Genomic DNA, 225,301 nt, shown 5'->3' with positions numbered 1-225,301 from the left:
ATGTCGGCCTTGTTGTCACCAGTCAGATCGACGAACGTCAACCACTCGAACGCCTTCCACCCCGCACCCACATTCGTCGACTTCGAATACGAGGTGCCGGTGCCGTTGTTGTGCCAGTAATGCAACCCACCGTCCTCCGACGTCCCCACAATGTCGCCCAACCCATCACCATCCACATCAGAGGTACCGAGCCGGTTGTACTCCGTCGACCACCCAGGACCAATCCGCACCGACTGACCAAACTCCGCCGACACACGCCCCGGATACATCCGCAACTCATCCGACGCCGTCACCGCCAACATGTCGTCGAACTTGTCGCCATTCACACTCTCCGCGGGACCACCCGGAGAACCGCCCAGCGTCCACCAGGTCGTCTCCTGGCGCGCGCCAGGCCAGCCGAAGCTGAAGTGGATGTGGTCGGTGTGCGGGTTGGGACCGCCGTACGGCAGCCACCCCTCGTTCGGCCGATAGGCCCGCCAGATCTTGTGGTTCCAGATCATGTACATGATCCCCAGCCGGCGAGCCAGAGCGTGCTTGTTGCCGTACTGGTCGGTGGCGAGCAGCCAGGCGAGCAGCTGGTCGGCCTGCGCCTTCTGCGTCGCGTTGGTGACGTTGAACGGGTAGTCGAGCGCGCGGCCTTCCTTGTGCTCGCTCGTTCCGCCTTGCGCGCAAGGCCGATGAATGCCCAGGTCGGCGCGGCCGTACTCGGCTTCGAGCAGGTTGCGGAAGTCGGCGACGCCGGGCCGTTCCCCGTCGATGCATCGCGTCTGGTCGTCGGACACCGCGTAGGCGTCGATCGTGGCGGGGAACGTAGGTGTGGGTGGAACGGCGTGAGCTGGTGGCCCGATCACGAGCGCGGCGGCCAGCGCGGCGGCTGTGCCCAGGGCAGCAAGCATTCTCTTCACCACGGAACTCCTTTGTCACAGAGCAGAAGGAGCTACCGAGGACGACGTCCTCGGTCGAGAGGTGCGGTGATGCAGGGAGGCCCACCCGTGGTTCTGGCCAAGACCGTAATTAGCCAACCAAGCGCCGTCAAGGGTTTCGGCAAAACTGGTACACACCTCTATCGGAACGATCGTTCCTACCCGAGGGCGCCGCTTCGTGCTATGAGAATGCGCGCCCACCGGGAGCCGGTGGGCGCGCGTTCGTGCAGCTCAGAGAGCTAGCCGACCTTCTCCATGACCTCGTCCGAAACATGGAAGCTCAGCGCGTAGACGTTCTGCACGTCCGCTACCCCACCTTCTCCATGACCTCGTCCGAGACGTCGAAGTTCGCGTACACGTTCTGCACGTCGTCGCAGTCCTCGAGCGCCTCGACCAACCGGAAGACCTTGCGGGCGTCGTCCTCCTCCAGCGGCACGGTCACGCTGGGCATGAAGCTCGACTCCGCCGAGTCGTAGTCGGTCCCCGCGGTCTGCAGCGCCGTCCGCACCGCGACCAGGTCGGTCGGCTCGGTGATGACCTCGAACGCCTCGCCGAGGTCGTTGACCTCCTCGGCGCCCGCGTCCAGCACGGTCTCCAGTACGTCGTCCTCGGAGAGCTTCTTGCCCTCCTGCTCGACCGGCACGACCACGACGCCCTTGCGGGTGAACAGGTACGACACGCTGCCCGCGTCGGCCATGGAGCCGTTGTTGCGCGTCATGATCGCGCGCACGTCACCCGCCGCGCGGTTGCGGTTGTCGGTGAGGCACTCGATCAGCAGCGCGACGCCGGCGGGGCCGTAGCCCTCGTACATGATCGTCTGCCAGTCGGCGGCGCCGGCCTCCTGGCCGGACCCGCGCTTGACCGCGCGGTCGATGTTGTCGTTCGGGACCGACGACTTCTTCGCCTTCTGGATGGCGTCGTACAACGTGGGGTTGCCGCCCACGTCACCGCCGCCGACGCGGGCCGCGACCTCGATGTTCTTGATCAACTTCGCGAAGAGCTTGCCGCGCTTGGCGTCGATGACCGCCTTCTTGTGCTTGGTGGTCGCCCACTTGGAGTGGCCGGACATGGCGGACTACGCCTCCTTGACGATTCCTACGAAGTACTCGTGTACCCGGGGGTCGCCGGTCAACTCGGGGTGGAAGGCCGTCGCGAGCAGGTGACCCTGGCGAACGGCAACGATCCTACCTGTGGCCGGCCCCGTCGCCACGCGGGCAAGCACCCGCGCGTGTCCGCGGACCTCCTCGACCCACGGCGCGCGGATGAACACGGCGTGGAACGGGCGGTCGCCGGCCAGCCCGTCGGTGAACGCCAGATCGCCCTCGAACGAGTCCACCTGGCGCCCGAACGCGTTCCGCCGGACGGTCGTCGCCATGCCGCCGATCGTCTCCTGACCTGCGATCCCGTCCGCGATCTTGTCCGCGAGCAGGATCATGCCGGCGCAGGTTCCGAACGCCGGCATCCCGTCCGCGACCCGCTTGCGCAGCGGCTCGAGCAGCTCGAACGCCTCGATCAGCTTGATCATCGTGGTCGACTCGCCGCCCGGGAGCACCAGGCCGTCGACCGCGAGCAGCTCCTCGCGCCGACGTACGGGCACGGCCTCGGCGCCGCTCGCGGCGAGCATGCGGACGTGCTCGCGTACGTCGCCCTGCAGGGCGAGCACGCCGATCGTAGGCGTCACCATCCGCGGGTGGCGAGCCGCTCGCTCTCCGGCAGAGTCGCGACGTTGATGCCGACCATGGCCTCGCCGAGACCGCGCGAGACCTTCGCGACCACGTCGGGGTCGTCGAAGAACGTCGTGGCCTTGACGATCGCCGCGGCACGCTTCTCCGGGTCGCCGGACTTGAAGATGCCGGAGCCGACGAACACGCCCTCGGCGCCGAGCTGCATCATCATCGCCGCGTCGGCCGGGGTCGCGAGACCGCCGGCCGTGAACAGCACGACGGGGAGCTTGCCGAGCTCGGCGACCTCCTTGACCAGGCTGTACGGCGCGCGCAGCTCCTTGGCCGCGGCGTACAGCTCGGTCTCGTCGTACGTCCCCAGCTTGCGGATGTCGGACCGGATCTGGCGCATGTGGCGGGTCGCCTCGACGACGTTGCCCGTACCGGCCTCGCCCTTGGAACGGATCATCGCCGCGCCCTCGGAGATGCGGCGGAGGGCCTCACCGAGGTTGGTGGCGCCGCAGACGAACGGCACGGTGAACTTCCACTTGTCGATGTGGTGCGCCTCGTCGGCCGGCGTCAGAACCTCGGACTCGTCGATGTAGTCGACGCCGATCGCCTGCAACACCTGCGCCTCGACGAAGTGGCCGATGCGCGCCTTCGCCATCACCGGGATCGAGACGGCGCCAATGATGCCGTCGATCATGTCCGGGTCGCTCATCCGCGCGACGCCGCCCTGAACGCGGATGTCGGCGGGGACGCGCTCGAGCGCCATCACCGCGACGGCACCGGCGTCCTCGGCGATCTTCGCCTGCTCAGGTGTGACGACGTCCATGATCACGCCGCCCTTGAGCATCTCGGCCATGCCCCGCTTCACCTGGGCAGTGCCGGTGACGGGGGCGGTTTGGTCGTCGGTCACGATGTACCTCACGCTGAAGTGGTCGGGTCTGATGCCTCCATTCTAGGTCGGGCACCCAGACCATTTGAGAGCCACCCGGGCGCGAAGTGGACCGTTTTCAGCCCCGACTGCGCTCGGCGACGGCCGGCAACGCCGCCACGAACGAGGCCAGGCTCTTGTGCGGCTCGCCACTCAGGACCCGATTGGCCACCGCGAACGGGAACGCGGTGACTCCCAGCGACAACACCGCGGGTGCCGCCGGAGGTGGCTCGTGGCCGATCCACTCGCCACCGTGGGTTGCGATGAGGACCTCTCCGGTGTAGGCGCCGACGAGCTGGAACCACAGGTCGATCCGCTCCTCCGAGAGCGGCCCCTCGGCGAGGAGCTCGGCACAGACCTCGTCGAGAATCGTCAGGCTCTCCGCCGACCAGTCGAGCTGCCGGCCCGACCCGGCCGCGACGAGTTCGACGCACTTGGTGGCAACGAGCCGCAGCTGTTCGGAGTCCTGGATCGCCATGGTCCCCGATCCTGCCAGTTCCCCGTGGATCTCTGCGCGCCCGTTCTGGGTAGCTTGTCCGCCATGGCGACCCCGCTCGGTGAGTATCCGACGATCCGGCTGGCGCACACGCTCGGCGTGCGCGAGGAGCTCACGCGGTTCGGGAGCCGGCAGATCGTCACCCGATACGGGCTGACTTCGATCCCGGTCCGCCGGCCGGCCGAGGGCTGGACGTCCGGCACGGTCGACTGTGAGACCTGCGGCCTGCGGATCGACCTCCGGGTCGCGAGCGTCCCGGCCACCGTACGCAAGCGCTGGCAGCGGGCGCTGTTCACCCTCGCGGCGGCCGGTGTGGCCGCGTTTTTCGTCTGGTTCTTCCTCGACGGCCTCCACCACAGCGCCACCGAGACAGCTGGGGAGGCGCTGCTGGGCGTCGGCGTCTCGGTCGCGGGGTTCGTGACCGGGGTCGCGTTCTTCTTCTACAGCCTGATCAAGCAGTCCATGGAGGACGGCGTCCGCCTCGAGCGGCCGGAGGGCCACCGCCTCTACAAGGGCTGACGGCGGCTCAGTCGTCCGGCGACTTCTCGAACCACCAGTCCGTGTCCCCGATCGGCGTGACAGTGACCGGTCCCAGCGGCGTCACCTCCGCCGGTGGCTTGCCACCCGGTGAGTACACGTACGCGAAGTTCCACTGGATCCCACCGCCCGGGCGGTCGAACGCGACGGTCGCGGGCGAGCCGTCCTCGGCGTACGTCGCGCGCAGCAGCTCGTGCGTCCGCACCCCACTGCGCGAGACCGCCTCGAGGATCCGGTCGAGATCGGCCCGCGCCGTGTCGTCGAACGCGCGCTCCCCCGGCCGGCCGCCGCACGCCCCGTCGTCGCTGAACGTGCCCCGCTCGTACTCGAGGATGTGGCACACCTCGTCCTCGTACCAGGTCGCCTTCAGCCGCACGACGACCGGCAGGACGTGCGTCTGCAGGCTCGCGACCTCCCGCGCCATCGTCGCCGGCGAGGGCGGCCGCGTGACGAAGTTGCCGAGCAGCTCGTCGAGGTCGACGACCGGCCACGGCGGCGTGGCCGGATCCTGCAGACCCAGCCCGGATCGCACCTGATAGCTCCCCGGCATGCTCACCGTGCCCACGCCCGGCAGGTGCACCGGACCGACCAGGGCGAACGCGACGGCCAACGCCGCGACCGCGCCGACCACACCCTGCCGGCGCCGCCGCCGGTGCAGCGCACGCCGGGCCGACGCGACCACTCCAGGCGTGTCGACCTGGACGCGAGGAACCTCGTGGGCACCCGACCGCAGGCGGGCGACGACATCGTCGGACGGCGTACTCACGGCAGCTCCCCCTCCGAGAGAAGCGAACGCAGGCGGGCCAGCCCGCGGGCGTTGTGGGACTTGACGGTCCCGACCGAGATGCCGAGCTCGCGGGCGACCTCGGATTCGGTCAGGTCGAGCAGATGCCGCAGCACGACCACCCGCCGTTGCGCGAGCGGCAGCTGCGCGAGCGCGCGGACCACCGTTCCGCGTGCCGCGACGGCTGCCGCGTGGTCGGGCGAGGAAGCGACCGGCAGGTCGCCGGGCGCCGCCAACAGCTCGCGGCGGGTCCGACGCCAGCCGTCGACGCGCAGGTTGACCAGGATGCGGCGCGCGTACGCCCAGGGGTCGCCGTCGCGCGCACGGCCCCACGCGCGATAGGTCCGTTCGAACGTCGCCTGCACCAGGTCCTGAGCCCGGGCGAGGTCGCCGGACAGCAGCTCCGCGGTGTGCAGCAGATACGGACCAGCCGCGGCGACGAACGAGGCGAACTGCTCGTCCCGATCGCCGTCGAGAGCGAACGAAGAGGCCAGGCGGACCGGCTCGCGCGTCATGCCCGCCTCCTCTCTCACACCCACAACCACGCAGCAGCGCCGACAATGGTTGTCACCGTGCCACCCGCAGCGTTGGTCTGGGTCGGGGGCACCCCCGTCCCATAGGTTCGGACCAGGGTGCCCCCGACCCAGTCAGACCGTGCTGCTAGCTGAGCACGAGGACGGCGTACGCGACCAGCCAATGCTCGACCAGGTAGTCGTCGCCCGCGACGTGCGGGAGCGCGGCGTCGAGATGGCGTCGCATCGCCGTGTGCGCGAGAGCCACGCGCGGATCGGCGTCCCGGCAGCTCCTCGGCGAGCCGTCGCCAGCACCACGCTCGGCTCGCGTTCAGCCCGTGCAGGTGCGCGGTCGGGTGGATGAGGTCCCGCAGCTCGGGTGCGAACGTGTCTGGGTACGCCAGCGTGCACCCGAGACCGAACGCCGTGTTGGCGTGCAGGCCATACCGAATCGGGTATGTCGCGTTCGGCAGCCAGGACGTGAAGCGATCGACGACCGCGTCGGCGAGCGGCCGGAAGCGGCGCTCCAGCGGCGACCGTCGGCGTCGTCCCAGCTGGCGAGCTCGTACGCGAGGGCGAGCACTCAGCCCCAGACCTCGCCCTCGGGGATTGTGTTGGGAACGGCCCGCAGCAGCCGCATCAGGACCCAGTGCATCTCCACGCACGAGTGCCAGTCGTAACTGCCGTAGAAGACCGGTGCCGGACGTTCACCGCGCTCTCCCTCTGGCGTGGCTTCCGCGCGAGTCCTTTTGGGGCGCGATCCACGCGTACTCGGCGGCGCGCCCACGCAGGATCGCCGCGAGCTCGTCCATCAGAGCGGCAGGCCGGCCGGCTGGGTGTCGTCGAGCTCCACCATGTCCGGCAGCTTCGCGTACCCCGCCAGCCGGAACCAGCGGACGAGCCGCTTCGACCGCAGCACCCGCGTCGAGGCGACCGTGTCGTTGTGGAACCGCCGCGCCATCTCGACCCGCCGGCACGCGGCCCCCAGCTCGGACAGCAGCTGGTTCGCGCCCGGCTCCGCGGCGATCTCGGCGACCACCTCGGGGTCGGCGAAGACCGCCGCGAGCGCCTTGGACAGGTCGGACTCGGCGACCTCGCGTTCGTCGTCCGGGGCCGAACGAGCCCGGTTCGCGGCGTCGGCGACGAGGATCGCCGTCGCCGGGTCGAGCAGGCCCGACGTCGCCACCTCGATCGCGACCCCGGACCGCCGGAACAGCTGCGCCTCCAGCGAAGCCCGCGACCCGTCGACCCGAGCGTGCAGCCGGTCCAGCCGACCAGCCGTCCAGGACAGGTAGACGCCGATGATCGCGACCACCGCGACGACGATGAACACCCAGGTCATCGCGACGTGTCCTCCCCGACCCGCGGCAGCCCTTCGGCGACCATCTCGTACACCGCGACGATCTCCTTGGAGACGTTCGCCCAGTCGTACCGGCGGACGGCGAACCGCGCCGCGTCGCGCAGGTCGACCCGCCGGTCGCGGTCGGCGAGCAGCTCGATCGCCGCCTTCGCGAGCCCGTCGGAGTCGCCCACCCCGAACAGCGAGCCCAGCCGGCCACCGTCCACGACGAGCCGGAACGCGTCGAGGTCGCTCGCGAGCACTGGCGCGCCGGCCGCCATCGCCTCGACCAGCACGATGCCGAACGACTCGCCACCGGTCTGCGGCGCGACGTAGAGGTCCGAGCTCGCCAGCATGTCGGCCTTCGCCGTGTCGTCGACCATCCCGAGGAACGTGACCGCGTACCGGCACTCCTCCGGCAGCAGCTCGCGCGCCTCCTCGATGTCGCCCTTGCCGGCGACGAGCAGCCGGATGCCGGGCACGGACTTCCAGATCGCCGGGAACGCCTTGAGCAGAACGGCGAGGCCCTTGCGCGGCTCGTCCAGCCGGCCGAGGAACGACAGCGTGCCGCCCTCGCCCTGCCACTCCGGCCGCGGCCGGCCCTCGGCGAGGCGGTCGACGAACAGCCCGTTCGGGATCACCACCGGCTCGCCGCCGAGGTGCTGCACGAGCGTCGCGCGGGCGGGCTCGCTCACCGCGATGCGTGCGCTGATCTTCTCCAGCGCGGGCCGCATCATCGACGACGCCGCGCTCATGAACCGAGACCGCAGCATCGCCGTGTGGAACGTTCCGACGATCGGGCCTGCGGCGTTCCACAGCGTGATCAGCGACAGCGACGGGTTCTGCGGCTCGTGGATGTGCAGGACGTCGAAGTCGCCCTCGCGGATCCAGCGCCGCGACCGCGCGACCGTGAGCGGACCGAAGACCACGCGCGCGACCGAGCCGTTGTACGGGACCGGCACCGCGCGCCCGACGGACACGACGTACGGCGGGATCGGCGTGTCGTCGTCGGCCGGCGCGAGCACCGAGACGTCGTGACCGGCCTCGATCAGGACCTCAGCAAGGTCGCGAACGTGGTTCTGGACGCCGCCCGGGACGTCGAACGAGTAGGGGCAGACGAGCCCGATCTTCATCCGACCGGCACCCGCGTCCGGTCCAGGTCGGCGAGCCAGAGTCGTTGCAGCATGTGCCAGTCCTCCGGATGTGCGGCGATCGTCTCGGCGAACACGTCGGCCAGTGCCTGCGTCATCGCGACGATCGGCTGCCTGCCCGCCGGTCGCTCGATTGGGTCGTGGAATCGGATGTGCAGCTGCGGACCGTCGTACCACAGCGTGGCCGGCAGCAGCGCGGCTCCGGTACGGACGGCGAGGGCCGCCGGACCGGCGGGCATCCGGGTCTGCTCGCCGAAGAAGGTGACCTCGACGCCCCGTTCGGACAGGTCGCGGTCGGCGACGAGCACGACGAACCGACCCTCCCGAAGCCGGTCGCCGAGCACGCTCAGCACCCCGGCGCCGCCGTCGTGCGGCAGGATCTCCATGCCGAGCAGCTTCCGGTAGGCGACGAACCGGTCGAACAGCCGCTCCGGTTTGAGGCGTTCGGCGACCGTGGTGAACGGGGCGCCCGTCGCGCAGGCCCACCCGCCGGCGAGGTCCCAGTTGCCGAGATGGGGAAGGGCGGCGATCACGCCCTTGCCGGCCGCGAGCGCCTGCCGGAACTCGGCCTCGCCGTGGACGACCACGCGCTCGACGATCTCCTCGGCGGACAGGTCGGGCAGCCGGAACGTCTCGCACCAGTAGCGCAGGTACGAGCGCATGCCCCGCTTGGACAGCTGCCGCAGCTCCTCGGGAGTCGCCTCAGGGCGGACGCGGGTGAGGTTGCCCTCGAGCCGACGTACGCTCTTGCCGCGCCGCCACCAGACGAAGTCGGACGCGACCTCGAAGCCCTTGAGGGCGACGCGTTCGGGGAGCTTGCGGACGACCGCCCAGCCGGCGGCGAACGCGGCGTAGACGAGGGAGTCGGTGAGCTTGCTCACCGCGCTTCCTCCTGCTTGCCCAAGGCCTGGCGGCGAACGGTGAAGATGCGCTGGAAGACCGTGACGGTGCTCGCGACGGCCAGCGCGCAGAGCACGATCGGCAGCAGCAGGTCGCCGTACGGGATGCCGAAGTCGATCGCGAGCCCGGTGAGCCCGCACGCGACCAGCGCGGTGACCAGCCGGTCGGCGCGCTCGGCGATGCCGACGTTCGCGGTCATGCCCAGGCTCTCGGCGCGGGCCTTGGCGTACGAGGTCACGCTGCCCATGATCAGCACGTACAGGGAGACGCAGGCGAGGAAGTAGTTGTCGCCGCCGGTCGCGTACCAGAGCGTCCAGCCGCCGAAGATCGCCGCGTCGCCGAGCCGGTCGAGGGTGGAGTCGAGGAACGCGCCCCAGTTCGACTCGCGCTTCTGCATGCGCGCCATCAGGCCGTCGACCATGTCGGAGAACACGAACGCGGTGACCACGACCGTGCCCCAGAAGAACTCGCCGCGCGGGTAGAAGCCGATCGCCCCGCCGATCACGCCGAGCGTGCCGACGAGCGTGACGACGTCGGGTCCGATGCCGACGCGCAGGAGGAACTTCGCGACCGGAGTGAGCAGTCGAATCCAGAACTGGTGGAACCGTCTCAGCATGCGCGCTCGCCGTCAGGGTGGGCTAGGCAACCAGGCTGCGATGCTACTGGCCGCGCGTCCCAACGACACGTTCGGGCTCGGTCTCGGTAACGTGGCCGGTCGTCGCGACGAGCGACCCCGCACCTGTTGAGGAGAAGCATGGACAAGCCCGAGGTTGACGCACCCGACGGCCCGCCGCCGTCCGACCTGGAGATCACCGAGCTCAAGGAGGGCGACGGCCCGGCCGCCAAGGCCGGCGACACGGTCCAGGTCCACTACGTCGGCGTCGCGTTCTCGACCGGCGAGCAGTTCGACGCCAGCTGGGACCGCGGCGAGCCGCTGGAGTTCCGGCTCGGCGTCGGCCAGGTCATCGCCGGCTGGGACCAGGGCGTCCAGGGCATGAAGGTCGGCGGCCGCCGTCGGCTGGTCATCCCGGCCCACCTCGCGTACGGCGACCGCGGCGCCGGCGGCGTCATCGCCCCCGGCGAGACGCTGATCTTCGTCTGCGACCTGGTCTCGGTCTAGCCTCGATCTCCCGTCCAGCGGTGGGTTCGACCGGTCCGGCCCGCCCTGCCCTGGGGCCAATGATCATGTGAACATGATCAGCGGCCCCTCTACGCCGGGTAGACGCCAGGTAAAGGGGCCACTGGCCGGGTAAGGCGACCACGACGCCTCACCTACGGCACGACCTGGCCGCCACCGGCTGCCTGTCCACAGCCAGCCCCACGTCCCTCACCCAACTGGGGTTTTCACGCGCCTTGCCACGTGGTAAACCCCGGTTGGGTAAGGGAAGTCGGCTTTCAGCCGATGCCGAGCCGCTTGCGGCGGGCGAGCTCGGCATCGGTCGGTACGTCGAAGTCCATCTCGCCGATCTCGATCTCGCCGGCGCGGACGTAGGTGTTCATCGTCACCCCGGTCTTCGACACCGCGCTGTCGGTGAGCTTCAGCGCGATCGGGATCGTTCCGTCGTCGAACAGGCGCTTGCCGGGGCCGACCGCGACCGGGAAGATCCACACCCGGAACTCGTCGACCAGGTCGTTCGCGAGCAGCGTCTGGACCAGCCCGGCGCTGCCGTGGACCTGGATCTCCGGCCCGTCCTCGTTCTTCAGCGCCCGGACGTACTCGACGACGTCGCCCTCGATCAGCGTCGAGTTGTTCCACTCGACCTGGTCCAGCGTCGTCGACGCGACGTACTTGCGGGTGCCGTTCAGGTGGTCGGCGATCGGTCCCTCGTCGTACGGCCAGTGCGCGACGAACATCTCGTACGTCCCGCGCCCCAGCAGCAGCTCGTACTCGGGCTTCGCGGTGTTCCGGTTCAGCATCTCCTCGTCGAAGTAGTTGACGGCCCAGCCGCCCAGAGTGAAGCCGCCGGCGGGGTCCTCGGACGGTCCGCCGGCCGCCTGCATGACGCCGTCGAGGGTGACGAAGCTCGTGACAATCAGAGTTCTCATACCTTCTACAACGTGCCCCGCCGGGAAACTCATCGGTCGAGAACGGACTCCAGCCCGAACGCCGCGAAGTACTCCGCTCCGTCGAACGAGGTGATCTCGGCGACCAGTCCGTCCTCGATCCGCAGCACGTCGATCGCCAGCCCGACCCACTCCGTCGAGCCCGGCGCGCGCAGGTAGTGCGCGACGCCCGGCTGGCGGTTCGCCCAGGCGGGGATGCTGCGCAACGTGCCGAACGAGGAGTCGAAGCTCGCGCTCGCCGCGACCAGGATCGCGGCACGACCCGCGAACCAGGTCGGGTGCGGAGGCATCGCCAGCCACGCGTCCTCGCGCAGCAACGCGGCGAGCGCGTCGAGATCGGAACGTTCGTGCGCCTCGATGTAGCGACGCAGCAGCTCGCGTTCCTCGGCGCTCGGTGACGACTCCGTACGCCAGTCCGTCCGCCGCTCCCCCAGCCGCTGCCGGAGCGTCGCGCGAGCCCGCTGCAGCGCACTGTTCGCCGAGGTCACCGTGCCCTCGAGGAGCTCCGCGGTGTCCTTGGCGGTCCAGCCGAGAACGTCGCGCAGGATGAGGACAGCGCGTTGCCGCGGCGGCAGGTGCTGGATCGCGGCGATGAACGTGAGCTCGATCGTCTCCCGCGACACCACGACCGCGGCCGGCTCGTCCTCGGGCGCCGCGACCTGGTCGAGCAGCGCGTCCGGGTACGGCTGCAGCCACGGCAGGTCCGCGGGCGGCGCGAGCGCCGCGGCCGGATCGGCGGCGGGACCGACGTCGGGCGGCAGCACCCGGCGGGAACGCGACCGCAGCACGTCGAGGCATGCGTTCGTCGCGATCCGGTAGAGCCAGGCGCGGAACGAGTAGCTCCCACCGAAGCTCTCGCGACTCCGCCACGCGCGCAGGAACGTCTCCTGCACCAGGTCCTCGGCGTCCTCGAGCGAGCCGAGCATCCGGTAGCAGTGCACCTGCAGCTCCCCGCGGTGCCGTTCGACCAGCGCGGTGAACGCCGACTCGTCCCGCAGGTCGGGCAGCTGCTCGGTCGTGCTCATCGTCGTTCGTCGCCTCACGTTCAGGTCGCAGCTACGGACAGTCATCCGGCCCGTCGCCCTTGTGTCACCCCCCACCACGGGTGGAAGGTGAGAGACCACATCTTCCAGGGCGCCGCCGGGTCGGCGGCCAACCGCCCCGGGGCGCGCCCGGTACGAGAGCGGACACGCTCTTGTGCCCTGGCGAGGAGGCGAAAGCCCATGGCGGAAAGACAGCACACCCCAGCTGGAGCTGCCGGCAAGGCACCGACGGCCGACCAACCCGACGGAGTCCGCAACATCGCGGTGGTCGGCCCTTCCGGTTCAGGTAAGACGACTTTGGTAGAGGCCCTTCTCGTGTTGACCGGGACCTTGCAGCGTCCCGGGCGAGTCGAGGATGGCTCGACGGTGTCGGACTTCGACGAGGCCGAGCAACGGCAGCAACGTTCCGTCGGCTTGTCGCTCGCACCGTTCGTCTACCAGGGTGTCAAGGTCAACCTGCTCGACACGCCCGGCTACGCCGACTACGTGGGTGAGCTGCGCGCCGGCCTGCGCGCCGCCGACTGCGCGCTGTTCGTCATCTCCGCCGCCGACGGCATCGACGGCGCCACCAGGAACCTCTGGCAGGAGTGTGCCGCCGTCGGCATGCCCCGCGCGGTCGTGATCACCAAGCTCGACCACCAACGCGCCGAGTACCCCGCTGTGCTCGCCCAGGCGCAGGACGCGTTCGGCGAGAAGGTCATCCCCCTCTACCTGCCCGTCAACGCCGACGACGGCACACCGTCCGGTCTGCTCGGCCTACTCTCGGAGAAGCTGTACGACTACTCCAGCGGCTCCCGGCAGGAGGGGAAGCCCAGCGAGCTCCAGGCCGCCGAGGCCGAGGAGGCCCGGGGCGCCCTGATCGAGGGCATCATCGAGGAGTCCGAGGACGAGACGCTCATGGAGCGGTACCTGTCCGGTGAGGCGCTCGACGACAAGCAGCTGATCGACGACCTGGAGAAGGCCGTCGCGCTCGGCTCGTTCTACCCGCTGATCCCAGTCTGCGGTGCGACCTCGCAAGCCGGCCTCGCCGAGCTGCTCGAGGTGATGACGAGCGCGTTCCCGTCGCCACTCGAGCACCCGATGCCCGAGGTCTACACGCCGGCCGGCGTCCCCGTGAACGGGATGCGCTGCGACCCCGACGGCCCGCTGCTGGCAGAGGTCGTGAAGACGGCTTCCGACCCGTACGTCGGCCGCATCAGCCTCGTCCGCGTGTTCTCCGGAACGATCCGGCCCGACGACACGCTGCATGTGTCCGGGCACTTCTCCGAGTTCTTCGGCGCCGACCGCGGCCACGAGGACCACGACGTCGACGAGAAGGTCGGCTCACTATCCGCGCCGCTCGGCAAGACCCAGCGTCAGCTCAACCACGCGGTCGCCGGCGACATCTGCGCGATCGGCAAGCTGACCCAGGCCGAGACCGGAGACACCCTGTCCAGCAAGGACAAACCGCTCCTCATGCGGCCGTGGACGATGCCCGAACCACTGCTGCCGATCGCGGTGACCGCGCACGCGAAGGCGGACGAGGACAAGCTGTCGCTCGGTCTTTCCCGGCTGGCCGCCGAGGACCCGACACTGCGGATCGAGCACAACCCCGAGACGCACCAGCTCGTGCTGTGGTGCATGGGTGAGGCGCACGCCGACGTCGTCCTCGACCGGCTCGCGAACCGCTACAGCGTGCAGGTCGACCAGGTACCGCTGCGCGTGCCGTTGCGGGAGACGTTCGGCAAGCTGGCCGAAGGAAAGGGCCGCCACGTCAAGCAGAGCGGTGGCCACGGCCAGTACGCCGTCTGCGACATCAAGGTCGAGCCGCTGCCGAGCGGATCCGGCTTCGAGTTCGTCGACAAGGTCGTCGGTGGCTCGGTGCCGCGGCAGTTCATTCCCTCGGTGGAGAAGGGCATTCGCGCCCAGATGGAACGCGGTGTGTCGGCCGGCTACCCGGTCGTCGACATCCGCGTGACGCTGTACGACGGCAAGGCGCACAGCGTGGACTCCTCCGACATGGCGTTCCAGACCGCGGGCTCGCTGGCCCTGCGCGAGGCCGCGAAGTCGTCGCTGGTCAACCTGCTCGAGCCCGTCGACCTCGTGTCGGTGCTCGTGGACGACGAGTACGTCGGCTCGGTGATGGGCGACCTGTCCGGCCGCCGCGGCCGCGTCCTCGGAACGGAGCCGGTCGGCCAGGGCCGCACGATGGTGAAGGCCGAAGTGCCACAGATCGAGATCACCCGCTACGCCACGGACCTGCGGTCGATGTCCCACGGCTCGGGCGCCTTCACCCGCGAGTTCGCCCGCTACGACTCGATGCCTTCGAATGTGGCGGAGAAGCTGCAGAAGGAGCTCGCCGACGAAGAGGCGGCTCACTAAGCCACCAAGGCGAAACTGGCCCTCCCCCGCCTCTCGGGGAGGGCCAGTTTCGCGTTTGGTCCTACGGGATGGCGGCGAGGTCGATCACCTCGTAGCCGCCGTCCTTCGTGGACGCGAGATGCATCCGGTCGCGGGGCGTGTGTCGAGAGCTGTTCGGATAGGTGGTGAGCTGCCCATGCTTGCCCGTGGCGAGGTCGATGACCTCGCGACCGCTGATGACGAACCGGTCCCGAACCGGTGGGTTGAGGACCCGGTCCGTGAGGTTGATCCCGATCGACGGCAGCTGCTGCCGTTGCGTTCCGTCCCGCCGTTCCACGAAGACCTGCTTGTCCGTCCCACCCACGCACCAGGTCAGGTGGCAGGCCCAGGTCCCCGTCCGATCCGTCGCGGTGCGCGTCTCGCCCGTCCGCACGTTGCGCAGGTCGCGGAAGGCGATACCAGGCACCGGCTCGACGGGTGGGATGGGCGAACCGATCCACGGCCAGGACACGATCATGGCGTCGTCGCTGTTCGGCACCTCCTTCGCCATACCGCCGAACGGTGCGGAGAGGATCCGGACAGACGTCCCATTCGACGACGCCCAGTAGACGCTGTCGCCGTCCACCGCGATGCCCTCGATCCCCTCACCTGGTACTCCGGTGGCGAGCTGGCGTACCTGTCCCCCAGCGACCGGCACGCCGAAGATCTCCCCGTGGGTCTCGCTCTCCACGTACCAGACGATCCAGCCGCCGCTGATCGTGAACCCATCGGCTTCCATTGGCACGCCGATGTCCGTGAGCTTCGTGACCTTCCTCGTGGCGAGCTCGTACCGGTACAGCGCTTCCTTCGCCCCGCCGACCTCGACGATCCCTACTAACAGGTTCTCGTTGTCGATGAAGTCCATCGGTACGAGATGCCGGTCCTTCGGTAGGTAGCCGTTGATCTGGTGGACCGCCTCGGGCCAGAGCTCCTCCGCGGGCTTGGGCGGCAGGATCTTCACGCCCTCGACCATCGTCTTGGTGGGCGTCTGCATCGGCTGCGGGGTCGCGTTAGGTGCGCGGACTACTCCGCTCGCGATCGCGACCGCCGTGACTGCCGCCGCGGCGGCCAGGCAGACGGCACCCGTCCCGATCCTGGTGCGCCGCCGCCGGTGCGCGCGGTCGTCGATCCTCGCCAGCAGGCCTGGGGGCGGGGTGGGGGCGTTCTCGCCGGCTTCGCGCAGTACTCGTTCGATCTCCTGTTCCAGCTGATCGGTCATGCCTCCGCTCCCTTCACGCTCGTTTGGGTGCTGTCCGTCCACTCGGCCCGCAGCTTCTTCAGCGCGTGGAACGCCTGGCTGCGTACGGTCGACCTGGTGATGCCCAACGTGGCCGCGATCTCCTCGTCGGTGAGCGACTCGTAGTACCGCAACACCAACACCGCCCGCTGGCGGCGCGGGAGCGTCGCGAGCAGGTCCCACAGGCCGTTCCGATCCTCGAACGGCGCCGCCTCATAGGGACGTTCCGGCACCACGGCCACCAGCCGCTCGCGCCTGAGCCGCCGCCAGGTACTGATGTGCAGCCGGGCCATCGTCGTTCGTACGTACGACTCGGCCGCACGCACCGCTGCTATCCGCGACCACGCCGAACGTACGCGCAGCAGCGCCTCCTGCATGAGGTCCGCGGCGTCGTGCGGGTTGCCGGTCAGCACATAGCCGTACCGCATCAACGCGTGTGCGCGCGACGCGACGAACTCCTCGAAGCTCGTTGTCTCGTCCAAGGCTCCCCCTTTCTCGCACCTTGAACGCCCGAACCTGCGTGCCTGCTGCATGGAGTTGCTCACAAAGTTTCGCAACTGTCCGAACCCGGAAGCGTGAGACATCGATTACCCACCGCCATGCCACCATGTCCTCTCCTGACAGACGCGGCACTAGTCGAGTTCGGGTCGTCGAAGAAGCCCCACTGCACGTCGGCCATGCCGCAAGCAGAGGTTTGACCAGCAATAACCGGCGAAACTGAGCGACCCGGGACTCGACCATTGAGACTAGCGGCGGGGGTACGCCTTATGCGTTTACGCAGTCAGTTGACCATGCTCGTTGTCAGCCTGGGGCTCGGCCTCAGCATCCTCACAGCACCCACCGCGGGCGCCATCGAACCCGCGGCCGACGGCACCTGGGCCAAGGTCGTCACCACCGGCACCGGCCCGTCCGAGCGGTCCGTCCCGGCGGTCGCCGGCGTCGGCTCGTCCCTGATCGTGTTCGGCGGAGTCAACGACGACTTCGGCACGGGCAAGAACGTGTTCTACAACGACCTGTACGCCCTCGACACCGCCACCAACACCTGGTCGCAGCTCAACCAGGGCCTCGATCCGTGGCCGGAAGCCCGCGCGTTCGCGGCGGCGGCAAGCAGTGGGACGCAGTACTACCTGTTCGGCGGATCGCAGTTCTCCAACGACGGCAGCGAGTTCCGCGTCTTCGACGACCTGTGGGCACTGTCCGGCCGGGTCTGGACGAGGCTCCCGAGCGGTCCGTCGGCACGGTCAGGCGCGACGCTCTGGTACGCGAACGGCAAGCTGTACGTGTTCGGCGGGATCGACCAGACGTTCTCGACCGTCAACGACCTCTGGTCGTTCGACCTCACCACGAAGACGTGGAAGGAGCTCATCCCGAACGGCAAGGCCGGCAGTCCACCGAGCCGGCACGTCGCGCACGCCGGCGGCGTCGCGGTGAACGGCACGCTCACGCTGTACGGCGGCGAGGGTCCGCCGCCCGGTTTCGCGGTCCTCAACGACACCTGGACGTACGAGATCGCGACCAACACGTGGTCCACCCTCGGCCCGGCGGTCATCGGCATCGAGCCCGGGCGCAACTACGCGGCGGCCGGCGTTCTCGGCTCGTCTCTGTACGTGCAGGGCGGCGACATCCCTGGTGGCGAAGCGGGCTGTGGGGCACCGTTCCCGCAGAACCCGACCGAGGAGCTGTGGCGGTTCGACGTTCCCACGAAGTCGTGGCAGCAGCTCGACCCGGACGGCGAGAAGCTCACGCGCATCAAGCGGCACTCCGCGGGCACCGTGCGGGGCAAGCTCTACATCGTGAGCGGCTGGGACTTCCAGTGCACCGGCGGCGTCGGACCTGGCCAGGTGTGGAATACGAACGTGTACTCGTTCACTCCGTAATCCCTCTACGCTGTCGCGGGTGACAGAACTGCTTCCCGCTCTGCCTGAAGAGACGTTCACGCGCGTACTCTGCGTCGTCGCTCACCGCGACGACGTGGAGTACGGCACCTCCTCCGCCGTCGCGCGGTGGGTGGAGCGTGGCATCGAGGTCGGTTACCTGCTGCTCACCCGCGGCGAGGCCGGCATGCCGAACCCTCCCGAGGAGACGGCCCGCATCCGCCTCGCCGAGCAGCAGTCCGCGTGCGCGGCCGTTGGTGTCAAGCACCTGACGGTGCTGGAGCATCCGGACGGCGTCCTGGACTACGGCCTCGACCTTCGGCGCGACATCTGCCGCGAGATCCGCCGCTTCCGACCCGACGTGGTGGTCTCCAGCGGCTACGACATCGAGACGCCGATGGGCTTCAACATGGCCGACCACCGTGCGGCCGGGCTCGCCACGATCGACGCAATCCGGGACGCGGACAACCGCTGGGTCTTCACCTCACAGCTCACCGACGAGGGTCTCGAGCCGTGCAAGGTCCGTTGGATCCTCATGCCAGCGTTCCCCCCATCCACCGCCACCCACGGCGTCGACGTGACGGGCGAGCCCTTGGAGCGCGGGATCGCTTCCCTGGAAGCGCACACGGCCTACCTCGCCGCCCTCCCCGACCACCCCGCACCGCGCGACTTCCTCCCGTACTTCGCCGCCCAGAACGGCAAGGCGATGGGCGTGAACCACGCGACCCTCTTCAAGGCCTACGACCTCCAAGCCCCACCGCCGTCGTTCACCGACGAGCTCGACGCCTAGGTCGGCCAGGCGTTCGCGAGCAGGGTGCGGGTGTCGGACAGCAGCTGCGGCAGGACCTTCGTACGCCCCACCACCGGCATGAAGTTCGTGTCGCCGCCCCACCGGGGCACGATGTGCTGGTGCAGGTGCGCCGCGATGCCGGCGCCCGCGACCGAGCCCTGGTTCATGCCGATGTTGAACCCCTGCGCGCCCGAGGCCTTCCGCAGCGCCACCATCGCGCGCTTGGTCAGGTCGGCCAGCTCCAGCGTCTCCTCCGGCGTGAGCTCGGTGTAGTCCGCGATGTGCCGGTACGGCAACACCATCAGGTGCCCGGAGTTGTACGGGTACAGGTTCAGCACCGCGTACGTCACAGTCCCGCGCGAGACGACGAGCCCCTCGGCGTCGGTCAGCTTCGGAATCTCACAGAACGGACACCCATCGTCCGCCCCCGAACCGGTCGGCTTGTTCTCGCCCTTGATGTACGCCATCCGGTGCGGAGTCCACAGCCGTTCGAACGCGTCCGCCTGATCGTCTGCCACAGCAATAGATCTTACGGAGCCTCCAGAACACCCTGCGTCCCCGCGAACCGCTGCACCGCCCGCATCTTGTTCATCGCGTCCAGCGCCGCGACCTTGTACGACTCCGCGAGCGTCGGGTAGTTGAACACCGTGTCCACGAGGTAGTCGATCGTTCCGCCGCACCCCATCACGGTCTGCCCGATGTGCACGAGCTCCGTCGCGCCCGTCCCGAAGACGTGCACGCCGAGCAACGTCCGGTCCTCCGCGTGCACGAGCAGCTTGAGCATCCCGTACGAGTCGCCGAGGATCGCGCCGCGCGCGAGCTCGCGGTAGCGCGAGATGCCGACCTCGAACGGCACGTTCGACTCGGTCAGCTCCTCCTCGGTCTTCCCGACGTAGCTGATCTCCGGGATCGTGTAGATGCCGATCGGCTGCAGGTGCCCGAGGTCGCCGACGACCGGTTCGTCGCAGGCGTGGTACGCCGCGCGCCGGCCCTGCTCCATCGACGTCGCCGCCAGCGCGGGGAAGCCGATCACGTCGCCGACCGCGTAGATGTGGTCGACGGGGGTCCGGTAGTAGTTGTCCACCTTGATCCGGCCGCGGTCGTCGGCGGACAGGCCGGCCTTCTCCAGGTCGAGCGAGTCCGTGACACCTTGCCGACCAGCGGAGTACATCACCGTGTCGGCCGGAATCCGCTTCCCTGACTCGAGAATCGTCAACGTCGCGCCGTTCGAGTGCTCCACCCGCGCGACCGTCTCGCGGAACCGGAACGTCACCGCGAGGTCGCGCAGCTGGTACTTCAACGCCTCGACGATCTCGAGGTCGCAGAAGTCCAGCATCCGTTCGCGCTTCTCGACGACGGTCACCTTCGCGCCGAGCGCGGCGAACATCGACGCGTACTCTATGCCGATCACGCCGGCGCCGACGACGACCATCGAGCCGGGGATGCGTTCCATGTCGAGGATCTGGTCGGAGTCGACGATGTTCTTGCCGTCGAACGCCACCGTGCTCGGGCGCGCCGGTCTGGTCCCGACCGCGATGACCGCGCGTTCGGCGGTGACGCGCCGTACGCTCCCGTCGGCCGCCGTGATCGCGACCATGTGCGGGTCCTCGAACCGCGCCGTGCCGAGCAGCATCTCGACGTGGTTGCGGGCGAGCTGGCTGCGGATGACGTCGATCTCGCGGCCGATGACGTGCTGTGTGCGGGCCGAGAGGTCACCGACGGTGATGTCGTCCTTGAGGCGGTACGAGTGTCCGTACAGCTCGCGCTGGTTCAGCCCGGTCAGGTAGAGGATCGCCTCGCGCAGGGTCTTCGACGGGATCGTTCCGGTGTTGATGCAGACGCCGCCGACCATGTGCTTCTTCTCCACCACGGCGACCCGGCGGCCGAGTTTCGCACCCGCGATCGCGGCCTTCTGGCCGCCCGGGCCGGATCCGATGACGAGCAGGTCGTAGTCGAACATCTGCCTCCTTGGCACCGCGTCGGTCCTGAGCTCCATCCTGCCGGCACCGGCCAATCCGCGTCGACCACTTGCGCATTGCTGTTCTCTTGCCGTACATCCGTGCTTGGAATGCGTGTGCCGCGTTCGTGCTGAGATGTCCGCATGACGGCTGACAGAAGGGCGGGACTCGTCGTCGACGCCGAGCTCCCGGCGACGCCGAACCTGATCGCCAACCCAGGCGCGGAGGACGGACCAGGCGGAACGGGCGGACCCGTCGCGTCGATCCCGGGCTGGCACGTTCTGGACGGCGAGGCCACTGTCATCCGGTACGACGCCGGCTCGCGCTATCCGCGGTTGTCTGATCCTGGCCCGTCGCAGCGCGGGCGGCAGTTCTTCGGCGGCGGCCCCGTTCCGCGGACCCGGCTGGCGCAGGACATCGTGCTGCCGGACCCGTCGGGGATCGACAAGGCGCGGGTGCGGTTCTCGTTCAGCGGGTGGCTCGGCGGGTGCGCCGGGCAGCAGGACGGCGCGCGATTGTCGCTGGAGTTCCGCAACCGTTCTGGCAACCCGACCGGGCTGGTCGTACTCGGCCCGGCGACGGCGGCGGACCGTTCGAGCCTGACGGTGTTGACGGGGTTCGTCGAGCGGCGCGCGACGGGGACCGTTCCGCCGTACAGCCGTTGGGCCCGGATCATGCTGCTGTTCACCCGTTCCGGTGGCCGTTCGAACGACGGGTACGCCGACGAGCTCACGCTCACGCTGACCGGGGTGCGTGCCTGACCCCTCGTCAAGGGTTGCTTGACGGCGCGATATCGACGCGACTCTGCTGGGCTGGTTCGGGCAGACTGCGGCTCGTGACCTCTCGGATCTCTCGCCTGAACCCGCCCGAGCTGCACGAGACGCCGGGCTACCACCACATCACGATCGCCGAGTCCGGCCGCACCGCGTACCTGGCGGGCCAGTGCCCGCTCGACGCGGCCGGGAAGCTCGTCGGAGCCGGCGACTACGACGCACAGGCCGTCCAAGTGGCCTCGAACGCCCTGGCCGCGTTGAAGGCCATCGACGCGTCGCCCGAGCAGGTCGTCCGCTCGGTGATCTACGTCGTAAGCCCCGAAACCTTGCAGCTCGGAGCCGTCTGGCGCACGCTGCACACCACCCCACTGGCCAAGGCCTTCACCACCGCCAGCACCCTGCTGGGCGTAGCCCAGCTCGGCTTCACCGACCAACTCATCGAGCTCGACCTCACCGTCGCCCTGTGATCATGTACGTGATCATGAAGCCGTAACCGTCCTATACGCCAGTTTGGCTTCACGATCACGTACATGATCACGCCGCGGCAGCGCGGAGTTGGCAGGTCGGACCGCAGGCCTTGGGGTCGTCGGACCAGCCGTTTCGACGAAGGATGTCGATGATCTCAGCGGCCACGGCGCAGGGGCTGTCGTACACCTCGGTCCAGCCGTAGCGGAGCGTGCTCCGTCGGCGCAGGGTCGAGACGTTGTCTCGTTGTCGATCGCGGAACGCACCGTCCTCGACGTGGCCAACGCGCCCGTCGAGCTCCACGATGAGACCGAAAGCCTCGTACTCGGCATCGATCCACTGCGACTTCCCGCCCACTCGCCGGTGACGCTGCCGATGAGCCCGCGGCAGGCCGTGCGAAGACTCCACCCGCCGAACGTAGGCGATCTCCAACGGGGTCTCGGCGCCGTCCGAGACGTCAGCCAGGATCGCCTGCATCAGGTCGCGCCACCGGATCTTCTTGCGCGAGTCCAACGTCAGCGCAAGCCGTTCCGGAGTCGTCCTACGGCGTTGACATGCCCGCGTCACCCATCTGACCACCTCGCTGCGCGTCGATGCGCGATCCACGAGATCCAGAACGGTGTCATCGACTGTCGTCACCGCCGGCACGTTGGTCGGATGCCTCGACCACTCGAGCCGGTGTGCGTAGTGGATCCGGACCCATCCCAGGTTCGCAAGCCGTCGTCGATCGACTCCGATGGTCACCTGGACAACATCGCTCGGCCCATCGGTCAGCCCCCACACCCAAGCGGCGCTCTGGTGGCTGAGGGTGGCCCCAGGTCCGGCGTAGAGCAACGCGGCCCAGGTCCTTGCGTCGCTGGGGATCGGACCGCTGAACGTCGCGTACACCCGCGGCAGGAGCCGCTGCCATCGTCCGCTTCGGACTCGACTCGCGACGTCGTTCGATCCGAAGCCGTGCTGACGGAGCTGTTGAGTGTCGACGACGCCAGCCTGATGAACAAGCAACGCCTCGAGCTCTGAGGGGAGGGAACTGACCATGGGACCAGGGTGCGCCGACCCTCACGTCAGATCCGTACCTCGAACCCGATCTGTGGACGACCGCCCCAGAAACGCCCCTGTGCACGAATCCGGCCCGTGATCATGTACGTGATCGTGAAGGCGTAGCCGTCATATACGCCACTTTCCCCTTCATGATCACGTACATGATCACGGCGCGGGCTCAGACTTGGAGGCGGCGTTCGATGGTGTCGACGATTTCGGTGATGGCTTCGTCGACGGGGACGCCGTTCTTCTGTTCGCCGTTGCGGTAGCGGAACGACACCGCGCCGGATTCGATGTCGCGGTCGCCCGCGATCAGCATGTACGGGATCTTCTGGGTCTGCGCGTTCCGGATCTTCTTCTGCATCCGGTCATCGGAGGTGTCGACCGAGATCCGGATCCCCCGCTCCCGCGCCCGCCGAGCCACGTCGTCGAGATAGGCAGAGTGCCGCTCGGCGATAGGGATCGCCACCGCCTGCACCGGCGCGAGCCAGGGAGGGAACGCGCCCGCGTAGTGCTCCAGCAGGATCCCGAAGAACCGCTCCTCCGACCCGAACAAGGCCCGGTGGATCATGTACGGCCGCTGCCGCGTCCCATCAGAAGCCTGGTACTCGATGTCGAACCGAGAAGGCAGTTGGAAGTCCACCTGCAACGTCGACAGCTGCCACTTCCGCCCGATCGCGTCCTTCACGTGGATGTCGATCTTCGGCGCGTAGAAGGCACCCTCGCCCTCGGCGATCGTGTACGGGATCCCGCCGAGCTTCAGCGCCTCCTCCAGCGCCGCCTCGGCCACGTCCCACTCAGCGATCTCCCCGACGAACTTCTCCGGCCGCGTCGACAGGTCAGCGGTGAACTCGGTCAGCCCGTAGTCCCGCAGCAGCCCCACCACGAAGTCCAACAAAGACGACAGCTCGTCCTGCAGCTGCGCGGGAGTGCAGAAGATGTGCGAGTCGTCCTGCGTGAACCCACGAGACCGCGTCAGACCGTGCACGACACCCGACTTCTCGTACCGATAGACGGTCCCGAACTCGAACAACCGCAACGGCAGCTCGCGGTACGACCGCCCCCGCGCACCGAAGATCATCACGTGCATCGGGCAGTTCATCGGCTTCATGTAGTACGTCTGGCCCTCGTCGAGCTCCATGGGCGGGTACATGCCGTCCGCGTACCACTCCAGGTGCCCCGACGTCTCGAAGAGCGCGGCCTTCGTCAGATGCGGCGTGTACACGAACTCGTACCCGCCCTCCTCGTGCCGCTTCCGCGAGTACTCCTCCATCACCCGCCGGATGATCCCGCCCTTCGGGTGCCACACCGCGAGCCCCGGCCCGATCTCCTCCGGGAACGAGAACAGGTCCAGCTCCGTGCCGAGCCGCCGGTGGTCGCGCCGCTCGGCCTCGGCGAGCATCTCCAGGTGCGCGCCCAGCGCGTCCTTCGACTCCCACGCCGTGCCGTAGATCCGCTGCAGCTGCGGGTTCTTCTCCGAACCCCGCCAGTACGCCGCCGCGACCCGCATCAGCTTGAACGCCGGAATGTGCCGCGTGGTCGGCAGGTGCGGCCCGCGACACAGGTCCTTCCACGCCACCTCGTCGCCGCGCAGGTTGTCGTAGATCGTCAGCTCGCCGCCGCCGACCTCGACCGACGACCCGTCGTCGGACGAGGCGCCGCCCTTGAGTCCGATCAGCTCCAGCTTGTACGGCTCAGCAGCAAGCTCCGAGCGAGCATCAGAATCCGACACCACGCGCCGCGAGAACCGCTGCCGGTCCTTGATGATCCGCCGCATCGCGGTCTCGATGCGCTCCAGATCCTCCGGCGTGAACGGCGTGGGCACGTCGAAGTCGTAGTAGAAGCCGTTCTCCACCGGCGGGCCGATGCCGAGCTTCGCCGAAGGGAACAGGTCCTGCACCGCCTGAGCCATCACGTGCGCGGTCGAGTGCCGCAGGATCGCGCGCCCGTCAGCGGAGGAGATCTCGACCGGCTCGACCTCGTCCCCAGCGGCGAGCACGTACGCCAGGTCGCGCAGCTCGCCGTTCACCCGCGCCGCGATCACCGCGCGGTCGTCGCGGAACAGGTCGAACGCCGTCGTGTCCGTCGTCGTCTCCCGTTCGGCACGTTCGCCGTTAAGGATGACGGTGACGTTGAACTCGGACACGATGACTCCCTCGACAAAGACACAGATGGGGCGAACGGCCCGATCGTATCCGCCCGTCCCGCGAGGTCAGCCGACGAGTCGGCGCTCACCGACCCGGGCCGTGAGCAGCGCCACGCCGAGCAGGACCCAGGTGAGTCCCCACGCGCCGAGCAGCACGCCGTTCGCGCCTGACTCGGTCAGCGTGACCTGCGGGATGATCGAGAGGAAGAAGTAGACGCTGCCGGCCAGCGGCACCCATCGTTGCCAGCCCGCGGTCCGGCGAGCCCGCACGACGGCGATGCCCAGCAGGAGCATGCCGAGCGCGAGCAGCATCGAGCCGCCGATGTCGAACCCGTTCCCGAACCTTGTCCCCGCCACCAGCAGCTTCGCCCCGTACTCCGCGACCCACAGCGCGAGCCCGGCCAGCGCGACGACAGTTCCGACGATCGCGAGCGGACCTGGGACGAACGAGCCGACCACCGCGACGGCCAGGCAGGCCGTCAGCACGAGCGCGACGGCGAAGTATCCGCGCCCGAGCCCGTCGAACAGGCCCAGCGCGATGTCAGCGAACATGAGGAGCCCACCCAGGAGGGCGGCGACTCCGGCGACACGTGTGCGTTCCATACCGCCATCACAGCCGTCTGGCCGGTCTGTCGCGACGGCAATCGCCACCTAGATCAAGCGCCGCGACTGCCCATCTCAGGCGCGATATCCGACGCTCACCTGAGCGGGGCGGAGCAGCCGGTCCTCGAGCTGGTAGCCGGGTCGACGTACGGCGAGGACGCGGCCGACCTGGGCGTCGTCGGTCACCGGTGTCCGCTCGACCGCCTCGTGCAGCCGCGGGTCGAACGCCTCGCCCTCGGCGTCGACGGTCCGCAGGCCGCGCCTGAGGAGAACCTCGAGCAGCTCCGCGCGCACGGAGTCCAGCAGGTCGCCGGACTCCGCGGGCACCGCGGCAGTGAGGGCGTCGAGCCGGTCGACGATGAGCAGCAGCTCACGGACCATCGGGGCGATGAACTGCTCGGCCAACCCCTGCTGGGCGAACTTCAGCTGCCCGTACAGCTCGTCGTACATCGTCTGCTTGGAACGGTCGTCCAGCAGCCGTCGCTGGAACAGGTCGCGAAGCTCCGCGACCTCGGTCGCCAGTCGTTGCAGCTCGTCTCCGGGTTCGGTCAACGCCATCTGTTCGTGTTCCTTCTGTCTATGCGCCAGTTCGGGACCCGGTGCCGGACCACGTACAGGGCGACGAACGCGGCGAAGAAGATGCCGCCCATGACGTACGAGAACGTCGTCTGCTGCGACGCCGCGAGCAACAGCGAGCCGGTCAGCAGGATCGCGTACCACTTCTTGTGGAAGCTCGGCCGCCAGTTCGCCTTGCGTGCGGTGCGGAGAATGTCGTTGAGGTGTTGCATCATCATCGGCGAGTGGCGGTCGTTGGCGCCGACCTTGCGCATCCGGCGCAACCTGCTCTTGACAGCGTTGAGCTCGCGTCGCGAGGTGATGCGCTGGTCTTGTCCGACCTCGTCGAGGGCGGACTGGTAGAGCGCGTTCATCATGGTGAGCTTGACGTTCTCGTTGTCCGGCTGCTCGGCGAGGGCTTGGTCGAGCACCTTGAGCGCCTCGTTGACCCGGTGGGAGCGGAAGTACGCGAGCGCGATGCCTTCGAGCGCCTCGACACTCTCCGGATCCCGTTCGCGGGCGGCCTCGTACTCCGCGATGGCGAGCGGCCACTTACCCTCGTCGAGCAGCCGGTCGCCGCGCCGGATGTGGAACGCGGCGGAACCGATCTCCGGAACGTTGCCGGTCGTGGTGGGCCGCGGCGGCGGCTGCCGCGTCGGCTCGATCCTCGTCTCCTTACGGACGGGCTCCGGCGCCGGACCTTGGGAGTCGTAGGAGCGCCGCCGCTCCGGGTCGAGCAGCGTCCGCTCAGCCGCATCGATGTCGCGGACGCGTTGCTCAGCCTCGGTCCGCCGCACCGGATCCGGACTCGACTGCCGGCGCACCCAGATCCGCCGCTGAGCCGTGATAGCAGCACGGATGATGTCCGGCGTCGCGGACCGCCGGACGTCGAGCAGCTCGTAGTAGTCAGCCACCGTCAGATCCCGTCATAGGGATACAGCGGCATCGAGGATGGCGCCGAAGGAGTCGTGTACTTCGCTCGGTTGCGGGTCGGCTTCTTCTTCCATCCAAAGGTCCGATGCCTGATCACCCACACGACCCCGATCAATATCAGGAGCAGCGCGCTGAGCGCATAGCCGAACAGCCCCCGGAACAGGAAGCTCGGGACAAGGGCGACGACGGCCAACCCGACATACCAGCTCGGCATGATCGTCACGTGCCATCTGGCCCGGCGCGCACCCGTGCGGATTTCCTGCAGCTGTTTCGTGAGCAGCTTCGTCCGCGGATCCTTCAGCCGCAGGCGCTTGATCCGGCGCAGCCGGTCGCTCAAGATCCGCCATTGCCGTTTCGTCTGGATCGCGGGTCCATAGGAGAGCACGACGATAGCCGAGTCGTAGAGCGCCTTCACCAGCGTCTGTTTGGCCTCGTCATCATGGGGTTTGTCGGTCACCGCCTTCTCCAGCGGTCTCAGGAACTCCTCGATCCGACCGGACGCCGAGGCAACGGCAGCCAAGCCACGTCTCGCCTTGAGACGGTCGACCCCGTCCGAGCTTCGTTCAAGGACATACTCGAACTCGGCGATTGCGAAGTCCCACTTGCCCGCGTCGAGGTAGTCCTCTCCCCTCCACAGATGATCCTCCGTGTCGTCGAGGCGGTCCCATACCAACGACCTCGGCTTGCTTGGCGGCTCGTTCTCTGGCGGCGGCCAGGCCGGCTCGGCTGGTTCTGGTGGCTGCTCCGACGGCTGGAACTGCTGGTCGTACTCGCGTCGCCGCTCGGCGTTCAGCAGCGTGCGTTCCGCCGCGTCGATGTCGCGGACCCGCTGCTCCGCCTCCGCGCGCCTCTCCAGGTCAGGGCTGGACTGGCGCCGCACCCAGATCCGGCGCTGCCCCGTGATGGCGGCGCGGATCTCCTCCGAGGTCGCCGTACGCGACACCGAGAGGAGCTCGTAGTAGTCCGCCACGCCCCAGATCGTCTCAGGCAAGGTCCAGCGCGCGCATCCGGTCCGTGGCCGCCTCGACCTCGGACTCGGACATGTTCGCCACGTTGTGCACCTCGAACGTGCCCACCGGCTGCCCCGACGTCAGGTCGTTCACCGCGATCGACACGGTCTGGTCGATGTCGTACGCGTACACCACCTCAAACGGAGCCCCGCGCCGGTACGAAGGGATGTCCAGCACCTGCTCCCCGATCGTCCGCACGTACGCCGGGTCCGTGTCGTCCCCCTGCGTCACCTCGACCTTGAGCCGCGTCTGCTGCTCCTGAACGGTCTCGAAAGTCTGCGCAGAAGTCGCCGGGATCTTCGAGTTCGCCGGGATGATCACGACGTTCTCCATGTCCTCCGGGTCGTCCGACGACCGCTTGATCGCCAACGCCCCCAACCCCTGCGACGTCACGTCCCGGATCCGCGGCCGCGTCACCGACGACGCCAACACCGGCAGGTTGTCCGACGACCCCGACCCGGCCTCGGCGTCGTCCAGCTCCACGAGGTGAGCCTGGATCGCCGCCCCCAGGGCCACGACCTCGTCCGGGTTGATCGAACGCTCCGGATCGCGCCCCGCCAGAGCAGTGATCATCGAACGCACCGTCGGCATCCGCGTCGACCCACCGGCCAACAGCACACGATCGACAGAAGGCCAAGCGAGCCCCGCGTCCTCCACCACCATCGACGCGATGTCCCGCGTACGCGACAACAACGACGACGTCACGTCCTCGAACTCCGCACGCGTCAACGTCAACACCTTCGAGACGCCAGAAGCAGCCAGCACCACCCGCGTCTGCTCCACCGACGTCAAGCTCCGCTTGGCGATCTCCGCCTTGTCCCGCAGGTCCGCCTCGGCCATGTCGTCGTCGAGCAGCGACGACCCACCCTCGGCCACGAACCGCTCGTTCAGCAGCTGCATCAGCAGGTTGTCGAAGTCGAACCCGCCGAGGTTCCGGTCGCCGTGCGTCGCCAGCACCTCGAACTCGCCGCCGCCGACCCGCATCACGGTGACGTCGAACGTCCCGCCGCCGAGGTCGTACACCAGCACGGTCCCGTCGACCGCGGTGTCGACGCCGTACGCCAACGCCGCCGCCGTCGGCTCGTTCAGCACCCGCCGAACGTTCAGACCGGCGATCCGCCCGGCGTCGATCGTCGCCCGCCGCGGCGCATCGTCGAAGTACGCAGGAACAGTGATCACCGCATCGGTCACCGAGCCGCCCAGAGCGAGCTCGACGTCCTCGGCCAGCCGCTTGATGATGATCGCCGAGATCTCCTCCGGCCGGTACGACGTCCCGCCCGAGGTCTCGAACCGCCACGCCGGGTCGCCCATCGACCGCTTCACGAACTGCACCACGTCCAGCGGCGACGTCGCGGCCGATCGCTTCGCCATCGTTCCGACGATCGGGATCTCGCCCTGGAACATCACCACCGACGGCGTGATGTTCTCGCCGTCGCGGTTCATGATGATCTCGGGCTTGCCGAACTGGTTGACCATCGCCGCCGCCGAAAACGTCGTCCCCAGGTCGATCCCGATCGTGTGTCCCACGTGTGCAACCTCTCCGCGCCGACTGGTCGCCACACAACGTAGCCGAAGGGCGACCAGGCAGCCGGATGGCGCTCCGATGGCACTGCGCTGGCACGGTCGAGTGCACCCAGAAGCACGAATCGCCGCGGCCAGCGGTTCACCTCGTTCGACCACCTGAACGGCGGCTGCGTGCCCGGGCCAACCGGCGTTTACATCGTTGCATCCCGAACGTCTGTTCGGGAATCCACCACGGGAGGATTGAACCCGTGAGCACAGCACTCGCCAGGGTCGGCGCGGTCCTGACCGGTACCGCCGCCCTCGTTCTCGGCGGCCTCGCACCCACCGTGCAGGCGGCCGACGGCTGGACCAGCTACACCCTCAACACCCCGAACGCGAGCGGCTGATCCACTTCGACGGCATCGCCTGGACGAAGGCCACGCCGTCCCAGGTGGCCGGCTGCGCACCTCGGGCACGACGTTCACGGCCCTCCCGTCACCCGGCTACGGCGCGTCGGTCGTGCCGCTCGGGCCGAACGACGCCTGGGCACGCGGCCCGGTGGTCGCCGACAGCGGCAACGGCGACGTGAAGGCGAACCCGCTGCGCTGGAACGGCCAGGCCTGGTCCGCGGTCGACGACGGGCAGCAGCGGACGTCGTACGAGCCACGCGTCGCCGCCGGCGGCACCGTGTGGGCGAACAGGTACGAGTTCTTCTCCGGCTACGCCAGCGTGAGCCTCGTCCGCTGGGCCGGCGACCGGTGGCAGCCGGTGCCCGGGATCACCGGAGTCGGCTCCGACGGAGTCCTCGACTACGCCGCGCCGACCCCGGCCTCGTCCCCGTGGGCGTTGCTCGCGAAGGGCGAGGACAAGAACCGCCAGACCGTCAAGGGTCCACACCGGCTGATCCTGTCCCGGCACCGGTGCGGCCCTACGGGATCGTGCTCCACAGGTCGCACTGGTGCCGCTCGGCCATGTCCGCGCCCGCCGGGTCGTGGTCGAGCGACTGGACGTACGGCACGTCCGCTGACGCCCGCAAGCGCGGCCACGGCGCGTGCCCGGTCCGGGCGAACCCGGTCCAGCTCGCGATCATCTGGTCCGCCAGCTTCTCCTGCGCCGGTGTCGTGAGCAGGTGCTGTCCGCCGAGGTCGAACAGGTACGGCAGGTCGAACGCGTGCGACGCACCGGTCGGGAACCCGGGCGGCGCCGGGGTGATCGGCGGTGCCGTGCGGTCGGCGAACTCGTACCCGTACGTCCGGGTCCGCTTCGCGAGCAGCCGGTTGCCCTCGAGCGTCGGGCAGGCCCACGCGCGGTCCGTCGCGACCGCGCCCCAGGCGGCGGCCGGCGACTGGTAAGCGCTGGACGGGTAGCGGGCGGCGACCTTCGGGGCGTCCGCGCCGAACGAGTCCGCCAGCAGGCCCTGGTACGCGTCCTCGGTCAGGTGACCGGCGGCCTCGATCGCGGCCGCCGAGCCGTTGGCCTCGTCGCGGTTGCCGCCGGACAGCAACGGCATCCGCTGGAACCGGCCCGCCCGCAACGCTTCGGCGGGATCGCGCGGCAGCAGGCTGTTGTCGTACGACGGCGCGTTGAACGGCACCTCGAGCGCGAGGAGCTTCTCGACCTCCTTGCCACGCAGGCAGTCCACGGCCGTCGCCGCGTCGGTGCACTGGAGCGCGGCAGCACCCTCCGTCGCGAACTCCTGCGCGTCCTTCGCCGCGTAGTACGGCTTGAAGCCGGGCAGGCCGGGATACCAGGTGTTCTTCGTCCAGTGCAGCAAGCAGGAACCGCTCTGCATCACGCCCTTGTCGAACGCGCCCTTCGCCTTCGGCGAGGTGAGCAACGCGCAGATGCTCATCCCGCCGGCGGACTCCCCCGCGGCCGTGACGTTGTGCGGGTCGCCGCCGAACGCCCTCGCGTTGGCGCGCGCCCACTTCAGCGCGGCGAGCTGGTCCAGGAGGCCGAACGTTCCGCCGTCCTTCAGCCCGGGATAGGTCAGGTTGCCGAACACGCCGAGCCGGTAGTTGATGGTGATGACGACCGCGTTGCCCTTACTGGCAAGGCGGTTCGCGTCGTAAGACGATCCGGCACCGTTGGTGTAGCCGCCGCCGTGGATCCAGACGATCACCGGCCTGGGCTTGTGCTGCTTGGCTGCGGGCGTCGTCACGTTCAGGTAGAGACAGTCCTCCTCGACACTGCCGCCGGGCACCTCGCCGGGTGCCTGCGGGCACGGGCTTTGCGGCTTCGTCGCGTCGCGGACGCCGGCCCAACGTGGCGCCGGTTGCGGCGCCGTCCAGCGCAGCGCGCCCTTCGGCGGTGCGGCGAACGGGATGCCCTCGTACGTACGGACGCCGTCCGCCTCCGTGCCGCGGACCAGACCGTGGTCCGTCGCGACGACCGGTGGGGCGCCGCCGGATGCCGCCGACGCGGGTACGGCACTCGCTATCAACGCCGCGGCCGCGCAGGCGCCGAGCGCCGCGCGGCCGAGACGGCCTCGCCAGGATGTTTTCATGCGAGCAATTCGACCCCGTTCCGATCCCATGCCGGCACTGGCGCAAGGCCAGCGCCGCACTGGACGATAGTTCAGAACGGGGACATTAACGGACAAAGCGCTCGCGATTACAGCTGGCTCAGAAGTTGATCATGTGTCCCGCGAGGCCGTGGACCGCCTCCTTGACCGCCTCGCCGAGCGTCGGGTGCGCGTGCACGTTCCGGCCGACCTCGTGCACGGTGAGGTCCCACTGCTGCGCCAGCGTGAGCTCCGGCAGCAGCTCGGTGACGTCCGGCCCGATCAGGTGCGCGCCGAGCAGCTCGCCGTGCTTGCCGTCACTGAGGAGCTTCACGAAGCCGACCGGGTCGCCGAGCCCGTGCGCCTTGCCGTTCGCGGTGAACGGGAACTTCACCACCTGCACGTCGAAGCCCCGCTCGCGGGCCTGCGCCTCGGTGTAGCCGAACGAGGCAACCTGCGGTTGACAGTACGTCGCCCGCGGGATCATCGCGAAGTCCAGCTCCATCGTCTCCGCGCCGGCGATCGTCTCCGCCGCGATCATCGCCATCGCCTCGGCGGCGTGCGCGAGCATCAGCTTCGCGGTCACGTCGCCGATCGCGTACAGGTGCGGGACGTTCGTCCGCCCGCGACCATCCACCGCGATCGCGCCGCGCTCGGTCAACGCCACACCGGTCGTCTCGAGCCCGTACCCCTCGACCCGCGGCTGGAAGCCGATCGCCTGCAACACCTTGTCCGCTTGCAGAACGCGCTGTTGCCCGTCGGACGCCGTCACGGTCACGGCGACCTGCGCGCCGGAGTCGTCGATCGCGTCGACGCGCGTGGACGTCAGCACCTCGACGCCGAGCTTCTTGTACTGCCGCGCCAGCTCCTTCGACACGTCGGCGTCCTCGAGCGGCACCATCCGGTCGAGGAACTCGACGATCGTCACCTTGACGCCGTAGTTCGCCAGGACGTACGCGAACTCGACGCCGATCGCACCCGCGCCGGCGATGATGATGCTGGACGGGAGCTGCTCGGTGAGGATCTGCTCCTCGTACGTCACGACCCGCTCGGAGAGCTTCGTCCCGGGCAGCAGCTTCGTCGTCGCGCCCGCCGCGATGACGCAGTGGTCGAACGTCACCGTGTCCTCGCCGCCCGCGGTGAGCGCCACCCGCAGCGTCTTCGCGTCGGTGAACGTGCCGCGGCCGTCGAGCTCGGTGATCTTGTTCTTCTTCATCAGGAAGTGGATGCCCTTGACCCGGCCGTCGGCGACCGTCCGGCTGCGCCGGAACGCGGCGCCGTAGTCGAACGTCACCTCGCCCTGAATCCCGAACGTCTCCCGGTCGTGGGTGAACAGGTGCGCCAGCTCGGCGTTGCGCAGGAGCGCCTTGGACGGGATGCAGCCGACGTTCAGGCAGACGCCGCCCCAGTACTTCTCCTCGACGACCGCCACCCGTAGCCCCAGCTGCGCGCCCCGCACCGCCGCCGTGTACCCACCCGGGCCGGCGCCCAGGACCACCAGGTCGAAGTGTGTGCTCATGGCACCGACCGTACCCGGCGCCGAGCGACGGACCGGCTCAGTGCGCTCGTCGGGCGGCGCCCAGGATCAGCCACTCGCGATTCGACCGGTGTCGATCGACCGCGTCGACCGCGAACCCCACCTCCGCGAGCTGATGCGTCAGCTCGGGCTCCCGGTGATAGGTGAACCAGCGCTGCCGATCCGACGCCTGATAGTGGGAGGCCTGCTCCCAGCCCTCGTCGTTCCCTTCGGCGACCATGAGGTGGAGCCTGCCGCCGTCACGGACGATCCGAGCGAACTCGGCGAGCACCGTCGGCACCTCGGCGCGCGGGATGTGCAGCAGCGCGGCCTGGCACCAGACACCGTCGACGGAGGCGGTGCGGATGGGCAGGTCGCGCATGTCGGCCTGCGTCAGACCCACGACCCCGGCGGCCCGTAGCTGGCCGGCGGAGAAGTCGAAGCCGAAAGCGGTGAAGCCGTACTCGCGGAGCAGCCGCACCTCCTCGCCCGGCCCGCAACCGATGTCAGCGACCGCGCTACCGCGCGGCAGGTGGGCGGCGAACGCCTCGTAGTACTTCGTCAGCGGCGTGTAAGGCCGGCGTTTGTGCTCGGCATACTCCGCCGCGATCCGGTCGTACGTCCGCTGCGTCTCCCCCACCACGTCACTCATGGGAGGAACCCTACGGAATCCATTCGTCGCGGAGCAGGACGCAGACGGCGTAGGGGGCGTCGTCCTGCTCTTCGGTGGTGCCTTCGACGAGGCCGCGGCTGCGGATCTCACCGGCGTACTTCATGCCGATGCGTTCCATGACGGCTCGGGAGCGGGCGTTGTGGCGGATCGTGCAGGAGACGACGGCGCGCATGCCGAGAACGTCGAACGCGTATGCGAGGCCAGCTTTGCCGAGTTCCGACGCGTAGCCCTGGCCCCAGAACGTGCGGCGAAGGGCCCAGCCGACCTCGAGCCAGTGCGCGTGCGCGACGAACGGCTGTCTGCTCTGGTGCGCCTCCCGCACCCATGGTTCGTCCGGGAGGAACGTGTAGAGCTGGCCCCAGTCGTCGTCCACTGGCGTGCGCGCCACACCGCCGCGGCCGACGACGTCGCCGGTGTCGCGGGCGTACGCGATCCACTTGTGCACACCTTGCAGACGCCATGCGTCGCCCATGTCCTCCGCACGCCGCTGGGCTTCCTCGATGCTCGGTGGCGCGTTGTCGTACCAGGACGCCACCTCGTCATCGTTGTGCACGAGCCAGAGGTCATGGGCGTTGGCCGGACCGACGGGTTCGAGCCGCAGGCGCGTCGTCGTGATCGCTTGCACGCTAGGCCGTGTCTCTCAAGTAGCGTCGGTCATCGCGCTCCGCGCGATGGCGCGCGGCGCATCGGGCCCGGCTGGGCGTGGTGCAGGAGGAATTCATAGTTTGTCCTATGGGTGACGACGTGCACCGCGGCCAGGCGGGATGCGAGGTGTCGCGCGCCAGGCGATAGTTAAGAGACACGGCCTAGCTCCCCCGGGTCCCGTCGATGAGCTCGCGGATCGCGTCGAGGTGCCCGAGGTGGCGGGCCGTCTCCTCGATCAGGTGGCAGACGATCCAGCGCAGCGAGACGAGCTCGAGGCCGGGCGGCGCCCAGGCCTCGAGCTCGTCCAGGTCGTGCGCGGCGGCGATCGCCCGGGACCGCGCGCACTGCGCGTCGTAGTCGTCCAGCAGCTGCGTGAGCGGTACGCCGGACACCTTCCAGTCGTCCAGTCCCGACTCGGGTCCGCCGAGAAAGCTCCATTCGAACCATCCGTACTCGACCGATCGCAGATGCGACACCAGCCCAGCGACCGTCGTCAGCGGCGAGGGCAGCAAGGACCGGTACGCGTCGGCGTCGGACAGCCCGGCGCACTTCACCCGCACCGTCGCCCGCTGCCAGTCGAGCCAGCCGGCGAGCATAGCTCGTTCGTCCGCATCGCCGGCGGGACGGCATCGTTGCGTGGTCATCGCCACGAGCGTACGGGCTAGACAGTCACACCCGGTGGAATGTGGTCGAGCACGACGCGCAGCTCGACGTCGTGCTCGAGCAGCGCCTTGCAGGCGGCCAACATGAAGCTGAACCCTCCGGTGGACCCGGCGACGGTCTCCGCGATCTCCTCCGGAGTTCCCTGGTGCCCGGTCTCGGTCAGGACGACGAACGTACCTTTCTCCCACGGGGTAAGGAGAAACTCGGCCGTCGTACCGTCGCCCCAGTCGAACACGAGTCGACGGTCTTGCTCGAACTCGCGTACCAGGACGGTCGAGGAGACGTCGTACATCTCCCACCGCCACTCGACCTTCGCGCCGGGCTCGAGCGGGCCGGTGCTGTGCGTGAACCAGAACCGCGTCGTCACCTCTGGGTCGACGAGCGCCTTGAAGACGTCCGCCGGCGGGCGGCGGATGCCCATGTGCACCTTGACGTTCATCTCTCAATGTCCTTTCTAGGAGGGGAGCGGCTCGCCAGTCTCGAGGAATGTCTTCAAGTGGGACAGCAGATTCGGCCATCCGGCGTTGTTGATCTCGCCGCTGATCGCCTTGTGCATCATGCTGTCGGGATCGAAGTCGTCATGCGTCACGGTGAGCTTGACGGCCCCGTCCACCGGCTCGATGTCGAACGCGACCTTCGACTGTTTCTCCTTCAGGTACTGGGAGAACTCGGCATCGGTCCAGCCGAAGAACTGCTGGTGCTCGGGCTGGAAGCCGTGCCAGCTGTACGAGAGTCGCCGGTACGGATCGGACTCGAGCACGATCTGCCCGAGATCGCGGAACTCCTCGTTCGGTGCGAACTGCCACGTCACCGGCGAGCCGACCTTCCAGTCCGAGCCGAGTGCGTTGCCGCCCCAGTACTGCCGGGTGAACTCCGGCTCGGTGAGCGCGCGCCAGAGTCGTTCCGGCGTGGTGTTGATGTACGTCGCATAGACGAACACGGGGCTTGTCATCTCGGGTGTCTCCAATGCCTTCCGTAGATCGGCGAGCGCTCCCGCGCGGGCTCGGTCGTACTGGCTGAGCCACCGATCGGCAATCGCGTTGATCGGCGCGGCGTTGAGGTAGTGCAGCTTCTCCCGGCCGCGCCAGCTGGTGGTCACGACATCGGCGGCCTCGAGGATCGCGAGGTGCTTGCTCACCGACTGGCGGGCCATGTCCAGCCCTTCGCAGAGCTCGCGCAGCGTCTGCCCGTTCTTGGCGTTCAGGCGGTCGAGTAGCCGCCGGCGGCTCGGGTCGGCGAGCGCCTTGAACACCTCGTCCATGCTCACCTTCCTCGAATAGGCAGCCGTTCGGCTGCCTATGACCTTAGGCAGCCTTCTGGCTGCATGTCAACCCGCCGATACGGTTCGGGTCACCGGCCCTTCCGCGTAAGGGCATCACGCCGAAGCGACGACGAGATCCACCTCGTTCCCCTCCGGATCGGCAACCGTCCACCACCCAGGCTGGCCTGTGCTTCGACTCCGAACCGGTGACCGTCAAACTCGTTGATCCACGGAGGCCCGTGCTGGTGGAATGGCCGGCATGTCACCGCTCGGCTCCTATGTGGAATGGCAGCACGCCCAGGTGAGTACGCCACGCTCGGTCCTCGCCGAGGTCGTACGCCGTGCTGTCGGAGCCGGGATCGACCGGGTGGACAGGATCGTCGAGGGCTACTCGAACGAGGTCTACCGGGTCTGGTGCGCCGACGGGCAGGATGTGGTGGTCAGGATCCTGCGGTTCGACCACGACACGTCCTTCGCCGCTTCGGCGGGCGAGGCCGCGGCGATCGACCTGGCCCGCGCCGTCGGCGTACCAGCACCGGAGATCCTTCTGCACGAGATGGTGGGGATCGACGGCTCGGAGTTTCCCGTCATGGTGCAGCGCACGGTGCCCGGCCGTCCGCTCGGCGAGATCGTCGATAGCCTTTCGGAACGGCAACGGCACGACGTGCTCGTTGAGATCGGCGAGCTGATCGCCCGAATCAACGGGGTCCAGGTCGATGACGAACGCGACTGGCCGACCGCGATGTCGGCCGACCTGGCTGACCGACGGGCGGCACGTGACCTGATGCTTGCCGGCGGGTTCTCGGCCGATCAGTTCGACCGAATGCTGGAGCTGCTCGAGACGTACGTCCGCGACTTTCCCTGCGAGCAATGGGTGTTGTGTCATGGCGACCTCAGCCCGAAGCACATCTTCGTGACAGATGGCCGCAGAGACGGTGCGGCCGTGCAGGTGAGCGGGATCATCGACTTCGGCGACTCGAAGCCCGGTGCCCCGGTCCACGACCTGGCCGTGCTCCGGGTTCGCGGCCCAGAGCTAGACCTACCGCCGCTGCTGGCCGGCTATGGCGCGCCGGCCGACGAGACGTACCGACGGCAGTTGGACCTGCACACCCTGATCATCGCGCTTGGCTCGTTGGAAATCGGCGTGGAAGAGAACGACCAGGCCTGCATCAAGCGCTCCAACCAGCTGATCCGCAGCCTGGTGGCGGGTCTCTAGCGGCCTACCCGACCGGGACGAAGATCCACCTCATTCCCTTCCGGATCGGCAACCGTCCACCACGCAGGCGCATGGGCGTCGCTCGCCACTCGACCACCGGCCGCCGTCGCGGCATCGATCCGAGCTTGTACCTGGTCGCGCGGGACGTACAAGTCGAAGTGGATCCGGTTGCGCTGCGCCCACCGCGCCTCGTCCTTGGCGTCGACCTGCTGGAACCACACCACGGGATTGAGCCGGCGCGGATCGTAGATGTCCTGAAGCAGGCGCTCGTACGGCCCGTGCCGATAGCCGAGGACGGCCATCCAGAACGCACGTACCGCGGGCACCTCGACCGCGTCGATCGCGATCTGGAGGAACCGCAGCCGGGGAGCCGGCTCGGCGGTGAGCCCCATCCCGCGCGCCGCGGCCTGGATCCGACGAGCGAGCTCCATGAACCGCTCGTCGTTGGCGAAGTCCTCGGTCTCCTGTTGGTCCTTGCCCGAGTCGAGTACGACCGCGCCGGGGCGTACGTCCACCATCAGCGCCTTACCCGTGTCGTCCGCGAGGTCGGCAACGGTCGCGGCGAGGTCGACGGACTCGCGGATCGATGCCGTCGGGTAGCAGGCGAGCCCGCAGCCCATGTCGCGCCAGTCCTCCGTTTCCGCTTCCCTGCCTAGGATTCCGGTAGGTCCGAGCGGCAGGCACACTTCGTTCCCCTCGAGGTCGGCGATCACCCACGCCTGCTCGTCGTCGACCACGTGACCGCCGTGGGCGAGGACCGACGCCCGTTCGGTGTTGGCTCGGTCGTAGGCCCAGATGACGTCGAAGTGGATCCGGTTGCGCAGCGGGCGCGGCTGATCGGTCCGGTTGAACCGGATCCCCGGGCCGCCGGATCGGACCTCAGGCCTCGCGCCACCCCGGAGATCGCGCGCGCCAGGGTGGCGTCGTCGGCTGTCAGCCCGTTCGGGCCGAACGGGATCCGCACGTGGATCCCGTTCTGGCGGAGGTCGAGATCCAGCCGCCGTTCGCCAGCCGCGTCGACGATGCCGCGCAGAAGCTCGGCTCCGGCCGCGTGCGTCGGCGCGTCGTACCAACTGCTGGCCCCGGCGGCGAGCACCCGCCAGTCCTCGGTGCCGCCGGTCTCCTCGAACTGCTTCGCGCTAACCATGTCCTACCCGCCGGAACGCGGCTCGGGTCGCGGCTGCCGCCGCGCGGATGTACTCGGGATCGAACCACTTCCAGTCGACCTTGGCGCCACCGTCGTGATGCCTGTCGATGTCACGCCGATAGACGCCGGCCATGAGGTACAGCGGACGTATGCGCATCACCGCCTCGAGCCGGTCGAGCTCGTCGTCGGTAAGCTCGACGTGTCGGCGGTACGCGGTGACGCCCGCGTCGATCTCCTCCTGATTGAGCCACGTTCCCCACATCAGGTACGCGAAGTCGGTGAGTCGCGGACCACGCCCGGACGCCATCCAGTTGATCGCGACCGGTCCGTGCTCGCTCACGATGGCGTGATCGGGGGCGCCGACGATGTTGCCGTGGAGCAATGACTCGGGGAGACCGTCGCCGTCGTCAGCGTCGCGCACCTGGTCTCGGAGCTGCTCGAATCGCTGGCGATGTGCCGCCGCGACCTTCGTGTCTACCGCGTCGAGGAACGACAGCGCGGCGAGCAGGTCCTGACGCGGGGCGCCTTCCCGGCTTGGGTCCTCGCCACACGCCCCACCCGGGCGGCTGGCGTCCTCGTCGTACTGGAGGGCGTGCAGCCGTCCGAGTAGGTCAGCCATGATGGCGATCTCGCTGCCCTTCGGAGGGAGCTCGCCTTCGACGAACTCGGTGACGAGGACCGCGCATCCCTCGAAGTCGGACACCGCGTCGTCGACCGCGAGCCGTTCGGCGGGATAGCTCTGCCGCTCGAGGAATCGCAGGATGGCGGCGTCGCCCTCAGCTCCGGACCTGGGCCGGGCGGGCGGAAACGCACGCGCGATCCACGGGTTGCCGTCGTTCCGGTCGATGCGGAAGACGTACGTGGCATGCAGACTCAGCTTCGTCGCCGCGACCGGGTCGATGCCGTATCGGCCTCGCAGATGCGCGAGCAACCGGTCGGCGGCGGGCTCGTGGCGCATGCGCGCATCGAGACCTTCGAGCTCCGTCAGCGCCTCGGTGTAACGCTGCCCAGTCTCTTTGGCGTGGCGCCGGACGACCTTCTTGAAACTGGCGTCCTTGGTCATGACAAGCCTCCTCGGAAACACCTTCGTCCCCCAGCGACGCGGTGTCGGAGAATGGCCTGTGAGATCGACGACCGAGAGGGCAAATTCCCCTTCGCCAATGGAGCCCCGGCCAGGGCGGACGCTCCACAGCTCGGCGACCGGTCGTCGCCGTACGGCAAATCTTCCTGAGCCGCCGTACGTTCGTCAAGGACCGCACAAGAAGCGGACGTACGTCCAAGGGCGATGTACCAGCACCCGCAGTGGCGGCAGCGTGCGGGCAGTGACGCCATCAGAGTCGTCCATGCCTAACCCAGGTTGGTGAAAGTCACTGGCGGTTGGCTCGGGGGCGGCAAGCCCAGGCGGAACTCACGTAGGGTCGGGGCGTGTCGCTCTCGGGATCCGGTCACTTCGAAGCAGGCAGCACTGCAGTGCGGCGCGATGTGTTCCGCGGCAAGGTATGGACGGCTACGCCGCTTCGCGTTGTGAGAGAGAGCGACGACCTTCTCGCATTGGCGCTCTGGCCTGGGGTGGAGAAGCTCGCTCCGGCCCACCAGGCTGCTCTCTCGTCATCTCGGAGGGACGAGATCGTTCGCGACGTCGCGCTACCCAACCTGGCCTCGGACAGTGGGAGCTGGCCGCCTGGACCTGGGACACCAACACGAAGCTGTCCCTCCTGATGCCCGGCGCGTACTTCAGCGTCGACCTCTTCTTTCGTGGCGCCGGCGAGCTGGTGATGTGGTACGTCAACTTCGAACGTCCCTTCCAACGCACTCCGATCGGGATCGACACCTTCGACCTTCTGCTCGATCTGGTCATCGAGCCCGACAGGTCCTATCAGTGGAAGGACGAAGGCGAGTACGCGCAGGGGCGCCACCTCGGCATCATCAGTGACGTCGAGCACCGGCAGTTGCAGCTGGCACGTGAGCAAGTGCTCGCGCTGCTCGACCAGCGGATCGGACCGTTCGATGAACGATGGTTGTCGTGGCGGCGAGACGAGGACTGGCCGCTGCCCGTCCTGCCGGACAACACACTCACGGTTCCCGCCGACATCTAGAAACCCCGAGGCTGTCGCCGACTGGGATGCACCCGAAACTAGCTTGCTCAGTGCCATCGTGGCCGGTTCAGTGACCGCATGGTCGGTCATCGCTCCAACGAGCAGCTTGCGGAGCTTCGTGCCCTGCTGATCCCTCCGCAGGAGGCGATGCTGAGGTCACGATTCGAGCTGGTGCACGTTCCGCTGAGGCTGATCACGTCCGGTTGGCACCGGCTGGTCGTAGCGGCACCCGACCGCGTGTTCGTCTTTCCCCGCCACGGTGGCGAGGTTCCAGGCATCGAACGCGAAGCTCACGTTCTGACAGAGACCCGGCTCAAGGTCGCTCCGCGGCTGGTCGGACTGCACCGCGAGGCAGGCATCTCGCCCTATCCGTTTCTCGAGCTGAGCCGCGTTCCTGGCAACTCCTACGACGCAATGATCGACCAGCTCGACGCGGGCGATGCGGCGACGGCGCTAGCCGATCTTGGTCGACGTATCGCGGAGTGGCACTGCATACCGACCCCAACCGCGCTGGCAGCGGCTCCAACGCATCGGGAGCCACCACGGGTGGCTGGGCTGTGGATCGACCCGGCGTCAGTCGAGGAAACGGTTGCATGGGCATCCGACCTGTTGTCGCCGTATCTCGGCAAGGTGCCAAGAAACGCTTGGCTGGACGTGCTCTCCGCCGTCGGCGCGATGGGCCAGGTCACGGTCCACGGAGAACTCTCGGAGGGGCAGTTCCTGCTCGACCACCGGTATCGGGTGACCGGGGTCGTCGACTGGGATGCGCTGCACTTCGGCCATCCGCTGCTCGACTTCAACTTCGGAGTGGGTGGCGTCGGAGTGCATCGCGACAAACGAGAACTGCGAAGCAGCATGTGGAAGGCCTACGTCACGGCCCGCGGTAACGACCTACCGGATCTCGCGGTCGTCGAAATGTTCTGGGGGCTCCTGGATGCGACCACCCTGGTTGAGACAGATGGGACCGATCCGCGACTGCCGAAGGCACTAGCCAACGCCAACCCCGCCAGGCCATGGCTGGCGACGCCGGGATCGAACCGCCCCGCCTACCCGACGGGGACGAACAAGTCCGTGCGCAGGTCTTCCGGTGCCGTGGTGTCGTGCGGGCTCACGAACTCTGCCATTTCTGGCCCATGTGCACGACGACGGCAAGCCGCTGGTCAGGACGACCCACCCTAAGTACGCCCATGCCGCCCACGCTTGTCCACGCATTGCGGTGCAGCTGCGCGGATCGCACGGTCGCACCGGTACACGAGCAGCCGCCGCACGCCTAAGCGAGGTCGCCTTGTCGGTGCGCATCGCTACGTTCCTCTGCCAGGAGGTGCGTCATGCGGTACGGGCTGGACATTTCATCTGCCGGGCCATGGGGTGACCCACGCATGATGGCCGAGCTGGCCGGCCTCGCCGAGCGCTCTGGCTGGGACGGCGTGTTCCTCGAGGACTACGTGTTCTTCCACAGCGGCGGCGATGCCTACGATCCCTGGGTCGCGCTCGCGGCCATCGCGGTAGCGACCGAGCACGTGACAATCGGCCTCCTCGTCACGCCATTGCCTCGGCGACGCGTCTGGAAGGTCGCCGCCGAAGCGATGACCCTCGACCACCTCTCCGGCGGGCGGATGATCCTCGGGGTCGGTTCAGGTGACCCGAGCGGTGATGACTTTCAGGGTGTCGGCGAGGGGTCGGATTCACGAACGCTGGCAGCCAGACTCGACGAGTCCCTCGAAGTCCTTTCCGCACTCTGGTCCGGCGATCCCGTGACTTACGACGGTGCCTACCTCAACCTCCATGGCGTCACGCTGCGTCCACGTCCGGTGCAGCGCCCACGCATTCCGATCTGGGTCGGTGGCTGCTACGCCCGATCAGGGCCGCGCGAACGGGCACTCCGCTGGGATGGTGCCTGTCTGTACGGCGTTCCACCCAATACGGCCCTGGCGGCCGATGATGTACGAGCGTTGCGCCAGGCTGCGCGGGAACGACGTGGCGACGATGGCTTCGTCGTGGCGGTCGGCGGCCGTCAACGTCGTCAGGATCTACGCGCGGAGGTCGACTACGTGACCTCGCTTGCAGAGGCGGACGCCGACTGGTGGCACGAGTACATCGAGCCGACCACCTCACTCGACGCCGCCCGGAGCCGAATAGAGAGTGGACCCATACGCGCACGGACCTAGGCGGCTCCGTCAACCTTCAGGCGCATGACTACCAGGTCGTAGGGTGCCCACCAGTTCGGCGAGCTGCCGTGCTCGTCGCGCTGGGTCGGCTTGAACCCGAGGTTCTCGAACATGGTCATGACACCTCTGTAGTCGGCGGTCTGGCTGGTGGAAAGGGCGGCCTTGACCGTTCCGACGCCCGGGATGTGCTTCGTCGGCCAGGTCTTCAGATAGTCCTTCATCTCCTCGGACCGGATACCGTACGTGCGCTTGATCTTGCGCCATTCGCGCTTGGACTGTGGGTACGCGACCGGCGTCGACTCGATCCAGCCGCCGCCCTTCTTTCGGATCGCCTCCACCGCGGCAGTCAACGCCCTGGTCGCCACGCCTTGCCCTCGGAAGTCCCGACGCGTGGTGAGGCAGGTGATGCGCCACTCGGACGTGGGATCGCGAGCGATCCGATTCGGTGGCGTCTTCTCGGTCCGTACGATCGGCAGCTCCTCGGCGCGACCGAACTGACACCAGCCCACCGGCTCCTTGTCCGCGTAAACGAGGATTCCGTGCGCCTGACCGGCCCAGACCAACTCCTTCATCTCGGCCACGTTCCGCGCCATCCACCATTCGTGGTGGGGAAACTTCTTCTTGGACCGGTCAGGTGCGCCGAGGAGCTTCGCCCGTTCCTCCGCCGTCACCGCGACCGGCGAGAGATGGCGGCCACGAAGAGAGAGCATGCATCCGCAGCTGTGGACACTGGCGTGGAACGCCTCGAAGTCGGCGAACGTCCGCCTCGACAGTTCCCTCGTGGTGAAGCGCACTCGCCACCACCTCCATCACCCGAGGATCGCACCCGTACGGGCCACCTAGTGGCCTATACCGCTGTGGTCATCAGGTAGTCGTTGCCTTGTTCACCGAAGCGCCGAAAGCCCAGCCGAACGTAGAGACGCTCGGCGTTCGGGTTGTCCTTCGCGACCTCGAGCTCCACGGGCACGTTCCGCTCCCGAGCCTCCGCCAGCACCGACGTGATCACCGTCGTGCCGATCCCGCTGCCCTGATGGGCGGGATGGATCTGGATGCCGGCGAGGTGGGAGCGTTCGGGCGTGCGGACGACGCGGAGGCGGCCGACTCGTTCGCCGGCGGCGTGGATGATGTACGTGGTGGAGTTCTCGACCATGCCGAGCACCTGGTCCATGACGTCGCCCTGCGTCCTGGCGTCGTTGTGCGCCTGCGCCTGCTCGTCCGGATCGCGCCCGTAGACGTCACCCAGCAGGCGGATGAGGAAGTCCACGTCGTGCAGCGTCGCCGGCGTCACGGTCGTCTCGGGCATGCCCCATCAGTAGGCCTCGCGGGCGCCGTGCGGCAACCGGTTTTCGCCGCCGGGGATGTGCGGCGAGTAACCGTTCGGGCGGTTCGCCCCGCTCGGCCGGCGGGGCCTGGTCGATGATCGACAGCGGCGGATCGCCGCCCGGCGGAGGCAGCGGGTATCACCATGGGTGATCGGAGTGTTTCCCCGCGTGATCTCGTTCACGAACGTTCTGACCGCGACGGTGTCGCCAGCACGCGGACACCGCTGAGGCTCAAGCCGTGGTGTCGGACTCTCCCAGGAGGGTGGACACCATCAGGTCGAGATCGATGTGGTCGCTCTCGGCGCCGCGCGGCACGATCGCGTACGTACTCTGCAGGAACGCACTGAGCCGATCGGCGGGCGCCTGGAGCTGTGCCTGGCCGTCGGGCGACCGGAGCTCGATGAGCACCGTGGCCCGTCCGTGATTGTCGACGAACGGCCAGACCTGCACGTCACCCTCGCCGCTATGGCGGAAGATTCCCTCCGACAGCAGCTCCCGGGCGAACACCCAGCGGACACCGCGGGGCTCACCAGTCTGGAACATGGCGTCGACCGCGTACGGGTCGGTCGCGTCGTAGCGAAGTTCGGCGGTGAGCTTCAACGCGACCCCCGAACCGTCGATCAGACGCAGGGGCAATGCATGGGTCACCGTGCTGGCGGCAGCTTCCATTTCTGCTTGGGGGCCTTTCCGTGGGTGGGGCGGAACCGGCGGGAAAGCCATAGCGCGAGAGTCTGCTCTCACCTTGCCCAAACACCCAAACTGGCGTGGGGCGGTGCGTCCTACTCTGGCCGATTCGCACCATGATTCTTCTCACATATTGAGACGAGGTCACCTTTCGTAGTCAATCTCGGGCCTTGATCAACTCGCCGCCAACCTGCCTCGGCGGCTTCGGCGTGGCAGTGTCAGACTGGGATGGACCCACAAGCGACGGTGACGCAGAGTAACGGAGGGGAGGTCGTGTCGTCAATGCATGAAGACGACTCTTCGTCCGGTCCGACGGCCCCGCCCGCCCCTCCGGATCCGTCGCGCCCGAAGCTGCACGTACGGGTCCGCGGGAGGATCCGGAACAACAAGCCGCTCGACCTCACCTGGCGCATCGGCGTCTTCGTCGTTGGCGCCCTGTTCGTGGTCGCCGGGCTGATCATGTTCGTGACCCCCGGCCCCGGCTGGCTCGCGCTGCTCCTCGGCCTGGCGATCCTGGCGACGGAGTTCTCCTGGGCCGAACGACTGCTGCACTGGGCTCGCGAGAAGGCCAAGCTCGCGGCGGAGAAAGCGCTGGATCCACGCGTACGCCGCCGCAACATCCTGATCGCCGTGGCCGTCATCGTCGCCGCCGGTCTGCTCGTCTGGGCATACGTCGCGGCCTTCGGCTGGCCCACCCCCGTGCTGTCCATCGCGGATTGGGTGCGGTCCCTGGCCAAGTGACGCGATACGCTAAAGTTCTCAGGCACCAACCGGGGCGATTAGCTCAGCGGGAGAGCACTTCGTTCACACCGAAGGGGTCACTGGTTCGATCCCAGTATCGCCCACAAAGGTCCTCGGGCCAGTGTGGTCGCGGCATTCGCCGCTTCCCCACTGGCCCTTTGTCGTTCCCCCCGGGGCCGAGCCCCGGACCCGCGAATCGTGGTGGCCGCGAGCCGGCCGAGTGGTCGCGGCATTCGCCGCTTCCCCACTGGCCCTTTGTCGTTCCCCCCGGGGCCGAGCCCCGGACCCGCGAATCGTGATGGCCGCGAGCCGGCCGAGTGGTCGCGGCATTCGCCGCTCCCCCCACTGGCCCTTTGTCGTTCCCCCCGGGGCCGAGCCCCGGACCCGCGAATCGTGGTGCCCGCGAGCCGGCCGCGAGCCGGCCGAGTGGTCGCGGCATTCGCCGCTCCCCCCACTGGCCCTTTGTCGTTCCCCCCGGGGCCGAGCCCCGGACCCGCGAATCGTGGTGCCCGCGAGCCGGCCGCGAGCCGGCCGAGTGGTCGCGGCATTCGCCGCTCCCCCCACTGGCCCTTTGTCGTTCCCCCCGGGGCCGAGCCCCGGACCCGCGAATCGTGGTGCCCGCGAGCCGGCCGCGAGCCGGCCGAGTGGTCGCGGCATTCGCCGCTTCCCCACTGGCCCTTTGTCGTTCCCCCCGGGGCCGAGCCCCGGACCCGCGAATCGTGATGGCCGCGAGCCGGCCGCGAGCCGGCCGCGAGCCGGCCGAGTGGTCGCGGCATTCGCCGCTTCCCCACTGGCCCTTTGTCGTTCCCCCCGGGGCCGAGCCCCGGACCCGCGAATCGTGGTGCCCGCGAGCCGGCCGCGAGCCGGCCGAGTGGTCGCGGCATTCGCCGCTCCCCCCACTGGCCCTTTGTCGTTCCCCCCGGGGCCGAGCCCCGGACCCGCGAATCGTGATGGCCGCGAGCCGGCCGCGAGCCGGCCGCGAGCCGGCCGAGTGGTCGCGGCATTCGCCACACTCCGGTCATCGGAGTTGCCGAGCCAGCTCGTGATGGAACTCGCACAGCTCGGCGATCGGCACGGCCTTCCGAGAGACCTTCGAGAGGTCCTCGCCTTCCACTGTTGAGGGTGGAGGGTACGTGTGGATCCCCTCGTCGAATGCCAACGCGGATACTTCGTTCTCCCAACCTGGCCAGCGGAGGGTGTCGTAGACCTGCGTCAAGGAGCCGGCGAAGACCGCGTCCAGCCAGGCGGCGTAGCCAAGCTCGGTGTCCAGCCAGGAAAGGGTGTCCGGCGCGAAGAAGTGGATGGTCGGCGGCGCGCCGGCGGCTGGTGGTACCCAGGCGAACTGGCCGCCGAGGACGTCGTGGCCGACGATGAGCAGGCCTAACGTTCGATCGATAATGCTGCCGACCTCGGGGAGTCCGTTCACACCGCTGCCGAGGACGCGCAGCCAACCGTGGTCGACGAGGACGCCGCCGGTGTGGGCGACGATCGCACCGAGCCATGAGTTCGTGGTGATCCCCAACCGCGCAAGGCACGACGACGCGCGGTCGGGATCCGCGGCCAGCAGCTCCACCGGATACGGCGATGCCTGCGCCGCCGTGCGGATCTCGTCCCACGCTCCTGCGTCCATCCGCGCAGTCTTCCACCAACGGCCAGCCCTGAGTCGGAGCGCCCGGACGCTTCGCTAGGGTCGACCCCGGAAATCAGCGGCGGCGAGGGGGATGTGGGGCCTGGATGAAGGCGATCCTCCTCGGCGGCGGCGTGTCGCTCGTGCTCTCTCTCGTGCTGACTCCGCTGCTCGCCAGGTTCTTCGTACGCAAAGGTCTCGGGCAGCCCATCCACGTCGACCTGCCGGAAGAGCACCAGGTCAAGCAGGGCACGCCGACGATGGGTGGGACGGCGGTCATCGCAGCCGCCACGATCGGCTACCTCGTCGCGCATCTTGTCGTCGGCGCACTGCCGTCGGCGTCGGGACTGCTCGGCCTGTTCCTGCTCGTCGGTCTCGGAGCGGTCGGGTTCCTCGACGACTACGTGAAGATCACGCGCGAACGGAACCTCGGGCTCCGCGGCCGCACCAAGATCGTCGGCCAGGTCGTCATCGGCGTCGTGTTCGCCGTTCTCGCCATCAACCTGCAGAACGAACACGGGCTCACCCCCGCATCGACGTTCCTCAGCTTCGTCCGCGACCTACCGGCCGTCCAACTCGGCGCGGTCGTGTTCGTCCTCTGGGCGCTCTTCATGGTCTCCGCCACGTCGAACGGCGTGAACCTCGTCGACGGCCTCGACGGGCTCGCCGCCGGCACCTGCACGATGGTCTTCGCCGGCTACACGATCGTCTGCGTCTGGCAGTTCAACCAGTCCTGCGCCGCGGCCGCCCTGCCTGGCTGCTACCAGGCGCGCGACCCGTACGACCTCGCCGTGCTCGCGTTCTCGCTGGCGGCCGCGTGCGGCGGGTTCCTCTGGTGGAACTGCAACCCCGCAAGGATTTTCATCGGCGACACGGGCGCGCTCGGACTCGGCGGCGTCATCGCCGGGCTGGCCATCATGACGAGGACCGAACTGCTGCTCGTCGTCATCGGCGGCCTGTACGTCGCGGGCAACGCCTCGGTGATCATCCAGCGCGGCTACTTCAAGCTGACCCGACGCCTCACCGGCACACCCCGCCGGCTGTTCCGGAGCTCGCCGATCCAGTTCCACTACCAACACAAGGGCTGGCCGGAGATCATGATCGTGATCCGCTTCTGGATCATCGCCGGCATCCTCGTCGCCGCAGGCCTCGGCATCTTCTACGCCGAATGGCTCACGCACAACTAGGCAACGAGCACTACCGTGCTGGCCATGGAACGAACCGGCGTCAATCTGGAGATGACCGATCCGGCACAGCTACGCGCCGCGGCCGAGATTCCAGAGCTCGGGATCGAGGAGGTGGACGCGTCCGCCGCCCCCACGGTTTGCCAGCTGTACAAGGAGATCTGGGCGGATGGCGGTGGTCGGAGTGGGTGGTCGGCCGGGCAGTGGGAGAAGGAGCTGAGTCCCAAGGAGATCCGAACGTGGGTCGCCAACGTCGCCGACCGGCCCGTCGGGTTCGCCGAGGTTGGCTGGCAGCGCAACGGCCACGTCGTGATCGTCGTGATCGGTGTCATCCCCGAGTTCCAAGGTCGCGGCATCGGCGGCGACTTCGTCTCCCGGATCACGGCACTGGCGTGGCGGCCGCCGACGACCCGCGTGTGGCTGTGGACGGTTCCCGACGAGCACCCGCACACCGTTCCGAACTACCTCAGCCGGGGCTTTCGCGTGACTGACAGGGGCAACGAGGCAGATTGACCCGACCGCCCGTCTAGGGGTCGACGTGCTCCGCGGCCATCCGCGTGAACGTCTCCAAGGCCTTCGCCGTGATCGGCCCCGGTGACACCAGCGGCCGACCGTCCAGCGTGTGGACGGCCTGGACATCCCGCGTCGTCGACGTCAGGAAGATCTCCTCCGCCGCCTCCAGCGAACCCAGAGGCAGGTCGGCCTCCTCGCCGCCCGCCCACTCCAGCACCAGCTCGCGGGTCACCCCCGCGAGACACCCCGAGGTCAGCGGCGGCGTGAGCAAGCGGCCGCCGAGGACGACGAAGACGTTCGACCCCGTTCCCTCGCACACGTCCCCCACCGTGTTCGCGAACAGAGCCTCCGAAGAACCCCGAGCCTGCGCGTACGCCAAGGCCACCACGTTCTCCGCGTACGAGGTCGACTTCAGCCCCGCCAAAGCGCCCCGCTCGTTCCGCACCCACGGCACCGTCGTCACCGCGGTCGACGAGATCCAAGCTGCCAACGACGTCACCGCCACGACCACCGTCAGCCCCGCGGACCCGCGCTCCGACCCCAGAGGCCCCGGCCCTCCGGTCACCGTGATCCGCAGTCGTCCAAGAGGAGATGGCCACGCGGCAAGCACCTCAGCAACCCCGCGACGGACGAAGTCCAGATCCACCTCGCCAAGCCCCAACCCCGAAGCCGACCGCGACAACCGTGCCAGGTGCCGGGTCAGGGCGAACGGCACACCGGTCACCTTCAGCGTCTCGAACACCCCGTCGCCCACGGTCAGGCCGTGGTCCGTCGGCGCCAAAGCAGCCGCGTGCGGGTCGTCGACCAGCCGACCGTTGACCCACATCTGGATCGTGGACATCACAGGCCTCTCCATCTTCGCGGGACGTCACAAACCACCCTACGGTCAGCCGCCGCACAAGGTGCTCCTACCCTTCCGAGCATGCGCCCCTCACGGCCCGGCCCCGCCGCCACGGTGGTTTTGCTCGGCTGTCTCGCGGCTAGCTCGTTGGCCGGATGCCTCCAGGATCCGGTGAACGTCCAACCCGACCCGCCGAAGACCTCGACGGCGCCCAAGCCCGCGACCAGCCCCTCCAAGACCTCGACGCCCCAGCCCGAGGCCCCCGCGAAAGCGAGCCCGACCAAGTCCCCGGAGCAGCCGGAAAAGCCGAAGGCAGACGACGAGCTCACGTTCGCGTTCGCCGGCGACGTGCACTTCGAGGAGCAGGTACGCGCCCTGCTCGACGACCCCGAGAACTCGCTGCGAGACCTCCGCGACTACACGGCCAAGGCGGATCTCACGATGGTCAACCTCGAGACCGCCATCGCCACCGGAGGCTCACCGGAGCAGAAGCGCTTCAGGTTCCGCACGCCGCCGACCGCGCTCGAGGCCCTGAAGAACGCCGGCATCGATGTCGTCACGCTCGCCAACAACCACGGCGTCGACTTCGGGCGTGACGGCCTCGAGGAGTCGCTGGAGGCCAAGGAGAACGGCGCCATCCCCGTCGTGGGAATCGGTAAGAACAGGACAGAAGCTTTCAAACCATACGAGACTACGATCCGCGGCACCAAGGTCGCGGTCCTCGGCGCCGACGCGTTCCGCGACCCGACGACGGACAACTGGACGGCCGGAGCCGACTCCCCCGGCATCGCCGTCGCGATCGACCCCGCCCGCATCGTCCGCGCGGTCCGCGACGCCAAGAAGGACGCCGACATCGTCGTGGTCTACCTGCACTGGGGCACGGAGTACCAGGGCTGCCCGACCGACCTCCAACGCGAGCTCGCGGACAAGGTCGCCGAGGCCGGAGCCACGATCATCGTCGGCAGCCACGCCCACATCCAGCTCGGCTCGGGCATGCACGGCGACACGTTCGTCTCGTACGGCCTCGGCAACTTCATCTGGTACTCCCGCAAGACCAACATCTCCGCCCGCACCGGAGTCCTCACCGTCGCTGTCCGCCCGGACGGCGAGGTCACCGACTCCGAGTGGGCACCCGGCGTCGTCACCCCGTCCGGACTCCCCGAGTTCGCCACCGGCGACCGTGCCGACGAGCTGCTGGAGGCCTACGAGAAATTGCGCGACTGCGCGGACTTGGATGCCGTACGGTGATCGACACGCGGGACCCCTGAGTTTCAGCCCCGCGCCTACATCGGCTACAGTTCTCAACGCGCCAGAGAACTGTTGGCGCGATGCGGACGTAGCGCAGCTGGTAGCGCATCACCTTGCCAAGGTGAGGGTCGCGGGTTCGAATCCCGTCGTCCGCTCGGAGATGCCTTGGGGTCTGGGGCTCTACGCCCCAGGGCACCACGGTGGAGTGGCCGAGAGGCGAGGCAACGGCCTGCAAAGCCGTGTACACGGGTTCAAATCCCGTCTCCACCTCGCTTGCGAGGGCGATTAGCTCAGTGGGAGAGCACTACCTTGACACGGTAGGGGTCACTGGTTCAATCCCAGTATCGCCCACCCGATCTTGGGTGAAATCTGGTTGTTGGCCTTCGGCCACCTGCCCCACGGCGATCGGCGCCACACTGGGGGGCCGAGCCCCCCCCAGACCCCCCCACGTTGCTTGCTCCTTGCAGGCCCCAGGGGTTGCTCCGGTCATTTACCAGCGTCGGCCTTCGGCCGTTAGAACGGCCATTGGCCGTTTCTTGCTGCTTCGATGAGGGCCAGCGGCTCCGGCTCGCTCGGGTGGGTCAGACAAAGGCTCAACGCCTCTCGGAGAGACCACAGCCAGCGTTCGGACGGGTTCACGAGTCTCAACAGAGCCGTACGCGGGCGGTCGGCCAGCGCGATCTCCAGCGGGTCCGCCAGCCGAGTAGCGATCCCCACCCCCGGCACTCCGGCCTCGTCGAAGTCCGCCAGGTGGGCCACCAGGTCCGCGTACTCCATCATCGGCACGACCGCCTCCCACGAGAAGGCGTCCATCGGCGCCGAGAGCCACGAGCGGACCGACGTCCAGATCATCCCCGCGCCCGTCAGGATCGTCGATGCCGACGGTCCCCAGTCGGCGAGGAGCTCACAGCGTTCCTCCGCCGGGATTCCCCACAGCCACGCGTTCGCCTTCAGCACCGCCAGCGTCTGCGGGATCGACCCCGTGGCACCGTCCAGCAGGTACGAGAACAGGTCCTCCTGAGCGACCGTACGAGGCGGAGCCTCCACCGCCGCCAGGACGGCGCCGAACGGCAACCCAGCACGCCCGTACGACAAGTAGCCCCGCTCGTCGTACAACCGCACCACCGCGTCCGCGATCCCCTCCCGCACCGGCGCGGGCAGCACCGGCCCGAACGACGAGCGCCAGTACGACACCGCCAACCCCGGCTCGTCAGCGCGCTGCAAGACCGCCCCAACGAGCGCACGCACCAACGAAGAACGCCCCGACCGCAGCATCACCTGAGCCGCCTCGAGCGCCAGCAAAGGCACCGGAGACCACCCGGACACCACAGACGACATCCGTAGCCAAGGCAAGAACCGCGCCACCCACGCGGGCTCGCTCAACGCCAGCGACCGCACGCGGCCGCTCAGACAGCGGACCAGCTCGGCCGGATCGGACGAGGACGCTTGCTCGGAGACGAGCTCTACGACAGCGTCGGCGAAAAGCGAGGTCGTGGCGTCAGGTCCGTGGTGAGCCGGAAGCGCCACCGGGCGGACGAAGGCACGCGCACGTTCATACACGTCGAGTTGTTCCTTACTGAGAGAAGAAGAAGATCCACGGGTCGACCTGGAAGAACTGCCGAATCACCAATGATTCCTCTGCGCTCCTCCGCATTCGTGTTACCCAAGCGTAAGTCCCATCGATACCCCCTGTCATGGCCATTTACGCCTTCCGCACCTGGCCACGCCGTCAACCGGCTGTCGGCAGCCTGGTCGCGACGTACACGAGTAGCGGGCTCGGTCCGGCCGCCGGCAACCCCACCGCCTGATGGCGCCGCCGGGCGTGCTGGCCGAGCCCATCTACGCGAACAAGGCGAGACCGGCCAGAGCCTCGCTGGGCATGGCGAATCTCGCTGTTCAGGGCTGGCTGATCGAGGTGGAGGTGGTGGCCGCGTACCGTCACCGCTGAGGGTCGGGCACCGTGCTCGTCCGCGCCCAGGCGACGGACAGCGCGATCGCCAGTACCGTTCCGATCGCGCCGCCGACCGCGATCACCACGCTGGGCGAGGCGTACTGCGCGACGAGCCCGAACGTGAGGATCGCGAGCCCCTGGGTGACCCGCATCGACGTCGTGAGCAGACCGACCGCCTGGCCACGCATGTCGTCCGGGACGGTCTGGGTGAACTCGGCGGCGAGCGGGATCCAGAAGTACAGAGCCATCCCCGCGACGGCGATGAGCAGGCAGGCGAGCCACGCCGTCGGCACAAAGAGGAACAGCACCAACGGGGCGCCGCTGGCGATCGACAGGACCGTCACATGGATGCCGCGTTGATCCCGGATCAGCAACGGGAGCAGCCAGAGCCCGACGACGATGCCGGCCGGGCTCGCTCCCATGAACAGCCCGGCGGACGCCGAGCTGAGGCCGAGCTGTGCGGCGTACGGTGCCGCGAGTGTCTCGCAGACCAGGGTCGCGGCGATCGGCACCGTGAAGAACATGACGAGCCGCAGCCGTGGATGGGTGAAGATGAAGCGCGTCGCCGTCCAAGCCGAACCCAGCAAGGAGGTCCGGCCCACGGCGGTCGCCGGGCGGGACAGCACGCCGAGCAGGATGATCACCCCGGACAGGACGAACGTGCCGGCATTGACGATCAGCACCGCGGACAGTCCGGTGAGCGACACGATCATCCCGCCAGCGCCGTACCCGACGGTGTACGAGAGGTGGTTGACGAGTTGCGTGACCGCCGAACCCTTGACCAGTTGCTGTTTGCCGGGCAGGACGACCGACATCGTGGCGTGGTACGCGCTGAGGAACGGCGAGTCCATCAGTCTGATGACGAACAGGAGGATCCAAAGAGCGATCAGCGGTTGTCCGGGAATCGCCATGACCAGCAGCAGAATCGCCCGGCCGACATCGGAGGCGACCATGACCGCGCGGCGCGGGAACCGGTCGGCGAGACCGGCGAGGAGCGGGCCGCCGACCAGGTCCGGCAGCGAGGTCAGCGCGAACGTGATGCCGAGCAGCGCGGTCGACTTGGTCTCGTTGTAGACGGCGATGACGAGCCCCGCTCGGGCCACGTAGTCGCCGATGGTCGACAACGTCCGGCTGGCGAACAGCGCGCGGAACTCGCGCACGGCGAAGATGTCGGCATAGGTGACGCGGCCCCCGTCCACCCGCAGAGCATGCCAACCCCTCCTGGCGCCACGCTGGCGCCCCCCGCCAGGCCGAGAGTGCAGCTCGACCTCCAACCCCGCCCCGTCCACAGTTGCTGCGACTTCACCCACCGAATCGGGGCTCCACGGGCCGCCAGGACGTGCTCCAACCCCGGTTCGGTGGGCAAAGTGCGCTCAGCTGGGGACGGGCAGCGGCTAGGACCTATGACGAAGGTGGCTGGAGCGACGGAACGGCAAAATGATCATGTTTACATGATCATTTGCCGCTCTACGTGGGATACACCCCGCGTACAGCACCCACTCGCCAGGTAGAGCGGCATCGGTACCCATCCGCCAGAACCGACCGACGTATGCAACATGCGCTAGGGCTGGATGCCACGTTCGATCATGCGGATCACCGCGGCGCCGATGCCGTGACGGGGCAGGGTGCCTTCGTTCGCGGCCTCGACGCCGGTGTAGACCATCCCCCACAGCACGCCATATATCCAACGGGGGTTGGCGTTCGGGTCGATCGTGCCCTCGGCCTGGCCGCGTTCGATCAACGCGATCACCGCGACCTCGTCCGCGTCGGGCTCGCGCGGGTCGTCGCCGGTCTCCGCCGCGTACTGGTCGAACAGGCCCGAGTCCCCGAACAGGAAGATCAGCTGGTCCCCCACCTCGACCATGCCGGCCACCAGCCGCCGCAGCCCGTCGATGGCCGGGCCCTCCCCGATCTCCGCCTCCTCGATGGCTCGGCCGATCGCCGCGAACGACTCGTCCACGGTCGCCCGGACGAGCTCGTCGCGGTCGGCGAAGTAGCGGTGCAACGTGCTCCGCCCCACCTCCGCGGCGTCGGCGATGTCGGCGAGCGTCGCGGACCGGTTGCGGCCCAGCACCGACACCGACGCACTGAGGATGGCCCGTCGGGTGCGCCCCCGCGTTCCCGACTCGGCTGTCTCTGACCTGATCACGCGCTCCAATATAAGGCCATCACCACCCCTAACGGAACCAGAGAAATTCTCATTGGCACCTTGGTGTCCCAAATTGATATCCTGCAGTCATGGGATCGCAGAACGATGATCAAAAGAGGTTCGCCAACCTCCGAGTGCTCTGGACGTTCGTACAACCGCACCGAGCAGTCGTCCTGCTCGGGCTCGTGCTGGGCATCGCCGTCACCGGCATGTCCCTCGCCACCCCGATGGTCACCAAGCAAGTCCTGGACGGCCTTCAGACCAACGCCCCGCTCGCCCCGGTCGTGGGCCTGCTCGCCGCGCTGCTCGTGCTCGGCTCCGGGCTGGGCCTGGTGCAGTGGATCATCATGGGCCAGCTCGGCGAGCGGGTGATCTACGAGGCGCGCAGCTCGATGGTGCGCCGGCTGTTCCGGGTACGGATCAGCGAGCTGACCGGCCGGTCGAACGGTGAGTTCGTCACCCGCGTCACCTCCGACACCGTGCTCCTCCGCGAGGCCGCGGCGGGAAGCATCGTCTCGCTCGTCAACGGGCTGATCGGCCTGGTCGGCGCGCTCGTCCTGATGGCCGTCCTCGACTGGGTGCTGCTCGCGACGACGGCCGCGACGCTGGCAGGCATCGCCGCGATCGTGGCGCTGCTGATGCCGAAGCTGTCCAAGGCGCAGGAGCAGGCGCAGGCCGCGATCGGGCGGCTGGGCGGCGTGCTCGAGGGCGCGATGCGCGCGATCCGTACGGTCAAGGCCAGCCGCGCCGAGCAGCGCGAGTCCGACCGGATTCTCGCCGAGGCCGCCGAGTCGCAGCGGCAGAGCGTCCGCGCGGTACGCATCGAGGCGGTGGCGTGGACCGCGGTCGGCGCGGGCATCTCGCTCGCGATCATGCTGATCCTCGGCATCGGCGCATACCGGGTGAACGCCGGCGCGCTCACGATCTCGGCGCTGGTCGCGTTCCTGCTGTACGCGTTCCAGCTGATGGGTCCGGCGATGGAGCTGTCCCAGGTGATCACGAGCCTGCAGTCGGGCATCGCCGCCGCGTCGCGGATCCGCGAGATCCAGGGCCTCGAGGTCGAGCAGGACCAGCCCACGGACGCGCATGCGGCCGAGCCCGCGCCGGTGAACGGGACCGTGCTGTCGTTCCGGGACGTCACCGCGCGGTACGGCCCGGACAGCGCGCCCGCGTTGGCCGGCGTCACGATGGACGTACAGCGGATCGGACACACCGCGATCATCGGCCCGTCCGGCGCGGGCAAGACGTCGATGTTCTCGCTGATGCTGCGATTCCTGCATCCCGAGCACGGGACGATCGAGCTGGACGGGCTGTCGCTGGACCGGTGGCCGCTGGAAAGCCTGCGGCGGCGGATCGTGTATGTCGAACAGGACACGCCGCTCGTTCCGGGCACGCTCGCGGAGAACCTCCGCTACACCCATCAGGAGGCGACCGACGAGCAGCTCTGGGAGGCGTTGCGGGCCGTCCGGTTGGAGGAACGGGTCCGCGAGCTCCCCGACGGGCTCGACACCGTGCTGTCGACGACCGCGATCTCCGGCGGCGAACGGCAACGCGTCGCGCTCGCCCGCGCGCTCGTGTCCGATCCGGAGATCCTGCTGCTCGACGAGGCGACCGCGCAGCTGGACGGACTGACCGAGGCCGCGGTGCAGCAGTCGATCCACGACCTGTCCGCGCGCGGTGCGGTGGTGACGATCGCGCACCGGCTGTCGACGGTGATCGACGCCGACCAGATCGTGCTGCTCGATGCGGGCAAGGTGCGCGCGACCGGCACGCACCTGGAGCTCTTGGAGCGCGACGAGCTCTACCGCGACCTGGTCGCCGCGCTGCGCATCGCGACGCTCGCACCGAAGTCGCCTGTGGTGGAGGACGAAGAGGTGGAGGAGGTCGAGGTCGCGGCCCCCTCGGTCGGCCGCTTCCGCGGCTGGATGTGAGAGCCACACCCTAGGCGCAGGGGTCCTCCCCTGTCATGGTGAGCGAAGAGGACGCACCACCGCTGTGACAAAGGGGAGGAACCCTGCCATGGCCCCACACACCATCGTGCTCGTGCACGGCTTCTGGGTCACGCCGCGAAGCTGGGAGCACTGGATCACGCACTACGAGAGCAAAGGGCACCGGGTCATCGCGCCGGGGTATCCCGGCTTCGAGGTCGAGGTCGAAGCGCTGAACGAAGACCCCAAACCCGTTGAGCTGCTGACGATTCCGGGCATCGTGGAGCATCTGGAGTCAGTCATCCGCGAGCTCGACGCGCCGCCGATCATCATCGGCCACTCCGCCGGTGGCTGCTTCACGCAGATCCTGCTCGACCACGGTTTCGGCGCGTGTGGCGTCGCACTGAACTCCGCACCCACCGAGGGTGTTCCGGTCGTTCCGGTCACCCAGGTGAAGTCGTTCCTCGAGGTGCTCAAGAACCCGGCGAACCGGCACAAGGCCGTGCGGTACGACTTCGAGCATTGGAACTACGCGTTCACAGGCACCTTCCCCGAGAAGGAGGCCCGCGCGCTGTACGAGCGGTACGCGGTGCCGGTGTCGGGCTCGATCCTGTTCGAGAGCGCGCTCGCCAACCTCACGCCGGGCAAGCAGGGCGGGTGGGCCGACTACCACAACGACAACCGCGCGCCGTTGCTGTTCGTCGCCGGCAGCGAGGACAAGATCATGCCGCCGAAGGTGCAGTGGTCGAACGCCGCGCACTACAAGGCGCCGAACACGCTGACCGAGGTCGTCGAGTTCGGCAGCAAGCCGCACCTGCTGCCCGCCGCGCCGGGCTGGGAGGAGATCGCCGACTACGTGCTCGCGTGGGCCGTCAGGAACGCGCGAACCTGATCACCGTCGCCTCCGGCGGCGACGCGTTCTTCCACCCGGGCTTGGAAGTCCGGGCACTCGACGAAGTTCTCGTGCGGGCACGCCAGCCCGTGCCCGATCAGCTCCTGCGCCGCTCGCAGCTCGGCGATGCGGCGCTCGAGCTGGTCGTGGTGGTCCCGCAACACGTCCTGGCGGCTCGCCCGGTCCGGTGCGTCGAGCATCGCCCGGATCGACGACAGCTTCAGTCCGGCCTGCTTGCCGATCAGGATCATGGCCACCCGACCGAGCGCTTCCCTGCCGTACCGCCGCCACCGGTGCACGCGCCGCGCGGGCGCGATCAGGCCGACGGACTCCCAGTGCCGTACGACATGTGCGCCGAGGCCGAATCGCCCCGCCAGCTCGCCGATCGTCAGCTCCGTGCCTGTTGACTTCATGTCCACATCAAAAGGCACTGTCGACGGCATGAACAAGACCAAGATCGACGATCTGACCACCTTCCTGCTCGCGGTCGACGCGCAGGCGGACGCCGTCGCGTTGCGGGAACGCTCGTACAAGCTCTTCGCACCCAAGCCCGGCGACACCGTGCTCGACGTCGGCAGCGGCGGTGGTACGGCGGTCGGCGAGCTGTTGGCGCGCGGCATGAACGCGATCGGTGTCGACGTCAGCGCCGACGCACTAGCCGTCGCCCGCGAACTGCACCCCGACGCTCGCTTCGAACAGGCCGGCGCCGAGGAGTTGCCGTTCGCGAACGGTTCCATCGACGGCTACCGCGCCGAGAAGCTCTACCAGCGACCGCCGCAGCCGAGGCGTACCGAATCCTCAAGCCAGGCGGGCGAATCGTCCTACTCGCCCAGGACTGGGACGCCGCCATCGTCGACGCCACCGACGCCGACCTCACCAGGACGATCGTCCTCGCCACCGCGGCCGTCCAGCCGCATCCGAGAGTGGCGCGCCGCTATGGCGCGTTGCTCGCCGGCGCCGGCTTCGCCGACGTCGAGCTCGAGGGGCGGCTCATGCTGATGACCGATCCGACGTACGCGCTGCCGGTCCTCGGCATGATGGCCGAACGAGCGGTCGCCGCCGAGGCGGTCGAGGCGAGTGCCGCCGAAGAGTGGCTGGCGGACCAGCGTCGCCGCGCGACGGAGAACCGGCTCGTACTCGGCATGCCGATGTTCCTCGGCGCCGGAACGAAGCCGACGACCTAGCCGGTGTAGGTGCTGCCCTGGTCCTGGCCGAATGTCGTCGGCCGGTTGTCGGAGGTGTACTCGTCCGGGATCTCGGGCGCCGGCGCCGTCCAGTCCTGGAAGGTGACGCGGGCGCCGTCGGGGCGCGTGGTCTCGAAGCCGGCGAACTTCCAGTCGCCTGTGTAGTGGTTGTTCCGGAACACGTTCTGCTGAAGGAACGTGAGGCGCCAGGGGATCTCGAACCCGGGGAACTCGTCGAACGAGCCGTAGTTGGAGAAGAGCCCGTTGATCCCGCAGTAGTCGGCACCCACACAGCTCGCGCCCATCGCCGCCTTGTCGAGGTGGAACTCGTTGTTCTCGACGACGATGTTCTCCGTCGACCAGCGGCACCGGTACTTGTCGATGCCGTCCGGGATGTCGTTCTCGACGGTCGTCTCGCACTGCGTGTCGTCGTACAGGTCGGTCTTGATCGTGCAGTACGGCGGATGCGTGTGCGCTTCGGACGAGCAGTACCGGTCGGCGTTCTCCCAGAGCACGATCCCGCCCCAGTTGTCGTCGAAGCTGTTGTCGCTGATCAGCATCGGCGAGGTCTTGAGGTCGTAGCCTGCCGGGCTTCCGCTCTCGGAGACGTAGATCGCACCGACCGGGAAGTTGTTCCCGCGGTCAGCGAACCTGCGGCCCTCGACGAACGCGTTGCGCCGGAACAGGTTGTGCCGCACGAGCGCGTCGTAGCCGGCCTCGATGAACAGAGCTTGCGCGTCGTTGTCCTCGATCAGGTTGTGCTCGACGACGAAGCCGCGGTTGTTGTTGTCCAGCCAGAGTCCGACACCGCGGTTGTCGTGGACCCAGTTGTTCGTGACCGTGACGTCCTTGTTGATCCAGAACTTCACCCCGCCGCTGCAACCGCAGCCGGGGACCTGGTTCTCCCAGTCGTCGGCGTTGTTGCCCACGATCTCGTTGTGGTCGAGGACCCAGTTCTGGATGTCACCGCTGGGCGAGTCCGTTCCACAGCAGGCGTTGATGCCGTACTGGCCGTTGTCCTTGATGCAGTTGTACCGGTACGTGTTGTTGGAGCCGGCCATCAGTCCGGCACCGTTGTTCTCGGTGATCGTGTTGTACTCGACCGTCCAGTCGGCCGCGCCGTCGTGGTTCACCACGCCCTGGTCCTGCGGCGCGTTGAAGTTGCGGATCGTCAGGTGGCTGATCGTGACGTTCGGCGCGTGCTGGGTGAAGGCGAACATGTTGACGCCCTGGCCGTCGAAGATCGCCCCCGGAGCGCCGATGAACGTGGTCCCAGGGCCTGGCTCGATCTGCCCGAAGACGTCCGTGCCCATCGTGTGGACGCCGGGAGCGAACCAGAACGTCTGGTTCGGATCACGGAAGTCGAAGAACAGGTCGTTGTTGTCGCCTGCCGGCACCGTGACCGCCCCCGGCGGCGCCGTCGACGGCCCGTCCAGGATCTCGCTGTTGCCGCAGATCTGGGCCGGCGGGGTGGTGGGCCACTCCCCTGCCGAGGCCTCGGCAGGGACGATCAACCCCACACCGATCGCGAGCAGGGCGACAACGATGGCACGTCCACGATTCCCCCATGTCATGGGCGCGATCGAACCAGGGACACCGTTCCATGTCTAGAACTTCCGGGAGTTTCGAGGTGATCGTTCATTCCTTACGAGCACCGAGCGGCTACGACAATCGCTCGCGCTGGACCTCGGGGGCGGTCACCTCGGGTTCGCGCACGTCTGGCTCGGTGTCGTCGGGCTCGCTCACGTTGGGTTCGCCGGAGGCGGGTTGGTCCACCTCGGGTTCTTCGGGCTCGTCGCGGTCGTCCAGGTCGAGCTCGGCCACGGTGGCCGAGCTCAGCTCGGGCTCGGGTGGTCGCGAGGCCGTGACGCGGCGTTCCTGGCGTTCGTCCAGCAGCTTGTGCACGGTCGCGTTGAAGGCGGCGCCGATCAGCAACGTGATCACGATCAGGTACAGCCACAACAGCACCGCGATCGGGGCGGCGAGTGGTCCGTAGATCGAGGTCGACTCGCCGCCGATCGACGCGCCGAGCACCCAGCGGAGCAGGTACGAGCCGCCGATCCACATCGCCAGCGCCAGCACCGAGCCGGGCAGATCGTGCAGCCAGGGCGACCGTAACGGCACCGCGATGTGGTAGAGCGTCGCGACGAACGCGGTGGACAGGATCAACACCACGGGCCAGTACAGGTCGTTCAGGAAGTCCAGGTTGGGCGGCAGGATCTGCGCGACGATCGACGGACCCGCGAGCACGAGCGGCAGCACGACGACGCCGATGCCCAACGCCACGATGTACATGGAGAACGAGAGCAACCGGGTCTTGACGATGCCGCGCTTACCCGCCTGCCCGTGCATGATCGAGATCGTGTCGATGAAGACGTTCAACGCCCGCGAGCCCGACCACAACGCGAGCACGAAACCGATCGAGATGATGTCCGCGCGGCCGCGGTCCAGCACCGCGTCCAACGTCGGCACGATCACGCTCTGCACGCTGTCCTCGGTCAGCGCGCGGCGGGCGATCTCGACGATCTCCGACTTCACGCTCTCGACGGTCTGGGAGCCGAAAATTCCGACGACGTAGCCGAGAGTTCCGGCGAGTCCGAACACCAGCGGCGGCAGCGAGAGCACCGCGAAGAACGCGCCCTCGGCCGCGAGGCCGGTGACGCGGTACTTCATGCAGGAGGAGACCGTGCCCTTGAGCAGCCGCCATGGCACGGTCAGGCCGCGCCGCACCTGCCCCAGCACGGCCCTGACTCGCGGGGGCTGGGAGCGCTCGGCTCTCGCCGTCTCCGCTGCCATGGGGCATACGGTAACCGGGTGGACGCCTCCATCCCCGCAACGCCACAGAACGCCTCGGTACGCAGCCGGTCTACCCATGCCGTGACGAACCAGCCGCCGCCCCTCGCGCCGTACGACGCCCGCGCCAACGACGCCGCGCTGACCGACGCGTACGCCCGGTTCGTCGGCGCCGATCCGAGTCCGCAGACGACCGAGCGGCTCACCGAGATCGGGCATCTCGCGGGCTCGGAGCAGGCGCGCGACTGGGCGTTCCAGGCCAACCGCAACCCGCCGGTGCTGCGGACGCACGACCGGTACGGCCATCGGATCGACGAGGTCGAATTCCACCCGGCGTGGCACACGCTGATGGACCAGGCGGTCGGCTTCGGCATGCACGGGGCGCCGTGGACCTCGGGCGAGCCGGACGCGCACCTCACCCGGGCGGCTGGCTACTACCTGTGGCACCAGGTCGAGGCCGGGCACTGCTGCCCGATCACGATGACGTACGCCGCGGTGCCGGCGCTGCGGGCCTCCGACGAGCTGTCGGCGCTGTGGACGCCGCTGCTGACGGCGCGATCCTACGATCCCGGGCTGCGTGCCCCCGCCACGAAGGGCGGCGCGCTCGCCGGCATGGGGATGACGGAGAAGCAGGGCGGGTCGGACGTCCGCGCGAACACGACCCGAGCCGAAGCCACGGGCGACGGGACGTACGTGCTGACCGGGCACAAATGGTTCTGCTCGGCACCGATGTGCGACGTGTTCCTCGTGCTCGCCCAGGCCGCCGGCGGGCTGAGCTGCTTCGTGGTGCCGCGCGTGCTGCCGGACGGCTCGCGCAACCCGTTCGCCCTGCAACGGTTGAAGGACAAGCTCGGCAACCGGTCGAACGCCTCGTCTGAGGTCGAGTTCGACGGAACGGTCGGGTGGCTGCTCGGCGATGAGGGGCGTGGCGTGCCGACCATCATCGAGATGGTCGCGGCGACCCGGCTGGACTGCGTCCTCGGCTCGGCCGCGCAGATGCGGAAGGCGGTCGCGGAGGCGACCTGGCACGCGGCGCACCGGTCGGCGTTCGGCGCTGTGCTGGCTGACCAGCCGGCGATGACGAACGTGCTCGCCGACCTCGCCGTCGAGCAGGAAGCCGCCACCTGGTTGGCACTTCGCCTCGCGCACGCCGTCGACGCCGGCGAGCAGGCGTTCCTGCGGCTGGCGTTGCCGCTGGGCAAGTACCTCGTCTGCAAGCGCACGCCGTGGCTCGTCGCCGAAGCGTTGGAGTGCCTCGGCGGCAACGGGTATGTCGAGGACTCGGGGCTGCCGATGCTGTTCCGCGAGTCGCCGCTGAACTCGCTCTGGGAGGGGTCGGGCTCGGTGCAGGCGCTCGACGTGCTGCGGGCGTTGCAGCGCGAGCCGGAGGCGCTCGAGGCGTATCTGAGCGAGATCGGCGCGGCGCGCGGGGCGGACGCGCGGCTGGACGCGGCGACCGACGAGGTGCTGCGGTCGCTCGCCGACCTGGAGTCGCTGGAGTTCCGCGCGCGGCGGATGGCCGAACGGTTGGCGCTCGTTCTGCAGGGCTCGCTGCTGGTCCGGCACGCGCCCGCGGCCGTGGCGGACGCGTTCTGCGCCTCCCGTCTGGGGCGAGACGCCGGCGGAACTTTCGGCACTCTTCCGGTAGGCGTCGACGCGAAGGCCATCGTCGAGCGCGCGACCCCGCGACGCTAAGCTCGGGCGGGTCGCGACTGGCGCTGGGATGGAACCGACCATCGGGGAGCGACACCGTCCGTACGAAGCACGGGCACCGCGCGCCTGGGTGCCTGGGTCAATACGAAGATGTCCTGACCCAGGAGGAATCGCATGACACTCGACCTGATGGCCAAGCTGGCCGACTCCGACCCGAAGATCGCCGAGCTCGTCGAGGCCGAGGGCCGCCGGCAGTTCGAGAAGATCCGGCTGATCCCGAGCGAGAACTACGTCTCTCGAGCGGTGCTCGAGGCGACCGGGACCGTGCTGACGAACAAGTACTCCGAGGGGTACGCGGGCCGCCGTTACTACGAGGGCCAGCAGCTCATTGACCAGGTGGAGACGCTCGCGATCGACCGGGTCAAGTCGCTGTTCGGCGTCGAGCACGTGAACGTCCAGCCGTACTCCGGCTCCCCCGCCAACCTCGCCATCTACCTGGCGTTCCTGCAGCCCGGCGACACCGTCATGGGCATGGCGCTGCCGATGGGCGGCCACCTCACCCACGGCTGGAGCGTCTCGGCGACCGGCAAGTGGTTCCGTTCGGTGCAGTACGAGGTCGTCCGCGAGACGGGCCGCGTCGACATGGACGCCGTCCGCGAGCTCGCGCTGAAGGAACGGCCCAAGCTGATCTTCTGCGGTGGCACGGCGATCCCCCGGACCATCGACTTCGAGGCGTTCGCCTCGATCGCGGCCGAGGTCGACGCGCTGCTCGCCGCGGACATCGCGCACATCGCCGGCCTGGTTGCCGGCGGCGCGCACCCGTCGCCGGTGGGACACGCGCCGGTGATCTCGACGACCACGCACAAGACGCTGCGCGGTCCGCGCGGCGCGATGCTGATGTCGGACGCCGACCACGCGAAGGCGCTCGACCGCGCGGTCTTCCCCGGTCTGCAGGGTGGGCCGCACAACCACACCACCGCGGCGATCGCGGTGGCCGCTGCCGAGGCGGCGACCGAGGAGTTCAAGACGTACGCGCACCAGATCGTCGCGAACGCCAAGGCGCTCGCGGACGCGCTGAACGCGCGGGGGTTCTCGCTGGTCTCGGGCGGCACGGACAACCACCTGATCCTCGTCGACCTGACGTCGAAGGACATCGCCGGCAAACCCGCGGCGAAGGCGCTCGACCGCGCGGGGATCGAGCTGAACTACAACACGGTCCCCTACGACACGCGCAAGCCGTTCGACCCGTCGGGCATCCGGATCGGGACGCCGGCCGTGACGACGCGCGGGATGGCGCCGGAGCACATGCCGCAGATCGCCGCGTGGATGGACGACGCGGTCGAGGCGGCGAAGAAGGACGACGGCGACGCGCTGGACCGGATCGGTGCCGAGGTGCGCGAGTTCACCAAGGCGTTCCCGATCCCGGGCTGGTCTGCCTGAGGGTTCTTAGCTCACGTCCACGCGGCGACCGGTCTCGAACGACTCGATCGCCGCGTGGGCGAGCTGGAGCGCCCTGCGGCCGGCCCGGGCGTGGATCGGCGGTGGCTCGCCCTTGCGGAACGCGGTGAGCAGCGCCTCGACGTGGCGGTCGAACGTCGCGTGGAAGTTTCGGGCCTCGTCGTGGAAGTAGCCGGCCTCCCAGACCTGGCGGGTCTCCTCACCGGCTCGCGAGAGCGTGAACCTGCGGACGGTGTCGTCGACGGTGAGGCGGCCTTGGGTGCCGTTGACCTCGACGTGCTGGGTACCGGGATAGGCGTACGACGAGTCGTAACTTCCGAGCAGCGTGCCGACAGCTCCGTTCGCGAACTTGAGCGCGAGCGCGATGGTGCTGAATGCGCCGTACGTCTTGTCGGTCATCTGCGCGGCGACCGACGCGATCGGGCCGCCGAGGTGCTCGAGCAGGTCGAAGCCGTGGCACTGGGTCTCGATCAGGTTCGCGTGCGGTGACCTGCCGCGGTTGGCCTCGCCGCCGAACCGCCAGGTGAGGAACACCAGGTCGCCGAGCTGGCCTTCGTCGATGGCCTTCTTGGCGCGCAGGAACGGCTCGGCGTAGCGGTGGTTGAAGTTGATCGCGAAGAACGTGCCTTGCTGGTCGGCCGCTTCGAGGAGGCGGTCGGCTTCTTCGAGGTCGAAGACGAGCGGCTTCTCGACGAGCAGGTTGGCACCGGCTTCGATCAGCTTCAACGTTGGCTCGAAGTGGTCCTCGTTCGGGAGGCAGACCGTCACCAGGTCCGGTTGTGCCTCGGCGAGCAGTCGGTCGAGGTCGGGGTAGGGCGTCGTGCCATACGCGGCCGCACGTGCCGCGGTTTTCTCGGGCGTTCGTCCGAGAATTCCGACCAGCTCGGTGTCCGCGCGGCCGGCGAAGATCCGCGCGTGCTGCGCACCCCAGCCGCCCGCACCGACGATCGCGACGCGAGTCATGCGCCGGGCTCCTGGACGATCACAACTTTTCCGGTAGTTCCGGAGAGGAACAGCTCGAACGCCTTCGGCAGCTCCTCGACCGGCAGCTCGTGCGTGATCACGCGGCCGACGAGGTCGCGATTCTCCTGCAGGTGTTGAAGATTGTCGGGCATCTCGTCGTACCGGAAGTACTCGCTGCCGAGCACCGCACGTTCCGGCGCGATGAGGTCGCGCGACACGTTCAGCTCGAGTCCTTCGCCGTGGCCGACGCAGATCAGCGAGCCGCGCTTGCTCAGTGCTGACATGGCGAGCTGGCGGGCCGCGCCCTTGCCGGAGGAGTCGAACGCCATGTCCGGCTGGAAGTTTCGGACCGTTTCCGCATCATTCGCATCGACCGCTCCCACGCCGAAAGTTTCGGCGAACTCGCGCCGCCACTCGCTGAGGTCGCTGACGAGGATCGGGAAGTCGGCGCCGTACTTGATCCGGGTCATCACCAACAGGCCGAGCCCGATCGGGCCGGCGCCGGCGATGTAGACGCTCTCAATGTCCTCGCGGACCTGCGCCGCGCGGCGCAGCGCGTGGCCGCTGGTGCCCATGACGTCGAGCAGCATCGTGGCCTGCGCGAACGTGGTCGCGTCGTCGATCGGGAAGAAGTTGCTCTCGTGCGAGATCGCGTACGGCCCGTACCCGCCGTCGACGTTCTGCCCGAAGTCGCCGCGCTTGGCGAGGCACTGGTTGGTCGCGCCGAGCTTGCAGCTGCGGCACGTTCCGCAGAAGTCCATCAGGTAGACCGCGCCGCGCGTACCCGGTGCGGTCGTGGTGTCCGCGCCGGCCGCGATGACGACACCGGCGGCCTCGTGGCCCGGAACTATCGGACTGCCGTTCCGGTACTCGCCCCGATCGGTCCCGCAGATCGCGTTGGCGCCGATCGCGAGCAGCAGTTCGTCGGGGCCTGGGTCGCGGTACTCGTGGGGCTCGAACTCGATGACTCCGTTGCCGCGAAAGCGCGGGACGGTTCCGGATCGGGGCACGGCGACTCTCCTGGCGAAGGCCGGAAACATGTTGCCTCCACGCTGCCAGCGGGCGGAGGTTCCGTCAAGGATCGTTCGAATCTCGGCTGCTATCGTGTTTCCGGAAACATTCCGGAGGTGGCCATGGGCGAGAAGCGCGCGACCGTACGCGACGTCGCCGCGCGCGCCGGCGTCTCCCCCGGCACCGTGTCGAAGGCACTGAACGGGACCGGCCAGATCGCGCGCGAGACGCGGGCCCGGATCCTCGCGGCGGCCGAGGAGATCGACTTCCGCCCGAACGCGTTGGCGCGCAGCGTGTTCGAGCGGCGCAGCTACACGGTCGGGCTGATCACCACCGATAGTTTCGAACGGTTCAGCGTTCCGGTCATGCTCGGCGCGGAGGACGCGCTCGGGGCGGGGCGGATCTCGGTGTTCCTGTGCGACAGCAGGGACGACCCGATCCGCGAGCAGCACTACGTCGACGTCCTGCTCGGGCGCCGGGTGGACGGGTTCATCGTGACGGGGCGGACGTCGAACGAGCGTGCGCCATTGGAAGTTTCGGCCGACGTACCGGTCGTGTACGCGCTGACGCCGTCCGCTCGTGCCGGCGACTGCTCGATCCTGGTCGACGACGTGGCGGCCGGGCGGCTCGCCGGCGAGCACCTGATCCGGCTCGGTCGGCGGCGGGTCGCGCACCTCACGGGATCGGAGTGGTTCGACGCCTCGCGCCGGCGTGCCGCCGGGTTGGCCTCCGCGCTGGCTGACGGCGGCTTGTCGCTGGCGGTGCCGCCTCTGTTCGGTGACTGGACCGAGGCCTGGGGGCGGCAGGCGACGCACATGCTGCTGCGTTCGGCGCCGGACGTCGACGCGATCTACTGCGGCAACGACATCCTCGCCCGCGGCGTGGCCGACAGCCTGCGCGAGCTCGGCCGGCGCGTACCCGAGGACGTCGCGCTGATCGGGACGGACAACTGGGAGTTCATCGCCCACGGCGCCCGCCCACCCCTGACGTCGGTCGACCTCGGCCTCCCCGCCGTCGGCCGGCTCGCCGCGCAGCGCCTGCTGGACGCGATAGCCGGCAACCCCCACGCCGGCCGCGAACACGTACCCTGCCACCTCGTCGTCCGCGCCTCCACCGACGACGCAGCCCCACCCACGTAGCTCAAGCGGCGACCCCGCCATCCACAACTCAGTCCGACTTTGCCCACCGAACCGGGGTGCGGAGGGCCGTTCCCACGTGGGAGAACCCCGGTTGGGTGGGTGAAGTGGTGGCTAGGGGTGGACGGGGAGCCAGACGCGCATGGGTCCGACCTCGCGGTTGGCCCACAGGAAGTACGGGACAGCTCGCACCGGCCGGCCAGCGTCCCGGGCGATCGCGACCGGCACGCCACTGGAGTTGTTGGACAGATCTCGGTCTCTATGCCGAGATCTGTCCAACAAGTCGGCTAGGGCGGGGTCGCGCCACTCGTCCAACAGGTCCGGGTCGATCACGAGGTCGTCCACCAGCAGGCCGTCCTCCTGGTCGACCTGCTCCACCGCGTACACGAGCGGGCCGCGTTCGATCGCCACGCAGCCGCGGGCCGAGTCCACGCGCGGGTGGCCGGCGGTGAACCGCGGCGCCATCGGGAGGTCGAGCACGAGCCGCTCCCCCGGCCGCCAGGTTCGGCGCACCGACGCGTACGTTCCGGGTTCGACCGCCTTGCCATCGAGCGTGGCACCGGCCGCCCAGGCCGGGATCCGCAGCTCCAAGGTCCACGGCGTCGACGGAGAATCCTCAACGGTCACAGCGACCTGGCCCGACCACGGATAGTCGGTCTCGACCACCAACGACACCTCACCGGCACGCACCGACGACGACGCGTACTGGTGCAGCTGCACACCCTCCTCCGTCGACGACGCCAGATACCCATGCAGGCTTGCCAAAGTCCGCATCAGGTTCGTCGGACAGCACGAGCACCCGAACCACTGCTGCCGCCCCGCCGCCGCCATCCGCGTGTCGGTCGCGACGGCACCGCCACGCAGCTGCAGGGCGTTCGCGTAGAAGTACGCCGCCCCGTCGAGCGACACCCCGGGCAGCACCGCGTTGTAGAACTGCCGCTCGAACAGGTCCGCATACCGCGGGTTCCCGGTCGCGAGCAGCAGCCGCCAGTTCCACTGCATGCCGGCGATCGCGGCGCAGGTCTCGGCGTACGCGCGGTCGGACGGCAGCTCGTACGGGTCGCCGAACGACTCGCCCTCCCAGCGACTCCCGAGCCCGCCGGTGACGTACGTCTTCTGCTCGACCATCCCCTCCCACTGCCGCTCGAGCGCCGCGAGCAGCGCCGCGTCGCCGGTCTCCACAGCGACGTCGGTCGCGCCAGCGGCGAGGTAGATCGCGCGCACGGCGTGGCCCTCGGGCACCAGCGTGGAGCGCACCGGGATCCGGTCGCTGTGGTACGCGTCGCCGAACGCGTGCGTCGGCTCCAGCAGGTCGTGGCCGCGGACGTCGACGAAGTAGCGCGCGAGCTCGAGGTAGCGGGACTCGCGCGTCGTCCGGTACAGCTCGACCAGCGCCATCTCCGCGACCGGGTGGCCGCACGTCCCGGCGCGCTTGTCCGGGCCTGGGCCGAACGTCCGGTCGAGGTGGTCGGCCGCGGCGATCGCCACGGCCAGCAGCGCCGAGCGGCCGGTCGCGCGGAACTGCGCGACGGCCGACTGGATCAGCGCGCCGTTGTTGAAGATCTCGTGGTCCCAGGCGAGCCGTTCGTACCGGCTGGCCCGCTGTCCGCTCTGCACGTACGTGTTGAGGTAGCCGTCGTCGGCCTGCGCGGCCGCGATGCGGCGGGAGTACGCGTCCAGCCAGGCGAGCTGCTCCGAATCGCTCGTCCGGCCGGCGTTCCACGCGACCGCCTCGAGCCACTTGTACGCCTCGCCGTCCTCGAAGCACGGCCCGTGGTACTTGGGACTCGATGTCCCAAGTGCCACATTGTCGAAGTTCAGCCAGGCCCGCTCGCGCTCCAGGTGCGCCGCGCCCCGAGGGATCGACGTCGCCCCGTTCGCGTCCTGCAGGTTGCCAAGGAACCCGCCGTGGAGCTCGACGGCCGGCAGCGGAAGGGGCGTGAACGAGGTCGGCGCGAGCGGAGCCACCGGCCCCGCGTCTAGAGAGGACATGAGCCGATCTCACACCCGCCGACGAGCCGAGGCAACTTGTTGCCGACCGTTTCTGCGCCATGCTGTCCGACGTGACAAGCAGCAAGGACCTTGAGCGCAACAAGCAGAACGTCCAGGCGTTCTACGACCTGATGTTCAACCAGTGCCGGCCCGCCGAGGCGATGGAGAAGTACGCCGGCGCCACGTACACCCAGCACAACCCCGACGTCGGGGACGGCAAGCAGGCGTTCGTCGCGTACTTCGAACGGATGGCCGTGGACTACCCCGGCAAGCACGTTCGCTTCGTCCGCACGATCGCCGAGGGCGAGTACGTCGTCCTGCACTGCCACCAGACCTGGCCGAACGACCACGACTACGCCGGCATCGACATCTTCCGCGTCGACGCCGACGGCAAGGTCGTCGAGCACTGGGACGTCCTGCAGACCGTTCCGGACACCGCGGCTCACGACAACGGCATGTTCTGACCGAGCCTGACCAGGTCTTACAGCGCGAATCCATTCCCTACCACGGTGATCGGAATTTGAGACGCCATCTCGGATCCTGGACGACTTGGTTGTCACATGGGCACTGACTCGTGGACCCTGGACGCTATGTTCCCGCCCGTGACCCCGATGCTCGTGGGTCGTCGTCATCTCGATTTCGGGCGGATGGCCGCAATGCTGTGTCTCCAGGCGCGCTGACGCGCCTGTCGTATTCCCGACGGAGCGCGTGACCGCGCCGGTCCCCCGTAGTGCCGCGACAGCTTCAGCCTGCCCGCGATGGTGTCCCCCTTTGAGCCAGGAGGAACGAGTTCGATGCCCGACCAAGCGCCGACCCGAGGGGCCACTCCGGCCCGCAAGCCCGGGGCACGGCCCGGCCGCAAGCGCGGTGAGGGCCAATGGGCGCTCGGCTATCGCGAGCCGCTCAACAAGAACGAGCAGGTCAAGAAGGACGACAACCCGCTGCACGTCCGGGCTCGGATCGAGAACATCTACGCCCACCGCGGCTTCGACAGTATCGACCCGGCCGACCTGCGCGGCAGGTTCCGCTGGTGGGGGCTCTACACCCAGCGCAAGCCCGGCGTCACCGGCCAGCACACCTCGATCCTCGACACCGAGGAGCTCGAGGACAAGTACTTCATGCTTCGCGTACGCATCGACGGCGGCCAGCTCAACCTCGAGCAGCTCCGGGCGATCGCCGACATCTCCACGACGTACGCGCGCGACAGCGCCGACGTGACCGACCGGCAGAACATCCAGCTGCACTGGATCCGCATCGAGGACATGCCCGCGATCTGGCAGCGCCTCGAAGAGGTCGGCCTGGAGACCACCGAGGCCTGCGGCGACTGCCCGCGGGTGATCATCTCCAGCCCGGTCGCCGGCATCGCTGAGGACGAGATCATCGACCCGACGCCCGCGATCCGCGAGATCGTGGACAAGTACATCGGCCTGGAGGAGTTCTCCAACCTCCCGCGCAAGTTCAAGACCGCGTTCACCGGCTACCCCGACCACGACGTCGCGCCGGAGTGCAACGACGTCGCGTTCGTCGGCGTGGTCCACCCCGAGCATGGCCCCGGCTTCGACCTGTGGGTCGGCGGCGGCCTGTCGACCAACCCGATGCTCGCCAAGCGGCTCGGCACCTGGATCCCGATCGAGGAGGTCGCGGAGGCCTGGGCCGGCGTGGTCAGCGTGTTCCGCGACTATGGCTACCGCCGGCTGCGGCACCGCGCGCGGATCAAGTTCCTGATGGCCGACTGGGGTCCGGAGAAGTTCCGCGAGGTGCTGGAGAACGAGTACCTCGAGCGCAAGCTCGTCGACGGCCCGGCGCCGCCCGTTCCCGCACGGCCCGGTGACCACGTCGGCGTGTTCAAGCAGAAGGACGGCCGCTACTTCGTCGGCGTCGCGCCGGTCGCGGGACGGGTGTCCGGCGCGCAGCTCGGCAAGTTCGCCGACATCGTCGCCGCGCACGGCTCGGACCGGATCCGTACGACGCCGCTGCAGAAGCTGCTCGTCCTCGACGTCGAGGCCGGCCAGGTCGAGCCGCTGGTCAAGGCGCTCTCCGACATCGGCCTGCACGCCCGGCCGTCGTCGTGGCGGCAGAACACCATGGCCTGCACCGGCATCGAGTTCTGCAAGCTCGCGATCGTCGAGACCAAGTCGCGCGCCGCGTGGCTGATCGACGAGCTGGAGCAACGCGTTCCCGACCTCGACGTCCCGATCACGGTCAACCTGAACGGCTGCCCCAACTCCTGCGCGCGCATCCAGGTCGCGGACATCGGTCTCAAGGGCCAGATGGTGCTGTCCGACCAGGGCGAGCAGGTCGAGGGCTTCCAGGTCCACCTCGGCGGCGGCCTCGGCCTGGACGCCGGCTTCGGCCGCAAGCTGCGGGGCCACAAGGTCACCGCGGACCAGCTTCCCGACTACGTGGAGAACGTCGTACGGCACTACCTCGACCAGCGTGAGCCAGGTGAGCGGTTCGCCCAATGGGTGAGCCGCGCCGAAGAGGGGGCCCTGACATGAGTGAGAGAGCGACGCCGTTCTACTGCCCGTACTGCGCGGACGAGGACCTCCGCCCGTCCGAGGAGGGCCACGGCTCCTGGGAGTGCCGCGGCTGCACGCGGGTGTTCACGCTCAAGTACGTCGGCCTGAAGGCACGCGCATGACGATCACCGCACCCGCTCCGGCCGCGACCGACGCGGATCTCCGCGAGCGCCACGACCTCGCCCGCCGCGCGGGCAAGGAGTTGGAGCACGCGTCCGCGCAGGAGATCATCGCGTGGGCCGCGGACACGTTCGGCGAACGGTTCTGCCTCACGTCCTCCATGCAGGACGCGGTCCTGTCGCACCTGGCGTCGGAGGTCGTGCCCGGCGTTAACGTTGTGTTTCTAGACACCGGCTACCACTTCCCCGAGACGATCGGGACGGCCGATGCTGTGTCTGTGACGCTGCCGATCAACCTGGTCACCGTTCGCCCCCGGCAGACGGTCGCCGAGCAGAACGCGACGCTCGGCCAAGACCTGTACAAGCGCAACCCGGAGCTGTGCTGCCAGCTGCGCAAGGTCGCGCCGCTCGAGCGCGCGCTGACCGGGTACGACGCGTGGGCGACCGGCATCCGCCGCGAGGAGAGCGCGGCCCGCGCGAGCACGCCGGTCGTCGGCTGGGACCACCGCCGCAAGATGGTGAAGGTCGCGCCGCTGGCCCGGTGGACGCAGGACGAGGTCGAGCAGTACATCCAGGCGAACGGCATCCTCACCAACCCGCTGCTGTTCGACGGCTACCCGTCGATCGGCTGCGAGCCCTGCACGCACCGCGTCGAGGACGGCGAGGACGCCCGCAGCGGGCGCTGGTCCGGCTTCGCGAAGATCGAGTGCGGGATCCATACGTGAGCGAACCCACGTACCCGCTGCTGCTGGACATCGCCGGCAGGCGGGTCGTCGTGGTGGGTGGCGGACCGGTGGCGGCTCGCCGGGTCGGCTCGTTGCTCGCGGCCGACGCTCTGGTGACGGTGGTCGCGCCGGCGCTGTGCGAGGAGTTGTCCGCCCAGGTGGACGTGGTGGCCTGGGTGCCGCGGGAGTACGTGACCGGCGACCTGTCGGGCGCGTGGCTCGTCCACACGGCGACCGGTGACCAGGCGGTGGACGCGCTGGTCGCCGCGGACGCCGAGGCGGCGCGGGTGTGGTGCGTACGGGCCGGTGCCGCGGAGGCGTCGTCCGCGTGGACGCCGGCGGTGACCCGGGTGGACGACGTCACGGTCGCGGTGTCGGCCGGAGGCGACCCGCGGCGGGCGCAGGCGATCCGTGCGCGGATCGCGACGTCCCTGGCGACCGGCGACCTACCGACGCGGCGGCAGCGGCGTACGGGCGAGGGCCACGTCGCGCTGATCGGCGGCGGGCCGGGCGACCCCGGGCTGATCACCACCCGTGGACGTCGGCTGCTCGCCGACGCGGACGTGGTGGTCGTGGACCGGCTGGCGCCCCGCGCCCTGCTGGACGAGCTGGACCCGGCCGTCGAGGTGGTCGAGGCCGGCAAGGGACCGCTCGCGCACACGCTGTCGCAGCTGCAGATCAACGAGCTGATCGTCGAACGCGCGCTCGCCGGGCAGCGCGTCGTCCGGCTGAAGGGCGGCGACCCGTTCGTGTTCGGCCGCGGCGCCGAGGAGGCGCTCGCCTGCGCCGAGGCCGGCGTGCCGTGCGAGGTCGTTCCGGGTGTGACGAGTGCCGTGGCCGTTCCGGAAGCCGCGGGAATTCCGGTGACGCACCGAAACGTTTCGCGCAGCTTCACGGTGATCTCCGGACACGTCGCGGCGCACGGCGAGGAGATCGACTGGACCCGCCTCGCCCCGCTGGACGGCACGCTGGTGTTCCTGATGGGCGTCGCGCCGCTGGCCGACGTCGCGGCGGGCCTGGTCCGCGGCGGCCGTTCGCCGGAACTTCCGGTGGCGATCGTGGAACGCGGCACGCTGCCGAGTCAGCGGACGACGTTCGGAACGCTGGCGACGATCGCCGACCTGGCCACCGAACGCGGCGTCCGCTCCCCCGCGGTGATCATCGTCGGCGACGTGGTGGACGTGGCGGCGCAGCTAGGCTTGTGAGGTGCCTGATGGTCTGCTGCTCGTCGCGCACGGCAGCCGGGATCCGCGCGCGGCGGCCGTGGCGCACGAGGTCGCGGCCGCGGTCGAGGAGCAGGTCGACGACCTGATCGCGGAGGCGGCGTTCCTCGAGCTCGCCGAGCCCGATCCCCCCTCGGCGCTCGCCAACCTGCATCGCCGAGGCGTCGGCAGCGTGACGATCCTGCCGTTCCTGCTCAACCACGCGTACCACAGCAAGACCGACCTCCCCGGGGTCGCGACGGCGGCGCGGATGCGCGGCCTGCGGGTACGGCTGGGTTCGGTGCTCGGTCCGCACGACCTGATCCTCGACGCGATCGTGCGCCAGCTCACCGCCACCGGGGTGGCGTACGACGCGGTCGTGCTCGCCGCGGCCGGGTCCACCGATCCGGAGGCCAACGCGACCGTGGCCGCGGTCGCCCGGGCGTTGTCGGACCGGCAGCACGTGCCGGTGACCCCCGCCTACGCGAGCGCCGCCGAGCCCACCGTGAGCGACGCGGTCGGCCGGTCCTACCGGGCCGGCGCGGCGCGGGTGGCGGTCGTCACGTACCTGCTCGCCCCCGGCTACTTCGCCGACGCCATTCGCGACTGGGCGGAGGCCGAGGGCGCCGCCGCCGTGACCGAGCCGCTGGGCGGCTCGCCCGAGATCGTCGACGTTGTCGTCGCGCGTCTATTCGAGGCGACCAGCGCTTCTTCCTAGCGCTCGAGGGCGGGCGCCGAGGCGGTGCACGCCCGCAACGTGGACCTGGCAGGATGCGAGACTCACCGGCCACGGCCGGACAGCTTGGAGAGGAGCATCGGTTGGTCGAGGTGTGGCCTGGTACGCCGTACCCACTGGGCGCGTCCTACGACGGCGCCGGGACGAACTTCGCCCTGTTCAGCGAGGTCGGGGAGGCTGTCGCGCTCTGTCTGTTCGACAGCGACGGCAAGGAGACCCAGGTCGAGCTGGAGGAGCGCGAGGCCGGCGTCTGGCACGGCTACCTCCCCCGCGTCGGCCCCGGTCAGCGGTACGGCTTCCGCGTGCACGGTCCGTACGACCCCTCCCGCGGACACCGCTGCAACCCCTCGAAGCTGCTGCTCGACCCGTACGCCAAGGCGGTCGAAGGCGAGATCGACTGGGACGAGGCGCTGTTCTCGTACCACTTCAACGACCCGGACAAGTTGAACACCCTCGACTCCGGCCCGCACATGATGAAGTCGGTCGTCGTCAACCCGTACTTCGACTGGCAGGACGACCGGCCGCCGCGCCACCCGTACCACGAGACCGTCATCTACGAGGCCCACGTCAAGGGCACGACGATCCAGCACCCCGACATCGCCGACGAGATCAAGGGCACGTACGCCGGCCTCTCCTCCCCCGCGATGATCGAGCACCTGCAGTCCCTCGGCGTGACCGCGGTCGAGCTCATGCCCGTGCACCAGTTCGTGCACGACGACCTGCTCGTGCAGCGTGGCCTGCGCAACTACTGGGGCTACAACACGATCGGCTTCTTCGCGCCGCATAACGCCTACGCGGCGTCGGGCCAGGCCGGCGACCAGGTGCAGGAGTTCAAGGCGATGGTGCGCGCGCTGCACCGCGCCGACATCGAGGTCATCCTCGACGTGGTCTACAACCACACCGCCGAGGGCAACCAGCTCGGGCCGACGATCGCGTTCCGCGGCATCGACAACTCCGCGTACTACCGGCTGGTCGACAACAACAACTCGCATTACTACGACACCACCGGCACCGGCAACAGCTTGTTGATGCGTCACCCCCACGTGTTGCAGCTGATCATGGACTCGCTGCGGTACTGGGTGACGGAGATGCACGTCGACGGGTTCCGCTTCGACCTCGCGGCGACGCTGGCTCGCCAGTTCCACGAGGTCGACCGGCTGTCGGCGTTCTTCGACCTGGTACAGCAGGATCCCGTGGTGTCACAGGTGAAACTCATCGCCGAGCCGTGGGACCTCGGCCCTGGTGGCTATCAGGTCGGCGGGTTCCCTCCGTTGTGGACGGAGTGGAACGGCAAGTACCGCGACTGTGTCCGCGACTTCTGGCGCGGCCAGCCCGCGACTCTCGGCGAGTTCGCGATGCGGCTGACCGGATCGTCGGACCTGTTCCGCGACGACGGGCGCAAGCCGTACGCGTCGATCAACTTCGTCACCGCGCACGACGGTTTCACGTTGCGCGATCTCGTGTCCTACAACGGGAAGCACAACGACGCGAACGGCGAGAACAACAACGACGGCACCACTGACAACCGCTCGTGGAACTGTGGTGCCGAGGGAGAGACCGACGACAAGAACGTGCTCGCGTTGCGGGCTCGGCAGCATCGGAACTTCCTCGCCACGATGTTCCTGTCGCAGGGCGTGCCGATGATCCTCCACGGCGACGAGCTCGGCAGGACGCAGCAGGGCAACAACAACGTGTACTGCCAGGACAACGAGATCTCCTACGTCGACTGGCGGCACGCCGACTCCGACCTGCTCGCCTTCACGCGCGCGCTGATCCAGCTGCGCGCGGACCATCCTGTGTTCCGGCGGCGCCGGTTCTTCGACGGGCTGGGAAGCAGCGAGGAGCTCACCGACATCGCCTGGTTGAAGCCGGACGGGCAGCCGATGGGTGGCGGCGACTGGACCGCGGGCTTCGCGAAGTCGCTCGCGGTGTTCCTGAACGGCGAGGCGATCGACGAGCCTGGCCTGCAGGGCGAGCGGATCGTCGACGACTCGTTCCTGCTGCTGTTCAACGCGTCCGAGCAGGACATGGACTTCGCGATCCCGCCGGAGGTGTACGGGTCGGCGTGGGAGCCGGTGCTGGACACGGCCGACGACGACCTGTCCGATCGCGGAGTGGTCCAGGCCGGCGACAAGGTCAACGTGCTGGCGCGTTCGATGCTGGTCCTCGAACGCGTCTAGACGGGTCTTGCAACGCGTGTTGTAAAACACGCGTTGTAGAACAGCTGATTCAAAACAGATGTTGCAAAACACGTGTTGCACAACGACCACGGGAGGATTCGATGCGTCGATTGCTAGCGGCAGTGGCAACAGGAGTACTCGCGGTGACGGTGGGCGCCGCCGCGCCGGCCTCGGGGAGCGCGCCCGCCGTCGCGGACGCCGCGGCGGTCCGGATCATGCCGATGGGGTCGTCGACGACCGCGGGCAGCATCCCGGGCGGCTACCGATCCGACCTCTACCAGATGCTGACGTCGGCGGGGCTGTCGGTCGACTTCGTCGGCGCGATCACCGACGCTGGACCGGCGCAGTTGCCGGACCGTGACCACGAGGGTCATGGCGGGTTCGTCCTCTCCCAGCTCACCGAGATCGCGACCGACCGGGCCACGCGGTTCCAGCCGGACGTCGTGCTGCTGCACGCCGGCGCGAACGACGTGCTGGGGAACGTCGACCTGCCCAACGCGCCCGCGCGGCTCGAGCAGCTGATCGACACGCTGCTCGCCGTCGTCCCCAACGCCGTGATCATCGTGTCGACGGTCGGCCCGATGGGCGACCCGGCGACGGACGCCCGGGCGAAGACGTTCAACGCCGCGATCCCGTTCATCGTGCAGAAGAAGGTCGACGAGGGCAAGAAGGTGCGCTTCGTCGACATGCGAACGACCTTGCTGGCAACCGATGTCGCTGCCGACAAGATCCACCTGACGCACAGCGGGAACACCAAGATGGCGTACCGCTGGTACGGCGCGCTCGTGTCGTCGCCGGTCATCCGGTACGAGGCCGAGCACGCGACGTTCCGCAACGCGCAGGCGCTTACGACGACGCTCGCGTCGAACAACGGCAAGGCGGGGAAGATCGACCTCGCCGACAGCTACGCCGAGTTCGCCGTCGACGCGCCGTACGCCGGCACGTGGCGGCTGTTCGTTCGCGGCGGCAACGGGACGACGACGCCGTGCACGCACACGATGACGGTCAACGGTGCGCAGAGCAGAACGGTGACGTATCAACGATTCGGCTGGGAGCAGTGGACCGTCACCGCCCAGACCGTCACGCTCAACGCGGGCCGCAACGCCGTGCGCTTCACGAAGGGCACCTGCTTCGCCGAAATCGACGCGATCGACCTGACCCGCGAGACCACCACCTGGCCGCCACTGTAGCTTCATCGGTATGAAAACCGATGTCGACATCAGCACGGCCAGCGGCGACGACGACGCACTGACCGCGCTCGTGCAGGTCATCCAGGACAGCCCGCCGTACGACTACCGGCCGGGCGAGGTCGCGGCGGCCGCGGAGTGGTTCCCGCCGCTCGTCGAGCGGGCGACGCACGCGTACGTCGCCCGCCGCGCCGAAGAGCCCGTCGGGTTCCTCGTCGCGCTGCCGATCAGCACGTACGGCAAGGTCGACGACTACGAGGCGGCGCTCGGCGTGGACTTCGCGACCACGACGTACCTCGCCGAGCTCGGCGTCGCCAGCAGCGCACGCCGCATCGGGCTCGCCTCCACCCTCGTCGAACGGCTGCACGCCGAGCTGCCCGAGACCACGACCGCCTGCGTCGTGCGCACGCTCGAGTGGAACGCACCAGCGATCGCACTGTACGAGCGGCACGGCTACGAGCTCGCCGACGGCGTGACCCAGGAGTGGAACGGCCGTACGCGGGTCTTCCTCACCCGCCGCTTCGCCAGGTGAGGCCATGACCCAACGGGTACAGGGCGACGCCGTTCTTGGGGATCGCCACGGGCAACTTCCCCTGCGGCGCTACCTCACCGAGCAGCACCCGGACGAATGACTCCATCGCGACGTCAGAGTGCGAGTACGTCGCCAGGTGGGTCGCGGAGTCGTAGGACGCGGCGTCGTACGGGTCCCGCACCGCCACGGTGATGACGGGCCTCCCCGTCTCGACGAGCGCCGCGACCATCGCGCGCTGCTCCCGGAACGACCACGCCCGAGTGGTGACGGCGATGACCAGCTCACTCCCCCGCGCCTTGGACGTGAGGTCGGCGATCGCGCCGCTGCTCGGGTCCTCGTCCGTCGCCCGTACCGACACCGCCGCCCCGCGGGCCTCCAATCGCGCACCCAGCTTGCGAGCCGCGACACCCCAGCCCGCCACCAGCACGTCCTTCGGCGGCTGCGCGAACGGCAACACCCCGGCGTCGTTGCGGACGACGGTCGTCGTCTTGTCCGTCACGCGCTGCGCCGCCGCGCGGCTCTCCGACGTGCCGACGACCGACTTCACCGCCGCCACCTCGACGTACGGCGAGTCCACGATCCCCCGCCCGGACTTCAACGCCAGCACCCGGGCCACGCTCTCGTCGATCCGGCTCTCGCTGATCCGCCCCGACCGCACCGCCTTGAGCACGGCATCGAACGCCTGCTCCGGCGCCGGCGGGATCAGCACCTGGTCGGCGCCCGCCTCGATCGCGCGCACCGCGGCCTCCGCGTCGCCGTACTTCTCCCGTACGCCCGCCATCTCCATCGAGTCCGTCACGATCAGGCCCTCGAAGCCGAGCTCGCCGCGCAGCACGCCGGTGATGATCGGCTTGCTCAACGTCGCCGGGTCGCCGGACGGGTCGAGTGCCTTCAGCACGATGTGCGCGGTCATGATCGAGTCGATGCCCGCCGCGATCGCCGCGCGGAACGGCGGCGCGTCCAGCCGGTCCCACTCGTCGCGGGTGTGGCTCACCACCGGCAACGCGAAGTGGCTGTCGTCCTTGGTGTCGCCGTGTCCCGGGAAGTGCTTCGCGGTCGCGATGACCTTCGCGTCCTGCTGGAAGCCCTTCACCATCGCCGTCGTCAGGTCCGCAACGAGCGACGGGTCGGAGGAGAACGAGCGGACGCCGATCACCGGGTTCGCCGGGTTGGTGTTGACGTCCGCGTCCGGCGCGTAGTCCTGGTGGATGCCCATCGCGCGCAGCTCGCGGCCGGTGATCGCCGCGACCGTCCGGGCGTCGGCGAGGTCGCGCGACGCGCCCTGGGCCATGTTGCCCGCGAACATCGTGACGGGCGGCCCGATCCGTACGACCAACCCCTGCTCCTGGTCGGTGCCGATCAGCAGCGGCACCTTCGAGCCGGTCGCGAGCGCGACGCGTTGCAGGTCGTTGGACAGCGTCGCGACCTGCGCCGGGTCTTCGACGTTGTCGCGTGCGGAGAAGTAGATCCAGCCGCCTGGCTTGTACTTCTCGACGACCTCTCTGGCGGTGGCGACGCCGTAGAGCTCGGTGTTGCGGTGGTCGGGGCGGTCGGCGCGCGGACCGAACGCGAACAGCACGAACAGCTGCCCGACCTTCTGCTCCAACGACATGCCGTGGAGCAGCTGCTGATCGGGCTCGGGCGACGCGGTCACGGACTGGCGCTCCTCGGGAGTCGGCGTCGGTGTCGGCGAGTGGGTGGCCGCCGGGGTCGTGCGCGCGGGAGCCGGCGTGGCCGTACGCGACGGCGCGTCGGCCGCGGACGGTGCCGGGGAGTCCTGGCGGCTGCAGCCAGGGCCGATGACCGCGCCCATGACCGCCAGTGCCCCGGCCTCGAAGAGGTGCCGGCGCCTCCACCTACGCATGCTCGGCTCCGCTCAGCTGCTCGTTCCTCGCGCTGGCCAGCCTCGCACGGTTCCTTCAGCTGTCAGCGAGCCGGGCCCGTTCGGCGTCGACGTCGTAGCTCGCCAGCGGCCACTTCGGGTCGAGGTCCTGCAGGTGTTCGATGAGCAGGTTGGTGATCGCCCAGTTGCGGTACCACTTGCGGTCCGACGGCACGACGAACCAGGGCGCGGAGTCGTTGGCGCACTTCTCCAGCGCGGCCGCGTACGCCTCCTGGTAGTCGTCCCAGTACGCGCGCTCGTCGACGTCGGCGGGGTTGTACTTCCAGTACTTGGTCGGGTCGTCGAGCCGGGCCGCGAGCCGTGCCTGCTGCTCCTCCTTGGAGACGTGCAGGAAGCACTTGATGATCGTGGTGCCCTTGTCCGCGAGCTGCTGCTCGAAGCGGTTGATCGTCGCGTATCGGCGCGACCAGGTCGCCCGCGGCACCAGGTCGTGCACGCGAACGATCAGTACGTCCTCGTAGTGCGACCGGTCGAACGCGCCGATGTAGCCCTCGGGCGGCAGCTCCTTGCGGATCCGCCAGAGGAAGTCGTGCTTGCGCTCCTCCGCGGTCGGTGCCTTGAACGCCTTGATGTGCAGACCTTGCGGGTCGCACAGGCCGGCGACGTGGCGGAGAACGCCGCCCTTGCCGGAGGTGTCCATGCCCTGCAGAACGAGCAGGACCCGGCGCGAGCCGCCCGTGCGGCCCTCCGCGTACAGCTTCTCCTGCAGCTCCCCCAGGGTCGGCGCCAGGGTGGCCAACGCCTTCTGCCCTTCGACCTTGTTCCCCTTGAAGCCGGGGGTCGCGTCGGTCGGGATGGAGGCGAGGTCGACCGGTCCCTGCGGGAGGCGGAGCCGGTCGGTGATGCGCTTGGCCATGGGGTGTTCCGTTCGTCGTCGTACCGCGAATAGGGGCCAATTTACGCCACGGATGCGTGTCGTTCGCTGTCTCGTCACTTTCCGTCGTTCGTGTCTGATGGGATCGGGGTCATGCGACTGGTGATCCCGCCCGAGCCCGAGGTGGAGCTCGACGACGACGCGCTGGCCAGGCTCTACGCGTTGCCGTCCGGTCGCCGCTGGGTCCGGGCGATGATGATCGCCACCGTCGACGGCGCGGCGCACGGGCCGGACGGCCGGTCCGGCTCGATCTCCGGCCCCGCCGACCGGCGGATGATGGGCCTGCTCCGCGCGCTCTCCGACGTGGTTCTGGTGGGTGCGGAGACGGTCCGAGCGGAGGGGTACGGGCCGATGCGCGTACGGCCGGAGTACGCGGCTCTTCGTGCCGCGGTCGGGCTCGCCGAGCCGCCCCGGCTCGCGATCGTGACCAGGTCGCTCGACCTGCCGGACAAGCCGCTGGCGGACGGGCGGACGATCGTGTTGGCGCCCCGTTCCGCGCCACTCGACGCCCTTTCGAAGCTCGCGTCTCGGGTGGACGTCGTGACCACCGGCGCCGAACGGGTCGACCTGACCGAGGCGCTCGACGTCCTCGCCTCGCGTGGCCTGCGGCATATCCAGTGCGAGGGCGGACCCCGCCTGCTCGCCGGCCTGGTCGGCGCCGGCCTGGTCGACGAGCTGAGCCTGACGGTCTCCCCCAAGCTGCTGGCAGGCGACGCGCCCCGGGTCATGAACGGCTCGCAGCCGGGCCTGACCGAGCTGGTGCTTGCCAGCCTCACTGAGGAGGACGGCTTCCTCTTCTACCGCTGGCTGCGCGGCTAGGACCTGTTGGTGAGTCGGGGGTGCCGCTTTACCCGGCGAGTGGGTGCTCTACGCGGGGTGTATCCCACGTAGAGCGGCAAATGATCATGTAAACAGGCTCTTCTTAGCCAAGGGTGGTGGTGGGGCTGGTAGCAGACCTGTCGGCGTGTCTCCTCGTGAGGGGGGTCCTGTGCCGGTCAGTCTCGGTTGGTTGCGAATCAGCCGGGGCTGGAAGGAGCACAGGACCCGTGGATGACGTTACTGGGTGGACGGCCGCGTTGGGCCTTGAGGGGTTCGAGGTGACTCGGGCGGTGGAACTGCTCGGGGAGTGGAACCTGCTGATTCAGACCACGGCCGGGTCGCAGGCGTGTCGGGAGGCGTGTCGGGGGTGTGGGGCGGTCGCGTCGCCGCATGGTCGGCGGCCGGTGGTGGTGCGGGATCTGCCGATTGCGGGTAAGCCGGTGCTGCTGGTGTGGCATAAGCGGTTGTGGCGATGCCGCGAACCTCGTTGCCTGCAAGGAAGAACGACCACGGCGACGGCCACGGCCACGACGACGACGACGACCACGGCGACGGCGGTGACGTGGTCTGAGACGAGTGAGCTGATTCGGCCGCGGCGGTGTATGACCGAGCGGGCGGTGGCCGAGGCGGTGCGCCGGGTCGGTCAGGACCAGTCCGCGGTGGCGACGGTGGCCGCGGAGTTCGGTGTGTCGTGGGGCACGGTCAACACCGCCGTCGTGGCCGCCGCGAAGGCGCTGCGCCGGCCACCGGAGGCGCGTGCGGTGACCGCGGTCGGCGTCGATGAGCACGTGTTCGGGGCCCGTGGGCCGGTGCAGTGGATGCGGTTCTGCACCACCATCGTCGACGTCGGCCGCGGGAAGCTGCTCGATGTGCTGCCGGGCCGCACCGGCCGGATCGTGTCCGACTGGTTCGCCCACCGGGACCCGGCCTGGCGGGCCGGTATCCAGGCCGCGGTGTGTGATCCGCTGCGCTCCTACCGGTCCGGGCTACGGACCGGGCTGCCGCAGGCCAGCGTGGTGCTCGACGCCTTCCACCTGGTCAAACTCGGCACCGACACGACCGAACTGGTCCGCCGCCGGGTCCAGTTCGACCAACTCGGCCGCCGCGGCCGCAAGGGCGACCCCCTGCACGACACACTGCGGCTGCTGCGCAGCAAACCCGAGGCCTTCACCCCCGACGGACACCGCGCCACCCGACTGCGCACCGTCCTACTCGACCACGACCCCACCGGCCAGGTCGGCGCCACCTGGGAGATCGCCCACCGCCTCCGCCACCTCTACCAACGCGTCGACACCACGGCGAGGCAGCGTTTCCCCAACAAAACAAGGGTCACCGCACGCCTTGACCGGCTCATCGCCGACGCCCGCTACTACGCCCACCACGACGACATCCCCGAACTAGCGACCCTGGCGAACACCCTCACCGAGTGGCGCGACCCCATCCTCGCCCGAGCCGACCACCCCTACGCCAGCAACGGCCCCACCGAAGGCACCAACACCATCATCAAGAAGATCAAACGCATCGGCTTCGGCTTCCGCAGCTTCACCAACTACCGCGCCCGCATCCTCCTCGCCTGCGCCGACATAGACTGGCCACCCAAACCCGCAGCCACCCACATCAGACACCGCACACCACGCTTGGCTGCGTAGAGCCTGTAAACATGATCATTTGCCGCCGCTGGGGAGCCACCGAAGAGCCATCCAGGAGCACCCGGGGCAGCCTGCGCTAGCTCTGGTGGAGCTCGCACGTGCAGGCGGTCCAGCCTTCGGGCAGCGGGTCGAGGTCGTCGTCACGGCCTTCCTCGATGCGGGAGACCTGGGCGATGGGGCGTCCCTTCCCATTGACGCGGAACTGGCCGCCGCCGGCGGGCCAGCCCTGCGGCCAACCTTCGGGCGAGTCCTCCCAGGCCTCCTGCCGGCCGTAGACGGTCCGGTCCAGCAGCGCGTACGACGGATCCATCGCCTCATCACCACGGGCAGTCGTCCACCACGTCTCGAACACCCGGTCACCGTCACGCAGATAGGCCGCGAGGATGCCGAAATGCGGGACCAACTTCGCCACCGACTCCGGCGGCACCGAGTACCACGGCGCCGGGTAGCCCATGAAGGCGCGGTACCGCGACGCCTCCTCGTACGGGCCCTCGCAGAAGACCGCGTAGCTCACGTCGCGCGAGTGCAGGTAGTTCAGCTCGGTCACGTTCGAGGTGTTGAACGTGCAGCCCTCGCACTGCTCCGAGGCGGGTCGGCCGGGGTGCCACATGTGGTAGTAGGTGACCAGCTGAGAGCGGCCCTCGAAGACGTCGATCAACGGGACCGTGCCGTTCGCTCCGACCAACGGCGTCGAAGCGTCGACCTCCACCATCGGCATCCGACGCCGAGCCGCGGCGATGGCGTCACCTTCGCGGGTGTGGGCTTTCTCCCGTACCTGAAGGCGATCGAGCTCCGCCTGGAACGTGGCGCGGTCCACGATCGGCGGCTTGGGCGCTTCGCTCGGGTGGTTCGTCATCTGCGGCAACCTTCTCTCGTTCTCGGGTTCTCACCCTCGCTACGAACGCCTCGGGTCCGATCCGACACCACCCACGAAACATCTCGGCGCGGATTCCCTAGTAGACGACGCGGTACCAGAGGTTGGTGGCGTGGTCGACGGTGCTGCGCGTCACGTGCTCGAGGCGCACCGTACGTCCGCCCGGCTGGTCGAACAGCCGCACGCCGTCGCCGAGCAGGACCGGCAGAACGAGGGTGAGGATCTCGTCGAGCACGCCGGTCTCGATGCACTGCTTGGCCACGTTCGCGCCGAGCACGTTGACGTACCGGTCCCCCGCCGCCTCCTTCGCGGCCGCCACCGCGGACGGCAGATCGCCGACGTACGTGACGCCGGGCTTGGGCGTCGCGGGCGGGTTGTGGGTCAGCACGAACTCCGGCCCTTGGTAGGCGCCGCTGAAAGCGCCCTCCTTCTCCGGGTCGCCGGCGTTCGGGTTGTCCCCGCGCGCAGTGCCCGCCCCCGCGAGGATCGCGCCGATCTGCGGAACGAGGTCGTCCATCAACGGGTTCGGACCGTCGAACTCGCCGAGCCAGGACATGTCGCCGCCAGGGCCGGTGATGTAGCCGTCGAGCGACATCGCGGCCGAGTACAGCAGCTTCGCCATGAGTCTCCTTCGGTCAGTGGTCGCCCGTACTGACGACTCCCCCGCGGAAACTCATCGGTCAGGTCTTCAGCCCCAGCACCTCGCCGAGGTCGAAGCGCACCGGCTCCTCCAGCTGGTCGTACGTGCACGACTCCGGCGTACGGTCCTCGCGCCAGCGCACCCACTGCGCGGTGTGCCGGAACCGCACGCCCTCCATGTGGTCGTACCGGACCTCGACGACGCGCTCCGGCCGCAGCGGGACGAACGAGAGGTCCTTGCCGTTGTTCCAACGGCTGTACTCGTTCTTCCGCGGCGTCCGCGCGCCCTCCTCCTGCTTCGCCCAGTTCCACGGGTGGTCGTCGAACGTCGTGACGAGGTCCTGCATCTCGACGAACAGCTCCTTGCGGCGCTCCAGCGGGAACGCGCCGATCACGCCCACGCTCGCGAGCTCACCTGAGTCGTTGTAGAGACCCAACAGCAGCGACCCGATCCGGTCCTCGCCGCTCTTGTGCACGCGGTACCCGGCGACGACGCAGTCCGCGGTGCGCTCGTGCTTGATCTTGAACATCACGCGCTTGTCGGGTTCGTACAGGCAGTCCAGCGGCTTGGCGATCACGCCGTCGAGCCCAGCGCCCTCGAACTGCCGGAACCAACGATCGGCGACGTCCCGGTCCGTCGTGGTGGGCGTGAGGTGGATCGGTGGCTTGGCGTTCGCGAGCGCCTCCTCGAGCTTGGCGCGGCGCTCGGCGAACGGGCGTTCGGTGAGGTCCTCGTCGCCCAGCGCCAGCAGGTCGAACGCGACGAATCGCGCCGGCGTCTGCTCGGAGAGCAGCTTCACGCGGCTCGCGGCCGGGTGGATGCGCTGCTGCAGCGCGTCGAAGTCCAGCCGCTGACCGCTCGCGTCGTCCACGACGATCTCGCCGTCGATCACGGCACGGTCGGGGAAGTTCGCGAGGACGGCCTCGACGACCTCGGGGAAGTACCGCGTCATCGGCTTCTCGTTCCGGCTGCCGACCTCGACCTCGTCACCGTCCCGGAAGATGATCGACCGGAACCCGTCCCACTTCGGCTCGAAACTGTGCTCGCCTTGGGGAATCTGCTTGATCGGCTTCGCCAGCATCGGTGACACCGGCGGCATGACGGGAAGCTGCATGCGCCCCATCATGGCTCATCCCGCCACGTCATTCGGAGAGCGCCGCCACGGTCTCCGCGCTGAAGTAGTCGCGCAGGCTCACGATCTCGCCGTCGCGGATCCGGAACACCTGGATGTACGGCAGCCGCAGCGGCGTCCCCGCCGCCTCGCCGCACAGGTCGAACTCGACCACGATCACCTCGGGGTCACCAGTCTCGTGCAGCGCGCGGACGTCGTAGCTCGTCAGCACTCGGCCCGCGCGAACCGGCGCCTCGACGGCCGCGACCGACCACGCGCGGATGGCGTCGCGGCCCTCCAGCCGCTTCGGCATCCCGGCGGGCGCGAACGGGAACTCCCAGACCCCGTCGGCGGCGAACAGGTCGGCCTGGCCGTTCATGTCGCGGGCGAGCACGCGCCGGTGCTGCTGGTCGAACACCTCACGCGGTGTGAGCGCGGCCATCGGACACCTCCAGTAGAATTCGGAGTGAAGACTCCAGATCGACGTTACGGAGTGACTACTCCGTTTGTCAACGGACAGGGAGGCGACGAGCCCGTGCCGCCGGACCGACCGCTGCGTGCCGACGCCCAGCGCAACCGCGCGAAGGTGCTGGAGGCGGCCGAGACGGTGTTCGAGGCGCAGGGAACGGGCGCGTCGACCGAGGAGATCGCGCGGACGGCGGGTCTCGGCATCGGCACGGTGTTCCGGCACTTCCCGACCAAGGAGTCGCTGCTGGAGGCGGTGTTCCTGCAGCGCATCGACCGGCTCGCCACCGAGGCGGAGGCGGCGGTCACCGCGGAGAACGCCGGCCGGGCGTTCTTCGCGTTCTTCACCCGGGTCGTCGACGAGGCGGCCACGAAGAACGCGATCGTCGATGCGCTGACCCAGGCGGGCGTGAACGTCCAGGTCGCGACGTCACCGGCCGGTGACCGGCTGCGTACGGCGCTGGCCACCCTGCTGCGGCGGGCGCAGCAGGTCCACGCGGTCCGTTCCGACGTCCGCGTCGCCGAGCTCTACCCGCTGCTGATCGGGGCCTCACGGGCTGCCGAACACGCCGGTTGGGACCGCGAAGTGAAGGCGAGAACGTTGGAAATCGTTTTCGATGGACTTCGTTGGCAGGGTCCACGGTGATTCTTGGGTATCGGTAAGGACAAGGCAGTACGCTCTGGCTTCCCAACGGCCGGTTGGCGCGGGACGATGAGCGCCACTGCACGGATGCACGGAGGAGGTGCACCATGTACGAAGTCGTACTCCTCATCGAGAAGCCCATATCCCAGGTCGATGGTCACCAGATCGCGGAGCTGTACTCGGTGGCCAACGAGACCGCACATGTGCACGTGATCATCCCGGTCGAGGACGCCTCGGCACGGGTGGAGTCGGCACTCGGCTCGATCGCGGCGAGTGAGGTGCTCGCCACGTCGGCGCTGAACTTCCCCGATGTCGACCTCGCCCAGATCCAACGGGAGATCGTCGAACGCAGCAAGGCAGCCTTGACGAAGAGCGTCGACGTGCTGGCCGCCCATGGCTGCGACGCGAGCGGGCACGTGACGTCGAAGGACCCGGTCGAGGCCCTCTTCGAGACGGTCCGAGAACGCAGCGCCGCGGAGGTCGTCATCCTCACGCGGCCCCACGTGGTAGCGGAGTTCTTCCACCTGGACTGGACTTCGAAGGCCCGCCGCAAGCTCGGCGTACCCTGCCTGCACCTGATCGAGCACAGGGATCCGGAGGCGGCGGAAAAGGTCGCGAACGGCGACCCGGCCTGACTCCGCGGTCGAGCACCGGCAGCGAGCCCCGTCGGCTCGCTGCCGGATGGCCTCGCGCCGCGGCTGTTCTCACTCGCCCGCGGCTACGTGCTTGGGGCTTCGTCGAGCTCGGCGAGGCGCTGGGTGAGGAAGGCGCGGTCGGCGGCGTTGCCGGCGAGCTCCAGGGCGCGGGTGTAGGCGGCCCGGGCCGCGTCGGCGTCGCCGAGGCGGCGGAGCAGGTCGGCGCGGGTGGCGGGGAGCAGGTGGTAGGCGCCGAGGCGTTCGTCCAGGCCGTCCAGCAACGCCAGTGCGGGCTCGGGGCCTGACGTCTCCGCTACCGCGACCGCGCGGTTCAGTCGCACCACCGGGGAGCCGGTCAGCGCCTCGAGTTCCTCGTACAGCATGGCGATCGCCCGCCAGTCGGTCGCCGAAGCCGTCGCCGCCGACGTGTGCTCGGCGGCGATCGCAGCCTGCAGCAGGTACGGCGAGACGGCCCCGTGCGCCGCCGCCCGGCGCAGCCATGCGACGCCCTCGGCGATCTCCGTACGGTGCCAGTGCGACCGGTCCTGGTCCGCCAGCAACACCAGCCGACCCGCCGAGTCCGTCCGCGCGTCCCGGCGCGAATGCTGCAGCAACGTCAACGCCAGCAGTGCCATCGGCTCCGGCGAGGACGGCAGCAACGACACCACGACGCGCAGCAGCCGGATCGCCTCGTCGCACAGGTTCCGCCGTACCGGTTGCGGACCCGACGAGGCCGAGTGCCCCTCGGTGAACACGAGGTACAGCACCGCCAGCACGCCGCCGAGCCGTGGCGGCAGTTCGGCGTCGGAGGGCACGCGGTACGGGATGCCGGCCGCCGCGATCTTCTTCTTCGCCCGGGTGATCCGCGCCGCCATAGTCGGCTCGGAGACGAGGAACGCACGCGCGATCTCCGGCGTCGTCAGTCCCGCCACCATCCGCAGCGTCAGCGCGATCCGGGACTCCAACGCCAACGCCGGGTGGCAGCACGTGAACAGCATGCGGAGCCGCTCGTCCGGGATCGTCGACGGATCCTCTTCGACCTCGATGTCCAACAGGTCAACGGGATTCTCGGCGACCACCGCGTCCACCGCGTCGACGGTGAGCAGCGGAAGCTTCCGCAGCAGCGTCTGCTCGCGGCGCATCAGGTCGACCGCCCGCCGCTTCGCCGCCGTGTGCAGCCACGCCTCCGGGCGGTCCGGTACGCCGTCCTCGGCCCAGTGCCGCACCGCCCGTTCGAACGCGTCCGCCAACGCCTCCTCGGCGACATCGAGGCTGCGCAGCTGCCGGACGAGCAGCGCGAGCAGGCGCCCCCAGTGTTCGAGGAACGCCTGCTCGACCGCCGCCGCGGACCCGATGCTCACCCGCCAGTCGGCCTGATCTCGAGCGTCAGTCCCGGACTGTCCGGCACCTTCTTGGCGATGTCCATCGCCTCGTCCAGGTCGGCGCAGTCCACCAGGTAGAAGCCGCCGATCTGCTCCTTGGTGTCGGCGTACGGCCCGTCGGTGATCTGCCCGTTGCCCCGCCGCATCGTGGTCGCGCTGTCAGTCCCCCGCAGGCCCGTCCCGTAGACCAACTTGCCGTCGGCGCGCAGCAGCGCGCCGTACTCGTGGTGCCGCTGCGTGATCGCCCGCAGCTCCTCCTTGGGCAGGGCTTCCTCGCCCGCCTCGTCTCCGTACAGCAGGATCAGGAACTCCACGGCGTACCTCCAGGTCCGTGCGACGCGCCTATCGTGTCACCAGCGATGACGATCGAGTCGGCGCGAATCGACAAACCGCTAGCTGGAGGCGCTCGCGTAGTTCCTCAACCCGAGCCGCCACAGGGCGCGGACGAGCAGCACGGCCACCACCGAGAGCGCCACGCCACCGGCGACCGGGAGCCAGCCGAGCTCTCCCAGAATCGCCTGCGCCGGGAACGTCGACGCGAAGCCGACCGGGAACGCGAACGTGAAGAACGCCCGCACCCCGGCCGGGAAGAACGCCAGCGGGTACCGCCCCGACTCCAGCAGCTCGATGAAGATGTTGCCGATCGGGTTCACCGACTGCAGCCAGAACGCGAGGTACGACATCGCCGACCACACGCACGAGAGCAGCACCAGCCCGCAGCCCGCGAGCACGACCGTCTGCAGGATCTCCCCCGCGTTCGGACTCGCACCGGAGTAGACCAACCCGAACACGAGCACCGCCAGGCCCAGCACGACGTCGCCGAGCTCAGCGACGTTGATCCACCGCAGCGTCAGGTAGAACTGGCTCGACACCGGACGGACGAGCACGATGTCGAGCTCGCCCTGGGTGAGGTAGGTCGTCATCCGGTGCAGGTTCGGCGCGACGAACGCCGCGATCAGGCCGGTCACGATCTGGAAGATCCCGACGAGCACGATCACGTTCGCCTGCGACCAGCCGCGGACGTCGGAGGTGAAGCCGAACAGCAGCAGGATCGGGACGATCCCCAGCCCGAGTTGGACGATGGAGACGACCAGGGTGCTGACGAAGTGCGCCCGGAACTGCGTCTCGCGGACGACGGCCTGGGCGAAGAACCGGCGCCACAGCTTCAGGTGACGCCACTGTTTGGCCAACCAGTTGCGATCCATCACGCCCCCACCGCCGAGTACGACTTGAGCCCACTCGTCCAGACGAGCCGGGCGAACAGGCCGAGGACGACCACGTAGCCGAGCTGAACGGCCAACCCCACAAGCAGATCCGAGCTCGACAGGTTGCCGGCGACGATCTCGACCGGGAACGAGACGGTGAACCGGAACGGCTGGAAGTCGACGAAGCCGCGCGACCAGTCCGGCATCAACGCGAGCGGCACGACCGCACCGGACAGCACGTTCGCGATGGTCGTGCGGGCCTGCGCGAGCGCGGTCACGTCGTCCATCCAGAACGCGAGCGAGCCGATCAGGATGTCGATCGTGAACACCAGCATCGCGCCGAGTGCGACGCTGACCGCGAAGAGCAGCCATCTGCCGACCCCCGCGGGGATGTTCATCGAGTCGCGGAAGATCCACCAGAGCACGCCGATCATCGGCACGAGCGCGACGGTCTTGAGGATCTTCTCGGTGACGTTGTTCGCGACGAACCCGACCAGCAACGATGCCGGCCGCACCATCCAGCTGGACAGCTTGCCGAGCCGGATGTCGTTGGCGAGGAAGCCTGTCAGCCACGACGACGTCGCCATCGTGACGAAGCTCAGCAGCACGAAGTAGGTCGTGATGTAGCGCTCGTCGATGGGGAGCTTCGCGCCGTTGGCGATCACCGTTCGCCAGATCAGCAACGAGATGATCGGCACCGTGATGTTGGCGGCCATGAACAGCAGCCAGGCGCCGCGGTAGACCATCGCCTGGGAGAGGTCGGCCGACGTCATCCTCTTCAGGACACGGACGTTGCGCATGAGGGTGTTCATCGCTTCCCCTCCCGCAGGAAGAGGTCGCGCATGATCTCCTCGATGTCCGCGTCGGCGACGTCGAGGTCGACGAGTGGGCCGAGTCTGCTGAGTCGCTCCAGCAGCTCGCCCGTCTGGTCCCGTTCGACCTCGAGCTTGACGACGCGGCTGTCGCCCTCGATCTCGGTCAGCCCTTCGAGGGTCGCGAGCGTGGCCCCGTCGATGGGTTCCGCGTACGTCGCCCGGACGAGCTTGCGCGGCCTGGCCGTACGAACGAGCTCCTCCAGCCCGCCGTCGTACTGCAGCCGCCCGTGGTCGATGATCATCACCCGCGAGCAGAGCGCCTCGATGTCGTCCATGTCGTGGCTGGTGACGAGGATCGTGGTGCCGCGGACCTTGTTCACCTCGCCGAGGAACTCGCGCACGCGGGCCTTCGCGACCACGTCAAGGCCGATCGTCGGCTCGTCCAGGAACAGGATCTCCGGGCCGTGCACGAGCGCTGCCATCAGCTCGAGCTTCATGCGCTCACCGAGAGAGGTCTTGCGTACTTGGACGTTCAGCAGGTCCTTGACGTCGAGCAGCTCCGCGAGCTCGTCGACGTTCCGCTCGAACTCCTTGGTCGAAAGGCCGTACATGTCCTTGTGCAGAAGGAGACTCTCCATCGCCGGCACGTCCCACCACAGCATCGTCTTCTGGCCCATGACGAGCGCGATGCGGCGGAGGTAGTCGTGCTTGCGATCGCTCGGCTTGAAGCCGAGCACCTGCAACTCACCGGAGGTGATGTAGAGCAGGCCCGAGAGCATCTTCAGTGTGGTGGTCTTGCCGGCGCCGTTCGGGCCGAGCAGGCCGACGACCTCGCCGCGCTCGATCCCGAACGTGATCTGGTCGACGGCCAGCCTGGTCTCGTACTTGCGCTTGACCAGGCTCTTGAGCGCGCCGGCGAGGCCGGCGGTCTGTTGGTGGAACGTGTAGGTCTTGGTGAGATCGTGCGCAGAGATCACGTGATCTGTCGTCACAGTGAGAACCGCTTTCGAAGTCGGTTGTACTTCGGACCGGGCAGCTATCACCGCCTAAGCGGGAAGCGGGGAGCCCCTTCTGACGTTCGACACGCAGGACGGCCGGAGGCCCTCGCGGCACTCTCCGGCTGAGGTTGACCTGAAATCAACCGTGTCCGTTATGACGAATGACAGTCATCTCCCTTTGTGGTCCTTCCGACGTGCGGCTGCCGGGTCCACCGTAGACAAGTCCGGAAAACGGTGTCCAGTACGTTTCGCCGCGATCGCCGCTCCCCCGGCGGCGGCGGCCGCGGTGAGCAGGAAGGCGGCGCGGAACTGTCCGTCTGTCGGGTCGGGCCCGAGGACGATGGTCAGGACGGCGATGGTGAGGGCGCCGGCGAGGTACTGCGAGGTGGTCAGCAGGGCGCCGGCCGTGCCCTGGTGCTCGGTCGGGACGTCGTGGGTGCCGAGGGTGAACATCGACGTGTAGATCGCGCCGTGGCCGAAGCCGCTGAGCAGCAGGCCGGGGAGCAGGTGGCGCGCGTAGTCGTCGCCTGGGAGTGTCAGGACGAGCGAGCCCAGGCCGATCGCGGCGACGACGAAGCCGCCGAGCAGGACGTGCCTGGGTTGGTGCCTCCTAATCAGCCGTCCGGCGGTGGTGCTCCCGACCGTGACGAGTGCTGCCAGCGGGAGGAAGGCGAGGCCGGCCTCGAGTGGGCCGTAGCCCTTGCCGTCCTGGAGCAGGAGCGTGAGCAGGTAGAACTCCGAGCCGACGCTGGCCATGTAGAGGGCGGTCGCCGCTGCGCCGGTGCGGAGGCTCGGGATGCGGCGGAGCGCGTTGGCGATGAGGACGTTCCGGCCGCGGCGTTCGGTGGCGACGAACGCGGCGAGGAGCACTCCCCCGAGCGCGACAGCGCCGATCGCGATCGACCATCGCTGGTCCGCCGCGAGCGTGAGGCCGAGTGCGACCGCGAGGACCGCGCCGGTGCCCAGCCCGGCCGCCCGGACGGGGATGCGCTCGGCGTTGTTCCGTTCGGCGTGGGGCAGGCTCAGGGCGGCGAGCGCGCAGAGCAGCGTCAGCGGCACGTTGATCATGAACGTCAGCCGCCAGGAGATCGCGGTCAGGACGCCGCCGAGGATCGCGCCAGCGGCCAGCCCGGCGGCGCCGACCGAGCCCCAGACCGCGACCGCGCGCGCCCTTCGGCCCGGCGCGTACGTCGTCCCGATCAGCCCGAGAACGGCCGGCTGCAGCAGCGCGGCGCCGAGTCCCTGGACGGCGCGGGCGGCGAGCAGCAGCGCCCCGTCCTGGGCGAAGCCGCCCGCCGCGCTGGCGGCGCCGAACAGGATCAGCGCTCCGACATACATGCGCTGCGGTCCGAGGCGGTCGGTGAGCCGGCCGCCGACGACGAGGAAGCCCGCGAACAGCACCGCGTACGCGCTCACCACCCACTGTGCGAGCGCGGGCTCGAGGCCGAGCTCGGCGGCGATGCTCGGGAGTGCGATGTAGGTGATCGAGTAGTCGAGCGCGATGAGGAACTGGGCGACGGAGACGAGGAGCAGGATCACACGGTCGATCGTCGAACGTTCACACTTGTGTCAAGGCAAGATGGAACCATGCTGATCGGTGAGCTGGCCGCGCGAACCGGGGTGCCGACGCGGTTGTTGCGGTACTACGAGGAGCAGGGGCTGCTGGAACCGTCTCGGTTGCCGAACGGATACCGCTCCTACGACGACGGGCTGATCGAGCGCGTCACGCAGATCCGGGGTCTGATCGACGCCGGGGTGCCGACCAGGATCATCCGCGAGATCCTGCCGTGCCTGGACGACCCGACGACGTTCCACGTCTTCGACTCCTCGCCCGAGCTGGTCGCGAGCCTGCGGGAGTACCACGACCAGCTCGACGCCCGCGTGCGCTGCCTCGCCCGCAACCGCGACGCCCTCGCCACCTACCTCGCCGCCGTCCACCCCCACTAGCCGCGCCCGCGCGTGATCATGTCCGTGATCATGAAGGCAAACCCGGCGTATACGACCAGTCCGGCTTCACGATCACGTACATGATCACGGGCCTGGCGGCCGAGCTGGAGATTCGGTGGCTCTGAACTCCGGACGTACCGAGCGTCGCGCAAGGGGTGGTGGGCGGGCAGGCCCGCGCGACGCTCGGTACGTCGATCACCGGATCAGGGCCGTTCTACGTAGCTTCCGGCCCTGCCGGAGTCTCGGGTGCCGTCGGGGCTGGGATGTGCCAGGTTCTGCGCCTGAACGTGTTCGCTCAGCATGCCGAAGGCCGTGTTCGCCATCTGCGCGGCCGGCAGGTTGCCGGACCCCCAGAAGACACCCGCGCCCAAGATGTTGCCGCCCTTGGCGCCCGTCATGACCGCTGACTGTTCGGCGAACACCTCCTGAGGAGACTTCGTCTGCAGCGGCGTACCCGGCGGAGGCGCCGGCACGTACGACGGCCCGGCCTCCAGGAACGGCCCCTCGAAGCCCTGGACGAGTCCGCCTTGCAGCAGGCTGTCCCACGCTCCGCTGAGCTTCTTGGCTTCGTTGAGCAGCAGCGCTCCTTGGCTGTCCGGAGCCCAGTCGCCCTGGCCCTCCAACTGCGCGATGAGCTCCTCGAGCTGCCCTGGCAGCAGCTTCGTCAGGTTCTGCCGCACCAGCGCGAAGTAGAACTGGCTGACCAGCCCGTGCCGCACCTGGTAGGAGCGTTCCTCCTCGCCGCGGAGCAGTCCGTCGAAGCGGCGTGCGAAGCGCTCGAAGTCCGCTGCCGAGATCTGCTCGCTGCCCGCGCGCCCACCCCAGCCACGAAGGATCTCGCCTGTGTTCACCGGCGGCTCTGGCCCCGGCGGGACGGCGCAGAACTGAGGCTTGCACTTGACCTCGATGACTTCCCCTCGCTGCGTGTACACGCCCCGGTCGCTGCCACTGCCGTTGTTGCTCTGGTACCCGGTCGGGTCGGTGTTGGTGGCGGGGTTGTTGAGGACGTACGTGTAGCGGTTGTGGTTCTGCCCAGCCATCGGGTCGGTCACGTACGGGTCAGGGGTGAGGAACCGTCGTCCCTCGGCGTCGTAGATCCGTCCGTTCATGTCGATGAACGCGTGCTCGTCCTCGTGTTCGAGCCCGGAGAACCCGAGGCGTACCGCGCCGTGGCGTTGCCGGCCAAGGGGGACACCGACGCGGTCGGTCCGGCGGCCGAACGGGTCGTAGTAGAGCTCGGCGAGGAAGTCCTCCCCGGTGCCCACCCGTCGCCCGGCAGCGTTGGTCACCACGGTCGTGGTGCCCTGGTTGTCGGTGTGGACGTACCACGGCTTGGTGGCGATGAGCGGACCACCGGCGGCGGCCTGGACCAGGTTGACCTGTGCGACCGCTCGACCGTTGGCGACGACGGTGTGCAGGTTGTGGATCTCGCTGTTGCCAGTACCGGCGGGCTTCCGGGTCTGGAAGATCCCTCCGATCGAGATGACGTCCTGGCCGGGATCCTGCTTGCGAACCCGGACGCCGTCTGCGTCGTAGGTGTAGGTGGTGGTGAGCTGCGGGTCGCCCCAGACGATCGACTTCGGCAGGCCGGCCTGGTTGTACTTCATCGTGCGGCGCGGGCCGGTGAGCTGCCGACCGGCAGCGTCGTAGGTGTACCGGTCGGAGTTGCGCGCGGTGAGGGCGTGCTTGGGCGCACCGTTCTCGCCGTACTTGTAGGTGACGGTGCTGTCGGGACGGCCGGCGGTGGCCTCCCTGGTGAGGTTGCCGGACTTGTCGTAGGTGTAGGTGGTGGTGGGCACCGCGCCGAACGCCTCCCAGGTCACGAGCCGGTTCAGGCTGTCGTAGCCGAACGTCTCGTTGCGGGACATGCGATCGTCGCGCTTGGTCAGATTGCGGTTGGCGTCGTGCTGGTACGTGGTGTGCTGGAAGCGCGTCTCGGCGTCGACGATGCTGCTGGTCAGCAGCCCGGTGCTGTCGCTGTAGGTGCGCGTCTCCGTGCCACGTCCGTTGTTGAACGTCGACACACCGAGCGCGCCGTCGGCGGTGCGGCTCACGCCCTGCCAGTACACGGTGCCGTCGGCGGGGTTCCGCACGGTGTGGAGGTAACCGGCGGCGTTGTAGGTGTTCTCGACGCGGAACCGGTCTGCGACGCCGGGGATCCTCGGGTAGGTGATGCTGGACTGCCGACCAAGGGTGTCGTAGCCGTAGCCAAGCTCGTACGCGGTGCCGGCAACAGTCCAGGTCGACGTCGCGGGCCGCCCGAGAGTGTCGTAGCCGTACCGGGTGAGGACGCCACCGGCGCTGCGTGCCTGGGCCGGTTGGCCGAGTCCGTTGGCCGCGGTGTCGTACGTGCGAGTCTCGGTGCCGTCCGGTGAGGCGATGCTGGTCGGCCGGCCGAGCAGGTCGTGGGTGAGCCGAGTGGTCTCACCCACAGCGGTGGTCTCGCTGGCGATCTCGCCGAACGGGTCGTACGTGGTGGTCGTGGTCCCCGACGCCGGGTCCACGTGGCGGATCTTCCGGCCCAGCCTGTCGTAGGTCATCGTCTGGGCCGTGCCGTCGGGCGCGCCAGCACGGACGATCTCGCCGAACGGGCCGTACGCGAAGGAGGTCGTGAGCCAGCCGGTGGAGGCCGGATCGTCCTCGAGCCTGCTCGCGACGTCGTCGTCCACGGTCGCCTTGGTCTGGCTCTTGATGCCTCGGGCGTCGGTGGTGGTCGTGGTGAGCTTGTCGTAGCCGTGCCGGACGGTCGCACCGTCGGGTTCGACGCGGCTGAGCAGCCGACGACGGTTGTCATAGGTGTACGTGGTCTTCAACGTGGACACCCCCGAGGTCGACGGCCGGGTACGCGAGGCCACCTCGCCCAGGGCGTTGTAGGTGTACTTGACCCGGGACAGTGCCCCGTCGAACGCCGACGTCAACTGCGTGTCCAGCCGGCCGAACCGGTCGGTCTCGGTCGTGGTCTTCCCGCCACCGGACGCGGCCACCGTCGTGATGAACATGCCGCGGTCGAACACGTGGGTGGTGCGTTCGAAGCTGCCGTCGGCGCGGTTGACCTCGCGCTCCCGGCCGAACCCGTCGTAGCGCATCGTCGCCTGCACACCGTTCGGGTCGGTCGTGCTCAGTGGCACGCCGAGGCCCGAGTGGTGGGTGGTCCTGGTGACGTGACCGACGGCATTGGTTGTCGACGTCGCGAGCAGCTTGTCGGCGTCATACCCGAACCGGGTCGTCCTGGCAGCGCCAGTCGCGCCCCGCACCGACACCGACGTGACCTGACCTCGGTCGCCGTACACCGTGGTGTTACGCAGCAGCAGGTCGTCGTGGTCCGGCTCGGCAACGGTCTCGGTACGCCGGCCGGCCGCGTCGTAGGCGTGGGTCTCGGTGCGGTCGACGCAGGTGCCGCCGCCGGGCAGGCAGCCACGGGTCACCACCTTCGTCGGCAGCCCGAGCAGCCAGGAGGCGGTGTCGTTGCGGTAGGTGGTCGTCGCGGTGGTGCGCCGTCCACCGTTCGCCTCGCTCGCGGTGCTGGTCAGGTTCCCGAAGTCGTCGTAGGCGTTGGTCGTCGTGCGGATCGCGTACGGTTCGAAGGCCGTACCGCCAACCGGCCGCTCCGCTTCCGCCTCGCCCGTCTTGGTCAGCTCGACGGTGTACGAGCCACCGTTGACCCGCCTCGCCGCGTAGGTGTTGCTGACCACGCTCCGGTACGCCGGCGCCCCTGGCGTCGGCACGGTGGTCGTGACGAGTTTCGCCAAGCGGGCAAAGGGATAGACCTCGGGCCTGAGGCCGCCGATCCGGGTGAGGTTGTCGTATTCGGCGACGGTCACTCCGCCGGTGACCCGATCGGTCACCGTGTGGGTGGCGAACCCGAGCCAGCCACCGCCGCGAACGTCGTTGCGGGCCGCCGTGTAGGTGTGGTCGAACACGGACCAGCGTTGGGTGGCCTCGGGATTGGTCTCCCGGTGCTGCTTCACGACGGCTCCGCCCCGGGTCACACAGATCAGCGGGTACGTGCAGGTGCCGGGCACGTGCGTGCTCCGGTCGGCCAACGTGGTGTAGTCGATCTCGACCCGCTTTCCCGCTGACACCCCCGCGGAGACCATCAGGTCGGGCCGGCCGCCGGTCCGCCGGTGTACGACGATCCGGTTGTTGTCGTTCGCGACGAGGTCGAGGACGTCGTCGCCGTCGATGTCGAGCGGCTGGACGTTGAAGAAGTCCGTGCCGGTCCCGTTGCCGGTCGGCTCGCCGACGTTGTGCCGCAGCGGCTCGCGGACGAAGGTGGTGCCGTTCCACCTCCACAGGTGCGCGCCGACCGAGCCGTCGTCCGGGGCACCGGGCCCGGCACTGTGGAACACCAGCACGTCCACGGCTCCGTCTCCGGTGGCGTCGACCACGCGGACGCTGTTCTCCACGTCCGGGTCGGGATCGCGGTAGTTCGCCGCGCGCTCGGACCGGCGGTCGAAACCGTTGCCGCTGTTGAGCTGCGCGGCCAGTCCGTCGTACGGGTAGATGACGTCGTCGACGCCGTCGCCGTTGAGGTCACCGACGTGTCCGGCCACTCCGGCGTTGGGACGCACCTGTTCCAACTGCCCGTCCGCGTCCAGGCCGAGAGTCTCGGTACGTTCCAGGTCCGGGTTGTAGCCGAACAACTCGACCCGTCCGTCGCCGTCGATGTCGACCGCGTTGGTGCCCAGGTTGGAGAATCTGAGCCGGTCCGTCCGAACAGCAGGCCGCCACCGCGACACGCCCGTCTGTCCGGTGTTGAGCCGGTAGTACCAGGCCCCGCGGCCGCCGTCACTTTGCGGATTGGTGAAGGTGGCCGAGATGTAGTCGGGCATGCCGTTGCCGTCGAGGTCGGCGAAGTAGGCCTCGTCGGGCTTGTCGTCGGCGCGCCCCTGATCGACATCGATGGACTCGACGAGCTTCAGCCCGTCGGAGGCGTAGAGCCGCAGTTCGCGACGCGACGGTTCACCCGGCGCGGCGGTCTCCACCTCGAGGAGAACGTCCAGCAAGCCGTCGCGGTTGACGTCGGTGGTCTGGATCCCCTCGGGGTCGTCCGGCAGGGTGCGGGGCAGCCCCGCGGGGACCGGGGCGCCGAAGCCAGTCCCGGTGCTGTACCGGATCTTCCAGTTGAGCCCGCTGTCGGCGTAGAGCAGGTCGTCACGGCCGTCACCGTTGACGTCGCCCGTGATCACCCGGCCGCGGACGTCGGTGATGCTGGTCGACCGTACGTCGAAGTCGTAGCTGCCCAGGGACCACTCGAAGGTCTGCGGCAACTTGCAGACGTTCTCGCGGTCGCACTCTTCGATCTCGCTCAACAGGCTGCGACCGGTCACCGAGTCGGAGGTCGTCGGCTCGTAGCCCAGGTTGTACGTGCGCAGCATCTCCTGCTGACCGCCCTCGGGACCGGCCCACATCTGGACGCTGCTCAGCCGCCGCTGGAACCAGGTGTGCACACCGGACTCGTACGTCTCTGCGCGGTCCGGGCGACTCTCGTAGCCGAAGCGCACCGAGCGATTAGGCCCGTAGTCGATCCTGGACGGTCCGGCCTCCACCGGCCACCGGGCTGCCTCGCCGTTCTCCAGCCGGGTGTACTGCACCGTGACGGCGTTGCCGCTGCGGTCCTCCACCCGGTTGAGCATCCAGCCGGCCGTCACCCGTTGCTCGGACACCGGCTCGAGTCCCGTCGAGCCGAGACCCCGCAGCTGGAACGCCGCGACCCGCGCGTTGTTGGTCGCGTCCTCCTGTCCGAGAGTGAGGATCCGGCCGCTCTTCTCCCATACCTTGAAATGGTCGGGAACGCCGTCCTGCATGCCGAACGCGACGATCCGCGAGTGGGTCTCACGTTCGGTGCGGTACTCCCGCTCGGCGCCACTCTGGGCGCCGACCGGCAGCAGCCGGTTCCCGTCCAGGCAGAACGCGTCCGCGGTGGTGTACTGCACGGACTCGGCATGGCCGTCCTGGGATGGTGTCCGCGCACAGCGAGCGATCTGGGCCAGTCCGTCCAGCCGCCACCCGACGCCAACAGGCCCGTTGCCGCCCCTGTTGTCGTAGCGCAACGCCAGTTTGGGCTGGAGACCGCCGCGGCCTTCGGGCACCCACAGCGGCACGTCGTACAGCGCAGAACCATCCGGGCTCACCGAGAACGATCCCGGCGCCCAACCGATCAGCGGAGCGCTCCTGACCAAGCCCCCTGGGGGCACCGCTGCCGCCGCGACGCTTGTGCCGCTTCCCCACGAGCCCGTGGCGTTCGACGAAGCCGAACTCGCGAACAGTCCGGGCAGGGCACACGCCAGTGCCACCGCGACGGCGACCAGGCGCCGGAGACTCCGGCGTCGATCCCATGGTTGTTCTCTGTGCCTGCCGTTCATTTCCATCCCCTGTCGTACTTCTCAGGTCCTGAGCTGAACGGGCAGCATGGCCAACGGGGCTTCGGTAAAGTTTCGGAACTCTTGCTACCGATGCCGGCACGGAACAAACCGGCACGCAACGGGAAGGGAAAGGTGGGCATCGACTTCCGCCTGCTCGGTGAGGTCGCGGCCTACCTTGACGGCCGCCCGCTCGACCTCGGGCATCGTCGGCAGCGCGGCGTACTGGCTGTCCTCATCGTCGACGCCAACCGGACGGTGACCTCCGACGCGCTGATCGACCGCGTCTGGGCCGACGACCCGCCGCGGCACGCACGTACAGCGCTGTCCGGCTATGTCTCCCGACTTCGGAAGATCCTGGCCGCCGACCTCCGGATCAGGCTCGACCGCCACCCGGGCGGGTACCAGCTCACCCTCGACCCCGAGACCGTGGACCTGCACCGTTTCTCCGGCCTCGTCGCTCGCGCGGCTACCCCGACTGCCGCGGACGCGGACGTCTCGCCGGCAGACCTGCTGGGAGAAGCGCTGAGGCTGTGGCACGGACCGGCGCTCGGCGACCTGGACAGCCCGTGGGCGCGTGAAGCCCGAGCGGCGATCGAGGCCAGGAGGTACGCGGCCGAACGAGACCACTGCGACCTCGCCCTCGACGAAGGTCAGCACGAGACTCTTCTCGGTGGGCTGAGCGCGGCTGCCGAAACTCATCCGTTGGACGAACGGCTGGCTGGCCAGTTGATGCTGACCCTGTACCGGAGCCGTCGGCAGGCTGACGCATTGCGCCACTACGCGCGCGTGCGGGTTGCGCTCGTCGACGAGCTCGGCGTGGACCCCGGCCCCGAGCTGCAGGCCTTGCACCGCAAGATCCTCTCCGCGGCGCCGGAGCTCGCGTGGTCCGCCAGTGGCGGAGGACCTACGCCGGTGCCGCGGCAGCTGCCCGCGGCTCCGCGCCGATTCTCCGGCCGGGAGAGCGAGCTCGCGTGGCTGGACCGTGCGCGCTCCGAGCAGAGCCGCTCCAATGCCGGGACAACCGTCTCGGTCGTGACGGGGACCGCGGGCGTCGGCAAGTCCGCGCTCGCCCTGGCCTGGGCACATCGCGTCAGTGGACAGTTCGGCGACGGGCAGCTCTACGCCGACCTGCGTGGGTACGGAGCACCACCCGCTGTGGACGCGTTCGAGGCGGTGGCCGGATTCCTGCGTGCCCTTGGCGTCGCCAGTCACCGGATCCCCAGCACCCTCGCGGAGGCCTCGGCCTTGTATCGCACCCTCCTCGCCGGCAAACGGATGCTCGTCGTGCTCGACGACGCCCGCAGCGCCGAGCAGATCCGGCCGCTGATTCCGGGCAGCCCGGACTCCTGCGTGCTGGTCACCAGCCGTGAGTCGCTCAGCGGTCTCGTCGCCCGGGACGGTGCCGCGCAGCTGCGGCTGGACGTCCTGTCGATGGTCGAGGCGGTCGACCTGCAGTCAGCGATCCTGGGCACGGTCCGGGTCGCTGCCGAACGGGAGGCAGCTACGGCGCTCGCGGAGCTCTGCGCGCGGCTTCCGCTGGCGATCGGAATCGCCGCCGCGCGACTGCTGGTCGACCCCAGCCGTACGCTGGCCAGGGAGGTCGCCGAGCTGGGATCCGGTCGTCGGCTCGACCTGCTCCGGATCCCCGAAGACGAGAACACAGCCGTCCGGATCGTGTTCGAACGCTCCTATGCCGCGCTCGAGCCGCAAGCACGTCGACTCTTCCGTCTCCTGGGTCTGATCCCACTCGTCGACGCCACGGCGCCGACCGCGGCCGTCCTGCTCGATGCCCCGATCGAGGTGGCGGTCGGGTTGCTGGACAGACTCGCCGCGGCACATCTGCTCGGCATGCCCCAGCCGGGTCGCTTCACGTTCCACGACCTTCTCCGTCTCTACGCGCGGGAGCGTGCCCAGCTGGAGGAAACCCCGGCGGAGCTCGCCGCCGGCGCCGGCCGACTCCTGCTCGCGTACCACCGGACTGCCGATGCCGCCGATCGGATCCTGCATCCCGAACGGATCAGGCTGCCGCTCGCGGACGGGGCCGGAGCTCCGCTGCTCGCGCTCACCGACCCCGCCGGATCGCTCGACTGGTTCGACGCCGAGCGCGCCAACCTCCTGGTCGCGCTCAGGTACGCCGCCGAGCACGGCCCGCCATCGTCGGTCTGGGGACTGGCGCATTCGCTGCGCGGGTACCACCAGCTGCGCATGCACGTCGGCGACTGGCGGGCTGCCGGCACGCTGGCCCTCGCGGCGGCCGCCGAGGGGGCGGACGACCGCGGCCTGGTAGCGGCGCAGCTCAGTCTCGCAAGGCTGCACGAGCGCCTCGGCGAGTACCCGCAGGCGGAGGAGCAGTCGACCCGCGCACTCGCGCTGTCACGGCGAAGCGGCTGGCTGGAGGCAGAGGCCGCGGCTCTGTCCGACCTCGGAAGCCTCAGTCGCCTCACCGGTCGCCCCGACGACGCCGAGACGTACAGCAGCCAGGCGCTGGACGTCGCTCGCCGGACAGGGAATCCGATGTTGATCGCGAGCAGGCTGATCAACAGGGCAAACCTCCATGCCGAGGCCGGCTGGCTGGCTCGGGCTCAGAAGCTCTATCTCGAGGTGCTGCCGATCTTCAGGTCGAACCGTTCGCGCTCCGGTGAGGCGGTCGCGCTCGCCTGCCTCGGCGAGTGCGCACTGCTGCTGGGAGACCTCCCGGCGGCGGTCGAGCACTTCACCGAGGCGTCCCACCTGAACCGCACGCTCGGAAACCGTGGCCTGGCGGCGGACAACCTGCGCTCGCTCGCGGTGACTCATGCCGAGGCCGGTCGCCTCGCCCAGGCCGTCGAGCTCGCGGAGACAGCGCTGTCGGAGTCCAGGCAGACGGGCGATCGCCGGTACGAGGCCGACTGTCTCAACGCGGTGGCCACAGCGCAGCGCCGGCTGGGCCACACCCAGCAGGCTGCAGAACTGCATCGGCTGGCCCTCGACCTCAGCCGCGAGATCAACGCCTCGCGGCATGAGGTCGCGGCCCTGATCGGGCTGGCACAGTGCGATCTGGACCTGGGGCACCCCGGGCCGGCACTCGACCACGCGGAACAGGCGGTCGCGTTGGCACATCGTGGCGGCTTCCGGCTCCTGGCCGGCCCTGCCCTCGCAGCCCTCGGCCAGGCGCGGCTCGCGCTGGGCGACGACGACCAGGAAGCCATCGACACGGTCGACCAGGCGCTCGTCGTCCTGCGCGACACCGGCCAACGACTCGTCGAAGCGCGCACGCTTCTGGTCCTGGGCATGGTGGCCGAGGTGCGCGGCGACCTGCTGGCCGCGCTCAGACATTGGCGTACGGCCCTCGACCTGTTCCTCGAGGTCGGCGCCCCCGAGGCCGACGACGTACGCTCCAGCATCGCGCGTGCGTCGCCACGGTGAACTACTCTTCCCGCTACCAGCCTCCGCCGACCGGCTGCTTCACCGTCACGTTGAGCCGGTTGTAGAAGTTGGTCAATGAGATCCACAGGATCAACGTGGCCAGCTGGTTCTCGTCGAAGTGGTCGGCGGCCTCGTTCCACACCTCGTCCGGCACCGGGTCCGACCGGTCGCTCAACCTGGTCACGGACTCGGCGAGCGCGAGGGCAGCGCGTTCCTCGTCGCTGAAGTACGGCGCGTCCCGCCAAGCGGCGACGGCGAACAGCCGTTCAGCGGTCACGCCAGCCTGTGAGGCCGACTTGGTCCCGGTGTCGACGCAGAAGCTGCACCCGTTGATCTGACTAGCCCGTAGGTGCACGAGCTCGAGTATCGCCGGCGCGACGACGCCCTTCCGGGTCGCCTTGACGATCGTGTTGATGCCCGGCAGTGCGTCGGGAATGAAGGCGACGGGGTTCTTCATCCGAGCGGTCATGAGGTCCTCTTCTCTCAGCCTGGTTCAGTGTTCTCATCCCACTGACGGATCCCGGCGGAGAAGTGTGACCGACTTGCGCTAGCCGGCGTCGTCGTCCCAGTTGGCGGCGTTCTTCTTGCTCGGCTGCACCCGCGGCGGCTCGCCGGGCATCTTCGGGGTGCCGCACGCGGGAACGGTAGGCCGACCTGCGTCTATGCAGGTCGGCGACAAGCGGAAGTCGTCAGGTTATCTGGCGAGAAGTAGCGGCCCCAGCACGGCGATTGCAGCGCCGGCCGGGGCCTCGGACGACCTACGTAGGAGGTCACCCGTGTCCCAAGCATTGCACCCGCCCCACACGTCCGCGCCGCTCGAGGTGGGCGGCCTGCTCATCCCGCGTGGCGACCTCGATGCCGACCCCGTCGGCTGGTCGTACGTCCTGTTCAACCGCGGCACGGGCTGGCGCCTCGTGCGCGCGCTGGACGACGCGGTGCTGCCGTCGGTCTACCAGCGCGGGACCGGCAACGAGCTGCGCGTGCTCGCCGTCGAGCTCGGCGCGGACCTGACGACCGCGCCGGAAGGCGCGATCACCACCGTCACGCTGGTGGGTGTGTCGTGACGGCCTGCGAGAAGTACCCCGGCTGGTGTGTCGACCGGGCGAAGGGGCACCGGCGCCACATCGGCAAGTTCCGCAACGTCGGCATGTGGCATGTCGTCGTCCAGGCCGAGAAGGCGGGTGCCAAGCCGCGGGTCGAACTCGGGAGCCACGGGGGCGCGCTGGCGCTGTTCACCGCCCGGCAGGCTCGCAGGCTCGGCGCCTTCCTGGTCGAGGCCGCCGACCTGTTGGAGGGCGAGCCGGGCGCGATCACCACCGTCACGAGCAAGGAAGGAACGGACGCATGACCATCCCCGTCGACCTGCCCCCGCCGGCCAAGTACGACCGCCGCATGCGGCTCGGCGGTGCGCTGCTGCCCGCCTCGATCACCGAAGCCTGGTACACCGCTGGCTGCCCGCGCCCGTTCAACCCGTTCGGCCGGGTGCCGCTGCTCGACTTCGCCGCGTGGCTGGTCTCTTGCGTGCTGCGGCGGACCTGGCGCAACCGCGACCCGCGACCCGTGCCGCGTCACCGTGGCGTACGTACGCCGCTGGTTCCGACCGGTGCGCTCGCCCGTACTGGCCGCCGTGCGTTCGTCCTGGCGACCATCCTGGCCACGCTCGTCGCGCTGGCCGGGATCGGGGTGACCCGGTGAACGCGGCGATCGAGGTCGGGGCGCGGGTCAAGCTGACCCACTTCCCGGACGTCGTGGTCGTCGTCGAGGTGCTCGAGGTCTGCCCGGACCCCGGCTGCGGCAAGCCCGCGCTCAGGGTTCGGCGTGCGCCAGGACGGCTCGCCTTGTGGCACGCCGAGGACTGCGTCGCGGTCGAGGACGGCTCGTTCGCCGCGCGGACCGATCACGCTTTCGACGAGGCGCGCCGCCGGCTCCGGGCGTTGACGGAGGCCGCGACCGACGAGGAGGCCGAGTTCGCGCTCGAGCTGATCGAGCGCGTCGTACGGCTCGCCACGGCATGCACCGACAGGCAGAGCCCAACGGACGGGGAGCGGTCATGATCGTCGCGGTCCGGGTCAGCATGGCGCTGGCCGAGCTGGGTTGGTTGCTCGGCGCGGCCGCGGTCGTGGGTCTCGTCGTCGGGCTCGCGATCAGGTGGCGGCGGTAGCACCCCCGCAACCACTGCAGCCGAACGCCCGCCGGGGGATCCGGCGGGCGTTCGCATGTTCTAGCTACCCGCGAACCTCAGCCTGCCCTGCGTCGTCAGCCTTTGAAGCGTCTCGGTGAACAGGTTCTCCAGCTCCAGCTTCGACGCGAGCGCGTGGCCGTGGATGTGGACCTCGACCTTGGTGTTCGGCGCCGCGGCTGCAGCCGACCCCACGCTCTGCCCGCCGAGGCGCAGGTTCGCGCCGTTCGGGACGATGGTGCCGTCCTGCTCGGGGACGAACCACTCCGGTCCGCGCTCCCCCACCTGGTACATGCCGCCAGCTCGGACCGGGCCGCCCAGAGCACGTGGACCCATGTCGTCCTGGCCGCGGTTCTGGCCGCTGGTTGACCGACCTACGTAGTTCACGTAGACCGTCTCGTCGGGGATGCTGTCGAGCGCTCGCTTGGCCTCGCGGATCTTCCGCTTCAGCGCCTCGATGTTCGCGTTGACCGCCGCGCGGCGTTCCTTGGTGAGGTTCTTGTCCTTCAGCTGCGTCTTGGCACTGGCGAGCTTCTGCTCTAGCTGGGAGATGTCGGCCTTGAGCTTCAGTTCCTTGCGCATCCGGCCGACGGTGCCGTTCCAGCCGTCGACCTCCGCAGCGGCCTTGTCCAGCGTGTTGAGGACACCCTGGCCGAAGCCCTCGAACGACTTGCGCGCGGCGAACAGCTTCGGGCCGAGCCCGGGCATCCAGCCGAACGCGGCCGCGGCGACGCCGAGGAAGTTCCCGCCCCAGGTCACGGCAAACCGGAGCACGCTGGCCAGCCCCCGAATCGCCGTGCTGGCGAACGTCAGGAACGACTCGGCCGCGCCGAGAGCGAAGTCGGCGATCTGGAACTTGCCCGGCCCGGACAGCCACGTGACGAACCGCTCGAGCTGCGGCAGTACGTGCTTGGACGCGGCGTCGGCCAGGGACATGATCGCCGGTGTGGCGGTGACGAGCAGGGTTTCGCCCATCTCTTTCAGCCGGGCCTTGCTGGTCGCGAGCTTCGTCGCCAGGGTGCCGCCGGACTTGGCGAACGCGTCCTGCGCGTCCTTCGACTTCGCGAAGATCAACTCTTGGGTAGCGAGCGCCTCGGCCTGCTGCAGCGCGGCTCCGGTGAGGTCCTTCTGGCCCTTGGTGAGCAGCTTCGCGTCAATCTCGGCTTGACTGATGGAGATTCCCAACCCCTGCAGGGCGTCACGCTCGCCGAGCATCGCCGCGGACAGGATCTCGGAGACCTCGGCCGCCGACCTGGTGCCGCCGGACCACTGTGACAGCGCGCCGGACAGACCGATGACATCGGTCGCCATGCCCGCGGCCTGCTTGCGGGAGAAGCCCATCGGCACCAATAAATCGGCGAACGATGCGGCGAGCCCGGTCGCCTCACGCTTCGTCAGCCCCATCGCGTTCGCGTTCGCCGCGGCCCAGTCCCGGACGCGGCCGATCTGGTCGCCGAAAACGATCTTCGACTTGTTCTCCATCAGCTGCATGTTCGCGGCGGCGTCGACCAGCTGAGGACCGAGCGCCAGCACACCAGCACCCACCGCGGCGAGCCCCAACGCGCCGCCCTTCCCGACAGCAGCGAGCCCTTTGCCCAGCCCAGACGCGGCCTTGCCGATGCCGGCAAACGTCTTCGACGCCGCGTCCTTCGCGATGATGTTGAAGGTGAGCGTGCCGTCAGCCATGGCTGTTCACCGCCGTTCGAGGTTGAGGAGTGCCGCCCCCGGAGTCCCGCAACCCAAGGGGCGGCGGCTGTCCAGCTGAGGAGAACGGGCATGACACCGCAGGCAGCCGGACAGCGGTCTCACCGAGCGGCCTTGTTGCGGCTCGGCTTCCGCATCTTCGTGGCGACGTGCGCCGCCAGGACCGCGCCCGCCAGCTCTGCGAGCGTGCAGCCCTCGGCGTTGGCCTTGGCGTACAGCGCGTCGGCGACGTCGATCGGTACCAGCGCGCGTACCTGACGGGTCTCCATCACGTTGCGTTGAGGAGCCGGAAGGCGTTCTGGACCACGACGTTGGACCCGGTGCGGAACCACATCACGACGCCGCGCTGACCGGTCGGGCGGCCATCGACGCCCACGACATTCTGCACCAGCTCGACCGACGTGCCGGCGCGGTCGACGATCGCGAACCCGCGTTGGAAGTCGCCGTACAGCAGCGTGTAGTTCTCGGCCGCCGCGTTGATCACGCCGTCCATGTTGCTGAGCTCGTTCAGCGGTCGGTTCAGCAGCCGGCCGTCGGAGATCTCCGGGAACAGTCGTGCCCCGGCGGTGGTCTCCTTCTGGCTCATCAGGTTGATGATCGCGAGGTTCGCGCACCACTGTGCGTTGGCCTGGAACCGCGGAGGGAGCGCGTTCTGGGTGGCGTAGACGTCGGCGTTGGGGAACGCCTCGGTGCCGACCACGACCGACGCCGCGCCGGCGACGAGCGACGTGATGATGCCGGTCGGCTGGCCGGTGCCGGTGCCGGTCGTGTACGCGGTGTTCTGCAGTTGGTCGGCCGCGTCCATCAGCAGGTCCGCGATGGCGTTGGAGAACCCAGCGGGCGCGGCGTCCTGCCCGACCTCATACGAGAAGGGCACCCACGCGTCGCCTAGGTGGACGGGGATCGGCGCCGGGTCAGTGCCGGGCGCGGCGTCGGTCATCTGGGCGCCCTCCCCCTTCCACTCCGCGGTCACACCGGCGCTCGTGACGCCCTGCCACGTGTTGCTGATCGTGGTGAAGACGCCCGCGATCCGTCGCAGCGGGTTGATGGATCCGGCCGACGTGAGTCGGATCGTCGGGTCCAGGTTCAGCGGCAGCAGCTCGGAGTTCCCGGTCAGGGAGCCGGCCTTCATCTCGGCCTGCACCGCCTTGGCGGTCCGGTACGCGTCGGCCTCGCGCGGCGTCCAGGTCAGGTGGCCGCGGGCCGGGTCGACGAGCAGCTTGCCGAACGCCTTGGCGTACTCCGGGTCACCGGCCGCCGTCACCCAGCGCGCCGCCAGGGTCTGCTCGGCGGTCGTGCCCTGCCCGAGCAGTGACGCCGCCTTGGCCGCGGCGTGGTCAGGCAGCTTCGCGCCCTTGAACTCCGCGTCCAGCCGACGTTTCGCCTGCTCGAGCACGCCGGTCACGGCCGGTGCGAGACCGTCCTTCGCGCCCGGCTCGGCACCGGACTCTCCGCCGGTCCGGCCGCCATCGATCATCGCGCGGACCTTCGCCTCCTCGTCCAGCATGCCGATCGCCAACTCGCGGCGGGCGATCGCCCGCTTCAGGTTGTCGGCACGCTCGGCGTGGCCCTTCGTGCCGGCCTCGGCGAGCTGCGCCCTCAGCGTCTTCAGCTCGTCTTCCTGCTCGGCCTTCGCGGCCAGGATTTGATCCATTGTTCCGACAGGCATTGGTGGTTCACCCTTTTCTTCAACGTCAGTGGGGGGAAACTCGGCCGGCACCGATGGCAGTCGGTGAGGATCGGTGCACACAGGCAGCGACCAAGGGCCGGGTGGAGCATCCGGGTGAACCATCAGCCGGACCGCTCCCCAGTCTAACCGTCGTCGCTGACAACGGGCACGAAGCCGAGCTGGCGCGCCTCGTCGGCGTCCATCTCGCCGGCCATGAACCGGCGTGCGGCCGGCGACAACCGGGCGCCATCCTCGAACGCCTCCCGCGTCGCCAGCGACAGCTCGAGGTTGCACAGCTCGAACTCGTCGTGCCGCGCGCGGTCGATCTCATCGGACATCGGATTCTCCTTCTCGGGAAACGTGGGAAGCGTCGCTACAGCGAGACAGGTAAGGACGGGGTCGCCCGAGGTTCGGCGGTGCCCGGCTCGGCGGTGCCCCCTCCCGGCACCAGTCCCGCCACGGAGGCACACGCTACGAAACGGTGATTCCGCTTCGTGAGGGATCGATAGGTGGACGGCTCTGCGTGGCGTACGAGCGCTCTCACGGCTTCAGTCCGAGCTCGCATTCGCGAGCGTCCAGTGCGGCGGTGAGGCGGTCGGCCTGCGCTCGTGCTGTCTGCCACCAGTCGTGGTGTCGGAACTCCTCGCTGGCGTTCAGCGAGACGTCCACCTCGGCCAGGGTGCGGCGCGCCTCGGCCAGCTGGGCGGCGTTGAATCGACCCGCTTCTGTGACGAGTGGGCCAACCCAGTCAGCGGCACCCCGCTCGGTGAAGACCGTGGGCGTGTACGCGACGGCCTGCCGTGCTCTGCGCTTGTTGCTCACGACGTGCCCCCCTTCGAAATCGCGTCGAGCTCGACGCGGATGCGGGCTGCGCGTTCCCGCTGTCGAGCGACGACGGGCACACCAAACTCGAGGGCGATCGCGGTTAGCTTGGCGTCGTGGCTGTCGAGCGCGGCGTACGCCTGACGCAGCTGTTCGGCGGTCATGCGGGATCCCCTTCGGGAGGGTGCGTTGCGGTGTCGCCGAGCGCGAGCTGCTCGATAGAAGGCGCCAACTCACCACCCGAAGATGCCGTAGGCGCCAGCTCCTGAGGGCTGGCATCTTCGGCATCTTCGTGGCGCCTTCGGGCTTCGTCGAGCGCGGGGTCTTCGGGGATCTCGTCAGCACCCCTAGAGGGGGTGTTACGAGTGTTATTTGTGTTGCGTTCTAGCGGCTCGACGTCTTCCGACGTAACACTCGTAACGCTTGTAACAGGGGGTATAGGGGGTCCATAGAGACCGCGGCCAGCCCTCTCGATGCGGTCGGCGTCGTAGAGGCGGGCGAGATACACGCGGGCGGTGGCCTGGTCGATCCCGAGCGCGAGCGCGACCTCGGCGGCCCGGACGCCCTTCGGGTTGGACATGACGTACGCCGCGACGTCGGCGGACCGGTCGCCCAGTCCGGCGGTCACCTTCTGCTCGCGGGCACGCTGCGCAGCCTCGGCCAGATCGCGACCGTCGAGCTGCCACGCGGCATCGTTGAACGAGACCGCGTACTCGCCTTCGGGGACGTCGCGCCCGGTGATCTTCAACTGCCCGTCCCGCTGATTGCGTGGCCGTGCGAGCACGATGATCGTGTCCGCGCTGCCGGCGAGACCGTTAGTTCCTGAGACTGCATCGACGAAGTCGTCGGAGGAAGCCTTGCGATCGTGATGATTGACGAGCAGCGAAGCGCCGGGGTGGTCGTCGACAAGCCGCTTGAGCGCGGCGCCGATCCGGTAGTCGCGCGAGTAGGTCGTTTCGCCTTGCAGCGCGGGCGGCATGGTGCGGCCGAGGGTGTCGAGCACGAGCAGCGGTGAGTCGTGCCCATGGTGCGCGAGCCACGCCTCGAGGGTCTGCAGGACCTTGCCGGGCATGATCCGGGTCATGTAGTGCAGCCGCTCCGGGATCGGGTCACGCTCGAGCAGCTGCCGGCAGCGTTCCTGTAGCCGGCGGTCGCCGTCCTCGAGCGCGAGGTAGAGCACTGGCCGCGGTGGGCCGACGTCGATCGAGCCGAGCGCGCGGCCGCCGGACGCGATCGCGAGCCCGAACGCGAGCACGAGCCACGACTTGCCTGCCTTCGGTGGGCCGACGAGCAAGCTGAACCCCTCGGGGACGACGCCGGGCACCGCGTAGCGCAGTGGCGGGAACGTCTGCTGGTCAAGCCAGGCACCGTTCCGCATGCCGACGAGCAGGTCGGGCTGCTCGTCATTCAGGTGCAGGGCCTTCTGCTCGGCGTACCAGGCGCGGGAAGCGTCGGAGTCGTCGGCGATCTCGTGCGGTGGCGTGGGTGGAGTCCAGTTGTCCGCGACCAGCTCGGTCGATCCCCACGCAACACTGTTGCGCCCGTTGACGTCACCCATGGCGGGCCGCCACCGGGCAGACCGTTGAGCAGTCAGCGAGCCGTTCGCGCGCGGCGTAGTCGAGCGACCCGCATGTCCAGCACGAACTACGATCCGGTCGGTCGTCCAGGTCGTCGGCCAGCAGCGTCGCGAGCTCGGCGACTCCGGGATCGGTCTCCTCGAGCCGATCAGCGACAGCGACCAGCCGGTTACGAAGCTCGCGACGTCGATCGTCGGCGGACCGGCGTACGCTGGTGTCGGACTTCCTGCCGGTCGTCCCCTTGGGCCCCGCGTTCGGCGACGCGGGGCCTTCTCGTTGGATCACTACGCCGCCTCCCCGTCGTCGGGGCTGGCGCTTGAGCGGATCTCGGCCTCGATCTGCGCGGCCTCTTCGCGGAGCCGGCGAGCGCGCACGGACTTCAGCGACAGCTTGGTGAAGTAGGCCTTGAGGCTCTGCTCGCCGCGGCGGCGGCGGTCCTCGCGCGTAAGAACGCCGTCGGGGTCGACTTGGCGCTCGTGCCATTCCAGCGAGGACGGGGAGTTGGCGCGTGCGCGCTTGGCGATGACGTCGGGGCCGTACTTGGCCTGGACGGAGTGCCCGCCGATGCGGGCGCGCAGGCTGCGCTGTTCTGGGGTGAGGGGCCGGCTGTTCCGGGGCACTGTGAATCTCCCGCATATGCAGGTGATTCGCAGCGCCCTCTGCGACCTTGACGCCGAGTAAGCCCTCTTGCGACGGCCCGGCAGGCTGACGGGATCTAGCCTACCGGAGGCAGGCGAACGTTGCCGCCCTTGCCCGTGTCTTGGGTGTCATCGAGCCGTCCGTGCTCGGGGCAGGTGAACGGCTCGCCGTCGCGCACCGAGTAGTTCAGCTTCCGCTTGCCGTGCCCGTCCGGGTGGAACCTCGCCACGACCTTGCCGCACTTAGCGCACCGGTACGTGGTCGGCGGCTGGTCCTTAAGCGTGTCCGCCAGCCTGGCAGCACCCTTGAGAGCGTCGCCGAGCCCGGACGCCTGCCGGGACATCCCGGCGAGCGTCCTGCCGACGGCGTCCTTGGCCCCGTCGGCGAAGGTGTGCAGCCGCCTGCCGAACCCGTTCACAGCCGGTCCCCGAGGCGCATCCGGCGGGCCGCCTCGCGCGCGCGTTCCTCGGCTGCGCTGGCGCCATAGACCGCGAGCATCGCGTCGGAGCTCCAGCCCATCAGCCGCTTCAGGTCCTGCTCGCCGCCACCGGAGCTGAGCCAGGTGTGCGCGGCTGTGTGCCGGAACCGGTGCGCGTGCAGGTTCTCCACGCCGGCCTGGGCGGCCCGGACCCGGATCCGTTCGTCGACGCCGTCAACGGACATGGCGCCGCGCTGGGACAGCCACAGCGCCGGGGAATCGGCATGCTTGTGGGGCCGGCGGTCGTGCAGGTACTTGCTGAGCGCGTTCACCGTCTTGGCGCCGATCGGCACGACGCGGATCTTGCGCCCCTTCCCCTGCACCCGGATCACCTGGAAGTCGTCGAGGTCCACGTCCTCGAGCTGCAGCCGCGCGCACTCGGAGATGCGGACCCCGCCGTCGAACAACACGCGCAGGATCGCGTGGTCACGGCGGTCCTCGAACGTCCTACCGCCGGTCGCCTTCAGCAGCTTGGCGATCTCGTCGTCGCTGAGGATCGGGACCGGCGCCGCGGCCGCGGTCGGCTGCTCCAGCCCGGCCATCGGCGACCGGGTGAGGAACTCCTCCGCGACCAGCCAGTTGCAGAACCGGCGCAGTCCGCGGAACCGGGTCCGGAGAGTGTTCGGCGCCTGACCGGCGTCGGCGAGGTCGCCGAGCCAGGTCGCGACCGCCGCCTTGGTCATCTCGTCGAGCGTCGCCGGCCGCTCGTGGGAGGCGAGCCAGGCGACGAAGAACCGCACCGACTGTCCGTAGATCGTGATCGTGCGCGGGCTCTTGTCGGCCGCGCGCAGGTCGCGCTGCCACATGGTGTGCAGGTCGTCGAGCAGTTCCGGCATTCCGCTAGGTTATCCGGTGAGTCAGCGGTAGGCTAGTGAACCAGGCAGCTCAGCTAGGCGAATCTTCCCAGTTCAGAGGGTTCTTCTTGCTCGGCTGCACCCGCGGCGGCTCGCCGGGCATCTTCGGGTAGTCGGGCGGGTACGGCATCTCGCCGAGGCCGTGGTCGCGTTCGTCGCGCTCGACCATCTCGATCAGCGGCTCGAGGCTGTAGCCCTCGCGGACGACGTCGGCGTGCGGGTCGCCGATCTCGGCGAACCGCTTGGGCAGCGTGACGACGTCGAAGTCGTGCGGCACGACGTCCTCGAGCTCGTCCCAGCGCAGCGGCGCGCTCGTCGTGGCGCGGGGGTTGGCGCGGATGGAGTACGCGGAGGCGATCGTACGGTCGCGGCACATCTGGTTGAAGTCGATGAAGATGCGTTCGCCGCGTTCTTCCTTCCACCAGCTCATCGTGACCTGGTCGGGGAGGCGGCGTTCCAGCTCGCGGCCGAGCGCGATGAGGGCGCGGCGTGCTTCGACGAACGTCCAGCGCGGCTCGATCGGTACGTACACGTGCAGGCCGCGGCCGCCGGAGGTCTTGGGGAAGCCGTCCATGCCGAGCTCCTGCAGAAGCGCGCGCAGGTGCGGAGCGACCTTGACCGCGTCCTTGAAGTCGGTGCCGGGCTGCGGATCGAGGTCGATGCGCAGCTGGTCGGGACGGTCGACGTCGGTGCGACTGACCGGCCAGCAGTGGAACGTGAGCGTGCCGAGGTTGGCGGCCCAGGCGACGACCGCGGTCTCGGTCGGGCAGACCTCGTCGGCGGTGCGGCCGCTGGGGAACGCGATCTGGACGGTCTCGACCCAGTCGGGGGCGCCCTTGGGGACGCGCTTCTGGTAGAACGCGTCGCCCCGGTTGTCGCCGCGGGTGGAGAGCTTGGCTCCTTCGAAGACGCCGCCGGGCCAGCGCTCGAGCGTGGTGGGCCGGTGCTTGAGGGCGCCGAGGATGCCGTCGCCGACGGAGACGAAGTAGTTCACCACGTCCCGCTTGGTGAATCCACGCTCAGGGAAGTAGACCTTGTCCGGGTTGGAGATGCGTACGGTCCGGCCTTGGACCTCGATCTCCTCGTACGGCGTCGCCATACCTCGCACGCTAGCGCACGAAAGGCGGGGCAGGCGCCTCGTGTGGAGGTCCTGCCCCGCCTTCGTGACGTCTTCGCTTCGGTCGGCTAGACCGACCCACCGATCACCGGCGGCGGGGCGTCATCGTCGTCGCCCGTCCAGACGTTCTCGTCCTCTTCCAGCCAAGTGTTGCGTTCCTGCTCCTGCTCCTGGCCGGCTCCACCACCGCCGCCACCACCCATCATCGGCGGCATCATCCCGCCCGTACCAGTCAGGCCGCGCCCAGCACCAGCACCCGCGCCGAGGCCGGCACCGGCACCCGGAACACCGCCGGCTCCCACGCCGACGCCCGCTCCGGACGCGCCGGTTCCGACGAGACCGGACGGGCCTGTCGGCCCGCCGGACATCGCGGCGTTGGGCACCTCACCGGGCAGTGGGAGGCTGCCGGAACCCGCCCGTGCCGTCTCGGTACCGGTGTCCACCCCACCGCCACCGCCCCCGCCGTAGCCACCGCCGCCAGAGCCGGTGTCCTTCCAGTCAGGGACGCCGTCGCCGTCGTCGTCGGTGTCCTTCCAGTCCGGAACCCCGTCGCCGTCGTCGTCGGTGTCCTTCCAGTCCGGAATCCCGTCCCCGTCACTGTCCTGATCCGATCCGTCGTCACCCGGGTCGTTCGGGTCGGGTAGCTGGGGGTCGTCCGGGTCGTCCGGGTCGGGTAGCTGGGGGTCGTCCGGGTCGTCCGGGTCGGGTAGCTCCGGGTCGTCCGGGTCGTCCGGGTCGGGCAGGTCCGTGTCGTCCGGGTCGTCCGGGTCGGGCAGGTCGTCTTCGTCGGGCAGGTCCGGGTCCGGCGGCGGAGGCGGCGGGTCCGAGGGGAACGGGTTGTCCGGGACCGTCGGGCTACCAGGACCGCCCGGACCACTACCCGGACCGCCGGGACCACCCGGTCCGCCGGGCAGGTCGCCGGTAGGCTTCAGGGAGAGCTGGGGCGCTTGCGGCGCGTCAGGCAGCGCAGCGCCGGCGTCCTGCAATGCGGTGGCGTACTTCTGCGCCGTGGCCTTGCAGATCTCCTCCTGACCGGAGTTCATCCGGTAGCCGTAGAAGACCTTGATGTCTTCCTTCCAGTCCGCGGGCACCGTGTAGTTCGATCCGAGCGGACCGCCGCCCGCCTCGCGGGTGCGCACATGCCACTCGCCGAACTTCCCCTGAATCTCGTCGTTCGTGATGCCGCCCTTGAAGACCTCGTCCCCACAGCGGATCTCGAACATGTCGACGCCGATGCCGCCCTTGGAGTAGGCCTTCGTCCACCACCCCTTCCACTGCCCGTCCTCCTTGTACCAAGGCATCGGGGGCAGCTTGCCGTGCGGGTCGTTCTCCATGGCCTCGAGCTCGTCGAGGACCGTACGAAGGTTCTCGGTGAAGCTCTTGGCCGAGGAGTTGACGGTGCCGCCCGTGGGGAACGGGTTGCCGTCGTCAGGCGGAGGCGGCGGAGTGGGTTTGATGTACTTCTTTCCGTCGGACATGTGGGCGATCTGCCGGGCGAAGTAGATGATCTGGTCGGCCTTCTGCCGGAACGAGGTCGCGGCCTCGCCCTTCCACCCGTTGTCGCTGTCCATGAGCCGCTGGAGGGCCTGGGTCATCTGGTCGGCGACCTCGTTGGCAGCGTCACCGACCCGCGTCCACTCCTCCTTGGTGAACTGGAAGTCGTACTTGCTGTAGTAGTACTCCGGGTTCTCGGTGTCCGGAACCTTGTTCCATTTCTTCAGGTGGGCCACGAGGTTCTTGTGGTCCATCGCATTCAGGCTCTGAGCCATGTCGCGCGCTCCCCCTACCTAAGCCGTCGGAGGTGTCGTCGGGGGCGTTCCGCCAGGAGGCGTCTGCCCTCCCGTGCCGCCGACGCCCTCCTGCGCGAGGATGGTGTCGATCTGGCCGATCTTCGCGTTGCTCAACGCTTCGGCATCGCTGTACTTCTCGGCGATCTTCTTACTGCCCTTGCCGAACGTCTCGAGCAGTTGGAAGAGCGTGCCGAACGTCTGGCCGAGCTGGCTGCGCTTGCCGTCGTACGCCTGACGCCATGCGTCGCCCTCGACATGCTCCCCGGGCTCGGGGAAGTAGACCGAGCTTCGGTCCGCTTCGAGAATCTTCATCGGCGCACCCTGCGGATCCGACCAGTAGTCCGCCAGCTCCAGCATGCGCTTACCGAATGACTCGATGTTGCCGGGATCAACCTGAGTGGTCATCGCCGTGACTCCCCGTCCTCCTAGTTAGCAGCCGTTCTGCGTCCGCACCGCGGCGGTCGAAACCACCGGCGAGAACGTTACGCGAGTGGTCAGACGTCGTGCAGGGACGGTCGGCTCCCGCTGTGGATAACTTCGCGTTCATCCGCGGGCCTTCCTCAGGAAGCGCTGCGCTGGTAGGAACTGCGGGGTCCAGTGCTGTCCGGTTCGAGGAGTATGCCCATGCCGTTCCCCCGTCTCCGGCCCCTCGCGGCCGTCGCCACCACGGTCGCGCTGGGTGTCTCCGGCGTGGCGTTGGGTTCGGTGCCGGCCACCGCGGCGTCGGCGGATCTGATGCTCGGCGAGGTCTACGGCGGAGGAGGCAACAGCGGCGCGGCGTTCACCCACGACTTCGTCGAGCTCGTCAACCGCGGCACCCAGCCGGTCAGCCTGGCCGGGCTGTCGCTGCAGTACGGCGCGGCCGGCGGCTTCCTCGGCGGCGGCAGCTCACCCGGCGCGGGCAGCCTCAAGGTCGACCTCACCGGCATGGTCGCGCCCGGCAAGACGTTCCTCGTCCAGCTCGCCGCCGGCTCCGGCAACGGAGCGGCGTTGCCGCCTCCGGACCAGGCCAGTACGGCCGTCAACCTGTCCGGCACGAACGGCAAGCTCGCGCTCGTCCGGTCCACCTCGGTCCTCGCCTGCGGCAACGCCTGCGCGAACGACCCAGCGGTCGTCGACTTCCTCGGGTACGGCAGCGCCAACGACGCCGAGGGCCAGCCGGCTCCCGCGACCGCCAACGCGACGTCGTCCACCCGAAGCCCGGGCCCCGACACCGACGTCAACGCCACCGACTTCAGCACCGGTGCGCCCACGCCGACCAACGCCAGCGGCACCGACCCCGGACCGGGCGACCCGCTCGAGCACTCGATCCCGCAGATCCAGGGCCTAGGCCACCTCTCCCCCGACGACACCAAGCTGGTGAAGACGAAGGGCGTCGTCTCCGCGCGCAAGTTCGACGGCTACTGGCTGCAGGACCCGACGGGCGACGGGAACGAGCTCACCTCCGACGGGATCTTCGTCTACACCGAGGCGTCCGGCGCCAAGCCGAACGTCGGACAGACCGTCGAGGTCGTCGGCAAGGTCGACGAGTTCCGCCCGCGCTCGGCGACCGGGCCGAACCTCAACCTCACCGAGCTCGTCAACTCCAAGTTCACCGTGCTCGCCGAGACCAACGACGTCCCCGCGCCGGTCCTCATCGGCCCGGGCGGACGCGAGGCACCGGGGCAGAGCACGGACAGCGGCCCGACGACGCGATCCGACATCGAGCTGCCCGGGGCCGAGTTCCTCCCGGAGCGTGACGCGGTCGACTTCTACGAGGCGCTCGAGGGGATGCTGATCGAGGTCCGCGACGCCCGCGTGGTCGCCGCGCGCAACGACTTCGGCGAGCTGGTCGTCCTGCCCGGCGGGACCGTCGTTCCGGCGAGTACGCCGTCGAACGGTGTCCTCTACGCGTACGGGCGCCCGAACTCCCAGCGCCTCACGGTCGACGACGAGATCATCTACCAGCAGATGCCGGTGGCCGACGTCGGCGACACGTTGCCCGGCGCGGTGAGCGGGCCGCTGTCGTACGACTTCGGCATGTTCCGCATCTTCCCGACCGCCGTGCCGACGGTGCGCTCGGGCGGGCTGAAGAAGGACGTCTTCAGCGCCACGCCTCGCACGGACGAGGTCACGGTGGCGACGTTCAACGTGGAGAACCTCGACCCGAAGGACCCGGCGGAGAAGTTCTCCCGTCTCGCCGAGACGATCGTCGACAACCTCGGCGCGCCCGACATCCTCGGCCTGGAAGAGGTGCAGGACAACACCGGCGCCGAGTGCCCGAACGGGCCGTCGCCCTCCTGCACCCCGGACGGCATCGTCGCGGCGGACCAGACGCTCGCCAAGCTGGTCGCGTCGATCTCCGCCGCGGGCGGGCCGACGTACGCATGGCGGGAGATCTCGCCGCGGAACCTCACCGACGGCGGCGAGCCGACCGGCAACATCCGGGTCGCGTTCCTGTTCCGTACGGACCGGGGCGTGCGTTTCGTCGACCGGCCCGGCGGGTCAGCAACGTCGGCGGTGGGTGTGACGAAGATCCGAGGCAAGGTCGCCTTGACGCAGTCGCCCGGGCGCATCGACCCGACGAACGCGGCGTGGAACTCGTCGCGGAAGCCGCTGGCGGGCGAGTTCACGTTCCGCGGCCAGACCCTGTTCGTCGTCGCGAACCACTTCAACTCCAAGGGCGGCGACGACTCGCTGATGGGTCGCTGGCAGCCGCAGCAGCGCGGGTCGGAGGCGCAGCGGCACCAGCAGGCGCGGGCCGTGAACGCGTTCGTCCAGTCGCTGCTCGCGGTCGACTCCTCGGCGCGGGTGGTGGTGCTCGGGGACGTCAACGACTTCGAGTTCTCCGAGACCACCGCGCTGCTGGAGGCGGGCGACGCGCTGGTCGACCTTCCGCAGGAGCTGCCGGCAGCGGAGCGGTACTCGTACGTGTTCGAGGGCAACTCGCAGATCCTCGACCACATCCTGGTCAGCCGTTCGCTGATGGGCGTCCGCAAGCCCGGGCCGTGGCCGCCGGCGCCCTCGCCGGGCACGGGGATTCGCGCGTACCAGATCGTGCACGTGAACGCCGAGTTCCACGACCAGGTCAGCGACCACGACCCCCAGGTCGTCCGGCTGGCGCTGCACGTACGGCCGTAAGGGGTTCGTAGCTTGCCTGCGCGGTCGACGCGCGTAGCGTGGAGGTATGACGGACCAGGACAGTGCCGCGAAGATCGAGAAGAGCGACGCGGAGTGGCGGGCTCAGCTGACGCCCGCCGAGTACCACGTGCTGCGCGAGGCCGGCACCGAGCGACCGTACACCGGTGAGTACACCGACACCAAGACCACCGGCGTCTACCACTGCCGGGCCTGCGGGGCTGAGCTGTTCCGCAGTGACACGAAGTTCGACAGCCACTGCGGTTGGCCGTCGTTCTACACCCCGCTGGCCGAGGACCGCGTCCGGTACATCCAGGACCGCTCGTTCGGGTCGGTCCGTACGGAGGTCCGCTGCGCCCGCTGCGACTCCCACCTCGGGCACGTCTTCGAGGGCGAGGGGTACGGGACGCCGACCGACCAGCGCTACTGCATCAACTCGATCTCCCTCACGCTCGAACCCACGGAGGGCTGATGACGATCCCGCAGGTACCCGAGCCCGAGAACGAGAACGAGGAAGAACGCGAGGCCACCGAGCCCAAGGTTCCCGAGGAGCCCGACCTCGACCTGCCCGAGTCGGAGATCCCCGACCCGAAGCTGCCCGACTCGGACCTGCTGCTGCCCGACGAGGAGCTGGGCCGCGACCACGCCAAGCCTCGGAAGCAGACGCGATGACCGCCGTCGTGAAGGACAACCCGAGCGAGGAACGGTTCGAGGTCCACGACGGCGACCAGCTGGCGGGCTCGCTGTACTACGAGCAGCGCGGCGAGGCGTTGGCGCTGATCCACACCGAGATCGACCCCGCGTTCGGTGGGCGCGGGCTGGGTTCGGTGCTGGTACGCCGGACGCTCGAGCAGCTCCGCGAACGAGGCGTGAAGATCGTCCCGCTCTGCCCGTTCGTCAAGTCGTGGATGGAGAAGCACCCGGAGTACGACGACCTCAAGGCCTGACCATGTTGTCCAACCTCGAGTTCGAGGTCCGACCAGGCGAGTTCAACAACGTGGTGGACGACTTCGCGACCACGTTCTATCCCGAGCTCTACACCGGGATCTCCATCGACTCGCCCGGTGTGATCGTGCACCGCATGTCGACGCCCGGTCTGCCGTTGGACGCGGCGCTCAGGCGACGCTTCCCGGACGTGCGGCTCCGCTTCGCGGACAGCCTGCGCTGCCGATCCGAGCTGATGGCCCTGACGCATCGGATCCACCGCGACCACGAGCAGTGGAAGTCGCGAGGAGTCCACCTCACGTCGTGGGGACCAGATGTGAAGGGCTTTGTGAAGGTCCGCATCCAGGAGACGACCGAGTCGGCGATGGAGGAGATCCGGGCACACTACGGCGAGGCCGTGGTGGTTCGAGGCGGGGTGCGGCCGGGGGTGGGCGGTCCCCACCGGAAGCAGAGGGAGATCACGTCCCGTCGGCATTGAGCTTGATCAAACCAGCCCACCGAGCCACGACGCTTGTGGCACTGTGAAAGCGTGACCGATCCCGTTGACGAACGGCCGGCCCGGATCGCGATCGTCGGTGCGGGGCCGGCGGGGATCTACGCGGCCGACTCTCTGGAGCGGTCCGGGGTGCCCGTCTCGGTCGACGTCCTCGAGCACCTCGCCACGCCGTACGGGCTGGTCCGGTACGGCGTCGCGCCCGACCATCCCAAGACGCGCACGATCGCCGCCGTGCTCGGGCGGATGCTCGACGCGCCGCAGGTACGGTTCCTCGGCAACGTCGCGTACGGCACGGAGATCGACCTCGCGACGCTGCGGAGGCACTACGACGCGGTGATCTACGCGGTCGGCGCGGCCGACGGGCGAAGGCTCGGCATCCCCGGCGAGGACCTCCCCGGCAGCCTGTCCGCCACCGCGTTCGTCGAGTGGTACAACGACCACCCCCACTGCACAGTCGACGTCGACCACCTCCTCGAGGCCAACGCGGTCGCCGTCATCGGCGCGGGGAACGTCGCGATCGACGTCGCCCGCGTCCTGCTCGCCAGCCGAGAACGGCTCGCCAAGGGCGACGTGTCCGACGAGGTCCTCGACGCCCTCCACCAGGCCAAGGTCGAGGACGTCCACCTGATCGCCCGCCGCGGCCCGGTCGAGGCGAAGTTCACCACGCTGGAGCTCAGGGAGTTGGGACACCTCGAAGGCGTCGACGTCCGAGTCGACCCAGCCGACATTCCCGCCGACGACCCTCCGGACGCACCGCGGCGCGTACGAACGAACCTCGCCGTCTTCCGCGACTGGGCCACCCGCCCAGCAACCGACGCGCCGAGACGCCTGCACCTGCACTTCTGGCGCCGCCCCGTCGAGATCCGAGGTGACGAGCACGGCATCACCGAGGTCGTCCTCGACGGCCAGGAAACCCTTGCGGTACAGGCGATCCTTGCCGCCGTCGGCTACAAGGGACGCCCACTCGCCGACCTCCCGTTCGACGAGCAGACCGGCACGTTGCCCAACCGGGAAGGCCGCGTCGTCGACGAGAACGGGGAAGTCATCCCGGGCGTCTACGCCGCCGGCTGGATCAAGCGCGGACCGTCCGGCGTCATCGGCACCAACAAGGCCGACGCCGCCGAGACCGTACGCGCGTTGCTCGCCGACCTGCCCACACTCACCCCAGCGCAAGAGCCAGCAGAGGAAGCGATCGACGCGCGACTCAGGAAGAGCGCTCCCCCGGCAGCACTTCCTGCAACGCCTCAGCCGCTCGCATGAGCTCGGCCTGCAACGGCTCGACAGCGCGTACGTCCTCCGGCTGATCGCCGCTGAACGCCGGCCGGACCTCGAACGCCAGATCGAGAATCTCCTCGCGGGTAAAGGCACGCGCCCGCAGCAGCCGAGTCTCGCCGGACAGCATGCGGTACTCCGACACGCGCCCTCGCCAACCAGGGTTGGACATTCGCTCGGTGTTCTCCGCCATCGCCGCGACCAGCTTGTCCAGCGCGGACTCCAGTTCCTGCAGCTGAGTCCGCCGCGCCTCGACGTCCAGCGTCACCGGCCCCGGCAGCGAAGAGTCGTCGCCGCCGAGCAACCGCTTCAGCCAGCTCACGGCAGCGTCCCGACCAGCTCGACGACCGACGTCCGCCGGCCGGTGTAGAACGGCACTTCCAGCCGCGTGTGCGCCCGCGCCTTCGCGCTGCGCAGGTGCCTCATCAGGTCGGTGATCCGGTGCAGCTCATCCGCCTCGAACGCCAGCATCCACTCGTAGTCGCCGAGCGAGAACGACGCGACGGTGTTCGCCCGGACGTCGGGGTACGAACGCGCCATCATGCCGTGCTCGGCGAGCATTGCCCGCCGTTCCTCGTCCGGCAGCAGGTACCACTCGAGCGAGCGCACGAACGGGTACACGCTGACGTACCGCCGCGCCTCCTCCCCCGCGAGGAACGCCGGGATGTGGCCCTTGTTGAACTCGGCCGGGCGGTGCAGCGCGAGCTGCGACCAGACCGGGTCGAGTCGGCGACCGAACGCCGTGCGCCGGAACCGGTTGTACGCGTCCTGCAGGTCGTCCGAGCTCGGCGCATGCCACCAGATCATCACGTCGGCGTCCGCGCGGAGGCCGGACACGTCGTACGTGCCGCGGATCACGACGTCCTTCTGCCCGAGTTGGGCGAACAGCTCGTCGACCTCGGCGGCCAGCGCGGACCGGTCACCGTCGCCGAGGGGATCGCGCAGCCGGAACACCGACCACATCGTGTAGCGGATCACGTCGTTGAGCTCGCGGGCCTTCGGTCGAGCGCTGTCGGTCATGTCGCCATTCTCTCCTGCGCCAGCACCTGGTCGGCCGCGGCCTTCGCGGTGGCGACGCACGCGGGGATGCCGACGCCGTCGTACGCCGCGCCGGCGACAGCGAGCCCCGCCTGGCGGGCGATGTCGGCGCGGATCCGTTCGACCGCCGCCTTGTGGCCGACGCCGTACTGCGGCAGCCCGCCGCCCCACCGGGCGACGTGCCACGCGATCGGCGTGCCGGGCCCGATCGCCTCGCGGACGTCGGCAGCTGCTCCAGCGGCGAGATCCTCGTTCGTCCGTTGGAGGTCCGCCTCCTCACCGAGCCTGCCCACCGAGGTGCGGACGACCACGGTGTCGGCGGAACGGTCCGCCAGCCAGCCCCATTTCGCCGAGGAGAACGTCGCCGCCTTGATCGTCCGGCCTTCGCGCGGCGGCACCAGGAACCCCGAACCCTCAACCCCAGCGGGGAAATCCTCGCGGCGATAGAGCAGGGCGATCGTCGCCATGCTCGCGTACTCGATCCGCGCAAGCTCGGCGGACGCGTACGGCGCGACGTCTGCCAGGAGCCGGCTCGCCGGCGTCGCGGGGCAGGCGAGGACGACAGCATCGGCCTCGAGCTCGGACTGATCGTGGCGCGAGCCGACGACGAGCCGCCAGCCGGTCTCGGTGCGGTGCAGCTCGCGGACGAACGTGCGCAACCGCACGTCGATGCCGGAAAGCACCGCCGGAACGAGCTGGCCCACTCCCCCGTCGAGCCCCGCGAACACCGGCTGGTCGCTCGCCGGCGTGGCCGCCTTCGCCTGAGCGACCGCATGCAGCAGCGACGGGTCGCGGCGAGCGAGCGCGAAGAGCTGCGGCACCGTCGCCTGCAGCGAGAGCCGGTCGGCGTGCCCGGCGTACACGCCGCCGAGCAACGGCTCGACCACGCGGTCGACGAGCTCGCGGCCCAACCGTTCGGCGACGAACGGGCCGACGGCGACGTCGTCCGTCAGCTCGCCGAGCTGCTCGGCCTCCACGCGGGCGAGGCCTTCGGGCGTCAGGACATCGCTCTCCTTCAGCGCGGCGAGATCGCCCGGGATGCCCATGATCGTGCCGGCGGGGATGGGGCGCAGCGCGTTCCCGATCCAGAGGTTCGCGGTCGTCGTGGCGGGATGCGTCAGCAGCTCGCCGAGGCCCACGTCGCGGGCGAGGGCGACGGCTTCGGGGCGCCGGTTGAGCATGGCCTCCGCGCCGGTGTCGACCGGGATGCCCTCGAGCTCGACCGTGTGCAGCTTGCCGCCGACGCGTTCGGCGCCGTCCAGCACGGTGACGTCAGCACCCGCACGACGCAGGAACCAGGCCGTGGCGGCGCCGGAGATCCCAGCGCCGATGACGATCACGTGCGGCATGCCTCCACCTTGGCACGTCGCTACCAACTCGTGACCTCCGGGCACAACCTCTTGGCGGCCTCCCGCGTCTGAGGTGCGTCGAACACTTCCGGGGAGGCCAATGTCATGCGTAGGACTCGACCGTTCCTGATCGCTGTTGCCAGCGGGGTTGCCGCTCTCGCGCTGGCGGCGGGCTGCAGCGGCGCCGCCACGAGCGCGAACGGCTCCGGCGGATCCGAGGCCCGATCCCTCTCGGGCCAGTCGGACCAATCGGGCGGAGCCGCCCAGAAGGCGCCGCAGGCCGTGCCGGGTGCACCGCAGGACAACGCCGCGCCGCAGCCGGAGGCCAAGCAGCAGCAGAACCGGCCGCGGCTCCAGATCCGCGAGCGGGCGATCATCCGTACCGGCACGATCCACATCGAGGTCGCGAACGTCCAGGCGGCGAACGACAAGATCGCCGTGCTGGTCGGCGCCGAGGGGTACGTCTCGTCGGAGCAGAGCGCGACCGACGGGGACGGCAAGGTGACCTCGATCCAGCTCGTGCTGCGCGTCCCGGTCGACGACTTCAACCGCGTCCGTGTCGGCGTCCGCAAGCTCGGCGCGAAGGTGCTGGACGACAAGCACAACGCGCAGGACGTCACCGACGAGGTTGTCGACGTCGAGAGCCGCATCGCCAGCCAGAAGAAGAGCATCGAACGGCTGCGCACGCTGATCGGCCAGGCCAAGACGGTCGGCGAGGTCGTCCAGGTCGAGACCGAGCTGACGTCACGCGAGGCCGAGCTGGAGTCCCTGCAGGCCCGCCAGTCCGCGCTCGCGTCGCAGTCCTCGCTGTCGACGTTGAGCGTGGTGCTGTCGGCGCCCCCGCCGAAGGACGAGGAGCCGGTCGACCCCGACGACAATCTTGGTTTCCTGCAAGGGCTTTCGGACGGTTGGAACGCGTTCGTCGGCACTGTCCAGGTGGTCTTGACAGTGGTCGGCGCACTCATCCCGTTCGTCGTCGCCCTCGCTCTGCTGGGAGCGATCCCGGCCTGGTTCTACCTGCGCGCCAGGCGCCGCCGATTCGCCTCCCAGAGCGCGCTCTGAAACGTCTGCGGCAGATCGGGTTGCCCGCTGGGTCGACAGGTTGGTTGTGCTCGGCCGGCGGGCAGCTCGTCACCCAGCGCCAATGATCATGTTTACATGATCATTGGCCCCTTTACGCCGGGTAGACGCCACGTAGTGGGGTCACTGGCCGTGTGAGGCGACCACGGGCGGGCGTCATAGAGCTCAGGGCTTCCAGTTGTGCACGTACTCCGTCAGCCGGGCCAGCTGGTCCGGATCGGTCTGCGGAAGCACCCCGTGGCCGAGGTTGAAGATGTGGCCGGAGCCGCGGCGGCCTGATGCGAGGACGCGGCGGGCCTGCTCCTCCACCACGGGCCAGGGCGCCAGCAGGATGGCCGGGTCGAGGTTGCCCTGGACCGGGCGCCCACCGACCCGCCGGGACGCCTCGTGCAGGGGCACGCGCCAGTCCACGCCCATCACGTCCGGCCCGGTCCCGGCCATCAGCCCGAGCAACTCCCCCGTTCCCACGCCGAAGTGGATCCGCGGCACGTCCAGGTCCGCCAGCGCGGTGAAGACCGCCCTCGTGTGCGGCGCCACGAACTCCTGGTAGTCCGAGGGCGCCAGCGTGCCCGACCACGAGTCGAAGAGCTGTACGGCCGAGACGCCGGCCTCGATCTGCACCCGCAGGAACGCCGCCGAGATCACCGCCAGCCGCGAGAGCAGCGCGTGCCAGAGGTCCGGCGAGCCGTGCATGAGCGCCTTCGTCGCGGCGTGGTCCTTGCTCGGCCCGCCCTCGACGAGGTACGAGGCGAGCGTGAACGGCGCGCCGGCGAAGCCGACCAGCGGCGTCTTCCCCAGCACGGTCACGAGGTCGCGGACGGCGGACGTCACGTACGGGACGTCGGACGCCTCCAGCGGCCGCAATGGCGCCAGGTCCGCGAGAGTCTTGACCGGTGAAGCGATCACCGGCCCCACGTTCGGCACGATGTCCAGGTCCACGCCGACGGCCATCAGCGGGACCATGATGTCGGAGTAGAGGATCGCCGCGTCGACGCCGTACCGCCGCACCGGCTGCATCGTGATCTCCACGATCAGCTCGGGCCGCTGGCAGGTGTCGAGCATCGACAGACCCTCGCGAAGCGATCGATATTCGGGCAGTGAGCGTCCGGCCTGTCGCATGAACCAGACCGGTACGTGCGGAACATCGTCGCCCCGAGTGGCTCGGACGAAAGCGGAGTTCGCAGTCACCCGCTTTCGCGCAGACGATCGAGCGGCGATTCCCCCCACAATCTCCACGGATTTCACCCTTTCGCTCTCATTCGCAGGAATTGTCACCCAAAGCAATGACGCGAACCCGTTCCGCTACGCTCTGCCAGGCCACCCCATCCAACCAGGCCGATCTCCACAGACTTTCGGCGGCGGTACCGCGCGAATTCGGCGCGTCGCACTGGGTCAGTTGGGGGTGGTCAGACGTAGGCTCACGGCGTGGACGCGCGACGAGATGCAGACGTTCCGCCTAAGGCATTCAGCCAGGCGGTTTCGGCATTGTTCGCCGCCCGCTATAGGCCCGAGGTCGTTTGCGAAGAAGTACCGGCGCCGCAGCGAGTGGCTCCCTATTCGGCCGCGATCACCGCGGACGTCGTGATCGACGAGGCCGAGCTCGCCACCGGGCGGCTCGTTCTCCTGCACGATCCCGACGGCCACGAGGCGTGGCAGGGCACGTTCCGGTGCGTGGCGTACGTCCGCGCCGAGATCGACGCCGAGATGGTCACCGACCCGCTGCTCGGCACGGTCGCGTGGGGCTGGCTCACCGAGGCCCTGGACGCCGAAGGGGCGAGCTACCACGCGCCCAGCGGCACCGTGACCAGGGTGGCGTCGGAGAGCTTCGGCGGCATGTCCGACGAGCCCGCGCGGGCCGAGATCGAGCTGCGCGCCTCTTGGACGCCGGTCGACGACGAGATCGGAGCCCACGCCCAGGCGTGGGGCACGCTGCTGTGTACGGCCGCCGGACTTCCCCCGATGCCGCCCGGAGTCGTCGCGATTCCGCACCGGCGGGTGAGGAGTCGTTGAGCTGTCCCGTACGCACGCTCCCGAGGCTGTTACCAGGCGTTGTCAGCAGCAATCGCAGGCACCCAACTACGGTAGAGCGGTGACCGAGACCGCACCGGCAGCAGACGAACCGGTGCCGTTGTTGGCTCCACGCGACGGCCTACCGCCCGTCGTGCAGTCCGACGGGGCCCTCGCGGAGACCGCCGCGGCGCTCGCTTCGGGCACCGGATCGGTCGCCGTCGACGCCGAACGGGCCTCCGGCTACCGCTACTCCCACCGCGCGTACCTCGTCCAGCTGCGGCGCGAAGGCGCGGGGTCGTCGCTGATCGACCCGATCGCCTGCCCCGACCTGTCCTCGGTCGACGCGGCGCTGGCCGACACCGAGTGGGTGCTGCACGCCGCCTCGCAGGACCTGCCCTGCCTCGTCGAGATCGGCATGCGCCCGCGCACGCTGTTCGACACCGAGCTCGCCGGCCGGCTGTTGGACTACCCGAAGGTCGGGCTCGCGACGCTGGTCGAGGAGCTGCTCGGCTACCGGCTGGAGAAGGGGCACGCCTCGGTCGACTGGTCGACGCGGCCGCTGCCCGAGCCGTGGCTGACGTACGCGGCACTCGACGTCGAGGTGCTGGTGGAGCTGCGCGACGTCCTGGCTCAGCAGCTGGTCGACGCGGGCAAGCTGGACTGGGCTCTGGAGGAGTTCTCGGCACTGGTCACCGCGCCGGCACCGCGGCCGCGAGTCGACCCGTGGCGGCGTACGTCCGGCATCCACCGGGTCCGCAACCGGCGCCAGCTGGGGTACGTACGCGAGCTGTGGCTGGCCCGCGACCGGGTCGCCCGGCGCCGGGACGTCTCTCCCGGCCGGGTGTTGCCCGACCACGCGATCGTGGCCGCTGCGGTGGCGGCGCCGAAGAGCCGGCCCGAGCTCGCTGCCCTGCCGCCGTACGAGACCCGCACCGCCCGCCGCGACCTGGGGCTGTGGTGGACCGCGGTCGAGAAGGCGTCCACGCTCGTGGACGCCGGACTGCCCGACCACGCCGCCCCGTACGACGGCCCGCCGCCCGCGCGATCGTGGCCCGAGCGCGACCCGCACGCCGCCGGCCGACTGGCGGCCGGGCGGAAGGTGCTGCAGGAGATCGCCGGCACGCACCAGCTGCCGGTGGAGAACCTGCTCGCGCCCGACACCATGCGCCGGCTCGCCTGGGCCCCGCCCGAGGAGCTCACCTCCGAGACCGTCGCCGAGGTGCTCCGCGGCAACGGCGCGCGGGAGTGGCAGGTCTCGCTGACCGCGACGGCGTTGGCCGACGCGCTCAGCGCAGATGCTTCATAGCCTCTTTGCGGGACAGCGGCGACAGCTCCGGACCGTGGCGGTTGACGTACGCGCGCACCCAGTCCGGGTCGACCCGGGCGTGCTGGCGTAGCGCCCAGCCGATCGCCTTGCGCAGGAAGAACTCCGGCCGTCCGAGGCTCGGCTCGATGCAGGCGGCGAGCAGCTTGGTGTCAACAGCCTCGCCGGACCCGAGCTGAGAGATGATCGCCGTCCGCCGCCGCCAGATGTCGTTGTCGCGGGACCAGAGCAGCAGGACGGGCGTCACCGACTCCGGATGGCCGCGCAGGATCGGTCCGACGCGCCGGGCCGCGATCTCGTCGACGTAGTCCCACCAGGCGCCGGTCGTGACGAGGTGGTCGTACAGCTCGAGCGACCCGAGGTCCTGCCACTCGCGGTACAGCTTGTAGCCGGTCAGCGCGATCGCGACGTACCGCTCCTCCCGGAACTTCGCCTGGTCCCACAGCGCGCGGACCGTTGCGTCCCAGGTCTCCCGCGTGGCCAGCGGATGCGCGGCGAACAGGTCCCGGCAGATCCGCTTCACGCCCGGCGACTGGACGCCGCGGTACGGCAGATCGGACTTCATGTACGCCTGCATCGGGCCGGCCTTGACCGGATCCCCCGCCGCCTCCAGCTCGGAGCGAACGGCCTGGACCAACGGGCGATCCGGCCCGGAGCGCGTCTGTGCCACGCGCAGAGCCTAGGGCTTGAGAATCGCCCCTATGCCCGGGGCAGCGGGACGAAGTCGGACCTGAGCGTCCCGTCCGCGCGTGGCTCGTCGACCGAGACCACGCGCAGTCCCTCGTCGACGCCGGACACCAGCGTGATCCGGCAGCCGTGGGTGAGCGTGACGCCGTGCGTCGCCTCGATCGTCGTGCGGGTGAGCTCCGGCAGCGGGTACGTCTGGGTGAAGCCGTCCGCGCTGGTGACCGTGATCGAGTCGTCCCGCAGAGCCGTGACGACGCCTTGTTGGACGTCGACGACCTTGTAGCCGCGCTTCTTGTCCGGCACCGCGAAGGCGCCGTGCAGCGGGTAGACGAGCGTGATCTCGTCCTGCTCCTCGAGTGCGGGAAGCGGGGCCAGGACTGCCGGGGACGTCATGGTCGGAAGCCTGACGGACAGCGCTGAGGTCGGCCTGAGGAGAACCTGAGAGAAAGCTGAGAGGGTTGTCAGGGTTGTGTTCGCGCCCGTGAGATCACCCCGATGGTGACCACGATCACCGCTGCCGAGACGACCAACGCGGCCGGCAGACCGGCGAACCGGGCGACCGCCGCGATGCCGAAGCCGACGACGATCTCGCCCAAGTACTCGGCCTGGGCGAGGAACGAGTGCACGGTCGCGCGGACGTTGCCGGTCGTCTCCCGGTTGACCCAGATCACGCCGATCACGCGGGTCATCGGCATCGCGATCCCGGCCACGAGGATGAACGCCGCGCTGCCGCTGAGCTCCTCCGGGACGAACGCGAACGCGGCGAAGCCCACGACTCCGGCGGCGCAGGCGAGCGCGTAGCACCGCACCGCGCCACCGGCCGTGTCCACCCGCCCCTCGACGAGCCGCAGCACCAGCGAGCCGACGAGCAGCGTCAGCACGCCGAGCAAGGTGAACCACAGCACCGGCGAGGACGGGAAGCCCAGATCCACCAGCCGCTTCTGGAACAGCCGGGCAGTGTTGTCGGCACCGTTCACGAGGAACGTGGCGGCGAACATCACCAGGATCGCGCGGCTCGCCCGGACGAGCTTGATGCCGTCGCGGAGGATCTGCCACGAGGCGGCCCAGCGGCGTTCGGTCGCGGGTGTGAAGTTCCGTTCGCCGAACCGCAGGACGACGTAGAGGCCGAGCGCGAGCATCGCTCCCCCGGCGATCACCATCGCGATGCCGCGCGGCAGCAGCGAACCGAGGCCGCCGATCACGACGAGCCCGACCGCCGACCCGATCAGCTCCGCGCGCCCGGCGCGTACCAGCACCGTCGACACCGATGGCCAACCACCACGCTCGGGGGTGGCGGCTTCCGGGGGCCGAGGACGACCCCCTCCGGCCGAAGGCCCGTCGGTTGCCGCAGGGCCACCCGCCACATCCGAGCATCGCGACCCGATGCCCGTGAGGCCGCCCGCGGCCGAGCGGTGCGAGTGGTCGCCATAAGCACCGTCCAGCTCGTCGGTGAGCCACGCCACGTCGGCGCCGCTGGCGAAGGTCCAGGACAGGCCCCACAGCATCTGCGTCGCGACGATCAACCAGAAGTCCGTGACGAGCCCGGTCGCGAGCATGGCCGTGCCCATGAGCACGTGCGAGACGATCAACGACGTACGGCGGCTGACCGTGTCGGCGATGACCCCGGCCGGCACCTCGAACAGCAACGAGATGACGCCCTGCGCTACGCCGATGAACACCAGCTCGGCCGGCGACAGCCCCGATTCCACGACCAGGTAGACCGACGTGACCAGCCACCAGCCGCGATGCAGCACGGCGCGCGCGAAGATCCACCGCAGGTACACGGCGACGAGGTCACGGCCAGGGCTCACGCCGGGGAACGCTGCCGCACCAGGCTCCCCGGCTCAACCGAGTTTCCGCGCTACTGGAGCTCGAAGCGCCAGCGCTGGCACTGGGCACCGTGGTACGGGTAGATGACCAGCTCGGCGTCCCGGTTGGGGTTGCAGCCGGCGACGTCGAGCGCCTTCCCGCTGCCGACGCCGACGACCTGCCACGCCTTGTCGCCGAGCGGGATGATCCGCCACTGTTGACAGTTCCGCCCCTCGTACGGCCACAGGTTGACCGGCGTCCCGTCCGCGGTGGAGCAGCCGGCGACGTCGAGCACCTGCCCGGTGTTGCGGTCGGCGATCGTGTACACGTCGGGCTCGGCGACCTTCATCACCTGCCAGTCCTGGCAAGGACTGCTCGAGATCCAGTCCCAGATCCGGACGTCCGCGCCGTTCTGGGTCTGACAGTCGCGGACGTCCAGCGCGAACGTCGGCGCGCTCACCTCGGGCCGGACTCGGTAGACCCCGTTGGGCAAAGCGGACGGAGCCGGCGCCTGCGCGACGTCGAGGATCGCGTACCTGCGCGGCCCGAGCGTGAGCTTGTACGACGGGTCGGTGATCGCCGGCGCCGGTTGTCCTGTCACCAGGTCGAGCGGCGTCTGGTCCATCGCGATGTCCAGGCCGGTCAGGTTGACCGTGATCTCCTGCCTGGTGTTCTGGTAGTTCATCACGACGAGCGAGGTGACTCCGCCGTTCTTGCTGGTGCGCTTGTACGCGTAGAACTTGCTGTCGTCGTTGGTGTGCGCGCGAGCCCGCAGACCGCGTGCCTGCAGCGCGGCCGTGGCGTTCGGCGCCCGGGTGATCGTGTCGAGGTCGGCTTGCTGCTGCGCGGTCCAGGTCGGGATCGTCTCCACCTGCGGCAGGTAGAGGTGGTAGCCGTAGTGCAGGAAGAACTGCGTGCCCATCGTCGTCAGCGTGGCGATCTCGAGCAGTCGCTTGTCGGCCGGCACCTTCGTGCCGAGGTGGCCGTCCAGCTCCCAGCTCGGCGCGGTCAACGTGCTGCCACCCTGCTGGTTGACCTCGTCCCTGCTCTGCTTGAACGCGGTCTCCAACGCGCTCGGGTTCCCGCTGTCGATGGCCGGGATGATCCGGCTGTGGCCGAAGCCCGGGATGGAGCCGCCCCAGTGCGTGATCGACAGGTCGTGGATCACGTTGTAGTGCATTTGCGGAATGCCGACCAGCAGCTCGTGCGGCTGCAGGCCCTCGGGCAGCGCCCAGATGTCGTAAGCGTTCAGCACGTCGGTGATGTAGCGGTCGCTGATCGCGTCGGTGATGTTGCGGTACACCCGCGGCGCGTCGGCGCCGTAGCCGTCGATGCCCTTGTCCAGCCAGAACTCGAGGATGCGCGCGTTCTCCTCGCGCCACTCCTGCGTGCCGAAGTTGTACGCCGGCAGGTTGACGCCCTCGCTGGTCCACTGCACCCAGTAGCACTGACCCGCGGTGGCGCTGAGGAACCAGCCCGTGCCGCCGTTGTTGTCACAGCTCGCGGCGCCGTTCGGCGCGGCCTTCCAGTCGAACCACCTCCGTTCGACGCTGCCCTGCTCGCGCTCGGCCTTGCGGAAGAACGGCGCGTCGGGATGGGAGTAGCCCGCATTGCCGAAGATGAGCACCTTCATGCCCTTGGCGTGCGCGGTCGCGATGAGGTTCTCGAAGTCGGCCATGGTGCCGATCAACGGGTCGATCGCGTAGTTGTTCGTGGCGCCGAGTCCGGCGAACGGCGTCCGCGGACCCTCGTGCACCGGGGCGAGCTCAATCGCCTGATAGCCCTTGCGCTTCAGGTCCTCCAGTCCGGCGGTGATCGTGGTCAACGGGATCTGGTACTGCTTCGGGTAGTAGCGCATCACCGGCCCGTGGTCGGCCCACCACTTGGTCGTGATCGGCGATCCGTTGCCGAAGACCTTCAGCGACTGGGCGTTCGGCCAGTGCCCACCGGTCGACGAACCGGGAATCGTCAACCGTACAAAGCGATAGACGCCAACGGCCGGATGGTTAAAGGTCTGGCCCGTACGCGGTCCCGACGCGATCGTCGTCCACGATGAGCCGTCCGCCGAAGCCTGCAACGTGAACGTCCATCCCGAGCTGTTCACGAAGCTGTGCTCGATCCGCGTCACGCTCGCGGCGTTGCCCAGGTCGACCTGCAGCCATTGGGGTTCGCCGGGATGCTCCGCCTGCCAGTGCGGGGTCTGGTCGGCGACCCAGGCCGTCGCGGAGCTGCCGTCGACGGCCTTGGCCGGCGGCTGGTTCTGGTAGCCGGACGACGCCTTCGTCGACGTTCCGAGAGAGAGGTCGCGCTCGGCCGCTTGGTTGGCCGAGCCGAGCACCTGGAGCTCGACGGCACCGACCCAGTTGTCGAACTCGGAGGCGGTCAGCCGCAGCCGGACGTACCGGAACGTTGAGGTCGCGCCGAAGCGGAACACCTGACCGCGTTGCAACGGCGTGCGCGCCTGCGGCGTGTGCCGGCCGAGCTCGGTCCACGCGCTCAGATCGTTCGAGCCGAGCACGGCGAACTGCAGCCAGGCCTGGTCCTTGGCGTGGTACTCCACCGCGGTGAACGGCCGGGCCGCGCCGAGATCGACGGTCAGCTCGTGCGGCGGGGCGTTGTTGCACGCCACCCAGTGCGTCGAGGAGTCGCCGTCGATCGCCTTCTCCGGACCGAAGCCGCTCACCGAGCAGTCGGCCGTCGCCGTACGCCCGATCGCCAGGTTGGCCTCGGGCATCCCCTGGACCATCAGCTCGCGCACGCTGGCGGGGACGTTGCCCTCCGTCGCCGTGATCCTCAACCGGACATAGCGATACCGGCCGGTCGTGTCGAGGCTGAACTGGCTGCCGTACAGGCCGTAGCGACGGTCCGCGAGCGACAGCCAGGTCGAGCGGTCGGCCGATCCCTCGGCCACGAACGACCACTTGCGGTGACTGGCTAACGTCGCCCGCACGCCCGTCACGGCGTGGTCGCTGCCCAGGTCGAGCTCGAGCCAGGACTCCCCTGCCCCGCCAGCGGTCCACACCGTCGAGCGGTCGCCGTCGAACGCCCGCTCCGGGCCGGCGCCGGCGGCTGAGGAGGACGCGCGCGGCGTTCCAGGCAGCCCCACGTTCGCCACACCTACCGCATCGGCAGGGCCCGCGGTGACCATCGCGACGAGCACGGTGGCGATCAAGGCGATCGGGAGGGTGAAACCGAGAACGCGGAACGTGCGCATCGTCGCTCCTCTCAGGTCACTGCACAGAAAGCAGAGCAAATCCCCTAGCTGGCAAGGTGATCCGTGTCTTGCCGTTCACGATCTTCGCGTTGCTGGGCTGACCGGCGAGCAGGTCGAGCGGGGTCTGGTCGGCGTCGATGCCGGTGTTGACGACGTCGACGTCCACTGTCTGCTCGGTGTTCTGGAAGTTGAGGACCACCAGCGCCTTGGCGCCGCCGGCCTTGTCGGTGCGGACGAACGCGTAGTACTTGTTGTCGTCGTTCGTCTGCACGCGATACCGCAGTCCTCGCGGCTGGAACGCCGACGTCGCGCCCTGCGCGCGCAGCAGCTTGTAGACCATCGCCTGCTGGTCCTCGGTCCACGTCGGGATCGTCCGCTCGTCGGCGAGGTACAGGTGGTTGCCGTTGTTCATGTAGAACTGGTTGCCGGCCGAGAGGATCGTCGCCATCTCCAGCAGCCGCACGGTCGCGGGCTTGAGCCGTTCCGGCACGATCGTCCCGTCTCCGTTGACATCGGAGTCCCAGCTCGGCATCGCCATCGTGATCCCGCCCTGCTGGTTGATCGTGTCGCGGGACTCCTTGAAAGTGTTCTCCAACGCCGACGGGTTGCCGGACTCGATCGCCGGGATGATCCGGCTGCACTGCGTCGTGCAGGCCCACCAGGACACGAACAGGTCGTGGATCGTGTTGTAGCGCAGCTCGGGTACGCCGTTCAGCAGGTCGCCCGGTCGCCCACCGCCCCAGTCCGGCTGCAGGCCCTCGGGGAACGTCCACGAGTCGTAGTTGTCGAGCACGCCGGTGAGGTACTTCTTGCTGATCTCGGTGCTGATGTTGAGGTATGCGCGCGGCGCGTCCGCGCCGAACCCGTCGATCCCCTTGTCCATCCAGAACCTGAGGATCTTCGCGGTCTCGTCGCGCCACTCCTGGTTGCCGAAGTTGTAAGCCGGCATGTGGTTCTCGGGATTGAACGGGTCGGTCCAGAAGGAGAAGTAGCAGCCCTTCGCGAGCTCGCTCCAGTACCTGCGATCCTCCGCCTTGCAGGCCTCGGGCCCGTACGCCGGCTGGATATCGAACCACTTGCGCTCGACGCTGTTCGGTTCCTTCTGCGCCTTGATCCAGAACGGCGCCTCCGGGCTCGCGTACCCGGGGTTGCCGAACATCACGACCTTCATGCCGAGCTCGTGCGCCCGGTCGACCATCCGCACGAAGTCGGCCATCGTGCCGAGCGACGGGTCGACCGCGTAGTTGTCCGTGGCGCCGAGACCCGCCCACGGCGTACGTGGTCCCTTGTACGGTGCGGCGATCTCGATGCCGCCGTACCCCTGGTCGCGCAGGTCGTCGAGGTCGGCGGTGATGTCCTTGAACTTGTTGACGTAGTGCTTGGCGTAGAACCGCTGGAACGGCCGCGAGCGCTCGACCCAGCGCCGGTTGCGTTCGGGCGAGCCGTTGCCGAGGATGCGTAGCTGCTGGCTGTTCGCCCAGCGCCCGTTGGCGGAACGCTTCGGCACGATCATCCGGACGTAGCGGTAGCTGCCCTTGACGTTCGCTGTGAACGTGCGACCGGTCGCTCCGTCGCGCTCGTCGAGCAGGCGCTTCCACGTACGCCCGTCCGCCGAGCCGTCGATGCTGAAGAACCACGTGTCCTGGTTGAGGAAAGTCTGCTCGATGCCGGTGACCGTGCTGAGGTTGCCAAGGTCGACCTGCAGCCACTGCGGGGTCGAGTTGTCGGCGGCGATCCAGGCCGTCGACGGCTGCGAGTCGACCGCGTTCCAGGGCTCGAAGCCCACGCTCAGCGAGGAGGACGTCGCCGTCGTCCCTTCCGCGAGGTCGCGTTTGACGACCTTCTGCAGCTCGTTCTTCAGCGGCGCGAACACCTTGAACCCGGTGCTGCCCGCCCAGTAGCCGTGCTCGGTGCTCAGGATCGTCAGGCGTACATAGCGATACGTGCCCTGCACCTGGTCGCGGATCGACTGGCCGCGGATCGGGGTGGTCTCGTGGTCGACGATGGTGGTGAACGCCTTGTTGTCGTTCGACCCGGCGATCGTGTACTTCCAGGTGCCGTAGTCCTTGAAGTTCTGCTCGACCGACGACAGCGTCCGGGCCTTGCCGAGGTCGACGGTGAGCCACTGCGGGAGCGAGCCGGCGCCGGCGCCCCAGAACGACGAGGTGTCCCGGTCGACCGCGAACCTGCCCGCGTACCCGCCACCCGCGCTGCTCGTCTCCACCGGCGTGCCGGGGTTGGTGATCTCGACCTCGGTGGCCGATCCCTCGACGAGGAACTCCGTGCTCGACGGCATCGATCCGCGGGCCGCGCCTTGGACGTCCAGCCGGACGTACCGGAACGCGCCGGAGACGCTGGTGGCGAACGTCTTGCCGGCGATGCCGTACGACCAGTCGGCGAGCGTCGCCCAGGTCGTGCGGTCCAGCGACCCGGAGACCTTGAAGCTCCAGGTGTCGTGCTTCTCGAACGTCTGCCGGAGGCCGCTGAGGACGTGCGGTCGGCCGAGGTCGAGCACCAGCCACTGGTCGTTCTTGCGGGCGGCCCGCCAGGAGGTGGCGAGGCTGCCGTCGATCGCCGCCGCGGGACCGTGGGCGGCGTCGGCCGAGGAGGAGGCGCGGGCTGTTCCGGTGAGCACGGGCTCGGTGACTCCCTTCGCTGTGGGCTCTTCGGCCCACGAGTCGGCGGTGACGAGCGAGGTCATGAGTAGTGCCGAGACGAGGATCGCAAGCAACGTACGGGCGCGGCCGTGCATGGGTCATCTCCTCTGGCTGGTGCTGCCCCGGACGACCAGCTTGGTCTCGAGGACGACGGTGTGAGGTTCCTTGTCGGGTTCGGCTGCCGCGAGGCGGTCGAGCAGGAGCTCGGCGGCTCGTCTGCCGAGGTCGAAGATGGGCTGCGCGACCGTGGTCAGCGCGGGCGCGGTGTACGCGGCGAGGTGAATGCCGTCGAAGCCGACGACGCTGACGTCGTTCGGCACCTGTCTTCCCTCCTCGGTGAGGGCCTTGAGCAGACCGATCGCGCTCATGTCGTTCGCGGCGAACGCGGCGGTGAAGTCGACCTTGCGCTGGATCAGTGCACGTCCGCCGGCGTAGCCGCCGTCCTCGAGGAAGTCGCCCTGGACGACCAGCTCCTTGTCGGGCTCGATGCCTGTCGCTCGGAGAGCTTCCTCCCAGCCCGCTTGGCGTTCCTTGCTGCTGCTGATGCCGGGCGGGCCGGTGATGTGGGCGATCCTTCGATGTCCGAGCTCCAGCAGGTGCTCGACCGCCTTGCGCGCGCCGGCACGATGGTCGACAGTGACCACGTCGGACCGCAGGCCGGGCACGCGCCGGTCGAGCACGACGGTCGGGAGGTCGCTGGTGGCGCCCGCGATGCCGCGGCCCTTGAGCGTCCCGGCGACGAGCAGGATGCCGTCGACCTTCTTGCGGCGGAGCATGGCGATGTCGGCCCGCGCCTTCGCCCCGTCGTCGGCGTTGTGGCAGAGGAGCAGGAGGTGTCCTCGTTCGTCCGCGATTGTTTGGACGCCTTTGACGAGCTCGGGGAAGAACGGGTTGGTGATGTCGGGGAGGAGGAGCGCGATGGTCTGCGTCGCCATCCCGGCGAGACTGCGGGCGAGGTCGTTCGGCTGGTACCCGAGGCTTCTGGCGATCTCGAGGACGCGGTCACGGGTCGCTGAGGAGATGCGCTCCCGGTCGTTCAGGGCGCGCGAGACGGTCGCGATCGAGACACCGGCGTGCCTGGCGACGTCGTGAACGGTGACCATGCTTCTCCGTTGCGTAAGCGTTTACGCGCGTAAGCGTTTCCGCAGACGGTAGGAGCGCTGTTGGTGGGCCGTCAAGGCCTCTGGCAGTTAGAGGACGCGGGTGAGGACGAGCGGTCCGTTCTCGGTGATCGCGACCGTGTGCTCGGAGTGCGTCGTCCTCGAACCGTCGGCCGAACGGATCGTCCAGCCGTCCTGGTCGTACACGATCTTGTCGGTGGTGCGGGCGAACCACGGCTCGAGCGCGATCGTCAGGCCAGGCTTGAGGACCAGGCCGCGGCCAGGGCGGCCACGATTGGAGACGTGCGGGTCCTCGTGCATGGTGCGCCCGAGCCCGTGGCCGCCGAACTCGGTGTTGACCGGGTAGCCGTACCCGTCGGCAACCTTGGCGATGGAGGCCGAGATGTCGCCGAGCCTGTTGCCGGGTTGTGCTTGCTGGATGGCTGCCTCGAGGGCTTCCTCGCTCGCCGTGACCAGGCGTCGGTCCTCGTCTGCCGGGGTGCCGACGATCGTGGTGACCGCGGAGTCGGCGACCCAGCCGTCGATGCTCACGGCCAGATCCATGCTGAGCACGTCGCCGTCACGGAGCTTGTACCTGTGCGGCAGGCCGTGCAGGACGGCGTCGTTCACCGAGAGGCAGATGACGTTGCGGAACGGGCCCTTGCCGAATGAGGGCGCGTAGTCCCAGTAGCACGAGACCGCCCCACGCTCCTCGATCCGGCGCCGGACGTGGTGCTCGAGGTCCATCAGGTCCACGCCCACGCCGGCGAGCCCCCTGAGCTCGGCCAAGATCTGGCCGACAAACTGCCCGGTGACGTGCATCCGCCCGATCTCAGCCGGCGTCTTCAGTTCGATCACCGGTATAACTATACCGGTCCCTCGCCCCGGCCAGCCGCCACGGTTTTGAATGAAGGGCACCTTCATTCGAACCTATTGAATGAAGGTGCCCTTCATTCAAGGTCTGGGAGTGAGGCCCGCCATCACCGCCCCGCCCCGCCGCGCCGGCCGGCCGGCCCTGCCACACAGCCACTCGATCAGCCCACCTCGGCCGGTCGGCCCCGCCGCACCGGTCGGTCGGCCCCGCCGCCCCCGGCCGGTCGATCCCGCCACCTCAGCCACTCGGCCCCGCCACCCCCGGCCATTCGACCTGCGCAGTCCCGTCTCCGAGTGCCGGCTGGCTCGACCTCTTGGCGAAGCTCCCTGGATTGTCGAGCTCTCTGGGCGCGGTGTCGAGATGAGGCATCCTCGGGGTTGGTGCTGTCCGTGGGCTGTTGCGGCGGTCGATTTTGGTGGCCGGTCCGGGGCGCGTCAAGGGCGCCGTTCGAGGGCGCTTCGCGGACGGCGAACGACGTCGCTTCGCGATCTTCGACCCTTGACTCGCCCCGGCCCGGCCACCTGTTCTTAACGCGCCGCCCCCTCCCCCGGGAACGGGTGCCCGGGCCAGGTTCCTTCTTGCTGGGGTTTGCTGCCGTGTTGCGGTCGCTTGTTGGCCCCTGGCTTCTCGTGGTGTCGATGAAGCCGGGTCGTCCCGTCGCCGCCCCGCCATCCGACAGCTGCCCCGATGCCCGTGATCATGTACGTGATCATGAAGCCGAACTGGTCGTATACGACGGGTTGCCTTCATGATCACGTTCATGATCATGGACGGGTGGCCGAGGGTTGGGTGAGGGGCGCCCTAGTCCCATAGGTTCGGACCAGGGTGCCCCCGACCCAAACAGCCCCCGCCACCAGCCACGTTTGGAATGAGGGACGACCTCTATCGGCCAGCCCGGTTCTCACGTGCCATGAACCGGGTAGCCGGCGCCCATCTTTGCCCATGAAGGGGGCGTCCCGAGGGCGCTCGGAGGGGTGGTGAACGCCTCCTTGGTGGGTAAAGTCACGATGCAGGACGACCCATCCGGGATTAACTGGCTGCGGCAAGAACATCGGCCAGAGCACAGGTTCGATGAAGGGGCCGTCGGAGGTCCTAGGCTGCGGTATGTGGTTGGGCTAGGTCACATCCAGTTGCGATCCGCGGTCCAGTCTGATGCCGGAGAGATTCTGACTCTGCAACGGGCGGCCTTCGTCGATGAGGCCCGGCGTGACAACGATTTCCATCTGCCCGCTCTCACGCAAACCCTGCGAGACCTCGAGCAGGAGCTCCAGTCAAGTACGGCTCATGTCGCGATCCTTGGTGCGCGGATCGTTGGCGCAGTCCGCACCAGGCAAGTCGAGGACACGCTCTACATCAACCGCTTGACTGTCGCGCCGGACTGGCAGGGACGCGGGGTCGGCACAGCGCTGATGGGCGCTGCCGAGCGAGAGGCTACGGCGAAGCGAGCGAGTCTGTTCGTACGTAACTACGGCGAGCACAGCGTGAGCGACTTCTACTCCCGACTTGGATATGTCCCTGCCGATCCAGGAGGCTCAGCTCAACATGCGGAACTCGTTCGGCTCGTCAAGGATCTGACACGCTAGTGGCCCGACGAGGCGACCTGCAGGGTCAGCAACCACATCCCGCAGCAGCGGATCGGACGCCGGAGCAGACCCGAAACGTGGCCTGGGCACTACCCCCGACCGCCACGTTTGGAATGAGGGACGCCCTCTATCGAATAGATCGCTACAGGGACGCCCTCATTCGAAACCCCCGGCCGGGCAGGGTGGGTCGGTGGCGGAGGATTGTTACCGGCGGGTAGCATCGGCTGTAGCAACGCGCCGTACCCTGCGTGAGGAGGGCTCCACCTATGCCCCGTGAGCTTCGCGACGTCGTCTTCGTCGACGGCGTTCGCACCCCGTTCGGCAAGGCGGGCGGCATGTATGCCGAGACCCGCGCCGACGATCTTGTCATCAAGTGCATCCGGGAGCTGCTGCGCCGCAATCCGGGGCTTCCACCGGAGCGCGTCGACGACGTTGCCATCGCGGCGACGACGCAGACTGGCGACCAGGGTCTCACGATCGGCCGGACCGCCGCGCTGCTCGCGGGGCTGCCGAAGTCCGTGCCCGGGTTCGCCATCGACCGGATGTGCGCCGGCGCGATGACCGCGGTCACCACGATCTCCTCCGGCATCGCGTTCGGGGCGTACGACGTCGCGATCGCCGGCGGGGTCGAGCATATGGGCCACCACCCGATGGGCGAGGGCGTCGACCCCAACCCGCGCATCATCGCCGAGAAGCTCGTCGACCCGTCGGCACTCGTAATGGGCTCCACCGCGGAGAACATCCACGACCGCTACCCCGAGCTGACCAAGGACCGTGCCGACACGTACGCGGTCGGCAGCCAGGACAAGCTTGCCAAGGCGTACGCGAACGGCAAGATCCAGCCCGACCTGGTCAATGTCGCCACCCGTTCGGTCGAGCAGGGCTGGGGCCTCGCCACCGCCGACGAGCCGCCGCGGCCCGGCACGACGAAGGAGGCGCTCGCCGGCCTCAAGACCCCGTTCCGCCCGCACGGCCGCGTGACGGCGGGCAACTCCGCTGGCCTGAACGACGGCGCGACCGCCTGCCTGCTCGCCGCGGAAGACGTCGCCCTGGAGCTCGGGCTGACGCCGAAGATGCGGCTGGTGTCGTACGCGTTCGTCGGCGTCGAGCCCGAGGTGATGGGTGTCGGACCCGTTCCGGCCACCGAGAAGGCACTGAGCAAGGCCGGGTTGACGATCGACGACATCGGTCTATTCGAGATCAACGAGGCGTTCGCCGTTCAGGTGTTGGCGTTCTGCGAGCACTTCGGCCTCGCCGACGACGACCCGCGGATCAACGCGTACGGCGGCGCGATCGCCGTCGGGCACCCGCTCGCGTCGAGCGGCGTCCGGCTGATGCTCCAGCTGGCAAGGCAGTTCGAGGACCGCCCCGACGTCCGGTACGGCATCACCACGATGTGCATCGGCATCGGCATGGGCGGAACGGTCATCTGGGAGAACCCCGCATGGGAGGGCACGAAGTGACCGCCACACTGGATCCGGACCAGGTCTTCCCCGACGAGGTCGTCACCCACGCGCACTCACGCGACGTCGCGTTGCCGTACGGCGCCGGCAGGATGGCGCTGATCACGTTGGACAACGGGCTCGACCACACGCGGCCGAACTCGTTCGGCCCACGGGGGCTGGCCGAGCTCGAGCAGGCGATCGACACCGCGCTCGCGCGCGACGAGGTCAAGGCGATCGGGATCACCGGCAAGCCGTTCATCCTCGCCGCCGGTGCCGACATCACCGGTATGCCGCGGGTCACCCGCCGCGAGCAGGCGTTCGAGATCGCGCGGTACGGACACGAGGTGTTCGGCAAGCTCGGCGACGGTACGAAGCCGACGTTCGGCTTCATCAACGGGCTCGCCATCGGCGGCGGCCTCGAGATCGTGCTCAACTGCACGTACCGCACGGTCATCACCACGGCGCCGGCCGTCGCGTTCAGCGAGTGCTTCCTCGGCATCCTCCCCGGCTGGGGCGGATCGTGGCTGCTGCCCAACCTGATCGGCGCCGACAAGGCCGTGAAGGTCATCGTCGAGAACGCGCTGAACACCAACCGGATGCTGCGCGGGCCCGAGGTCTTCGCGCTGGGCATCGCGGACGCGATGTTCGACGGCGCCGACTACCTCGAGCAGTCGCTGAGCTGGGCCGCTCAGGTGCTGACCGGCAAGATCGAGGTCAAGCGTCCCGAGATCGACCGCGGCGACGCCTGGGATGCGGCGGTCGCGCGCGGCAAGTTCTTCGCGGACAACAAGGTACGGGGCGCCGCTCCGGCGGCGTACCGGGCGCTCGACGTCATCGCGGCGGCCAAGACGTCCACCCGTGAGGAGGGCTTCGCGGCCGAGGACAACGCGCTCGCCGACCTGGTGATGACCGAGGAGTTCCGTTCGGGCCTGTACGCGTTCGACCTGGTGCAGCGGCGGGCGAAGAAGCCGGTCGGCGCGCCCGACCGGTCGCTCGCCCGCAAGGTGACGAAGGTCGGCGTCGTCGGCGCCGGGCTGATGGCCAGCCAGCTCGCGTTGCTGTTCGCGCGGCGGCTGCTCGTTCCGGTCGTCCTCACCGACCTGGACGACGAACGTGTCGCCAAGGGCGTGGGGTACGTGCACGCCGAGGTCGACAAGCTGCTCGCGAAGGGCCGTGTCAACCCGGACTTGGCGAACCGACTGAAGGCGCTGGTGACCGGGTCGACGGACAAGAACGTCTACGCGGACTGCGACTTCGTGATCGAGGCCGTGTTCGAGGAGATGTCGGTCAAGCAGCAGGTGTTCGGCGAGCTGGAGAAGATCATCTCGCCGGAGTGCATCCTCGCGACCAACACCTCCTCGCTGTCGGTGGCCGAGATGGCGTCGGTGCTGGAACACCCGGAACGGGTCGTCGGCTTCCACTTCTTCAACCCCGTGGCGATCCTGCCCCTGTTGGAGATCGTGCGCGGGCCGTCGACGTCGGACGAGACGCTGGCAACGGCGTTCGCGGTGGCGCGGGAGCTGAAGAAGTCCGCGGTCCTGGTGGAGGACGCGCCCGCGTTCATCGTCAACCGGGTGTTGACGCGGTTCATGGGCGAGGTGACCCAGTGCATGGACGAGGGCACTCCCCCGGAGGTCGCGGACCAGGCGCTGCTCCCGTTGGGGCTGCCGATGTCGCCGTTCGTCCTGCTGCAGCTGGTGGGTCCCGCGGTGGCGCAGCACGTGGCGGAGACGCTGCATGCGGCGTTCCCGGAGCGCTACTACGTGTCGGAGAACCTGCAGCGGTTGGTCGACGCGAAGAAGCCCGGCGTGTGGTCGTGGAACGAGAAGGGCGAGCCGTACCTCGATGACGAGACCCGCGCGCTGCTGGTGCAGGGCGACAAGGCGTCGACGGCCGAGGAGGTACGCGAGCGGGCGTTGGCCGCCATCGCCGACGAGGTCCGCCGCATCCTCGACGACGGCGTCGTGGCGGAGGCCCAGGACGTCGACACCGCCCTGATCCTGGGTGCCGGCTGGCCCTTCCACCTCGGCGGCGTCACGCCGTACCTGGACCGCAGCGGCATCTCCGAGAAGGTGACCGGCAAGAGGTTCCTGCCCGTGGGTATGGCGAGTCTGCCCGCATAGTCGACCTGTGAGAACGGCCCCAGACGGTATCGTCCGGGGCCGTTTCTCGTTATTTGGCAGGCGGTGTGGAGACAGGCGCCTGGCCCTGGCCGAGGCGGGAGTGCCGGCGGCCGTAGAGGAAGTAGATGACGAAGCCGACGGCCATCCATACCAGGAAGCGGATCCAGGTCTCGATCGCGAGATTCAGCATCAGGTAGAAGCACGCCAGCGCCGAGACGATCGGCAGCACCGGGACCCACGGCGTGCGGAACGACCGCGGCAGATCGGGCCGCGTACGCCGCAGCACGATCACGCCGATGCTCACGAGGATGAACGCCGCGAGCGTGCCCACGTTCACCAACTCGGCGAGCACGCCGATCGAGGTGAACGTCGCCAAGATCGCCGCGCCGATGCCGACGATGATCGTGATGACGTACGGCGTGCGGTACTTCGGATGCACCTTCGCCAGTGCGGGCGGCAGCAGCCCGTCGCGCGCCATCGCGAAGCCGACGCGGGTCTGGCCGATCAGCAGGATCATCACCACGACGATGATTCCGCAGGCCGCGCCGATGGCGAGGATCTTGGCAAGGCCGGGTTGACCGATGTTCGTCAACGCGGTCGCCAGCGGGGCGGGGTCGTTGCTGTCGATCTGCTTGTAGTCCTGCATGCCGGTCAGAACGAGCGTCACCGCGACGTACATCGCCGTGCAGATGGCCAGCGCTCCGATGATGCCGATCGGCATGTTCCGTTGCGGATCGCGGGTCTCCTCGGCCGTCGTGGCCAGGACGTCGAAGCCGATGAACGCGAAGAAAACGACCGCGGCGCCGGCGAAGATGCCGGCCCATCCGAACGCCCCTGGCTCCATGCCGAAGACGGCCTGGATGAGCGGCTGGGTGAGGCCCGTGGCCTCGCTCGGCGGGGTCGGCTCCGCGGGTGGGATGAACGGGCTGAGGTTCGCGGCCTTCACGAAGAAGATGCCGACGAGCACGAACATCAGCGCGACGCCAACCTTGATGGCGACCGCGACCTGGTTGATCCGGCTGGACAACTTGATGCCGAGCACCAGCACTGCGGTCAGGGCCAGAATCAGCAAGCCCGCTGGGAGATTCATGAACCCTTCGGTCGTGTTCGCCACCGCCGTCGGGATCTCCAGGGGCGTGCCCTGCAGCACGTTCTGCAGGTAGCCCGACCAGCCACCGGCGACCGCCGCGGCCGCGACGAAGAACTCGAGGATCAGGTCCCAGCCGATCATCCACGCGATGAGCTCACCCATCGTGGCGTAGGAGAACGTGTACGCCGAGCCTGCGACCGGGACCGTCGAGGCGAACTCCGCGTAGCACAGCGCGGCGAGACCGCAGACAACAGCAGCGATGACGAACGACAGCGCGACCGCCGGGCCGGCGTAGTCCGCGGCCGCGACACCGGTGAGAACGAACAGCCCGCCGCCGATCGTGACGCCGACACCGAACACGGTGAGGTCGAGCGCGCCGAGGTTCTTCTTCAGCCTGTGTTCTGGTTCGTCGGTGTCCGCGATCGCCTTCTCTACCGGTTTGGTCCGCAACAGACTCATGGCCGACCCCCTTGTCGCATTGCCCGAGGCGCTACCTGGCAGATCCGTGTCACCAAGATCAGCTTGCTCCCAGGCAGGCCCACATGTCGAGTCCGCGACCGATCAGATGCTGTGCGTGAGGTCTTCGTCGCCGCAACAACCGCGCCATTTTGCCGGGGAACGCCCCTTCCGTGGGCAATGTCAAGATGCGGGACAGCGACACCTCGGCGAGCGTGGCGGGTTGGATGAAGGTGCCCTTCATCCAAAGCGAACGAGCGGCTAGGGATGCGACTCGTTCTGCAGCGGCGCCGTCTCCAGCTCGGGCGTCGGGTCGAGCAGCTCGTCGTCCAGCAGCGCGACCCGTTCGACGATGTCGCGCGCCACGTCCTGCGCACCCAGTCCCAGCTGCGCCATCAGCTTGGGGCGCTTCGCGTGCGACAGGAACTCCTGCGGGATACCCACCACGTGCATCGGCGTGTCGACGCCCTCGTCGCAGAGGGCGACACCGAGCGCGGCGCCGGCGCCGCCGACGCGGCCGTTGTCCTCGACGGACACGACCAGGCGGTACTTGCGCGCGAGCTCCACCAGCTCGGCGTCCACCGGCTTGATCCAGCGCGGGTCGACGACGGTCGCGCCGATCCCCTGGCCCTCCAGCCGCGAGGCGACCTCGACGCAGGTCGGCACCATCGCGCCGACGGCGACGAGCAGCACGTCGTGCTCGCCCGACCGGACGAGCACGTCGCAGCCGCCGACGCGGTCGATCGCCGGGATCTCTGCCTCCGCCTTGCCCTTGGACCACCGCAGCATCGTCGGCGCGTCGTTCACCTCGACCGCCTCGCGCAGCAGCTCACGCAGGCGCTCACCGTCGCGCGGCGCGGCGATCCGCAGACCGGGGACGACCTGGAAGATCGACAGGTCCCACATGCCGTTGTGGCTGGCCCCGTCCTCGCCGGTGATGCCGGAACGGTCGAGCACGAACGTCACCCCGCACTTGTGCAGCGCCACGTCCATCAGCAGCTGGTCGAACGCGCGGTTCATGAACGTCGCGTAGATCGCCACCACCGGGTGCATCCCGCCCATCGCGAGCCCCGCCGCCGACGTCACCGCGTGCTGCTCGGCGATGCCCACGTCGAAGAACCGCTCGGGGAACTTCGTGGCGAACGGACCCAGCCCGGTCGGGTCCTTCATCGCCGCGGTGATCGCGACGAGATCGGAACGTTCGGCGCCGAGCTCCACCAGCGCCTCGCTGAACGCCGCCGTCCAGGTGCCGGTCTGGTCGCTGCGGATCTGGTGCAGGTGGTCCTGCTCGTCGCGCTCGGCGACCTCGTACCCGTAGCCCTTCTTCGTCACGCAGTGCACGATGACCGGGCCGCCGAACCGCTTCGCGAGTTCGAGCGCGTGTTCGATCGCCGCCTCGTCGTGCCCGTCGACCGGGCCGATGTACTTCATGCCGAGGTCCTCGAACAGACCCTGCGGCGCGAGGATGTCCTTCAGCCCGCGCTTGAGGCCGTGCAGCACCTCGAACAGCGGGTTGCCGACCAGCGGCGTACGCGTCAGCGAGGCGCGGACGAGTTCGAGCACACGTTCGTACTTCGGGTTGGTCCGCAGCGCGTTCAGGTGCTCGGCGAAGCCGCCTACGGTGCGCGTGTAGGAGCGGCCGTTGTCGTTGACGATGATCACCATCGGCCGGTTCTTGGCCGCGGCGATGTTGTTCAGCGCCTCCCAGGCCATACCGCCCGTGAGCGCGCCGTCACCGATCACGGTGACGACCATCCGCTTCTCGCCGCGCAGCTCGTACGCCTTGGCCAGCCCGTCGGCGTACGACAGCGCCGCCGAGGCGTGCGAGTTCTCGATCAGGTCGTGCTCGGACTCGGCGCGGCTGGGGTAGCCGGACAGGCCACCCTCCTGACGAAGCTCGCTGAAGCGTTCGTAGCGGCCGGTGAGCAGTTTGTGAACGTAGGCCTGGTGTCCGACGTCGAAGAGGATCCGGTCGTGCGGCGAGTCGAAGACGCGGTGCATCGCAAGGGTGATCTCCACCATGCCCAGGTTCGGCCCGAGGTGACCGCCCGTACGCGAAACCGTCTCGATCAGCACGTCGCGAATCTCGCGCGCCAAGGCGACCAGCTCCCGCTCGGTCAGATCGTCAAGGTCTCTCGGTCCCCGGATCTTCTCGAGCATGCTCATGCTGATCCCTCCTTGCTTCAGCGTTGGCTCTAACGCTGTGTGAACCCTGAGTCTAGATTGCCCTGCCTATACGGTGAGAGATGCGCCGCGGCACGGTGAAGTTCCCCACGTCAGCGTGTCTTGACAGCGTGTCGCTCACTCCTTGCTTGCTGTCAACTACAGCCTGCGGGAACAGCAGGTCAAACCTTCCTCAGCGTCGTCACAGGAACGACACAGCGAGATAGCTCGCTGTGTCGTTCCACACACGTTCCAGCACGACGACGCTCGCTAGCCCTTCAGAGCCCCAGCCATCAGGCCGCGCATGAAGAAGCGGCCGAGCAGGATGTAGACCAGTAACGTCGGTATGGACGCGAGAATCGCCGCGGCCATCTGTTGGCTGTACGGCACGACCATCGAGCCCGCGATGTTGTTCAGCCGTACGGTCGTCGGCCACGAGTCCGGGCCGGTGAGGAACACCGCGAACAGGAAGTCGTTCCACATCGAGGTGAACTGCCAGATGATGACGACCGCGAACGCCGGGGCGGAGTTCGGCAACACGACGGAGAAGAACGTCCGCAGCATCCCGGCGCCGTCGACGCGGGCGGCTTCGATCAGCTCGTCCGGGATCGTCACGAAGTAGTTCCGGAAGATCAACGTACAGATCGGGATGCCGTACACCACGTGCGCGAACACCAGGCCCGGGATCCCGCCGATCAGGTTGATCGACCCCATCAGCTGCACCAGCGGGATCATCACCGCCTGGTACGGGATGAACATGCCGAACAGGAACGCGGTGAACACCAGGTCGGCGTACGGGAAGCGCCACTTCGACAGCACGAAGCCGTTCATCGAGCCGAGCAGAGCGGAGATCAGCGACCCTGGAACGGCGACCTTCACCGAGTTCCACAACGCCGGGGACAGCTGCTCCCACGCGACCTTCCAGGCCTCGAACGTCCAGTTCGCCGGCAGCATCCACGCCGTACTCGGGTCGGCCTCGGCCAGCGGCTTGAAGCTCGTCGCGAGCAGCACGTAGACCGGAATCAGGAACACCAGCACGAAGAACAGCAGCAAGGCGAACTTGACAACCCGTGCCACGGTGGCGCGCACCGGCGCGCCGGACGGCGCGTTCTGCCGAACGGGCTTGCGCTGCAGGGTTTCGACGGTCGTGGTCATGTCAGCCCCGCCTCTCACTACGAACGGTCCAGATGAGGTACGGGATGATGAACACGGCGATGAACAGCAACAGGTACGACGCGATCGTCGCGCCCTTCGCCGGATCGTGCGCGTCGAACACCATCTGCCACATGTAGACGGCGGGAACGTCGGTGATGATCTGCTTGCCGGACATCGCGACGATGAGGTCGAACACCTTCAACGAGATGTGCCCGAGGATGATGAGCGCCGACAGCGCGACCGGTCGCAGCTGCGGCAGAACGACGTACCAGTAGACCTTCCACTCCGCGGCGCCGTCGACCCGCGCGGCTTCCCGGATGTCCTCCGACACACCCCGGAAACCGGCGAGGAACAGCGCCATGACGTAGCCGCCCATCTGCCAGATGGCCGGAATCGCCATGGCGGCCATGCCGGTCTGTTGGTCCTGCCACCACTCGTTCGCCAGGAAGCCGAGACCGAGATCCTGGAACAGCGCGTTGAGCCCGACCGCGCGTTCTGGTGGCGCGGGGTTCATCAGCCAGCGCCAGACGATGCCGGTCGCGATGAACGAGATCGCCATCGGGAACAGGTAGATCGCGCGGAAGCCGCCCTCGCCCTTGATGCCCTTGTCCATGAGCAGCGCGAGGAACCAGCCGAGGATCAACGTCCCGACGACGAACACCACGGTGAACAGCACGAGGTGTCTGACCGAGAGGTTCCAGCGTTCCTCGCCCCACAGCTGAACGAAGTTGTCCAGCCCGACGAAGTTGCCCTCCGACACCTCGGAGTGCTTGTCGGTCATCGCGAGCTGGAAGTTCCAGCCCATCAGGCCGTACACGAAGACCGCGATCAGGATGATCGACGGTGAGATCAGCAGCAGGCCAGGCAGCCAGTTGCGAAGCCGACGCACGCCGACGCAACTCCCCTCGAAATGCTTGTGGACATGGTCGAATCATGCCGAGCGGGGTCGCCGGCTACTGCTCGTCCGGCGACCCCGCCCGCGCTAGGTCTAGATCAGACCTGTCCGCCGTTCTTCGCGGCGTCGACCAACGACGTCTGGAACTTGCCGACGTCCTTGCTCTGCAGGAACAGGCCGACCGCGGTGTCGATGTCGGTGTGCCACTTGTTGTTCGCGGTCACACCGTGCCAGAACGAGCCGGCCAGGTCGTTGCTCTTCCACTCCTCGAGCGCCCAGGCCAGATAGTCCTTGTACAGCGAGACATCCGCGTCCTTGCGCGCCGGGATCGAGCCCTTGGCCGGGTTGAACAGGTCCTGGCCCTCCTTGCTCGCGCACTCCTTCAGCCACTCGATCGCGGCGTCCTTGTGCGGGGCACCCTTCGGGAGCGTGAAGCTGTCGGACAGCCACATGTAGGTGCCGTCCGTACCAGGCGAGGCGGCCCACCTGTAGTCGACGTCCGGCTTCTTGCCGAGCTCGCGGAAGTAGCCGTCGGCCCAGTCGCCCATGATGACGTACGCGGCCTTGCCGTCCACGACGTTCTTCGCGGCGGCCTGCCAGTCCGTCGACGCGGCCTCGGTGTTGGCCATCTCGACGATCTGCTTGAAGTGGTCCAGGGCCTTCGTCACGTCCGCGCTCGCCCAGTCGCCGCCCTTGGCCCACAGCGCGTTGTAGCCGTCGGTGCCGAGGTCGCCGAGCAGCACGCTCTCCAGCAGGTGGTCAGCGGTCCACTGCGCGCCCAGCGAGATCGGGATCTTGCCGGTCTTCTCCTTGATGGTCTTGAGCTGCGTGATGAACTCCTCGACCGTCGTCGCGGGAGCGGTGATGCCCGCCTCCGTCAGCACGGCCGGGTTGTACCAGAGCACGTTCGACCGGTGGATGTTCACGGGGACGGAGTAGATCTTGCCCTCGAACGTGATCTGCTCGACGAGCTGCTCCGGGAACGTGTCGCGCAGGCCCTGCTCGTCGTAGAACGAGTTCAGGTCCTCGAGGCGCCCGGCCTTGATGTAGTCCTGCAGCTCAGCGCCCGCGTGGCCCTGGAACGAGTCCGGCGGGTCGTTGGACTGCAGCCGGCTCTCCAGGATCGCCTTCGCGTTCGTTCCCGATCCACCCGCGACCGCGGCGTTCTTGAACGCGATGTCGGGCTGCTTCTTGCCGAAGTCCTTCACCATGGCCTCGAGGCCCTTGGCCTCGCCGCCACCGGTCCACCAGGAGAACACCTCGACCTCGGACTTGCCGCCTCCGCTGTCGCCACTGCCGCTGCCGTTGGTGTCCCCTCCGTTCCCACAGCCGGCCACGGCCAGCAACCCGATCGCCGCGACGGCGCCGATCAGGCGTTTACTCATCCCCATCGTGCGTCCTCTCTTTGCCGCAGGGCTGACCCAGCCTGCGCTACCGCTGTCGGCGCAGGGGTCCCCACGCCGTCCCAACGTTCCTCCGCCTGTTCGCCCAGCAGGTCCACCTGCTCAGCGGCCAGGACGAGCGCGCCCAGCACCTCGGCGCGGTCTCCTGTCTCGGCGGCGACGACCGGCGTCTCCGCCACGGAGATGACCGCGTACCGCGGCATGGCGGCGCGCAGCGGCTCCAGCAACACCTCGCCGGCCGCGGCGAGGTCTCCCCCGACGACGACCCGCTCCGGGTTGACGACGTTGCACAGGTTCGCGGCGACGAAGCCGATGTGGCGGGCCGCGTCGGCGAGCACGCGGCGGCAGCCACCGTCGCCGTCAACCGCGGCTTGCACCAGGTCCTCGACCGTACGCAGGTGCGGGTGGCTGTGGCGGATCAGCTCGAGCAGGAACGGGCCGCCGACCAGCGTCTCGAGGCAGCCGCGGTTGCCGCAGGAGCAGATCGGGCCGGTCTCGTCGATCGTGAGATGCCCTATCTCGCCCGCGCTGCCGGCGTACCCGTGGTAGATCCGTCCGTCGACGACGAGGCCGGCGCCGAGGCCGGTGGCCGCCTTGACGTACGCGAGGTTCGCGATGCCGCGACCCGCGCCGAAGACCAGCTCACCCCTCGCGCCGAGGTTCGCGTCGTTGTCGGCGTAGACGTCCACGCCGAGCCGTTCGCCGAGGTCGCCGCGCGGGTCGATGCTGTCCCAGCCCGGCAGGATCGGCCAGGACGCGAGCCTTCCGTCGACCGGGAGGGGGGCGGGCAGGCCAACGCCGGCGGCGCGTACGTCGCGGTGGGTGCCGCCGACCTCTTCGAGGACCTCGGCGACCAGGGACTGCGCGACGTCGAGCGCGTCGCTGCCGGAGGCGCCGACGTTGCAGGCGCGCTTGCGCTCGGCGAGCACGGTGTAGCGGAGGTCGGCGAGCGCGACCCGGATGTGGCGGTGGCCGAAGTCGAGACCGAGGACCAGGCCCTGCTCGGAGCGGATCCGTACCTCCTGGGCCCTGCGGCCGCCGCGTACGCCCGGTGACACGTCGACCGTGCCGGCCTCGCCGAGGTGTCTCACGATGTTGGAGACGGAGGCTGGTGAGAGCCCGGTGACGCGGGCGATCTCGGCCTGGCTGAGCACGCCGCGGGACCGCACGGCGGCCAATACCCGGCGGATGTTCGCCGCACGCAGCGATGCCTGGGAGCCGGGCTTGAGGGTCACCCTGCACAGGTAACTCGGTCGGAGACTTGACGTCAAGACTTGGGGTAACAACGAAATGAACTAGCCTTTCTCGTTCACTTGTTGAACGGAGTTACCGTCTGTGTCCGGCGGAGCGAATCCCCCGGATTCACGGCCTAAACACCGCGCCTCCCCCTCGCACGTGGGCCGTGGCCGTACGGCTGGCAGGATCGAAGGCATGGATCGCGCGGAGGCCCTGCTCATCGGTGGACGTTCGGGAGTCGGCAAGACCACGATCGGTTGGGAGGTCTCAGCCCTCTTGCGGGCGGCCGCAGTGCCGCACGCGATCATCGAGGGCGACTTCATGGGGCAGGTGCACCCGGCGCCTTCGGGCGATCCGGAACGGACCCAGCTGGTCGAACGCAACCTGACCGCCGTGTGGTCCAACTTCGCCGCGCTGGGTTACCGCCGGCTGATCTACACCAACACCCTGAGCGTCCTGCCCGCGGCGGGTGCGATGTTCGAGCGTGCGCTGGGGCCGGACGTACGCCTGATCCGCGTGCTGCTCACGGCGTCCAACACCACCGCCGGCGACCGCCTACGTGCCCGCGAACTGGGCTCGGAGCTGGACGACGGCTTGCGCACGAGCATGGCCCGCGCCCGGGTGCTCGAGGAGTCCGTCTCGGCGGACACCGTTCGCGTCCCGACCGACGACCGACCAGTGCCGGACATCGCGCGTGACGTCCTGGCGGCGACCGGTTGGCAGCTCACCTGAAGCCCGATCCCCATGCGCGCCTTGGCAACAGCAGAAGCCCTGGTGTCCGAGGCTGTGGGAACGACCGTGCGCCTCCGTCTTCTGCTCATGGTCAGCGGACCGGCCGACGCTCCTCGGACCGTGATCGTCCGCACCCACCGCAGCAAGGGCGGGCGGCGGACCGACCCGTCCGGCTGATCGGCGCCGACCTGGATGCCGGCGTGCAGGTGACGGAGGACGTCGGCCCCGGCGATTCTCTGGACGACCTGCTGGGCGGAACGGACCAAGCGGCGGCCACCGACGGGCTCCTCGCCTGGGCACGGGCGCTCGGCGAGTTGCACGCGACGACGGCTGGACGAGCCTCGCGGGCGATGCGAGCGATGCGGTGTGCCGACGTGTCGGAGCTGCTGCATGCGTTGCAAGAGCCTGGCCCGTTCCTCGCCCTGTCGAACGGTGACGCCTGTCCGTACAACTCCCGGATCACCCACCAGGGCGTGCGATTCTTCGACTTCGAGCTCGCCGGCTTCCGGCATTGCCTGCTGGACGGAGCGTTCCTGCGCATGTCCTTCCCGAGCTGCTATCGATGGGGACGCTTGCCAGTCGACGTTCGCGCCGCTGCGGAGAACGCCTATCGGGACGCGCTCGCACCGATCGACGATGACACCTACCGTCGCGGAATGGCCGCAGCCGGCGGGGCTTGGGCGATCGTGCACGCCGTCCAGCTGCCTGGACCTGAGCAGCAGGATCAGCGCCGCGCGGTGCGCATTCATGCTGTCATCGCGGACTTCGTCGAGGTGGCGAGGACGGCCGGATGGCTTGGTGCCTTCGCTGGATGGTTCGCGCGGCGGATCCCCGCTGCGGAGCCGGTGCCGATCTACCCGGCGTTCGCCTCGCTAGGCTCGGCCGGGTGACTTGTGTGTTCTGTGCGATCGCCGCCGGTGAGGTTCCCGCCCAGTTCGTGGTCGACGAACCCGACCTGCTCGCGTTCCTCGACACCCGGCCGGTCTTCAAGGGTCACGTTCTGCTCATCCCCCGCGTGCACGTCGGCACGTTCCCCGAACTGCCGGCGAACCAGCTCGAGCCGTTCTTCGCGATGGGCCAGCGACTCGCGGTCGCCGTCGAGGAAGGCCTCGGCGCGAAGGGCGCGTTCGTCGCGCTGAACAACAAGGTCAGCCAGAGCGTCCCGCATCTACATCTCCATGTGGTTCCGCGCACGAAAGGCGACGGGTTGCGTGGGTTCTTCTGGCCGCGGACGAAGTACGCCTCCGACGACGAGGCAGCGGAGTACGCCAAGCGGCTCCGCGAGGTGCTTTAGCTCGACCACGCCACGACTGCTCCGCCCGGCCGCCGCATTAGGCGGCCGGGGTGAGACGGTGGTTGCGGAGTGGTCGTCGCTGGGAGTCGATCCAGTCCGGGGGTAAGAACTCCGGTAACCCATCGAGCGCGATGCGGACCTGCCACGCGCCCTGGTGGATTAACCGGTGGTGGTAGCCGCAGAGCAGGACGCCGTTGTCGCGGGTGGTCGGTCCACCCTTACTCCACGGAACCACATGGTGGGCGTGGCACCAGCCGGGGGGCCGATCACACCCGGGGAACGCACAGCCACCATCTCGGAGCTCGAGGATGCGGCGGAGTTTGCCTTGGAAGAGTCGCTGCTGGGTGTCGGTGAGGATGCTGACGCGGCCGGGCTGGTCCTCGGGCTTGACCAAGAATGCCCGGTCGGCTTCGCACATGAGCTGGTCGACCAGGCGGCGGGACAGTTCGATGCCGGTGTGCAGGGTCCGGCCACCGGTGTGGGTGAGGGTGACGACGAGCTGGGTGGGGTTCCCACCATGGGACGGCACGAGCCGCTCGGCCAACAACCGGCGGCAGGCCTCGTCCAATGCGTCGACGTTGCGTTGTTCGGGGAGGCGGGTGTCGCGGCCGTCGGGTCCGGGCTGCGGCGCCGCCAGCGGGTCGAGAACCAGCTTGAGGCGTTCCCCGACCACCTTCGGCAGCCGGGCGGTGACCCGCCACGTCCCCGACGACTCGTCGAAGGACATACGCAGAAACCGGTCCCGCTCAGCGCTGGCCTCTTCCTGCTTGAGCTTCAACTCCAGGACCTGGTCGGCAAGGTCCGGCGCGACGGTCTCCAAGAGCCTGTTCCCGACCTTCCCCAAGACTTTCGGGTCGAAGGTGACGGCACGCTCCAGCAGGGTGGCTTCGACCTGGGAGCGCAGCTCCGGGGTGGAGATGTGGGAGGGCAGCATCTGCACCACCCGCGAGATCACCCGCACCTGTGGAAGAGAAATCTCGCCGCGCGCAAGCGCCCGCGCGGTGGCGGGCAACTCGGAGTCGAGATGAGAGGCCAGTTTCACCATCGCACCCGCCTCAGCCGAAGGAACACGAAGGACGCCGGCAACCCACTGCGCCGTGTTCGCCGCACCCGCCGACACGGCGAGGTTCCGGGCGTCGGCCTCGCGGATCAGCTCGAGCCGGCGGGCTTCGTGCCAGTTGAGGGCGGCCTGGTTGTCGAGGAGTGCGGTGGTGAGTTGGTCGTCGGTCATCGACCACGCCGACACCCCACCGGCGGTGCCGGTGGTGTTCGAGCAAATGGTCGATTCCATAGCAGAATTCTACCAGCCGGATCGGCTTAATGCTCAACCCAGCAAGGGCAATCCCCGACATCATCGCCACCACAAGCGACGGCGGCTCCACAAGAGACCGCAACACGGCAACAAACCCAAGGCGCAGGCAGGCCTGTCCCGGGGAACTGTTCCGGGGGCAGGGGCGGCGCGTATGAAACTGGTGGCCGGGCCGGGGCGAGTCAAGTGCCGCAAAGCGGTCGCGAAGCGACGCCTCTCTCCTCCGCGAAGCGCCCCAGAGAGGCGCCCTTGACGCGCCCCGGACCGGCCACCACACTCGACCGCCGCCACAGCCCGACCAGCTAATCGCCAAGCACAGCAGGGCAAAGCAACAACAAGAGCGGAAGAACAGCACACGCCCTCAAGGGGCGATGGTGAAGAGGATGGGAGTGACGGTCGAGAGCTGGGAGCGACCGAGCGGTGGACGATGTTGAAGAGGAAGTAGTGGGCTAGCGAGGCGCGGCGTGGAGTGATGGCCGCTGGATGCGGCGGCGGGTGATGGCCGCTGGATGCGGCGGCGGGTAATGGCCGCTGGATGCGGCGGCGGGTAATGGCCGCTGGATGCGGCGGCGGGTAATGGCCGCTGGATGCGGCGGCGGGTAATGGCCGCTGGATGCGGCGGCGGGTAATGGCCGCTGGATGCGGCGGCGGGTAATGGCCGCTGGATGCGGCGGCGGGTAATGGCCGCTGGATGCGGCGGCGGGTAATGGCCGCTGGATGCGGCGGCGGGTAATGGCCGCTGGATGCGGCGGCGGGTAATGGCCGCTGGATGCGGCGGCGGGTAATGGCCGCTGGATGCGGCGGCGGGTAATGGCCGCTGGATGCGGCGGCGGGTAATGGCCGCTGGATGCGGCGGCGGGTAATGGCCGCTGGATGCGGCGGCGGGTAATGGCCGCTGGATGCGGCGGCGGGTAATGGCCGCTGGATGCGGCGGCGGGTAATGGCCGCTGGATGCGGCGGCGGGTAATGGCCGCTGGATGCGGCGGCGGGTAATGGCCGCTGGATGCGGCGGCGGGTAATGGCCGCTGGATGCGGCGGCGGGTAATGGCCGCTGGATGCGGCGGCGGGTAATGGCCGCTGGATGCGGCGGCGGGTAATGGCCGCTGGATGCGGCGGCGGGTAATGGCCGCTGGATGCGGCGGCGGGTAATGGCCGCTGGATGCGGCGGCGGGTAATGGCCGCTGGATGCGGCGGCGGGTGATGGCCGCTGGATGCGGCGGCGGGTGATGGCCGCTGGATGCGGCGGCGGGTGATGGCCGCTGGATGCGGCGGCGGGTGATGGCCGCTGGATGCGGCGGCGGGTGATGGCCGCTGGATGCGGCGGCGGGTGATGGCCGCTGGATGCGGCGGCGGGTGATGGCCGCTGGATGCGGCGGCGGGTGATGGCCGCTGGATGCGGCGGCGGGTGATGGCCGCTGGATGCGGCGGCGGGTGATGGCCGCTGGATGCGGCGGCGGGTGATGGCCGCTGGATGCGGCGGCGGGTGATGGCCGCTGGATGCGGCGGCGGGTGATGGCCGCTGGATGCGGCGGCGGGTGATGGCCGCTGGATGCGGCGGCGGGTGATGGCCGCTGGATGCGGCGGCGGGTGATGGCCGCTGGATGCGGCGGCGGGTGATGGCCGCTGGATGCGGCGGCGGGTGATGGCCGCTGGATGCGGCGGCGGGTGATGGCCGCTGGATGCGGCGGCGGGTGATGGCCGCTGGATGCGGCGGCGGGTGATGGCCGCTGGATGCGGCGGCGGGTGATGGCCGCTGGATGCGGCGGCGGGTGATGGCCGCTGGATGCGGCGGCGGGTGATGGCCGCTGGATGCGGCGGCGGGTGATGGCCGCTGGATGCGGCGGCGGGTGATGGCCGCTGGATGCGGCGGCGGGTGATGGCCGCTGGATGCGGCGGCGGGTGATGGCCGCTGGATGCGGCGGCGGGTGATGGCCGCTGGATGCGGCGGCGGGTGATGGCCGCTGGATGCGGCGGCGGGTGATGGCCGCTGGATGCGGCGGCGGGTGATGGCCGCTGGATGCGGCGGCGGGTGATGGCCGCTGGATGCGGCGGCGGGTGATGGCCGCTGGATGCGGCGGCGGGTGATGGCCGCTGGATGCGGCTCGACGCCAGCCGCGCACCACAGCCGACCCGTCACGACCCGAACGGGCAGGAACCGCTGCCCCGTTGGCCGCCCGGCTACCGAGTGCGGACGGCCGGTTCCTCGGCGACGATGCGAACGTGGGAGACCATCGACGTTCCAACGCACCCCCAACCGGCCACCGACGCCGCGGCAGCGAGCCAAAGAACGACCCGGACCGGCCGTCGACTCCCCCGACCCCGAGCCCAACCCCCGAAGCGCTGGAACGGGCCGACGCAAGCAACCAAGCCGCCATGCTCAGTGCCCTGCAACGCAGTGCCGGGAACGCGGCCGTCCAACGCATGCTGGCCGCCGAAGAGCCAACGGTCCAACGCGAAGGCTCAGCCGTACCAGGCGTAGCCGCCAAACACGCAGTGACGTTCTTCAAAGGCAAGCAAGAGATCAACGCAAGCCTCGACCCGATCCCCGCGAAGATCTCCGAGCTCGAGGCCACAGCAGTCGGAACGTTCGAGAGCAAACCCACCAGCGAGAGCGACACCGGCACGGCCAAGGCCGGGACCTCGGTCGGCGCGGAGACGTCGGTCTCGGCCGAGCTGGAGAAGTCCTGGGACAAGACCGTGATCGAGGCCGTCACCGGCATGAAGCCCAAGACGACAGCCGGCACCAAGTTCACCCCGACCGGCGGTGAGGTCGGCATCGAGGGCGCGCTCGAGGGGCAGTACGTCACGTTCAAGCTCGGCGTCAGCTTCATCGAGTACGACAAGGGCGAGGTCAAGGTTCTCCCGATCAAGCCGGGCGTCGAGGTCCCGATCAAGAAGGAGATCTCGATTCCGAAGCTTGGCATCGAGGGCACGCTCGAGGTCAAGACCACGCTCACGTTGACGATCGAGCCCGACGCGAAGGCAATCGCGAAGTGGCTCGGCGAGACGTTCGGGCCCGAGCTCGTCGCGGTCGGCGCGCCGATCGCGGCCGGCGCTGCGGCGGCTGGGTTCCTCGTCGGCACGATGTACCTGATGCAGGACGCCGCCGAGCGCGGTGCCGACGCTGGCAACGCGGCGGTCGCGGCTGGGCAGGAGGCGTCCAGCTTCGCGGAGTCGTTCGCCGACGTCGCGACCGGCGGTCCCGGCACGGGTGGGCCGCGCGGCGCCGACGGCGCGAAGGCGGCGGAGGAGGCGCTCAACAAGCAGGTCGGCATCCGTACGGTGGTCATCGAGAAGAACCGCCAGCACGGCCGCGGGACGATCGCCCGCGAGATCTACCAGGTGATCGCCCAGGACATCTACGACCAGGCCAAGGCGTTGTTCCGCGACAAGCACAAGGATGACGTCTCCGTCGGGATCGGCAACTTCCTCGGCATCGACGACCTCGGCAGCGGCGTCGGCAGCCACATGAAGACGATCTACATCGTGCTCGAGAACAAGATGCCCGGCGGCGGGCCGCTCATCCTGCGGACGTGAGGACGCTCCAGCTCGGCTCGTCCGCCCACAACGAGCCCGGATCGACGTACGGGCGCAGCAGCTCCGCGAGCTCCGGGTCGGCGACCCCGCGCAGCGCGTGCTCGGCGATCCGGCGCGCGATGCCGGCGAGGAAGTCCGCGACCTGGATCCGGTCGTCCGTACCCGAGTCGATCCGCCGCAGCTCCGACAGCCGGAGCTGGGACCGGAGCAACGCGGTACGGCCGGGCGTGAGCGCGCTCGTCTCGTCGTGCAGGATCGCGACCGCGGCGCCGTCGTCGCTCCACTGCTGGATCGTCCTCGCCACCGCCGGGATCAGTGGGTCGATGGTCGCGAGCACACCCTGGGCGTCGCGCCACGTACGGTACGCGTCAGCCCGCTCGCGCCGGCCCCGGAGCGCGCCGAGCAGCCCGTTCGGCCGGTCCTGCTCGAGCAGCGTGAACATGGGCTCGGACGGATCACCGGTGTCGCGGCGCCACCGAGCACGCAACAGCCGGTTGGCGGCGTCGCCGAACGTGGACCACCGTTCGTCGCCGAGCACCCGCGGCCCTTCGGCCTGGAGCAGACGGGCCTGTCGCAGCGCCGTAGCGGACGGCCAGCCGGGCAGGTCGGTGAAGTACGTCGACTCCCCCATCAGCACGTCGACGAGCAGCACGAGCAGGAAGTACGCCTTGTCGAGCAGGTAGACCCTGGCCACGCCGTGGATCGGGCCGTCCTCGTTCAGCAGCCACGTCACGACCTCCCGGTTGCGCATCAGGCGCGAGGACTTGTACTCCGTCGTGATCGGAGTGCCGATGCGTTCGCGAACCTCGGCGAGGATGCGCGCCGCCTCGTCCGACGTCAGCTGGATGCTCGAGTGCGAGAACACCGTGGTCTCGCCGCCGACCAGATGCTCACCCTCGGCACCCGACTCGTCGCAGACGATCTCGACGAGCCGCGTGGGCAGCTGGGGCATCCGGTCTCCTCTCGGACGGCCCTCATCATCGACCGTATCCGCGCCGAACGCCACGCGGATTTGCGGCGATCCGGTCCGCGACGGTGGAATGTGGCCGGTGGACACCCTCCAACGGCGTCGGGTGCTGGTCACCTTCGCGACGGTCGCTCTCGTGATCGCGGCCGTGCTCTACACGACCTGGCCGTTGGCGGCGCTGCTCGGTTTGGACGCCTCGACACCGGACAGCCTGGTCAGCGAACTGGCCGCGCGGGACCAGCCGTGGTCGTGGCTGTTCCGGCTCGGCGACACGTCCGCCGGCGTGGTGGCGGTGGTTGCCGGAATCGCCGCGGCGGTGAGCGTACGAGACGTGGTGAGCCGGGTCGGGTACGTCCTGCTCGCCGTCTTCGGCGCCGCGACCGTCGCGGACGCCTCGATGCCGCTGGCCTGCGCACCATCGGTCACACCGGGATGCCCGACACCGTCGAGCGACCTGCCGCACGTGATCACCAGCGGGACCTCGAGCGCGGTCGTCTGCTGCGGGATCGTGCTCGTCCTGTACGCCGCCCGTACCCGCGTCGCGAAGCCTGCGATCGTGACCGGCTTCGCGCTCGCCGCGATCGCGATCGGCGGCCTCCTGGTGTTCTCCGTACGCACGCTCGCCGACAACTACGTGGCAGCCGGCGCCATCCAACGCGGAGCCCTGCTGGCCCTCAGCCTCGGCCTCGCCGGGAGCGGCCTGCTCGTCAGACCGCTGTCCCGCTAGGCCTTCCCCGGACGGACGAGCGGGAACAACAGCGTGTCGCGGATCGACAGGTCGGTCAGCATCATCACCAGCCGGTCGACGCCCATGCCGAGTCCACCCGCGGGCGGCATGCCGTACTCCAACGTGTGCAGGAAGTCCTCGTCCAGCTGCATCGCCTCGACGTCGCCGCCCGCGGCCAGCAAGGACTGCGCGGTGAGCCGGAGGCGCTGCTCCACCGGATCGACGAGCTCGGAGTACGCCGTGCCCAGCTCCATGCCGAACGCCACCAGGTCCCAGCGCTCCGCCACCCGCGGGTCGGTGCGGTGCGCCCGGGTCAGCGGCGAGACCTCGGTCGGGAAGTCGCGATAGAACGTCGGGGAAACCGTCCGCGGCTCGACCAGCTTGTCGTACAGCTCCAGCACCGCCGAGCCGTGCGACGCCTCCACGTCCAACGCCACGCCGGCCGCGGCACCCAGCGAGCGCAGCTCGGTGACCGGCGTGGAAGGCGAGATCGACGCGCCGAGCGCCGCGCCGACGGCGTCGTGCACGGTCACGTCCGCCCACGGTTCGGCCAGGTCGACCCACACCGTCGAGCCGTCCGGCATCGCGTGCGACACCTTCGTCGACCCGTGCACCGCCTCGCACGCCGCCAGCACCAGCGAGCGGATCAGCGGCTGCATCGACTCGTAGTCGCCGTACGCCTGGTACGCCTCGAGCATCGTGAACTCGGGATTGTGCGTCGCGTCCGCGCCCTCGTTGCGGAAGTTCCGGTTCAGCTCGAAGACGCGCTCGGCGCCGCCGACCAGCAGCCGTTTGAGATACAGCTCCGGCGCGATCCGCAGATAGAGCGGCATGTCGTACGCGTTGATGTGCGTACGGAACGGGCGCGCGTTCGCCCCACCGTGCACCGGTTGCAGCATCGGCGTCTCGACCTCGAGGAACCCCGTCGAGCGCAGCACGTCGCGGACGGCGGACACTGCCAACGAGCGCTGATGGAAGATCGTCCGCGCCTCCGGCCGGATCGCCAGGTCGACCGCGCGCAGCCGTACGCGTGCCTCCGGATCGGCCATGCCGTGCCACTTGTCGGGCAACGGGCGCAGGCACTTCGAGGTGATCGCCCAGGACGACCCGCGCACGGTCAGCTCGCCGGACCGCGTCGTCCCGACCACGCCCGTCACACCGACGTGGTCGCCGATGTCGACGTACTTCTTCCAACGCTCGAACGTCTCCTGGGCACCCAGGTCATCCAGGTCGATCATGATCTGCAGGTCGCCGGTGCCGTCGCGGACGGTCGCGAAGCAGAGCCGGCCGAGCTTGCGCATCAGCAGCACGCGGCCAGTAATGCCGACGACCTCCGAGGTCCAGTGGTCGGCCTCCACCGCGGCGAAGCGGGTACGGATCTCCTCGATCGTGGCTGTGCGCGGATAACCGACCGGGTACGGCTCGACGCCGTCGTCGCGGAGCCGGCGCAGCTTGGCGCGGCGGACGCGTTCCTGCTCGGGCAGCCGGCGCTCGCGTTCGGCCTCCAGCTGCGCGGTGTCCGGCGCCTCGCCCCACGGATCCCAGCCGTCGTCGAAGTCCTCCGCTGCCAACCGCGGGTTGACACGAGGCATGCGCCCGGAGAGGAACCCCGGCAGGAACCCCTCGACGATGCCGCACGCCAACCCGATCCGCACCAGGTCGCGCGACGCCGGGTAGCACAGGAAGCGCGGCATCCAGTCCGGCTCGAACTTCGCGTTCGCCCGGTACAGCGACTCGATCTGCCACCACCGCGACGCGACGAGCAACGCGTTGCGCCACACCCGTGCGACCGGCCCGGCACCGATCTGCGCGCCCTCGACGATGCCGGAACGGAACATCGCGAAGTTCAACGACACCCGCTCCACCCGGAAACGCGGCGCGGCCTCCACGAGCCGGGTGACCATCAGCTCGACCATCCCGTTCGGCGCCGCCGGCTCGCGCCGCATCAGGTCGAGCGACAGGCCGTACCGTCCCCAGGGAACGAACGACAGCACCGCGTGCCGCTCGCCCTTGCCGTCCAGGGCCTCGACGAGCACGCAGCGCTTGTCGCGCGGGTCGCCCAATCGGCCGAGGGCCATGGAGAAACCGCGCTCGCTCTCGGTGTCGCGCCACTGCTCGGTGTCGGTGACGATCGTCGCCATCTCATCGCGCGGGATCTCGTCGTGCCGCCGGATCCGGCAGGTGAAGCCGGCGCGCTCGAGCCGGTTGACGGCCTGCCGCACCGACCGCATGTGCCGGCCCGTGAGCTTGAAGTCCGCGACGTGCAGCACGGCCTCGTCGCCGAGCTCCAACGCGTCGAGTCCGGACTCGACGTAGCACTCGGCGCCGGCCTCGCTCGCGCCCATGACCGCGGGCGCCCAGGCGAAGCGGCGGGCCTCGTCAAGCCAGGCTTGCACCGCTGCCGGCCAGTGCTCGCAGGCGCCGATCGGGTCGCCGCTCGCGAGGCTGACGCCGGCAACGACGCGGTACGTGACCGCGGCCTCCCCCGACGCGGACCAGATCGCGGACTTGTCGCGCCGGGTGGCGAAGTAGCCGAGCGAGTCGTTCTCGCCGTGCTGGGCGAGCAACGTACGGATGCCGCGCTCGTCGTCCGGCGTCTGGAACAAGCTCTTGCGACCGGGCCGGAACAGCACCCAGGCGGCGACCAGCTGAGCGGCCGCGCCGAGGATCCCGAGAGCCACCACCCCGACGTGCGCCGGATGGTGGAACGACTCCTCGCTCTCCTCCTCGGTGAAGTAGTCGGGGTCCATCGATCCGGTGCCCCCGGCGATGTAGACAATCACCGTTTGCAACCGGTCCTCGAACGTCGTCGTCTTGCCAGGGAACAAGCTGACCACGCCGAGTCCGACGACGACACCGAAGATCGCCATCACGACCAGCGCGAGCAGCGCCCGCCAGCCGGCTCGCGGTGCGACGCGAGCGTGGAACGCCGGCCGCGCGACGAGCAGGAGCCCGAACGCGAGCGTGAGCACGACGATGCTGAGCCAGCCGTCGCCGTTGCTGAGCACCTCGAGGATGCCGAAGATGAGGTTCGGGACGATCAGCAGGAGAACGAGGAACCACCACGCGATCCGCTTCCGGCGCCTCACCGCGGCGGCGAGGATGCCGAGGTAGGCGGCGTACGCGAGGTTCGGCTGGGCGCTGATCGTGGTGACCTCGATGATGTCGCGCACGATGCTCAGCGGGCCGCGCAGCGCGGGGAGGAGAGCGGTCACGGCGGAGAACACCGCGACGAGGCGGAGGAAGCGGGCGATCCAGGTCGCGATCACGCCGGCGATTCGTTCGGCCTTGGCGTTGCGCTTGGTCGATCGAGAGCCCTGCTCGGCACGTTCGGGAGTGGCGCTCGACGCCGAAGTGGTCCGTTCGGCGTCGTGCGTCGTCATTTCGGTGCTCATGTCCGTCCCCGATCCATGCCTCGCACTCAGCTCGTCCTCAGCTGGCACTCAGCCGAGCCTGCCACAGTGGGTAGGTGCCAGGAACGCAACCTGCGCCCTACCGGGTATTGATCCTTCCCGGGTTAGCCGGATGCCACCCGGACTGGCGAGCCGTGATCGACGGCCTCGACGCGCCCGTCGTCGAGTACGTCTCCGGCGCGCTGCCCGGTCTCGACCCCTCGCCCGCGATCGCCGCGCCGGCCGCCGCTGCCGAGTCCGCCGTCCGCGGCTCGGAGCTGCCGGCCATCGTGGTCGCGCACTCGATGGGCTCCATGCCGGCCGAGGTGCTGATCCGGCGCGACGTTCCCCGGCTGCTCGGCGTGATCCTCGTCGACCCGTCCGCCGAGCCGGCGCCGAACCGCTTCTTCTCCTGGTTGGGCGGCTTCACCGAGTCGGTGGGCGACTTCGTCGATCAGCTGCCGATGAGCATCACCAAGTGGATTGGCCGGCGGATCCGCTATACCGCCGTATGTATGGACGCGTACGGACCCGAGCCGCTGACGCCGGCCGAGGTCGACGAGGAGTACGGCCGCCCGGAGGCCCTCGCGGCCGCGATCCGCGGCTACGGCCGGTACTACCGCTGGGCAACCGAGCTGCCCGCCTACCGCGACGGCCGCGTGCCGCGCATCCCCGTACGCATGCTGATCGCCGGCGACTCAGTCGGCAGGGAACTGCGCAACCAACGGTGGTTGGCCGCCCAACTCGGCGCCGTCGCCGAGGTCGTTCCGGAGACGCGGCACCTGATCTACATCGACCGCCCGGACACGATCATCGACGCGGTCCGCGCGATGGCCGAGGAGCGATCCGGCCGCTCTCACGGCTAGGCCTCGGTGGACTGCATGGGTCGCCTCACACGGTCAGTGGCCCCTCTACCTGGCGTCCACCCCACGTAAAGGGGCCAATGATCATGTGAACATGATCATTGGCCGCCGGGCGGGACCGGTCGAACCAACCACCGGACGAAACGATCGCGCTCAGGCCGTGGCCAAGGGATCGCCCGGGCGAACCAATCGCGCCAAGAGGGCACTGTTGGCGCGTCCCGAACGTCGAAGGGGCGTTTCGTGGCACAGTGAACCCGATATCGATGAGGAGGTGCGGCATGGCAACGGTACGTCCTCGGGCGGCTGTGCTGGCCACAGTGGGCTCGCTCGGCATCGCGGCCAGCGCGTACATGGCCTGGTTCGACTCGCGCGTGGCGGACACGGTGCCGTTCGTGCGGGTGTTGTTCGGCGGTTCGCCCACGGACACGGCGGTCTCGTACTGGCAGTCGATGGCGGCTCCGCTCGTCATCGTCGGCGCGATTGGCACGCTGGGCGCGTTGGCGCTGTCGCGGGCCCTGCTGTGGCTCACGTTCGTGCTCGGGCTGGTCACGGTCGGTCTGTGGGGAACGAACGAGATCCTCGACCGCGGCGCGGCTTCGCTCGCGATCGGCGACTTCGGCACCGGCGCGTTTGTCGCGGTGGCGGGCCTGCTCGTCCTGCTGGTCAGCACAATCGCGCTCCGCGGCGGTTCGGACGAGACCGATCCCGACGAGGTCTCGGCGCTGCCGCGCGGCTACGGCGCCGGCTCGACGACCACGACCGGGCAACAGCCCGCGTACGTGGATCCGAGCGTCGACGCGCCGACCCAGCCACAGCGCGCTCAGTCCAGCACGTCTCGACCCGACTCCGACGACGGCACCTGAGCTCGTCGTCCACCGCACAACGGGGCCGCCACCGGCCCCGTTGTGCGCTTTAATCGGTCGGGTGAACGTGTCTGTTCTCGTGCCCGCCGATCGGATCGGCGCGTTCCAGGTCGCGCTCGGCACGTTCCACCAGACCAAGACCTTCCCCGTCGCGTCCCCCGGCTCGACGGGTGACCAGTGGCGCCGGCTCTCCGTCGAAGTCGGCGAAGTCGGCGTGTTCTACCACGAGTTCGGCCGCTGGCTGGCTTAGGCGAGGTTGGTGCAGCGGTACCGCTGCGGCGGCGGTTCCTCGTCGTCGGGCGACGGCAGCTGGATGCCGGTCATCGTCAGTTGGACCGTCGCGCCGGACGTGGCGTTGAAGAGCAGGCTGCTCCCCACGTCGATCTGGAAGGTGCCCGGCTGCAGGTTGTGCAGCCTCTCCAACACCTCGCTCAGGTCGACGTTCGGGACTTCCTCGAGTCTTTGCGCGAACGTGCCGGAGTCGGCGACGACCACCGTTCCGTCGAAGACGACCACGCCGACGTCGACGTGCCGCAGCTCCTCGACGGCCTGCTCGGGATCCTGGCGGAGGGCCGCCTCGCTGAACAGCACGGCACGGCTGCGGCCGCGTTCTGCTGCCGGCATCGCCTCCCCCTCGATCGGGCCCTGGGGCCAATCTAGAGGGAGGCGTGTCGCGGGTGTACCCGTTCGGCGAAACCTAGGCGAGCAGCGAGCGCAGCACGTACTGCATGATGCCGCCGTGGCGGAAGTAGTCCGCCTCGCCCGGGGTGTCGATGCGGACGACCGCGCGGAACTCCTTGTCGTCGGCGCGCACCGTCACCTCGCGCGGCGTCGTGCCGTCGTTGAGCTCCTCGACCCCGGTGATCGAGAACGTCTCCTCGCCTGTTAGCCCGAGCGACTCGGCGTTCTGGCCCTCCGGGTACTGCAGCGGCAGCACGCCCATGCCGATCAGGTTGGAACGGTGGATGCGCTCGTACGACTCTGCCAACACCGCCTTGACACCGAGCAGCGCCGTGCCCTTCGCCGCCCAGTCGCGAGACGAGCCGGAGCCGTACTCCTTGCCCGACAGGATCACCAGCGGTGTGCCGGCTTCGGCGTAGTTGACCGAAGCGTCGTAGATCGACGACACCTCGCCGCCGTTGGTGAAGTCGCGAGTGAAGCCGCCCTCGGTGCCCGGCGCGAGCTGGTTGCGCAGCCGGATGTTCGCGAACGTGCCGCGGATCATCACCTCGTGGTTGCCGCGGCGCGACCCGTAGGAGTTGAAGTCGCGCGCCTCGACGCCGTGCTCGAGGAGGTATGCGCCCGCCGGGCTGTCCTTCTTGATCGAGCCGGCCGGCGAGATGTGGTCGGTGGTGACCGAGTCGCCGAGCTTCGCCAGCACGCGCGCGCCCGCGATGTCCGAGACGGGCTCCGGCGTGGCCGGCATCCCTTCGAAATAAGGGGGTTTGCGGACGTACGTCGACGCATCGTCCCACGCGAACACGTTGCCCTCGGGCGTGTCCATCTGCTGCCAGCGCTCGTCGCCGGCGAAAACGTCGGCGTAGTCGCGGGTGAACATCTCCGAAGCGATCGCGCTGTCGACGACCTCCTCGATCTCCTGCGCGGAGGGCCAGATGTCCTTGAGGAACACGTCGTTGCCGTCGGTGTCCTTGCCCAGCGGCTCGTTGTAGAGGTCGAGGTCCATCGACCCGGCGAGCGCGTACGCGACGACGAGCGGCGGCGACGCGAGGTAGTTCATCTTGACGTCGGGGTTGATCCGGCCCTCGAAGTTGCGATTGCCGGACAGCACCGAGACGACCGCGAGGTCGCTGTCGTTCACGGCCTGGCTGACCTCGGTGATCAGCGGGCCGGAGTTGCCGATGCAGGTGGTGCAGCCGTACCCGACCAGGTTGAAGCCGAGCTTGTCCAGGTACGGCGTGAGGCCGGCACGCTCGTAGTAGTCCATGACGACCTTCGAGCCCGGCGCGAGCGTCGTCTTCACCCAGGGCTTGCGGTTCAGGCCCTTCTCGACGGCCTTCTTCGCGAGCAGCGCGGCGCCGATCATCACCGAGGGGTTGGACGTGTTCGTACACGACGTGATCGCCGCGATGACGACGGCACCGTGGTCGACCTCGCACTCGGTGCCGTCGGACAGCTTGATGCGGGTGGGCGAGCTGGGCCTGCCGTTGGCGCCGGCGGCAGCCGAGGCGTAGTCGGCGGGAGCGGCCGCGCCGTTGTCGCCGTGGTAGGCGGGCGAGTCGCTCGCCGGGAACGACTCGGCGGAGGCCTCGTCGTACCCCTTCGGCTCCACCTTCTCGGCGTCGACGTAGTCGCCGAGCACGCCGCGGAACGCGGACTTGGCGTCGGTGAGGCTGACCCGGTCCTGCGGGCGCTTCGGCCCGGCGATGCTCGGGACGACCGTGGACAGGTCGAGCTCGATGGTCTCGGAGTACTCCGGCTCGGTGCTCGCGTCGTGCCAGAGGCCCTGCGTCCTCGCGTACGCCTCGACCAGCGCGACCTGCTGCTCGGGGCGGCCGGTCATGCGCAGGTAGCGGACTGTCTCGTCGTCGATCGGGAAGACCGCGATCGTCGACCCGTACTCCGGCGACATGTTGCCGATCGTCGCGCGGTTCGCGAGCGGCACGGCGGCGACGCCGGGGCCGTAGAACTCGACGAACTTGCCGACGACGCCATGCCTGCGCAGCATCTCGGTGATCGTGAGGACGAGGTCGGTGGCCGTGGTGCCCTCGGGGAGCTCGCCGTGCAGCTTGAAGCCGACGACCCGCGGGATCAGCATGCTGACGGGCTGGCCGAGCATCGCGGCCTCGGCCTCGATGCCGCCGACGCCCCAGCCGACGACGCCGAGCCCGTTCACCATCGTGGTGTGACTGTCGGTGCCGACGCAGGTGTCGGGGTACGCGACGCCGTCGCGCTCGAAGACGACGCGGGCGAGGTGCTCGATGTTGACCTGGTGGACGATGCCGGTGCCGGGCGGGACGACCTTGAAGTCGGCGAACGCGCTCTGGCCCCAGCGGAGGAACTGGTAGCGCTCCTTGTTGCGCTCGTACTCGATCTCGACGTTGCGCTCGAACGAGTCCGGCGTACCGAACACGTCGGCGATCACGGAGTGGTCGATGACGAGCTCGGCCGGGCTGAGCGGGTTGATCTTGGCCGGGTCGCCGTTCAGGTCGCGTACGGCCTCGCGCATCGTGGCGAGGTCGACAACGGCGGGGACGCCGGTGAAGTCCTGCATGATGACGCGGGCGGGACTGAACTGGATCTCCTTGCTGGGTTCGGCTTTCGCCTCCCAGCCGGCCAGCGCCCGGATGTCGTCGGCGGTGATGTTGGAGCCGTCCTCAGTGCGGAGGAGGTTCTCCAGCAGGATCTTGAGGCTGTACGGAAGCTTGTCGGCGCCCTCGACCTTGTCGAGCCGGTAGATGTCGTACGTCTGGTCACCGACCTCGAGCTGCGCCTTGGCCCCGAAGCTGTCGATGCTTGCCATATCGATGTCTCCCTCGCCCACGTCGCGACTGCGTTCATCCTGCCCACGACGCTGCTCGGCACGCGGGTCAGGGTTCCCTAACTTGGCTCGATATGATGTATCTCGACATCAAGATACATCATATCGACCTACCACGCCTGCCGTTGGTCGGTTATCCACAGGTCGCGTGTGTCCTCGTTGACAGAGAACGCCCCTCCAGGAAGGGTCCAACCACCACAGCGAGAGGGAGAGTCATGAAACGCACGGGGGTCATCGCGGCGCTTGCCGCACTGGTGCTCGCCATGCCGGCGACCGCGGCGGCGATGCCGGAGCGGGAGCAGGCAGCGGCGAAGCCGAAGCCGTTCGTGAACGTGATGCCGCTCGGCGACTCGCTCACCTGGGGCTACCAGATCAAGAACGGCAAGGCGGTCGTGATCGACGGCTACCGCAAGGATCTCTGGGTCCGCCTGCGCAAGGTCGGCATGAACGTCAACTTCGTCGGCAGCTGCCCGCGCCCGAAGTGGGACAAGTGGAAGTGCAACGGCAAGGGCACGATGGGCGACAACAACCACGAGGGGCACAGCGGGTACCGGATCGACCAGCTGTCGGCGAACGTGCCCGCCTGGGTCAACAAGTACAAGCCGCAGATCGTGCTGCTGATGGCTGGCACCAACGACATCGCCCAGCGATACGACCTCAAGAACGCGCCCGCCCGGATGTCCAAGCTCATCGACAAGATCCGCGCCGCGAGGCCGACCGCGCACATCTTCGTCGCGACGATCCCGCAGTACCGCGACCCGGCGAACAAGGCGCGCGTCAAGGCTTACAACGACGGCGTGGTCAAGGTCGTTCGCAGCAAGGGCAAGCTGGTCCACCTGGTGCCGCAGCACATCGTCGGCACGGAGCGGAAGGACTTCTCCGACCACGTCCACCCCAGCGACTGCGGCTACGCGAAGCTGTCGTTCGTTTGGTACAACACGCTCGAACGCGACCTCGCGCCGAACAAGTGGCCCACGGGCTACTGGCCGTGGAGCAACACCGGCGTCTGCGGCTGAGCGGCCACGTCAGCGCTCGTCGGCCATGACGTACGCGCCGCCCTCCAGGCGGTCGATCAGCCGACGCGTCCATTCCGCCCGAGTCTCGGCGGTGTGCTGCCACAGCCCCAGCACCTCACCGACCGGTCCCCACTGCTCGAGGTCGCCGGCGTCGTCCCAGCCGCGTCGCACCTCGTCGCGCCACTGGTAGTCAAACTTGTTTAGCTAGCCGGTAGCAGCCGGTCAGTCGCTGTCGTGGCCGGTGTTGTCGAGCCAGTGCTGGGCGAGGTCGACGTCGCCTTCGACGCTGAGCTTGGTGGCTTCGTCGGTGAGGGCGAGTCGTCGGGTCAGGGTCAGCAACAGCGACCCTGCCGGGCCGGTCACCGTCACGTCGGCCTGCTGGGTTCCGTGCTGCCACGTCGCCCCGTCCGGCTTCCGTTCGACGACCCAGGCGCCCTCGCCGTCCGTGGTGTCGGTGGCCACCCACTGCAGGGTCTGCCCGGTGCCCCGGATGGCGTGGGCGGACGTGGACCGCAGCAGCTCCCATGTGGGCGAGGTGAGCATCGCGAGGTGGTTGCTGATGAGCGCGGCGGCGACGTCGCCGTCGACGTCAGCCGGTCGACCCGCCGCGTTCTCCGCGTCGAAGCCGTGGACGACCGCCTCGTTGAGCTGGCTGGTCAGCCAGAACCTGCCCCCGGTCCGTTCGTCCCCCGCGGCGTTGAACACAGGCGCTTCGAGCGCCTCGTCGGAGAACGCGCTCGCGACCCGCTGCGCGGACTCCGCCAGCCACGCCTGCCACTCGCCGGGGTCGGCGGGGAACACGGCCATCTCGGTGGGCAGCTGGGTGGGGTCGGTGATGCGCCGCTCGACGATCTCCGCGCCCCAGTGCTGGGTCTCGCCCACGTGCTTGACGAGTTCGGTGATGGTCCACTCCGGGGCTGTCGGTACGTGCGCGTCGGGTCCGGCCGCGGCGGCCGACTCCGCCAGCCGCCGGGTGTGATCGACGATCGCGCGCCGGGCGAGGTCCGCATTCAGCTCAGTCATGGAGGTGCCTTTCGGTCGGTTCGTTGTGCTGTGCCTGACTCCGTGCGCCGGGAGAACTCATCGGTGCCGTCGAGCGTCGACCGCTCAGCCGTTCGCCGCGCGCCGGTCGTGCTCGGCGATCGCGGCGAGGCGAGCGTTGTACGCCGCGAGGTCGGCGGCACCGTGGCGGTCGGCGCGGGCGGCGGCACGTTCGTCCGAACGCAGCCACTGGAAGAACACCACGCCCAACACGATCAGCGTCGGGATCTCCGCCGCCGCCCAGGCGATGCCGCCGCCGAGGTTCTGGTCGGCGACCGGGTTGGCCCACGGCAGCGCGAGCGCGCGGTACCAGTCGCCGCCGATCAAAGTGCTGCTCGACATCACGATCACGCCGAAGAACGCGTGGAACGGGATCGACGCGAACAGCATCAGCATCCGGCCCAGCGGAGGCAGCCTCCGCGGCATCGGGTCGAGGCCGATGATCGGCCAGAAGTACAGCGACCCCACCAGCAGGAAGTGTGCGTGCATCACCAGGTGCGCCGCGTGCGACCTCATCGCGGTCTCGAACAGCGGCGAGAAGTAGAAGCCGTACAACGTGAGGATGTACAGCGACAGCGCGACCACGGGATGGGTCAGCACGCGCGCGACCCGGCTGTGCAGCAGGACGAGGATCCACTCCCGCGGACCGCGCCCACCCGACCGCCCCGACGGCGGAAGTGCCCGCAGCGCAAGGGTGATCGGCGCCGACATCGCGAGCAGGATCGGCACCAGCATCGTCAACGTCATGTGCTGCACCATGTGCGCGCTGAACAGAGCCGGCGCGTACGTCGCGACCCCGCCCGTCAGCACGACGGTCCCGAGCAGAACGGCAGCCACCAACGCGATCGACCGGCCGACTGGCCACTTGTCGCCGCGCCGCACCAACCGCACGACTCCGACGAAGTACAGCACCAATACGGTCGCAGCGATCCCCAGCACGACGATGTCGAGACGCCACAGCGTGAGGATCCGGTCGAACGTCACCGGCGGCAGGTCGCGCCCGATGATCGCCTCGCCGGGCGACCAGCTGATCGACCGTTCCTCCGGCACCGGCGTCGGCGTACGGGCCAACGCGACGGCCAGTGCCACCGCGCCTGCCATCACGGCGACCTCGACCACCGCGAGCCGGCGGAACGCCCCCGCCTTGGCCGCTTCGAGGTCGACGAGCGTCCGCCGCCGGTGCCAGAACCCGAACGCACCAAGGCCGATCAGCGCGAGCGACTTGCCGATGACGAGCCAGCCGTACCGGCTCTCCCACAGCTGTGGGATCGCGTCGAGCCGCACCCACGCGTTCACGACGCCGGACGCGCCGGTCGCGATGAAGCACCACAGCGCCAGCGCGCTGAACCGCTTCGCCGCGGTCTGCAGCACGTCGGCCGCCTTGCGCGCGAACACGATCACGGCGAGCAGGCCGCCGACCCAGACCGTGGCCGCGACGATGTGCACCAGCAGGCTGGACGTCGCGATGTCGTGGTTGGCCGCGTCGGCGGAGTGTCCGGTCAGTGCCGGCGGCAGCAGCGCGGCCAGCGCGAGTACGAGCAGCAGGCCGGCACCGTTCAACGTCTTGATGCCACGCGCGGACGACGCGACGACCAGGACGAGGATCGCGACCAGCCCGAGGCCGCGACCCTGGGACGTCTGGACCACCACGCTGGTGATCGCTGTCGTGAAGCCGGTCGACCCGATCGGCGCCGCCATGAAGTCCGAAACCGTCAACAGCAGCAGGACAATCGTCGCCGCGAGCCAGCCCCAGGCGAAGTTCGCGGCGACGCGCGTCGCCTTCGCGGCTGTACCCTCGAGCTCCTCCTTGCGGGACGGAGCGAGCACGACCGCGTAGAGCAGCGACCCGAGCGCGCCGATTGCGCACAGGTCCATGGCGAGCCGCGAGATCGGCAGACCCCAGCCCGTCAGCGGGCCGGGGTCGGGGACGCCGACCGGCGACGCCTTGGGTCGGCCGTCGCCGATGATCAGCGCCAGAACGAGGACGAGCAGCGCACCGAGGACGACGGCCGCGACCACCATGAGGGTCCGGCCGGAGGCCGTCGCCGTGGTCGAACGGTCACCGTCGCGTGCGTCAGCTGACACTCGATTCCCTTCGCCTGCGCAGGAGTGCGGGGATCCCGACCACGAGCCCGACGAGCACGAACGCGCCGAGCACGAGCCCACCAGCCATCATCGGCCACGAGGCGCTTCCGTCGGAGGGCGGGGCGGACGACCCGACCGAGGCCGCCGCCGAAGGTTCCGTGGAGGGGGGCTCGGTCGTCGGCGCTGTCGTCGGTGGGGCTGTCGTCGGCGGGGCCGACGTCGTACCCGCGGCCGTGAGCGTGAACGCGAACGTGCCCGAGATCGGGTGCCCGTCGGCCGACACGACGCGCCAGGCGACCGTGTACGCACCGGCCGGCTCGAGCGTGCGCAGCGGCTGGGTGACGGTCGAACCCTCGACCTGGAACGCGCCCTCGTTCCACTGCTTGCCGTCCGGACCGGTGACGGAGACGAACCCGAACCTCTTCCCGACGACGTCGTTGAACTCGAGCGTCACCGCAGTGGGCGCGCTCGCGACGTTCGCCTTGTCCTCGGGTGTCGTGGAGACCAGCTCGTTGTGCGCCCAGGCAGGCGCCGTGGCGCCCATCGTCATGGCCAGGCCGGCGACGATGAGCACCACGATCCGTTGCAGCACCCGCATCAGGCCGCGTTCCTCCGGCGGGTAGTCAGGAACGCGTACGCCGCTAGAGCCAGGCCGACGACGCCGACCACGAGGCCAGCGGTACCGAGCGCGCGGGCCGTACCGTCGCTCGCCGCGACGTCGGTGTCGTTGGCGACCGGCTTCTGGTCGGTCGCGGGGACGGGAGACTCGGTCGCCGCGGCGCCGGCCCCGTGACCATGGCCGTCACCCTCGGCGTCGGCGGGGTTCAGCGCGAGCGTGGGTGCCGGGTGGTCGGGCTCCTCGGCACCTTCCTTCACCGCATCGCTCCAGTTGACGACCTTGCCGTCGGAGTACGTCTGAACGGCCGGGAACGCCAGCGACTCCGACTCGGGCAGCGGGCCGACGCTCACGTCGAACTCGTCGAACTCGCCCGGCTTGATCTGCACGCCGGACTCGGCCGTCCAGGTGATCGAGCTGACCGCCTCGGTGAGGTCGTAGTCCCCCACCGCCACGGGCTTGGGCAGCTTGGACTTGACGACGTCGATCTTCCAGCCGGCGTGCGGCTTGTAACGGACCGAGGAGAGCGGGGTGTCGAGCGGGAACTTGACCTGGACCTTCACGGTGCCAGCGGTCTCGGACTCGTTCGGGACGCGGAACGTGAGCCGGGCGTACCCGCCCTGGTCGGCTTCGCGCGGGTTGACGGTGACGTGGGCCGAGGCGGTGCCGGCGAGGGCGACCACTCCGGCGACGGTCGCGGCCGCGAAGGCAGCGATCCGGCGGGTGGAACTGGAGAACATGAGAAGACCCTTCGTACGCGGACGCGCGGCTTCCGTGGGTGGGTTCGGAGCTGCGCGGTGATGAGATTGCTCTGGCGGTCGGGTGGTTACCGACCGCAGGGCGGTCCGCGACGAGGTCTGGTCCGGGCGAACAGGAGCCCCCGGGTGCTTTCGTGGTGCCGGCTGGTGGCCGGCCTGAGGTTCGGCGGGGCCGTCGGGCGGACGACCGCCAGCTCGGGCACGCGGATCAGCCGGCCGAGCTCGTGGATCGCCCAGACGGCGCGCTCGCCGTACGCGACCAGGGCCGCGGCCGCCGCGGCGGCGAGCAGGTGGCCGGTCAGCATCGGCGGGTCGGCCAGGCTGGCGATCGACTCGTGGAGCGGGTGGCCGTACGCGCCGGACGACAGCGAGAACGCGCCGTGGAACGCGAGCTGCGAGGCAGCCGCGGCGGCGAAGATCTGGCCGAAGGTCCGTTGCCGGTTCGCGAGCACGACGAACGCGGCGCCACCGAGCGCGGCGACTGCGAGCAGCGCACCGGCGGGCGGGGCGTCGCCGCCGCCCAGGACGTGACCGCCGACCGCGATGAGCGTGCAGGCGAGGGCCAGCGACGCACCCCGCAGGATGCGCAGCACTCCCCGTCCCGGATCGGTCACGCCTGCGAGTGTAGGCGCTGCGCTGGGCCTTCGGACTGCTACCGCCGAGATATGGGTGGGTTGGCATGGCGGTATGGGTAGTCGCCCGTTGACATGGAACGGTGTGCCATGCAACGTGTGGTGGTCCCCTGGGAGAGCGAGGTGTGCGCGGTGGTCGAGGCACGGTTGGTGGAGGAGTACCGGCGCGACGGGGTAATCGGACTCCCCCAGTTGCTGTCAGCATCGGACGTCGCGGCCGTCCGGGAGGAGATCGCTTCGTACGTGCGCGACGTCGTCCCCGGCGTGCCCGCTGGCGACGTGGTCTTCGAGGCGGACGGCACGTCAGTGCGGAACCTGTGGCGGATGGAGGTGCATTCGCCGTTCTTCGCCGAGCTCGGCAACCGCCCGTCCATCGTTTCGGCGGTGTCGTCGCTGGTGGGTGGCGAGGTGGAGCTGGCCGCGGCGGAGACGTTCAACAAGCCTGCCCTGCATGGGAGTGGAGTGCCGCAGCACCAGGACAACGCGTACTTCTGCCAGACGCCTCCGGACATGTGCACGGTGTGGATCGCGGTGGACGCGGCGACGCCGGAGAACGGGTCGGTGCAGTACGCCCGCGGAACGACGGGGACGCTGCTGCCGCACAAGGGGTCCGGGATCCCGGGCAACTCGATGGTGATGGCCGAGCTCCAGGAGTTCCCTGCCTCGCGGGTGACGACGGCGGTGCTGTCGCCGGGGGACGCGATGGTCCACCACTGTCAGACCGTGCACTGGAGCACGGCGAACACCACGAACCACCCCCGCTGCGGCCTGCTGCTCGTCTACCGGGCCAAGCACACCTCGACCGACCCCGCCCTGAAGGAGAACTACCGCGCCGCCGCCGAGGTCTTCCGGCAGTCCCAGGCGGCGGCGGGGTGATCATGAACGTGATCATGAAAGCGAACCGGCGTATGCGAACAGTTTGGCTTCATGATCACGTTCATGATCACGGGGGTCAGGAGACCTGGGGTATGACGTCGGAGGCGATGAACTCGAGGTGCTCGAGGTCGGACAGGTCCATGATCTGCAGGTAGACGCGCGAGGCGCCGATCTCGGCGTACTGGCCGAGGCGGTCGACGATCTCTCCCGGCGTGCCCGCGAGGCCGTGCTGCTTCATCGTCGGCACGTCCTGCCCGATCGCCGCGGCCCGGCGGGCGACCTCGGCGTCGTCGCGGCCGGCGGCTGTGGTGATCCAGACCGAGTAGACGAGCTCGTCGGCGTCGCGGCCCACCTCGGCGCACGCGGCACGGACGGTGTCGAAGGCGGGCTTGGCACGTTCGAGGCTGCCGGCCGCCACGTTGAACTCCTGCGCGTACTGGGCCGTCAGCGCCGGGGTCCGCTTCGGGCCGGTGCCGCCGATGATGATCGGGGGCCGCGGCTGCTGTACGGGCTTGGGCAGCCCGGGCGAGGAGTCCAGCTGGTAGTGCTCGCCGGCGTAGCTGAACGGCTTGCCGACCGGCGACTCCCACAGCCCGGTGATGATCGCGAGCTGCTCCTCGAACAGGCCGAAGCGCTTGTCCGGGAACGGGATCCCGTACGCCTCGTGCTCGCGCGCGTTCCAACCGGTCCCGAGGCCCAGCTCGACCCGGCCGCCGGACATCTCGTCGACCTGGGCGACCTGGATGGCGAGCGGCCCGGGCAGCCGGAACGTGGCCGGGCTGACCAACGTGCCGAGCCGGATCCGCGACGTCTCCCGCGCGATCCCGGCCAGCGTGATCCAGGCGTCCGTCGGCCCCGGCAGCCCGTCACTGCCGCCGAAGGCGATGTAGTGGTCGGAGCGGAAGAACCCGTCGAAGCCGCACTCCTCGGTCTTCTGGGCAATCGCGAGCAGCGTCGCGTACGAGGCCCCTTCCTGGGGCTCGGTGAAGATGCGCAAGTCCATACCGCGCATCCTGCCGGATCAGCCCCAACGGCCGACGCCGCCGGTACGGCTTACCGGGACGCGGGCTGGGTCTTCGCCTGGTCGTGCGGGCAGAGCAACTCCTGGAGCTCGTGTTCGCGCTCGGGTATCGAGACGAACAGCAGCTCGTCGTGGCCCTCCAGCGGGGTCTCCCCCGTCGGCACCAGCACCCTGCCTTCGCGGACGATCGTCACCAGGCTCACGTCGGCCGGCCACGACACGTCCTGCACCCGCTTGCCGATCGACGGCGAGTCCTCCGGCAACGTCAGCTCGACGAGGTTCGCGTCGCCCTGCTGGAACGTGAACAGCCGGACGAGATCGCCGACCGCCACCGCCTCCTCGACCAGCGCCGCCATGATGCGCGGCGTCGAGACCGCGACGTCGACACCCCAGGACTCGTTGAACATCCACTCGTTCTTCGGGTGGTTCACCCGTGCCACCACACGCGGTACGCCGAACTCGGTCTTCGCCAGCAACGACACGACCAGGTTGACCTTGTCGTCGCCGCTCGCCGCGATCACCACCTGGCAGCGGTTCAGCTGCGCCTCTTCCAACGAGGACAGCTCACACGCGTCCGCGAGCAACCAGGACGCGTCGGGTACGGCCTCGGCCTTGATCGCCTTCGGATCGCGATCGACCAACAGCACCTCGTGGCCGTTCTCCAACAGCTCGCTGGCGACCGACCGGCCAACGGCTCCCGCGCCGGCGATGACGACCCTCACGGCTGCTCCTCCGGCGGAGAGTTGAAGACCCGCTCGACGTACTCGATGCTGTCCTCGCGCATGACCACGTGGACGAGGTCACCGTCCTGGATCACGGTGTCCGGCTGCGGCAGGATCCCGTCGCCCATCCGGGTCAGGAACGCGACCCGCGCACCGGAGGTCTTGCCCAGGTCCCGTACGCGCCAACCGATCCAGCCCGGGTCGACGTGGATCTCGGCGAGTCGGATGGTCCCGGTCGGGTCCCGCCACTCCGGCTCCGACCCCTCCGGCAGCAGCCGGCGGATGATCTGGTCGGCCGTCCAGGTGACCGTCGCCACGGTCGGGATGCCGAGCCGTTGGTAGACCGCCGCCCGGCCGGGGTCGTAGATGCGCGCGACCACGTTGTCGATCTTGAAGATCTCCCGCGCGATGCGGGCGGAGATCACGTTGGAGTTGTCACCGCTCGACACGGCGGCGAACCCGCCAGCATCCTCGATGCCCGCCTCGATCAGGACGTCGCGGTCGAAACCCATGCCGGTGACCGTACGTCCGGCGAAGCCCGGCCCCAGCCGGCGGAAGGCGTCGGGGAGCTGGTCGACGATCGCGATGCTGTGGCCGCGGTCCTCGAGGCTGCGGGCCAGCGTCGACCCGACCCGGCCGCACCCCATGATCACGACGTGCACGGCGCCTACTTTCATCTCCGTTGTCGACAGTCGACAAGTCGCGGTGCTCGATCAGGTCGAAACGCTACACCGCAGGCCAGAAGAGAGCCCGGACCCGGTTAGGCTCATCCCCTGTGAAGCTCGCAGATCTCGGCAAGCGGCTGCTCGTCGGCCGCAAGCTCCGCAGCACCCAGCTGCACGAGACGCTGTTGCCGAAGCGGGTCGCACTTCCGGTCTTCGCCAGCGACGCGCTCTCCTCCGTGGCGTACGCGCCGGACGAAATCTTCATCACGCTCTCGTTCGCCGGCATGGCCGCGTACGCGTTCTCCTGGAAGATCGGCATCGCGGTCGGCTTCGTCATGCTGGTCGTGGTCGCCTCGTACCGGCAGAACGTGCAGGCCTACCAGTCCGGTGGCGGCGACTACGAGGTCGCGACCGTCAACCTGGGCAAGTCGGCCGGGCTCACCGTCGCCAGCGCGCTGCTCGTCGACTACGTCCTCACCGTGGCGGTGTCGATCTCGTCCGCCGCCCAGTACGTCGCCACCGCGATCGGACCCCTGCGCGGGCACGAGACCACGATCGCGGTCGTCGCCACGCTCCTCGTGATGACCGTGAACCTGCGCGGCATCAAGGAGTCCGGCGTCGCGTTCGCCGTTCCGACGTACCTGTTCATGTTCGCGATCCTCGGCATGGCCGCCTGGGGGTTCATCCGGTACTTCTTCGGCGACCTGCCGGCGGCCGAGACCGCCGAACTGCAGGTGGCGCCGGAAGCCCAGTACGAGCAGGGCTTCACAGGGCTGCTCGCGGGGTTCCTGATCTTACGTACGTTCGCCTCCGGCTGCGCGGCGCTCACCGGCGTCGAGGCGATCAGCAACGGCGTACCCGCGTTCCGCAAGCCGAAGGGCAAGAACGCCGCCACCACGCTGCTCCTGCTCGGCACGATCGCGGTCGCCATGGGCCTCGCGATCAACGTGCTGGGCAACATCATGGGCGTCAGAATGGCCGAGGATCCGGCGACCCAGCTGATCCGGCCGGACGGCACGCCGGTCGGCGAGGAGTACCACCAGGCGCCGGTGATCAGCCAGCTGTCGCAGGGGATCTTCGACCACTTCCCCATCGGCTTCTTCATCGTCGCCGCGGTGACCGGACTGATCCTCGTGCTGGCAGCGAACACCGCGTTCAACGGCTTCCCCGTCCTCGGCTCGATCCTGGCCCGGGACGGTTACCTGCCCCGACAGCTGCACACCCGAGGCGACCGGCTCGCGTTCTCCAACGGCATCTTTCTCCTTGCGGGCTTCGCGATTCTGCTGATCGTCGCGTTCAACGCCGAGGTGACGCGGCTGATCCAGCTGTACATCGTCGGGGTGTTCGTCTCGTTCACGATCAGCCAGACCGGCATGATCCGGCACTGGACCAGGCTGCTGCGCACCGAGCAGGACGGTGCCAAGCGGCGGCACATGCAGCGCAGCCGGATCATCAACTCGGTCGGCCTCGCCACCACCAGCACGGTCCTGATCGTGGTGCTGATCACGAAGTTCATCCACGGCGCGTGGATCGCGATCGCGGCGATGGTCGGGCTGTTCCTGCTAATGCGCGGCATCCGGCGGCACTACGACCGGGTCGCTGCCGAGATCGCGGTCGAGGAGGGTGAGGAGTTCACGCTGCCCTCTCGGGTGCACTCGGTGGTCCTGGTGTCCAAGCTGCACCGGCCGGCGCTGCGGGCGCTGGCGTTCGCGCGGGCAGCGCGGCCGAACGTGCTCGAGGCCGTCACGGTCGACGTCGAACCCGAGGAGACGCGGCGGCTGGTGGACGAGTGGGACCGGCGCGGGGTGCCGGTGCCGCTGAAGGTGCTGGCGTCGCCGTACCGCGAGATCTCCCGGCCGATCCTCGAGTACGTCCGCTCGATCCGGCGGGGCAGCCCGCGCGACGTGGTGATGGTCTACATCCCCGAGTACGTCGTCGGCCGATGGTGGGAGCAGGTGCTGCACAACCAGAGCGCGCTGCGGCTGAAGGGGCGGCTGCTGTTCACGCCGAACGTGATGGTGACCAGCGTCCCGTACCAACTGCAGTCCTCGGAGATCGCCAAGCGGCGGCAGGAGCGAGACAACGGTGACCGTCGTCTCGCCAACCGCCCCGTGGCCAAACTTCGCGGTCCTCGCAAATAAGGATCCCCTCCGGACGCCACGCCAGTGCAGGAGCGCGGTGAACGTCCCAGCCGGGTGAGGTGACCACAGGCGGGCGGCGCGCTCCGCCGGCCCCGGCCATGGTTAGGCGGCCGGGGTGAGGCGGTGGTTGCGGAGTGGTCGTCGCTGGGGGTCGATCCAGTCGGGGAGTAAGAACTCGGGTAATCCGTCTCGTGCGATGCGGACCTGCCACGTACCTTGATGGATCAGGCGGTGGTGATACCCGCAGAGCAGAACCCCGTTGTCCCGAGTAGTGGGTCCGCCCTTGCTCCAGGGAACCACGTGATGGGCGTGACACCAACCAGGGGGCCGATCACACCCGGGGAACGCACACCCGCCATCACGAAGCTCGAGCAACCGGCGCAGCTTGCCTTGAAAGAGTCGCTGCTGGGCATCGGTCAGAAGACTGACCCGACCGGGCTGGTCCTCGGGCTTCACCAAGTAGGTGAGGTCCGCTTCGCACATGAGCTGGTCGACGAGTTTGCGGGACAGTTCGATCCCGGTGTGCAGGGTCCGCCCACCCGTGTTCGTGAGGGTTACCACCAACTGGGTCGGGTTCCCACCGTGAGAGGGCACCAACCGCTCGGCCAACAACCGGCGGCAGGCCTCATCCAAAGCATCCACATTGCGCTGTTCGGGGAACCGGGTGTCACGTCCGTCGGGTCCGGGCTGGGGTGCGGCGAGCGGGTCGAGGACCAGTTTGAGTCGTTCCCCGACGAGTTTGGGGAGCCGGGCGGTGACCCGCCATGTCCCTGACGTCTCGTCGAAGGACATGCGGAGGAACCGGTCCCGTTCGGCGCTGGCTTCTTCTTGTTTGAGCTTCAACTCCAGGACCTGGTCAGCAAGGTCCGGAGCGACGGTCTCCAAGAGCCTGTTCCCGACCTTCGACAAGACTTTGGGGTCGAAGATGGCGGCATTCTTCAGCAGGGTCGCCTCCACCTCCGAGCGCAGCTCCGGGGTGGCGATGTGGGAGGGCAGCATCTGCACCACCCGCGAGATCACCCGCACCTGTGGAAGAGAAATCTCGCCGCGCGCAAGCGCCTGCGCGGTCGCCGGCAACTCGGCGTCGAGATGAGAGGCCAGCTTCACCATCGCACCCGCCTCGGCCGTCGGGACTCGGAGCTTGCCGGCGACCCATTGCGCGGTGTTCGCCGCGCCCGCGGTGACGGCGAGGTTGCGGGCGTCGGCTTCGCGGATGAGCTCGAGCTGCTGGCCTTGAAGTTGGTTCAGCTGGGTGGCGTTGTCGAGGAGTGCGGTGGCGAGGTCGGCGTCGGACATCGACCACGCCGAAGCACCATCGGCGGTACCGGTGGTGTTCGAGCAGGTGGTCGATTCCATAGCACAATTCTACCAGCCGAATCTGGCTAATGCCCAACCCAGCAAGGGAAATCCCCGACATCATCGCCACCACAAGAGACCGGGGGCTCCACAAGCAACCCAAGCACGGCAACAAACCCAAGGCGCAGGCAGGCCTGTCCCGGGGAACTGTTCCGGGGGCGGGGGCGGCGCGTGAAAATCTGGTGGCCGGGCCGGGGCGAGTCAAGGGCCGCAAAGCGGTCGCGAAGCGACGCCTCTCTCCAACTGCGCGAAGCGCCCCAGAGAGGCGCCCTTGACGCGCCCCGGACCGGCCACCACAATCGACCGCCGCCACAGCCCGCCCAGCTCCATCACCCAAGCACAGCAGGGAAAAGCAACAGCACGCCCCCGCGGGGCGAAGGTGAAGAGGATGGGAGTGACGGTCGAGAGAAACGGCCTGGCGAAGCAAACAATCGACTCGCGGGTCACCCCACAACCAGACGGGTCAGCCGCCCACGTACTCAGCCAAATGCTCGCCCGTCACCGTCTTCGACCGCGCCGCCACCAACTCAGCAGGCGTCCCTTCAAAAACCACCGTCCCGCCGTCATGACCAGCCCCCGGACCCAGGTCGATGATCCAGTCCGCGTGCGCCATCACCGACTGGTGATGCTCGATCACGATCACCGACTTGCCCGAGTCCACGAGCCGGTCCAGCAGCGCCAACAGGTGCTCGACGTCCGCGAGGTGCAGGCCGGTGGTCGGCTCGTCGAGGATGTAGACGCCGCCCTTCTCGGCCATGTTCACCGCGAGCTTCAACCGCTGCCGTTCGCCGCCGGACAGCGTCGTGAGCGGCTGCCCGATGCCCAGGTAGCCCAGCCCCACGTCGACCAGCCGCGCCAGGATCGCGTGCGCCGCGGGCGTCTTCGCGGGGCCGGAGGCGAAGAACTCCTCCGCGTCGTTCACCGACATCGCCAGCACCTCAGAGATGTCCTTGCCGCCGAGCTTGTACTCCAACACCGAGGCGTCGAACCGCTTGCCGCCGCAGTCCTCGCACGTAGTCGACACCGTCTCCATGAAGCCCAGCTCGGTGTAGATCACCCCGGCGCCGTTGCAGGTCGGGCAGGCGCCCTCGGAGTTGGCCGAGAACAGCGCCGGCTTCACGCCGTTCTCCTTGGCGAACGCCTTGCGGATCGGGTCGAGCAGCCCGGTGTACGTCGCCGGGTTGCTGCGCCGCGACCCCTTGATCGCGCCCTGGTCGACGGTCACCACGTCGTCGAGCTTGCCCAGCGAGCCGTGGATCAGCGAGCTCTTACCCGAGCCCGCCACGCCGGTCACAACGACCAGAACGCCGAGCGGAACGTCGACGTCGACGTTCCGCAGGTTGTGCGCGTCGGCGCCGCGGATCTCGAGCGCACCGGTGGACGTACGCAGTGACTCCTTCAGCCCGGCACGGTCGTCGAGGTGCCGGCCGGTGATCGTGCCGCTGGTCCGCAGCTTGTCAACGGTCCCCTCGAAGACGACCTCACCGCCGGCCGTTCCAGCACCAGGTCCGAGGTCGACGATGTGGTCGGCGATCTCGATCGTCTCCGGCTCGTGCTCCACGACGAGAACGGTGTTGCCCTTGTCCCGCAGCCGGATCAGCAGGTCGTTCATCTGCTGCACGTCGTGCGGGTGCAGGCCCGTCGTGGGCTCGTCGAACACGTACGTGACGTCGGTCAGCGACGACCCGAGGTGCCGGAGCAGCTTGATCCGCTGCGCCTCACCGCCGGACAGCGTGCCGGACGGGCGTTCGAGGCTGAGGTAGCCGAGTCCGAGCTCCACGAACGAGTCGAGGTTCGCGCCCAGCGCGCCGATCAGCGGCGCCATCGACGGCTGCTTGAGCGCGCCGACCCACGCGGCCAGGTCGGAGATCTGCATCGAGCACAGGTCGGCGATGCTCTTGCCCTTGACCTTCGAGCCGCGCGCTGCCTCGTTCAGCCGGGTGCCGTCGCAGTCGGGGCAGGTCTGGAACGTCACCGCCCGGTCCACGAACGCGCGGATGTGCGGCTGCATCGCCTCCTTGTCCTTGGACAGGTAGGACTTCTGGATCTGCGGGATCAGCCCGAGGTAGGTCAGGTTGGTCCCCTCGACCTTGATCTTGGTCGCCTCTTTGTAGAGCAGGTCGTGCAGCTCGCGCTTGTTGTACTTGCGGATCGGCTTGTCCGGGTCGAAGTAGCCCGCGCCGCGGTAGATGCGGCCGTACCAGCCCTCCATGCTGTAGCCGGGGATCGTCAGCGCGCCCTCGTTCAGCGACTTGCTGTCGTCGTACAGCGCGGTGAGGTCGAAGTCGTTCGTCGAGCCGAAGCCCTCACACCTGGCGCACATGCCGCCCTGGTAGACGACGTTGCGCGCGACGCGCTTCTCGCCACCGCCCTTGTCGCTGGTCATGATCCCGCTCGCCGTGCGGGTCGGGACGTTGAACGAGAACGCGGTCGGCCCGCCGATGTACGGCTTGGCCAGCCGGCTGTACAGCAGCCGCAGCATCGCGAGCGCGTCGGTCACGGTGCCGACGGTCGACCGCGGGTTCGAGCCGATCCGGTCCTGCCCGACGACGATCGCGGTCGTCAGCCCGTCGAGCACGTCGACGTCAGGGCGGGCGAGGTTGGGCATGAAGCCCTGGACGAACGCGCTGTACGTCTCGTTGATCAGCCGCTGCGAGTCCGCGGCGATCGTGTCGAACACCAATGAGCTCTTGCCCGAGCCGGACACGCCGGTGAAGACCGTCAACCTGCGCTTGGGGATCTCGATGCTGACGTCCTTGAGGTTGTTCTCGCGGGCGCCGAGGACGCGGATCAGGTCGTGGCTGTCGGCGAGGTGGGTCGTCGACGCGGACGCGGCCTTCTTCGTCGTCCGGGTGGGCTTGGCGGCCATGGTGTTCTCCTTGGGGTACGTGCGCGTGCGGCGTCAGCTCTGGGCGTTGATGCGGAGGAGGTTGCCGCTGGGGTCGCGGAAGGCGCAGTCGCGCACCCCGTACGGCTGGTCGGTCGGCTCCTGCACGACGTCGGCGCCGCTGGCCTGCAGCTTGTCGAAGACGCCGTCGAGGTCGCTGGTGGCGAGCGTGAGCGCACCGTAGTTGCCCTTGGCGATCAGCTCGAGGATCGTCTTGCGCTCGTCCTCGGTGATGCCGGGCTCGGCGGACGGCGGGTAGAGCACGACCGCGGTCTCGGGCTGGTCGGGCGGTCCCATCGTGAGCCAGCGCAGGCCCTTGTAGCCGACGTCGTTGCGGACCTCCCAGCCGAGCACGTCGCGGTAGAAGGCGAGCGTGGCGTCGGGATCGGTCTGCGGGAGGAACGCGTACGCAATCTTGATGTCCATGCAGGTCAGGCTAGTTGGGACTTCTTGACCTGTGCTTCTCGATTCCTGATCGGCCTGGTGACCTTTTTCGAGATGCACGCCAGCAGCTCCGGCGACGCGGGCGCGTTCTCCTCGCGGTAGACGCTCGGCGGCACGCCCACGAGCTCGGTGAAGCGGGTGCTGAACGTGCCCAGCGACTGGCAGCCGACCTCGAAGCAGACCTCGGTGACGCTCAGGTCGCCGCGCCGCAGCAGCGCCATCGCTCGTTCGATCCGGCGGGTCATCAGGTAGGAGTACGGCGACTCGCCGTACGCGCGCCGGAACTCCCGGCTGAGGTGGCCGGCGGACAGGTTCACGCCGCGGGCGAGCGCCTCGACGTCGAGCGGCTGCGCGTACTCCCGGTCGATCCGGTCGCGGACGCGTCGCAGCAGCACCAGATCCTTCAGGCGCTGTTCGTCGGCGGCTTTGCTCGTCACGCCCACGATCGTGCCATATCGCGCGGCTTTGGCCCTAGGGGTTGGTGCCGCCGCCACTGCCGGGCTTGCGCTTCTCGGCCAGCGCCTCGGCGCCCGCCTTGAACTTGGCGAACGTCTCCTTCGGCACCGACGCCTTCACCACGACGTAGTTCAGGTACAGCACGACCAGCAGCAACGGCCAGCCGCCGGCGACGCGGACGACGCCGAGGGCGACGAGCTGGTCGGTGAGGTAGAGCGGCAGCTGGACGGCGAGCTTGAGCAGGAAGTACGCGACCCAGATCCAGCCCGTACGTAGGAACGCCCGCATCAGCAGCGGGTCCTTGCGCCACTCGGTGCCCCAGCCGGCGGCGAAGCCGACCGCGATGCCGATCAGCGGCCAGCGGACCAGGTTGGCGAGCAGGTAGCCCGCCGCGTACCCGGCGTTGATGAACAGCCCCGGCAGGTAGAAGTTGCGCGCTTCACCGGTCTTGTGCGCGATCCAGGCAGCGATGCCGATGCCGACGAAGCCGCCGATGATGTTCTGCAGCGGGTCCTTGCGGATCAGCCGGACGACCGCGAGCACGACGCCGAGCGAGACCGCGAAGATGATCGCGAGCTTGAGGTTGTGGTCGAGCAGCGTGTACGAGGCGACGAACGCGATACCCGGCAGCCCGGCGTCGAGCAGGCCGCCCCAGCCGCCGAACGCCTTCAGCAGCGAGAAGTCCTCGCCGTCCTTGCTCTCGTCAGCCTTGGGTGGAGTGTTGTCCCCCTCGGTGTCCGCAGTGGTCTGCTCGGTCGTGGGCGGACCACTGTTGGCATCTGTCACGGGTGACTACTCCCCCATCGGCTTCAGCTCGTAGCGCGGGTTGTACATGACACGGCGGTCGTCCTGGATCCCGACCCGGCCCGAGACGACGATGCCGCGGCCGGGCTCGACGCCGATGATGCGGCGCCGGCCGAGCCAGACCAGCGTGACCGTGCCGGAGCCGTCGTACAGCTCGGCCTCCAGCGCGGGCGAGCCGGCCCGTGGCTGCAGCGTCACCGTACGCAGCGTGCCACGCAGCTTCACTCGCTGCCGGTCGGCACAGCTGCGGATCGGGTCGACGCCGGACTCCCGGACGTCCTCCTGCAGCTCCTCGGCCTCCAGCGCCTCGGAACTGGAGGTGAGCCGGTTCAGAGCCCGCTTGAACAGGCCTTCCCGCTCGGTCTTCATGGCGGCAGCATACGTGGGTCTGACGACAGAAACTCGCCTAGGACCTGTTGGGTAAGTCGGCGGTGCTGGCGGATGGTCACCGACGCCGCTTTACCTGGCGAGCGGGTGCATTACGCGGCGTGTATCCCACGTAGAGCGGCAAATGATCATGTAAACATGATCATTTGCCGTCGCCGGGGAGCCACCTTCGTCATAGGCGCTAGAGCTGCTGGGCCTGGTCGGGGAGCTTCAAGGGGATCATGTCGCGCGGGGCCATCGGGCCCTTGCCGCGTACGACGGCGACGTGGCCGAGGGCGTGGAGGAGCGGCTCCGCCTGGTCGGGCTCCTGCGCCGCGCGGCCGAGCAACGTGCCGCGCAGGAACCAGCGCGGGCCGTCGACGCCGATGATTCTGGACACCTGGGTGCCGGTGCTGCCGTCGGGCTGGCGGCCGGAGACGACGACCTTGAGCTCGGCGCCGTACGGGCCGTTCGCCTCGGTCACCGTGCCGCCGCGCCGCGTCGTCTCGGCCGCGATCTCGCGGCGCAGCTCGTCCCACAGGCCGCCGCTGCGCGAGGCCGCGAACGCCCGCAGCTCCAGCGCCGACTCGCCGGCGACGAGGAGGGCGGCCATGACGGTCTGCGAGCCCTCATCGACCTGGAGCCGGAGCTCGGTGCCCTCCATCGGGCGGAGCAGGATGCCGCCGAGGTCGATCCACTCGTCGGACTCGACGTCGATGTCGGCGGCGTCGTACGGGCCACGATCGGGCGTCGCGCGGTGCCGGCCGGGGTCGTGCGTGGGGTCCTGATACTCGCTCTCGGCCTCCGGGAAGTGGTGGCCCTCGGGCTCGGGTTCGCGCCCGCGGCGCCTCTTGTCGCGGGCGTCGAGCTCCGAGGCGGAGTGCGGCATTTTCGCCTTGCGGAAGATCACGTCAGACCCTTTCACCGGTCGCTGTCACGCTCGCGCGAGCTAGTGCGTCGACACCACCGGTCGACCCGAACCCGCCTTCGCCCCGCGCGGACCCGGGCAACGTCTCCACCTCGACGAACCGCGCGGTCTCGACCTTCTGGACGACGAGCTGAGCGATGCGTTCACCCCGGCGCAACTCCACCGGTTCCTTCGGGTCGAGGTTGATGACGATGACCCGGATCTCTCCACGGTAACCGGCGTCGATCGTGCCTGGCGAGTTGAGGGTCGTGACGCCGCAGCGGGCGGCGAGCCCGGACCGCGGATGCACGAACGCGGCGTACCCGCTGGGCAGGGCGACCGCGATGCCGGTCGGGACGATCGCGCGCTCGCCGGGCTGCAGCGAGACGTCGATCGTGCTGACCAGGTCGGCCCCGGCGTCACCGGGGTTCGCGTACGCCGGCAGCTCGAGCTCGGGGTCGAGTCGTTGGATGAGAATCGGCACGTCGTGCGGGCCGAGGGGGTCGGAGCTCACGACGCCCGACCCTACCCGGCAGGTGGGCCGTCGGCGGTGGGAGGCTTGCTGGCGTGGACGGTTCTTTGCCCTATGTAGAGCGGCTTTGGGTTCCGGCGTCGTGGTGGATCGTCGCGGTGCTGTTGACGGGCACGCTGTGGCTGGCGTTCTTCGCCGCTCTGCCGGCCCTGGTGGCCAACGTGCTGGGGCTGGTGGCGCTGGCGCTGGTGGCGGTGGGGCTGCTCCGGTTCGGGGCTCTGCGGGTGGCTGTGACGGATTCGTCGCTGCTCGCCGGGCGCGCGACGCTGCCCCTGTGGGCTGTGGGGTCCGTGGTGGCCCTCTCAGCCGACCAGGCGCGGGCGCTGCGGGGTGTGGCCTCGGACGCCTCGGCGTTCCTCGTGGTGCGCCCGTACGTGCCCCGTGCCGTACGCGTGGAGGTCGCCGACCCCCAGGACCCCACGCCGTACTGGTACGTCGCCACGCGCCATCCCGAGCGCCTGGCGGCTGCTCTGGAGGCGGCGCGAGTAACCGGCGGGTGAACCAGCCCGTGCCGCGGTGCTTGGACCGACCAGCCGGCGGACGGCACCCTGACTGCATATCCGCACCTGACCGACCACGCAGTGCCGTTCGACGGATGGGCGGTACAGGTGCCGCGTAACAAGCACGGGCTCCGTCGCGCGCCAGCGCGACCTCGAAGCATGGAAGACTCTGCTGCATGGCAGCAGGAAAGCTGGGCTGGCGGATCTTCGGTGGGCTGACCACGGTGGTCGTGGTCGTCGTGACGAAGAAGGTGGTGGACTCGAGCTGGCGGTTCGTGACCGGCTCCGAGCCCCCGGCGAACCCCGAGGACCCCGACACCACCTGGCAGGAGGCCATCGCCTGGTCCCTGGCCAGCGGCGTGGGCGTGGCTGTGGCCCGCCTGCTCGCCACCCGCCAAGCCGCCATCGTCTGGCGCCGCTGGACCGGCGAACTGCCGCCCGGCATCAAGGGCGACAACGACGGCAAGGACCGCCAGAATCTCGCGGTCAGCGCCGCCAGCGGCCGCTAGCGAAGCACGCAGCCACTGGCACCCGTGATCATGTACGTGATCATGAAGCCGCACCGGCACATAGGACCGCTCCGCCTTCATGATCACGTACATGATCACCACCCGGGGCTGGCACCGATCCCACAGCGACGTCCGTGGTTTGGGCGTATCCGTTCGGGGGCACGGGCAACGTGACGAAACATCTGATCCAGCAAATCATCAGACGAATCGGCCGATTCGAGGCATGACGACGCGCCCGGTGGTTGGCGCACCCCCTGACGGTGCGCTCTTCCACCAGGCGCGTAAGTACATACGGCCTGACCGCGGAACGAAGAACGAGCTGGGAAGCCTCGTTCTACGCGGCGCAGTCGCGGCAGATCAGTCCGCCGTTCTTCTCGAACGCGAGCTGACTTCTGTGGTGGACGAGGAAACAACGCGAGCACGTGAACTCGTCGGCCTGGCGCGGAAGCACCCGGACCGACAGCTCCTCGTTGGACAAGTCAGCACCGGGGAGCTCGAACGTCTCGGCCACTTCGGCCTCGTCGACGTCGACCTTTCCGGAGTTCTTGTCCATGCGCCGCGCCTTGAGCTCCTCGATGCTGTCTTCGGAGAGCTCCTCGTCCGTCTTCCTCGGCGCGTCGTAGTCGGTGGCCATCTTTCTTTCCATCCCCCTGGCTGGGCAGGTGTCGCGGACCGTACTTCTTTGTACGGATGTCTTCAGGTGGACTCGTGCTGAGCCGCCTCGGAGCGGTGGAGCCGCTTCCGTCGAGCACGTAACGCACGAGGGGCCGAACTTGTGCCCGCTCCGGGGCGCAGATTCTGCCCTATCAAAGCGGCCGTTGCCTCGACTTTTGTCCGGCGTGTCGCCAGCGTCACACCGAACGGTCCTTCGACGCCGTCCACCGGGCGGGGACCGGCACTCCTCCCTGGGGCCTAGTCCCGAACCGTCCGCGCGGACGACACGGAGAGGGTACATACCCTGAGAGGCTTTCGTCGTGCTGGAACTCCAAGGTGTTTCCAAGAAATACGGCGACCGCCTGGCGGTGGACGACCTCGCCCTCGCCGTCGAGCCCGGACAGATGTTCGGTTTTGTCGGTACGAACGGTGCCGGCAAGACCACCACGATGCGGATCATCATGGGCGTACTCGCCCCTGACGCCGGCTCCGTCTCCTGGCAAGGACGGCCCGCGGACGCCGACGTCCGGCGCAACTTCGGCTATATGCCCGAGGAGCGCGGGCTTTACCCCAAGATGCGGATCAAAGAGCAACTCGCCTACCTCGCCGTCCTCCGCGGCACGCCCAAGGCGTCCGCCGAGACGGCCGTGGACGAGCTGCTCGCGGAGTTCGGCCTGGCCGAACGAGGCAACGACCGGGTCGAGCAGCTCTCGCTGGGTAACCAGCAGCGCGTCCAGCTCGCCGCGGCTCTCGTTCACGATCCGGAGTTCCTGATCCTGGACGAGCCGTTCTCCGGTCTGGACCCGGTCGGCGTGGACGCGCTCGCCCACATCCTGGCCCAGCGGGTCCAGCGCGGCGTGGGGGTGCTCTTCTCCAGCCACCAGCTGGACCTGGTCGAGCGGCTGTGCGACGCGGTCGGCATCATCCAGGCCGGCCGGATCGTCGCCTCCGGGCCTGTGAACGAGCTGCGCAGCCGCAACCGGTCTCGCCGGTTCCGGATCGTCGGCTCGGGCACGAGCTGGGCGGACGGCCTCCCCGGCGTCCAGGTGGTCGAACGCAACGGCACCGCGCTCGTCGTCGAGCTCGCCGAGTCGCAGAGCGACCAGGTGCTGCTCGACGCCGCCCGCGCGGCCGGTCCGGTGCACGAGTTCCGGCCGCTGGCGCTGACGCTGACCGAGCTGTTCCGCGAGGCCGTCTCGGAGCCCGTGGAGCTCCCCCAGACGCGTGAGACCCAGGAGGTGTCGGCATGAGCGCCGCACTGACGTTCGGCCAGGCGACGCGGATCGTCGCCAAGCGCGAGATCACCGAGCGCCTCCGGGACCGCGGGTTCGCGATCTCGACCGCGATCACGCTCGTCGTGCTGGTCGTGGTGATGTTCATGCCCAAGCTGTTCGGGGGCGACGACACGTTCACGGTCGGCTTCGCCGGTCCGTCGGCCGAGCAGGTCGCCGCGGCGACCGACGCGCAGGCCAAGCAGGGCGGCGTGAAGCTGGAGCAGAAGACGTTCCCGGACGAGGCCGCCGCGCGGACGGCGGTCGCGGACGGTGACCTGGACGCGTACGTCACGGCCGACAAGATCATCGTGCACGAGGAGCTCGACCAGCAGCTCGGGCTGATGCTGCAGACCGCCAACAGCCAGGTCGTGGCCGCCGGCAAGCTGCAGGCCGAGGGCATCGACCCGGCGACGGTCGCCACGGCGCAGCAGGTGCCGCCGCTCACGGTCGACGCGACCGACCCGGTCGACCCGGCGGCCGCGCAGCGCGGCCAGATCGCGTTCATCGGCAGCCTGATCCTCTACGGGCAGATCATCGGGTACTGCATGTGGGTCGCGTTCGGCATTGTCGAGGAGAAGGCCAGCCGGGTGGTCGAGCTGATCCTCTCGGCGATCTCCACCAAGGCTCTGCTCGCCGGCAAGATCCTCGGCATCGGGCTCCTGGGCATCGCCCAGCTGGCGCTGATCGCCGTCGTGGCGCTGGGCGTCGGGTCCGCGACCGGCGCGGTCGAGGTCACGGCCGACCTGCTGGTGCCGGTGGGGTACGTACTGATGTGGTTCGTCCTGGGCTACGTCTTCTACAGCGCGGCCTTCGCCGCCGGCGCCGCCCGGGTGTCACGGCAGGAGGAGCTACAGAACGTCACCGGACCCATGACGATGATCCTGCTCGCGTCGTTCTTCGCCACGTTCTACGTGAACGCGAACCCCGACGCGATCGTGTCTCGGATCCTCGCGGTGATCCCACCGTTCTCCGCCCTGGCGTCGCCGGTCCGGATGGCGCGCGAGAGCGCACCGTGGTGGGAGCTCACCATCGCCCTGGTCCTGATGCTCGCCGCGATCGGTGCGCTGATCGTCGTCGGCGCGCGCGTCTACGAGGGCGCGATCCTGCGCATGGGCGCGAAGGTCTCGTTCAAGGAGGCCTGGCTGAGCAGCCGCGGACGCAAGGAGCTCACGACCGCCAGCAGGTAGAGCTCGAGGAGCCAGCGCGACTGGCCGGGTGGTTCGCCGCCCGGCCACCACGCTCGGTGGTGGCGGCTTCCGGGGGCCGAGGACGGCCCATGGCCGAAGGCCAGTGCGGGCCGCCGCAGGGCCACCCGCCGCCACCGAGCACCGCGACCCGAAGCCCGCCAGGCCGCCCGCGGCCGACGCGGTGCGAGCGGTCGCCATAAGCACTAGTGGCGCTCGCGGCCGCGTTCTTCTGCCTCGCGGAGGCGGCCGCAGAGCGTCAGCAGCAAGGGCCGGGCCAGCTCAGGGTGCTTGTCCAGGATCGCGCTGAACTCCCCCGCCTGCAGGGCGAACGTACGCATCCCGTCGGCGCCGGCCCGGACCGTCGCCGTCCGCGGCTTGCCGTCGATCAGCGAGATCTCGCCGAAGTAGTCGCCGGCCTTCAACGCTGCCCGCGACTCCCCGCCGATCTCCACCTCCGCGCCGCCGTCCAGCACCAGATGGAAGCCGACCGCGCGGCCGCCCTCCTCAGTCACCTCGTGGCCCGGCGGATGCTGGACCTCTCGTCCCTGCGACGCGATCCGCCCGAGGTCCCATCTGGAAAGGTCTGCCAGCAAGGGCACCTGACCGAGCTGTTCCACGACCTTCTTGTCCGCCACGACGACCTCCGCCAGAGGAAAGCTGGATCCCCGTGTGCGGGCACGATAACTCCGCCCAGCGGCGGCGCGGGGCGGAACGAAACAAGTGGCCGGCCGCCCTCCTCCGTACGGACGAGGGCGGCCGGCCCCTTCGACTCTCAGCTCAACCCGACGTTCAGGCCGGCTTGAGCGTGCCGCGCAACATCAACATGATCGTGAAGTTGTCGGCGTAGGGCGCGTTCGCCATGATCGGGTCGGAGTCCGCGGGCCATGCGTCCACGCGGTCGCCTTCCCGGGCGGCGTTGTTTCCGTAGCGCTCGAACAGCGGGATGATCGGCACGAGCTCGTTGAACGCCGTCGCCACCGTCGCCACGTTCTGCTTCTGCGCCGCCTCGTCCAGGCCCGCGCCGGACTCGGTGACCGCCTTCTCCAGGTCCACCGGACCCGCGGAGGTGGTCGTCTTCAGCTCGAAGCCCATGCCCCGGCCGCCCTGGTTCTTCGCAGTGGGGATGTTGTGCGTGAACAGGTCCGCCACGAACGCGAAGTGCGGGTGCGGGTGGCTCGAGGAACCCCAGCCCTGGATGGCGAGCTGGAAGTTGCCCTTGTCGACGTCGATCGGCTGCTGCGTGAACGTCACGCCACGGCCCTCGGTCTTGATGCCGAACTTGGTGAGCTGCTGCGCCGCGTTCTGGCCACAGGCCGAGTAGTCGGCGAACTCCGCGTGGAAGATCAGCTCGTACTGCGCGGGCTTGCCGTCCGGCTTCAGCCACCCGTCGCCCTGCTTCTTCCACCCTGCCTCGGTGAGCAGCGTGGTGGCCTTCGCCTGGTCGAACTCGTACTTGTTGAGCGAGCCCTGCTGCTCCGCCGACAGCCAGTCCGGAACCAGGTTGTCGGAGAACCCGCACATGAACTGCACGGGCTTGCCGGACTCGGCGAGGGTGACCTCACCGTTCTCGGCGCGGTCGATCGCGTGCGCGAACGCCTGCCGCACCTTGACGTCCTTGAACTCGGGCAGCTTGTCCATGTTGAAGAACAGCGCCGCGCCCGAGTACACCGGCGGCCGCAGGATGCGGATGCCCTTGGACTCGAAGGCCTTCTCCGTCGCCGGCGGGAAGCCGTGCGTCGCGTAGTCGACCTGGCCGCTGAGTACGACCGGCGTGATGTCCGGCGTCTCACCGTTGAAGAGCACGATCTTGTCGTACGCGACCTTGTCGGCGGCGAAGCCCTGGTCGTTCTTCACGATGGTCAGCTGGGCGTTGGTGATGCTGGCCTTGTCGAACTTGAACGGCCCGCTCGCGATCACGTCCTCCGGGCGGAACGCCTGGAAGTCGGTGTTGAGCTTGGTGCCCTCGGGCGTGTCGAGGTTTCCGCCGCCCTCGAACAGCGTCTGGGCCTTCGTCGCCCACTCGCCGTAGGTCGCGTCGCTGTAGATCTGGCGGCGCAGCGCGTAGCGCTCCATCACCGTGGAGGCGTTGTTCATCGTGAACACGACGGTCTGCTCGTCGGGTGCCTCGACCTTCTCGAGGTAGTTCCACACGACGTTGCGGATGATCCGCAGACACCAGTACGTGGACACGACGTCCTTGCTGGTGATCGGCTTGCCGTCGCTCCACTTGAGGCCGGACTTGAGCTTCAGCGTGAACGTCTTCGCGGCGGCGTCGAGCTCGTGGCTCTCACCGATCAGGTACTCCCACTTCTTCTCCTTCCACAGGTACATGGCGGGCGGAAGAGTGATGAGGTCGATGTACGGCCCACCGCCGAGCAGCGAGTCGGTCACACCTTCGACGACGTTGTAGTGCCCCTTGGGGGGAACCTGGAACGGCCATGCGCCGTGGAACTCCGCGGGCCCCTTCGGGCCACCGGTAGCGCCATTGCCGCCGCCCGGGTTCGCCTGATTGCTCGGAGCACAGGCCGCGAGAGCCGCGGCGCCGACCACACCGGCGCCGAAGATCTCCAGCACTTGCCGGCGGGACCACGCCCGCTGGGGCGGGGTGGGTGTTGCGTTCATTGCGCCTCCAAAATTAAGTCGGCGTCTCACGACACCAGCGAGCCATGCGCTGCTAGGGACGACGCGCCCCTATTCGCACCAACACGAAGACCACCGTCCCGAAAAGGGCCCCCGCCGCCAACATCACGACGGTGATCACGAACTGCGGAGTCCCGGGCTTGACGAGGAGCAGCAGCAGACCGGAGACCACGACGAGAAAGATCGCCCACCGGAACGCTGCCTTGCCAAGCTCGGGAGAGATCACGGTGCAGACCCTCCCGCACCGCTAGCGCTCGCTGCCGCCGCGAGGCGCACTGCCCGCTTGCGGCGGGCAAGATCGGGGTCGGGCTCTGGTACGGCTTCCAACAGAGCCCTCGTGTAGTCGTCCTGCGGGTCCCGGATCACGTCCTGGGTGGGCCCCTGCTCGACGATCTTTCCCACGTGCATGACGGCGATGTCGCCATCCATACCGAAGAACTTCGCCATCGCCAGGTCATGGGTGATGAACAGGAAGCCGACACCGAGGTCCTCGCGCAGCTTCGTCAACGTCTTCAGCAAGCTGATCCGGATCGACACGTCCAGCATGGACGTCGCCTCGTCGGCGATGATCAGCCGCGGCCCGAGCGTGAGCGCTCGCGCGACCGCGATCCGCTGCCGCTGTCCGCCGGACAGCTGGTGCGGGAACTTCGACAGGTACGTCTCCGGCGGCGTCAGCCCCACCTGGGCGAGCAGCTCGGAGACCTTGTCCCACGCCTGTTGGCGGTTCTTCACCAGCCCGTGCTTGCGCAGCGGCGCGGACAGCGAGCCGAACACGTCGCGGATCGGGTTCAGCGAGGCGTACGGGTCCTGGTGGATGTACTGCACCGAACGGCGGAAGTGCGTGAAGAGGTCCTTGCCCTTGGCGTGGATGTCGTGGCCCTCGAACAACACCGTTCCCGAGGTCGGCTTCAGCAGACCCGACGCGATCCGGGCCGCCGTCGTCTTGCCCGAGCCGCTCTGGCCGACCAGGCAGAGCACGCGGCCCTCGTCGAGGTCGAAGGAGATGTCGTCGACCGCGACGACCTCGCCGTGCCGGGTCTTGAAGACGCAGCTGATGTTCTGGAGCTGCATGAGCGGCTCAGCCATCGTTCGCCTCCTTCGTCGCCGTCGCCTTCGCTGGGTCCACGTCGGCCTCCTCCTCGTCGTCGAGGACGGGTACCGCGTCCAGGATCGAACTTTCCTCAGCCACCGTGGGGACGGCGTTGATGAGGCTCTTGGTGTACGGGTGCTGTGGTCGGTAGAAGATGTCGCGGACGTCACCCAGCTCGACGATGTGTCCGTCGTACATCGTCGCCACCCGGTCGGCGAGCTCCGCGGCAAGTCCCAGGTCGTGTGATACGAAGATCATCGCGAATTCCAGCCGTTCGCGCAGCTGATGGAGAACATCCACAATTCCGCGCTGGGTCAGCAGGTCGAGCGCGGTGGTCGGCTCGTCCAGCACGAGCACCTGCGGCTCGAGCATCAGGCTGGTCGCGATCAGCACCCGCTGCCGCATGCCGCCGGACAGCTCGTGCGGGTAGGAGTTCAGCACCCGGTCCGGGTCGAGGTCGACCAGCTTGAGGACCTCGGCACAACGTTCCTTGACGCGCTGCTTGGACATCTGCTTGTCGTGCGCCCGCACGGTGTCGAGCATCTGGTCCCAGATCCGGAGCACGGGGTTGAACGAGTTCATCGCGCCCTGGAAGACCATCGCGCACTCGCTCCAGCGGAACCGGCGCAGCTCCTCCTCGTTCAGCGACAGCATGTCGAGCACGCTGCCGTCGCGGCGCCGGTACAGGACCTCGCCCTGGGGGACGACGCCGAGCTTGGGCAGCAGCCGCAGCATGGCGAGGCCGAGCGTGGTCTTCCCGCAGCCGCTCTCGCCGATCAGCGCGAGGCTCTCGTTCGGAGCCAGGTCGAAGCTCACGTCCTCGATCGCCCGGATCGCGTCCTTGGTCGAGCCGGAACCGACCCGGTACTCGACCACGAGGTCGCGCACCGAGAGGACCGGCTCGCCGGACCCCGAAGTTCGTGTCCCCGCCTGGGAGGTCTGCACCATCGTGTCGCGGTCTCCTCGTCTGCCGTACGGACGGGCGATCAGTTGTGCCGGAGCCGGGGGTTGAGGATCTCCTCGAACGACCTCGTCATCGTCACCAGGGCCAGCTGCAGGATGCTGATCGCGAGGACGGGTGCGAGGACGTACCAGAGGCTGTCTTCGAAGAAGATCGCCCCTCGGGTCCAGGCCAGGTTGAGCATGATCCCCCAGTTGTCGCCGGCCAGCGGCGCGAGGCCGAGGAAGTACAGACCGACCAGACCGTAGATCGAGTTCGTCATGCCGATGACGAAGTTCATCAGGATGAACGTCGACATGTTCGGCAGGATCTCACGAAGAACGATCCGCCCGGTGCCCAAATCGAGCAGTCGGGCGGCTTCGACGTACTCGCGTTCCTTCAACGAGAACACCTGGGCACGGACCGCCCTGAGCAGGAACGGCCAGGACAGGAACCCGATGATCATCGCCAGCGCGATCGGGCTGTCCACCTTGTAGAACGCGGCGAGCACGGCCAGCAGGACGATCTGCGGAACCGTGAGCACGATGTCGGCCGCGGTCACCACGATGGCGTCGAACGTCCCACCGATGTAGGCCGCGAGCGCCCCGAACACGACCGCGATCACGGTCGAGATCAGCGCTGCGAACAGGCCGACGAGGATGACCGGCCTGCCCCCGTTGATCATCTGGATCAGGATGTCGCGGCCTTCGGAGTCCGTGCCGAGCCAGTGCGCGCCACTGGGCTTGGCGTAAATCTGGGTGACGTCCGTCGGCAGCGAGAGCGTGTCGGGAACGAACAGCGGTCCGAGCAACGCGATCAGGAACATCAGCATGAACACGATGAAGCCGATGAACCCCGCCTTGCTGCGCATGAGCGAGCGGAAGAACGTACGGAACGCGCCCGCACCCGGCCTGGATGGCGCGGGCGGCTCCACGTCCGCCTGTGCGGCGTCAACGAAAGTCACGTCGTCACTCCTTGCCTGCAATGCGAATCCGCGGGTCGAGCCTGCTGTAGAGCAGGTCGGCCAGCAGGTTGGCGACGATCACCGCGATCGTGATCACCAGCAGAATCCCTTGCAGGATGGGGTAGTCGCGGCGCTTGACCGCCTCGAACAGCAGGAAACCGATGCCCTGGTACTGGAAGACCTGCTCGACCAGGATCGAGCCGCCGACCACGAAGCCGAGGGCGATCGCGAGCTGGCTGAACAACGGCAGCACGGCGTTACGTCCCACGTACGCCGTCTGGATGCGCCCGTCGGTGAGACCGCGGGCCCTCGCGACCGTGACGTAGTCCTCGCCGAGGGTCTCGACCGTGCTCGACTTCATCACCAGCATCCACGAGCCGACGGTGGTGAGGACGTACGCGGTGATCGGCAGCGAGGCGTGGAACAGCACGTCGCTCAGGAAGTCGAAGCTGAAGTTCGGCACCACCCCGGGCGAGTACGCGCCGCGCATCTGGGTGATCGGTAACAACGCGATCTGGACGCCGAAGAACACGACTATCAGCATCGAGAGCAGGTAGTTCGGGATCGAGTGCGTGAGGGACGCCAGCGTGGTGAGCACGTGGTCGAGCCAGCTGCCGCGGCGGTAGGCCATCAGCATGCCGAGCGCGATGCCGACGACGAAGCTGATGATCAGCCCGATGCCGACGGAGAACAGCGTCCACGGCAGATACGTGGCGATCAGCGTGAGGACCGAGGTGCCCGGGGAGAGCAGCGAGTCGCCGAGGTCGCCGCGGACGAGGCCGGCGAGATACTCGAGGTACTGGATGATCATCGGCTCGTTCGGGTTGAACGAGAACAGACCCGCGGCCTGGCTGGCGGCCTCGTCGTAGGAGATGCCGTACTGCGCGATCTGGGCGTTGATGTAGACGTCGACCGGGTTGCCCGGCAGCAGTCGAACGAGGAAGAACGTCCCCGTCGCGACGACGAAGATTGTCAACAACGACTTGACGATGCGGCCGATCACGTACCCGTGCCGCTCGAGGAAGCTCGCGCGCTTCGGTTGTCGACGTTCAGGGATCTGTTGAGCAGCTTCTTCCAGCTGGTCCGTCGCGGCCACCATCACCTCCCGGTCACCCACAGACAGTGCACGATGCGGACACTGCCCCACCTGCTCCCCGCGCCCGCCGATCAAGCGGCACTGCCGGGACAGTACACGTTCAACGTCGCGCCATGGAGCCCGGCACGGCAAGACTTCACAACGATTTTTCTTGTTGAATTGTGCGCGGAGAATCCTCTGTGCGTCCGGTTTCGAGCAGTGATTTATGGCTTGCGTGGTGTTTTTGACCGATATGTACGAGCAGATTGGCGCCGATCCGGGAGTCTTGTCGGACAACCGGATTGAGCGATCTTTCGACGACCGTTCGACACCGCGCTGCTGCGTGATCTGTCGGTGACGCTTCGTGCTTGACGATCGCATTTCGGACTGTGCCGGAAGACCGGGTCTGTTTCGAAAGAGGGCGTCCCTCATTCCAAACGTGGCTGGGTCGGGGGCACCCTCGTCCGAACCTATGGGACCGGGGTGCCCCTCACCCAAGCCTCCGCCAGCTGCCCGTGATCATGTACGTGATCATGAAGGCAAACCCGTCGTATACGACCAGTTCGGCTTCATGATCACGTACATGATCACAGGCAGGGAGGCACGCGGTCGGGTGCGGCGCGGCGGTCAGGCTTCGGAGGCGGTGACATGGTCGACGACGGGGGCGGCGTGGGTGTCGAGCAGGTCTCGCAAAGGCTCGGCGACTCCGCGGGCCGCGACAGCAGTCAGGCGGCGGTCGGGCGCATCGCCCTGGTAGCCGAACGACACCGCGCCCGCTTCGGTGGCGATCAACAGACCGGCCGAGCTGTCCCAGCGGTTCAGGCCGCTCTCGTAGAACGCGTCCAACCGCCCCGCCGCCACGCTGCACAGATCCACCGCCGCTGAGCCGATCCGCCGGACGTCGCGGACCAAAGGCAGCACCGAGGTCAGCAGCTCCGCCTGCAACGCGCGACGCTTGGGCTCGTAGCTGAAGCCCGTTCCCACCAGCGCCTGGTCGAGCCGCGACACCGAGCTCGCCACCAGCGGCGAACCGTTGAGGAACGCTCCCCCACCCCGCACCGCCGTCCACACCTCGCCCAGAGGCGGGCACACGACCACCCCAGCCACCGCCGACCCAGAAACCTCCGCCGCGATGCTCACGCTCCACGACGGCAGGTCGTACAGGTAGTTCACGGTCCCGTCCAACGGATCCACGACCCACGTCACCGACGACGACCCCGAGGTCGACCCGCCCTCCTCGCCCAGCACAGCGTCCGACGGCCGGGCCGCCAGCAGCCGCGTACGGATCAGCGACTCCGCCGCCATGTCCATCGCGGTCACCACGTCGGTCGGCGAGGACTTCGTCGACGCGACGGTGATCTCCGAGGTCAGCCGCCGCGACAACAGCAGCTCCCCCGCCTCCCGCGCGACGGCCTCGGCCAACGCCAGCAGGGAGGCGTTCACAGCAGCGTCGACCTCTCCCACTTCTCCCCGAACACATGCAAGCCCAGGAAGCCCAGCACCGTCTCGTACCAGACCTTTGCCCCTTGTGGCTTGAGGATCCAGTGGTTCTCGTCCGGGTAGTACAAGAACCGGTGCGGCAGCTCTGCAGGGTCGCCGTCGTGGGAGTGGACGAGCTCGTACCACAGCCGTAGGCCCTCGCCGATCGGTACGCGGTAGTCCCGGTCGCCGTGGATCACCAGCACCGGCGTGGTGATCGCGCCGATCGACTCGGCCGGCGACGAGGCGAGCGCTCGTTCGGGCGTCAGCTCGCGCTGCCAGTAGTTCGACGAGTCGGTCGTGAAGCCGAACGTGTCCAGCGCCCACAGGCTCGCGTGCGTCACGATCGCGGCGAAGCGGTCGGTGTGACCCGCCACCCAGTTCGCCATGTAGCCACCGAACGAGCCGCCCATCGCAGCTACGTGATCAGCGTCGATGTCGGAACGCTCGAGCGTCGCGTCGGTGATCGCCATCAGGTCCGTGTACGGAGCCTCGCCCCACGTCCCCCAGCCACGCTCGATGAACGCCTGCCCGTACCCGGTCGACAACGCCGGGTCCGGCAGCAGCACCGCGTACCCCTGGGCGGCCATCAGCCACGGGTTCCAGCGCCACGACCACGCGTTCCACGACGCGAGCGGACCGCCGTGAATCCACAACAGCAGTGGGGCCTTCTGCTCCGCCGACGCACCCGAAGGAAGCACCAGCCATGCACGCACTCGGCTGCCGTCGGCGACCGTCGTCGAGACCTCGGTCAGCGTGCCGGGCAGCGGCGACGCCTCGATCGGACCGCGCAGGTACGTCGGCGTCTGGTCGGTCGCCTCCGTGCCGAGCTGAACGACGGCCGGCGCGGCGTCGATCGCGGCGCGGATCGCGTACAGGCTCAGGCCGTCCGGCGCGACGACGAGGTTCGAGTACGCGCCGTCGGAAGCCAACCGCGTGAGCTCGCCGGACTCCACCTCGAGCCGGAACACCGGAGCCCGACCGTCCTCGTCCGCGACGAAAAAGAGTGCACTGCCGTCGGGCGACCAAGCCGTGCCGGACGGCCACAGCTCGCTCTCGGGCATCAGCTCGCGGCCCTCGGACCCGTCCAGCGGCTGCAGCCACAGACTCACCTTCGGCGGTGCCTCCCTGGTCGACCGGAGGTCGCGGTCGCTCACGACGTACCGGCCGTCGGGCGACACCACCGGCGACCCGAACTCGTAGAGCGGATCGTCAACCAGCACACGACGTTCGCCCGTCTCGGTGTCGATCGCGACGAGCACCGGGCGACGGTCGGCGCGAGGCAGGTCGACGGTCCAGCGGGAGACCAACGTACGGCCGTCCGGCGTCAGGTCGTAGCTCGCCTGGTCCAGGCTCCGCCCCGGCGCCGGCGTGAGGTCGCGCAGCGAGAGCCGGCTCGCCTCGTCCTCGAGCCGGTCGGCCGCGAACAGTCGCTGCTCGTCCGGTCCGAGGTCGTGGTCCCAGTACCTGATCGGGTACGCCTGGTGCAGGATCGCGTTGACATCGGCGTCCTTGCGGGCCTTGCGCCGGTCGGTGTCCTCCTCGGCGGTCTTCGTTCCCGGCATCGTTCCGGACTCGACGACGAACGTGCCCGCGTCCTTGGCGGTCACGACGTTCGCGATTCCGCCGGGGCGGTTCGCGATCGGCCGGGCCTCGCCACCGCGCACGGGCAGCAACCACAGCGCGGGCTTCTCGTCGTCCTGCTTGCTGTCCGGGTCCGCCTCGACGTCCGGGCGGACGGAGGTGAACAGCAGGTCGCCGTTCGGCAGGAACGCCGCGTTCGACTCCCCCTTCGCCGAACGGGTCAGCCGGCGCGCCGGCCGCTCGCCGCTGGGGTCGAGCTCCCACAGCGCGGTGAGGAACTTCTTCTTGTCCGGCGAGAGCTTCTGCACCGCGGTGACCAGTCGACTGCCGTCAGGTGAGAGCGCGAGGCCGCCGAGACGCGACAGCGCGAGATAGGCGTCGAGGTCGTGGTACGGGGTCGCGGGCTGCTCAGGTTCGTTCTGCTCAGCTTCGTTCTGCTCCGATGCGGTCACGCTCCCAGCCTAGGGCGCGCTCAGTCCTTACCGCAGAGGGCGGGTTGCGGGCCGCGGAGGTTCGCGCAGCACCCGGCCGGGCAGTCGCCCCAGCGCGGGCCGATCGTGCCGAGGACCACGGGCTCGGCCTCCGTCACCAGCTCCCGCACCATCGTGACGAAGCGCGGGTCCACGCCTGGCGTCGGAACGCGGCGGAACGGCAGGTCGACCTGCTCCGCGGTCGCCTTGGCCTCGGTGTCGAGGTCGTAGATGACCTCCATGTGGTCGGAGACGAACCCGATCGGGAGCACCGCGACGCCGGGCACCCCGTCCTTGGCGAGCGTCTCGAGGTGGTCGTTCACGTCCGGTTCCAGCCACGGCTGGCTCGGCGGCCCGGACCGGCTGCAGTAGACCAGCTCCCATTCCACCGGTCTCCCGATCCGCTCCCCGACTCCGGCGGCGATCACGCCGGCGGCGTCGAGGTGCTCGGCGACGTACGCGCCGCCGTTCGGACCGGCGGCGTCGTTCATCGCGGTCGGGATCGAGTGCGTGACGAACTCCAGCCGGCTGCCCGCCGGCAGCTCGGCCAGCGCGGCGACGGTGTGGTCGACGAACGGCTCCAGGAAGCCGGGCCGGTTGAAGTAGTGCGGCAGCCGGCGCAGCTCGGGAGCGCCCTCACCGACCTCCGCGACGGCGGCGGCGAGGTTCTCGCGGTACTGCCGGCAGCCGGAGTACGACGCGTACGCGCTGGTGAACAGGCACGCCGCCGACGTGATGCCGTCCGCGCGCATCTGCCGCAGGGTGTCGGCGAGGTACGGGTCCCAGTTGCGGTTGCCCCAGTACACCGGCAGCGAGACGCCGCGGGCGGCGAAGTCGGCCTCGATCGCCGCCTTCAGCGCGCGGCACTGGTCGTTGATCGGGCTCTTGCCGCCGAACTGGAAGTAGTGCTGACCGACCTCGACGAGGCGTTCGCGCGGGATGCCCCGGCCGCGGGTGACGTTCTCCAGGAACGGGACCACGTCGTCGGGCTTCTCCGGTCCCCCGAACGACACGAGCAGCAGAGCATCGGTCATGCCACCGATATTCGCATCAGCAACGTCGGCGCCCACCCATAGGGTGGAACCACCATGTTCCAGGCCTACCGCACTGTTCTCACCCTGCCCGGAAGCCTCGCGTTCTCCCTGGCAGGCTTCGTCGCCCGGATGCCGATCTCGATGGTCGGGCTCGGGCTGGTGCTGTTCATCTCCGCGACCTCCGGCTCTTACGGGCTGGCCGGCTCCGTGACGGCGGTGAGCGTGCTCGCCTCGGCCGCCATCGCGCCGCTGCAGTCGCGGCTGGTCGACCGGTTCGGGCAGGGCCGCGTCGTGCCGCTGGTGCTCGTGATCTACACGGTGACGCTGTCGGTGCTGGTCGTGTCGATCCAGCTCGGCTGGCCGACGCCGGTGCCGCACCTGTTCGCCGCGATGGCCGGCGCCTCGTCCCCGCAGGTGGGGTCGTTCGTCCGGGCGCGGTGGTCGCATCTGCTGTCAGGCAAGCCGGAACTGCACACCGCGTACTCGGTCGAGGCGTTCCTCGACGAGGCGATCTTCATCGTCGGACCGGTGCTCGCGACGTTCCTCGCCACCGGGCTGCATCCGGCAGCGGGCGTGGTCGCGGCGATCGTCATCGGCTTGGTGGGCGGTGTGCTGTTCACCGTGCAGCGGCGTACGGAGCCGCCGATCCCCGACCCGTCGGCCGCCTCCGGGCCGAAGGCCAAGCTGGGTTGGCCGGTGCTCGGTCCGCTGATGGTCGTGTGCGCGGGGCTGGGGTCGCTGTTCGGCAGCGCCGAGGTCGTCGTCGTCGCGTTCGCGACCGAGCAGGGCCGGCGGCCGTTGTCCGGGACGCTGCTCGCGATCTGGGCGTTCGGCAGCCTGCTGGCGGCGGTGATCGTGGGCGCGGTGAAGTTCAAGCAGTCGCCGCACGTACGGCTGCGGATCGGCGCGATCGCGCTCGCGTTGGCGATGCTGCCGACGCTGTTCGTGAGCAACCTGGTGATCCTCGGCATCGTGCTGTTCGTGGCCGGCTTCGCGATCTCGCCGACGCTGGTGTCGACGATGAGCGTGGCGCAGGCGACCGTTCCGGCGTCGCGGCTGACCGAGGGCATGAGCTGGACGATCACCGGCATCGCCGCCGGTCTGGCCGTGGGTGCGGGCGTGGTGGGGCGAGTGATCGACGCGTACGGGGCGCAGGTCGGTTTCGCGGTCCCGGTGGTGAGCGCGGCGCTGGCCGCGGCGCTGGCGTTCTTCGTCCGCCGCCGCTACGCCGAGACGGACCCGGAGAGCTAACCGGCTCGGGCCACCGGTGCGTTCCAGCCGCGGATCAGCGCGACGAGCCGGAGGCCGAACGCGGCGACGACGGCGACCGGCGCGACCGCCGGGTGGTCGGCGAAGTCCAACCAGTCCGTGAGCACGATCAGCGTGGCGCCGAGCAGCGCTGGTGTCGCGTACAGGCCGCGCCGCAGGACCTCCGGCACCCGGCCGGCGAGAACGTCGCGGATCACTCCCCCGCCCACCGCGGTGACGACGCCAAGCAATGCGGCGGGGAGCGGGCCGAGCCCGTACTCCAGCGCCTTGAGCGTGCCGCCCACGCAGAACAGCCCGAGCCCGGCGGCGTCGAAGAGGTTGACGAACCGTTCCATCCGCTCGATGCCCGGGTGGCTGTGCCTATGGCGACCGCTCGCACGTGTCGGCCGCGGGCGGCCTCCACGGCTTCGGGTCGCGTGCTCGGCGAGTCGATCGGCTGTCGCGGGCGAACTCCGCCGCCGAACCACTCGTGGCCAGCAGCACGGGCCGGATTCTAGGTGGCCACTAGATGATCGATTCCAAGGGGTGTGGTTCGGCGTGGTGAGTGTTGGCTGAGGTGGAGGGTGTCCAGGATCGGCGTTGCTTACCCGACGCCGATCTCGTGGAGACCTTCGTGGACGCTGACCTGGACACCCTCGCGACAGCACTGTACGTGCGGACCGATGATTGGTTGAAGTCGGCGCCGGAACGAGCGCCATGGCGTCCTGCGGTGGGGATCGTTCCGAAGATCAGTGACGCTGAACTGGTCACCTTGGCGGTGATGCAGGCACTGCTCGGACACACCAGCGAGGCGCGCTGGTTGCGCTATGCCCGGAGCCACCTGCGGGCGTTGTTCCCGTATCTGCCCAAGCAGCCCGGTTACAACAAGCGGCTGCGGCGGTTGGGCTCGACGATCGGTTGGTTGGTCGGGGTGCTGGCCCGCGACACCACGATGTGGACCGACGATGTGTGGGTGGTCGACTCGACTCCGGTCGAGTGCGGTCGATCACGCGAGACCGCGCGTCGTTCCGATCTGGCCGGTTGGGCTGAGTACGGCTACTGCGCCAGCCACTCCCGCTTCTTTTGGGGACTGCGGCTGCATCTGCTGTGCACCCTGCACGGGCTACCGGTCGGGTTCGCCCTGACCGGAGCGAAGGCCGACGAACGTCAGATCCTGCTCGGCGTCCTCCACGCCGACCCCGACCTGACCACCGGGAGGGTCGGGCAGATCGTGATCGCGGACAAGAACTACTACGGCCGCGAGTTCGAGACCGCCCTGGCCGACGCCGGCCTCCACCTGCTCCGCCCGACCCGCAAAGGCGAGACCCCACGGGCAGGCGCCGAGTTCTTCCAACCGCTACGACAAGTCATCGAGTCGATCAACGACACCTTCAAAGGCCAACTCGACCTCGAACACCACGGCGGCCACACCCCCGCAGGCGTCTGGGTCCGCGTCCTCCAACGCGTCCTGGCCATGACTACCGCGATCTGGCACAACGATCACACCAGCCAACCGATCAAGCGATCACTCCTGGCCTACGACCACTAACCCCTTGGAATCGATCATCTAGTTGCAGACGATTAGCCCTATTCGTCTGGTGCCCAGTCAGGCCAGGCTCGGTCCTACCCAGCCCACGGGAGGTATCGACATGCGCCGACTCCTCGCCCTGTTCACGATCGTCGCCGCCGCCGGCCTCGTGCCCGCGCCGGCGGCGAGCGCGGTCACGATCGACGATCCCGCGCAGTACGTGAACCCGTTCGTCGGCACCAAGCCCGGCGGCCCGGACTTCGGCCACGGCGGCGGGGCCGGCAACACCTACCCCGGTGCCAACGCGCCGTTCGGCATGCTGCAGTGGAGTCCCGACACGGTCACCAAGCAGGCAGGCGGCTACGCGTACGACGACAACCGGATCCGCGGCTTCAGTCTCACCCACATCTCCGGCCCGGGCTGCGACGACTACGGCAACATCCCGTTCCTGCCCATCCTCGGCAACGGGCTGGTCAGCCATTACCCGTTCAGCCACGCGAACGAGCAGGCGAGCCCCGGCACGTACAGCGTCACCTTCGACAACGGCCTCAAGACCGAGCTCGCCGCCGACACCCGCGGCGGCGTCGCCCGCTTCACCTACCCCGGCACCGGCCCCGCGTCGCTGCTGATCGACGTGGCGAAGGCGCTCAACAACGCGACCGGCGCGTTCACCGTCTCAGGCAACACCATCTCCGGCTACTCCGACGGCGGCGGCTTCTGCGGCGCGGGCAACAAGTACCGCGTGCACTTCTCCGCCACGTTCGACCGGCCGATCACCGGCTACGACACCCCGACAACGACCCAGCCGATCCTGCACTTCGACACCAGCGCCGGCCGCACGGTCACCGCGCGGCTCGGCATCTCGTTCGTCAGCGTCGCGAACGCCACCGCCAACCGCACGGCGGAGATCGGGACCAGGACGTTCGAACAGGTCCGCGACGCCAGCCGCGCGGACTGGAACGCATTGCTCGGCCGCATCGCGGTCGGCGGCGGCACCGACATCCAGCGCCGCGTCTTCTACACCGCGCTCTACCACTCGCTGCTGTTCCCGCAGACGTTCAACGACGTCAACGGCCAGTACGTCGGCTTCGACAAGGTCGTCCACACGACGGAGTCCGGACGGAACGTGTACGCGACGTACTCCGGCTGGGACGTCTACCGCTCGCAGCTGCCACTGATCGGCTTACTGGACGACAAGATCGCCTCCGACATCGGACAGTCGCTCCTCCGGCAGGTCGAACAGTCCGGCTACCTCGACCGCTGGACGCTCGCGAACGGCGGCACCGGCGTGATGGTCGGCGACCCGCTGTCGATCATCGGCTCGACGATGTACGCGTTCGGCGGCACGAACTTCGACGCGACCGGCTTCCTGCAGCGCGCGGTCGCCGCGTCCGACTCGCACGCGCAGCGACCGGGGCACGTGCAGTACTTCCAGCACGGCTACGTTCCGAACGGCACTGGCGGCGTGTGGGGTCCGGCGGCGACCAGCCTCGAGTACTACTCGGCCGACTTCGCGCTGTCGGCGCTCGCGCGGCGGCTCGGACAGACCACGGTGGCGAACGACCTGCTGTCGAAGGCGCAGGGTTGGCGCAACCTCGCGAACAACGGCTGGATCCAGCACCGCAACGCCGACGGGTCGTTCGGCGCGTTCGACCCGGCCTCGGACGCCAACTACGTCGAGGGGAACGGCGCGCAGTACGCGTGGATGGTTCCGTTCAACCACGCCGGGCTGTTCGGCGTCATGGGCGGCAACGCGGGCGCGCAGGCGAAGCTGGACACGTTCTTCACCAAGCTGAACGCGGGTCCGCACGAGCCGTACGCGTACCTCGGCAACGAGCCGTCCGCGAACACACCGTGGGCGTACGTCTATGCCGGTGCTCCCGCGAAGGCGCAGGACGTGGTGCGGCGGGCCTTGTTGACGCTGTACAAGGCGACCCCCGACGGCGAGGCCGGCAACGACGACCTCGGCCAGATGTCGGCGTGGGCCGTGTGGGCGGCGCTTGGCATGTACCCGCAGGTGCCGGGCCGGTCGGAGCTGGTGCTCGCGAGCCCGCAGTTCAGCGAGATCACGATCCGACGTGGGAACGGTGCCACGATCTCGGTCTCGGCGCCGGGCGCCTCGGACTCGGCGCGGTACGTGCAGTCGTTGACGGTGAACGGTGCGGCGTCGTCCAAGCCATGGCTGTCGGAGGCGTTCGTGGCGGCGGGCGGGTCGTTGGCGTTCACGCTCGGCACGTCGCCCTCGGCGTGGGGTTCGGCGCCGGCGGACGCGCCGCCGTCGTACGACGTGACGGTGACGCCGGGCGCTTCTGGACCGATCGTCGGCTTGGGCGCGAAGTGCGTGGACGTCGCGAACAGCTCGCCCGCGGACGGGACCGCGGTGCAGCTCTTCACGTGCAACGGGTCGACGGCGCAGCGGTGGACCGTACGTTCCGACCACAGCCTGTCGGCGCTCGGGAAGTGCCTCGACGTGGTGCACAGTGGGATGACGGACGGGGCGAAGGTGCAGCTGTGGACCTGCAACCGGACCAACGCGCAGGTCTGGGTGCCGCAGCCGAACGGCTCGCTGCGCAACCCGAACTCGGGCCGTTGCCTCGACCTGCCGAACTCCAACACCGCTGACGGAACCCGGTTGCAGATCTGGACCTGCAACGGCACAAACGCACAAGGCTGGGCGGTGCCCTAGTTGTACTGAATGTCCACTCGGGTCTCGGGATAACTCGCCGGGATCCGGCGCGGTGCCGTGCATCGCCTCCCTCGCCAAGGCAGGCTGTGAGCCAATCGGTCTCGGGCCCGAGACTCCTGGAGGCGGAATCTATGCGCGACATCAAGCTGGTGCGGCTCAGCGAGGACGGCACCCATCTCGTGCTGACTCACGAGGGCACCGGTGAGGAGTACGCGCTGCGCGTCGACGATCGCCTGCGTGGAGCCGTCGTCAGCGACCGCGCCCGGCAGGGGCAGCTCGAGGAAGAGGCCGAGAGTCGCCTGCGGCCGAAGGAGATCCAGGCTCGGCTGCGTTCTGGCGAGTCGTCGGAGACGATCGCGGCCGCGGCGGGGGTGCCGATCGAGCGGATCCTGCGGTACGCCGGACCGGTGCTCGCCGAGCGCGAGTACATCGCCGAGCAGGCGCGCAAGTGCGCGCTGCGCCGGCACGCGGGCGAGGGGTCCGGCCAGGTACTCGAGGACGCGGTGGTCGACCGGCTGTCGGCCCGCGGACCCGGGCGAGTGTCGCCGGTGTGGGACGCATGGCGTACGGATGACGGCCGCTGGGCGATCGCGGTCTCGTACGCGATCGAGGACGAGTCGCACCAGGCCGTGTTCAGCTTCGACCCGTTGGGCCGTGTCGTGATGCCGGCCGACGACGACGCGCGCTGGCTCGCGGGTGAGCCGGGCGCGCTCGAAGGACCGACCGCGCGGACGCCGCGGGACGGGCATCGGCTTCGGCTGGCGCCCGTTCCCGAGCCGGCTCCCGCTTCGGACGAAGAGACCGAGGCGGAGTTCGTCGCCGAGGCCGACCTGGATGCCGACGACGGCGAGGACACCGTCGACCTGCGCGGGTTGTCGGTCCGGGCGGTCGAGCCTGACCTCGACCCGGACGAGGTCGCGGAGCTCGACGACCCGCCGGTCCGCGAGGCGCGCCCCGTGGCTCCCGTTCCGAGCCCGCCGCCCTCCCGTCCGCAACCCCATGCCCAGCCGCGCCCGCAGAACCGTCCGCAGCGCCGGCAGGGTCCCAAGCCCACTCCTCCCGCCCAGGCCCCGGCCGAGGCTCCGGCGGCCGAGGCCGCGAACGGCACCGAGCAGCGTCGCCCCACCAAGCGCTCCCGCGGCAGCCGGCGCGCGACCGTCCCGAGCTGGGACGAGATCCTCTTCGGCGGCAGCGGCGGCGGACGCCGCGAGCGCTAGACCTGTTGCGTACGTCGGTGGTGCTGGCGGATGGGCACCGATGCTTGCCTTACCTGGCGTGTGGGTGCTGTACGCGGGGTGTATCCCACGTAGAGCGGCAAATGATCATGTAAACATGATCATTTGCCGGCGCTGAGCCCTACTGATCACAGAAGTTCCCCAGCGTTCGCCCAGCGCCGGCTGACACCGTCGGGGCCATGAGTGCGACGCCGCCGTGGCGGGCACCCGTGCGGCGCCGCTTCCCGTTGGCGGTCTACTTCCTGCTGCACGGGTTCGTTCCCGCGCATTGGATGATCCGGATCCCCGACCTCAAAGACCAGGTCGGCGCGTCCGGGACGACGCTCGGCATCGTGCTGCTGGTCGGAACGATCGGCTACCTCGCGATGACGCCCGTGGCCGCGCGGCTGACGGTCCGGTACGGCACCCGCCCGATGATCCTGCTCGGCGGCGGCCTGCTCTGCCTCGCCGTCGTACCACCCGCGCTCGCCACGACACCGTGGCTGCTCGGCGCGACGCTGGTCGCGATCGGGGCGACGCAGGCCGTCTTCCAGGTCGCGGTGAACAGCGCCGGGGTCGAGGTCGAGGCCGCCCTCGGGCGGTCGGTGATGCCGACGCTGCACGGCCTGTACAGCCTCGGCGCCCTCGGCGGGGCGGTGGTCGGGGGCTTCGTCTCCGGGCTCGCGCCGCTCCCCCACTTCGCGTTGATGGCTGTGCTGGGGCTGGTCACTGTCGCCGCGTTCGGGCCGATGCTGGCGCGGTCCCCGGGCAGTACCGCTGTTGTCAGGCCGAAGGTCGAGGGGTGGCGGCGGACGCCCCACCTCGTCGTGATCCTGCTGTTCGGCGTGGTCGGGCTGTGCACGGCTTGGGGTGAGTTCGCGGCGAACAACTGGACCACGCTGCATGTGCGCGAGGAACTCGGCGCGTCGGCTTCGGTCGCGGCGTACGTCTTCGCCGCGTACTCCTGCGCGATCACCGCCGGCCGGTTCGTCGGCAGCCGGGTCATCCGGCTCGTGGGGACCACGCCGGTGCTGACCGGCGGCTTCCTGCTCGCGGCGGTCGGCATGCTGCTGGCCGCCTGGTCGAGCCGGCTCGGCGGCGGGCTGCCGCTGGCGATCGCCGGGTACGTGGCGCTCGGTCTCGGTCTCGCGAACGCCTTCCCGATCGCCATCGCCCGCGCCGGCGCCATCGGCGGACCGACGGGCATCAGCCGCGTGACCGTGTTCACCGCCGGCGGCATCCTCGGCCAGGCACCGGTGATCGGCTTCCTCGCCGACAACCTCGGCCTCCCCGCCGCCCTCTCCACCGTGTCCCTCTTCGCCCTCCTCGCCGCCGGCGTCGCCCTCGCCCTCCACCGCCACAGCACCTACGCCCCGGCGCCTGTCGCCGCGAATGCTTCCCGAACATCGGGATAGGGCCGTAACATGCGCTCATGACGGGGGTAGTAAGGACTTGGATCGCCGGCGCGCTGCTGTGCGTGATCGTCCTCTCGATGGCGACGAGCGCGACTGCCAGCTCCGTGTGGTTGACGACGCCGGCCGAGGGCAATGAGGGCCCGTGGGCCGGGATGGCCCTGACGGTCACCAAGCCGAACGTCTCGTACTCGCTCGGTCTGGACGTCGTCTGCACGCTTCCCAAGGGCACCGTCCGGATCACCGGAGCGCGCCCATATGGGGTCATGAATGACCTCCGTGTCGTGGCCTTCGGCACCCGGCCCGACACCGCGACTCGAGGCACGAGCCGCATGGGGTCGTCGACCGAACCACTCGCCGCGCTCGGCTTCGACACCACCTCGCCCACGGTCGGAACCGCCTGCGCGCGGACCATGGCCGACGGCCGACCCGAGAACTTCACCGAGTTCGCCGTCCAACTCCAGCGCCCCACAGACCAGTCGGCCTCGGCCGAGGGCATCCTCGTCGACTACATCCACGGTCAGACCAAGGGGACCCTCGACTTCAAGATCGAGATCGGGCTGTGCGGCAAGGACCGCCCTCCTCGCTCGATGTCGTCGGAAGAGTCCGATCCACCCTGCGCTCGGTAGCAAGGATCGGTATAGTCCTCTTCGTGCATTCCCGCATGAGCTGTTGTTGTTGTCGCTGACCCTTCCGGTCCCGCGGCCACTGCGCCGTACCCAGCGCCAACCAGCTCGAGGAACAGCACTTCCATGGACTTCTCCACCTGGACCCGTGTACTCGCCGATCGCGGCCTGTCCGTCGTCCCACCGAGCCACGCCGTACCGATTGACGTCTGGGCACTGCTGCCCGGCTGCGGCGCCCTGCACTTCCGGTGCCGCGGGACGGCCGCGACGCTCGCGGTGTACGAGGACGTGCACCTGCTGCTGTCCGAGCCCGAGGTCTCCGCGACCTGCGACTGCGGCGCCGAGCATCGGATCGCGCGGGCCGACAGCCGGGTGACGTTGCGCGAGAACGCGCGGCCGAGCGCGCTGGCGACGTACGACGGCAGGGCTGACCGCGGCTGGACCGCCCACGAGGCCGGCCTGCTCAGCGTCGCCGAGGCCGCCGTGCTGTTCGAACGCCTGCTGACAGAGGCCCGCCCGGACCTCGCGCTGACCAGCCAGCTCGTCAGCGCCTAGCCCGGATCCGCGCCCGTCGAAACCGGGCGGGAAGCGTCGCTCACCCAGTCCGACCACGACCCGACGTACAGCGCCGCCGGAATTCCCGCCAGCTCCAACGCCAACACCTCCTGAGCCGCGCTGACCCCGGAGCCGCAGTACACGCCGACCTCACCTTTCGCCAAACCCAGCGCGTCGAACCGTGCCCGCAGCGCCTCAGCCGGCAGGAAGCGCCCGGAGGCGTCGAGGTTGTCCTTGGTCGGCACGCTGACCGCGCCCGGGATGTGCCCGCCGACCGGGTCGATCGGCTCGACCTCGCCGCGGTACCGCTCCCCTGCCCGCGCGTCGGCGAGGATTCCGGTACGAGCCAGCGCCGCCGCACTCTCCGCGGACAGCAACGGCATCGAGCCGGGCGTAGCGACGAAGTCGCCCGCCTCCACCAGCGGTGACGACGTCGAGACCGGTTGACCCGCGGCCACCCACGCCGGGTAGCCGCCGTCGAGCACAGACACCGCCGTTTGACCGAAGTACCGCAGGCACCACCAGGCGCGCGCCGCCGCGAAGCCGTCCGGCGGGCCGTACACGACGACCGGCGAGTCGTTCCGCACCCCAGCCGCACGCAGCGCCGACGAGACCTGATCGGCCGCCGGCATCGGGTGCCGGCCGCCGGAGCCATGCGGCCCGGAGAAGACGTCCTCGAGGTCGACGTACACCGCGCCGGGCACGTGCCCCGCGTCGTACAGGGGCCGCCCCGGCGGCCCGCCGAGCGACCAGCGAATGTCCAACACGACCGGCCGGTGCGACCCGGCCAGGGCGGCAGCGAGCTCCGACACCGAGATCAGCGACATATCCGCAGTCTCGCAGAGTGACCGTGGCCGAATCGTCGCGGACTTGTGACCGGCCCGCTCCATCCGTTGTCGGTGTCACCTGAGAGGCTCGACGACGACCGGCCCAACCGACTGGGGGAATGATGCCTGCTGTGACGTCCTACCCGCCCGGTCGACCCGCCTGGGTCGATCTGCTCAGTGCGGATCCGGACGAGGCTCGTCGGTTCTATGGCGAACTGTTCGGATGGACGTTCGAGATCGGCCCGCCGCAGGCAGGCGGCTACACGATGTGCCTCCTCCGCGGTGAGCCGGTCGCCGGCATCGGCCAGTCGACGTCCTCGCCGGACGGCTTCCCCGCCCCGCCGGCCGCATGGACGACATACCTCGCGGTCCCCGACGTCGAGGCCGCCGTCCAGAACGTCGAGCAGCACGGCGGCACCGTCCTGATCGGTCCGCTGGACATCCTCGACGAGTCGCGGATCGCGGTCGCCGCGGACCCGACGAGCGCGGTCTTCGGACTGTGGGAGGCGAAGCTGCACGTCGGCTCCCGGATCGTCCGCGAACCCGGCGCACCCTGCTGGCACGAGTGCCTGACCCGCGACAGCGAGGCGGCGGTCGCGTTCTACGTCGACCTGTTCGGGTACGAGACCGAGCGGCTGTCCGGCTTCGACTACACCGCGCTGCGGCTCGGCGGCGAGGTCGTCTGCGGCGTGTACGGCGACGCCCCCTCGGACGAGCCGCCGACCTGGGCGACGTTCTTCGCGGTCGAGGACGCCGACAAGGCTGCCCACCGAGTGATGACACTGGGCGGATCGGTGCTGCGCGAACCCTTCGAGTCCACCTATGGTCGAGTCGCAGCGGTTCTCGATCCCGAAGGTGCGGCGTTCACCGTGCTGCAGCTTCGGCCCGAAACGACGTAGGAGTTGTGATGCGGAAGATCATCGCCGGGCTGTTCATCTCCCTCGACGGTGTCGTCGACGAGCCGGGAGACTGGCACTTCCCGTACTTCAACGACGAGATGGGGCGCGCGGTCGACGCGACGATCGTCACCGCCGACACGCTCCTGCTGGGCCGCAAGACCTACGACAGCTTCGCCGGCGCCTGGCCCGAGCGCGAGCTCGAAGGTGGCGAGGACGCCGACTTCGCCAAGCGACTCGGCGACGCGCGGAAGATCGTCGCGTCGCGGCAGCAGCTGGAGTTCAGCTGGCGCAACTCCGAGCTGCTGCAGGGCGATCTCGTCGAGTTCGTCACCGCGTTGAAGTCGGAGTCTGGCGGCGACATCAGCATGAGCGGCTCGGTGTCGATCGTCCGCCAGCTGCTCGAGGCGGGACTGATCGACGAGCTGCACCTGCTGGTGCACCCGATCGCCGTACGCAAGGGCATGCGGCTGTTCGAGGACGGCAAGACGATCCCGCTGAAGCTGCTGCGGTCGGAGACGTTCGAGACGGGCGTGCTCAACCTCGTCTACGCCCCCGAGGTCGCGCCGCCCACCGGGACGTACGAGGAAGCCAAGCAGCAGCTGCCGAACGTCTAGGTCGTCGCGCACCGCGGCCAGACGGCCTCTGCTGACTGCTGGTCGCGGACGCCTTACCCGGCCAGTGGCCGCTCTACCTGGCGTACACCCCACGTAAAGCGGCTGCTGATCATGTAAACAGGCTCTTCTTAGCCAAGGGTGGTGGTGGGGCTGGTAGCAGACCTGTCGGCGTGTCTCCTCGTGAGGGGGGTCCTGTGCCGGTCAGTCTCGGTTGGTTGCGAATCAGCCGGGGCTGGAAGGAGCACAGGACCCGTGGATGACGTTACTGGGTGGACGGCCGCGTTGGGCCTTGAGGGGTTCGAGGTGACTCGGGCGGTGGAACTGCTCGGGGAGTGGAACCTGCTGATTCAGACCACGGCCGGGTCGCAGGCGTGTTGGCGTGCCTCCCACTTTCCGGACTGCGGACCGCATACGGTCCCGTCTGGAAAGGAGAATTGGTGGTGGCGAGAAGGAAGGGCACGTTCACGCCGGAGTTTCGCGAGGAGGCGGCTCGGCTGGTGGTCGAGAGCGGCCGCCGAATTGCCGATGTCGCGCGTGAAATCGGGGTCGGTGAGACCACTTTGGGCAATTGGGTGAAGGCCTACCGCGAAACGCACGTCGGCGAGGAGTCGCCGTTGGAGTTGTCTGAGCGGGCGCGACTACGGGAACTCGAGCGGAAAGTTCGCGAGCTGGAGATGGAGAACAACTTCCTAAAACGAGCGGCGGCATACTTCGCGAAGGAGCAACGGTGACCAGCAGGTACGAGGTCGTCGATGAGTGTGCTGCCATGGTCGCCGACCACGATTCGGCTGATGCTCCACGAAATGTCCCTAGTGTTCGGAAGATGTGCGGCTGGCTTGGCGTGTCGACATCGGGGTTCTATGAATGGCGGTGTCGGCCGATGAGTGCGACCGTCCGACGGCGCGAGGATCTGAAGGTCAAGATTCGGGCGTTGTTCGACGAGTCCGACGGCACGTACGGATACCGGCGTATCCACGTCGAGCTGGTCGGCGCCGGCGAGCAGGTCGGTGAGGAGCTGGTCCGCGCCCTGATGCGTGAGCTGGGCTTGATGCCCTGCCAGCCGCGTCCGTACAGGGTTACCACGATCCCCGGCGATGTCGACCCGGCCGTCCCGGACTTGGTCCGCCGCGACTTCACCGCCGCGGCACCGGGAACGAAGCTCGTGGGCGATATTACCTACATTCATACCTGGGAAGGGTGGCTCTATCTGGCGACTGTGATCGATTGTTTCAACAAAGAAGTCGTTGGTTATGCTATGGCCGACCACATGCGCGCTCAACTTGTCGCCGACGCGCTCGGCATGGCGGCGCGAAATCACGATCTCGCGGAAGATTGCATTTTCCACTCTGACCGCGGAACGCAATACACCTCTGGTGAGTTCGCGGCCAGGATCGAGGATTTCGCGATGCGCGCCTCGATGGGACGGACCGGGACTTGTTACGATAACGCACTTGCCGAATCGTTCAATTCCACGCTGAAGGTCGAGCGTGTCTATCGCACCGCCTATCCAACACGCAAGAAAGCCCGTGACGACATTGCGACCTACATCGAACTGTTCTACAATCGCCGAAGAATCCACTCAGGAATCGGCTACCGGACTCCCCAGCAAGTCCGCAACGAGTACCTGAATCAGCAGCTCGCAGCATAAACGCCCGCAAACGAAGCGGTCCGGAAAGCGCGGGGCAGCCCATGTCGGGAGGCGTGTCGGGGGTGTGGGGCGGTCGCGTCGCCGCATGGTCGGCGGCCGGTGGTGGTGCGGGATCTGCCGATTGCGGGTAAGCCGGTGCTGCTGGTGTGGCATAAGCGGTTGTGGCGATGCCGCGAACCTCGTTGCCTGCAAGGAAGAACGACCACGGCGACGGCCACGGCCACGACGACGACGACGACCACGGCGACGGCGGTGACGTGGTCTGAGACGAGTGAGCTGATTCGGCCGCGGCGGTGTATGACCGAGCGGGCGGTGGCCGAGGCGGTGCGCCGGGTCGGTCAGGACCAGTCCGCGGTGGCGACGGTGGCCGCGGAGTTCGGTGTGTCGTGGGGCACGGTCAACACCGCCGTCGTGGCCGCCGCGAAGGCGCTGCGCCGGCCACCGGAGGCGCGTGCGGTGACCGCGGTCGGCGTCGATGAGCACGTGTTCGGGGCCCGTGGGCCGGTGCAGTGGATGCGGTTCTGCACCACCATCGTCGACGTCGGCCGCGGGAAGCTGCTCGATGTGCTGCCGGGCCGCACCGGCCGGATCGTGTCCGACTGGTTCGCCCACCGGGACCCGGCCTGGCGGGCCGGTATCCAGGCCGCGGTGTGTGATCCGCTGCGCTCCTACCGGTCCGGGCTACGGACCGGGCTGCCGCAGGCCAGCGTGGTGCTCGACGCCTTCCACCTGGTCAAACTCGGCACCGACACGACCGAACTGGTCCGCCGCCGGGTCCAGTTCGACCAACTCGGCCGCCGCGGCCGCAAGGGCGACCCCCTGCACGACACACTGCGGCTGCTGCGCAGCAAACCCGAGGCCTTCACCCCCGACGGACACCGCGCCACCCGACTGCGCACCGTCCTACTCGACCACGACCCCACCGGCCAGGTCGGCGCCACCTGGGAGATCGCCCACCGCCTCCGCCACCTCTACCAACGCGTCGACACCACGGCGAGGCAGCGTTTCCCCAACAAAACAAGGGTCACCGCACGCCTTGACCGGCTCATCGCCGACGCCCGCTACTACGCCCACCACGACGACATCCCCGAACTAGCGACCCTGGCGAACACCCTCACCGAGTGGCGCGACCCCATCCTCGCCCGAGCCGACCACCCCTACGCCAGCAACGGCCCCACCGAAGGCACCAACACCATCATCAAGAAGATCAAACGCATCGGCTTCGGCTTCCGCAGCTTCACCAACTACCGCGCCCGCATCCTCCTCGCCTGCGCCGACATAGACTGGCCACCCAAACCCGCAGCCACCCACATCAGACACCGCACACCACGCTTGGCTGCGTAGAGCCTGTAAACCTGATCATTTGCCCCAGGGCGGGGCCGGACCGGCGAACCCACCGCCAGACGAAAGGTCGAGGCTAAGCCAGCTCGATCCGGCGGTCGGGTCCGTCGTCCGCGGGCTTGATCCACCGGCCGGTGACGGTCGCGCGGTAGAGGCGGAGCTCCTTCGGGTCGCGTACGTCGGCGGCCGTCCACGCGCCGATGCCGTGCTCGACCGTGCGCGTGGAGTAGTACGCGATCTCTGTCTCGACGTCGGCGTCGTCGACCTGCTCGGCGGTCCCCCGCGCGTACACCGCGACGCCCTTGCCGATCTCGACGGTCGAGTCGTAGATGACGAACGCGACGTCGGACCGCCCGGCGAGGTTGCGCGAGTGATCGCTCGTCGGCCGCGACACCCACCAGAACCGATCGAGCCCGTCGTTCGCGAAGTACACCGGCGACGCCCACGGCGCCCCGGAGGCGTCGACGGTCGACAGCACCAGGTACTTGTTCGCGGCGACCACCTCGGGAGCCTTCGCGCGCCAGTCGTCGTCAGTCATCAGGCCTCCAGCTCGACCAGGATCAGTCCTTGACCCTGGTCATGATGGCGTCATAGCCGCCGCCACCGGGATAGACCCAGGCACCGGTGATCGTGTCGTCGTCGGTGAACGTGCCCGCGTAGTACGCCGGGGAGCCGCGCTCGCCCATCCAGATCGTCAGCTTGTCGTCGATCAGCTCGTAGACGTAGTCGAGCGTCCCGCCCTCGCTGCCGTAGAAGCGGGACTTGATGTCGGCGCTCGGCTCCTCGCCGTACTTGTGCTCGTGGCCGATCACCTCCAGACCGGTGATCGTCTGGCCGTTCTGTTCGAGGGCGACGCGCTGGAGCAGGAAGAACCTGCCGTCCATCCATTCGTACGTCACCGTGCCGCCCGTGCCTCCGGCCGCACGCCAGGTGCCGACCAGGCGGTCGAGTCTCGCGAGGTCTGCGCTGGGCTCACTCATGGCTCTCCTTGGGCTGACTGAAGTACTGCCCTGGACAGTACCCGATGGAAACTGCCCTGTGTAGTACCGTTGCGTGCATGGCATCCGATGACGAGGTGTTGTTGGTACGGGTCGGCCCGCCGCCGCAGCGAGGTGAGAGTCGTACGCGCCGCGACTCGGCGAACGACCCGCGCCGGATCCGGACGCGGGCCGCGATCGTGGAGGCCGCCACTTCCCTGTTCCTGGAGAAGGGCTACCGCGGCACCAGCCTGGACGACATCGCGGCGCTGGCAGCGGTGTCGAAGCGGACGGTCTACAACAACTTCGCCGACAAGGATCGGCTGTTCACCGAGATCATCGGCGGGGTCGCGGCGTCCGCCGAGGCGCTCGCGCAGAGCCTGACGACCACGATCGCGGGTGCAGCGGATCTCCCGGCGGTGTTGCGGGAGGCGGCCCGCGGGCACATCCGCGCCGTGCTGCGGCCGCAGATCCTGCAGCTGCGCCGGCTGCTGATCAGCGAGGCGAACCGCTTCCCCGACCTGGCCCGCGACTGCTACCTCGGCGTGCCGGGCCGGGTGATGACGGCGATCGCCGATGCGTTCACGTCTCTCGCGTCCCGCGGCTTGCTCCGGATCGCGGATCCCGCACGTGCGGCGGAGCACTACTCGTTCCTGCTCCTCGGCGCGGCGCTGGATCGGGCCATGCTCGGGCTCGATCCGGTGTCCGGCGCTTCCGAGGCCGAACGGGAGGGCGAGCTCGACCGGATCGCCGACGACGCCGTCGCCACGTTCCTCGCCGCGTACGGAGCGCAGGCCAGCGCTTGACGGGTCGCGCGACCCGACAGAATGTCCAGCCATGGGAGACGACAAGCGTCCGGCGCGGCTCGCCGCCGGGTCACGGGTAGCGGTGGTGGCGCCGGCGGGCGCGGTGGTGCCGGAGATGTTGGACGCCGGCCTGGAGACGTTGGCCGCGTGGGGGCTCGACGTGGCGGTGGGGGCGCACGTACGCGACCGGCACCCGACGTTCACCTACCTGGCGGGAACCGACGCGGACCGGGCGGCCGATCTGCAGGCGGCGTGGTGCGACCCGTCGGTGTCCGCGGTCTTCTGCGCGCGCGGTGGGTACGGGTGCCTGCGGCTGCTCGACCTGCTCGACTGGTCCGCGATGGCTTCGGCGGGGCCGAAACTCCTGGTGGGGTCGAGCGACGTGACGGCGCTGCACGAGATGGTGCGGGCGCGGCTCGGGTGGCCGACGATGTTCGGCCCGATGATGGGGACCGGCTCGTTCGTCTCCGACCCGACGGCCCAGGAGCACCACCGGTCGCTGCTGTTCTCGCCCGTGTCCGGGACGGTGCTCGCGGGTCCGTTGGCCGAGCCCTTGGTGGCGGGCACGGCGCAGGGCGTGACGGTCGGCGGCAACCTCAGCCTGCTGTGCTCCGCGCAGGGCGTGCCCGACATCCCGCCTCCCCCGGTCGGCGCGATCGGGCTGCTGGAGGACGTGACCGAGGAGCCGTACCGCATCGACCACTTCGTGACCCACCTACGTCGAACGGGCTGGTTCTCCCGCCTGTCTGGCGTCGTCCTGGGCTCCTGGCACGAATGCGGCGAGCCCACGGCCGTACGAGCGGTGCTGGAGGACCGGCTCAGCGACCTCGGCATCCCGGTCATCTGGGAGCTCGGCTTCGGCCACTGCCCCGCCCAACTCACGGTCCCGTTGGGCGCCGAGGTGTCGCTGGTGTCGAACCCCGCGACCGGCGAGGCCTCACTGACTCTGGTCGGCGACGCCCTGGACTGACCTCCGGAACGAGACCTGCCTGCCTCGACACGGGTCCCACCATCGCCCGACGCCGCCGCGCCACTGGGTCGGATCGACCGAGATCGTGTCGAGCTCGCCGAGAGTCGGGTCGACGTAGACGCGGACGACCTCGGGCGCGTCCGCTGGCGTGGCAGGACGGAGCTTCATGCCGTCGCGAAGAGGAGGTCGGCGAGCGGGTCGCCGAAGCCGAGCTTGGTGGCGACGCGAAGGCTGGGGACGTTGTCGGCGGCGGTGGTCCAGGTCGCGATCCGGCCGCGGCCGAGGATGTCGCGGCAGACGTTCGCCGCGCAGGCTGTGCTGAGGCCGAGGCCCTGGGCCGCCGGCTCGGTCGCGACGCCGAGTTCCTCCTCCGCTTCGGCCTGCAGGAACGCGCACGCCACCGAGACCAGCGTGCCGTCGAGGTAGCCGCCCCATGCACGGCCGCTCCGCGCCAGACCTTCCGGCCCACCCCACGACGCGGCCACCCACGGCGAGCCGAAGCCCGCCAGGTCGGCGGCCGACTCGAGCCGGCGCACCTCCCCCGCCCGTGGCGTCACCTCGGCAGGCTCGCGGCTGAGCCGCTGCATCAACCGAGGCCGCACCTGGAGCGAAGGGAACGCCGCGCGCAGGACGGGTTCGAACGACGATGCCGCAGCGATCGGACCGCGCAGCGCCGCCAGGTCAGGGGCAGTCACAGTCACCGCGTCCGGATCGCCGAGCAGTGCGTAGTTCGTGTCCAGCTGAAACAAGAGCACCCGCGGCTCGGGACATCGGTCGGCGAATGCCATACCTACTCCGGTATAGGCGACGTGCTGCGCGACCTGCCGCCGCGAGCTCAACGGCTCCGCGTCGATCCACGGCCGCAGCTCCGCCAGCCGCGCGGCGGACAGCGGGATCATCAGACCGACAGCAGGAAGCGGTCGAGGACGCGAGCCCCGAAGGTCAGCCCCTCGACCGGTACCCGTTCGTCGACCCCGTGCACGAGCCCGT

217 protein-coding genes, 4 tRNA genes, 5 pseudogenes and 1 riboswitch (2 of these 227 only partly in view) are annotated in these 225,301 nt (G+C 69.0%); of the genes and pseudogenes, 88 read left to right on the top strand and 138 right to left on the bottom strand.

Annotated features, from left to right (window positions below; genetic code table 11):
• The 5 genes from JOD67_RS22570 to JOD67_RS22550 all read right to left on the bottom strand — a co-directional run.
• Positions 1–896: the 5' portion of an FG-GAP repeat domain-containing protein gene (locus tag JOD67_RS22570; protein WP_239555195.1), read on the bottom strand. The gene continues 412 nt to the left of window position 1, outside the view; 896 of the gene's 1,308 nt are visible here — the first part of the coding sequence; its start codon is at positions 894–896; its stop codon lies off the left edge, out of view.
• Between the two features lie 334 nt (positions 897–1,230).
• The gene (locus JOD67_RS22565) at positions 1,231–1,992 is read right to left on the bottom strand and encodes a YebC/PmpR family DNA-binding transcriptional regulator (RefSeq protein WP_205119686.1); all 762 of its coding nucleotides are present in this window, start codon (positions 1,990–1,992) and stop codon (positions 1,231–1,233) included.
• Between the two features lie 6 nt (positions 1,993–1,998).
• Positions 1,999–2,607: a pyridoxal 5'-phosphate synthase glutaminase subunit PdxT gene (pdxT, locus tag JOD67_RS22560; RefSeq protein WP_205119685.1), complete on the bottom strand. Its 609-nt coding sequence runs from the start codon at positions 2,605–2,607 to the stop codon at positions 1,999–2,001.
• Complete coding sequence (gene pdxS, locus JOD67_RS22555; protein WP_372442343.1) at positions 2,601–3,503, bottom strand: pyridoxal 5'-phosphate synthase lyase subunit PdxS; 903 nt, start codon at positions 3,501–3,503, stop codon at positions 2,601–2,603. Before pdxS ends, pdxT begins: the two co-directional genes overlap by 7 nt.
• A gap of 97 nt (positions 3,504–3,600) precedes the next feature.
• On the bottom strand, positions 3,601–3,999 hold the full coding sequence (locus JOD67_RS22550) for a hypothetical protein (protein ID WP_205119684.1): 399 nt from the start codon (positions 3,997–3,999) through the stop codon (positions 3,601–3,603).
• Between the two features lie 63 nt (positions 4,000–4,062).
• Here JOD67_RS22550 and JOD67_RS22545 point away from each other — a divergent pair, with 63 nt between their 5' ends.
• Entirely contained in the window at positions 4,063–4,536 is a 474-nt protein-coding gene (locus JOD67_RS22545) for a hypothetical protein (protein WP_205119683.1), read from the top strand.
• A 7-nt stretch (positions 4,537–4,543) separates the two neighbouring features.
• On the opposite strand, the gene JOD67_RS22540 is transcribed toward JOD67_RS22545, so the two are convergent.
• The 9 genes and pseudogenes from JOD67_RS22540 to pgsA form a co-directional block, all read right to left on the bottom strand.
• Positions 4,544–5,320: a hypothetical protein gene (locus JOD67_RS22540; protein ID WP_205119682.1), complete on the bottom strand. Its 777-nt coding sequence runs from the start codon at positions 5,318–5,320 to the stop codon at positions 4,544–4,546.
• Complete coding sequence (locus tag JOD67_RS22535; RefSeq protein WP_205119681.1) at positions 5,317–5,853, bottom strand: SigE family RNA polymerase sigma factor; 537 nt, start codon at positions 5,851–5,853, stop codon at positions 5,317–5,319. The genes JOD67_RS22540 and JOD67_RS22535 overlap by 4 nt, the downstream gene beginning before the upstream one ends.
• Before the next feature lie 145 nt (positions 5,854–5,998).
• A pseudogene (locus tag JOD67_RS40345) lies at positions 5,999–6,124 on the bottom strand (DUF2891 family protein); the annotation flags it as partial.
• A 19-nt stretch (positions 6,125–6,143) separates the two neighbouring features.
• A pseudogene (locus JOD67_RS42440) lies at positions 6,144–6,515 on the bottom strand (DUF2891 family protein); the annotation flags it as partial.
• The gene (locus tag JOD67_RS42435; RefSeq protein ID WP_205119679.1) at positions 6,434–6,637 is read right to left on the bottom strand and encodes a DUF2891 family protein; all 204 of its coding nucleotides are present in this window, start codon (positions 6,635–6,637) and stop codon (positions 6,434–6,436) included. The pseudogene JOD67_RS42440 and the gene JOD67_RS42435, both read right to left, overlap by 82 nt.
• Before the next feature lie 24 nt (positions 6,638–6,661).
• Entirely contained in the window at positions 6,662–7,192 is a 531-nt protein-coding gene (locus JOD67_RS22515) for a LemA family protein (RefSeq protein ID WP_205119678.1), read from the bottom strand.
• Positions 7,189–8,322, bottom strand: coding sequence for a glycosyltransferase family 4 protein (locus JOD67_RS22510; protein ID WP_205119677.1), 1,134 nt, complete (start codon positions 8,320–8,322; stop codon positions 7,189–7,191). The genes JOD67_RS22515 and JOD67_RS22510 overlap by 4 nt, the downstream gene beginning before the upstream one ends.
• A complete protein-coding gene (locus JOD67_RS22505; protein ID WP_205119676.1) occupies positions 8,319–9,221 on the bottom strand; it encodes a phosphatidylinositol mannoside acyltransferase in 903 nt (300 codons plus the stop codon). Before JOD67_RS22505 ends, JOD67_RS22510 begins: the two co-directional genes overlap by 4 nt.
• Positions 9,218–9,856, bottom strand: coding sequence for a phosphatidylinositol phosphate synthase (pgsA, locus tag JOD67_RS22500; RefSeq protein ID WP_205119675.1), 639 nt, complete (start codon positions 9,854–9,856; stop codon positions 9,218–9,220). Before pgsA ends, JOD67_RS22505 begins: the two co-directional genes overlap by 4 nt.
• A 138-nt stretch (positions 9,857–9,994) precedes the next feature.
• On the opposite strand from pgsA, the gene JOD67_RS22495 reads away from it, so the two are divergent.
• Positions 9,995–10,360 (top strand): FKBP-type peptidyl-prolyl cis-trans isomerase, encoded by a 366-nt coding sequence (locus tag JOD67_RS22495; protein ID WP_205119674.1) that lies wholly within the window; start codon positions 9,995–9,997, stop codon positions 10,358–10,360.
• Between the two features lie 275 nt (positions 10,361–10,635).
• On the opposite strand, the gene JOD67_RS22490 is transcribed toward JOD67_RS22495, so the two are convergent.
• Both JOD67_RS22490 and JOD67_RS22485 read right to left on the bottom strand, forming a co-directional pair.
• Positions 10,636–11,286 (bottom strand): dihydrofolate reductase family protein, encoded by a 651-nt coding sequence (locus tag JOD67_RS22490; RefSeq protein WP_205119673.1) that lies wholly within the window; start codon positions 11,284–11,286, stop codon positions 10,636–10,638.
• A gap of 29 nt (positions 11,287–11,315) precedes the next feature.
• The gene (locus JOD67_RS22485; RefSeq protein WP_205119672.1) at positions 11,316–12,329 is read right to left on the bottom strand and encodes a sigma-70 family RNA polymerase sigma factor; all 1,014 of its coding nucleotides are present in this window, start codon (positions 12,327–12,329) and stop codon (positions 11,316–11,318) included.
• A gap of 198 nt (positions 12,330–12,527) precedes the next feature.
• Between JOD67_RS22485 and JOD67_RS22480 the strand changes: the two genes are divergently transcribed.
• On the top strand, positions 12,528–14,708 hold the full coding sequence (locus tag JOD67_RS22480; RefSeq protein ID WP_205119671.1) for an elongation factor G-like protein EF-G2: 2,181 nt from the start codon (positions 12,528–12,530) through the stop codon (positions 14,706–14,708).
• 61 nt (positions 14,709–14,769) lie between these two features.
• Here JOD67_RS22480 and JOD67_RS22475 read toward each other — a convergent pair whose 3' ends face one another.
• Both JOD67_RS22475 and JOD67_RS22470 read right to left on the bottom strand, forming a co-directional pair.
• Positions 14,770–15,945, bottom strand: a complete 1,176-nt coding sequence (locus tag JOD67_RS22475; RefSeq protein WP_205119670.1) for a TolB family protein — start codon at positions 15,943–15,945, stop codon at positions 14,770–14,772.
• Positions 15,942–16,445 carry a SigE family RNA polymerase sigma factor gene (locus JOD67_RS22470; protein ID WP_239553983.1) on the bottom strand — a complete coding sequence of 168 codons (504 nt, stop codon included), beginning with the start codon at positions 16,443–16,445 and terminating at the stop codon, positions 15,942–15,944. Before JOD67_RS22470 ends, JOD67_RS22475 begins: the two co-directional genes overlap by 4 nt.
• Before the next feature lie 309 nt (positions 16,446–16,754).
• On the opposite strand from JOD67_RS22470, the gene JOD67_RS22465 reads away from it, so the two are divergent.
• Positions 16,755–17,840 (top strand): Kelch repeat-containing protein, encoded by a 1,086-nt coding sequence (locus JOD67_RS22465; protein WP_205119669.1) that lies wholly within the window; start codon positions 16,755–16,757, stop codon positions 17,838–17,840.
• Positions 17,841–17,859: 19 nt separating this feature from the next.
• Positions 17,860–18,627, top strand: a complete 768-nt coding sequence (locus JOD67_RS22460) for a PIG-L deacetylase family protein (protein WP_205119668.1) — start codon at positions 17,860–17,862, stop codon at positions 18,625–18,627.
• Here the strand turns inward: JOD67_RS22460 and JOD67_RS22455 are convergent.
• Together JOD67_RS22455 and sthA are read right to left on the bottom strand one after the other, a co-directional pair.
• Positions 18,624–19,094 (bottom strand): HIT family protein, encoded by a 471-nt coding sequence (locus JOD67_RS22455; RefSeq protein WP_205123122.1) that lies wholly within the window; start codon positions 19,092–19,094, stop codon positions 18,624–18,626. The two genes, JOD67_RS22460 and JOD67_RS22455, sit on opposite strands and share 4 nt — an antisense overlap.
• A 62-nt stretch (positions 19,095–19,156) precedes the next feature.
• Positions 19,157–20,587, bottom strand: a complete 1,431-nt coding sequence (sthA, locus tag JOD67_RS22450; RefSeq protein ID WP_239553982.1) for a Si-specific NAD(P)(+) transhydrogenase — start codon at positions 20,585–20,587, stop codon at positions 19,157–19,159.
• A 141-nt stretch (positions 20,588–20,728) separates the two neighbouring features.
• Here sthA and JOD67_RS22445 point away from each other — a divergent pair, with 141 nt between their 5' ends.
• Together JOD67_RS22445 and JOD67_RS22440 are read left to right on the top strand one after the other, a co-directional pair.
• On the top strand, positions 20,729–21,346 hold the full coding sequence (locus JOD67_RS22445) for a hypothetical protein (protein WP_205119666.1): 618 nt from the start codon (positions 20,729–20,731) through the stop codon (positions 21,344–21,346).
• A 74-nt stretch (positions 21,347–21,420) separates the two neighbouring features.
• A complete protein-coding gene (locus tag JOD67_RS22440) occupies positions 21,421–21,825 on the top strand; it encodes a RidA family protein (RefSeq protein ID WP_307782503.1) in 405 nt (134 codons plus the stop codon).
• Positions 21,826–21,892: 67 nt separating this feature from the next.
• On the opposite strand, the gene JOD67_RS22435 is transcribed toward JOD67_RS22440, so the two are convergent.
• From JOD67_RS22435 to JOD67_RS22405, 7 genes are all read right to left on the bottom strand, one after another.
• The gene (locus JOD67_RS22435) at positions 21,893–22,861 is read right to left on the bottom strand and encodes a PDDEXK family nuclease (protein WP_205119665.1); all 969 of its coding nucleotides are present in this window, start codon (positions 22,859–22,861) and stop codon (positions 21,893–21,895) included.
• 181 nt (positions 22,862–23,042) lie between these two features.
• Positions 23,043–25,010 carry a threonine--tRNA ligase gene (thrS, locus tag JOD67_RS22430; protein ID WP_205119664.1) on the bottom strand — a complete coding sequence of 656 codons (1,968 nt, stop codon included), beginning with the start codon at positions 25,008–25,010 and terminating at the stop codon, positions 23,043–23,045.
• A gap of 66 nt (positions 25,011–25,076) precedes the next feature.
• Positions 25,077–25,613, bottom strand: a complete 537-nt coding sequence (locus tag JOD67_RS22425) for a hypothetical protein (protein ID WP_205119663.1) — start codon at positions 25,611–25,613, stop codon at positions 25,077–25,079.
• Between the two features lie 75 nt (positions 25,614–25,688).
• Positions 25,689–26,171 carry a nucleotide exchange factor GrpE gene (grpE, locus tag JOD67_RS22420; protein ID WP_205119662.1) on the bottom strand — a complete coding sequence of 161 codons (483 nt, stop codon included), beginning with the start codon at positions 26,169–26,171 and terminating at the stop codon, positions 25,689–25,691.
• Complete coding sequence (locus tag JOD67_RS40340; protein WP_205119661.1) at positions 26,162–27,082, bottom strand: tetratricopeptide repeat protein; 921 nt, start codon at positions 27,080–27,082, stop codon at positions 26,162–26,164. The genes grpE and JOD67_RS40340 overlap by 10 nt, the downstream gene beginning before the upstream one ends.
• Before the next feature lie 2 nt (positions 27,083–27,084).
• Positions 27,085–28,071: a tetratricopeptide repeat protein gene (locus tag JOD67_RS22410; RefSeq protein WP_205119660.1), complete on the bottom strand. Its 987-nt coding sequence runs from the start codon at positions 28,069–28,071 to the stop codon at positions 27,085–27,087.
• Between the two features lie 13 nt (positions 28,072–28,084).
• A complete protein-coding gene (locus JOD67_RS22405; protein WP_205119659.1) occupies positions 28,085–29,638 on the bottom strand; it encodes an Hsp70 family protein in 1,554 nt (517 codons plus the stop codon).
• Positions 29,639–29,883: 245 nt separating this feature from the next.
• On the opposite strand from JOD67_RS22405, the gene JOD67_RS22400 reads away from it, so the two are divergent.
• Complete coding sequence (locus JOD67_RS22400; RefSeq protein WP_205119658.1) at positions 29,884–30,021, top strand: hypothetical protein; 138 nt, start codon at positions 29,884–29,886, stop codon at positions 30,019–30,021.
• 96 nt (positions 30,022–30,117) lie between these two features.
• On the opposite strand, the gene JOD67_RS22395 is transcribed toward JOD67_RS22400, so the two are convergent.
• The 8 genes from JOD67_RS22395 to JOD67_RS22360 all read right to left on the bottom strand — a co-directional run bounded on the left by JOD67_RS22395 (position 30,118) and on the right by JOD67_RS22360 (position 36,875).
• A complete protein-coding gene (locus tag JOD67_RS22395; RefSeq protein ID WP_205119657.1) occupies positions 30,118–30,300 on the bottom strand; it encodes a hypothetical protein in 183 nt (60 codons plus the stop codon).
• A 242-nt stretch (positions 30,301–30,542) separates the two neighbouring features.
• Positions 30,543–32,120 (bottom strand): carboxylesterase/lipase family protein, encoded by a 1,578-nt coding sequence (locus JOD67_RS22390; RefSeq protein WP_205119656.1) that lies wholly within the window; start codon positions 32,118–32,120, stop codon positions 30,543–30,545.
• A gap of 118 nt (positions 32,121–32,238) precedes the next feature.
• Complete coding sequence (gene lpdA, locus JOD67_RS22385) at positions 32,239–33,636, bottom strand: dihydrolipoyl dehydrogenase (RefSeq protein WP_205119655.1); 1,398 nt, start codon at positions 33,634–33,636, stop codon at positions 32,239–32,241.
• A gap of 37 nt (positions 33,637–33,673) precedes the next feature.
• Entirely contained in the window at positions 33,674–34,285 is a 612-nt protein-coding gene (locus JOD67_RS22380) for a class I SAM-dependent methyltransferase (RefSeq protein ID WP_205119654.1), read from the bottom strand.
• A 10-nt stretch (positions 34,286–34,295) separates the two neighbouring features.
• Positions 34,296–34,931, bottom strand: a complete 636-nt coding sequence (locus JOD67_RS22375) for a GNAT family N-acetyltransferase (protein ID WP_205119653.1) — start codon at positions 34,929–34,931, stop codon at positions 34,296–34,298.
• 181 nt (positions 34,932–35,112) lie between these two features.
• The gene (locus JOD67_RS22370; protein WP_239553979.1) at positions 35,113–35,595 is read right to left on the bottom strand and encodes a DinB family protein; all 483 of its coding nucleotides are present in this window, start codon (positions 35,593–35,595) and stop codon (positions 35,113–35,115) included.
• A gap of 17 nt (positions 35,596–35,612) precedes the next feature.
• Positions 35,613–36,053 (bottom strand): SRPBCC domain-containing protein, encoded by a 441-nt coding sequence (locus JOD67_RS22365; RefSeq protein WP_205119652.1) that lies wholly within the window; start codon positions 36,051–36,053, stop codon positions 35,613–35,615.
• A gap of 15 nt (positions 36,054–36,068) precedes the next feature.
• On the bottom strand, positions 36,069–36,875 hold the full coding sequence (locus tag JOD67_RS22360; RefSeq protein ID WP_205119651.1) for an ArsR/SmtB family transcription factor: 807 nt from the start codon (positions 36,873–36,875) through the stop codon (positions 36,069–36,071).
• Between the two features lie 259 nt (positions 36,876–37,134).
• Here JOD67_RS22360 and JOD67_RS22355 point away from each other — a divergent pair, with 259 nt between their 5' ends.
• A complete protein-coding gene (locus tag JOD67_RS22355; protein ID WP_205119650.1) occupies positions 37,135–38,091 on the top strand; it encodes a phosphotransferase family protein in 957 nt (318 codons plus the stop codon).
• Here the strand turns inward: JOD67_RS22355 and JOD67_RS42005 are convergent.
• From JOD67_RS42005 to JOD67_RS22345, 3 genes and pseudogenes are all read right to left on the bottom strand, one after another.
• Positions 38,088–38,828: a VOC family protein gene (locus tag JOD67_RS42005; protein ID WP_307782502.1), complete on the bottom strand. Its 741-nt coding sequence runs from the start codon at positions 38,826–38,828 to the stop codon at positions 38,088–38,090. The genes JOD67_RS22355 and JOD67_RS42005 overlap by 4 nt on opposite strands.
• A pseudogene (locus tag JOD67_RS40330) lies at positions 38,829–39,164 on the bottom strand (hypothetical protein); the annotation flags it as partial.
• A 66-nt stretch (positions 39,165–39,230) separates the two neighbouring features.
• A complete protein-coding gene (locus JOD67_RS22345) occupies positions 39,231–40,301 on the bottom strand; it encodes a phosphotransferase enzyme family protein (RefSeq protein ID WP_205119648.1) in 1,071 nt (356 codons plus the stop codon).
• A 436-nt stretch (positions 40,302–40,737) separates the two neighbouring features.
• Here JOD67_RS22345 and JOD67_RS42430 point away from each other — a divergent pair, with 436 nt between their 5' ends.
• The 3 genes from JOD67_RS42430 to JOD67_RS22330 all read left to right on the top strand — a co-directional run bounded on the left by JOD67_RS42430 (position 40,738) and on the right by JOD67_RS22330 (position 43,502).
• Entirely contained in the window at positions 40,738–41,334 is a 597-nt protein-coding gene (locus JOD67_RS42430; protein WP_372442342.1) for a ribonuclease FAU-1 family protein, read from the top strand.
• Between the two features lie 78 nt (positions 41,335–41,412).
• The gene (locus JOD67_RS22335; protein WP_205119646.1) at positions 41,413–42,513 is read left to right on the top strand and encodes a phosphotransferase family protein; all 1,101 of its coding nucleotides are present in this window, start codon (positions 41,413–41,415) and stop codon (positions 42,511–42,513) included.
• Positions 42,514–42,662: 149 nt separating this feature from the next.
• Positions 42,663–43,502 carry an LLM class flavin-dependent oxidoreductase gene (locus JOD67_RS22330; protein WP_205119645.1) on the top strand — a complete coding sequence of 280 codons (840 nt, stop codon included), beginning with the start codon at positions 42,663–42,665 and terminating at the stop codon, positions 43,500–43,502.
• On the opposite strand, the gene JOD67_RS22325 is transcribed toward JOD67_RS22330, so the two are convergent.
• From JOD67_RS22325 to JOD67_RS22315, 3 genes are all read right to left on the bottom strand, one after another.
• Positions 43,499–44,296, bottom strand: a complete 798-nt coding sequence (locus tag JOD67_RS22325) for a GNAT family N-acetyltransferase (protein WP_205119644.1) — start codon at positions 44,294–44,296, stop codon at positions 43,499–43,501. The two genes, JOD67_RS22330 and JOD67_RS22325, sit on opposite strands and share 4 nt — an antisense overlap.
• 53 nt (positions 44,297–44,349) lie before the next feature.
• Positions 44,350–44,805 carry a GNAT family N-acetyltransferase gene (locus tag JOD67_RS22320; RefSeq protein WP_205119643.1) on the bottom strand — a complete coding sequence of 152 codons (456 nt, stop codon included), beginning with the start codon at positions 44,803–44,805 and terminating at the stop codon, positions 44,350–44,352.
• A 250-nt stretch (positions 44,806–45,055) separates the two neighbouring features.
• Positions 45,056–45,460, bottom strand: a complete 405-nt coding sequence (locus JOD67_RS22315; RefSeq protein ID WP_239553977.1) for an SsgA family sporulation/cell division regulator — start codon at positions 45,458–45,460, stop codon at positions 45,056–45,058.
• 330 nt (positions 45,461–45,790) lie between these two features.
• On the opposite strand from JOD67_RS22315, the gene JOD67_RS22310 reads away from it, so the two are divergent.
• Both JOD67_RS22310 and JOD67_RS22305 read left to right on the top strand, forming a co-directional pair.
• A complete protein-coding gene (locus JOD67_RS22310; RefSeq protein ID WP_205119641.1) occupies positions 45,791–46,249 on the top strand; it encodes a TIGR02611 family protein in 459 nt (152 codons plus the stop codon).
• Positions 46,250–46,281: 32 nt separating this feature from the next.
• Positions 46,282–46,353 (top strand) — tRNA-Val (locus JOD67_RS22305).
• A gap of 914 nt (positions 46,354–47,267) precedes the next feature.
• Here JOD67_RS22305 and JOD67_RS22300 read toward each other — a convergent pair.
• Positions 47,268–47,879, bottom strand: coding sequence for a DUF2625 family protein (locus JOD67_RS22300; RefSeq protein WP_205119640.1), 612 nt, complete (start codon positions 47,877–47,879; stop codon positions 47,268–47,270).
• Positions 47,880–47,983: 104 nt separating this feature from the next.
• Here JOD67_RS22300 and mraY point away from each other — a divergent pair, with 104 nt between their 5' ends.
• On the top strand, positions 47,984–49,063 hold the full coding sequence (gene mraY / locus JOD67_RS22295) for a phospho-N-acetylmuramoyl-pentapeptide-transferase (RefSeq protein WP_205119639.1): 1,080 nt from the start codon (positions 47,984–47,986) through the stop codon (positions 49,061–49,063).
• Between the two features lie 24 nt (positions 49,064–49,087).
• Positions 49,088–49,573: a GNAT family N-acetyltransferase gene (locus JOD67_RS22290; protein ID WP_205119638.1), complete on the top strand. Its 486-nt coding sequence runs from the start codon at positions 49,088–49,090 to the stop codon at positions 49,571–49,573.
• 13 nt (positions 49,574–49,586) lie between these two features.
• On the opposite strand, the gene JOD67_RS22285 is transcribed toward JOD67_RS22290, so the two are convergent.
• Complete coding sequence (locus JOD67_RS22285; protein WP_239553975.1) at positions 49,587–50,414, bottom strand: aminotransferase class IV; 828 nt, start codon at positions 50,412–50,414, stop codon at positions 49,587–49,589.
• A gap of 81 nt (positions 50,415–50,495) precedes the next feature.
• Between JOD67_RS22285 and JOD67_RS22280 the strand changes: the two genes are divergently transcribed.
• From JOD67_RS22280 to JOD67_RS22265, 4 genes are all read left to right on the top strand, one after another.
• Positions 50,496–51,662, top strand: coding sequence for a CapA family protein (locus tag JOD67_RS22280; protein WP_205119637.1), 1,167 nt, complete (start codon positions 50,496–50,498; stop codon positions 51,660–51,662).
• 82 nt (positions 51,663–51,744) lie between these two features.
• Positions 51,745–51,817, top strand: a tRNA-Gly gene (locus JOD67_RS22275).
• Between the two features lie 44 nt (positions 51,818–51,861).
• A tRNA-Cys gene (locus JOD67_RS22270) sits at positions 51,862–51,932 on the top strand.
• A gap of 9 nt (positions 51,933–51,941) precedes the next feature.
• Positions 51,942–52,013, top strand: a tRNA-Val gene (locus JOD67_RS22265).
• A 162-nt stretch (positions 52,014–52,175) separates the two neighbouring features.
• Here the strand turns inward: JOD67_RS22265 and JOD67_RS22260 are convergent.
• The 3 genes from JOD67_RS22260 to JOD67_RS22250 form a co-directional block, all read right to left on the bottom strand.
• Positions 52,176–53,222 (bottom strand): hypothetical protein, encoded by a 1,047-nt coding sequence (locus JOD67_RS22260; protein WP_205119636.1) that lies wholly within the window; start codon positions 53,220–53,222, stop codon positions 52,176–52,178.
• A gap of 378 nt (positions 53,223–53,600) precedes the next feature.
• Positions 53,601–54,812 (bottom strand): MFS transporter, encoded by a 1,212-nt coding sequence (locus tag JOD67_RS22255; protein WP_205119635.1) that lies wholly within the window; start codon positions 54,810–54,812, stop codon positions 53,601–53,603.
• Between the two features lie 362 nt (positions 54,813–55,174).
• A complete protein-coding gene (locus JOD67_RS22250) occupies positions 55,175–55,762 on the bottom strand; it encodes a TetR/AcrR family transcriptional regulator (protein ID WP_205119634.1) in 588 nt (195 codons plus the stop codon).
• 89 nt (positions 55,763–55,851) lie between these two features.
• Between JOD67_RS22250 and JOD67_RS22245 the strand changes: the two genes are divergently transcribed.
• Together JOD67_RS22245 and JOD67_RS22240 are read left to right on the top strand one after the other, a co-directional pair.
• Positions 55,852–57,693 (top strand): ABC transporter ATP-binding protein, encoded by a 1,842-nt coding sequence (locus JOD67_RS22245; protein WP_205119633.1) that lies wholly within the window; start codon positions 55,852–55,854, stop codon positions 57,691–57,693.
• Positions 57,694–57,781: 88 nt separating this feature from the next.
• A complete protein-coding gene (locus JOD67_RS22240) occupies positions 57,782–58,582 on the top strand; it encodes an alpha/beta hydrolase (RefSeq protein WP_205119632.1) in 801 nt (266 codons plus the stop codon).
• Here the strand turns inward: JOD67_RS22240 and JOD67_RS22235 are convergent.
• Positions 58,543–58,995, bottom strand: a complete 453-nt coding sequence (locus JOD67_RS22235) for a MerR family transcriptional regulator (protein WP_239553972.1) — start codon at positions 58,993–58,995, stop codon at positions 58,543–58,545. The two genes, JOD67_RS22240 and JOD67_RS22235, sit on opposite strands and share 40 nt — an antisense overlap.
• A 28-nt stretch (positions 58,996–59,023) precedes the next feature.
• Here JOD67_RS22235 and JOD67_RS22230 point away from each other — a divergent pair, with 28 nt between their 5' ends.
• Both JOD67_RS22230 and JOD67_RS22225 read left to right on the top strand, forming a co-directional pair.
• On the top strand, positions 59,024–59,581 hold the full coding sequence (locus JOD67_RS22230; RefSeq protein ID WP_205119631.1) for a class I SAM-dependent methyltransferase: 558 nt from the start codon (positions 59,024–59,026) through the stop codon (positions 59,579–59,581).
• Complete coding sequence (locus JOD67_RS22225) at positions 59,575–59,766, top strand: hypothetical protein (protein WP_205119630.1); 192 nt, start codon at positions 59,575–59,577, stop codon at positions 59,764–59,766. The genes JOD67_RS22230 and JOD67_RS22225 overlap by 7 nt, the downstream gene beginning before the upstream one ends.
• Here JOD67_RS22225 and JOD67_RS22220 read toward each other — a convergent pair.
• Both JOD67_RS22220 and JOD67_RS22215 read right to left on the bottom strand, forming a co-directional pair.
• The gene (locus JOD67_RS22220; protein WP_205119629.1) at positions 59,763–61,340 is read right to left on the bottom strand and encodes a right-handed parallel beta-helix repeat-containing protein; all 1,578 of its coding nucleotides are present in this window, start codon (positions 61,338–61,340) and stop codon (positions 59,763–59,765) included. The two genes, JOD67_RS22225 and JOD67_RS22220, sit on opposite strands and share 4 nt — an antisense overlap.
• An 88-nt stretch (positions 61,341–61,428) precedes the next feature.
• A complete protein-coding gene (locus tag JOD67_RS22215) occupies positions 61,429–62,562 on the bottom strand; it encodes a YihY/virulence factor BrkB family protein (RefSeq protein WP_239553971.1) in 1,134 nt (377 codons plus the stop codon).
• 18 nt (positions 62,563–62,580) lie between these two features.
• On the opposite strand from JOD67_RS22215, the gene JOD67_RS22210 reads away from it, so the two are divergent.
• Both JOD67_RS22210 and glyA read left to right on the top strand, forming a co-directional pair.
• On the top strand, positions 62,581–64,254 hold the full coding sequence (locus JOD67_RS22210) for an acyl-CoA dehydrogenase family protein (RefSeq protein ID WP_307782501.1): 1,674 nt from the start codon (positions 62,581–62,583) through the stop codon (positions 64,252–64,254).
• A gap of 3 nt (positions 64,255–64,257) precedes the next feature.
• Positions 64,258–64,351, top strand: a riboswitch (ZMP/ZTP riboswitch).
• A 35-nt stretch (positions 64,352–64,386) separates the two neighbouring features.
• Positions 64,387–65,652: a serine hydroxymethyltransferase gene (gene glyA, locus JOD67_RS22205; protein WP_205119628.1), complete on the top strand. Its 1,266-nt coding sequence runs from the start codon at positions 64,387–64,389 to the stop codon at positions 65,650–65,652.
• A 6-nt stretch (positions 65,653–65,658) separates the two neighbouring features.
• On the opposite strand, the gene JOD67_RS22200 is transcribed toward glyA, so the two are convergent.
• Both JOD67_RS22200 and JOD67_RS22195 read right to left on the bottom strand, forming a co-directional pair.
• The gene (locus JOD67_RS22200) at positions 65,659–66,633 is read right to left on the bottom strand and encodes a Gfo/Idh/MocA family protein (RefSeq protein ID WP_205119627.1); all 975 of its coding nucleotides are present in this window, start codon (positions 66,631–66,633) and stop codon (positions 65,659–65,661) included.
• Positions 66,630–67,643: an alcohol dehydrogenase catalytic domain-containing protein gene (locus JOD67_RS22195; protein WP_205119626.1), complete on the bottom strand. Its 1,014-nt coding sequence runs from the start codon at positions 67,641–67,643 to the stop codon at positions 66,630–66,632. Before JOD67_RS22195 ends, JOD67_RS22200 begins: the two co-directional genes overlap by 4 nt.
• A gap of 123 nt (positions 67,644–67,766) precedes the next feature.
• Between JOD67_RS22195 and JOD67_RS22190 the strand changes: the two genes are divergently transcribed.
• Positions 67,767–68,783, top strand: coding sequence for a LacI family DNA-binding transcriptional regulator (locus tag JOD67_RS22190; RefSeq protein ID WP_205119625.1), 1,017 nt, complete (start codon positions 67,767–67,769; stop codon positions 68,781–68,783).
• Between the two features lie 111 nt (positions 68,784–68,894).
• On the opposite strand, the gene JOD67_RS22185 is transcribed toward JOD67_RS22190, so the two are convergent.
• Complete coding sequence (locus JOD67_RS22185) at positions 68,895–70,772, bottom strand: glycoside hydrolase family 127 protein (RefSeq protein ID WP_205119624.1); 1,878 nt, start codon at positions 70,770–70,772, stop codon at positions 68,895–68,897.
• Between the two features lie 71 nt (positions 70,773–70,843).
• On the opposite strand from JOD67_RS22185, the gene JOD67_RS22180 reads away from it, so the two are divergent.
• The 9 genes from JOD67_RS22180 to JOD67_RS22140 all read left to right on the top strand — a co-directional run bounded on the left by JOD67_RS22180 (position 70,844) and on the right by JOD67_RS22140 (position 79,972).
• Positions 70,844–71,236, top strand: coding sequence for a nuclear transport factor 2 family protein (locus tag JOD67_RS22180; protein ID WP_205119623.1), 393 nt, complete (start codon positions 70,844–70,846; stop codon positions 71,234–71,236).
• 330 nt (positions 71,237–71,566) lie between these two features.
• Positions 71,567–73,270 (top strand): nitrite/sulfite reductase, encoded by a 1,704-nt coding sequence (locus tag JOD67_RS22175; protein WP_205119622.1) that lies wholly within the window; start codon positions 71,567–71,569, stop codon positions 73,268–73,270.
• Positions 73,267–73,413: a hypothetical protein gene (locus JOD67_RS22170; RefSeq protein WP_205119621.1), complete on the top strand. Its 147-nt coding sequence runs from the start codon at positions 73,267–73,269 to the stop codon at positions 73,411–73,413. The genes JOD67_RS22175 and JOD67_RS22170 overlap by 4 nt, the downstream gene beginning before the upstream one ends.
• On the top strand, positions 73,410–74,135 hold the full coding sequence (locus JOD67_RS22165) for a phosphoadenylyl-sulfate reductase (RefSeq protein ID WP_205119620.1): 726 nt from the start codon (positions 73,410–73,412) through the stop codon (positions 74,133–74,135). The genes JOD67_RS22170 and JOD67_RS22165 overlap by 4 nt, the downstream gene beginning before the upstream one ends.
• The gene (gene cobA / locus JOD67_RS22160) at positions 74,132–75,340 is read left to right on the top strand and encodes a uroporphyrinogen-III C-methyltransferase (RefSeq protein WP_205119619.1); all 1,209 of its coding nucleotides are present in this window, start codon (positions 74,132–74,134) and stop codon (positions 75,338–75,340) included. Before JOD67_RS22165 ends, cobA begins: the two co-directional genes overlap by 4 nt.
• Before the next feature lies 1 nt (position 75,341).
• The gene (locus JOD67_RS22155; protein ID WP_205119618.1) at positions 75,342–76,055 is read left to right on the top strand and encodes a sirohydrochlorin chelatase; all 714 of its coding nucleotides are present in this window, start codon (positions 75,342–75,344) and stop codon (positions 76,053–76,055) included.
• Positions 76,056–76,108: 53 nt separating this feature from the next.
• Positions 76,109–78,253, top strand: a complete 2,145-nt coding sequence (glgX, locus tag JOD67_RS22150; RefSeq protein ID WP_205119617.1) for a glycogen debranching protein GlgX — start codon at positions 76,109–76,111, stop codon at positions 78,251–78,253.
• 101 nt (positions 78,254–78,354) lie between these two features.
• The gene (locus JOD67_RS22145; protein WP_205119616.1) at positions 78,355–79,443 is read left to right on the top strand and encodes a GDSL-type esterase/lipase family protein; all 1,089 of its coding nucleotides are present in this window, start codon (positions 78,355–78,357) and stop codon (positions 79,441–79,443) included.
• Positions 79,444–79,453: 10 nt separating this feature from the next.
• Entirely contained in the window at positions 79,454–79,972 is a 519-nt protein-coding gene (locus tag JOD67_RS22140; protein ID WP_205119615.1) for a GNAT family N-acetyltransferase, read from the top strand.
• Here the strand turns inward: JOD67_RS22140 and JOD67_RS22135 are convergent.
• Positions 79,950–81,836 carry a glycoside hydrolase family 3 protein gene (locus tag JOD67_RS22135; protein ID WP_239553967.1) on the bottom strand — a complete coding sequence of 629 codons (1,887 nt, stop codon included), beginning with the start codon at positions 81,834–81,836 and terminating at the stop codon, positions 79,950–79,952. The genes JOD67_RS22140 and JOD67_RS22135 overlap by 23 nt on opposite strands.
• Positions 81,837–81,891: 55 nt before the next feature.
• Positions 81,892–82,731 (bottom strand): polyphosphate kinase 2 family protein, encoded by an 840-nt coding sequence (locus JOD67_RS22130; RefSeq protein ID WP_205119614.1) that lies wholly within the window; start codon positions 82,729–82,731, stop codon positions 81,892–81,894.
• A 111-nt stretch (positions 82,732–82,842) separates the two neighbouring features.
• Here JOD67_RS22130 and JOD67_RS22125 point away from each other — a divergent pair, with 111 nt between their 5' ends.
• The 3 genes and pseudogenes from JOD67_RS22125 to JOD67_RS22120 all read left to right on the top strand — a co-directional run bounded on the left by JOD67_RS22125 (position 82,843) and on the right by JOD67_RS22120 (position 85,217).
• Entirely contained in the window at positions 82,843–83,568 is a 726-nt protein-coding gene (locus tag JOD67_RS22125; RefSeq protein ID WP_205119613.1) for a pyrimidine reductase family protein, read from the top strand.
• A 113-nt stretch (positions 83,569–83,681) separates the two neighbouring features.
• Positions 83,682–83,999: pseudogene (locus JOD67_RS42000) on the top strand (hypothetical protein); the annotation flags it as partial.
• A gap of 126 nt (positions 84,000–84,125) precedes the next feature.
• Complete coding sequence (locus JOD67_RS22120) at positions 84,126–85,217, top strand: ISL3 family transposase (protein ID WP_307782728.1); 1,092 nt, start codon at positions 84,126–84,128, stop codon at positions 85,215–85,217.
• A 76-nt stretch (positions 85,218–85,293) separates the two neighbouring features.
• On the opposite strand, the gene JOD67_RS22115 is transcribed toward JOD67_RS22120, so the two are convergent.
• The 4 genes from JOD67_RS22115 to JOD67_RS22100 form a co-directional block, all read right to left on the bottom strand.
• Complete coding sequence (locus JOD67_RS22115; RefSeq protein ID WP_205119612.1) at positions 85,294–86,073, bottom strand: DUF899 family protein; 780 nt, start codon at positions 86,071–86,073, stop codon at positions 85,294–85,296.
• A 97-nt stretch (positions 86,074–86,170) separates the two neighbouring features.
• Positions 86,171–86,713, bottom strand: a complete 543-nt coding sequence (locus JOD67_RS22110) for a dihydrofolate reductase family protein (protein WP_205119611.1) — start codon at positions 86,711–86,713, stop codon at positions 86,171–86,173.
• 58 nt (positions 86,714–86,771) lie between these two features.
• Positions 86,772–87,845 (bottom strand): ATP-dependent DNA ligase, encoded by a 1,074-nt coding sequence (locus JOD67_RS22105; protein ID WP_205119610.1) that lies wholly within the window; start codon positions 87,843–87,845, stop codon positions 86,772–86,774.
• Between the two features lie 28 nt (positions 87,846–87,873).
• On the bottom strand, positions 87,874–88,284 hold the full coding sequence (locus tag JOD67_RS22100; protein WP_205119609.1) for a nuclear transport factor 2 family protein: 411 nt from the start codon (positions 88,282–88,284) through the stop codon (positions 87,874–87,876).
• Positions 88,285–88,335: 51 nt separating this feature from the next.
• Between JOD67_RS22100 and JOD67_RS22095 the strand changes: the two genes are divergently transcribed.
• Positions 88,336–88,953, top strand: a complete 618-nt coding sequence (locus JOD67_RS22095) for a TetR/AcrR family transcriptional regulator (RefSeq protein WP_307782500.1) — start codon at positions 88,336–88,338, stop codon at positions 88,951–88,953.
• Positions 88,954–89,057: 104 nt separating this feature from the next.
• Entirely contained in the window at positions 89,058–89,585 is a 528-nt protein-coding gene (locus tag JOD67_RS22090; protein ID WP_205119608.1) for a hypothetical protein, read from the top strand.
• An 83-nt stretch (positions 89,586–89,668) separates the two neighbouring features.
• On the opposite strand, the gene JOD67_RS22085 is transcribed toward JOD67_RS22090, so the two are convergent.
• The 6 genes from JOD67_RS22085 to JOD67_RS22060 form a co-directional block, all read right to left on the bottom strand.
• Positions 89,669–90,946, bottom strand: coding sequence for an RNA polymerase sigma factor (locus tag JOD67_RS22085; protein ID WP_205119607.1), 1,278 nt, complete (start codon positions 90,944–90,946; stop codon positions 89,669–89,671).
• Positions 90,943–91,281 (bottom strand): YciI family protein, encoded by a 339-nt coding sequence (locus JOD67_RS22080; RefSeq protein ID WP_205119606.1) that lies wholly within the window; start codon positions 91,279–91,281, stop codon positions 90,943–90,945. The genes JOD67_RS22085 and JOD67_RS22080 overlap by 4 nt, the downstream gene beginning before the upstream one ends.
• Before the next feature lie 78 nt (positions 91,282–91,359).
• Entirely contained in the window at positions 91,360–92,172 is an 813-nt protein-coding gene (locus tag JOD67_RS22075; protein WP_205119605.1) for an ABC transporter permease, read from the bottom strand.
• Entirely contained in the window at positions 92,172–92,984 is an 813-nt protein-coding gene (locus tag JOD67_RS22070; RefSeq protein WP_205119604.1) for an ABC transporter permease, read from the bottom strand. Before JOD67_RS22070 ends, JOD67_RS22075 begins: the two co-directional genes overlap by 1 nt.
• The gene (locus JOD67_RS22065; protein ID WP_307782499.1) at positions 92,981–93,964 is read right to left on the bottom strand and encodes an ABC transporter ATP-binding protein; all 984 of its coding nucleotides are present in this window, start codon (positions 93,962–93,964) and stop codon (positions 92,981–92,983) included. Before JOD67_RS22065 ends, JOD67_RS22070 begins: the two co-directional genes overlap by 4 nt.
• 189 nt (positions 93,965–94,153) lie before the next feature.
• Positions 94,154–95,524: an MFS transporter gene (locus JOD67_RS22060; protein ID WP_307782498.1), complete on the bottom strand. Its 1,371-nt coding sequence runs from the start codon at positions 95,522–95,524 to the stop codon at positions 94,154–94,156.
• Between the two features lie 48 nt (positions 95,525–95,572).
• Between JOD67_RS22060 and JOD67_RS22055 the strand changes: the two genes are divergently transcribed.
• Positions 95,573–95,932: a MerR family transcriptional regulator gene (locus tag JOD67_RS22055; protein ID WP_205119602.1), complete on the top strand. Its 360-nt coding sequence runs from the start codon at positions 95,573–95,575 to the stop codon at positions 95,930–95,932.
• 203 nt (positions 95,933–96,135) lie between these two features.
• Here JOD67_RS22055 and JOD67_RS22050 read toward each other — a convergent pair whose 3' ends face one another.
• Positions 96,136–102,066 carry an FG-GAP-like repeat-containing protein gene (locus tag JOD67_RS22050; RefSeq protein WP_205119601.1) on the bottom strand — a complete coding sequence of 1,977 codons (5,931 nt, stop codon included), beginning with the start codon at positions 102,064–102,066 and terminating at the stop codon, positions 96,136–96,138.
• A gap of 321 nt (positions 102,067–102,387) precedes the next feature.
• On the opposite strand from JOD67_RS22050, the gene JOD67_RS22045 reads away from it, so the two are divergent.
• Positions 102,388–105,702 carry an AfsR/SARP family transcriptional regulator gene (locus JOD67_RS22045; RefSeq protein WP_205119600.1) on the top strand — a complete coding sequence of 1,105 codons (3,315 nt, stop codon included), beginning with the start codon at positions 102,388–102,390 and terminating at the stop codon, positions 105,700–105,702.
• Between the two features lie 13 nt (positions 105,703–105,715).
• On the opposite strand, the gene JOD67_RS22040 is transcribed toward JOD67_RS22045, so the two are convergent.
• On the bottom strand, positions 105,716–106,171 hold the full coding sequence (locus JOD67_RS22040; RefSeq protein WP_205119599.1) for a carboxymuconolactone decarboxylase family protein: 456 nt from the start codon (positions 106,169–106,171) through the stop codon (positions 105,716–105,718).
• Between the two features lie 307 nt (positions 106,172–106,478).
• Between JOD67_RS22040 and JOD67_RS22035 the strand changes: the two genes are divergently transcribed.
• Genes JOD67_RS22035 through JOD67_RS22020 form a run of 4 tightly spaced genes read left to right on the top strand, consistent with a single transcriptional unit; the run spans position 106,479 to position 107,756 of the window.
• On the top strand, positions 106,479–106,766 hold the full coding sequence (locus JOD67_RS22035) for a hypothetical protein (RefSeq protein WP_205119598.1): 288 nt from the start codon (positions 106,479–106,481) through the stop codon (positions 106,764–106,766).
• Positions 106,763–107,050, top strand: a complete 288-nt coding sequence (locus JOD67_RS22030) for a hypothetical protein (protein ID WP_205119597.1) — start codon at positions 106,763–106,765, stop codon at positions 107,048–107,050. The genes JOD67_RS22035 and JOD67_RS22030 overlap by 4 nt, the downstream gene beginning before the upstream one ends.
• On the top strand, positions 107,047–107,397 hold the full coding sequence (locus JOD67_RS22025; RefSeq protein WP_205119596.1) for a hypothetical protein: 351 nt from the start codon (positions 107,047–107,049) through the stop codon (positions 107,395–107,397). Before JOD67_RS22030 ends, JOD67_RS22025 begins: the two co-directional genes overlap by 4 nt.
• Entirely contained in the window at positions 107,394–107,756 is a 363-nt protein-coding gene (locus JOD67_RS22020) for a hypothetical protein (RefSeq protein ID WP_205119595.1), read from the top strand. The genes JOD67_RS22025 and JOD67_RS22020 overlap by 4 nt, the downstream gene beginning before the upstream one ends.
• 167 nt (positions 107,757–107,923) lie before the next feature.
• On the opposite strand, the gene JOD67_RS22015 is transcribed toward JOD67_RS22020, so the two are convergent.
• The 14 genes from JOD67_RS22015 to JOD67_RS21950 form a co-directional block, all read right to left on the bottom strand.
• Positions 107,924–109,567 (bottom strand): hypothetical protein, encoded by a 1,644-nt coding sequence (locus JOD67_RS22015; protein ID WP_205119594.1) that lies wholly within the window; start codon positions 109,565–109,567, stop codon positions 107,924–107,926.
• Between the two features lie 119 nt (positions 109,568–109,686).
• Positions 109,687–109,854 carry a hypothetical protein gene (locus JOD67_RS22010; RefSeq protein ID WP_205119593.1) on the bottom strand — a complete coding sequence of 56 codons (168 nt, stop codon included), beginning with the start codon at positions 109,852–109,854 and terminating at the stop codon, positions 109,687–109,689.
• Entirely contained in the window at positions 109,854–111,254 is a 1,401-nt protein-coding gene (locus JOD67_RS22005) for a phage major capsid protein (protein ID WP_205119592.1), read from the bottom strand. Before JOD67_RS22005 ends, JOD67_RS22010 begins: the two co-directional genes overlap by 1 nt.
• Before the next feature lie 143 nt (positions 111,255–111,397).
• Entirely contained in the window at positions 111,398–111,592 is a 195-nt protein-coding gene (locus JOD67_RS22000; RefSeq protein WP_205119591.1) for a hypothetical protein, read from the bottom strand.
• Between the two features lie 202 nt (positions 111,593–111,794).
• Positions 111,795–112,076, bottom strand: coding sequence for a hypothetical protein (locus JOD67_RS21995; RefSeq protein WP_205119590.1), 282 nt, complete (start codon positions 112,074–112,076; stop codon positions 111,795–111,797).
• Positions 112,073–112,240, bottom strand: coding sequence for a hypothetical protein (locus tag JOD67_RS21990; protein WP_205119589.1), 168 nt, complete (start codon positions 112,238–112,240; stop codon positions 112,073–112,075). The genes JOD67_RS21995 and JOD67_RS21990 overlap by 4 nt, the downstream gene beginning before the upstream one ends.
• Entirely contained in the window at positions 112,237–113,634 is a 1,398-nt protein-coding gene (locus JOD67_RS21985) for an AAA family ATPase (RefSeq protein WP_205119588.1), read from the bottom strand. The genes JOD67_RS21990 and JOD67_RS21985 overlap by 4 nt, the downstream gene beginning before the upstream one ends.
• Complete coding sequence (locus tag JOD67_RS21980; protein ID WP_205119587.1) at positions 113,627–113,938, bottom strand: hypothetical protein; 312 nt, start codon at positions 113,936–113,938, stop codon at positions 113,627–113,629. Before JOD67_RS21980 ends, JOD67_RS21985 begins: the two co-directional genes overlap by 8 nt.
• Positions 113,938–114,273: a hypothetical protein gene (locus tag JOD67_RS21975; RefSeq protein ID WP_205119586.1), complete on the bottom strand. Its 336-nt coding sequence runs from the start codon at positions 114,271–114,273 to the stop codon at positions 113,938–113,940. Before JOD67_RS21975 ends, JOD67_RS21980 begins: the two co-directional genes overlap by 1 nt.
• Before the next feature lie 95 nt (positions 114,274–114,368).
• Positions 114,369–114,710, bottom strand: a complete 342-nt coding sequence (locus JOD67_RS21970; RefSeq protein ID WP_205119585.1) for a hypothetical protein — start codon at positions 114,708–114,710, stop codon at positions 114,369–114,371.
• Positions 114,707–115,606, bottom strand: coding sequence for a tyrosine-type recombinase/integrase (locus JOD67_RS21965; protein ID WP_205119584.1), 900 nt, complete (start codon positions 115,604–115,606; stop codon positions 114,707–114,709). Before JOD67_RS21965 ends, JOD67_RS21970 begins: the two co-directional genes overlap by 4 nt.
• A 49-nt stretch (positions 115,607–115,655) precedes the next feature.
• Positions 115,656–116,723: a non-homologous end-joining DNA ligase gene (gene ligD, locus JOD67_RS21960; protein WP_205119583.1), complete on the bottom strand. Its 1,068-nt coding sequence runs from the start codon at positions 116,721–116,723 to the stop codon at positions 115,656–115,658.
• A gap of 86 nt (positions 116,724–116,809) precedes the next feature.
• Positions 116,810–118,510 carry a hypothetical protein gene (locus JOD67_RS21955; RefSeq protein WP_205119582.1) on the bottom strand — a complete coding sequence of 567 codons (1,701 nt, stop codon included), beginning with the start codon at positions 118,508–118,510 and terminating at the stop codon, positions 116,810–116,812.
• Positions 118,511–118,528: 18 nt separating this feature from the next.
• Positions 118,529–118,936, bottom strand: coding sequence for a hypothetical protein (locus JOD67_RS21950; protein ID WP_205119581.1), 408 nt, complete (start codon positions 118,934–118,936; stop codon positions 118,529–118,531).
• 219 nt (positions 118,937–119,155) lie between these two features.
• Between JOD67_RS21950 and JOD67_RS21945 the strand changes: the two genes are divergently transcribed.
• The 6 genes from JOD67_RS21945 to JOD67_RS21920 are packed head-to-tail and all read left to right on the top strand — an operon-like array spanning position 119,156 to position 124,349.
• Entirely contained in the window at positions 119,156–121,651 is a 2,496-nt protein-coding gene (locus JOD67_RS21945; protein WP_239553964.1) for a DUF8508 domain-containing protein, read from the top strand.
• A 46-nt stretch (positions 121,652–121,697) separates the two neighbouring features.
• Positions 121,698–122,120, top strand: a complete 423-nt coding sequence (gene msrB / locus JOD67_RS21940) for a peptide-methionine (R)-S-oxide reductase MsrB (RefSeq protein ID WP_205119579.1) — start codon at positions 121,698–121,700, stop codon at positions 122,118–122,120.
• Positions 122,120–122,320 carry a hypothetical protein gene (locus JOD67_RS21935; protein WP_205119578.1) on the top strand — a complete coding sequence of 67 codons (201 nt, stop codon included), beginning with the start codon at positions 122,120–122,122 and terminating at the stop codon, positions 122,318–122,320. Before msrB ends, JOD67_RS21935 begins: the two co-directional genes overlap by 1 nt.
• The gene (locus JOD67_RS21930) at positions 122,317–122,595 is read left to right on the top strand and encodes a GNAT family N-acetyltransferase (protein WP_205119577.1); all 279 of its coding nucleotides are present in this window, start codon (positions 122,317–122,319) and stop codon (positions 122,593–122,595) included. The genes JOD67_RS21935 and JOD67_RS21930 overlap by 4 nt, the downstream gene beginning before the upstream one ends.
• Positions 122,596–122,597: 2 nt before the next feature.
• Positions 122,598–123,071, top strand: a complete 474-nt coding sequence (locus tag JOD67_RS21925) for a hypothetical protein (protein ID WP_205119576.1) — start codon at positions 122,598–122,600, stop codon at positions 123,069–123,071.
• Positions 123,072–123,122: 51 nt separating this feature from the next.
• On the top strand, positions 123,123–124,349 hold the full coding sequence (locus JOD67_RS21920; protein WP_205119575.1) for an FAD-dependent oxidoreductase: 1,227 nt from the start codon (positions 123,123–123,125) through the stop codon (positions 124,347–124,349).
• Here JOD67_RS21920 and JOD67_RS21915 read toward each other — a convergent pair.
• The 3 genes from JOD67_RS21915 to hemG are packed head-to-tail and all read right to left on the bottom strand — an operon-like array spanning position 124,294 to position 126,748.
• Complete coding sequence (locus tag JOD67_RS21915; RefSeq protein ID WP_205119574.1) at positions 124,294–124,683, bottom strand: hypothetical protein; 390 nt, start codon at positions 124,681–124,683, stop codon at positions 124,294–124,296. The two genes, JOD67_RS21920 and JOD67_RS21915, sit on opposite strands and share 56 nt — an antisense overlap.
• Positions 124,680–125,381: a hydrogen peroxide-dependent heme synthase gene (gene hemQ / locus JOD67_RS21910; protein WP_205119573.1), complete on the bottom strand. Its 702-nt coding sequence runs from the start codon at positions 125,379–125,381 to the stop codon at positions 124,680–124,682. Before hemQ ends, JOD67_RS21915 begins: the two co-directional genes overlap by 4 nt.
• Entirely contained in the window at positions 125,378–126,748 is a 1,371-nt protein-coding gene (gene hemG, locus JOD67_RS21905; RefSeq protein ID WP_205119572.1) for a protoporphyrinogen oxidase, read from the bottom strand. The genes hemQ and hemG overlap by 4 nt, the downstream gene beginning before the upstream one ends.
• Positions 126,749–126,853: 105 nt before the next feature.
• Here hemG and JOD67_RS21900 point away from each other — a divergent pair, with 105 nt between their 5' ends.
• On the top strand, positions 126,854–127,810 hold the full coding sequence (locus JOD67_RS21900) for a DUF4349 domain-containing protein (protein WP_205119571.1): 957 nt from the start codon (positions 126,854–126,856) through the stop codon (positions 127,808–127,810).
• 183 nt (positions 127,811–127,993) lie between these two features.
• Here the strand turns inward: JOD67_RS21900 and hemE are convergent, their stop codons facing one another.
• Entirely contained in the window at positions 127,994–129,016 is a 1,023-nt protein-coding gene (gene hemE / locus JOD67_RS21895) for a uroporphyrinogen decarboxylase (protein WP_205119570.1), read from the bottom strand.
• A 237-nt stretch (positions 129,017–129,253) separates the two neighbouring features.
• On the opposite strand from hemE, the gene JOD67_RS21890 reads away from it, so the two are divergent.
• Entirely contained in the window at positions 129,254–129,838 is a 585-nt protein-coding gene (locus tag JOD67_RS21890; RefSeq protein ID WP_205119569.1) for a DUF3000 domain-containing protein, read from the top strand.
• 79 nt (positions 129,839–129,917) lie between these two features.
• Positions 129,918–131,144: an HRDC domain-containing protein gene (locus JOD67_RS21885; RefSeq protein ID WP_205119568.1), complete on the top strand. Its 1,227-nt coding sequence runs from the start codon at positions 129,918–129,920 to the stop codon at positions 131,142–131,144.
• Here JOD67_RS21885 and JOD67_RS21880 read toward each other — a convergent pair.
• The 7 genes from JOD67_RS21880 to map all read right to left on the bottom strand — a co-directional run bounded on the left by JOD67_RS21880 (position 131,125) and on the right by map (position 141,487).
• Positions 131,125–131,832 (bottom strand): DNA alkylation repair protein, encoded by a 708-nt coding sequence (locus tag JOD67_RS21880; RefSeq protein WP_205119567.1) that lies wholly within the window; start codon positions 131,830–131,832, stop codon positions 131,125–131,127. The genes JOD67_RS21885 and JOD67_RS21880 overlap by 20 nt on opposite strands.
• Before the next feature lie 29 nt (positions 131,833–131,861).
• Positions 131,862–132,242 (bottom strand): hypothetical protein, encoded by a 381-nt coding sequence (locus JOD67_RS21875; protein WP_205119566.1) that lies wholly within the window; start codon positions 132,240–132,242, stop codon positions 131,862–131,864.
• Positions 132,243–132,310: 68 nt separating this feature from the next.
• Positions 132,311–133,660: an MFS transporter gene (locus JOD67_RS21870; protein ID WP_205119565.1), complete on the bottom strand. Its 1,350-nt coding sequence runs from the start codon at positions 133,658–133,660 to the stop codon at positions 132,311–132,313.
• 50 nt (positions 133,661–133,710) lie between these two features.
• A complete protein-coding gene (locus JOD67_RS21865) occupies positions 133,711–136,872 on the bottom strand; it encodes a discoidin domain-containing protein (RefSeq protein WP_205119564.1) in 3,162 nt (1,053 codons plus the stop codon).
• 16 nt (positions 136,873–136,888) lie between these two features.
• A complete protein-coding gene (locus JOD67_RS21860; RefSeq protein ID WP_205119563.1) occupies positions 136,889–139,624 on the bottom strand; it encodes a discoidin domain-containing protein in 2,736 nt (911 codons plus the stop codon).
• Between the two features lie 3 nt (positions 139,625–139,627).
• Positions 139,628–140,632, bottom strand: coding sequence for a LacI family DNA-binding transcriptional regulator (locus tag JOD67_RS21855; protein WP_205119562.1), 1,005 nt, complete (start codon positions 140,630–140,632; stop codon positions 139,628–139,630).
• A gap of 87 nt (positions 140,633–140,719) precedes the next feature.
• Positions 140,720–141,487 carry a type I methionyl aminopeptidase gene (gene map / locus JOD67_RS21850; protein WP_205119561.1) on the bottom strand — a complete coding sequence of 256 codons (768 nt, stop codon included), beginning with the start codon at positions 141,485–141,487 and terminating at the stop codon, positions 140,720–140,722.
• 993 nt (positions 141,488–142,480) lie between these two features.
• Between map and JOD67_RS21845 the strand changes: the two genes are divergently transcribed.
• The 3 genes from JOD67_RS21845 (at position 142,481) to JOD67_RS21835 (ending at position 146,654) form a co-directional block, all read left to right on the top strand.
• Positions 142,481–143,086 carry a GNAT family N-acetyltransferase gene (locus JOD67_RS21845; RefSeq protein ID WP_205119560.1) on the top strand — a complete coding sequence of 202 codons (606 nt, stop codon included), beginning with the start codon at positions 142,481–142,483 and terminating at the stop codon, positions 143,084–143,086.
• A gap of 266 nt (positions 143,087–143,352) precedes the next feature.
• The gene (locus JOD67_RS21840; protein WP_205119559.1) at positions 143,353–144,549 is read left to right on the top strand and encodes a thiolase family protein; all 1,197 of its coding nucleotides are present in this window, start codon (positions 143,353–143,355) and stop codon (positions 144,547–144,549) included.
• Positions 144,546–146,654 (top strand): 3-hydroxyacyl-CoA dehydrogenase NAD-binding domain-containing protein, encoded by a 2,109-nt coding sequence (locus JOD67_RS21835; RefSeq protein ID WP_307782497.1) that lies wholly within the window; start codon positions 144,546–144,548, stop codon positions 146,652–146,654. The genes JOD67_RS21840 and JOD67_RS21835 overlap by 4 nt, the downstream gene beginning before the upstream one ends.
• A gap of 49 nt (positions 146,655–146,703) precedes the next feature.
• Here the strand turns inward: JOD67_RS21835 and JOD67_RS21830 are convergent, their stop codons facing one another.
• The 6 genes from JOD67_RS21830 to JOD67_RS21805 form a co-directional block, all read right to left on the bottom strand.
• A complete protein-coding gene (locus JOD67_RS21830) occupies positions 146,704–148,203 on the bottom strand; it encodes an amino acid permease (RefSeq protein ID WP_205119557.1) in 1,500 nt (499 codons plus the stop codon).
• Positions 148,204–148,461: 258 nt separating this feature from the next.
• Positions 148,462–150,366, bottom strand: coding sequence for a 1-deoxy-D-xylulose-5-phosphate synthase (dxs, locus tag JOD67_RS21825; protein WP_205119556.1), 1,905 nt, complete (start codon positions 150,364–150,366; stop codon positions 148,462–148,464).
• A gap of 267 nt (positions 150,367–150,633) precedes the next feature.
• Positions 150,634–151,518, bottom strand: coding sequence for a carbohydrate ABC transporter permease (locus JOD67_RS21820; protein ID WP_205119555.1), 885 nt, complete (start codon positions 151,516–151,518; stop codon positions 150,634–150,636).
• Position 151,519: 1 nt separating this feature from the next.
• A complete protein-coding gene (locus JOD67_RS21815) occupies positions 151,520–152,407 on the bottom strand; it encodes a carbohydrate ABC transporter permease (protein ID WP_205119554.1) in 888 nt (295 codons plus the stop codon).
• Between the two features lie 104 nt (positions 152,408–152,511).
• Positions 152,512–153,798, bottom strand: a complete 1,287-nt coding sequence (locus JOD67_RS21810) for an ABC transporter substrate-binding protein (RefSeq protein ID WP_205119553.1) — start codon at positions 153,796–153,798, stop codon at positions 152,512–152,514.
• The gene (locus JOD67_RS21805; RefSeq protein WP_307782496.1) at positions 153,795–155,051 is read right to left on the bottom strand and encodes an ROK family transcriptional regulator; all 1,257 of its coding nucleotides are present in this window, start codon (positions 155,049–155,051) and stop codon (positions 153,795–153,797) included. The genes JOD67_RS21810 and JOD67_RS21805 overlap by 4 nt, the downstream gene beginning before the upstream one ends.
• 196 nt (positions 155,052–155,247) lie before the next feature.
• Between JOD67_RS21805 and JOD67_RS21800 the strand changes: the two genes are divergently transcribed.
• The 4 genes from JOD67_RS21800 to JOD67_RS21790 are packed head-to-tail and all read left to right on the top strand — an operon-like array spanning position 155,248 to position 157,078.
• The gene (locus JOD67_RS21800; protein WP_205119552.1) at positions 155,248–155,784 is read left to right on the top strand and encodes a hypothetical protein; all 537 of its coding nucleotides are present in this window, start codon (positions 155,248–155,250) and stop codon (positions 155,782–155,784) included.
• Positions 155,785–155,826: 42 nt separating this feature from the next.
• Positions 155,827–155,961, top strand: a complete 135-nt coding sequence (locus JOD67_RS41280) for a hypothetical protein (protein ID WP_275577151.1) — start codon at positions 155,827–155,829, stop codon at positions 155,959–155,961.
• A gap of 23 nt (positions 155,962–155,984) precedes the next feature.
• The gene (locus JOD67_RS21795) at positions 155,985–156,674 is read left to right on the top strand and encodes a hypothetical protein (RefSeq protein ID WP_205119551.1); all 690 of its coding nucleotides are present in this window, start codon (positions 155,985–155,987) and stop codon (positions 156,672–156,674) included.
• Positions 156,671–157,078 carry an HIT family protein gene (locus JOD67_RS21790; protein ID WP_307782495.1) on the top strand — a complete coding sequence of 136 codons (408 nt, stop codon included), beginning with the start codon at positions 156,671–156,673 and terminating at the stop codon, positions 157,076–157,078. Before JOD67_RS21795 ends, JOD67_RS21790 begins: the two co-directional genes overlap by 4 nt.
• Before the next feature lie 37 nt (positions 157,079–157,115).
• Here the strand turns inward: JOD67_RS21790 and JOD67_RS21785 are convergent, their stop codons facing one another.
• Entirely contained in the window at positions 157,116–158,369 is a 1,254-nt protein-coding gene (locus JOD67_RS21785; protein ID WP_205119549.1) for an HNH endonuclease signature motif containing protein, read from the bottom strand.
• 467 nt (positions 158,370–158,836) lie between these two features.
• Positions 158,837–160,510, bottom strand: a complete 1,674-nt coding sequence (locus JOD67_RS21780; protein ID WP_205119548.1) for a hypothetical protein — start codon at positions 160,508–160,510, stop codon at positions 158,837–158,839.
• 250 nt (positions 160,511–160,760) lie between these two features.
• On the opposite strand from JOD67_RS21780, the gene JOD67_RS21775 reads away from it, so the two are divergent.
• Entirely contained in the window at positions 160,761–161,924 is a 1,164-nt protein-coding gene (locus tag JOD67_RS21775; RefSeq protein WP_205119547.1) for a hypothetical protein, read from the top strand.
• Here the strand turns inward: JOD67_RS21775 and JOD67_RS21770 are convergent.
• Positions 161,908–162,876 (bottom strand): hypothetical protein, encoded by a 969-nt coding sequence (locus JOD67_RS21770; protein ID WP_205119546.1) that lies wholly within the window; start codon positions 162,874–162,876, stop codon positions 161,908–161,910. The two genes, JOD67_RS21775 and JOD67_RS21770, sit on opposite strands and share 17 nt — an antisense overlap.
• A 97-nt stretch (positions 162,877–162,973) precedes the next feature.
• Here JOD67_RS21770 and JOD67_RS21765 point away from each other — a divergent pair, with 97 nt between their 5' ends.
• The gene (locus JOD67_RS21765; RefSeq protein ID WP_205119545.1) at positions 162,974–163,618 is read left to right on the top strand and encodes a DUF998 domain-containing protein; all 645 of its coding nucleotides are present in this window, start codon (positions 162,974–162,976) and stop codon (positions 163,616–163,618) included.
• Here JOD67_RS21765 and lysX read toward each other — a convergent pair.
• Entirely contained in the window at positions 163,615–167,013 is a 3,399-nt protein-coding gene (lysX, locus tag JOD67_RS21760) for a bifunctional lysylphosphatidylglycerol synthetase/lysine--tRNA ligase LysX (RefSeq protein WP_239553961.1), read from the bottom strand. The genes JOD67_RS21765 and lysX overlap by 4 nt on opposite strands.
• A 74-nt stretch (positions 167,014–167,087) precedes the next feature.
• Here lysX and JOD67_RS21755 point away from each other — a divergent pair, with 74 nt between their 5' ends.
• The 3 genes from JOD67_RS21755 (at position 167,088) to JOD67_RS21745 (ending at position 168,986) form a co-directional block, all read left to right on the top strand.
• On the top strand, positions 167,088–167,876 hold the full coding sequence (locus tag JOD67_RS21755; protein WP_205119544.1) for an alpha/beta fold hydrolase: 789 nt from the start codon (positions 167,088–167,090) through the stop codon (positions 167,874–167,876).
• Between the two features lie 275 nt (positions 167,877–168,151).
• Positions 168,152–168,736: a hypothetical protein gene (locus JOD67_RS21750; protein WP_205119543.1), complete on the top strand. Its 585-nt coding sequence runs from the start codon at positions 168,152–168,154 to the stop codon at positions 168,734–168,736.
• A 61-nt stretch (positions 168,737–168,797) separates the two neighbouring features.
• A complete protein-coding gene (locus tag JOD67_RS21745) occupies positions 168,798–168,986 on the top strand; it encodes a hypothetical protein (protein ID WP_205119542.1) in 189 nt (62 codons plus the stop codon).
• On the opposite strand, the gene JOD67_RS21740 is transcribed toward JOD67_RS21745, so the two are convergent.
• Both JOD67_RS21740 and JOD67_RS21735 read right to left on the bottom strand, forming a co-directional pair.
• Positions 168,983–169,360, bottom strand: a complete 378-nt coding sequence (locus JOD67_RS21740) for a hypothetical protein (protein WP_205119541.1) — start codon at positions 169,358–169,360, stop codon at positions 168,983–168,985. The genes JOD67_RS21745 and JOD67_RS21740 overlap by 4 nt on opposite strands.
• A gap of 73 nt (positions 169,361–169,433) precedes the next feature.
• Positions 169,434–172,217 (bottom strand): aconitate hydratase, encoded by a 2,784-nt coding sequence (locus JOD67_RS21735; protein ID WP_205119539.1) that lies wholly within the window; start codon positions 172,215–172,217, stop codon positions 169,434–169,436.
• Between the two features lie 233 nt (positions 172,218–172,450).
• Between JOD67_RS21735 and JOD67_RS21730 the strand changes: the two genes are divergently transcribed.
• The gene (locus JOD67_RS21730) at positions 172,451–173,251 is read left to right on the top strand and encodes an SGNH/GDSL hydrolase family protein (protein WP_205119538.1); all 801 of its coding nucleotides are present in this window, start codon (positions 172,451–172,453) and stop codon (positions 173,249–173,251) included.
• 9 nt (positions 173,252–173,260) lie between these two features.
• Here JOD67_RS21730 and JOD67_RS21725 read toward each other — a convergent pair whose 3' ends face one another.
• The 6 genes from JOD67_RS21725 to JOD67_RS21700 form a co-directional block, all read right to left on the bottom strand.
• Positions 173,261–173,422: a hypothetical protein gene (locus tag JOD67_RS21725; RefSeq protein ID WP_205119536.1), complete on the bottom strand. Its 162-nt coding sequence runs from the start codon at positions 173,420–173,422 to the stop codon at positions 173,261–173,263.
• A gap of 51 nt (positions 173,423–173,473) precedes the next feature.
• Complete coding sequence (locus JOD67_RS21720; protein WP_205119534.1) at positions 173,474–174,274, bottom strand: maleylpyruvate isomerase family mycothiol-dependent enzyme; 801 nt, start codon at positions 174,272–174,274, stop codon at positions 173,474–173,476.
• A gap of 84 nt (positions 174,275–174,358) precedes the next feature.
• The gene (locus tag JOD67_RS21715; protein WP_205119532.1) at positions 174,359–176,377 is read right to left on the bottom strand and encodes a bifunctional copper resistance protein CopD/cytochrome c oxidase assembly protein; all 2,019 of its coding nucleotides are present in this window, start codon (positions 176,375–176,377) and stop codon (positions 174,359–174,361) included.
• Positions 176,367–176,975, bottom strand: a complete 609-nt coding sequence (locus JOD67_RS21710; RefSeq protein ID WP_205119530.1) for a copper resistance CopC family protein — start codon at positions 176,973–176,975, stop codon at positions 176,367–176,369. Before JOD67_RS21710 ends, JOD67_RS21715 begins: the two co-directional genes overlap by 11 nt.
• Positions 176,975–177,733, bottom strand: a complete 759-nt coding sequence (locus tag JOD67_RS21705; RefSeq protein WP_205119528.1) for a YcnI family copper-binding membrane protein — start codon at positions 177,731–177,733, stop codon at positions 176,975–176,977. The genes JOD67_RS21710 and JOD67_RS21705 overlap by 1 nt, the downstream gene beginning before the upstream one ends.
• Positions 177,734–177,819: 86 nt before the next feature.
• Complete coding sequence (locus JOD67_RS21700) at positions 177,820–178,365, bottom strand: hypothetical protein (protein WP_205119526.1); 546 nt, start codon at positions 178,363–178,365, stop codon at positions 177,820–177,822.
• A 108-nt stretch (positions 178,366–178,473) separates the two neighbouring features.
• On the opposite strand from JOD67_RS21700, the gene JOD67_RS21695 reads away from it, so the two are divergent.
• Complete coding sequence (locus JOD67_RS21695; protein WP_205119524.1) at positions 178,474–179,259, top strand: phytanoyl-CoA dioxygenase family protein; 786 nt, start codon at positions 178,474–178,476, stop codon at positions 179,257–179,259.
• 76 nt (positions 179,260–179,335) lie between these two features.
• On the opposite strand, the gene JOD67_RS21690 is transcribed toward JOD67_RS21695, so the two are convergent.
• From JOD67_RS21690 to JOD67_RS21680, 3 genes are read right to left on the bottom strand one after another with little or no spacing between them, the layout of a single operon-like run.
• On the bottom strand, positions 179,336–180,262 hold the full coding sequence (locus JOD67_RS21690; protein WP_205119512.1) for an LLM class F420-dependent oxidoreductase: 927 nt from the start codon (positions 180,260–180,262) through the stop codon (positions 179,336–179,338).
• Positions 180,263–180,312: 50 nt separating this feature from the next.
• Positions 180,313–181,002, bottom strand: a complete 690-nt coding sequence (locus tag JOD67_RS21685; RefSeq protein WP_205119510.1) for a potassium channel family protein — start codon at positions 181,000–181,002, stop codon at positions 180,313–180,315.
• Entirely contained in the window at positions 180,999–181,679 is a 681-nt protein-coding gene (locus tag JOD67_RS21680) for a potassium channel family protein (RefSeq protein WP_372442341.1), read from the bottom strand. Before JOD67_RS21680 ends, JOD67_RS21685 begins: the two co-directional genes overlap by 4 nt.
• Positions 181,680–181,777: 98 nt before the next feature.
• Here JOD67_RS21680 and JOD67_RS21675 point away from each other — a divergent pair, with 98 nt between their 5' ends.
• Entirely contained in the window at positions 181,778–183,808 is a 2,031-nt protein-coding gene (locus JOD67_RS21675) for an APC family permease (RefSeq protein ID WP_205119506.1), read from the top strand.
• Between the two features lie 102 nt (positions 183,809–183,910).
• Here the strand turns inward: JOD67_RS21675 and JOD67_RS21670 are convergent, their stop codons facing one another.
• The 8 genes from JOD67_RS21670 to dut form a co-directional block, all read right to left on the bottom strand.
• Positions 183,911–185,164, bottom strand: coding sequence for an HNH endonuclease signature motif containing protein (locus JOD67_RS21670; RefSeq protein WP_205119504.1), 1,254 nt, complete (start codon positions 185,162–185,164; stop codon positions 183,911–183,913).
• Between the two features lie 463 nt (positions 185,165–185,627).
• Complete coding sequence (locus tag JOD67_RS21665; RefSeq protein WP_205119502.1) at positions 185,628–188,033, bottom strand: ATP-binding cassette domain-containing protein; 2,406 nt, start codon at positions 188,031–188,033, stop codon at positions 185,628–185,630.
• 33 nt (positions 188,034–188,066) lie between these two features.
• Entirely contained in the window at positions 188,067–188,477 is a 411-nt protein-coding gene (locus JOD67_RS21660; protein WP_205119500.1) for a VOC family protein, read from the bottom strand.
• Positions 188,478–188,482: 5 nt separating this feature from the next.
• The gene (locus JOD67_RS21655) at positions 188,483–188,932 is read right to left on the bottom strand and encodes a helix-turn-helix transcriptional regulator (RefSeq protein WP_205119498.1); all 450 of its coding nucleotides are present in this window, start codon (positions 188,930–188,932) and stop codon (positions 188,483–188,485) included.
• A 34-nt stretch (positions 188,933–188,966) separates the two neighbouring features.
• Complete coding sequence (locus tag JOD67_RS21650) at positions 188,967–189,737, bottom strand: DUF3159 domain-containing protein (RefSeq protein ID WP_205119496.1); 771 nt, start codon at positions 189,735–189,737, stop codon at positions 188,967–188,969.
• Positions 189,738–189,743: 6 nt separating this feature from the next.
• Positions 189,744–190,124: an OB-fold nucleic acid binding domain-containing protein gene (locus tag JOD67_RS21645; protein ID WP_205119494.1), complete on the bottom strand. Its 381-nt coding sequence runs from the start codon at positions 190,122–190,124 to the stop codon at positions 189,744–189,746.
• A 199-nt stretch (positions 190,125–190,323) separates the two neighbouring features.
• The gene (locus JOD67_RS21640; RefSeq protein ID WP_205119492.1) at positions 190,324–191,031 is read right to left on the bottom strand and encodes a DUF3710 domain-containing protein; all 708 of its coding nucleotides are present in this window, start codon (positions 191,029–191,031) and stop codon (positions 190,324–190,326) included.
• A 1-nt stretch (position 191,032) separates the two neighbouring features.
• A complete protein-coding gene (gene dut, locus JOD67_RS21635) occupies positions 191,033–191,542 on the bottom strand; it encodes a dUTP diphosphatase (RefSeq protein WP_205119490.1) in 510 nt (169 codons plus the stop codon).
• Positions 191,543–191,595: 53 nt separating this feature from the next.
• Between dut and JOD67_RS21630 the strand changes: the two genes are divergently transcribed.
• Positions 191,596–192,060, top strand: a complete 465-nt coding sequence (locus tag JOD67_RS21630; protein ID WP_205119488.1) for a DUF3093 domain-containing protein — start codon at positions 191,596–191,598, stop codon at positions 192,058–192,060.
• A 176-nt stretch (positions 192,061–192,236) separates the two neighbouring features.
• Positions 192,237–192,569 carry a DUF4235 domain-containing protein gene (locus JOD67_RS21625; RefSeq protein ID WP_205119486.1) on the top strand — a complete coding sequence of 111 codons (333 nt, stop codon included), beginning with the start codon at positions 192,237–192,239 and terminating at the stop codon, positions 192,567–192,569.
• 334 nt (positions 192,570–192,903) lie between these two features.
• Here JOD67_RS21625 and JOD67_RS21620 read toward each other — a convergent pair whose 3' ends face one another.
• Entirely contained in the window at positions 192,904–193,203 is a 300-nt protein-coding gene (locus JOD67_RS21620; RefSeq protein ID WP_205119484.1) for a DUF4193 domain-containing protein, read from the bottom strand.
• Positions 193,204–193,543: 340 nt separating this feature from the next.
• On the opposite strand from JOD67_RS21620, the gene JOD67_RS21615 reads away from it, so the two are divergent.
• Together JOD67_RS21615 and JOD67_RS21610 are read left to right on the top strand one after the other, a co-directional pair.
• Positions 193,544–194,473: an ABC transporter ATP-binding protein gene (locus JOD67_RS21615; protein WP_205119482.1), complete on the top strand. Its 930-nt coding sequence runs from the start codon at positions 193,544–193,546 to the stop codon at positions 194,471–194,473.
• On the top strand, positions 194,470–195,684 hold the full coding sequence (locus JOD67_RS21610) for an ABC transporter permease (protein WP_205119475.1): 1,215 nt from the start codon (positions 194,470–194,472) through the stop codon (positions 195,682–195,684). Before JOD67_RS21615 ends, JOD67_RS21610 begins: the two co-directional genes overlap by 4 nt.
• Before the next feature lie 203 nt (positions 195,685–195,887).
• Here JOD67_RS21610 and JOD67_RS21605 read toward each other — a convergent pair whose 3' ends face one another.
• The 10 genes from JOD67_RS21605 to JOD67_RS21560 form a co-directional block, all read right to left on the bottom strand.
• Positions 195,888–196,319, bottom strand: coding sequence for a cyclic nucleotide-binding domain-containing protein (locus JOD67_RS21605; protein WP_205119473.1), 432 nt, complete (start codon positions 196,317–196,319; stop codon positions 195,888–195,890).
• 154 nt (positions 196,320–196,473) lie between these two features.
• Complete coding sequence (locus tag JOD67_RS21600; protein WP_205119466.1) at positions 196,474–198,306, bottom strand: ABC transporter substrate-binding protein; 1,833 nt, start codon at positions 198,304–198,306, stop codon at positions 196,474–196,476.
• Between the two features lie 52 nt (positions 198,307–198,358).
• On the bottom strand, positions 198,359–198,550 hold the full coding sequence (locus JOD67_RS21595; protein ID WP_205119464.1) for a hypothetical protein: 192 nt from the start codon (positions 198,548–198,550) through the stop codon (positions 198,359–198,361).
• The gene (locus JOD67_RS21590) at positions 198,547–199,410 is read right to left on the bottom strand and encodes an ABC transporter ATP-binding protein (RefSeq protein WP_205119462.1); all 864 of its coding nucleotides are present in this window, start codon (positions 199,408–199,410) and stop codon (positions 198,547–198,549) included. The genes JOD67_RS21595 and JOD67_RS21590 overlap by 4 nt, the downstream gene beginning before the upstream one ends.
• Positions 199,403–200,362 carry an ABC transporter ATP-binding protein gene (locus JOD67_RS21585; protein WP_205119461.1) on the bottom strand — a complete coding sequence of 320 codons (960 nt, stop codon included), beginning with the start codon at positions 200,360–200,362 and terminating at the stop codon, positions 199,403–199,405. The genes JOD67_RS21590 and JOD67_RS21585 overlap by 8 nt, the downstream gene beginning before the upstream one ends.
• Before the next feature lie 38 nt (positions 200,363–200,400).
• A complete protein-coding gene (locus JOD67_RS21580; protein WP_307782494.1) occupies positions 200,401–201,318 on the bottom strand; it encodes an ABC transporter permease in 918 nt (305 codons plus the stop codon).
• Positions 201,319–201,322: 4 nt separating this feature from the next.
• A complete protein-coding gene (locus tag JOD67_RS21575; RefSeq protein WP_307782493.1) occupies positions 201,323–202,435 on the bottom strand; it encodes an ABC transporter permease in 1,113 nt (370 codons plus the stop codon).
• Between the two features lie 585 nt (positions 202,436–203,020).
• Positions 203,021–203,836 (bottom strand): inositol monophosphatase family protein, encoded by an 816-nt coding sequence (locus tag JOD67_RS21570; RefSeq protein ID WP_307782492.1) that lies wholly within the window; start codon positions 203,834–203,836, stop codon positions 203,021–203,023.
• Positions 203,833–205,908, bottom strand: coding sequence for a prolyl oligopeptidase family serine peptidase (locus JOD67_RS21565; RefSeq protein WP_205119457.1), 2,076 nt, complete (start codon positions 205,906–205,908; stop codon positions 203,833–203,835). Before JOD67_RS21565 ends, JOD67_RS21570 begins: the two co-directional genes overlap by 4 nt.
• A gap of 20 nt (positions 205,909–205,928) precedes the next feature.
• Positions 205,929–206,960 carry a ferrochelatase gene (locus JOD67_RS21560; protein WP_205119455.1) on the bottom strand — a complete coding sequence of 344 codons (1,032 nt, stop codon included), beginning with the start codon at positions 206,958–206,960 and terminating at the stop codon, positions 205,929–205,931.
• 54 nt (positions 206,961–207,014) lie between these two features.
• Between JOD67_RS21560 and JOD67_RS21555 the strand changes: the two genes are divergently transcribed.
• On the top strand, positions 207,015–208,211 hold the full coding sequence (locus JOD67_RS21555) for an MFS transporter (RefSeq protein ID WP_205119453.1): 1,197 nt from the start codon (positions 207,015–207,017) through the stop codon (positions 208,209–208,211).
• Here the strand turns inward: JOD67_RS21555 and JOD67_RS40320 are convergent.
• Positions 208,208–208,564 carry a trimeric intracellular cation channel family protein gene (locus tag JOD67_RS40320; RefSeq protein WP_239553960.1) on the bottom strand — a complete coding sequence of 119 codons (357 nt, stop codon included), beginning with the start codon at positions 208,562–208,564 and terminating at the stop codon, positions 208,208–208,210. The genes JOD67_RS21555 and JOD67_RS40320 overlap by 4 nt on opposite strands.
• Positions 208,565–208,842: 278 nt before the next feature.
• Here JOD67_RS40320 and JOD67_RS21545 point away from each other — a divergent pair, with 278 nt between their 5' ends.
• The 6 genes from JOD67_RS21545 to JOD67_RS21520 all read left to right on the top strand — a co-directional run bounded on the left by JOD67_RS21545 (position 208,843) and on the right by JOD67_RS21520 (position 216,229).
• Positions 208,843–209,757, top strand: coding sequence for an IS982 family transposase (locus JOD67_RS21545; protein ID WP_205118013.1), 915 nt, complete (start codon positions 208,843–208,845; stop codon positions 209,755–209,757).
• A 100-nt stretch (positions 209,758–209,857) separates the two neighbouring features.
• Positions 209,858–212,422, top strand: a complete 2,565-nt coding sequence (locus JOD67_RS40315; protein ID WP_239553959.1) for a GH92 family glycosyl hydrolase — start codon at positions 209,858–209,860, stop codon at positions 212,420–212,422.
• A 131-nt stretch (positions 212,423–212,553) separates the two neighbouring features.
• Positions 212,554–213,639 carry a septation protein SepH gene (gene sepH / locus JOD67_RS21535; protein ID WP_205119450.1) on the top strand — a complete coding sequence of 362 codons (1,086 nt, stop codon included), beginning with the start codon at positions 212,554–212,556 and terminating at the stop codon, positions 213,637–213,639.
• A gap of 197 nt (positions 213,640–213,836) precedes the next feature.
• The gene (locus tag JOD67_RS21530) at positions 213,837–215,051 is read left to right on the top strand and encodes an MFS transporter (RefSeq protein WP_205119449.1); all 1,215 of its coding nucleotides are present in this window, start codon (positions 213,837–213,839) and stop codon (positions 215,049–215,051) included.
• Positions 215,052–215,068: 17 nt separating this feature from the next.
• Positions 215,069–215,677 carry a hypothetical protein gene (locus tag JOD67_RS21525; RefSeq protein WP_205119448.1) on the top strand — a complete coding sequence of 203 codons (609 nt, stop codon included), beginning with the start codon at positions 215,069–215,071 and terminating at the stop codon, positions 215,675–215,677.
• A gap of 123 nt (positions 215,678–215,800) precedes the next feature.
• On the top strand, positions 215,801–216,229 hold the full coding sequence (locus tag JOD67_RS21520; RefSeq protein WP_205119445.1) for a hypothetical protein: 429 nt from the start codon (positions 215,801–215,803) through the stop codon (positions 216,227–216,229).
• Here the strand turns inward: JOD67_RS21520 and JOD67_RS21515 are convergent.
• Positions 216,226–217,056 carry a sulfurtransferase gene (locus JOD67_RS21515; protein WP_205119444.1) on the bottom strand — a complete coding sequence of 277 codons (831 nt, stop codon included), beginning with the start codon at positions 217,054–217,056 and terminating at the stop codon, positions 216,226–216,228. The genes JOD67_RS21520 and JOD67_RS21515 overlap by 4 nt on opposite strands.
• A gap of 131 nt (positions 217,057–217,187) precedes the next feature.
• On the opposite strand from JOD67_RS21515, the gene JOD67_RS21510 reads away from it, so the two are divergent.
• The 4 genes and pseudogenes from JOD67_RS21510 to JOD67_RS21495 form a co-directional block, all read left to right on the top strand.
• Positions 217,188–217,955 (top strand): VOC family protein, encoded by a 768-nt coding sequence (locus JOD67_RS21510; protein WP_205119442.1) that lies wholly within the window; start codon positions 217,188–217,190, stop codon positions 217,953–217,955.
• A gap of 8 nt (positions 217,956–217,963) precedes the next feature.
• Positions 217,964–218,569 (top strand): dihydrofolate reductase family protein, encoded by a 606-nt coding sequence (locus JOD67_RS21505; protein ID WP_205119440.1) that lies wholly within the window; start codon positions 217,964–217,966, stop codon positions 218,567–218,569.
• A 440-nt stretch (positions 218,570–219,009) separates the two neighbouring features.
• A protein-coding gene (locus JOD67_RS21500) for an IS3 family transposase (RefSeq protein WP_372442340.1) occupies positions 219,010–220,217 on the top strand; the annotation gives its coding sequence in 2 pieces (ribosomal slippage) (positions 219,010–219,265 and positions 219,265–220,217; 1,209 coding nt in all).
• 87 nt (positions 220,218–220,304) lie between these two features.
• Positions 220,305–221,561, top strand: a pseudogene (locus tag JOD67_RS21495) (ISL3 family transposase); the annotation flags it as partial.
• A gap of 73 nt (positions 221,562–221,634) precedes the next feature.
• On the opposite strand, the gene JOD67_RS21490 reads toward JOD67_RS21495, so the two are convergent.
• Both JOD67_RS21490 and JOD67_RS21485 read right to left on the bottom strand, forming a co-directional pair.
• The gene (locus JOD67_RS21490) at positions 221,635–222,096 is read right to left on the bottom strand and encodes a pyridoxamine 5'-phosphate oxidase family protein (RefSeq protein WP_205119437.1); all 462 of its coding nucleotides are present in this window, start codon (positions 222,094–222,096) and stop codon (positions 221,635–221,637) included.
• Positions 222,097–222,118: 22 nt separating this feature from the next.
• Entirely contained in the window at positions 222,119–222,538 is a 420-nt protein-coding gene (locus tag JOD67_RS21485) for a hypothetical protein (RefSeq protein ID WP_205119435.1), read from the bottom strand.
• Between the two features lie 77 nt (positions 222,539–222,615).
• On the opposite strand from JOD67_RS21485, the gene JOD67_RS21480 reads away from it, so the two are divergent.
• Together JOD67_RS21480 and JOD67_RS21475 are read left to right on the top strand one after the other, a co-directional pair.
• Positions 222,616–223,341: a TetR/AcrR family transcriptional regulator gene (locus JOD67_RS21480; protein WP_205119433.1), complete on the top strand. Its 726-nt coding sequence runs from the start codon at positions 222,616–222,618 to the stop codon at positions 223,339–223,341.
• Between the two features lie 31 nt (positions 223,342–223,372).
• Positions 223,373–224,311, top strand: a complete 939-nt coding sequence (locus JOD67_RS21475; protein ID WP_239553957.1) for a S66 peptidase family protein — start codon at positions 223,373–223,375, stop codon at positions 224,309–224,311.
• On the opposite strand, the gene JOD67_RS21470 is transcribed toward JOD67_RS21475, so the two are convergent.
• The 3 genes in view from JOD67_RS21470 to JOD67_RS21460 are tightly spaced (each overlapping or abutting the next) and all read right to left on the bottom strand, a layout consistent with a single transcriptional unit that may run on beyond the window.
• The gene (locus JOD67_RS21470; protein WP_205119431.1) at positions 224,279–224,479 is read right to left on the bottom strand and encodes a GNAT family N-acetyltransferase; all 201 of its coding nucleotides are present in this window, start codon (positions 224,477–224,479) and stop codon (positions 224,279–224,281) included. The genes JOD67_RS21475 and JOD67_RS21470 overlap by 33 nt on opposite strands.
• A complete protein-coding gene (locus tag JOD67_RS21465; protein ID WP_205119429.1) occupies positions 224,476–225,210 on the bottom strand; it encodes a GNAT family N-acetyltransferase in 735 nt (244 codons plus the stop codon). The genes JOD67_RS21470 and JOD67_RS21465 overlap by 4 nt, the downstream gene beginning before the upstream one ends.
• On the bottom strand, positions 225,210–225,301 hold the 3' end of the coding sequence (locus JOD67_RS21460; RefSeq protein WP_205119427.1) for a M20/M25/M40 family metallo-hydrolase. The gene runs 1,204 nt beyond the window's last position; the window shows 92 of its 1,296 coding nt (coding positions 1,205–1,296); the start codon falls outside the window, past its right edge — the gene reads right to left on this strand; the stop codon is at positions 225,210–225,212. The genes JOD67_RS21465 and JOD67_RS21460 overlap by 1 nt, the downstream gene beginning before the upstream one ends.

Origin of the sequence: Tenggerimyces flavus (assembly GCF_016907715.1) — a bacterium.
GTDB lineage: Bacteria > Actinomycetota > Actinomycetes > Propionibacteriales > Actinopolymorphaceae > Tenggerimyces > Tenggerimyces flavus.
This window is presented reverse-complemented; position numbering and strand designations above follow the sequence as displayed.

What these genes read in the sequence shown, in the direction of transcription:
- JOD67_RS22465 (WP_205119669.1), top strand. Translation starts at nt 16,755, where the DNA reads ATGCTCGTTGTCAGCCTGGGGCTCGGCCTCAGCATCCTCACAGCACCC.
- JOD67_RS22370 (WP_239553979.1), bottom strand. Translation starts at nt 35,595, where the DNA reads ATGACCACGCAACGATGCCGTCCCGCCGGCGATGCGGACGAACGAGCT.
- JOD67_RS21810 (WP_205119553.1), bottom strand. Translation starts at nt 153,798, where the DNA reads ATGAGTAAACGCCTGATCGGCGCCGTCGCGGCGATCGGGTTGCTGGCC.
- JOD67_RS40320 (WP_239553960.1), bottom strand. Translation starts at nt 208,564, where the DNA reads ATGGAACGGTTCGTCAACCTCTTCGACGCCGCCGGGCTCGGGCTGTTC.
- JOD67_RS21555 (WP_205119453.1), top strand. Translation starts at nt 207,015, where the DNA reads ATGTTCCAGGCCTACCGCACTGTTCTCACCCTGCCCGGAAGCCTCGCG.
- JOD67_RS22550 (WP_205119684.1), bottom strand. Translation starts at nt 3,999, where the DNA reads ATGGCGATCCAGGACTCCGAACAGCTGCGGCTCGTTGCCACCAAGTGC.
- JOD67_RS22090 (WP_205119608.1), top strand. Translation starts at nt 89,058, where the DNA reads ATGTACGAAGTCGTACTCCTCATCGAGAAGCCCATATCCCAGGTCGAT.
- JOD67_RS21680 (WP_372442341.1), bottom strand. Translation starts at nt 181,679, where the DNA reads ATGAAAGTAGGCGCCGTGCACGTCGTGATCATGGGGTGCGGCCGGGTC.
- JOD67_RS21720 (WP_205119534.1), bottom strand. Translation starts at nt 174,274, where the DNA reads ATGACTGAGCTGAATGCGGACCTCGCCCGGCGCGCGATCGTCGATCAC.
- JOD67_RS21690 (WP_205119512.1), bottom strand. Translation starts at nt 180,262, where the DNA reads ATGGACTTGCGCATCTTCACCGAGCCCCAGGAAGGGGCCTCGTACGCG.
- JOD67_RS22005 (WP_205119592.1), bottom strand. Translation starts at nt 111,254, where the DNA reads ATGCCTGTCGGAACAATGGATCAAATCCTGGCCGCGAAGGCCGAGCAG.
- JOD67_RS22170 (WP_205119621.1), top strand. Translation starts at nt 73,267, where the DNA reads ATGAGTGAGAGAGCGACGCCGTTCTACTGCCCGTACTGCGCGGACGAG.
- JOD67_RS21860 (WP_205119563.1), bottom strand. Translation starts at nt 139,624, where the DNA reads ATGCACGGCCGCGCCCGTACGTTGCTTGCGATCCTCGTCTCGGCACTA.
- dxs (WP_205119556.1), bottom strand. Translation starts at nt 150,366, where the DNA reads ATGAGCATGCTCGAGAAGATCCGGGGACCGAGAGACCTTGACGATCTG.
- JOD67_RS22330 (WP_205119645.1), top strand. Translation starts at nt 42,663, where the DNA reads ATGCGGTACGGGCTGGACATTTCATCTGCCGGGCCATGGGGTGACCCA.
- JOD67_RS40315 (WP_239553959.1), top strand. Translation starts at nt 209,858, where the DNA reads ATGCGCCGACTCCTCGCCCTGTTCACGATCGTCGCCGCCGCCGGCCTC.
- JOD67_RS22125 (WP_205119613.1), top strand. Translation starts at nt 82,843, where the DNA reads ATGCGACTGGTGATCCCGCCCGAGCCCGAGGTGGAGCTCGACGACGAC.
- JOD67_RS21625 (WP_205119486.1), top strand. Translation starts at nt 192,237, where the DNA reads ATGGCAGCAGGAAAGCTGGGCTGGCGGATCTTCGGTGGGCTGACCACG.
- JOD67_RS22055 (WP_205119602.1), top strand. Translation starts at nt 95,573, where the DNA reads ATGCTGATCGGTGAGCTGGCCGCGCGAACCGGGGTGCCGACGCGGTTG.
- JOD67_RS22280 (WP_205119637.1), top strand. Translation starts at nt 50,496, where the DNA reads ATGCGCCCCTCACGGCCCGGCCCCGCCGCCACGGTGGTTTTGCTCGGC.
- JOD67_RS22010 (WP_205119593.1), bottom strand. Translation starts at nt 109,854, where the DNA reads ATGGAGACCCGTCAGGTACGCGCGCTGGTACCGATCGACGTCGCCGAC.
- lysX (WP_239553961.1), bottom strand. Translation starts at nt 167,013, where the DNA reads ATGAGCACCGAAATGACGACGCACGACGCCGAACGGACCACTTCGGCG.
- JOD67_RS21930 (WP_205119577.1), top strand. Translation starts at nt 122,317, where the DNA reads ATGACCGCCGTCGTGAAGGACAACCCGAGCGAGGAACGGTTCGAGGTC.
- JOD67_RS42430 (WP_372442342.1), top strand. Translation starts at nt 40,738, where the DNA reads ATGGACGGCTACGCCGCTTCGCGTTGTGAGAGAGAGCGACGACCTTCT.
- JOD67_RS21785 (WP_205119549.1), bottom strand. Translation starts at nt 158,369, where the DNA reads ATGGAATCGACCATTTGCTCGAACACCACCGGCACCGCCGGTGGGGTG.
- JOD67_RS21530 (WP_205119449.1), top strand. Translation starts at nt 213,837, where the DNA reads ATGAGTGCGACGCCGCCGTGGCGGGCACCCGTGCGGCGCCGCTTCCCG.
- JOD67_RS21840 (WP_205119559.1), top strand. Translation starts at nt 143,353, where the DNA reads ATGCCCCGTGAGCTTCGCGACGTCGTCTTCGTCGACGGCGTTCGCACC.
- hemG (WP_205119572.1), bottom strand. Translation starts at nt 126,748, where the DNA reads ATGCCGCACGTGATCGTCATCGGCGCTGGGATCTCCGGCGCCGCCACG.
- JOD67_RS22190 (WP_205119625.1), top strand. Translation starts at nt 67,767, where the DNA reads ATGGGCGAGAAGCGCGCGACCGTACGCGACGTCGCCGCGCGCGCCGGC.
- JOD67_RS22425 (WP_205119663.1), bottom strand. Translation starts at nt 25,613, where the DNA reads ATGGAACGCACACGTGTCGCCGGAGTCGCCGCCCTCCTGGGTGGGCTC.
- JOD67_RS21875 (WP_205119566.1), bottom strand. Translation starts at nt 132,242, where the DNA reads ATGACGTCCCCGGCAGTCCTGGCCCCGCTTCCCGCACTCGAGGAGCAG.
- lpdA (WP_205119655.1), bottom strand. Translation starts at nt 33,636, where the DNA reads ATGAGCACACACTTCGACCTGGTGGTCCTGGGCGCCGGCCCGGGTGGG.
- JOD67_RS22335 (WP_205119646.1), top strand. Translation starts at nt 41,413, where the DNA reads ATGGTCGGTCATCGCTCCAACGAGCAGCTTGCGGAGCTTCGTGCCCTG.
- JOD67_RS22380 (WP_205119654.1), bottom strand. Translation starts at nt 34,285, where the DNA reads ATGAGTGACGTGGTGGGGGAGACGCAGCGGACGTACGACCGGATCGCG.
- JOD67_RS22320 (WP_205119643.1), bottom strand. Translation starts at nt 44,805, where the DNA reads ATGCCCGAGACGACCGTGACGCCGGCGACGCTGCACGACGTGGACTTC.
- JOD67_RS21660 (WP_205119500.1), bottom strand. Translation starts at nt 188,477, where the DNA reads ATGGACATCAAGATTGCGTACGCGTTCCTCCCGCAGACCGATCCCGAC.
- JOD67_RS22300 (WP_205119640.1), bottom strand. Translation starts at nt 47,879, where the DNA reads ATGGACGCAGGAGCGTGGGACGAGATCCGCACGGCGGCGCAGGCATCG.
- JOD67_RS22105 (WP_205119610.1), bottom strand. Translation starts at nt 87,845, where the DNA reads ATGCAGCTTCCCGTCATGCCGCCGGTGTCACCGATGCTGGCGAAGCCG.
- JOD67_RS21935 (WP_205119578.1), top strand. Translation starts at nt 122,120, where the DNA reads ATGACGATCCCGCAGGTACCCGAGCCCGAGAACGAGAACGAGGAAGAA.
- pdxT (WP_205119685.1), bottom strand. Translation starts at nt 2,607, where the DNA reads ATGGTGACGCCTACGATCGGCGTGCTCGCCCTGCAGGGCGACGTACGC.
- JOD67_RS21520 (WP_205119445.1), top strand. Translation starts at nt 215,801, where the DNA reads ATGGACTTCTCCACCTGGACCCGTGTACTCGCCGATCGCGGCCTGTCC.
- JOD67_RS22070 (WP_205119604.1), bottom strand. Translation starts at nt 92,984, where the DNA reads ATGAACACCCTCATGCGCAACGTCCGTGTCCTGAAGAGGATGACGTCG.
- JOD67_RS21480 (WP_205119433.1), top strand. Translation starts at nt 222,616, where the DNA reads ATGGCATCCGATGACGAGGTGTTGTTGGTACGGGTCGGCCCGCCGCCG.
- JOD67_RS21740 (WP_205119541.1), bottom strand. Translation starts at nt 169,360, where the DNA reads ATGCCGGCAGCAGAACGCGGCCGCAGCCGTGCCGTGCTGTTCAGCGAG.
- JOD67_RS22200 (WP_205119627.1), bottom strand. Translation starts at nt 66,633, where the DNA reads ATGACTCGCGTCGCGATCGTCGGTGCGGGCGGCTGGGGTGCGCAGCAC.
- JOD67_RS21800 (WP_205119552.1), top strand. Translation starts at nt 155,248, where the DNA reads ATGGATCGCGCGGAGGCCCTGCTCATCGGTGGACGTTCGGGAGTCGGC.
- JOD67_RS22110 (WP_205119611.1), bottom strand. Translation starts at nt 86,713, where the DNA reads ATGGCGAAGCTGCTGTACTCGGCCGCGATGTCGCTCGACGGCTACATC.
- JOD67_RS21950 (WP_205119581.1), bottom strand. Translation starts at nt 118,936, where the DNA reads ATGACCACTCAGGTTGATCCCGGCAACATCGAGTCATTCGGTAAGCGC.
- JOD67_RS21865 (WP_205119564.1), bottom strand. Translation starts at nt 136,872, where the DNA reads ATGCGCACGTTCCGCGTTCTCGGTTTCACCCTCCCGATCGCCTTGATC.
- msrB (WP_205119579.1), top strand. Translation starts at nt 121,698, where the DNA reads ATGACGGACCAGGACAGTGCCGCGAAGATCGAGAAGAGCGACGCGGAG.
- JOD67_RS21710 (WP_205119530.1), bottom strand. Translation starts at nt 176,975, where the DNA reads ATGCGGGTGCTGCAACGGATCGTGGTGCTCATCGTCGCCGGCCTGGCC.
- JOD67_RS22390 (WP_205119656.1), bottom strand. Translation starts at nt 32,120, where the DNA reads ATGAAAACATCCTGGCGAGGCCGTCTCGGCCGCGCGGCGCTCGGCGCC.
- JOD67_RS22000 (WP_205119591.1), bottom strand. Translation starts at nt 111,592, where the DNA reads ATGTCCGATGAGATCGACCGCGCGCGGCACGACGAGTTCGAGCTGTGC.
- ligD (WP_205119583.1), bottom strand. Translation starts at nt 116,723, where the DNA reads ATGGCGACGCCGTACGAGGAGATCGAGGTCCAAGGCCGGACCGTACGC.
- JOD67_RS22140 (WP_205119615.1), top strand. Translation starts at nt 79,454, where the DNA reads ATGAAAACCGATGTCGACATCAGCACGGCCAGCGGCGACGACGACGCA.
- JOD67_RS22245 (WP_205119633.1), top strand. Translation starts at nt 55,852, where the DNA reads ATGGGATCGCAGAACGATGATCAAAAGAGGTTCGCCAACCTCCGAGTG.
- JOD67_RS21525 (WP_205119448.1), top strand. Translation starts at nt 215,069, where the DNA reads ATGACGGGGGTAGTAAGGACTTGGATCGCCGGCGCGCTGCTGTGCGTG.
- JOD67_RS21955 (WP_205119582.1), bottom strand. Translation starts at nt 118,510, where the DNA reads ATGGCTCAGAGCCTGAATGCGATGGACCACAAGAACCTCGTGGCCCAC.
- JOD67_RS22545 (WP_205119683.1), top strand. Translation starts at nt 4,063, where the DNA reads ATGGCGACCCCGCTCGGTGAGTATCCGACGATCCGGCTGGCGCACACG.
- JOD67_RS21620 (WP_205119484.1), bottom strand. Translation starts at nt 193,203, where the DNA reads ATGGCCACCGACTACGACGCGCCGAGGAAGACGGACGAGGAGCTCTCC.
- JOD67_RS21820 (WP_205119555.1), bottom strand. Translation starts at nt 151,518, where the DNA reads ATGACCACGACCGTCGAAACCCTGCAGCGCAAGCCCGTTCGGCAGAAC.
- JOD67_RS21585 (WP_205119461.1), bottom strand. Translation starts at nt 200,362, where the DNA reads ATGGTGCAGACCTCCCAGGCGGGGACACGAACTTCGGGGTCCGGCGAG.
- JOD67_RS22115 (WP_205119612.1), bottom strand. Translation starts at nt 86,073, where the DNA reads ATGACGAACCACCCGAGCGAAGCGCCCAAGCCGCCGATCGTGGACCGC.
- JOD67_RS21475 (WP_239553957.1), top strand. Translation starts at nt 223,373, where the DNA reads ATGGGAGACGACAAGCGTCCGGCGCGGCTCGCCGCCGGGTCACGGGTA.
- JOD67_RS21670 (WP_205119504.1), bottom strand. Translation starts at nt 185,164, where the DNA reads ATGGAATCGACCACCTGCTCGAACACCACCGGTACCGCCGATGGTGCT.
- JOD67_RS21990 (WP_205119589.1), bottom strand. Translation starts at nt 112,240, where the DNA reads ATGACCGCCGAACAGCTGCGTCAGGCGTACGCCGCGCTCGACAGCCAC.
- JOD67_RS22495 (WP_205119674.1), top strand. Translation starts at nt 9,995, where the DNA reads ATGGACAAGCCCGAGGTTGACGCACCCGACGGCCCGCCGCCGTCCGAC.
- JOD67_RS22075 (WP_205119605.1), bottom strand. Translation starts at nt 92,172, where the DNA reads ATGGATCGCAACTGGTTGGCCAAACAGTGGCGTCACCTGAAGCTGTGG.
- JOD67_RS21470 (WP_205119431.1), bottom strand. Translation starts at nt 224,479, where the DNA reads ATGAAGCTCCGTCCTGCCACGCCAGCGGACGCGCCCGAGGTCGTCCGC.
- JOD67_RS21485 (WP_205119435.1), bottom strand. Translation starts at nt 222,538, where the DNA reads ATGAGTGAGCCCAGCGCAGACCTCGCGAGACTCGACCGCCTGGTCGGC.
- sepH (WP_205119450.1), top strand. Translation starts at nt 212,554, where the DNA reads ATGCGCGACATCAAGCTGGTGCGGCTCAGCGAGGACGGCACCCATCTC.
- JOD67_RS22225 (WP_205119630.1), top strand. Translation starts at nt 59,575, where the DNA reads ATGCTGATGACCGATCCGACGTACGCGCTGCCGGTCCTCGGCATGATG.
- grpE (WP_205119662.1), bottom strand. Translation starts at nt 26,171, where the DNA reads ATGGCGTTGACCGAACCCGGAGACGAGCTGCAACGACTGGCGACCGAG.
- JOD67_RS21645 (WP_205119494.1), bottom strand. Translation starts at nt 190,124, where the DNA reads ATGAAGACCGAGCGGGAAGGCCTGTTCAAGCGGGCTCTGAACCGGCTC.
- JOD67_RS21830 (WP_205119557.1), bottom strand. Translation starts at nt 148,203, where the DNA reads ATGAGTCTGTTGCGGACCAAACCGGTAGAGAAGGCGATCGCGGACACC.
- JOD67_RS22175 (WP_205119622.1), top strand. Translation starts at nt 71,567, where the DNA reads ATGCCCGACCAAGCGCCGACCCGAGGGGCCACTCCGGCCCGCAAGCCC.
- JOD67_RS22040 (WP_205119599.1), bottom strand. Translation starts at nt 106,171, where the DNA reads ATGACCGCTCGGATGAAGAACCCCGTCGCCTTCATTCCCGACGCACTG.
- JOD67_RS22240 (WP_205119632.1), top strand. Translation starts at nt 57,782, where the DNA reads ATGGCCCCACACACCATCGTGCTCGTGCACGGCTTCTGGGTCACGCCG.
- JOD67_RS22135 (WP_239553967.1), bottom strand. Translation starts at nt 81,836, where the DNA reads ATGCGTAGGTGGAGGCGCCGGCACCTCTTCGAGGCCGGGGCACTGGCG.
- hemQ (WP_205119573.1), bottom strand. Translation starts at nt 125,381, where the DNA reads ATGACCGACAGCGCTCGACCGAAGGCCCGCGAGCTCAACGACGTGATC.
- JOD67_RS22360 (WP_205119651.1), bottom strand. Translation starts at nt 36,875, where the DNA reads ATGGACGAGGTGTTCAAGGCGCTCGCCGACCCGAGCCGCCGGCGGCTA.
- JOD67_RS21775 (WP_205119547.1), top strand. Translation starts at nt 160,761, where the DNA reads ATGCTCAGTGCCCTGCAACGCAGTGCCGGGAACGCGGCCGTCCAACGC.
- pgsA (WP_205119675.1), bottom strand. Translation starts at nt 9,856, where the DNA reads ATGCTGAGACGGTTCCACCAGTTCTGGATTCGACTGCTCACTCCGGTC.
- JOD67_RS21705 (WP_205119528.1), bottom strand. Translation starts at nt 177,733, where the DNA reads ATGTTCTCCAGTTCCACCCGCCGGATCGCTGCCTTCGCGGCCGCGACC.
- JOD67_RS21855 (WP_205119562.1), bottom strand. Translation starts at nt 140,632, where the DNA reads ATGGTCACCGTTCACGACGTCGCCAGGCACGCCGGTGTCTCGATCGCG.
- JOD67_RS22435 (WP_205119665.1), bottom strand. Translation starts at nt 22,861, where the DNA reads ATGGTCAGTTCCCTCCCCTCAGAGCTCGAGGCGTTGCTTGTTCATCAG.
- JOD67_RS21730 (WP_205119538.1), top strand. Translation starts at nt 172,451, where the DNA reads ATGAAACGCACGGGGGTCATCGCGGCGCTTGCCGCACTGGTGCTCGCC.
- JOD67_RS22165 (WP_205119620.1), top strand. Translation starts at nt 73,410, where the DNA reads ATGACGATCACCGCACCCGCTCCGGCCGCGACCGACGCGGATCTCCGC.
- JOD67_RS21750 (WP_205119543.1), top strand. Translation starts at nt 168,152, where the DNA reads ATGGCAACGGTACGTCCTCGGGCGGCTGTGCTGGCCACAGTGGGCTCG.
- JOD67_RS22480 (WP_205119671.1), top strand. Translation starts at nt 12,528, where the DNA reads ATGGCGGAAAGACAGCACACCCCAGCTGGAGCTGCCGGCAAGGCACCG.
- JOD67_RS21735 (WP_205119539.1), bottom strand. Translation starts at nt 172,217, where the DNA reads ATGGCAAGCATCGACAGCTTCGGGGCCAAGGCGCAGCTCGAGGTCGGT.
- JOD67_RS21665 (WP_205119502.1), bottom strand. Translation starts at nt 188,033, where the DNA reads ATGGCCGCCAAGCCCACCCGGACGACGAAGAAGGCCGCGTCCGCGTCG.
- JOD67_RS22145 (WP_205119616.1), top strand. Translation starts at nt 78,355, where the DNA reads ATGCGTCGATTGCTAGCGGCAGTGGCAACAGGAGTACTCGCGGTGACG.
- JOD67_RS22535 (WP_205119681.1), bottom strand. Translation starts at nt 5,853, where the DNA reads ATGACGCGCGAGCCGGTCCGCCTGGCCTCTTCGTTCGCTCTCGACGGC.
- JOD67_RS22130 (WP_205119614.1), bottom strand. Translation starts at nt 82,731, where the DNA reads ATGGCCAAGCGCATCACCGACCGGCTCCGCCTCCCGCAGGGACCGGTC.
- glgX (WP_205119617.1), top strand. Translation starts at nt 76,109, where the DNA reads ATGCGAGACTCACCGGCCACGGCCGGACAGCTTGGAGAGGAGCATCGG.
- JOD67_RS22310 (WP_205119641.1), top strand. Translation starts at nt 45,791, where the DNA reads ATGCATGAAGACGACTCTTCGTCCGGTCCGACGGCCCCGCCCGCCCCT.
- JOD67_RS22185 (WP_205119624.1), bottom strand. Translation starts at nt 70,772, where the DNA reads ATGTCCTCTCTAGACGCGGGGCCGGTGGCTCCGCTCGCGCCGACCTCG.
- JOD67_RS21985 (WP_205119588.1), bottom strand. Translation starts at nt 113,634, where the DNA reads ATGGGTGACGTCAACGGGCGCAACAGTGTTGCGTGGGGATCGACCGAG.
- JOD67_RS22230 (WP_205119631.1), top strand. Translation starts at nt 59,024, where the DNA reads ATGAACAAGACCAAGATCGACGATCTGACCACCTTCCTGCTCGCGGTC.
- JOD67_RS22515 (WP_205119678.1), bottom strand. Translation starts at nt 7,192, where the DNA reads ATGACCTGGGTGTTCATCGTCGTCGCGGTGGTCGCGATCATCGGCGTC.
- JOD67_RS22215 (WP_239553971.1), bottom strand. Translation starts at nt 62,562, where the DNA reads ATGGCAGCGGAGACGGCGAGAGCCGAGCGCTCCCAGCCCCCGCGAGTC.
- JOD67_RS22285 (WP_239553975.1), bottom strand. Translation starts at nt 50,414, where the DNA reads ATGTCCACGATCCAGATGTGGGTCAACGGTCGGCTGGTCGACGACCCG.
- JOD67_RS22345 (WP_205119648.1), bottom strand. Translation starts at nt 40,301, where the DNA reads ATGACCAAGGACGCCAGTTTCAAGAAGGTCGTCCGGCGCCACGCCAAA.
- JOD67_RS22220 (WP_205119629.1), bottom strand. Translation starts at nt 61,340, where the DNA reads ATGACATGGGGGAATCGTGGACGTGCCATCGTTGTCGCCCTGCTCGCG.
- JOD67_RS22025 (WP_205119596.1), top strand. Translation starts at nt 107,047, where the DNA reads ATGACCATCCCCGTCGACCTGCCCCCGCCGGCCAAGTACGACCGCCGC.
- JOD67_RS21965 (WP_205119584.1), bottom strand. Translation starts at nt 115,606, where the DNA reads ATGCCGGAACTGCTCGACGACCTGCACACCATGTGGCAGCGCGACCTG.
- JOD67_RS21515 (WP_205119444.1), bottom strand. Translation starts at nt 217,056, where the DNA reads ATGTCGCTGATCTCGGTGTCGGAGCTCGCTGCCGCCCTGGCCGGGTCG.
- JOD67_RS22490 (WP_205119673.1), bottom strand. Translation starts at nt 11,286, where the DNA reads ATGAGAACTCTGATTGTCACGAGCTTCGTCACCCTCGACGGCGTCATG.
- JOD67_RS22355 (WP_205119650.1), top strand. Translation starts at nt 37,135, where the DNA reads ATGTCACCGCTCGGCTCCTATGTGGAATGGCAGCACGCCCAGGTGAGT.
- JOD67_RS21490 (WP_205119437.1), bottom strand. Translation starts at nt 222,096, where the DNA reads ATGACTGACGACGACTGGCGCGCGAAGGCTCCCGAGGTGGTCGCCGCG.
- glyA (WP_205119628.1), top strand. Translation starts at nt 64,387, where the DNA reads ATGACACTCGACCTGATGGCCAAGCTGGCCGACTCCGACCCGAAGATC.
- JOD67_RS22475 (WP_205119670.1), bottom strand. Translation starts at nt 15,945, where the DNA reads ATGACCGATCAGCTGGAACAGGAGATCGAACGAGTACTGCGCGAAGCC.
- JOD67_RS22290 (WP_205119638.1), top strand. Translation starts at nt 49,088, where the DNA reads ATGGAACGAACCGGCGTCAATCTGGAGATGACCGATCCGGCACAGCTA.
- JOD67_RS21770 (WP_205119546.1), bottom strand. Translation starts at nt 162,876, where the DNA reads ATGCCCCAGCTGCCCACGCGGCTCGTCGAGATCGTCTGCGACGAGTCG.
- JOD67_RS21465 (WP_205119429.1), bottom strand. Translation starts at nt 225,210, where the DNA reads ATGATCCCGCTGTCCGCCGCGCGGCTGGCGGAGCTGCGGCCGTGGATC.
- JOD67_RS22485 (WP_205119672.1), bottom strand. Translation starts at nt 12,329, where the DNA reads ATGAGCACGACCGAGCAGCTGCCCGACCTGCGGGACGAGTCGGCGTTC.
- JOD67_RS21505 (WP_205119440.1), top strand. Translation starts at nt 217,964, where the DNA reads ATGCGGAAGATCATCGCCGGGCTGTTCATCTCCCTCGACGGTGTCGTC.
- sthA (WP_239553982.1), bottom strand. Translation starts at nt 20,587, where the DNA reads ATGTTCGACTACGACCTGCTCGTCATCGGATCCGGCCCGGGCGGCCAG.
- JOD67_RS21900 (WP_205119571.1), top strand. Translation starts at nt 126,854, where the DNA reads ATGCGTAGGACTCGACCGTTCCTGATCGCTGTTGCCAGCGGGGTTGCC.
- JOD67_RS22510 (WP_205119677.1), bottom strand. Translation starts at nt 8,322, where the DNA reads ATGAAGATCGGGCTCGTCTGCCCCTACTCGTTCGACGTCCCGGGCGGC.
- JOD67_RS21610 (WP_205119475.1), top strand. Translation starts at nt 194,470, where the DNA reads ATGAGCGCCGCACTGACGTTCGGCCAGGCGACGCGGATCGTCGCCAAG.
- JOD67_RS21560 (WP_205119455.1), bottom strand. Translation starts at nt 206,960, where the DNA reads ATGACCGATGCTCTGCTGCTCGTGTCGTTCGGGGGACCGGAGAAGCCC.
- mraY (WP_205119639.1), top strand. Translation starts at nt 47,984, where the DNA reads ATGAAGGCGATCCTCCTCGGCGGCGGCGTGTCGCTCGTGCTCTCTCTC.
- JOD67_RS22565 (WP_205119686.1), bottom strand. Translation starts at nt 1,992, where the DNA reads ATGTCCGGCCACTCCAAGTGGGCGACCACCAAGCACAAGAAGGCGGTC.
- JOD67_RS22235 (WP_239553972.1), bottom strand. Translation starts at nt 58,995, where the DNA reads ATGAAGTCAACAGGCACGGAGCTGACGATCGGCGAGCTGGCGGGGCGA.
- JOD67_RS21945 (WP_239553964.1), top strand. Translation starts at nt 119,156, where the DNA reads ATGCCGTTCCCCCGTCTCCGGCCCCTCGCGGCCGTCGCCACCACGGTC.
- JOD67_RS22455 (WP_205123122.1), bottom strand. Translation starts at nt 19,094, where the DNA reads ATGGCGTACATCAAGGGCGAGAACAAGCCGACCGGTTCGGGGGCGGAC.
- JOD67_RS21695 (WP_205119524.1), top strand. Translation starts at nt 178,474, where the DNA reads ATGCAACGTGTGGTGGTCCCCTGGGAGAGCGAGGTGTGCGCGGTGGTC.
- JOD67_RS21925 (WP_205119576.1), top strand. Translation starts at nt 122,598, where the DNA reads ATGTTGTCCAACCTCGAGTTCGAGGTCCGACCAGGCGAGTTCAACAAC.
- JOD67_RS22100 (WP_205119609.1), bottom strand. Translation starts at nt 88,284, where the DNA reads ATGGCCGCGCTCACACCGCGTGAGGTGTTCGACCAGCAGCACCGGCGC.
- JOD67_RS21590 (WP_205119462.1), bottom strand. Translation starts at nt 199,410, where the DNA reads ATGGCTGAGCCGCTCATGCAGCTCCAGAACATCAGCTGCGTCTTCAAG.
- JOD67_RS21600 (WP_205119466.1), bottom strand. Translation starts at nt 198,306, where the DNA reads ATGAACGCAACACCCACCCCGCCCCAGCGGGCGTGGTCCCGCCGGCAA.
- JOD67_RS22045 (WP_205119600.1), top strand. Translation starts at nt 102,388, where the DNA reads ATGCCGGCACGGAACAAACCGGCACGCAACGGGAAGGGAAAGGTGGGC.
- JOD67_RS22365 (WP_205119652.1), bottom strand. Translation starts at nt 36,053, where the DNA reads ATGAACGTCAAGGTGCACATGGGCATCCGCCGCCCGCCGGCGGACGTC.
- JOD67_RS22445 (WP_205119666.1), top strand. Translation starts at nt 20,729, where the DNA reads ATGACGGCTGACAGAAGGGCGGGACTCGTCGTCGACGCCGAGCTCCCG.
- JOD67_RS22015 (WP_205119594.1), bottom strand. Translation starts at nt 109,567, where the DNA reads ATGGCTGACGGCACGCTCACCTTCAACATCATCGCGAAGGACGCGGCG.